The organism is Streptomyces sp. PsTaAH-124, from assembly GCF_000373685.1.
Classification (GTDB): domain Bacteria; phylum Actinomycetota; class Actinomycetes; order Streptomycetales; family Streptomycetaceae; genus Streptomyces; species Streptomyces andamanensis.
In genome coordinates, this window is sequence record NZ_KB892191.1 from 112959 (window position 1) to 343644 (window position 230686).

Genomic DNA, 230686 nt, shown 5'->3' on the forward strand with positions numbered 1-230686 from the left:
GATCCGGGTGCGGCATCTGCGGGCCACGCGGGTGGGCGGCCGGGTGGAGGTGACCGCCGGGGCGCCCGCCGCCGAGGGGCGGCGGCTCACCTTCCGGGTCAGCGCCGTGGACGGTGCCGGGGACCTCGTGGCGGACGGTGAGATCGACCGGGTCCTCGTCGACCGGGAGCGATTCCTCGCCTCGGCGCCCGCGGCGCGTCCGGAAGGGACAGTGGACTCGGAGGGCCCGGAGGGCTGAGACGCCCGGCCGCCGCCCGCTCCCGCGGTCCGGCCGGACGGCCGCCGCACCCGGGCCACGGCCCCGCGCCGCCCGTCATACGGGCGTGTGGCCCGCCAGATAGTCCCGTACCGCGCCGGGGAGCGCGCCCCGCGCCGCCTCCGCCACCGGCACCCAGCGGATCTGCTCCGGCGCGAGCCGCGCCCCGGACGAGGGGTCCGCGGTCAGCAACTGGCACACCACGGCCTCGGGCGCCGCCTCGCCCTCGCCGGCGTCCTGCGGACCCAGCTCCGAGGAGCCGTCGACCAGATAGCCAGTGGTCTCGTGGACGACCCGGGCGGCGGTGGCCCGCGACGTCTCGGCCGGCTCCGGGGTGCCCGAGGGCAGCCGCCAGCCGCCCCGCTCGTCCACCAGCAGCAGGCGTCCGTCGTGGACGACGACCGCCTGCACCGCGCCCCGGGGGGTCTGCTCCGACGTCATGGTCCCGCCTTCCCGTAGTCCCTGCGCCCCGTACGGGCAGGAGGATCCGAGGACGGGCCGCCCCGTCCTCGGATCCTCCTGCCCACTGCGCGGCCCTCCTACCCGGCCGGACGTCTCACACCACGGTGACCGCCACGCCGGTGGCGTCGATCCGGGCGAGCGCGTCGGCGGGCGCCGACCGGTCGGTGACCAGGTGGTCGATGTCCGTCAGGGAACAGATCCGGGCGAAGGTGGCCCGGCCGATCTTGGTGTGGTCGGCGACCACCACGGTCCGGTCGCCGCTGGCGGCGAAGGCGCGGTCCGTCGCCGCCTCCAGTTGGTCGTGGGTGGTGCAGCCGTGGGTGGCGCTGATCCCGTCCACGCCCAGGAAGGTGATGTCGGTGTGGTGGTCGGCGAGGGTCTTCTCGGCGATGGGCCCGACCAGCTCGTAGCTCTCGGTGCGGGCGTAGCCGCCGACGACGACGAGGGTGACGTCGTGGTGCGGCACCAGCTCGGCGGCGATGTTGACCGCGTTGGTGACGATGGTGACGGCGCCCCGGGCGGCCAGCACCCGGGCGATCTCGGTGACGGTGGTGCCGCCGGTCATGCCGACGACCGCGCCCTCGGGGACCAGCTCGGCGGCGGCCCGTGCGATGGCCTGCTTCTCCGCCCGGCGGTGCTCGGTGCGGTGGCGCACCGGGAGTTCGGGACCCGTGCCGCCCGCCATCGCCCCGCCGTGCGTGCGGCGCAGCAGGTTCAGCCGGCTCAGATGTTGCAGGTCACGCCGGACGGTGGCGCCGGAGACGTCCAGCAATCGGGACAACTCGGTGACGTCGACGGCACCACGCGCGGAGACATGCTCAAGTATGCGCGCATGACGCTCAGTTCTCAGCATGAAGTGAGCATAGACCGCGCATCGCGGGCGGCAAGATGCGCAGCTCCGATCTGTTGACATGACGAAAATTGCTCGCTTTACTCCTTCCAACGCTGGAGTTGAGCACCCGGCGTCAGAGGTACGCCCAGCCGGTAGCGCGGTGCGCTCACCGCAAGTCCGGACAAAGTCGCCAGGATCCGTCCACCGGGACGCGAGGTCCGAGGCGGGGACGTACCCTCGCATCTTCTGGAGCTCCAGGATGTCCCTCTTCTCTAGGACCGGGTCCCGTCGGCGAGCCGCCGCCGCGGCGACCGTGGCGGCAGCCGTCGTCTGTCCCCTCACCGCCTGCGCCTCGGCCAGCGCGGCCGTCCAGAATGTGACCCCTCCCCCGGCGCACGCCGGCTTCGACTACCAGATCGGCACGGCCTACGCCCCGCCCGCCGGGGTCAAGGTGGTGACCCGCGACCACCAGGCGTCCCCCGCGCCCGGCCTCTACAACATCTGCTACGTCAACGCCTTCCAGGCCCAGCCCGGCGCCGAGGCCGAGTGGGGCGACCTGCTGCTGCGCGACGCCTCCGGCAAGGTCGTGTACGACAAGAACTGGGGGGAGGCCATGCTCGACATCCGCACCGACGCCAAGCGCAAGCAGATCGCGGCCAAGGTCGGCTCCTGGGTCGACTCGTGCGCGGCCAAGGGCTTCCAGGCGGTCGAGCCCGACAACCTCGACACCTTCGACCGCACGAAGCTGATCAGCCGGGACAACGCGGAGACGTTCGTCCGGCTGCTCGCCGACCACGCCCACGCCAAGGGCCTCGCGATCGCCCAGAAGAACGCCTCCGCGCTCTCCGGCGACCGGGCGCGCACCGGCCTCGACTTCGCCGTCGCCGAGGAGTGCGGCCGGTGGGACGAGTGCGGTGACTACGTCGACGGCTACGGCGACCATGTCATCGTCATCGAGTACGAGGCCAAGGGCCTGAAGAAGGCCTGCGCCGCCTACGGCGACCGGCTCAGCATCGTGCTGCGCGACCTGGACGTCACGGCTCCCGGGAGCAGCGGCTACGTCCGCAGGACCTGCTGAGGCGGCACCGCCCGCCCGCCGCGCGCGCATCCGTTCGTGTGCGAACGCGTCCGGATGCGTCGCGCGGGCCCGTGGACACCTGCCCGCGCCACCGGATGCCGACAGTTGTCACCGGACGCCCTTCGCCGCACCGGCGCCCTGGCACCCTCGTGTCCCGCGCCGCCGTCCCACCCCTCCCCACTCCCACCTTCCTCCGGCCTGCCGTGCCGGAACGTTCCTCCGCGTGGCGTCCGCGTCGCGCGGCCTCTGGGGGCTCACATGGTTGCAGCACATCGTCCGCCGGGCACCGGCCCCGGACGCCGTACGTTCCTGCGGCGGGGCACGGCGCTGGCCCTCGGCGCCGCCGCGACGGCCGCGCTCCCCGGCTGCGCCGCCGGGACCTCCGACGGCGTCGGCGCGGACGGCCGGGTCACCGTCGAACTGTGGCACGGCCAGACGGACACCGGCCGCGCGGCGATCGAGAAGCTGGTCGCGGAGTTCAACCGCACCCACCCCGGCATCCGGGTCGACGCGGGCGGCGGCGTGCTGGCCGACGCCATGCTCCAGAAGATCACCGCCGCCCTCGCGGCCGGCTCGTTCCCGGACGTCGCCTATGTCTTCGGTTCCGACCTGGCCAGTGTCGCCCGCAGCCCGTCCGTGGTGGACCTCACCGAGACGCTCGGCTCCGGGCCGACGCCCTGGAGCGACTTCTGGGCACCGGCCCGTACCGCCGTCACCCTCAACGGGCACGTACGGGCCGCGCCCGCCCTGCTCGACTCCCTCGCCGTCGTCTGCAACAAGAAGCTCTTCCGCGACGCCGGTCTGCCGCTGCCGCGCCCCGGCTGGACCTGGGAGCAGTTCACGGACACCGCGGCCCGCCTCACCGACCGGCGGCGCGGGGTCTTCGGCACCGGCTGGCCCGGCGTCGGCGACGAGGACACCGTGTGGCGGCTGTGGCCGATGGTGTGGGACCTGGGCGGCGACGTCATCGCCCCGGACGGACGGCACATCGGGTTCGAGGACGTCGGCGAGAAGGCCCTGGGCACCGTGGCCGCCCTCGCCGGGGACCGGAGCGTCTACGTCGACCCGAAGCCCGGCAGCGAGCAGATGTACCAGGTCTTCGCCTCGGGCCGGATGGGCATGGTCGTCACCGGGCCGTGGCAGCTGCCGGACATCCGCCAGGCGGGCATCGACCACCATGTGGTGCCGCTGCCCAGCTACAGCGGCCGGCCGGTGACCATCTCGGGCCCCGACACCTGGACCGTGTTCGACAACGGCCCCGCCCGGACCAGCGCCGCCCGCACCTTCGTGAGCTGGCTGACCCAGCCCGCCCAGGACGTCCGCTGGGACGTCAGGGCCGGCAGTCTGCCGCTGAGCCGGAGCACCCAGGCCCTGTCCGCGTGGCGCGAGCAGGAGGCGCGGACCGAGGGGCTGCGGGTGTTCACCCAGGCGCTGACCTCGGCCCGGGTACGCCCCGTCCACCCGGCCTACCCGCAGGTCTCCCAGGCGCTCGGCCAGGCGATCGCCGCGGTGCTCATCGGCCGCAGCACCCCCGCCGAGGCGCTGCGCGACTGCGCCCGCGAGGCCAACGCCGCACTGCTCATCCCGCGTTGAGAGGACCACCATGCCCCGCCTGCCCTCCCCCCTCACCCTCGCGGACCGCGGCCCCCGCAAGAGCCGTACGCCCGGCCACGGCGACGGCGATCCGCACGGCGCGGCGCCCGGCCCCGCGCCGCACGCCGGTTCCGCACGCCGCCGGGCCGCCCGGGAGACGGCCACCGCCTGGGGCTTCGTCTCCCCCGCGGTGCTGGTGATCCTCGGGCTGAGCGTGGTGCCCGTGGCGTGGTCGCTGCTGCTGTCCTTCCAGGCCGACGACCTGGTCACCCCCAGCCGCTGGGTCGGCCTGGACAACTACCGGGCGCTCGCCCAGGACCCGCACTTCAGCCAGGCCGTCCGCAACACCCTGCTGTACACGCTGCTGTACGTCCCGCTGAGCATCGGCCTCGGACTGTTCCTCGCGCTGGCGCTCAACCAGCGGCTGCGCTTCGTGGCGCTGTACCGCACCCTCTTCTTCGTGCCGTTCGTGGTCTCGGCGACGGCCCAGGGCGTCCTGTTCTCCTTCATCCTGGACCCCGAGTTCGGCGCGGCCAACTCCGTGCTGCACAAGATCGGCGTCTCCCCGCAGGGCTTCCTCACCGATCCCGGGCAGGCGCTGCCCGCGCTCGTCGCGATCTCCCTGTGGAGCGGCACCGGCTTCTGCGTGGTGGTCCTGCTCGCCGCGCTCCAGGACGTACCGCCCTCGCTGGTCGAGGCGGCGCGGCTGGACGGCGCGGGCCGCCGCCACATCCTGCGCCATGTGACGCTGCCCGCGCTCACGCCGGTCCTGGTCTTCCTGCTGCTGTGGCAGACCATCAACGCGCTCCAGGTCTTCGACCTGGTGTACGTGACGACCAAGGGCGGCCCGCTCGGTTCCACCACGGTCATCGTCTACTTCATCTGGGAGCAGGCGTTCAAGAACTTCACCGCCGGGTACGGCGCGGCCGCGGCCTACGCCCTCGCCCTGGTCCTGCTGGTGCTGGCGGCCGTACCGCGGGTGAGCCGCGCCGTGCGCCGCCGGACGCACCGCGGGCCCGCCCGCCTCAAGGACACCGGCCGCCAGGCCCGTACCGGCGGCACCGGTCTCGAAGGAGCCGCACGATGACGGTCACCTCCCCCTCCCCCACGGCCCTGTCCTCCGCCGCCGGAGCCGGCGACGGCACGGACGGCGGTCCCGGACGGCCCCGCAGGCGCCGGCCGTTCAGCCCCTGGCATCTGCTCCTGGCCCCGCTCGCCCTGGTGTTCGCCGTGCCGCTGATCTGGCTGGTGCTCAGCTCCTTCATGAGCGACGCGCAGATCAACCGGTTCCCGCCCGCGCTGTGGCCCTCGCGCATCGACCTCGGCGGCTACCGGTACGTGCTGGGCAACGCCATGTTCCCGCGCTGGTTCCTCAACTCGCTGATCGTGTCGCTGGTCGCGGTGGCGTCCAATCTGGTGCTGGGCGCGCTGGCCGGGTACGCGTTCGCCCGGATGCGGTTCGCCGGGTCGCGGCTGCTGCTGGGGCTGATGCTGGCCACCATGGCGATCCCGTTCCAGCTGACCATGATCCCGACCTTCCTGGTCATGAAGCGGCTCGGGCTCATCGACACGCTGGGCGCGCTGATCGTGCCGTCGCTGGTCACGCCGTTCGCGGTGTTCCTGCTGCGCCAGTTCTTCCTCTCCCTGCCCCGGGAACTGGAGGAGGCGGCCTGGCTGGACGGCTGCTCCCGGCTGCGGGTGCTGTGGCGCATCGTGCTGCCGCTGTCCCGGCCGGCGCTGAGCACGGTGGCGGTGCTGACCTTCCTCACCACCTGGAACGACCTGAGCTGGCCGCTGATCGCCATCAACCACGACACGCAGTACACGCTCCAGCTGGGGCTGACCACGTTCCAGGGGCAGCACCACACCAAGTGGTCGGCGGTCATGGCGGGCAACGTCATCACCGTGCTCCCCGTGCTGCTCGCCTTCCTGCTCGCGCAGAAGTCCTTCATCCAGTCGATCACGTCGAGCGGCCTCAAGGGATGAACCCCGCGCACCGCCCGTACCGCGCCCACCGGGCGCACCCCGTCCGCACAGCAAGGAACCCCGCATGCCGTACGCCCACGACCTCCTCGTCCTGGGGGACGCCAACCCCGACATCGTCGTCGGCCCGCTCGACGCGCCGCTCGCCTTCGGACAGCGCGAACGGCTCGTCGACAGCGGGGCACTGACCCTCGGCGGCTCCGCCTCGATCATGGCGTGCGGGGCCGCGCGGCTCGGTCTGAAGGTGGCCTTCGCCGGGCGGGTCGGCGACGACGACGCGGGCCGCTACGTCCGCGCGGCGCTTCAGGACCGGGGCGTGGACACCTCCGCACTGCGCGTCGACCCGGACCTGCCCACCCCGCTCACCGTCGTGCTGACCCGGCCCGACGGCGACCGGGCCATCCTCACCGCGCCCGGCACGCTCCCGGCGACCGGGCCCGAGGACGTGCCCGAGGCCCTGCTCACCGGCAGCCGGCACGTGCACGCCGCGTCCTACTTCCTGCTGCCCCGCCTGGCCGCCGCGCTCCCGGAGCTGTTCGCCACCGCCCGCGCGCACGGCGCCACCACCTCCCTGGACACCAACGACGACCCGGCGGGCACCTGGGCGGCCGGCCGTCTCGCCGACGTCCTCGCCGCCACCGACCATCTGCTGCCCAACGCGCAGGAGGCGCGGGCGCTGGCCGTCGCCGCGGGCGCTACCGAGGACGTGCCCCTGGAGGAGGCCGCCGCCGTGCTGGCGGCCCACGGCCCGCGGGTGACCGTCAAGGACGGGGCGCGCGGCGCCCTCACCCACGACGGCCGCACCCCGCTGCGCACTCCCGCCGTCCCCGTGCACCCGCTGGACACCGTCGGCGCCGGGGACAGCTTCGACGCCGGATTCGTCGCCGCGCTGCTGCGCGGCCTGCCCCTCCCGCAGGCCCTGGAGATCGCCGCGGCCTGCGGCGCACTGTCCACCAGGGCCCATGGCGGTACGCCGGCCCAGCCCACCTGGGACGAGGCCGCGGCCGCCGTCACCCGCAACGGAAAGAACCAGTGATGACCACCCAGACCCCCCCTTCCGCTCCCTCCGGCACCCCCAAGGTCGCCTTCGTCGGCGCGGGCAGCGTCGTCTTCACCCAGGGACTCCTGGCCGACCTGCTGGCCTTCCCCGAGCTGCGCGGCGCGCACATCGCCCTGCACGACATCGACGCCGAACGGCTGGCCACCGCCCACGGGGCGGCCCGCTACATCGCCGACCGGCTCGCCCCGTCCGGGACCGTGCGCATCACCGCGCACGCCGAACGGCGCGCGGCCCTGGCCGACGCCGACTTCGTCATCAACATCGTCCAGGTCGGCATGCGCGAGGCCACCCGCACCGACTTCGAGGTCCCGGCCCGCTACGGGCTGCGCCAGACGATCGGCGACACCCTCGGCATCGGCGGCATCTTCCGGGCGCTGCGCACCTTCCCGCTGCTCAAGTCGCTCGGCGAGGACATCGCCGAGGTCTGCCCGGACGCCTGGCTGCTCAACTACACCAACCCCATGGCGATGAATGTCCAGTACCTGACCCGGGCGACGGGGCTCACCCGCGTGGTGGGCCTGTGCCACTCGGTGTACTGGACCGTCCACGACCTCGCCGAACTGCTCGGCGTCCCGCACGAGGAGGTCACCTACCGGGCCGCCGGTGTCAACCACCAGGCGTGGGTGCTGCGCCTGGAGCACCGGGGCACCGACCTCTACCCCCGGCTGGACGCGCTGATCGAGTCCGACCCCGAACTGCGGCGCCGGGTGCGGGTCGACATGTACCGGCGGCTGGGCTACTACCCGACCGAGACGAGCGAGCACTCCTCCGAGTACGTGCCCTGGTACCTGCACCACACCGACGAGATCGAGCGGCTGCGCCTCCCCGTCGGCGCCTATCTCGACATCGTGGACGAGAACATCGCCGCCTACGAGCACACCCGCGACGCCCTCGCCCAGGGCGAGCCGCTCACCGTCGAGGGCACCATGGAGTACGCCCCGCAGATCATCCACAGCATCACCACGGGCACCCCGCGCACGGTCTACGGCAACGTCCCCAACCACGGGCTGATCGACAACCTGCCCGCGGGCGGCACCGTGGAGGTGCCGTGCCTGGTGGACGCGCTGGGGGTGCAGCCGACCCGGGTCGGCGCGCTGCCCGCCCAGTGCGCCGCGCTCAACCGCTCCTACCTGAGCATGAACGACCTGGTCGTGCGGGCCGCGCTGGAGGACGACCCGCGCTCGATCCGCCAGGCGGCCATGGCCGACCCGGCGACGGCCGCCGCCCTGCCCGTGGAGCGCATCTGGGACCTGTGCGACGACATGGTCCGGGCCCACGGCGACCTGCTCCAGCCGTCGCTGCGCGCCACACTCGGCCACTGACGGATGCCGCACGGGCGCGCCCCGGTCGGCGGGGCGCGCCGGAAGGGAGGACGACCATGACCGAGGTGACGCTCCTGCTGGTGGGGGCCGGACTGCGCGGGATGACCTACGCGCGCCACGCCCAGGCGGGCGGGGCGGCGCGGGTGGTCGCCGTGGCCGAGCCCGACCCGGAGCGGCGGGCGCGGGCCGCCGCCGAGTTCGGCGTCCCGCCCGAGCGGACCCACGGCGACTGGCGGGAGGCCGCCGCCGCGGGCCGGGTCGCCGACGCGTGCGTCATCGCCACCCAGGACCGCGACCACACCGGGCCCGCGCTGGCGCTGGCCGCCCTCGGCCACCACATCCTCCTAGAGAAGCCCATGGCGACCACCGCGCGGGAGGCCGCCGCGATCACGGAAGCCGCCCGCGAGCACGGTGTCCTGCTGGCGGTGTGCCATGTGCTGCGCCACACCGGCTACACCCGGCGGCTGAAGGCGCTGCTCGCCGAGGGCCGCATCGGACGGCTCGTCAGCGTGCAGCACCTGGAGCCGGTGGGATGGTGGCACCAGGCGCACTCGTTCGTCCGGGGCAACTGGCGGCGCGCCGACACCTCGGCGCCGATGCTGCTCACCAAGGCGTGCCACGACATCGACTGGCTGGTGCACCTCGTCGGGGAGACACCCGCGCGGGTCGCGTCCTTCGGTTCGCTGACCCATTTCAGGGCCGGGGACGCACCGGCCGGGGCCGCCGCCCGCTGCACGGACTGCCCGCTGGAGACCACCTGCCCGTACTCCGCGAAGCGGCTCTACCTGGGCTGCCTCGGCGATCCGGAGCAGGAGTTCTGGCCGCTGTCGGCGGTGACGGCGGACCACACGGAGGCGGGGGTGCTGGAGGCGCTGCGCACCGGGCCGTACGGGCGCTGCGTGTACGCCTGCGACAACGACGTGGTGGACCACCAGGTGGTCACGATGGAGTTCGCCTCCGGTGCCACCTGTTCGTTCACCATGAGCGCCTTCACGCCGATGGAGCAGCGCCGCACCCGGCTGATGGGCACGCACGGCTTCGTGGAGGGGGACGGCACCACGCTGCGGGTGGTCGACTTCCGCGACGGCGCCGAGGAGTTCGTCGATCTCGCCGCGGAGGCCGGTGCGCAGGCGGGTCCGTCCGCCGAGGACGGCCACGGCGGCGGTGACGAGGCGCTGACCGAGGCGTTCGTCGCCGCCGTCGCGACCGGGGACGCCTCGCTGCTGCTGTCGGACGCCGAGGAGAGCCTGGCCACCCACCGGGTGGTGTGGGCGGCCGAGCACGCCAGGACGACCGGGACGGTGGTGGAGGTCGCCGACTGGGCCGCGGCAGTAGCCGGTTGAGAGCGCGGCGGGGGCCGGGCGGGGGGTGTCAGGCCAGTTCGCCCAGCGCCTCCCAGGTGCGCAACCGGTCGTCGGGTCCGCCGAGTTCGCTGCCGGAGACGACGACCTCGGTGGCACCGGCGTCGCGGTAGCCGCGGACGGTGTCGGCGAGGGTCTTCTCGTCGCCGATGGCGGCGAGTTCCACCGGGTGGGCGACGCCGGACTGCTCGATGACCCGGGCGTAGGACGGGATCTGCCGGTAGAAGGAGAGCGCCTCGTGGGCGGCGGCACGCACCCGTTCGGGGTCGGCGGTGACGACGCCGGGCACGAAGGCGACGACGCGGGGCGCGGGGCGGCCGGCCTCCTCGGCGGCCCGGGTGAGGGCCGGGACGATGTGCTGCTCCAGGGCGCGCGGACCGGCGAGATAGGGCAGGATGCCGTCGGCGAGCCGGCCGCTGACCCGCAGGGACTGCGGTCCCATCGCGGCGACGAGCAGCGGCACGGCGGGCTCCGCGCCGGGCACCGAGGCGGGCAACGGCGTCCGGGCGGTGAGCAGTTCGCCCTCGAAGTCGGCCTGCCCGGTCTCGGTGAGCGAGCGCAGCGCGGTCAGGAACTCGCGCAGCCGGGCGACGGGCCGCTCGAAGGGCAGTCCGAAGGCGCCCTCGGTGAACAGCTTGGTGCCCAGGGCGAGTCCGAGGTGGTAGCGGCCCCCGGTGGCGGCCTGGACGGTCTGGGCCTGGCTGGAGACGAGCAGCGGATGCCGGCCGAAGACCGGCAGCGCGGAGGTGCCGAGGTGGATGCCGGGCACCTCGCGCCCGACGATCGCGGCGATCGTCGGCGAGTCGTAGCCGAAGGTCTGGCCGAACCAGAGGGATCCGAGCCCGGACGCGCGCGCCTGCCGTGCCTGGCGCACCACCTCCTCGACGGGCAGCGCGGATCCGGTCGTGTCGATGGTCACTCCCACAGTCATGTGGGGGTCAACGGCGGTGCGGTGCCCGGGGATTCCGGCTCCGGTGTGAACAGTTCATTGCGTGTGGACACTTCGTCGCGGCGGACGGGAGCCGGGACGTCGGGGCTGGTTCCGGCAGCGTTCACACGGCGGCCCCGTCCGTTCACGCGTGTGTCGCGCTCCCTCGCCAAGGTAGCCTCCTGGCCCGCGAGTTGTCGGCGCGGATCCCTGTCAGCGGCAGTGAAGGACACGACCACCATGTGGAGATCAGTGACGCGGCTGAGGCCGCGCCGCCCCGGACCCCGGCCACGACGGCTGCTGGCCGGCGCCCTCGCCCTGGGCACCGTCCTGGCGGGCCTCGCGCCCGCCACGGCCTCGGCCTCGGCCTCGGGGCGCGGCGTCGACCCGTACGACGCCGTGGACCAGTTCATCGGCACCCGGCTGGACACCGGTCAGGACAAGGGCAACAGCGCGTACGGCGACACCTACCCCGGGGCCACCGTCCCGTTCGGCATGGTGCAGTCCAGCCCGACGACGTACCGCAGCGGCGACGGCGACCAGAAGGGCGGGTACGAGTACACCGCGGACCGGCTGCGCGGCTTCGGGATGACCCGGCTGTCCGGCACCGGCTGCGAGGGCCGGTTCAGCGCCTTCGACTTCCCGGTGCTGCCCTACACCGGTGAGCTGCCCGGCGGCGCGCTGCCCGTCAGCCCGGCCACCCGTGTCACCGACTACTACCTGCCGTTCCGCCACGACCGGGAGCAGGCCCGGCCGGGGTACTACAAGGTGCGCACCGACAACGATGTCAGCACCGAGCTGACCGCCACCACCCGCACAGCGGTCAGCCGGTACGACTTCTCCGGGGCGGCCCGCTCCACGCTGCTCATCGACGTGGCGGGCTCCAACAACCGCGTCTTCGGCAGCCAGGTCACCGTCTTCGGCAACACCGTCAGCGGCTGGGTGGAGTCCGCCGCGGTCTGCGACGTCGGGGGCCGCTACCGCGCCTACTTCTCGACCACCTTCGACCGGCCGGTGCGCGCCTTCGGCACCTGGCAGGGCGGCACCGTCACCCCGGGCTCGGCCACCGCGCAGAGCACCGGCACCGCGCACGGGGCGGGCGCCTACCTGGTCTTCGACCAGGGCGCCAGGGTCACGGCGAAGAGCGGGCTGAGCTATGTGAGCGTCGCGGGCGCCGCGCACAACCGCGACACCGAGACCCGCTCGCTCGGCTTCGACGCGGTCCGCGACCGGGCCGCGCGGACCTGGCGCGAGGCGCTGGGCACGCTCGCGGCGGACGGCGGCGCACGGGACCGGCGCGTCACGTTCTACACCGCGCTCTACCACGCGCTGCTGCACCCCAATGTGTTCGACGACGCCGACGGCCGCTGGACCGGCTACGACGGACAGGTCCACCGAGTGGCCAGGGGCCGTCACGAGTACGTCACCTACTCGGGCTGGGACGCCTACCGCGGCCAGGCGCAGCTGGTCGCGCTGCTCTTCCCGAAGGTCGGCGACGACATCAACCAGTCGATCGTCGACATGGTGCGGCAGACCGGCACCTGGCCCAACTGGCCGCATCTGAACCAGTCGCAGCAGAAGATGAGCGGCGACTCCCTCCAGTCGCTGCTGGCCTCCGTGGACGCCTTCGGCAGCACCCACTACGACCGGGCCGGTGCCCTGGCCTCCATGAAGGCCACCCAGTCGCTGCCGGCCACGGCTACCCGGCGCGCGGGCGCCCAGCAGTACTTCAGCACCGGCTTCCTGGAGAGCCGCCGGGGCGGCTCGGCCACCTCCACCACGCTGGAGTACGCCATCGACGACTTCGGCATCGCCCAGCTCGCCGGGCGGCTCGGCGACCGCGACGCGTACCGGACCTTCATGGCGCGGGCGCAGAACTGGCAGAACGTCTTCGACGACACGACCCGGCAGATACGCCCCCGGGACCGCACGGGCTTCGACCGCGACTTCGACCTGGGCCGGCGCGGCGACCAGTTCGACCAGGCCACCGGCTACCAGTACGGCTGGCTGGTGCCGCACGACGTGGGCACGCTGATCGAGAAGCGCGGCGGCGTCGCGCGGGTCACCGCCGAACTGGACGAGCACACCAAGGACCTGGACGCGGGCGTGTACGGCGTCACCGGCGCCTACCTCAGCAACCAGCCCAGCTTCTCCATGCCGTACGTCTACAACTGGCTGCGGCGCCCGGACCGCACGGCCGACGTACTGCGCCGGGCGGTCACCGAGCTGTACAGCACCTCGCCCTCGGGGCTGCCGGGCAACGACGACCTCGGCTCGCTCAGCGCCTGGTACGTCTGGGCGAACCTGGGCGTCTACCCCTCGGTCTACGGCACCGCCGACCTGGTGGTCTCCGCGCCCATGTTCGACCATGTGCGGATCAGGAGCGCGGGCACCGGCCGCACCCTGACCCTCAGGGCGGACGGGGTCTCGCAGGGCCGGGTGTACGTCGCCGGGCTGCGGGTGGACGGGCGGCGCAGCACACGCTCCTGGGTGGACGAGAGCTTCACCCGCCGGGGCGGCACGCTGACGTTCACCATGGCGCGGACCCCGGGCACCTGGGGCACCGGCGCGGGCGACGTGCCGCCGTCGTACACGGACGGCGCCGACGCCCGCAACGACATCGGCACCACCCCGGCGGGCCGGGGCGACCTCGGTTCCCTGGACCTGAGCGGCAACTCGCTCTCCCGCGACCGGCTGGCCGCGGCCGGTGCGGCGCCGGGTGCGCGGCTGCCGCTCGGTGACACCGGTGCCGTGTTCACCTGGCCGGACACCGCGCCGGGCGAGCCGGACAACTGGATCCCGCACGGCCAGCGCATCGCGCTCGGCGGCGCCCGCGGCACCGGGATCACCTTCCTCGGTCTGGCCACCAACGGGCCCGCGCAGGGCGAGGCGGTGGTGGAGTACACCGACGGCTCCACCCAGCGGGTGCCGGTCGGGCTCACCGACTGGACGCCGGGCACGGACTACCGGTTCGGCAATGTCCCGCTGGTCACCACCGAGGGGCGCAACACCGCGGGCGGCGGCAGCGACAGCGCGCAGGCCAAGGTGTTCGCCACCGCGCCGGTGGCGCTCGACCCGGACCGGCGCGTCGCCTCGGTCGTGCTGCCGCAGGGCAGTGACCGGGGTGTGCTGCACCTCTTCGACGTCGCCCTGACCAGCGGTCCGCTGACGGGCTGACCGCGCCGTCCTGCTCCCCCGCCCGGCGGCCGTCCGTTCCACGCTCCGGTGAGCCGGTGGAGCGGGCGGCCGCGGCGCCGCGCGGCCGGGGTGTCAGACGCCGGCCACCGCGAGCACGCAGCACGCCGCCGCGAGCGCCAGGAAGGCGCTCGGGAAGGCGATGTTGTGCAGGACCCGGGTGCGGAGGTGCACCGCGACGGCTCCGGTGTAGAAGAGCACCAGACCGGTCGCCGCCGCGACGTCCAGGTGCCACAGGCCCAGGAGTCCGGCGAGCAGCCCGAGCGCTCCGGCGGCCTTGAGCGCGGCGAGCACCGGGATCCAGGGCGGCCGCACACCGACCTCGGCCGCGTTGGCGCGGACGAACCGCGCGCCCGCGAGGTCGGCGGCGGCGACACCGGCGTTGGCGGCGATGGTCAGGGCGGCGATGACGGCGTATGTGGTGGACATGGCGAGGGCAACCGTTCGGGCTCGGTGGACGGGACGGCGCGACGGGCGGAGCGGGAGTGCGCGGACCTGGTCCCGTCGGCGTGTCCAGCGTCTTGCGCGGCCCCCGGTTGCGTCCAATACCTGCGTCTATAACGTATGGGCATGGACATCGACACCCGGCTGCTGCGGACGTTCGTGACGGTGGCCGAGGAGGGGACGCTCACCCGGGCCGCCCAGCGGCTGTTCGTGTCGCAGCCCGCCCTCACCAAGCAGATCAAGCAGTTGGAGACCGTTCTGCGCACCACGCTCTTCGAGCGCTCCCGGGAGGGCATGACCCTGACCGCGCCGGGGCGGGAGCTGGCCCGGGAGGCACCGGCCGTGCTGGCGGCCTGGGACCGGGCGCTGCGGCAGACGAAGAGCACGGCGGACCGGGCGCGGCGGGTGCTGCGCGTGGGCTTCCTGGCCAGCGCCGCCAACGAGGCCACGCCCGCCATCATCGCCGACCTCGGCCGCCGCAGGCCGGGCTGGCGGGTCGAGATGCGCCAGGCGTCCTGGTCCGATCCGACCGCGGGTCTCGCCCAGGCCGAGGTGGACGCCGCGCTGCTGCGGCTGCCGTTCCCCGGCCAGGACGCCTTCCGCACACGGGAGTTGCTGACCGAGCCCCGCTGGGTGGCGCTGCCCGCCGCGCATCCGCTGGCGGGGCGCGAGCGGATCGCCTTCGCCGACCTGTGGGACGAGCCGTTCGTCGCCGCGCCCGCCGCCACCGGCGTATGGCGGGAGCTGTGGCTGGCGTCGGACGAGCGCGCGGGCCGTCCGGTGCGCATCGGCGCGGTCACCGACCAGCCCGACGACTGGCTGAGCGCCATCGCCAACGGGTACGGCGTCGCCCTCGCCCCGGCGTCGGCGGCGCGCTTCTACGCCCGGCCCGGCGTGGTCTACCGGCCGGTCGACGGGGTGAGTCCGACCCGGGTCGGGGTCGCCTGGTCCCCGGCGGCCGACGCGGACCCGGTGGTGCAGGACTTCGTACGCTGCTGTCTCGCGCACCGCGAGCCCTCCGGCGCGTGAGGCTCCGGCACCGTCACAGCCCGCCCGCCACCGTCACGGCCAGTACGAGGACGAGCAGCGCGACATAGGCGACGGAGTGGATCCGGTCGGGGACGCGGGCGCCGAGCCGCCTGGCCACCGCGATGGTGGGCAGCGAGCCGCACAGCAGCGCGGCGCACGCGACGAGGTCGACGTAGCCCACGCGGCCGGTGTGCGCGGGGGCCGCGGGCGCCAGCGCGTAGACGAGGGTGCCCGCGAGGGCGACGGGGACGCTGAGCGGGTTGGCGAGCGCGGTGGCGGTGGCCATGGGCAGTCCGCGGCGGCGCAGCAGCGGGACCGTCATGACGCTGCCGCCGACGCCGAGACTCGCGGCGACGGTGCCGATGCCGACCCCGCCGAGCGTCGTGGTGAACCGCCCCAGCGGGCGCGGCCCGCCGTCGCCGCCGACGGCGAGGAATCCCTTGCGCAGCACGCTGTCCGCGATGGTGACCAGCAGGTACCCGGCGAACAGCACACGCAGCACGGTGTCGCCGAGCCGGGTCGCCACCAGGGAGCCGAGCGCGGCGCCCAGCAGGACGTAGCCGGCCAGCGGCCACACGTACTCCCGGCGGATCCGCCCGGCCCGGTGCTGGGCCGCGGTCGCGGAGACGGCGTTGACCACCATGACGGCCGTCGAGGTGGCGATCGCCACGTGCATGGCGTCGGCGGAGCCGTCGTGCGCGGTCGCGCCGAGGACCCCGTAGACGACGGGGACGGTGACGAAGCCGCCGCCGAAGCCGAAGAGCACCGTGGTGACGCCGGTCAGGCAGCCGAACAGGAGGAGCGTCAGGAACGAGGACAGAGTGAACACCGTGACGACGCTACGGAGCGGCCGGTGTGGCGGGCAATCGACTGTTCGCCACATCCTTACGCGCAGCCGACAGCCCGGCGTAGGGTGGCCGGGTGCGCAACGTACCGGTCGACGAGGTGGACGCCCTGGACCGCGCGGTGCTCGCCATCGGCACCGACTACCCGTACGGGCATCTGCTGCCCCGGCACGAGCACCGCCGTGCCCAGGTGCTGTACGCGGCCACCGGGGTGATGGAGGTCGAGACGGACGACGGCGCCTGGACGGTGCCCACGGCCCGCGCGGTCCTCGTCCCGCCACGGGTGCCCCACCAGGTCACGATGACGGGGGTCAGCACCCGCAGTCTGTACATCGAGCCCGCCGCCGCCCCGTGGTTCCCGGACCGCTGCCGGGTGGTGGAGGTGTCCGCGCTGCTGCGGGCGCTGCTCCTCGCGGCCGTCGACATGGCGCCGCGCTATCCGGCGCACGGCCGGGACGCGGCCGTCGTCGAACTGATCCTGCACGAACTGCGGACGGTGACCCCGCTCCCCCTCGATGTGCCGCTGCCCGCCGATCCGGGGCTGCGGCGGCTGTGCGAGGCGTTCCTGCGGGCCCCGGACATCCATGATCCGCCCGCCCGCTGGGCGGCGGCCCTCAGCATCAGCGAACGCACCCTGGGCCGGCTCTTCCGGCGCGGCACCGGGCTGAGCTTCGCGCAGTGGCGGCAGCGGGCGTGCGTCCTGCGCTCGGTGCACGCGCTGGCCGCGGGCACCCCGGTGACCCGGGTCGCGGTCTCGCTCGGGTACGAGAACCCCGCGGCGTTCACGACGGCCTTCCGGGGGCTGCTGGGCCGCGCCCCCTCCGCCTACCTGGCCCGGCCGCCCCGCGGCACGCTCCCCCACCGGGGCGGACCGCACCCCTGACACGGGCGGTCAGCGCAGGCCCAGGCAGGGCAGCCAGGCCCGGGAGGCGGCCGGGCCGGTGGCGGTGAGCAGGGCGCTCAGCACACCGGGCAGGCCGCCCAGCAGATCGGCCGGCCACGCGTCGTACGGGCCGCCGGGCAGCCGGGCGGCCAGATGGCGGACGAGGCGTTCCGCGAGCACCCCGGCGGCGGGCAGTCCGGCGTGCCGGTGCAGGGCGTCGGCGACGCACAGTACGCCCGCTGCGCCGTGGCACAGGCCGAGGCGGTCGGCGGGTGTCCCGCCGTAGAGGTGGAAGTCCTCGTCGTAGTGGTCGGTGAGCGTGCGGAAGGCGGCCAGGGCCCAGTCGGCGGTCACCGGATCGTCCAGGGCGTCGGCCGCGTCCCACAGGGCCCAGGCCGCGCCGGGTGTGCCGTAGCACCACGCCTGGCGGGGCCGGGCGGCGGGCGACGGCGACGGGTCGGGCCCGGCCTCCGGCCAGGTGCGGATGCCGCGTTCGTCGTCGTGGGCCTGGCGGACGAGCCAGGCGGCGGCCCGGGTGAGCGCGGCGGTGAGCGCCGGGTCGGGGGCGAGGCGGCGCACGGCGGCGGTGAGCGCCGTGACCACACCGGCGACGCCGTGCCCCATGCCGGTGTTGATCCGGCCCTGCGTCCAGGCGAGATGGGGGTGCCCCTCGTACTGTCCGGCGCGCAGCCGGGGCAGTTCGCTCTCGTCGCACAGGAGGGCGAGGTGCGCGGCGAGCGGGCGCAGCGCGTCGGGCCGCGGCCGGCCCGCGCACAGCGCGAGGAGCGTCCCGGCGGGTCCGGAGATCAGGTCGTAGTCGGGGAAGGCGACGTCATGGGTGCGGTACGCGGGCAGCCGGGTGCCCAGATGGGCGGCGAGCCGGTCGGCGACCTGGTCGAGGGCCGGGTGCAGGCGGGCGCCCAGACGCAATCCGACGAGGGTGCCGGCGAGGCCGCCGTCGTGCAGGGCGGGGTGGGCCGGGCCCCGTCCGGCGGTGCGTGCCCAGACGGCCACCGCGGCACGGGCGGTGTCGCCGTCGCGGGGGTTCTCCGCGACGAGTCCCGCCAGTACGGGGATTCCGGGGTCGCCGGGGTGCGCGGTGCCCCCCGGCGCCGCGGTCCACTCCTTCAGGCAGCGGACGGCGTGGGCCCGCACCTGTTCGCGGACGGTGGCCGGCGGGAGGGTCTCGGACGCCATCGGGCTCCTTCGGGATGCGCCGGGCGGAGCCGCCCGCCTCGGCGGGCGGCTCCTGGGTGCGGTCAGGCACAGATGACGACCGTGGCACAGACGATGATCGTGCACAGGCCGCTGCAACCTGAGGTCGAGGCGGCGGCCGACGGCAGGTCGCTGTCGCTGATCCGCTCGTCGAGGTCGCTGATGAGGGCGTCGAGTTCGGTGAGTTCGGTGTGGGGCATGGGACTTTCCCTTCTCTCATCGGGTGATGGCCGCCCCGGCGGACCGCCTGGCGGGCGGGCCGGGGACGTCGTGCCGGTGGTGGCCGGCGAGTGTGCGGGCGGCGGACTCGGCGAGCCGCCCGGCGCTCAGGTCGTGCGGCAGCCGCAGCAGCACCTGCGCGGCGACGGCCGCGCCGCCGTGCACCGGGTCGCGCAGCAGCAGGCCGTCGGGGGCCGGGAGCATCTCCTCCACGAGCAGGAAGGCGCCCGCCTGCTGGGCGCACAGCCGCTCCAGGAGATGCAGCGCGGTCAGTGAGGCGAGATCCACGGGCACCGGTTTGGCGCCGGGCGCGGTGCGGACGAACGCGTGCCGGGGCAGTCCGGCGCCGCGCCGCAGCAGTGCGAGGGCGCGCACCTTGGTGAGCGGGTCGTCGCCCGGCTGCCACAGGCGCGAGCGGTCGACACGCCAGGTGGCCGGGGCGAGGACGAGGTCGTCCCCGGCGGTCAGCCGCGGCAGTACGGGCCGGTCGGGCAGCGCCGCGTCCAGGGCGTCCAGGCGCAGCAGATAGGAGGCGGCGGGATGGCTCGCGGCGAGCAGCAGCCGCACGAGGGTGTCGTAGGGCGGGGCGGGTGAGCGGGTGGCGTGGTAGACGGGGACGATGCGGCGGCCGTCCGCCTCGGCGACGATCCGCCGGCCGTCGCGGCGCAGGCTGATGCGGTCCAGCGGAAGGTACCGGGCGTGCCGGGTGAGCGGCCCGTAGTAGGGGGTGGGGTCCGGGTCGCCGGTCCACCAGCGGGTGGTGACGGGACGGCGTACGGCGTTGGCCGAGCGTTCGTTGAGCGGGGGCACGAGCAGGTCGACGAAGCGGACGCCGGTGCGGCGCTCCACGGCGGCCAGGAAGTCGCGGTAGGCGTCGCTGTTTCCGTAGCCGCCGTAGAGGGCGCGCAGGCCGTCGGCGAACCGGGCGTCGAGCACTCCGGCGGCCGAGGCGGTCTCCAGCACGGCGACCGGTCCGCGTCCCTCGGGGGCGGCGAGGGGGCGCAGCAGGCAGTCGACCGGCCAGCAGGGCAGTGCGGACTCGGCCGCGGGGGCGCCCAGTTCGTCGAGGAGGGCGTCGTCCACCGAGACATGGGCGGCGCCGGAGCGGGCGGCGGCGTCCAGCCGGTCGAGGAGGCGGGCGTAGGGGCCGGCGGGGTCGTGGGCGGGGGCCCAGCCGGTGGGGTGGCGCGGTGCGGGCCGCGGCTGTTCGGCGGGCAGCCGTTCGGCGAGGAACTCGCTGACCGGGCGGGGCTGTTCGGTGAGTCCGGCGAACTCGGGGCGCTCGGCGGGCGGGTCCGGCGGGCTGTCGGCGGCGCGCAGGGCGGCGATACGGGCCGCGGTCCGCAGGCCGTCGCGCACGCGCGCGGCCGCGGCTCCGGGGACACGGGTGCGCGGGTGCGGCCTGCGGTAGGAGTCGAGGAACCAGTGGCCGGTGTCCGTGGTGCCCGGGGTGTTCGCGGGAGTACGGGGCAGGGGTGCCCCGGTGGTGACGGCGGCGGCCGGGATCCAGTCCGCGCAGTGGCGGCGGGGCGCCCGGCAGATCTGGAGGACGCCGAGGGCGAGCAGGTGCTGGAGGAAGCCGCGCAGCACCTCGGTGGAGGCCATCGGTGGTGAGCCGGGCGGTGCGGCGGCGGTCGCCAGGGCCGCTTCGAGGTCGCCGAGGGGGCGAGGGCCGTCGGCGAGGACGGCGAGGACGCCCTCCAGGGCGCGGGTGCGGCGCAGCACGATCTGCCGCAGCCGTCCCGGTTCGCGGGGGTCGACGACGTAGCAGCGGACCTGGCCGGGGGTGCTGCCGGGGGCGGCGGTGGGCGGTTCGGTGAAGTGCAGGGGGGCGGGGGTCAGCAGCAGCGTGGCGGGCGCGGTGCGCAGTTCGGTGGGGGCCGGGCGGGTGCGGACCAGGTGGACGTTCTCCACGGCCACGGCGGCGAGGGCGCCGAGGGCGGCCCCGGGGGGCAGCAGCAGCGGGCCGCCGCCATCACCGGCGGTGACCGGGAGCGCGGCGATCTGCCCGGCCCAGCCGCGCGGTGTGGTCTTCGCCGCGGCCCGGCCCATGGCCCGCCACAGGTAGGCGGCGCGCTTGCGCAGCCGCCTGCTCGACCAGGTGTCGCCCGCGGCGAGCCGGCGCCGTACGTCGTCGGCGAGTCCGGGCGCGGCGCTGTCGAGGAAGGCCCGCAGGAACGGGCTGTCGCTCGCGGTCCGCCAGGCCCAGGTGGCGAGGCGTTCCTGTTCGTCCGCGATCGCCCGCCGCAGTGCGGCCAGGGTCTCGTCGGCCGCCTCGGTGCGGCGCAGCAGGTCGTGGACCGCTTCGGCGAGCGGGGCGGGGACGGCGGCCGAGCCGCGCAGCAGCAGGTGGTCGGCGGGGCGCGGCGGGAGGCCGGAGTGCAGCCGCCGCCGCAGGGCGAGGACGGCGCCGCGTTCGGCGGCCCGCAGCGCGGGGTGGGGCACGGCCTCCTCGCCCAGCCGGTCGGCCAGCACGCGGGCCCGCTCGGCGAGCCGTTCGGCGGTGTCGGTGTGCCGCAGCACGGCGTCGAACAGCTGGGGGGCGGCGCCCGCGGTCCAGGCGTCGCAGGGCATTCCGGCGACGCGCAGCAGCGCGGTGTTCCCGAGCGCCTGCCCGGCGGTGTCGGTCGGCGCGGGGATCCGCGCCGTCGGCCGGCCCATGGTCAGTCCGTCCCGTCGTGGCCGTCGGCGGCGAGCGCCTCCGTGAGCAGGCACTGCCGTGCGGTGGAGAGCCGGCCGCGGTTCCAGTGGAAGATGACGTGGTGGGCGGCGGCGCGGCGGGGGCCGACGGTGGCCGCGCCGGAGGCGAAGTAGTGGGTGCGCCAGCGCTCGGCGGCCCGCCGCACCTCCTCGGTGTGCGGGCCGAGCAGGTCCCGCCAGTCCTTCGGCAGGGCGGCGAGGCGGGATGCGGGGTCCTGCTCCCAGTACGCGCGGATGCCGTCGGCGGCGCGGCGGCGGTCCGGCTCGTCGAGGCCGCCGGGCAGGCGGCGCCCGGTCTCCTCCCGGACCGCCTGCCAGACCCCGCGGTGCTCCCAGCCGACGATGCCGAGGCCCTCGAAGACGGCGCCCAGCAGTGTCAGGGAGATCCGCCAGTCCGCGGGCGCGGGCCCGTCGGCGGCGGTGTGGGCGTCCAGCCAGGCCAGCGAGTCGGCGGTGAACAGGGCGTGCACATGGGGCATGGAGCGGGGGCCGCCGAAGAGGTACGTCTCCGGTTCGTACACCTCGGCGACCGGCCGGGTCCAGGGCGTGTCCGCGGTCGCCGGGTCCAGGCGGCGGGTGAGGGCGGTGCGCAGTTCCCCGGCCCGGGAGGGGTGCGCGGCGCGGAACCTGACGCGCAGTCCGGGCGGTTTGTGCATGAAGAAGAAGTCGCGGGCGGGTCCGGTGCCGAGCAGGTCGCCGGCGGTCCGGGCGAGGCGCCGGTACAGGCGGGGCCAGCCGGCCGGCTCGGCGCGGACGTTGAGCTGGACCCAGGCCGCCTCGGGCGCGTGGGCGCGCAGGGCGTGCAGTCCCGCGGTCAGGAAGGTCCGGCGGGCCGCGGTGTAACCGGCGTCCTCGGGGTCCAGCGGGACGGTGCCCATGGGGGCGGTGCGCGCGTCGTCCAGGCAGTCGGCCAGCAGTCGTTCGACCTGCACCATGCGGTCTCACCTCGCAAGGGACGGAAATCCACCCTTGTGATGTCCGGACCGCGCGGACGACAAAGCCTGATCAGACTTCTTCATATCATCAACAGAAGTGCGCGAGCGTACGTTCAGCCCCACCCATTACAGTCGGGTGCGCCGGGGGCCCACCGGCGCCGCCCGCCCAGGCGCACCGGCCGGATCCCGGGGCTCGTCCGTAGCACCGCTCTCTCACCCGGAGGACCGTGTGACTCGTGTGACAGGCACCGCCCGACCCACCGTCCGCGGCGTTCTGGCCGCCCTGGCGCTCACCGCAGCGGCCACGCTCGCGGCGGCCTCCCCCGGCGCCGCCGCGGCGCGCCCGCAGACCGGGGCGCCGCAGACCGGGGCGCCGCACGGCGCCTCGCCGGTGCCGTTGCGGGTGGCCACCTACAACATCCACGCCGGCGCGGGCGAGGACGGCGTCCTCGACCTCGACCGCACCGCGCGGGCGATCGGCGCGCTGCACGCCGATGTGATCGGCCTTCAGGAGGTCGACGTGCGCTGGGGCGAGCGCAGCGCGTACACCGACGAGGCGCGCGAACTGGCCCGGCGGCTGCGCATGCGGGTGTTCTTCGCGCCCATCTACGACCTGCCCGCCGACCCGGGGCACACGGCGCGGCGGCGGTTCGGTGTCGCGGTGCTCAGCCGCCTGCCGCTGGTGAGCGCCGAGAACCACGACATCACCCGGCTCTCCACCCAGACGCCGGACCCGGTGCCGGAGCCCGCGCCGGGCTTCGCGGAGGTGGCGGTACGGGTCCGGGGCGTCCTCGTGCACGTGTACACGACCCATCTCGACTACCGCGCCGATCCGTCCGTGCGGCGCGCCCAGGTCGACGACACCCTCGCCGTGCTGGCCGCGGACGCGGGCCCGAAGGTGCTGGTCGGGGACTTCAACGCGGAGCCCGGCGCGCCCGAACTGGCCCGGCTGTGGGGGCCGCTGGCCGACGCCGCCCCGCAGGGCGGCAAGACCTATCCGGCGGGCGCTCCCGACCGGCGGATCGATGCCGTGGCCGTCTCCCCCGAGGTCGCGGTGGCCGGGGTCCGCGAGGCGGTCACCACGGCCTCGGACCACCGGCCGGTCGTCGCCGATCTGCTCGTACGGCGCCCGCGCCCCTGAGCGGCGCGGGCCGGACTCCGCTCAGGGGCCACCGCGCGGGAGGGGCCGCCCGCGGGCCGCCGCTCAGGACTGCGAGCTGGACTCGAGGTGGGCGAAGACGACCACGTTGGACTCGTAGTCCTTGCTGGTGCGGTTGAAGACGCCGCCGCAGGTGATCAGCCGCAGTTCGGGCGTCGGGGTGTCGGCGTACACCTCGGCGTCGGGGAAGTCCGCCTTGCTGAAGGTGTCCACCGCGTCGACGGCGAACCGGGCGACGATGCCGTCCTCGCGGGTGATGTCGACGTGGTCGCCGGCCTTGAGGGCATCGAGGCCGACGAAGACCGCGGGGCCGGTGGTGGTGTCGACGTGGCCGACCACGATCGACGCGCCGCGTTCACCGGGCGCGGCTCCGCCCTGGTACCAGCCGACGAGGTTGGTGTCATCGGCGGGGGGCGGCGCCAGCTGGCCGCTCGCGTCGAGGGACAGCTTGGTGAACGGCGCGTCCACGGAGATCTCCGGAATGGAGATCCGGGTGGGGGCCGAGCGGGGCAGTGCTCCGTCGTCGGTCCCGGTGGACGGCTCCGGCTGTGCGGCCGAGGGCGCCCGGGAGGCGATCGCCGCGGGCCTGTCCGGCTGCCGCAGGCTGGTCACCGGGGCGGTACCCAGGGACTGGTGGATGAGCACCAGCCCGAACCCGACCGCTGCCACGGGCCACAGCAGGCGCAGCCGGGCACGGGGTGGTGCGGTCTCTGTCCCGGACCGGTCCGGCTGGGGCGGACGCTGGATAGCCATGGACGGTGCCTTTCGTCAAGAGGTGGTGCGGGTCCCGCGTGGCGCGGGTGGCGCCGCCGCCGCGGCCCGCGCGTTCCTCACCGGGAGGGACACGGGCCGCGGCGGCGCACCGACGGAGAACAGGGATCTGTTCAGGCCACGGTCGTGCCCGACGCCTTGCGGCGCCGCAGCATGTAGGCACCCGCGCCGACACCGCCGAGCACGAGCGCGGCACCCAGCCCCATGGTGTTGGTGTCCTGGGCCAGGCCGCCGCCACCGGCGTGCACACCACCGTGCGGCTTGCCACCACGGTCGCCACCGCGGTCACCGCCACGGTCACCGCCCCGGTCGCCACCACGGTCGCTGCCGTGGTCGTCGTCACCCTTGGAACCGCGGTCACTGCCGTGGTCGTCCGAGTCGTCACCGGTGGTGGCCATCGCCAGCGCACCGCCACCGGCGTGCACACCACCGTGCGGCTTGCCACCACGGTCGCCACCGCGGTCACCGCCACGGTCGCCACCACGGTCGCCACCGCGGTCGCCACCGCGGTCGCTGCCGTGGTCGTCGTCACCCTTGGAACCGCGGTCGCTGCCGTGGTCGTCCGAGTCGTCACCGGTGGTGGCCATCGCCAGCGCACCGCCACCGGCGTGCACACCACCGTGCGGCTTGCCACCGCGGTCACCACCGCGGTCGCCACCGCGGTCACCGCCACGGTCGCCGCCGCGGTCGCCACCACGGTCACCGCCGCGGTCGCTGCCGTGGTCGTCGTCACCCTTGGAACCGCGGTCACTGCCGTGGTCGTCCGAGTCGTCACCGTGGACGACGGTGGCCTGCGCGGGTGCGAGGGCGGTGATGCCCAGAGCGCCGGCGGCGGGGGCCGAGAACGCGACGGCGGACGCGATCGCCGCCGAGACGAACAGAGTACGGGAGATACGCATGGTGATCCTTCCGTCGCGACTGCGAGAACAGGCACCACGCCCGCTCTTCGGGATCGCAGGTGCGACGTGATCACTGTCAGCGGGATGCGCGGTCCGCACCATCGGAGCGCCGCATTCGGACTACCTGACGGCCCTTCGGCGCGGCCACGCGGGGGAACCCCGCACACCGTGCGCGCAGGTGAGCCCCGGTCATCTGCCGGGGCCCCGCCGCGTCCCCCGGGCGGGTCACGGCTTGCGCGCGAGACCGCCGTGCTCGGCGATGGGCTCCGGGGCCGCGTCCGCGGGCTCCGGGCGCCACAGCGGGACGGGAACCACCCCGGGCTCCAGCAGGTCCAGCCCGTCGAAGTAGGCCGTGATCGCCTCGACGGTGCGCAGCACGTACGGGGCGGCGCCGCTCTCGTTGTAGGACTGCTGCGCCCGCTCGAAGACCGGATCGACGCCCAGCGAACCGTCGTTGACGGACAGGTGGCTGCCGGAGGGCAGCGCGTCCATCAGACGGGTGACGATCCCGCGCGCCTGCCCGTGGTCGGGGACGTGCCCCAGGATGTTGCTCAGGATCAGGGCCGTGGGCCGGGTGAGGTCCAGCGTCCGGGCCGCCTGGGCGAGGATCCGGTCCGTGTCCAGCACATCGGCGTCGATGTAGGCGGTCGCGCCCTCGGGCGTGGAGTACAGCAGGGCGCGGGCGTGCGCCAGGATCATCGGGTCGTTGTCGACGTAGACGATCCGTGCCTCGGGGGCGATCCGCTGGGCGACCTCGTGGGTGTTGTCGGCCGTCGGCAGCCCGGTCCCGACGTCGAGGAACTGCCGGATGCCCGCCTCCGCGACCAGATGGGTGATGGTGCGCCGCAGGAAGGCGCGGCTGCTGCGGGCGATGGTGACGATGCCCGGGAAGACCGCCGTGTAGGCGTCGCCGGCCTCCTCGTCGACGGGGTAGTTGTCCTTGCCGCCCAGCCAGTAGTTCCAGATCCGCGCCGAGTGCGGCACGGAGGTGTCGATCCTGGGGTGTGCCGCGGATCCGGAAGTGTTCGCGGGGTGGGTCATGGATACCGTCCGTCCGTGTGCGTTCTCGCGTGTGGCGCCGTGCGCAGCCCAAGGTACGCGTCAACCGCCCCGGCGGGCACACCAGTTCACCGGCGCCACGGGCCCGCCCCGCACCCGGCCGGGCCGTACCCGGACGCGCTCGCGGCCCCGGCGGGTGTGCACACCCGTCCGGCGGCGCACACCCGCCCGGCGGTGCCCGGGGCCGCCCGTGCCGAGGTGCCCCGTACGCTGTGGCCTGTGTCCGCCTCCCGTCTGCGCCGTGTCGCCGTCCTCGTGCTCGACGGCGCGAAGCCGCTCGACGTCGGCATCCCCGCGCAGGTGTTCACCACCCGCGCCAGCATGCCGTACGAGGTACGTGTGTGCGGCGCGGCTCCCGGGCTCGTGACCGGAGGTGACGGTCTGTCGTACCACGTCGCCCACGGTCTGGACGCGCTCGCGTGGGCCGACGTCGTGTTCGTCCCCGGCTACCGGTTCCCGGACCGCGACGACCCGCCCGGACCGGTGGTGGACGCCCTGGTCGCCGCCCACCGGCGGGGGGCGCGGCTCGCGGCCATCTCCACGGGTGCCTTCGCGCTGGCCGCCACGGGACTGCTCGACGGCAGACGGGCCACGACGCACTGGCACTACACGCGGGCGCTCGCCGCACGGCATCCGCTGGTGCGGGTCGACGAGAACGTGCTGTTCGTCGACGAGGGCAGCGTCCTGACCTCGGCGGGCGCGGCCTCCGGCATCGACCTGTGCCTGCACATGCTGCGCGGCGACCTCGGGGTGGCCGCGTCCAACCACGCGGCGCGCCGGCTGGTGGCGGCTCCCTACCGCAGCGGCGGGCAGGCGCAGTACGTGCCGCGCAGCGTGCCCGAGCCGCTGGGCGAGCGGTTCGCCGCCACCCGCGAGTGGGCGCTGCACCGGCTGGGCGAGCCGCTGACGCTGGAGGCGCTGGCCCGGCACGCCGCGGTCTCGCCGCGCACGTTCTCGCGGCGGTTCGCCGAGGACACCGGGTACACCCCGATGCAGTGGATCGTGCGGGCCCGCGTCGACATGGCCCGGGAGCTGCTGGAGCGTTCGGAGCTGGGCGTCGAGCAGATCGCCGCCGCCGTCGGCCTGGGCACCGGCGCGAATCTGCGCCTGCACTTCCAGCGGGTCCTGGGCACCACACCCAGCGAGTACCGGCGCACCTTCACCCGGGGCGAGTGACCCCGCCCGGTCATCGCCGGTGCCGCCGTCACCGGCCGCTGGCACGATCCTTGCGGACCATGGCGCCCGCGCCGCTGTCCCGGCCGGGCACCGCCGACGAACCTGGTGGCGGACGGGGAACGGAAGGACGAAAGGGCGCCACTCATGACTCGCATCGCCATCAACGGATTCGGCCGCATCGGACGCAATGTGCTGCGTGCGCTGCTCGAACGCGACAGCACCCTGGAGGTCGTCGCCGTCAACGACCTCACGGAGCCCGCCACGCTCGCGCGGCTGCTCGCCTTCGACACGACGGCCGGGCGGCTGGGCCGTCCGGTGACCGTGGACGGGGACGCCCTGGTCGTCGACGGCCGCCGCATCACGGTGACCGCCGAGCGTGAACCGGCGCGGCTGCCCTGGGCCGCGCTGGGCGTCGATCTGGTGCTGGAGGCGACCGGCCGGTTCACCTCGGCCGCGGCCGCCCGCGCCCACCTGGACGCCGGTGCCCGCAAGGTGCTCGTCGGCGCGCCCTCGGACGGCGCCGACGTCACCCTCGCCTACGGGGTCAACACGGACGCGTACGACCCGGAGCGGCACACCATCGTCTCGAACGCGTCCTGCACGACCAACGCGCTCGCGCCGCTGGCCGCGGTGCTCGACGAACTCGCCGGCATCGAGCACGGTTTCATGACGACGGTGCACGCCTACACGCAGGAGCAGAACCTCCAGGACGGCCCGCACCGCGACGCCCGCCGCGCCCGTGCCGCGGGCGTCAACATCGTGCCGACCACGACGGGCGCCGCGAAGGCGATCGGGCTGGTGCTGCCGAACCTCGACGGCAAGCTGTCGGGCGACTCGATCCGCGTACCGGTCCCGGTGGGCTCGATCGTCGAGCTGAACACGACCGTCGCCCGCGAGGTGACCCGCGACGACGTGCTGGCCGCCTACCGCGCCGCCGCCGAGGGGCCGCTCGCCGGTGTCCTGGAGTACTCGGAGGACCCGCTCGTCTCCTCGGACATCACCGGCAACCCGGCCTCCTCGATCTTCGACTCGGCCCTCACCCGGGTCGACGGCCGCCATGTCAAGGTCGTCGCCTGGTACGACAACGAGTGGGGCTTCTCCAACCGGGTGATCGACACGCTCGAACTGCTCGCCGGCCGCTGACCGCGTCCGCCCCCGGCACCGTGTACGCGGTGCCGGGGGCGGGGTGCCGGAGGCGGGGTGCGCTCCGGCCGGGGCTCAGAGGTTGATCATGTGTCCGGCGATGCCCTCGACGGCTTCCTTCATCGCCTCCGACAGCGTCGGGTGGGCGAAGACGTTGCGGGCGACCTCGTCGGCGGTCAGGTCCCACATCTGGGCGAGCGTCAGCGCGGGCAGCAGTTCGGTCACTTCGGGACCGATCATGTGGGCGCCCAGGATCTCGTTGTGCCGGGCGTCCGCCACGATCTTGACGAAGCCCACGCCCTCGGCCATGCCGCGGGCCTTGCCGTTGGCGGAGAACGGGAACTGCGCGACCTTGACGTCGTGGCCCAGCTCGCGGGCCTGCGCCTCCGAGTAGCCGAACGAGGCGATCTGCGGCTGGCAGAAGGTCGCCCGCGGGATCATCGCGAAGTCGATCTCCTGCGTCTCGGCCTCGGCGATGGTCTCGGCGGCGACGACGCCCATGGCCTCGGCGGTGTGGGCCAGCATCAGCTTGCCGGTCACGTCGCCGATGGCGTAGACGCCCTGCACATTGGTGCGTCCGCGGGCGTCGACCGCGATGGCGCCGCGCTCGGTGAGCTGCACTCCGGCCGCCTCCAGGCCGTAGCCCTCCACGCGCGGCGCGAAGCCGAACGCGGCGAGCATCCGGTCCGCCTCCAGCACCCGCGACTCGCCGCCGGCGGCCGGGCTGACCGTCACCCGTACGCCGGATCCGGTGTCCTCCACCGAGTCCACCTTGGTGGAGAGCAGCACCTCGACGCCCAGCTTGCGGTAGTGGCGCAGCAGTTCCTTGGAGACGTCGGCGTCCTCGGTGGGCACCATGCGGTCGAGGAACTCGACGATGGTCACCTCGACGCCGAAGTTGCGCAGCACATAGGCGAACTCGACGCCGATCGCGCCCGAGCCGCCGATGACGACGGAGCGCGGCAGCTCCTCGTCCAGGATCTGCTCCTCGTAGGTGACCACGTTGGCGCTCTTGCGCATCCCGGGCAGCATCCTGACCTGCGCGCCGGTGGCGATGATCAGGTTGTCGCAGCTGTACGAGGCCGTCGTGCCGTCGGCACTCCTGACGTCCACCGACTTGGGACCGGTGAGCGTGCCCCACCCGTCGATCTCGGTGATCTTGTTCTTCTTCATCAGGTAGTGCACGCCCTTGGCGCTGGCCTCGGCCACGGAGCGGCTGCGCCGGTGGGTGACGCCGAAGTCCATGGTGGCGTCACCGCTGATGCCGAAGGTCTTCTTCTCCTGCGTGAGGATGTGGGCGATCTCGGCGTTGCGCAGCAGCGCCTTCGACGGGATGCATCCCACGTTCAGGCAGACACCGCCCCAGTACTTCTCTTCGACGACCGCCACTGATTTACCGAGCTGGGCTGCGCGGATGGCGGCGACGTATCCACCGGGGCCTGCGCCGAGGACGAGGACATCAAAGTGCGTCATGCGCGTCAGCCTAGTACCCCGCCGGGGCCGCCCGATCTCACGCCCGGCGAGGCCCGCGCCACATCGGCCGGAGGGGTCGCGGAGCACCGGGCGGGGCAGCGCGCGGGGCGGGCACGGGGACGGTCACGGGGACGGCGGCCCGTCCGGGACCAGGACCTCGTCCGGGGCACGGTCCTCCTCGCCGACGAGGGCGAGCACACCGGCCACGATCAGTGCGACACCGAGCAGTTGGGGCAGCAGCCACCATCCGGCGCGTACGTGTTCCTCGTAGACCAGCACGCCGAGCAGGAAGCTCACGGTGGCGTCGCCGAGGGTCAGGGCGGGCTGGGAGGCGACCAGGGGGCCGCCCCGGAGGGCGTGTTGCAGCAGGAGCACGGCGGCCAGTCCGCACGCGCCGAAGGCGTAGGTCTGCCACGCGGTGAGGAATCCGCCGAGGCCGCTCTCCGCGAGGAGGTGGACGGACGTCTTCATCAGACCGGCCGTCAGCGCGAAGCAGACCGCCGTGGCCGTGCCGAGGCAGGCGGCCCGGAGTCCGCCGGGCGGTCTGCGGGTCCCCGCTGCGGCCAGGACCGCCACGGCGGCGGCGCAAGCCGCCAGGACGGGCAGCCAGCGGTCGATGGCCACATGGGTGCGGTTGCCCGCCGGGGCGGCGCACAGCAGCGCCACCGCGAGTCCGGCGACGACGACGGTCAGCTTCAGCAGCAGCACACCGGACGGGCGACGGCGGTGCGCGAGCGCGGCGAGGATCAGGGTGAGGGGCAGTTCCAGCACGAACAGCGGCTGCACCAGCGAGAGCGGGCCGGTCGCCAGCGCGAGGGCCTGGCACACCCCGGCGGCGACGACGGCGAGCACCCCGGCGAGCCAGACGGGCCGGTGCAGCAGGCCGAGCAGCAGGCGCGGTCCGGGTCCGGCCGACCGGGGCACGGTCAGCGTGGCCCGGCGCTGCACGACGGTGGCGGTCGCGTTGCCGGTCGCGGCGAGCAGTGCGAAGAGCACGGGCAGGACGAGTCCCATGGGAGCATCCTTCGCGCCTCCGCGGCCAGGGGCATCCTCACGACACGGTGATACGCCGATCGCTCCACCAAATTGGGAAATTACGGCACCATCGGTCTTTTCCGCGACAAGACAGTTCCCGCTTTTTGGATTTGCCCTTTCTTTGCATGGTCATATGGTTTCCGCGCCCCTCCGGACGGTGATGATCGCAGCAGCGTTCCACCTACGGGAAACACCGGACTCGGAGGCTGCGGGGTGACGTCGGACATGGTGGACCAGGTCTCGGGACACCCACCGCGGGCGGACCGTCCGGCATCCCTCTTCGACCCCGTCGCCGTCCTCACGCCGTTCACGCAGGAGCCTGCCACCGGCGGCCGCACGTGGCGGATCACCCGGGACGACCTGTGGTGCCAGGCGGAACCGGTCGGCGCAGAGCTTCCCGGACAAGGCTGGAAAATCCATGTGTCGGCCACACCGGCCGGTGCCGCGGAAATCCTTGGGAAAGTCGCCGGAATACTGGTCCCGCACGGCATCGCTTTCAAAGTCGCGGCTTCCGCGGAACGGGTTCGAGAATTGGTGTCCCGGCAATACGACCGGGCTTCGGCGGGAAAATTCATCACCGTCTATCCGGACGGCGGCCGGGACCTGGCCGCGCTGGCGGCCGAGCTGCACGAGGCGACCGCCAGGCTGCCCGGTCCCCGGATCCTCTCGGACCGGCCCTTCCGGCCGGGCAGCCTGGTGCACTACCGGTACGGCGGGTTCCGGGCCGCCCGGGTCCTCGGTGACAACGGTGTCTACCGGCCGACCGTCGTCGATGCCGCCGGGCGGCGGGTGCCCGACGTCCGCGAGCCCTGGTACACGCCCCCCGCCGGAATTCCCGACCCCTTCGAGGAGGCCGCCGCGGCCGGCCGGGCGGCGGACGCCGACCGGTCCGCGCGGACGGACGCTCCCCCGAAGGCGTCCTCCGTCCGTCCGGCGCGGCCCCCGTCCGTGGTGATCGGCGACCGGTTCGTCGTGCGGCGGGCGCTGCGGCACAGCACCAAGGGCGGTGTCTTCCGGGCGACCGACCGGCTCACGGGCGCCGAGGTCGTCGTCAAGCAGGGCCGGGCGCACATCGACGCGACCCCGCTCGGCACGGACGTACGCGATCTGCTGCGCAACGAGGGCGAGATGCTCGACCTGCTCGCGCCGCTCGGCCTGGCCCCGCGCAAGGTCGCCTTCCTGCCCGAGGACGGCCATGTGTTCCTGGTGGAGGAGTTCCTGGAGGGCGTCCCGCTGCGGCTGTGGAACCTGCGCGCCAGGAGCGGGGGCGCGGCGCCGCCGTGGGAGGCGGTGCTGGACCTGGCCCGGCGGCTGACGGACGTACTGGCCCGCGTCCACGCGCACGGCGTGGTGCTGCGCGATCTGACCCCTGACAACGTTTTCGTCGCGCCGGACGGCCGACTGCGCCTGGTCGACCTGGAGCTGGCGACCCGCGCCGGTCACCCCGCGCCGGGCGGCGGCACCCACGGCTACGGCGCCCCGGAGCAGTTGGACCCGCGCCCCGGCTGCCGCGCGCTGCCCGCCCCCGCGGCCGACCTGTACGCGCTGGGCGCCGTGCTCTTCCTGCTGGCGACGGGCACGGAACCCCTGCTGGCGCCCGATCTGCCGCCCGTGCGGTCCGCGCGGGTGCGGCTGGCGGGCCGCCTCGCCGCCGTCGCCCGGCACAGCGCGACCGCGCGCCGCCTGGCCCCGCTCGTCCTCGGGCTGCTGCACGAGGAGCCGGAGCGCCGCTGGTCCCTCCGGCGGGCGCGGGCCTTCCTCACCGACGGCCCGGCGGCGCACCCGGCCGGTCCCCGGCGCGTGCGCGCCCCGCACGGACCGGCCGCCACCCCCGGCGCGGACGCCGAACGCCTGCTGCGCGACGGACTGCGCCATCTGCTGGACACCCTGCGCCCGGACGATCCCGAACGGCTCTGGCCCGCCGAGGGGTTCGCCGCCACCACCGACCCCTGCAACCTCTACTACGGCTCCGCCGGGCTGCTGGGGGTGCTGGCCTTTGCCGCACGGGCCCGGCCCGGGGACGAGCGGCTGCGCGCGGCCGTGCGCACCGTGGCGGACCGGACGCTGCGGCGCGCGGCGCGCGAGCCCCGACTGCTGCCCGGACTGCACTTCGGGCGCTCCGGCACCGCCTGGGCACTGCTGAACGCCGGGCTGCTGCTGGGCGACGGCGAGCTGGTGGCGGCGGCCCGGGACACGGCGCTGCGCGTCCCGGTCACCGGACCGGTCCCGGACGTGGTGCACGGGACGGCCGGTGCCGGGCTCGCCCAGGCGTACTTCCTGGCGCGCACGGGGGACGAGCGCTTCCGGGAGCGGATCGCGCGCTGCGCCGAGGGGATCCTCGCCGCCGCCGCGGACGGCCCTTCGGGACCGCGCTGGACGGTGCCCTCCGAGGACGGTCCGGCGGCCCGGCCCGTGGTCCACCACGGGTTCGCGCACGGCACGGCGGGCATCGGCACGTTCCTGCTGGAGGCGGCGCGGGCCACCGGCGAGGACCGGTACCTGGAGGCGGCGGTGCGGGCCGGGGACACGCTGACGGCGGCCGCCGTCGAGGACCGCGGCGCGCTGCGCTGGACGGCGGGCCCGGACGACACCGTGCCCCTGACCAACTGGTGCAGCGGTGCCTCCGGTGTCGGCGTCCTCCTGCTCCGGCTGTGGCAGGCCACCGGCGAGGACCGGTACCTGCGGGCGGCGCGGGGCGCCGCCGAGGCGGTGCACGCCGACCGCCGACTGCTGCCGCCCTCCTCCTGCCACGGCGTCGCGGGCAACGCGGAACTGCTGCTCGACCTGGCGGACGCCACGGGCGAGGACCGGCACCGCGGGCGCGCGCACGACGCCGTCGAGGCGGTCCTGAGCCGTACGGCGCTGCGGGGCGGACTGCTCCTCCCGGCCGACGACACCCTGCGCGAGGTGAGCACCGGCCACCACACCGGTCTCGGCGGGGTCCTCGGCTTCCTGCTGCGGCTGCTGCACGGCGGGCCGCGCCTCTGGCTGCCGGATCCGCCCCGGGCAGCCCCTTCGACCGCGGTGCGCGCGCCAGGGCGCGGACCGTGCGACACCCCGCTCCCGCCCGGGGAGTCCGGGGTACTCACGAGAGGAGATCGCAGATGACCCACGACCTCGACGAGTTGCAGCGCCTGCCCCAGGAGATCGCCGCCGAGGAGGACACCCCGTGTATCCCGCGGGCCGCGGCCCAGGTGCCCACCTTCACGACGGTCTGCTGACCCGGCGCACCCCGCGGTACCGCCCGGTGGCCCGCACCCGCGACGGCGGGTGCGGGCCACCGCCGCCGTGTCCGCGCGCGGGCCGCCGTCCGTGCGGGCGGGGTCAGACCCCGGGCGCGGGCCGCACGGTGATCCCGGCGCGTTCCAGCAGCGCGGCCGTGACCCCGTCCCCGGGCACCAGTTCCCCGGTGAACGAACCGTCGTGGACGGTGCCGCGTCCGCACGAGGGGCTGCGCGGCATCAGCAGCGCCTCGCCGCAGCCGGTGCGCCGGGCGACCGCGAGGGCCCGGCGGGCACCGGCCACGAACTGCTCCGTGACGTCCTGCCCGGTGTCGTCCACGACCCGCGCCGTCCCGTCGAGCACGTCGTGCCCGTCGCCGCCCACCAGTTCCGCCGGGCGGCGCGGGGTGGCGAGCCCGCCCGCGACCTCCGGGCAGAAGGGGACGACCTCCCGCCCGGCCACCGCCTCCGCGAGCGCGGCCGACGCCTTGTGCCGTCCGTCGAACCGGCAGGGCACCCCGCGCAGACACGCGCTGACCAGGATCGCTTCCATGCCGCCAGGGTAGCGGGCGCGCCGGGCGCCGGGGCGGGCGGTGCCCGGGCCCGGAGGCCGGGCCGTCCGTCCGGATGTCTGGTGGAATAGTGGGAGTCGGGAGCCGGGCGCACCCGGCCCCCGGCGACCGGTCGCGGCCCGGACCCGAGCGGTCCACGGCGGCCCGCAGGGTGGTGCCTATGTGCGATGACTCCGCTGTACGCGGTGCTCCGGACACGGAGCCGGAGCACTCCCGCGCCGCGGGCGGGGACCGCGCGGTGCTGCACGAGCTGGGCGTGTGCCTGACGGGGGCGGTGGCGGGGCTCGGCGCGTACGGCGGCGGGGTGTATCTGCTGGACGCGGCCGGTGAGGCACTGGAACTGGCCGTCTACACCGGTCTGCCGCCGCAGTTCGCGGGACCCTGGCGCCGGATCCGGCTGGACGCCCCGGTCGGGGTGGCCGAGGCGGTGCGCGAGCGGAAGCTGGTGTGGGTGGACGGCGCGCAGGAGATGGCCCTGCGCTATCCGCGGACGGCGCTGATCATGCCGTACCCGCTGGCGTTCGCCTGCCGCCCGCTCCTCGTGGGCCGCGAGGTGCACGGCGGCCTGTTCGTGAACTGGGCGGGTTCGCGTGAGCGGCGGCTGAGCGCCGCCGAGCGCGAACGGCTGCTGGCCGCGGCCTCGGCGCTCGCCCGGGTCGCCGCGCACGCCGGGGCCGCCGGAGCGCCGGTGCGGCCGTCGGCCGGTCCCCTGGTCCTGCCGGGCACCGCGCCCCCGGCGGGCCCGCTGCCGGAGGGTTCGGCGCTGGCGCGGCTGCCGGAGGGGGTGTGCGCGCTGGACGCCGACGGCCGGATCACGCTCGCCACGCCCGCGGCGGCGGCCCTGCTGGGTCTGCCGGCCGCGGAGCTGGTGGGCCGGGTGGTGTGGCGGGCGCTGCCGTGGCTGGACCATCCGGTGTACGAGGAGTGGTACCGGGCTGCGGCGATGAGCCGGCAGCCGGCCGCGTTCACGGTGCTGCGTCCCCCGGACCGGTGGCTGCGCTTCCAGCTGTATCCGGACGCCTCCGGCATCACGGCGCGCGTCACGGAGACCGGCCCGGAACCCCGGCCGCCCGAGCCCCGGCCGCCGCAGCCCTTCGAGCAACTGCGGCCGCGGGCGCCGGACCGGCTGGCGGGCGTCTACCACGTGCTGCACCTGGTGGGCGCGCTGGCCGACGCCACCGGGGTGCGGGACGTGGTGCGGCTGGTCGCCGAGGAGATGCTGCCCGTCTTCGGCGCCGCCCGCGCGGTGCTGCTGGCGCTGGAGGGGGACGGGCGGCTGCGGGTGGTCGGCGCGCACGGGTATCCGCCCGGTGCCCTGGACCGTATCGACCGCCCCGCGGCGGACGCGGAGACGCCCGGCACCCGGGCCCTGGCCACGGGGACACCGCTCTTCCTGGAGACCCGCCGGGACATCGCCCGCCGCTATCCGCGGCACGCCGCGCTCGCGCCCGGCGCCGCCTGGGCGGTGCTGCCGCTGCTGACGCCGGACCGCGAGGTCGGCGCGTGCGTCCTGTCGTACGACCGGCCGCGCCGGTTCGCGCCGGAGGAGCGCGCCACGCTCACGGCCCTGGCCGGGCTGATCGCGCAGGCGCTGGCGCGGGCCCGCCGGTACGACACCGCCAGCGGCCTGGCCCGCGATCTCCAGGACGCGCTGCTGCCCCGGCGGCTGCCGCGCATCCACGGTCTGGAGACCGCCGTGCGCTATCTGCCCGCGGCCGAGGGCATGACCGTCTGCGGCGACTTCTACGACCTGATCACCCTCGGCCACCACCGGGCCGCCGCCGTCATCGGCGACATCCAGGGGCACAACGGTCCGGCCGCCGCGCTCATGGGCCAGATCCGTACCGCGGTCCGGGCGCACGCGGCGGGCGGCGCCGATCCGCGCCGGGTCCTCGGCCTCACCAACCGGCTGCTGACGGCGCTCGACACGGAACTGCTGGCCAGCGCCGTGTTCCTCCGCCTCGATCCGCGCCGCCACCGCCTGGTCCTGGCGCGCGCCGGGCATCCGCATCCGCTGCTGCGCCATCCGGACGGGCGGGTGGAGGCCCTGGACGCGCCGGGCGGACTGCTGCTGGGCATCGATCCGGCGGCGGCCTATCCGCATCTGCGGCTGTGCCTGCCCGAGGGCGCGGTGCTCGCCCTGTACACCGACGGTCTCACGGACGTGCCCGGCTCCGACCCGGAGCGGGTGCTGTCCGGGCTCGCCGGCCGCCTGGCCGCCGCCGGGCGGCCCGGTACGCCGCTGGACGAGGTCGCCGAGACCTTGTTGCAGGGCCACCGCCAGGGCGCCGACGACACGACGCTGCTGCTGCTCAGGGCCACCGGCGTGCCGTCCGGGCCGCCGCAGCGGGCGTGAGCGGGACGGCGGCCGTCCCGAGCGGCGGGAGGCGGCGCGGGCTCACCGCTCCGGGAGCCGCCGGGCGGCGTCGAGCACGCCCTCCAGGGCCAGTTCGAAGGCCTGGTCGGCGCGGTTGCCGCGGACCGCGTCCAGGGCCTCGGCCAGCCGTGGGGTGGCGGCGGCGTCGGTGACCTCCCACATGGCCTCCGGAGCGGCCAGGTCGAGCGCCGAGCCGAGGACGGCGTTCTCCAGGGCGGTGATGACGCGCATGACGTCGGCCGTGGCGAAGCCCGCCTCCAGCAGCAGGGCGACGGCCCGCTCGTACTGCTCCAGGACGCGCGGGGCCCGCACCGGGTGCGTCATCAGCAGCGGGATGGCGCGCGGGTGCGCGGCGAAGGCGGCGCGGTAGGAGCGGGCCCAGCCCGCCAGGGCGACGTCCCAGGGGCGCGTGTCCAGCGGCGCGGTGTCGATGGCCTCGCTGATCCGCTCCCGGACCAGTTCCACGATGCCGTCCCGGCCGTCCACGTGGTGGTACACCGAGCCGGTCTGCACCCCCAGCCGCCGCGCGATCTGCGGGACGCTGAACTCGCCCTGGGCGTCCAGGAGTCCGAGTGCCGTCGTGGTGATGCGTTCCCGGTCGAGCAGGGCCGTGCGCGGGCGCCCCATGTCGTGGTTCCTCCCTCGGGGGTCTTCCCATCCGTTCGAACGGAAGGTTACATTGCGGAAACCGAAAGCCTTTAGATTTACGGGCTCCGGAGATCCCACGCGCCTGCCCTCCCCCCTCCTCGCCGCCCGCCGCCAGAAGGGCTCCACGCCCATGCCCGTCACCACCCCAAGCCCCCGCCACAGCGACCCGGGCGCCGACGCGCCCGGCGCGCCCACCCTGCGTCCCGGCACGCTGGGCACCAGCGACATCGCCTTCTTCGTGGTCTCCGCCGCCGCTCCGCTCACGGTCATGGCCGGGGTCGCCCCGCTCGCCATCCTGCTCGGCGGCGTCGGCGCCCCGGTCGGCTATCTGCTCGCCGGGCTCACCCTGGCCGTCTTCGCCGTCGGCTTCACCGCCATGAGCCGCCACGTCCGGGGCGCCGGCGCCTTCTACGCGTACATCACCCGCGGGCTCGGCAGGCGCGTCGGCATCGGGGCCGCGCTGCTCGCCCTGCTCGGCTACAACGGCATGGAGATCGGCGTCTACGGGCTGCTCGGCACCGCCACGCAGGACACCGTGCACGCCCTGTCCGGCGCCCATGTGCCCTGGCTGCCCGTCTCGCTCGCCGGGCTGCTGCTCATCGGCTACGGCGGCTACCGCTCCATCGACTTCGGCGCCAAGGTCCTCGGCGTCCTGCTCGCCGCCGAGACCGGCATCCTCGTGCTGCTCGCCGCCGGTGTCCTCCTCAGGGGCGGGGCGCACGGCCTGTCGGCGTCCTCCTTCGCCCCGTCCCATGTGCTGGTGCCCGGCATGGCGGCGGTGCTGGCCTTCGCGTTCGCCGCGTTCACCGGTTTCGAGTCGACCGTCATCTACCGCCGCGAGGCCCGCGACCCGGCACGCACGGTGCCGCGCGCGACCTATCTCGCCGTCGGCTTCCTCGGCCTGTTCTACGCGTTCGTCGTGTGGATCGCGATCCAGGCGTTCGGCGACGCCGAGGTGGTGCGGGCCGCGGGCGACGACCCGGCCGGGCTGTTCTTCTCCGCGATCAGCACCTACGTGGGCGGCTGGGCCGCCGACACCATGCACGTCCTCATCGTCACCAGCGTCCTGGCCTCGCTGCTCGCCTTCCACAACGCGATCAACCGCTACGGCCTCGCCCTCGCCGAGGAGGGCGTGCTCCCCCGGGCGCTGGCCCGCGTCCATCCGCGCCACCGCTCCCCCTACGTCACCGGGATCGCCCAGACCGTGCTGGGCGCGGCCGTGGTGCTCGCCTTCGCCGCCGCCGGAGCGGACCCCTACCAGCAACTGCTGCTGTGGGTGAACACCCCCGGCATGCTGGGGCTGCTGGTGCTGCAACTGCTCGCCGCGCTGGCCGTGCCGCTGTACTTCCGGCGTGTCAGCCACCACGAGGGTGTGCTGCGCACGGTGGTCGCGCCCGTCACCGCCGCGGTGCTCCTGTCCGCCGCGATCGTGCTGGTCGTCACCCATCTCGACCTGTTCACCGGGGCGTCGGCGGCGGTGAACACCGCGCTGGTGGCGGTGGTCCCGCTCATCTTCCTCGCCGGTTTCCCGCTCGCCCGCTGGCTGCGCCGCCACCGGCCCGGCGTCTACGAGCGGTTCGCCGCCGAACCGGCCGACGACACCGGAGCGGCCGCCGCCCCCTGAGCCCGCCCGCTCCCCCGTCCCCCGTCCCCCGTCAGTCTCAACTCCGCTCCACCGCACCGCCGTTCCACCGACCGAGGAGTCCTCCGCATGCCCACCGCCGACCTCGTCCTCACGGGTGCCCGGGTCCGCACCCTCGACCCCGGGCGTCCGCACGCCACCGCGGTCGCCGTCCGCGACGGCCTGATCGCCGCCGTCGGCGACGACACCGACGTACGCGACTGGCGGGGCCCCGCCACCGAGGTCGTCGACCTGGCGGGCGCGCATGTCGTACCCGGCCTGGTGGACTGCCACAGCCACCCCGTGATGGGCCTGGAGATGACCACCGGCACCGATCTGTCGGCGGTCCGCGACCTCGGCGGACTGCGGGCGGCGCTCGCCCGCGCGGAGCGCGTGGAGGGCTGGGTCGTCGGCTTCGGCCTGGACCACAACGTGTTCGGCGGCAGGCCCGTGGACCGCGCGCTGATCGAGGACGTCCTGGACGGCGCGCCGGCCTTCCTGCGGCTGTACGACGCGCACTCGGCCCTGGCCGGCGGGGCGGCGCTGGAGGCGGCGGGCGTCACCGGCCCGCGCGCCTTCGCCCAGCGCGCCCACCTCGCCACGGACCCCGACGGGCGCCTGACCGGGCATCTGGTCGAGCACGCCGCGATGGACCTGGTCACCGCGGTCATGCCCAAGCCGTCGAAGGCCGCGCGGCGCGCCCGACTGGTCGAACTGCTGTCCGCCATGGCGGCCACCGGGCTGACCGGCGCCCATGTCATGGACCTCGGCGACCCCGACCTGGTCGGCGAGGTCGCCGAGGACACCGTGCTGCCGCTGCGGCTGCGCTTCGCGCCGTGGTGCATGCCGGGCGCCGGGCAGCGGGAGCCGGCGGAACTGGTCGCGCTCCAGGGCCGGGGCGGGCGGCACTGGGAGATCGCCGGGGTGAAGTTCTTCATGGACGGCACCGTCGAGGGTGGCACGGCCTGGCTGGAGCACCCCGACTGCCACGGGCAGGGCACCGAGGCGTTCTGGCCGGACCCGGCCGCCTACAGCGACGCCGTGCGCTACCTGGACCGGGCCGGGGTGCGCACCGCGACGCACACCATCGGGGACGCGGCGGTGCGGCATGTCCTGGACACCGTGGAGACACTGGGCGCGGGCGCCCGCCTCCGCCACCGGGTCGAACACATAGAGTCGGTCCCGGACGGCACTCTCGCGCGCTTCGCCCGGCTCGGCGTGATCGCCTCCATGCAGCCCCCGCACACCGCGTACACCCGCGCCGACCACTCCGACGAGTGGTCCCTGCGGCTGGGCGAGGCACGCGCGCTGCGGGCCTGGCGGCTGCGCGACCTGCGCGACGCGGGCGCGGTCGTCGCGCTCGGCTCGGACTGGCCCGTCGCCCACCACGACGTCCGCGCCGTCCTGGCCACCGCGCGGGCCCCCCGGGGAGCGGCCTCGGCGCGCGCCGGGCTCACCGGTCTCATGGCCCTGGAGGGCTGCACCACCCACGCGGCCGTCGCCGCCGGGGAGCAGGCCCGCGCCGGGCGGATCCGCGAGGGGTTCCGGGCCGACCTGACCGCACTGGGCCTGGACCCCGTGGAGGCACCGGGCGACGAGGTCGCCGAGGCACCCGTGCGGCTCACGGTGACCGGCGGGCACATCGTGCACCGGGGGATGTGATCCCGCTCCGGGACCGTCGGCCGACGGCCCCGGAGCGGGCGAGGGGGCGTCGGCTCCGCGTACCGACACGTACCACGGCCGCTTCGTACGACGCGTACCGGGCGAACAGGTGGTCGAGGAGGCGGAGTTCGAGACGGACGGCTCCGCGTCGCGCGGCACCGTGACGCCGACGACCACGCTCACCGACGCGGGCGGGGGTACCGCCGTGCTGATCGCGCACAGGACCGTCGCGGGCCCGGCCGCCCGCCGTCAGCGTGTGGTGTAGCCGCCGTTGAGGAAGAGTGTCTGGCCGTTGGCCCACCAGCCGTCGGTGAGCAGATGGCGCACCCACGGGACGATGTCCTCGATCTTCGTGAGCTCGCCGTTCATCGCCGACGACTTGTGGTACGCCACGGAGTCGTCGTCCTCGGCCGGGTAGAAGAACGAGGTGTCCATGGGGCCCGGCGCGATGTTGTTGACCGAGATGTTCCGCCCGAACAGCTCCTTCGACAGGGCGCGGGTGAAGTGCTCCACGGGCGCCTTGCTCCCGGCGTAGCCCGCGTAGAGGCCGGTGTAGGCGGCCAGCAGGGAGGTGACGACGGTGATGATCTTGCCGCCGTCCTCGATCCGGCGGGCGGCCTCGCGCATCACGAGGAACGCGGCCTTGGAGTTGACCGCGAACAGCCGGTCGTACTCCTCCTCCGTGATCTCGGCCAGCGGCTTCTTCAGGACCGCCCCGGCGGTGTTGATGCTGAGGTCCAGCCGGCCGAACCGGTCCACGACCTGCTGGAAGACCCGCTCGACCTCGTCGCCCCGGGTCAGGTCGGCCTGGACCGCGAACGCCTCACCGGGGCCCGCCTCGATCCGGGCGACCACGTCCTCGGCCTTGGCCCGGGAGGAGTCGCTGTTGTAGTGCACGGCCACCCGGGCGCCCTCGGCCCCCAGGGTCGTGCTGATCAGTCCGCCGAGGTTGCGCGACGCGCCGCCGACGAAGGCGACCTTGCCGTCGAGCGTCTTGTCCGGGGTGTCGACCATGACGTCCTCCTCGCGTGTACGAGCCGTGTGCCGGGCGTGTGCCGTGCCGTGCGGGAAGCACGGCCCACGGCGCGCGGCACACCGGGGCGCCGGGTAGCGCGCCGCGATGAACGCCCGCGGCGCCGGAATCCCGCACGATCCGGCCGGCGCCGGAAGGATCCGCTCGCCTGGCGGGGACGGCGGCCGCCGTCCGGGTGGCACGGCGCGGCCGCCGACCGGCGCGCAGCGGACCCGGGTGGCACGCGAACCGGGCCCGGGGCGGCCGGACACGGGGGTGCGCCGGTCCCGCGTGGTCGGAGCGGGCCGGTGGTGCGACGCTGGGGTGAGCCGGGCGGTGAGGCGCCCGGGGCGGTGCCCGACGGCGGGCGCCGCGGGACAGACGCCCGAGAGCAGGTGCCCGAGGAGAGGCCGAGTCGACCGGGGAGCGCCGATGGGACGGGACGTCCCGGCGATGGTCTTCACCCGTGAGGACCGCCGCCGGTACCGGATCAAGATGCAGGACTGCCTCGACGCGTTCGCGCAGATGCTGCGCGCGTCGCGGTTCGAGTCCGAGCGTCCGCAGGTGGGCCTGGAGATCGAGCTGAACCTGGTCGACGACCGGGCCGAGCCCACGATGCGCAACGTCGACGTGCTGGAGGCCATCGCGGACCCCGCCTGGGCCACCGAGCTGGGCCGGTTCAACCTGGAGACCAACATCCCGCCCCGGACCCTGACAGCGGGCGGGCCCGATGCCTGGGAGTCCGAGATCCGCGGCGCGCTGAACCACGCGGACCGGCGCGCGCGGTCGGTCGGCGCCCGTCTGATCATGATCGGGATCCTGCCCACGCTGCGGCAGGAGGACGTGGGGCAGCAGGCGCTGTCGGAGAACCCGCGCTACCGGCTGCTCAACGACCAGGTCTTCGCCGCCCGGGGCGAGGACCTGCACATCGAGGTGGACGGCGTCGACCGGCTGCGGACGTACGCGGACACGATCACGCCCGAGGCCGCCTGCACCAGCACCCAGTTCCACCTCCAGGTGTCCCCGGAGGAGTTCGCCGGCTACTGGAACGCGGCGCAGGCGGTCGCCGGGGTCCAGGTCGCGCTGGCGGCCAACTCGCCGTTCCTGTTCGGCCGGGAGCTGTGGCACGAGACGCGGATCCCGCTGTTCGAGCAGGCCACCGACACCCGCCCGCAGGAGATCAAGGTGCAGGGGGTGCGGCCCCGGGTCTGGTTCGGGGAGCGGTGGATCAACAGCGTCTTCGACCTCTTCGAGGAGAATCTGCGCTACTTCCCCGCGCTGCTGCCGCTCTGCGACGAGCAGGACCCCGGCGAGACCCTGGACCGGGGCGACGTCCCCGATCTGGCCGAGCTGACCCTGCACAACGGCACCATCTACCGCTGGAACCGCCCGGTCTACGCCGTCTCCCAGGACAAGCCGCACCTGCGGGTGGAGAACCGGGTGCTGCCGGCCGGGCCGACCGTCGCCGACACCCTCGCCAACGGGGCCTTCTACTACGGGCTCACCCGGGCCCTGGTGGAGGAGGACCGGCCGGTGTGGTCGCGGATGTCCTTCTCGGCGGCCGAGGACAACCTCCACACGGCGGCGCGGCACGGCATCGAGAGCAGGCTGTACTGGCCGGGTACCGGCGAGGTCCCGGTGGCGGAACTGGTGCTGCGGCGCCTGCTGCCGCTGGCCCACGAGGGACTTGAGCGCTCCGGCATGGACGCGGCCTGGCGGGAGCCGCTGCTCGGTGTCATCGAGCAGCGGTGCGTGACCGGGCGCAACGGCGCGGTCTGGCAGAAGGAGATGTTCCACCGGCTCGACACGGCCGGCGGCGCCGGGCGCCATGAGTCCCTGCGCCGGATGACGCAGGTGTACACCGACTACATGCACCTCAACGCGCCGGTGCACACCTGGCCGGTGGACTGACGGCGCCTCATCCTCCGTCGTCCTCCCGGCTCGCCGCGTTGGCGCGGTCCACCTCGGCCATGTGTTCCTCCGCCCAGGTCCGGACGGCCGCGAGCACCTCTTCCAGCGACCGCCCCAGAGGTGTGAGGCGGTAGTGCACGGCGGGCGGCACCGAGGGCTCGACGCGGCGCGCCACCAGGCCGTCGCGGACCAGGTTCCGCAGGGTCACCGAGAGCATCTTCTGCGAGACGCCCGGCATCCGCCGCCGCAGCTCTCCGAAGCGCACCTCGCCCGGGGCGTGGTCGCCCGGGGTGTGCTCCGCCAGGACCTTGACCGCCATCGACGTCCACTTGGTGCCGATCCGGTCGAGCAGTCCGCGGGTCGGGCAGTGCGGGTCGAACACGTCGCCGCGTCCGCGGGCGGGGCCGGGAGCGGCGGAGCCCGTGGCCTGGGAGGTCACCTGGAGCTCACCACCTGAGGGGAAAGTGCCGTCTTGGACCGCTCAGCCTAGTTACCTATCGTTGCCTTGTCACCATTGGTTACCAGCTACCCGAGGGAGCGCCCATGGGTGCCCTGTCCCCCACGACCGTCCCGCTGTCCACGCGTTCCGGGCCCGCCGAGGTCACACTGCGCCGGGTCAGGGCGGGCGGTGTCGAGCTGAACGTGGCGCTGGCCGGGCGGGGCCCGGCCGTCCTGCTGCTGCACGGCTTCCCGCACACCTGGCGGCTGTGGACCGACGTCATCGGCGCGCTGGCCGCCGGTCACCGGGTGATCGCCCCCGACATGCGCGGCTTCGGGGACAGCGCCCGGCCCGCGGACGGCTACGACGCGGGCACCCTGGCGGACGACGCGGAACAGCTGCTCGCGGCGCTGGGCGTGGCCTCCGCCGCGGTGGTGGGCATCGACGCCGGTACTCCGCCCGCCTTCCTGCTGGCGATGCGGCGGCCGGGCCTCGTCCGCCGGCTGGTGGTGATGGAATCACTGCTGGGCGGCCTGCCCGGTGCCGAGGAGTTCCTCGCCCAGGGCCCGCCCTGGTGGTTCGGTTTCCACGGCGAGCCGGGACTGGCGGAGTCCGTGCTCGCCGGGCACGAGCGGACGTATGTGGAGTGGTTCCTCGACCGGGGCACGCTCGGCCGCGGAGTGCGGCCCGACGTCCGGGACGCGTTCGTCGCGGCGTACACCGGCACGGAGGCGCTGCGCGGCGCGTTCGGTCCGTACCGGGCGGCGGCCGTGTCCGACCGGCAGCTCCGCGCGGCGGTGGCCGGGGCCCGGCTGACCGTTCCCGCGCTGGCGATCGGCGCCCATCCGGTGGGCCGCGCGCTGGAACGCCAGCTACGGCCGCACGCGGACCGTCTGACCGGGCACGTCCTCGCGGACTGCGGGCACATCGTCCCGCTCGACCGCCCGGACGCGCTGCTGGAACTGCTGCTGCCGTTCCTCGCCGCCGACCGCTGAGCGGCACCCGCGACGGCCGGGGCCCGGCGGCGGCCCGCCGTCTCAGCCGTCGTGGCCGGGCCGCGCGGTGACCGTCTTCTCGAACCAGTGGTGGGCGTACGGCTCGTCGTTGAAGGCGGGCACCTCCCGGAAGCCGTAGGAGCGGTAGAGCGAACGCGCGGCGCCCAGCGCCCTGTTGGTGTCCAGGCGGAGCAGGTCGCGGCCGTGCCGGGCGGCCCGTGCCTCCAGTTCGGCCAGGAGGCGGCGGCCGAGACCGAGACCGCGGACCCCGGGCGAGACCCACATGCGTTTGATCTCCGCCGGGGCGCCGGGCGGCAGCTTCAGCCCGGCGCAGCCGACGGGTTCGCCGTGCAGCCGGGCGACCAGGAACAGGCCCCGCGGCGGCCGGAGTCCGCTCGCGTCGGGCAGCAGGCTGCGCGCGGGGTCGAAGCCGGTGTCGAAGCGTTCGCGCAGCTCGGCGAAGTAGGCCCGCAGGCAGTGTGCGGCGTCGGGGTGGTCCGGGTCGACCGGGTCCAGGGTGACGGTGGCGGCGGTCAGCAGCCGCTCGACCTCGGCCATGGCCGCGACCAGCCGGGCACGCTGGTCCTCGTCGAGCGGTGCCAGCAGCGATCCGGCCGCCTCGTCGCTGCGGGTGTCGAGCAGGGCGCGTTCGGCGCGGCCCGCTCCGGTGAGCCGGACCGTGCGCACCCGCCGGTCGCGGGGCTGGGGCGCCACGGTCACCAGGCCGTCCGCCTCCAGGGCGCGCAGCAGCCTGCTCACGTATCCGGAGTCGAGGCCGAGCCGTTCGCGCAGCGTCCGTACGTCCCGGCCGTGCTCGCCGATCTCCCAGAGCAGCCGGGCCTCGCCGACGGGCCGGTCCCGGCCCAGGTAGTGGTCGTGGAGCACGCCCACGCGCTCGGTGACGGTGCGGTTGAAGCGCCGCACCCGGTCGATCTGTGCCGCATCCATCCTCTGACTCTAGTCAGGCAATGGCGTTCGGGCGAGTGTCCGGCGCGCCCGGCTCGTGCGCCGGTCGGCGGGGAGCGGGCCGCGCACCGGCGGCGGGCGCCCCCGTGAGGGCGCCCGCTCCCGTCACTCGCCCGGGGCGAGGGTGTCCGCCAGGACGGCGGCCGCGTCGGCGATCAGCGCCTCGTCCACGGTCGCGTCCGGCGCGTCCTTCGACGTCAGCACCACCAGCACGAGGGGGGTGCCGCGGGTGGTCCAGGCGACGCCGATGTCGTTGGCGGACGCGTAGTCACCGGTGCCGGTCTTGTCGCCGACGACCCAGCCCCGCGGCAGTCCGGCGCGAAAGCGCGCGGCGCTGGTGGTGTTGCCCTTGAGCCAGGTCAGGAGCTGTTCGCGGGCGGCGCCGGACAGCTCGTCGCCCACCGTCAGCCGCTCCAGGCTCGCGCCGAGCGCCTGCGGGGTGGTGCTGTCGCGCAGCTCGCCGGGGCCCGCGCTGTTCAGGTCGGGCTCCCAGCGGTCGAGCCGGCTCACCCGGTCACCGAGCGAACGGAAGAAGGCGGTGAGCCCCGCCGGGCCGCCCAGCTCGCGCAGCAGCAGGTTCCCGGCGCAGTTGTCGCTGTGCCGGATCGCCGCCGCGCACAGCTCGCCGACGGTCATGCCGCTGCCGACGTGCTGCTGGGTGACCGGGGAGTTGAGCAGGATGTCCCGGTCGGGGTAGCGGACGACCTTGTCCAGCGGCGCGCTGCCCGCGTGGTCGCGCAGCACGGCCCCGGCGGCGAACACCTTGAAGGTCGAGCACAGGGCGAACCGCTCCCCCGCCCGGTACCCGACGCTCTGGCCGGTGCGGGTGTTGCGGGCGTGGACGCCGAGGCGGGCGGAGTAGCGCTCCTCCAGCGCGCGCAGCGCGTCCGTGGCCCGGCGGGCACCGGACGCGGCCGCGGGTCCGGCCGCGGGTGCCGCCGTCGCGCGGGTGGCCGTCACGGCGGGTGCGAGCCCGGCGGTGGACAGGACGGCACCGGCCTTGAGCAGGCCGCGCCGCCGCAGAGGGCTGTCACTGGTCATGTGCGGAGTTCTCCCGTCGTCCGTTCGCTGTTCCCCCGTCGGCCACCCGGGGCCGCCGACGCGGACAGCGAAGCAGCGGGAGCCCACTCATGTCCAAGAGTGAACATTGAAGATCCCATAACTTATTGATATGAAAGCGCCATGGATCTGCTCGCGCACCTGGAGGCGTACGTCGCGACCGTCGACGAGGCGAGCTTCTCCCGGGCCGCCGACCGCCTCGGGATCGCCCAGCCCCTCCTCAGCCGCCGGATCAAGACGCTGGAGGAGCACTTCGGCGGACTTCTCTTCGACCGTTCGCACCGGCAGGTGGCGACCACGGAGTTCGGCGTCCTGCTGCTGCCGTACGCCCAGGACGTGCTGGAACGGGCCGAGCGGCTGCGGCGGGCCGCGCGGTCGGCCCGGCGCTCGGCGGTGCGCACCGTCGGGATGCCGGTGGACTGCGGACCGGCCGCCCTGGCGGGCGTGATCCGCGCGGGCGCCGAGCACGGCGTCGCGCTCGGTGTGCAGGAGCTGCCGCCGGAGCGGCGGGAGGCGGGCCTGGCCGACGGTTCGCTGGCGTACGCGCTGGTGCGGGTGCCCCCGGAGAACGCGCCGCTGCGGGTGCCGCTGGGCCTGGGCAGCACGCCCGCACCGGACGCACCCGACGTACCGGCCGGGCCCGGAGTGCGCGACGACGGCGGGCCCCGGGCGGCGGGCGCGGTCCATCTGGAGGATCTGCGGCCCCGGCGGGGCCGTGGCGCGGCGCACGGGCGGGCGCCGCTCGCGCTGCTCCTGCTCGCCGAGGACCAGGTGCCGTTCGCCGCGGACCGGCTCGGCCGCGCCATGGCGCGCGCCGGGCTGCCCGAGGGCCTGCTGCGCCCAGCCGGTCCGGTGGCGACCGCGCTCGCGGAGACCCTGGCCGGGCGGGTGCGGCTGCTGTGCACCGAACCGTTCGCCCGGCTGCACGGCCTCGCCTGGGCGCCGCTGCACGACACCTCGCTGCATCGGGGGTACGTCCCGCGCGCGAGCGAGCGGCAGCCGGCCGCCGCCCAGGTGCCCCACTGGCTGGCGACCGTGCTGGCGTCCGGGGCCGGCGCGGCGGCGCCGGGTGCGGCGGCGGCCCGGTCGGCCGCCGGGGACGGGGACGGGAGCGGAGACGGGGACCGGGACGCGGACGCCCCGGCGCGGCTGGCGGCACACGGATGAGCGCGGGTCCCCCGTACCGCCGCCCCGCGCGGCTCGTCGGGGAGGGCGCGCTGCTCGATGTCGCGGAGGCCGTCGCGGCGGACTGGGCGGCGCTCGGTGTGCGCGGTTCCTTCCTCGCCCGGGACATCGACACCGGCGCGCAGCTCGGATTCGACGCCGCCGTGCCCGTGCCGCTCGCCTCGGTCGTCAAGGTCCCGCTCGCCCTGGTGGTGCTGGACCGGATCGCGTCCGGCGGCCTGGACGCCGCGCTCCCGGTGACGGTCGACCCGGCCACCAGCAGTGTGGGCCCCACGGGTCTGGCGGCGTTCCGGCACCCCGCCACCGTGGCCGTCGGTGACCTGCTGCACCTGATGATGTCGGTCAGCGACAACGGCAGTGCGGACGCGCTCCTCGATCTGGTCCCGGTGGCGGAGGTCGACGCCCGGCTGCGCGCCTGGGACTGCGGAGACCTGCGGGTGCGGCACCGGATGAACCTGATGTACGAGTGCGCCGCCGGAGCCGCGGGCAACGACTTCTCCCTCGCCCTGGAGCTGGCCGTGCGCGACGACCGCTCGGGCCGGCACACCCTGCGGACGCTGGACCCGGCGCACGCCAACGCGGGCACCGCCACGGCCCTCGTCGATCTGCTGCACCGCGTGTGGCGGGACGAGATCTCCCGGCCCCCGGCGACCGCGGAGCTGCGCCGGCTGATGGGGGCGCAGCTCTTCACCCAGCGGCTGGCGAGCGAGCTGCGCTCCGACACGCTGCGGGTGAGCGGCAAGACCGGCACGTTCCTGCATCTGCGGCACGAGATCGGGGTGGTGGAGGCCGACTCCGGGCACCGGGTGGCCGTCGCCGCGCTCACCCGCTCCGACCGGCGGGCCGCGCTGGCCCCGGACATCGACCTCGCCATCGGGGCCGCGGCGCGCGACGCGTTCGAGGCGCTGCGGCGCTGAACCGAGCGGGGCGCGGGCACGGCGAGACCTCCGGCGCCCGGCTGACCAAAGACTCGCTTTGAGGTTCTCAAAGTACAAGTGTTAACGTTTCTGCCATGAAGACAGCAGCCGCGCACCGCGCCGACGCCGACCACGGCGCTCGCCGCGCCGCCCCGGGCGTACCGCTCGTGGCGCGCCTGCACGTCGATCTCTGCCGCTGCCTGTCCGCGGCTTGTCGCGCCTGACCGCGAACTCCCCGATGCAGCGGCGCCGTTGACACCCTCCCACGGTCGCTGCTTCCTGTATGTACGTCCCGCTCGTCCCGCCCCCACGCGTTCCTACTGGAGTGTGTCCGTGTCCGCGAACACCGCTGATCCGCAGCCCTCGAAGTCAGGGTTCCGGATACCCGTCCCCTTCTGGGCCCAGGTACTGATCGGCCTCGTCGTCGGTCTGGCCCTCGGCTTCGTCGCCCGCACCTACGACGTGTCCTGGCTCGCCACCACGCTCGACAAGGTGGGCGGCATCTTCATCCAGCTGCTGAAGCTGGCCGTGGCGCCGCTGGTCTTCTTCGCGATCATGGTGTCCATCACCAATCTGCGGAAGGTCAACAACGCGGCACGCCTGGCCGGCCGCACCCTGCTCTGGTTCATGATCACCTCGCTGATCGCGGTGGTGATCGGGCTGGTCATCGGCCTGGTCTCCAACCCGGGCTCCGGCTCGGACCTCACCGCGGCCGACGGTGCCAAGCCGGAGCACTCCGGCAGCTGGCTCGACTTCCTGACCGGGATCATCCCGACGGACGTCGTCACGCCCTTCACCGAGCTGAACGTCCTCCAGATCGTCTTCATGGCCGTGGTCGCCGGTATCGCGATCCTCAAGATCGGTGCCAAGGCGCAGCCGATCCTCACCCTGTCCGAGTCGATCCTCGAACTGCTCCAGAAGGCCCTGTGGTGGGTGATCCTGCTCGCCCCGATCGGCTCCGCCGGTCTCATCGGCCGCGCCATCGTCCAGTACGGCTGGGACCTGCTGGGCAACTACGCGACCTTCACCGTGGACATCTACGTCGGCTGCGCCCTGGTGCTGTTCGGCGTGTACCCGCTGCTGCTCGCCACCGTCGCCAAGCTGAACCCGCTCCAGTTCTTCAAGGGCGCCTGGCCGGCCATCCAGCTCGCGTTCGTCTCCCGCTCCTCGGTCGGCACCATGCCGGTCACCCAGCAGTCGGCGATCCGCCTCGGCGTCCCGAAGGACTACGCCTCCTTCGCCGTGCCGTTCGGCGCGACGACCAAGATGGACGGCTGCGCGGCGATCTACCCGGCCATCTCCGCGATCTTCGTGGCGCAGATCTTCGATGTGCAGATGGGCGTCAAGGAGTACCTGCTCATCGCCTTCGTCTCGGTGATCGGCTCGGCGGCCACCGCCGGTCTGACCGGAGCGACGGTCATGCTGACGCTCACCCTGTCCACCCTCGGACTGCCGATGGAGGGCGTGGGTCTGCTGCTCGCCATCGACCCGATCCTGGACATGATGCGCACCGCGACCAACGTCGCGGGCCAGGCCCTCATCCCGGTCCTGGTCTCCGCCCGCGAGAACATCCTCGACCACGCGAAGTACGACAACGCCTCGGCCTCTCCGGTCGACGAGGTGGAGAGCGTCTACGACGACCCCCGGCAGGTGGCCCCCGCGGCCGGCTGACCCCACCGTCCTTCCCGCCCGGCTCCGCTCCGGGACACACCTCCACGTTCCGCCCCCGCCGGGTCTGACCCGGCGGGGGCGGAACGTTTTTGCAGGACGGCGCGCCGCGCCTCCCGGGCAGCGCTAGACGCGCCGCTCCCCGGGCACCGTGCCGCCCGTCAGGGCGCGCAGGCAGCGGGTCGCGAGGGCGGTCGGGGAGGCGGGGCCCTCGGTGCCGGCGTCGGTGGCGGCCCAGGTCTCCAGGGCGATCCGGATGGCGTCGGTGGCGGCGGCGGCCGCGAGGCGCACGTCGAGCGGGTCGGCGTCCGGGCCCGCGAGCCGGGCGAGGACCGGGACGAGCCGCTCCTCGGACTCCTGGTTCACCCGGTACCAGACGGCGCGCAGCGCGGGGTCGTCCGCCGCCGCGCGCAGCAGCCCGCGGGTGCGCAGCAGCGCCCGCACCGCTTCCTCGTCGGGCGTGGCGAGGGCCTGCCCGGCCGCGCGCTCCAGTGCCTCCCGGAGCGGGGTCCCCGGCTCGGCGGCGGCCAGCAGCGCCCGCCAGCGGTCGGCGCCGTCGGCGAGCAGCGGGCTCACCGCGTCCTGCTTGGAGCGGAAGTAGCGGTAGAAGGTGCGCAGCGCGACGCCCGCCCGCCGGGCGATCTCCTCGGCCGTCGTGCCGTCGGGGCCCCGGGTGGCGAAGAGCTCGGCCGCCGCGTGGGCGATGTCGAGCTGTGTGGCCGCCTTGCGGCGCTCGGTCAGGGTGGCGGACGGCTTGGTGCTCACCCGCGGAATCCTACGCCTCGCACGTGTCCTCCGGCACATCTGGCCGGTGTGGCAAACCGTGCCATCGAGGCGTACCGTGACGGCATCGAGAGCACCGGCGGCAAGAGGGCCGGTGCCGTAGGGCCCCGTGAGCCGTTCCGGGGCCGGGCTGGAGACACACATGAACCGCTATGAAGGCCGCCGCGCGCTGATCACCGGCGGTGGTTCGGGCATCGGGCAGGCCACCGTGCTGCGCCTGCTCGCGGAGGGCGGCACCGTCGTGGCCGCCGACGTCAGCGAGCAGGGCCTGAAGGACACCGTCGCGAAGGCCGGCGCCCACGCGGACCGGCTGACCACGCTCGTCATGGACGTGGCCGACGAGACGTCCGTACGCGAGGGAGCCGCCTCGGCCGTCGCCGCGCTCGGCGGTCTGGACGTCCTGGTCAACGCGGCCGGGATCCTGCGCTCCTCGCACACCGACCGGACGACGCTGGACGCCTTCACCCGGGTCCTGCGGGTCAACCTCGTCGGCACCTTCCTGGTGATCCGCGAGTGCGTGCCCGCGCTGCTGGCGGGGCGGGACGCCGCGGTCGTCAACTTCAGTTCGACGTCGGCGGTGTTCGCGCACCCGTACATGGCGGCGTACGCGGCGAGCAAGGGCGGGATCCAGTCCATGACACACGCGCTGGCCGCCGAGTACGCGGGGCGCGGCATCCGCTTCACCGCCGTGCAGCCGGGCTCCATCTCCTCCGGCATGACCGACGGCAGCGGCGCCAGCGGGCAGAGCGCGGGCCCCGGGCTGCCCGAGGACGCCGACATGAGCCTGTTCCTGAAGCTCTCCCCGGCGCTCGGCCAGGGCTTCGCCGGCCCGGAGACGGTGGCCTCCGTGGTCGCGATGCTCGCGAGCGAGGACGGCCGGTTCATCACCGGCACCGAGGTCCGCGTCGACGGCGGCACCCACTTCTGACCGGCCGTCCGCGGGCCCGGACGGGCGTCCGCGCCCGCGGGCCCCGACTTCCAAGGAGCACAGCATGAACGACCTCACCGGCAGGACCGTCCTCGTCACCGGCGGAGCGCGCGGCCTCGGGGCCGAGGCGGCGCGGCAGGCCGTCGCCGCCGGAGCCAACGTGGTGATCACCGACGTCCTGGAGGAGGAGGGCGAGGCCACCGCCGCCGGGCTGGGGCCCGCCGCCCGCTTCCGGCGGCACGACGTCACCTCGGAGCGGGAGTGGCAGGACGTCGCGGACTTCGCCGTGGCGGAGTTCGGCGCACTGCACGGGCTCGTCAACAACGCCGGCATCTCGACCGGCGCGCTGCTGGAGTCCGAGTCGGTCGAGCACTTCCGCAAGGTGCTCGACATCAACCTCACGGGTGTCTTCATCGGCATGCGGACCGTGATCCCCGCCATGAAGGAGGCCGGGGGCGGCTCGATCGTCAACATCTCCTCGGCGGCGGGTCTGATGGGACTCGCGCTGACGGCCGGCTACGGCGCCTCCAAGTGGGGGGTGCGCGGGCTGACGAAGATCGGCGCGGTGGAGCTGGGCACGGCCCGGATCCGGGTCAACTCGGTGCACCCGGGCATGACGTACACCCCGATGACGGCCTCGGTCGGCATCGAGCGGGGCGAGGGCCGGTACCCCAACACGCCGATGGGCCGGGTCGGCGAGCCGCACGAGATCGCGAGCGCCGTCGTCTATCTGCTGTCCGACGCGGCGTCGTACGTGACGGGCGCCGAACTCGCCGTGGACGGCGGCTGGACCACCGGTCCGACCGTACGGTACGTCATGGGCGAGTGAGCCGGGCGGTCGCCTGCGGGCCGCTCGGGCGGCGGACTTGCCACACGTGCCGACACCCGGTGCGAGGGCGGTCCCGGGGACGCGTCGCCACCGTATGGTGAACCGTCACTTGTGTCCGCTCCGAGGGGAACTGATGGTGCGCCGTACAAGGATCGCCCGACTCACCGCCGCCTGGGCGTCGGCCCTGCTGCTCTGCGCCGGACTCTCCCCGGCGGCCTCCGCCGCCCCGGAGACGGCGGGCCCGGCCTCCGCCGCGGCCCGGCTCGACGCCTACTGGACGCCGGCCAGGACGGCGGCGGCCCTGTCCGCCTCCGCCGCGCAGGGCGCCGGTTCCGGACGGGCCGCCCCCACCGCGGTGGACGGACCGCGGCCCGGTGAGCACATCCCGTCCAGCCGGAGCTTCACCGGCATCCCGCAGGCGGGGACGTTCTTCTGGACCGACTCCACCGGCACCGGCCGCACGTGCAGCGGCTCCGTGGTGCACAGCCCCGGCCGCTCGCTCGTGCTCAGCGCCGGGCACTGCCTGAAGGGCTACTCGGGCGCCTCACCGAAGCGGCATCTGGCCTTCGTCCCGCAGTTCCACGACGGAGCGAAGCCCTTCGGTGTCTTCCCGGTCCGCGACAACGGTGTCTACGTCCCCCGGCAGTACTACGACCTGGGCGCGCGGGCCGGGGCCCAGTACGACTTCGCCTTCGCCGTCACCGGGCCCAACGAGGACGGGACCGCGCTGGAGGACGCCGTGGGGGCGGTGCGGCTGCTCACCGGCACCGGGTACGAGCACGCTCCGGTGCGCATGATCGGGTACCCGGCGGGGGCCGAGCGTCCGCTGGAGTGCTGGAGCCGGACGACGGCCTGGGTGAGCGACGATCCGGCCGAGCCCGGCACCTTCCCGCGCATCCCGTGCGACGCGTTCGTGGGCGGCACCAGCGGCGGGCCGATGCTGGTGCCGTGGTTCGGCGGCTGGGCGGTGGTCGGCGTGATCGGCGGTTACCACACCGGCGGGAACACCTCGCAGGTCTCCTACAGCGCCGTCTTCGGCTCCGCCACCCGCGCGCTCTACCGCGACGCGACGACCGGCGCCGCGCCCGCGGGCCCGGCGTCCTGAACGGACCGCCGAACGGGGCGCGCGGGCCGGACATGCCGCGGGCCGCCGCCCCGTCCGGGGCGGCGGCCCGCGGCGGACGCCGTGCTCACGCCTCGCGCGGCGGCTGGGGCGGCACCGGTCCCTCACCGGCGTAGGTGTCGCCGCGCGGCGGCACCGGCACGTCGTCCTCGGCGAGCGTCACGGTGGGCCAGGGCCCGGCGAGGGTGTCGTCGTCGAGCGTGATGCCGAGGCGGCCGAGGACGAGCGCCACCACGGGCGCCATCCCGGCGCCCTCGCCCGCGTGCGCGGCGAGGGCCGCCTCCACCCGGTCCCACCAGGGCTCGGTCCGCTCGGGCCGGGTGTGCCCGGCACCGGGCTCGAAGTTCTCCACGCACGCGCCGTCGCGCCAGTACCGGAAGATGTCGATGCCGTCGGTGGTCGCCACGCTGTAGGTCTCGGTGTCCCGGGACAGCGCGGCGAGCGGTTCCTTCCAGGAGCCGATGAGGCCCTCCTCCTCGACGCAGAAGGTCCACTCCCCGATCCTCCCGGCCCGCAGCAGCGAGACCGTCCCGCCGTCGCAGTCGCCGGTCGGCAGCTCCGCGGCGGCGTCCTGGTCGAGCGTGCGCGCCCGGCACGGCCGAGGTCCGGCCCATGATGCCTGACTCAGGCGGTCAACTCGATGCGGAACGGATCGTCGTCCACGAGCCGCTGGTACTTGCGCAGCGAGCCGAGGACACCGCCCGCCGAGCTGTTGGCGCGCTGGGTGATGTACAGCCGCAGACAGGTCTCGCTGCCGGGGGGGCGGGCTGCCCGCCGGAGAGGGAGGTGCCACATCCTGCGGTGGCCGCCCGGACCGCGCCCTCGGGCGGCGCGGGACGCCCGCCGTGCGTGCGGGAGCCCGCCACCGACCGCAGCCCCTGTGCGCTTCCCCCGTCCGCGCATCGGCCGTCAGCCGATCGGAGATCGGCTGCAACAGCCGGACAGTGTGGGCGACTTGTCAGGCGTCGGTGACCGGCTGAGCACCGGCGAACTCCTCGGCGAGCAGGCGCCTGAGGACCTTGCCGCTGGGGCCGAGCGGCAGCGCGGTGACGAACTCGACGCGGCGCGGGTACTTGTAGGCGGCGATACGCTGCCTGCTCCAGGCGATGATGTCCGCCGCCAGACGGCCGTCCGGTGCGCTTCCCGGGCGCGGGACGACCACGGCGCACACCTCCTGGCCCAGCCGGGGGTCGGGCACACCGACCACCGCGGACTGGGCCACCGCGGGATGGGCGGCGAGCAGATCCTCCACCTCCCGCGGATAGACGTTGTAACCGCCGCGCACGATGGTGTCCTTGGTCCGGTCGACGACGGTCAGGCGCCCGTCCTCGTCCAGCACGCCGAGGTCGCCGGTGCGCAGCCAGCCGTCGACGACGGCGGCCCGGGTCGCCGCGGGGTCGTCGAGGTAGCCCGCCATGACGTTGTGGCCGCGCACCACGATCTCGCCGGTCTCGCCCGCCGCCAGCGCCTCGATCCGCTCCGCGGTGCCCGGCCGGGCGATCCGCACCTCGACGCCGCGGATGGGATGTCCCACGGTGCCGGGCACCCGGGGGCGGCCGGGGTGGTTGTAGGCGACGCACGGGGACGCCTCGGTCAGACCGTAACCCTCGTGGACCGGGCAGCCGAAGACGGCCTCGAAGTCCTCCAGGACCCGGGCGGGCAGCGCCGATCCGCCGCAGTAGGCCCGGTCCAGGGCGGGGCGCCGGCCGCCGTCGCGCACCGCCTGGAGCAGCGCCACGTACATCGTCGGCACCCCCATGAGGACGGTGCAGCGCTCGGCGGTCATCAGGTCGAGCGCCGCGTGCGCGTCGAAGCGGGGCATCAGCACGAGCCGCGCCCCGGCGCGCAGGCCCGTGCCCATGACGCAGACCTGCCCGAAGGTGTGGAAGAGCGGCAGGCATCCCAGCACCACGTCGTCGGGGCGCATCGCGAACGGCGCGAGCATCGTCGTGTCGATGTTCAGCACCAGGTTGAGATGACTGATCATGACGCCTTTGGGGCGGCCCGTGGTGCCGGAGGTGTAGAGCACGACGGCGATGTCGCCCGGGGCGCGCGGCACGGCGGCGTGCAACGGGGGTGAGTGTGCCGCGAGTTCGTCGAGGGACGGGGACCGGCCGGGGGCCGCCGTCGTGAGCAGCGGTACGCCCGCCGCCCGCGCCGCCGGCTCCCCCTCCGGCAGCAGCGAGCCCTCGCAGAGCAGCGCCCGCGCGCCCGAGTGCCGCAGGATGTAGGTGATCTCCGCCGTCCTCAGCAGGGCGTTCACCGGTACGACGGTGGCACCGGCGGCGAGCACCCCGTAGTACACCTTCGGGAAGCGGGCCGTGTTGGACAGCAGCAGGGCCACGCGGTCGCCCGGTCCGATGCCCTGCCCGTGCAGCGCAGCGGCGTGGCGCAGGGCGTCCTGCCACAGCGCGCCGTAGCTGAGACGGGTGCCGTCGGCGACCAGTGCGACGGCATCGGGCCACTGCCGGGCCGATTCCCCGAGGACATGGGCCGCCGAGAGGGTCGCGCCGCCCGTCAACACCGGCCACTCGCCGCCGGACGAGCCGGGCACACCGGGCACGAATTCTTCACCTTTCCGGTACCGCGACCGCCGAATTCCGGATATCCGGGAAAAGAATCTTCATCTGCGGGGGCGGCTTCACATTCGGTCATCGGCACTCCGCTTCGAACGGCGTCAGGAGCGGGCAACGCACACTGTGCAAGTGACGCGGCGCATCCTACGATGGCCCGCGCCGGTTGGGAAGCGACAGGGAGTGGGCCCGGACATGTCGGACTACATCGATTTCTTCGCGCGACTCGCCGAGGAAACAGCCGCGCGCAAAAGGGAGTTCCTCCAGCTCGGCCGCGTCGCCGGTCGATTCCCCGCCGCCACCACCGCACACCATGGCGAAATCGCGGTCTGGTGCAGCAACGACTATCTGGGTATGGGGCAGCATCCGGAGGTCCTGGCCGCGATGAAGCGCGCCGTCGACGAATACGGAGCGGGGTCCGGCGGATCACGCAACATAGGCGGCACGAACCACTATCACGTCGCTCTCGAAGAGGAACTCGCCGCGCTGCACGGAAAGGAGGACGCGGTGCTGTTCACCTCCGGATATTCGGCGAACGAGGGGGCGCTGTCCGTCCTCGCCGGGCGTATCGACGACTGCGCCGTCTTCTCCGACCGGCTGAACCACGCGTCGATCATCGACGGACTGCGGCACAGCGGGGCCGAGAAGTTCATCTTCCGGCACAACGACCGCGCGCATCTGGAGGAGTTGCTGTCCTCGGTGGCCCCGGAGCGGCCGAAACTCGTCGTCACCGAGTCGGTGCACTCGATGCGCGGGGACATCGCCCCGCTGGCCGGTGTCGCGGAGGCCGCCGAGCGGCACGGCGCGGTGACCTTCCTCGACGAGGTGCACGCGGTCGGCATGTACGGGCCCGAGGGCGCGGGGATCGCCGCGCGGGAGGGCCTCGCCGGCTCCTTCACCCTGGTGATGGGCACGCTCGCCAAGGGGTTCGGCATGACCGGCGGCTATGTGGCCGGGCCCACCGTGCTGCTGGACGCGGTCCGCGCGTACGCCCGTTCCTTCGTCTTCACCACCGCGCTGCCCCCGGCGGTCGCGGCGGGCGCCCTGGCCGCCGTACGCCATCTGCGCGGCAGTACGCGGGAGCGGGAGCGGCTCGCCGTCAACGCCCGGCTGCTGCACGCCCTGTTGCGCGAGCGGGGCATCCCGTTCCTGTCCGACCGCACGCACATCGTGTCGGCCCTGGTGGGCGAGGACCGGCTGTGCAAGCGGATGTCGGCCCTGCTGCTGGAGCGGCACGGCATCTATGTGCAGGCGGTCGACGCACCGAGTGTGCCGGCCGGCGAGGAGATCCTGCGCATCGCGCCGTCCGCGGTGCACGAGCCGGACGAGGTAAGGAAGTTCGCGGCCGCCCTGGACGCCGTCTGGTCCGAGCTGGACGCCCCGCGCGACAGCGCGGAGCGCGAGGTCGCCCGGCTGCCGTGAGCGGCCCACCCGTCACCGGCCGCCGGACCAGACGCGCCGCATCTCGGGCGACGCGGCGAGGACGTCCTCCAGGGTCCCGGCCGCCTCGACCCGCCCGTCCCTGAGCACCACCACGCGGTCCGCCGCGTGCAGCAGCGCGGGCCGGTGCGTCACGGCGAGCACGGTCGCCCGCCGCTCCAGCAGCCGCTGCCACAGCAGGTGTTCGGTGTCCGGGTCGAGGGCGCTGGAGACGTCGTCGAGGATCAGGAGCTGGGGGCTGCGGGCCAGCATGCGGGCCACGGCGACCCGTTGCAGCTGGCCGCCGGAGAGCCGCAGCCCGCGCGGTCCCACGACGGTGTCCGGGCCGTCGCGCATCGCGGCCAGGTCGGGGCCCAGGACGGCGGTGCGCACCGCGCCGGACAGCACCGCGCCGTCGTCGTCGGCGGTGCCGAGCAGCACATTGTCGCGGACCGAGCCGCTGAACAGCCGGGGCGCCTGCGGGGTGTAGCCGCAGCGCGGGGCGACCAGGAACGCGGAGGGGTCGGCGACCGGTTCGCCGTTCCACAGCACGGTGCCGCGCTCGCACGGCAGGAGTCCGAGGACGGCCCGCAGCAGCGTGGTCTTCCCCGCGCCGACACCGCCGGTCACGACGGTCACACCGTGCCGCACGACGCTCAGGTCGACGTCGTGGACGCCGTGCCCGGTGCCGGGGTGGCGGGCGGTGAGCCCGCGCACGGTCAGCTCGCGCAGCGGCGGGTGCGGGTCCGGGGCCGGGGCCGGGGCCGGATCAGGACCGGCCTTCCGGACGGGTGCGCCGGGTCCGGCCTCCCCGGGCGGGGCGTGCGGTGCCCCGCCGAGGAACCCGGCGATCCTGCCGAGCGCCACGGAGACCCGTTGCAGCCGGACCGAGAGGATGCCGATGGACGCCAGGGCCTCCGCGAGGATCTGGAGGTAGAACATGAACAGCGCCAGGTCGCCCACGCTGAACGCCCCGTGGTCCGCCCGGCCCGAGGTGAGCAGCAGGACGACGCCGACGCCGACCGGTGCGGCGTTGGCGATCACCGTGCGCTGCACACCGGCGAAGAGTTCCTCGCGCACCGCGGCTCGGGCGCGCGCGTCGTCGAGCCGTCCGATGTGCGCCGCCACATGCTCCTCGGCGGCGGCGGCCTGCACCGCGCGTACGTTGCCGACCGCTTCGCGCAGGGCTCCGGCGACCTGGGCGGAGGCGGTGCGGGTGGCCCGCCGGTAGCGCAGGAAGCGGCCGTGGACGGCGCCCGTCACCGCCGTGATCAGGACGAGCAGGACGAGCAGGGCGCAGGTGACGACGGCGTCGATGCGCATCATGAGGGTGACCGAAGCGATCACGAACAGCCAGTGGGCGAGGTTGGTGGGGGCCCACGCGACGAAGAAGCCGGTCTCGTCCACGTCCTCGCCGACCGCCCGCAGCGTCTCCCCCGGCGCGGTGGTGGCGGCGGCTCCCGGCCGGCGCAGCGCGGAGCCCAGCAGCTCGCGGCGCAGCCGGGCCGTGGTGCCGTACTGCACGCGCGGCTCCAGCCGGTTGATCATCACGGCGAACTGGAGGCACAGGCGGGCCGTCTCGACGGCGGCCACCCAGGCGATCAGGAGCCACACCCCGTCGCCGCGGTCGAAGCCGTCGAACAGGCGCTGGAAGAGGAGGCCGACCGCCAGGGTGCCGGCCCGCAGCAGCACCCACAGGCCGGTCAGGGTCCAGTAGGCGGCGGCCGAACCGCGCAGTGCGGCGGCGAGGCGCCGCAGCGTGGAACGGGTGCCGCCGTCCGGCGGGGGTCCGGTGGCGGGCGCGGGCGACGGTGGCGCGGTGGCCTCGGTGGCCTCGGTGGCCGTGGTGGCGACGGAGGAGGAGGCAGCAGGGGTGTCGGTGGTGTCCATCGTGTCGTCGGATTCCTCAGTGTCCTCAGTGTCCTCGGATTCCTCGGTGTTCTCGGTGGCATCGACGGTCTCGGTCTTCTCGGTGTCATCGGCGTTCTCGGTGTCCTCGGCGGCGCTCATCCGGCGCGCAGCAGTCCGTGGAAGCGGGAGGTCGGATCGGCGGCCAGGGCGGTGCGGCGGCCGTCCTCGACGACGGCGCCCTCGTCCAGGACGAGGATGCGGTCGACCTGGCCGAGCGCGTGCGGCCGGTGCTGGACCACCACGGCGGTGCGGCCGGTCAGCAGGCGTTCCAGGGCGGGCAGCAGCAGCGCCTCGGTGTGCGGGTCGAGGCGGGCGGTGGGCTCGTCCAGCAGCACCAGGGCCGGGTCGCGCAGGAACACCCGCGCCAGGGACAGCAGTTGCTCCTCTCCGGCGGACATGCCGCGGGCGCCGGTGCCGAGCACGGTGTCGAGCCCGTCGGGCAGGGCCCGCCACCAGTCGGTGAGTCCGGCCTCCCGGAGCGCGTCCCGCACCCGCCCGTCGTCGACGGCGGGGTCGAAGAAGGTCAGGTTGTCCCGGAGGCTGGCGTGGAAGACCTGCACCTCCTGGGTGACCAGCGCGACCCGGCGGCGCAGTACGCCCGTGTCGAGGGTGCGCACGTCCGCGCCGCCGACGCGGGCGGCGCCCCGCTCGGGGTGGTGGAGCGCGAACAGCAGCCGCAGGACACTGGACTTGCCGCTCCCGGTGCGGCCGACGATACCGAGCCGCTCGCCGGGTTCCAGCCGGAAGGAGACCTCCCGCAGGACGGGTTCGCCCGGTTCGTAGGAGAAGGTCACCCGGTCGAGGGCGGCGGTGAGAGGGCCCGGCGGCAGCGCCGTGGCGGTGGTGTCCGCCGGGGGCCGCAGCGGCAGCAGGTCCCGCAGCCTGCGTACGCAGACGGCGGCCTCCTCCAGGTCCTGGAAGCGGGTGGTGATCGCGAGCAGCGGGCGGCGCAGCAGCATGGCGTAGGACAGCGCGGCGAAGGCGGTGCCGGTGGTGAGGCGGCCCGCGGAGTGCAGCCACACGCTGACGGCGAGGGCGAGGACGACGCTGACCGTCGACAGGCCCTGGACCGTGGCGGGCCGGCGCACGGACACGCGCGCCGCGTCGCGGGCCCGCCGGTACAGCTCGTCCTGCCGCCGTTCCAGGTCGGCCAGGGTGGCGTCACAGGCGCCGTTGACGCGCAGGTCCTCGGCGGCGGCGAGGCGTTCCTCCAGGAAGCCGAGGAGTTCGGCGGAGGACTGGCGGCGGGCGGCGACGAACGGCATGGCCCGGCCGACCAGGCGGCGCAGCAGGACGAGCGTACCGGCGGCGACGGGCGCGAAGACCAGGGCGAGACGCCAGTCGAGCAGGAAGAGCGCGGCGAGGATGCCGCCCACCAGCAGGGCCTGCGCGGCGACTTCGAGGAGCAGCGCGGACATCACGGAGGCGAGGCGGGTGACGTCCGAGTCGATCCGGTCGACGAGTTCGCCGGGCGGGAAGCGCTGGTAGAAGCGTGCGGAGCGGCGCAGGCTGTGCGCGACGAGGTCGGCCCGGAGCCGGTTGGTGGCGCGCCAGGCCAGGCGGGAGGCCAGCGCGTCGGCGCCGATGGTCGCGGCGAGCAGGGCGACCGCGGCGGCCAGATACCACAGGGAGACGGTGAGCAGTGCCTGGGCGGGCCGCTGGGTGAGCGCGCTGTCGACGAAGCGGCGCAGCAGGTAGGGGGCGGCCAGTTGGAGGACGACGCCGAGCGGCACGAGCACCGCGAGCAGCAGGACGGCCGGGCGTTCGCCGCGCAGATAGCGGATCAGCGGGGACAGCTGCCGTAACGGACTGGCTGCCAAAGCGGTCCTCCCCCTTCGCCGGGCGGCGGAAGGCCCCAGGATAAAGTCCGGCCCGCGCATTGGGAATCACGCCGTACGGTGGAATGCGGACCGTTGCTGCGGTTTCGGCGCACTGCTAGACTCCACGGGTCTTCCGGACCAATTGATCGCGAATGATCGCGTTCGGCAGCGGGGCGGGCCGACTGTTTTCGGTCACAATTCCTTGGCCCTGTGTCTTTTCCGGGGGCGTCCGAGGTCCCATGGTGACGGCCGTCCGCGCCCGGGGCCGGCGCCGGTACGGAGCACCGCCTTGAACAATCGGGTTCGTTCGACGCGAGGGGGATTTCTCATGCCGTGTGACGCGCGGGACGCGGGCGGCGCGTCCGGGGACGTTCCGGGGCCCACCGGGAAAGTGGTGGTCACGGGTGCGGCCGGTTTCATCGGTGCACATCTTGTGGAGGATCTCCGGCGCGGTGGTGCACATGTCGTGGGTATTGATCGAAAAGCCTCCTGGACCGGACGTGAAATTCCGCCGACCGCGGCGGCGGGTGCGCTGAGCGCGGTCCACGCCGATCTCGCCTTCGCCGATCTCTCGTCCTGTCTCGAGAACGCCTCAGTGGTCTTCCACTTGGCCGCCTTACCGGGTGTGCGGCCGTCCTGGACGCAATTCCCGGAGTACTTGCACTGCAATGTGCTGGCCACCCAGCGCCTCATGGACGCGTGTGTGCGCGCCGGGGTGCCGCGGGTGGTCATGGCGTCCTCGTCGAGCGTGTACGGCGGTGCCGAGGGCCGGATGAGCGAGGACGACCTGCCGCGTCCGCTGTCCCCCTACGGGGTCACCAAGCTGGCCGCCGAGCGGCTGGCGCTGGCCTTCGCCGCGCGCCGCGACACCGCGCTCAGCGTCGGCGCGCTGCGCTTCTTCACCGTGTACGGCCCCGGGCAGCGGCCCGACATGTTCATCTCCCGGGTGATCGGCGCCGCCCTGGAGGGACGGCCCGTCGAGGTGTACGGCGACGGCACCCAGGTACGCGACTTCGTGTACGTCCTCGACATCGTGCGCGCGCTGACCCTGGCGGCCGCCTCCCCTGACCGGTGCAGCACCGTGCTGAACGTGGGCACGGGCAGCGCCTCCTCGGTCAACGAGATCCTCGCGCTCACCGGTGAACTGACCGGGGCGCGGCTCGATGTGCGCTACGGCGCGGCCCGGATCGGGGACGTGCGGTGCACCACCGCGGACGTCGGCCGGGCCGAGCGGCTGCTCGGGTTCACCGCGCGCACCCCGCTGCGGACCGGGCTCGCCACCCAGGTCGAGTGGGCCCGGCACGCCCTCGCCGCGCCGCCGCCCGCACCCCCCGCACCGGCCGCCGGGGCGTCCGGTCCGGGCGGCCGCACCGGGACGACGCCCACCGACCGGTCGTAGCCGGTATGTGCGGCTTCGTGGGATTCAGCGACACCGGCGGCGGACAGGACGCGTCCCTGGCCACGGCCCGGCGGATGCTGGCCGCCGTCGCGCACCGCGGCCCGGACGGGGCGAGCTGGTGCCACCACCGGGGGGTGACCTTCGCGCACTGCGCGCTGACCTTCGTCGACCCCGGACGGGCCCGCCAGCCGCTGCGCTCGGCGGGCGGGTCGACCGTGCTGGTCCTCAACGGGGAGATCTACAACCACCCGGAGCTGCGCCGTGAACTGCGGGCGGACGGCGTCCGGTTGCGCACCGGAAGCGACACCGAGGTCCTGGTCGAGCTGTACGAGCGGCACGGCACGGCCGTACTGGAGCGGCTGCGCGGCATGTACGCGTTCGCGCTGCACGACGCGCGGACGTCGACGACCGTGCTGGCCCGCGACCCGATGGGCAAGAAGCCGCTCTACTACACCCGGGTGCCGGGCGGAGTGGCCTTCGCCTCCGAACTGACCGCGCTGCTGCGCCATCCGGCCGCCCCGCGCACCCCGGACCCGGCCGCCCTGGCCGGGTACCTCACCTTCCAGGCGTTCTGCGCTCCGGGCTCGGCGGTGACCGGCGTGCACAAGGTGCGCCCCGGCCATTATGTGACGGCCAGTCAGGGCAAGCTCGTGGAGACGGAGTTCTGGCGGCCGCGGCTCGGTGCGGGGCCACGGGTGCCGGTGCGGCAGGCCGCCGACCGGTTCGAGGAGCTGTTCCGGGCGGCCGTGGCCCGCCGGGTCACCAGCACCGAACGGCGCCTGGGCGTGCTGCTCAGCGGCGGCCTGGACTCCAGCGCGGTGGCGGCGGTGGCCCAGCAGCTCTCCCCCGGCCGCCCGGTGCCGACGTTCAGCGCGGGCTTCGCCGACCGGGACTTCGACGAGAGCGGCCACGCCCGCGCGGTCGCCCGCCATCTGGGCACCGAGCACCACACGGTCCGCGTCACCGGCCGCGACCTGGCCGATGTGGTGGAGTCCGAGTACGCGGCGGCCGACGAGCCGCTGGCCGATCCCTCGCTGCTGCCGACCCGTATCGTGTGCCGGGCCGCCCGGCAGCAGGTGCGCGGGGTGCTCACCGGCGACGGCGCGGACGAACTCCTCCTCGGCTACCGCTACTTCCAGGCCGAGCGGACCATCGAGGTGCTGCTGCGGCTGATGCCGGCGCCCCGGCTCCAGGCGCTGCTGGGCGCGCTCGTACGGGTGCTGCCCGCCCGGACGGGCAACCTCCCCGCCACGGCGGCGCTGCGGCTGCTGGCCCGGGGGCTGAACGCGGCGCCCGAGCACCGCTTCTACCTGTCCACGGCGCCCTTCCGGCCGGACGAGTCGGCCGCGCTGCTCACGCCGGACGCCCGCGCCGCCGCCCTGGCCGGGCCCGATCCGTTCGCCGAGATCTCCCGACTGCTCCAGGGACAGGACGGCCTCAGCGGTGTGCAGCGCAGCCAGCTCGCCGTGTTCGCGCACTTCCTGCGGGACACCATCCTCACCAAGACCGACCGCGGCGGCATGCGCAGCGCCCTGGAGGTGCGCGCGCCCTTCCTCGACCTCGATCTGGTCGAGTACGGCAACTCCCTGCCGACCGCGCTGAAGCTGCGCCGCCTGACCGGCAAGTACCTGCTGCGCCGGGTGGCGTCCGCGTGGCTGCCCGAGTCCATCGTGCACCGCACCAAACTGGGCTTCCGTGCCCCGCTGGCGGCCCTGCTGCGCGAGGAGCTGCGCCCGCTGCTGCTGGACACCCTCGCGCCGGCCGCGCTGCGTGCCGACGGCCTGTTCGACGCGGAGGCCGTGCGCGTCCTGACCGACGACCATCTGAGCGGCCGGCGCGACACCTCGCGCAAGCTGTGGGCCCTGCTGGTCCACCAGCTCTGGTACCGCGGCCGGGCCGCCGCCCCGCCCGCACCCCTCGCCCTCACCGAGGAGACCCACCGTGCACCCTGACCGCCCGACCATCCAGGTGCTCTCCCCCCGGACCTGGGGGGAGTTCGGCAACTACCTCGCCGCCACCCGCTTCTCCCGGGCGCTGCGCACCGCCGTCGAGGCGGAGACCGCCCTGCTGGAGGCGGAGCCGATCCTGCCCTGGCTCGGCGAGGCCGGCGCGGAGATCCGCACCATCTCGCTGACCAGCCCGGACGCCGCGACCCGCACCGAGCGCTACATGGGCCTCATGGGGCGCCTCCAGGAGCGGTTCCCGGCCGGGTTCGAGGCCGCTCCCACGCCCGTGCAGCGCGCCGCGATCGCCCCGCTCACCGCACATCTGGCGCGGACCGCGCCGGACGTCGTGGTCGGCACCAAGGGCTTCGTGGCGAGGCTGTGCGTGGCCGCCGTACGGCTGTCCGGGGTGCGCACCCGCGTGGTCAGTCACGTCACCAACCCGGGGCTGCTCCAACTGCCCCTGCACCGCAGCCCGTACCCGGACCTGACCCTGGTCGGGTTCGACTGGGCCCGCGACCGGCTGCTGGCCGACTGCGGCGGCGACCCCGCCCGGGTGCGGGTGGTCGGCCCGCTGGTCGCCCAGCACGACCTGCGCGACTTCATGACCGCGGGGCCCGCCCAGGAGACGGGCGCTCCGGAGGCGCCCTGGGGCGGCGACGACGATCCGGAGCGGCCCCGGCTGATCGTCTTCTGCAACCGGGGCGGCGACATCTATCCGGAACTGGTGCGGCACATCGCCGACACCCACCCGGACACCGACCTCGTCTTCGTCGGCTACGACGACCCCGGCCTCGCCCACCGGGCCGCCGCCGGGGCCGCCCGGCTCGCGCACTGGCGCTTCCACAGCCGGCTGACCCAGACCCAGTACTTCGACTACATCGACCGCGCCGCCCGCTCCCCGCACGGCCTGCTCATCTCCAAGGCGGGCCCCAACACCACCCTGGAGGCGGCCTACTTCGGCATCCCGGTGCTGATGCTGGAGTCGGGTCTGCCGATGGAGCGGTGGGTGCCGGGGCTGATCCACGAGCACGGCCTGGGCCGTGCCTGCGCCGGACCCGAGGAGCTGCTGCGCACCGTCGACGACTGGCTCACCCGGCCCGCCGCCATCGAGGCGCACAAGAAGGCGGCCGTCTCCTTCGCGGAGTCCGTCCTCGACCAGGACGCGGTGACCGCCCGGATCGGGGACGCGGTGCGGCCCCTGCTGGAGGCACGGTGAAACCCCTGCTCAGGCTGGTGGCCGGACCCGACGGGGTGCGCGCCGAGGGCGACAAGGAGGTCCGGCTCGGGCATGTGCTGGACGGCGATCCACTGGCCGACGGGCCGCCGCCCGAAGGCGTGTTCGCCGCCTGGAGCTGGGACGGCGAGCGGCTGCGCGCCCGCAATGACCGGTTCGGCGTCCATCCGCTGTACTACCGCGCCGGCGCCGACTCCCTGGCCCTGTCGCCCGATCCGCTCGCCCTGCTCGTCCCCGGGGAGCCCGCCGCGCTGGACCACGACGCCCTGGCCGTCTTCGTCCGCCTCGGCTTCTTCCTGGGCGAGGACACGCCGTTCGCCGCCGTCCGGGCGCTGCCGCCCGCCGCCACCCTGACCTGGTCGGACGGCGGGCTGCGCGTCCGCTCGGCGGCGCCCCCGCCGCCCGGCCCCGCCGCGATGACCCGCGACGAGGCCGTGGACGGGTTCGTCGACCTCTTCCGTGCCGCCGTGGCCCGGCGGCTGCCCGAGGAGCCCTACGACCTCCCGCTGAGCGGCGGCCGGGACTCCCGGCACATCCTGCTCGAACTGTGCCGGCAGGGCGCGCCTCCCCGGCTCTGCGTCAGCGGCGCCAAGTTCCCGCCCGACCCGGGCGCCGACGCCCGGGTGGCCGGCGAACTCGCCGCCCGGCTCGGTCTGCCGCACCGCGTCCTGCCCCGGCCCCGCTCCCATTTCCGCGCCGAGCTGACCGCGAACCCGGGCCAGGGCATGGGCACCCTCGACGGTGCCTGGACGCTGCCGCTGCTGGCCTTTCTGCGCCGCCGCGGCGGCCTGTCCTACGACGGGCTCGGCGGCGGCGAGCTGGCGCAGAACCCGAGCATCGCGCTGATCCGGGAGAACCCCTACGATCCGGCCGCGCTGCCGGAACTCGCCGACCGGCTGCTGGCGGCGGGCCGCACCGGCGCCCATGTCGAGCACCTGCTCGGACCGCGCACCGCGCGGCTGTGGAGCAGGGCGCGCGCCCGCGACCGGCTGGCCGCGGAACTCGCCCGGCACGCCCCGGCGGCCTTCCCGCTGGGCTCCTTCTTCTTCCACAACCGCACCCGGCGCTCCATCGCCCTGGCCCCCTTCGCGCTCGGCGGCGACCGGCTCCTGATCCACACCCCCTACCTCGACCACGCCCTGGTGGACCATCTGTCCTCGGTGCCGCACCCGCACCAGATCGACGGCACGCTGCACGACCGGGCACTGCTGCGCGCCTTCCCGGAGCACGCCGGTCTCGGCTTCGCCTCCGCCGTGCCGCAGCGGCACGGGCCGTCGCTGGTGGCGCACCGGCTGGCGTTCCTCGCGCGGCTGCTGGGCCACACGGTGTGGGCCGAGCCGGGCTGGTGGCGCGGCGGGGACCGGGTCCTGCCGCGGCTGCTGGCCGCCGGGCGCGGGCCCGGCGCGCCCAGACGGGTCAGCCGCCTCCAGCCGCTGGCCCTGTACCTGCTCCAGCTGGAGTCCCTGGCGTCCGGACACACGCCCGGGGCCTCCTGAACCCCCGCACACCCTGCTCACCCCAGCACACCCCTGCTCTCCTCTGCTCTCCCTGCGCTTCCCGCCGTTCCTGCACCGCGCCCGCCGAGCGGACGCGCCGGTGATCCACACCGGCCGGTCCGGCACGACCCCCGAAGGAGGGGACACCATGCGGAAGACACTGCCCGTCATCAGCACCGGTCCGACAGCGGGGTCGGGCAGCTGTTCGACCGCCGCCACGGCACCGGCGGCCCGCCCCGGACTGCCCCGCTGGCGCCGCCGCGGTCTGCGCATCGCCCTGGTCCGCCATCACGACCTGTGCCTGAACACCCGTCAGATCACCCAGATCCAGAAGCGGGCCGGAGTGCTGCCGCACCTCGGGCTCGGCTACATCCACACCGCGCTGAAGACGGCCGGCTTCCACAACGTCATCCAGGTCGACACCCCGGCCCTCGGCCTGGACGCCGAGGGACTGCGCCGCCTGCTCGCCGACTTCGCGCCCGACCTGGTCGGCGTCAGCACCACCACGCCCGGACTGCCCGGCGCCGTCGAGGCCTGCCAGGTGGCCAAGAGCACCGGCGCCAAGGTGATCCTCGGCGGCCCGCACACCGAGGTCTACGCCCGCGAGAACCTGCACCACGACTGCATCGACTACGTCGGTGTCGGCGAGGGCATCACGATCATGCCCGAGCTGGCCGAGGCGCTGGAGCAGGGCGACAGGCCCGACGGCATCCGCGGTCTGGTGAGCCGCGAGAGCGACGGCGGCGCGGCGCCCATGGTGAACCTGGAGGAGGTCGGCTGGCCGGAGCGCGGCGGACTGCCCATGGACCGCTACTACTCGATCATGGCGCCCCGGCCGTTCGCCACGATGATCTCCAGCCGCGGTTGCCCCTTCAAGTGCAGCTTCTGCTTCAAGCAGGCCGTCGACAAGAAGTCGATGTACCGCAGCCCCGAGGACGTGGTCGGGGAGATGACCGAGCTGAAGAAGCGCTGGGGGGTGAAGGAGATCATGTTCTACGACGACGTGTTCACCCTGCACCGCGGCCGGGTCCGGGAGATCTGCGCGCTCATCGGCGAACAGGGCCTGAAGGTGCGCTGGGAGGCGCCCACCCGCGTGGACCTGGTGCCCGAGCCGCTGCTGAAGGCGATGGCCGGGGCGGGGTGCGTGCGGCTGCGCTTCGGCATCGAGCACGGCGACCCGGAGATCCTGCGGCGGATGCGCAAGGAGAGCGACATCGCCAAGATCGAGAAGGCCGTCACCTCGGCGCACGAGGCCGGGATCAAGGGGTTCGGCTACTTCATCGTGGGCTGGCTCGACGAGAGCCGGGAGCAGTTCCGGCGCACCATCGACCTGGCCTGCCGGATCCCGCTGGACTACGCGAGCTTCTACACGGCGACCCCGCTGCCCGGGACCCCGCTGCACACCGAGTCGGTGGCCGCGGGACGGATCCCGAAGGACTACTGGGACAGGTTCGTGCAGGGCGAGTTCGACAGCCGGATCGGCTATCTGGTGCCCGACGCGCAGCACCGGGCCCAGGCCGCCTACCGGGCGTTCTTCCTGCGCCGCACCATGGTGAAGCCGCTGCTGGGCCACATGGCCGCGACCGGCCAGTGGCGCAACACCCTGGACGGCCTGCGCAGCCTGGCCCGGTCGACCTCCAACACCGACCGTGACTTCTGACGCGCCGGGCCCGGACACCCGCCCCCGTCCGGGCCCGCCGCCCCGCCTCAACGCCCCGCTCCCCGCCCGCTCCCCGGCCCGCCGCGCCGAACCCTGGTGGCTGCGCCATCCGCGCCGCGCCATGGCCCGCGGCTTCTGCCCGCCGCCGTCCTGGGCCGTGCCGGTCCGCCACGTCCTGCCGGACGACGACGGCGGCCGGGACGGCCCGAAGGAGCCCGGCGGGCAGGGCCAGGACGCGTCCCGTGCGCCGGACGGCACCGGGCGTACCCTCGCGGCCCCGGACGAAGTGCGGGCCGTTGCCGCCGCGTTGCGGCGCGAGGTGCTGCCCGCGCTGGCGCTGGTCGCGCCGACGTACGTGGCGCGGGGGACGCTCGCCGAGCAGGAGGAGCGGCTCGACGCCCTGCTCGGCCAGCTCGCGAAGGCCGGTGCGGCGCACCCCGGGGCCCCGTTCGCGCTCTTCGTGGGCATGCAGTGGTCCTGTGCCGCAGAGGAGCGCGAGGCGCTGCGGCGACTGCGGGCGCTGGTGGGCCGGGCCCGGGACCGGCTGCCCCGGCTGCCGGTGTGCGGTCTCTCGCTGCCCGGACCGGGCAAGCCGCGTACGCTCAACGCCGCGATCGAGGTGGCCGAGGCGCTCGGCTGCGTCGGCGTGGGCTGGGTCGACGACGACGTGACGCTCGACGAGGGCTGTCTGGCCCGGCTGACGCGCGACTTCCTGGCGGCCGGCTGCCGGGGCGCGATGGGCGCCACGAAGGTGCCGCACACCAAGGAGTTCGCCACCTCGAGGCTGCTGGCCCGCGCCAAGGCCGTCGCGGCGCCCGCGACCACCTACCCGCACGGCTGCTGCATCCTGGTCGCCACCGACGTGGTCTCCGGCGGGCTGCCGGGCCGTTATGTCTCCGACGACGGCTACGTCTGCTTCCGTCTGCTCGACCCGGACCTGCCCGATCCGCTGGCCCGGCTGCGGCTGGTGCCGGACGCCCGCTGCCACTACTTCGTCGCCGGACCGGCGGGCGAGACCCGCCGCCGGATCCGGCGGCTGCTGCTCAACCACCTCGTGGACCTCGCCGACTGGCCGCTGCCGCTGGCCCGGTACTACTTCCGGCACGTCCTGTTCTCCGGGCTGTGGCCGCTGACCGGCTTCGACGGTTCCCGGGGGCTGCGGCACGGCGTGCGGAAGGCGGCCGTCAAGTGGCTCTACTTCGCGTGGTTCGCGGGCGTGGGCGCCGAACTGTACCTGCGCGGGCTGGCCGGCCGGCCGCTGCGCCGCATCGAGTGGGCCCCGTACTCGGCGGTCCGCACCCCCTCCCCCGCTGACCAGGAGCGCCGATGAAGGTACTGTCCCTGCACTCCGCCGGTCACGACACCGGCGTCGGCTACTTCGAGGACGGCCGGCTCGCGTTCGCCGTCGAGACCGAACGGCTCACCCGGGTCAAGCACGACCACCGCAGCGACATCGCCCTGCGCCATGTGCTGTCCCAGCCGGGTGTGGACGCGGACGGGATCGCGCTGGTCGCGGTGAGCACACCGGTGCGCAGCGCGCTGCTGAAGATCCCCGACCTGGACGAGGCGATGCGGCGCATCCAGGCGGGTGCGCCGCACCACCGCACGGTGTGCGAACTGCTGGGGCGGCGGGTGGAGTGCGTGGTCGTCACCCACGAGGTGTCGCACGCCGCGCTGGCCGCGCACTACGCCGGGCACGAGGACGGCACCCTGGTCCTGGTCAACGAGGGCCGCGGCCAGCTCACCCGCAGTTCCCTGTTCCGGGTGGACGGCACGGAGCTGACCTGGCTCGCCAAGGACCCGCTGCCCTGGTACGGCAACGGTTTCGGCTGGACGGCCATCGGCCACCTGCTGGGCTTCGGCACGAGCCCGAGCGTGGCCGGCAAGGTGATGGCGCTGGGCGGCTACGGCAGTCCCGATCCGGCCGTCCGCGAGCAGTTGGCGGCCGTCGACCCGCGCGTGATGCACGATCCGGTCCTGGCCGAGGAGGTACGGGCCCGGCTCGCGCGGCGGCCCGAGTTCGCCCCGGAGTTCGAGACGGCCGCCCATGTGGTGGCCACCTTCCAGGAGTTGTTCACCGAGGCCGTGCACGCGGTCCTCGACCGGTACGCCACCCGCACCGCGACCGGGGTCGGACCGCTGGCGCTGGGCGGCGGCTGCGCCCTGAACATCGTCGCCAACTCGGCGCTGCGCACCGCCTTCGGCCGGGACCTCGCCATCCCGCCCGCCTGCGGCGACGCGGGCCATCTGGCGGGGGCCGGGGTGTACGCGCTCACCTATGTGCTCGGGCAGCGGCCGGACCCGATCGGCGTCTACGGCAACGGCACCGGCGAGGCCCGCTCCGACGTCTCGGACGCGCTGGGCGCCGCGGGTCTGACGCCCCGGGAGTACGACGCCGGGGCCGTGGTGCGGGTGCTGGCCGAGGGCGGTGTGGTGGCGTACACGCAGGGCGCCGCCGAACTGGGGCCGCGCGCGCTCGGACACCGCTCCCTGTTGGGCAGTCCGGCCGTGCCCGGGATGCGCAAGCGGATGAGCGAGGAGCTGAAGCGGCGCGAGTGGTACCGGCCGCTGGGCGCGGTGATGCGCGAGGAGCGCTTCGCCGAGCTGTTCCCGGGCGCGCACCCCTCGCCGTACATGCTGTTCGAGTATCTGCTGCCGGAGGGGACCGCGCCCGAGGCCCGGCATGTCAACGGCACCTGCCGCGTCCAGACCCTGGGGCCGGGCGAGCGGCGGCTGCACGGGCTGCTCGCCGCCTTCGAGGCCGCCACCGGGGTGCCCGCGCTGATCAACACGTCCCTGAACGGGCCCGGCCGGGCCATCGCGCACACGGCGGCGCAGGTGCTGGAGGACTTCGCGGACAGCGGCGTCGACCTGTATGTCTTCGACGAGGTGATGGCCCACCGGGACGGATCCCGGTAGGCCGCCGCCGCGCCGCGCGCGGCGGTCAGGGCACCGTGTGCAGCGGGAGCAGCCGGTCCAGGACGTCGGTGGTGTACAGCTCGGTCACCGCCTCCAGGCCGAGGGCGGCCGGCCGCTCCCGCACCGCGTCCAGGGCGTCGGCCCGCAACTGCCCGAGCAGCGCGGCGACTTCGGCGGCGGGGACGGCTCCGGTGCGCATCAGGTGCCCGAGGTTCCCGGCCCGTTCGCCGTTGCGGTCGTAGTCGGTGAGGTCGTCGGCGATGGTGATGATCGTGCCGAACGCCTCGGCGAAGCGGCGGGCGGGGCCCACGGATCCGGTCGCCCGGCCGCAGATCGCGGCCAGCGCCCCGTAGCAGCCGAGGAAGGATGCCCCGTAGGTGCTGGCACCGGCCCGCCAGCCGTCGAGGTCGCGGGCGCGGTGGCTCTTGACGCGGATCTGGCCGGTGCACACGGTGGTGAAGTCGTGTTCCAGGAGGTCGGTGACGGACCGGGGGTCCTCGGCGAGGGCGCACATCTCCCGCAGTGCCGTCAGGTGCAGATGCAGGCACAGGCAGGCGAGTTCGACGCGGCTCAGCCCGGTGTCGTCGTCCATGAGGTCGTCGAGCAGTTTCATGGCGACGATGTCCAGAGCGAGGGCGCGGGCGACCCGGGCGCGCAGCGGCGGGTCGCCGATCCACTCGGTCAGGAAGTGCGGCACCCGCAGATAGAGCCGCAACGCGGCGGTGTGGGCGACGAGTTCGGGCGATCCGCCGTTGCGGGCGACGAAGTCCGTCACCTGGTCGCGGTTGGCGGACTCGGTGGCGAGCATGGCGGTGGTGTACGGGTCGGGCAGGGCCAGGGTCACCGGGTGCCTCCCGCCATCTCGGTGAGGGTGGTGCGCCAGTCCAGGTGTTCCAGCGCCCCGGCGAAGCCCACGTAGTCGGCGCCCGCCTCCAGATAGGCGTCGACCTGTTCGCGGCGGCGGACGTTGCCGCTGACGAAGAGGATCTGGCCGGGGTCGAGCCGGTCGCGGAAGCGGCGTACCACCTCGGCCGGCACGCGTGCGTGGCGCGAGTACAGGTAGACCAGGTGGAAGCCGAAGCTGCGGGTGACCGCGATGTGCCGGTCGATCTGCTCGGTGCCCGCGGTGGCGACCGGTACGGTGCCGAGCAGGTCGCCGGTCCTGCGGTCCTCGCCGAAGGTGAGGGCGACGGTGAGCAGCAGTTCGGGCCAGTCGGCGCGCTCCGCCCTGCCGGGCAGGGCGGCGACGGTCTCCAGGCAGCTCTTCCAGACGTAGTAGTCGTCGCGGGAGCCGAGCAGGGCCGGGAGCAGCACGGCGTCGGCGCCGCGGGCCAGCGGGAAGCCCAGGCCCTTGCGCGGCGGAAAGTGCAGCAGCACCGGAAGGGAGCTGGCCTCCTTGATCGCCGCGACGTAGGGGTCCATACGGGTCTCGAAGGACTCGTAGTCGGTGCTGGCCAGGATGAGGGCGGGGAAGCCCAGGTCGTCGAGGACCTTGGCCTTCTCCACGGCCTCCTCCTGGGGCACCTTGAACGGGTCGATGATGTGCACCGGTCCGCGGGCGTGACCGCGCAGCCGGGTGAGGACGTCCCCCGGGCCGAGCAGTGGTGGCGCCGTGCGGACGGGGTCGTGCGGGACCGGGTGCGGTGTGGTGTTCACCGGCCTTACCCCCTTGTCGTCCGGTCGTGGGTCCGGTCGCCGGGTGCGCCCGGCGCCGTCACGCGCGGGGCGCGTGGTCCGGCCGCCGCGGGGCCGGCGGGGCGACGGCGGCACCGGCTCCGGCCAGTGCGGCGACGACGGACGCGGTGGTGTAGAGCGCGTTGTTGTCCAGGACCAGGGAGCCGAGTGCGGCCTTGCCGCTGCGGCCGCGCTCCCAGCGCTCGCGTGCGTCGGGGTCGCGTTCGGTGGGGCCGGGGACCCGGCACCAGGCGGAGGGATGCCAGCTGCCGTCCGCTCTCTGACTTTCCGTCAGGTACTGCACCGCCCGGTGTCCGGCGTCCGCCGTCGCTGCCCCGGCCCCGGCGGTGACGGCGCGCAGCGCGAAGGCGGTGGCGAAGGCGGAGCCCCGGGGTTCCTGCGCGGTGCGCACCGCGCCGTCCGGGCCGATGCGCCGCGCGGCCCAGCGGGCGGCGTGGCGTGCGTAGGGGCTGGGCGGGCCGGGCCGTCCCGCGGTGAGCGCCTCGGCGGCCAGGGCCGTGGGGTACTCGCGGTCGGGCCACCAGTAGGCGGGCCAGGCGCCGTCGGGGCGCTGGATGCGGCGGAGCCGGTCCAGGAGCCGTGCGCGCACCGGCAGTCCGCGCAGTCCGGCGGCCGCGGCGGTCACACAGGGGTGGCTCGCGTACCAGGCGTCCCAGCGGGGCGCCACGCGCTCCAGGAAGGGCTGGGCGGTCTCGGGCAGATAGCTGGAGACGCCGTCGTCGGGCTGGAGGTGGGCGGCCACGAAGCGGTATCCCTCACCGGCGCGGGGGTCGTCGTCCTCGCCGAGCGCCTCGGCCAGGCGCAGGACCCAGGAGGTGATGTCGGCGTCGCCGGGCACCTTCGGGCAGTAGCCCCAGCCGTCCGTGGGGCCCCGGGAGCCGCGCAGCAGCCGCCATGCCCCGGCCGCCGCCGCGCGTGCGGGGCCTTCGGGCAATTCCGCCAGGGAGGCGCCGACGAAGGCGGTGGCCCAGAATTGTCCGGGGCCGCGGACTTCGTAGTCGTTCCACCAGCCGTTCTCGTCGCGGGACGACCGGAGGAATTCGGTGGCCGCCGACAGGGCCTGCCGCACCGGTTCATCGAGAGGTAATCGCTGAGCGCCGTTCACGTACTCTCCTTTCCGCGGAGAGGCGACGAGCCGGGCCACCGAGCCGGCGCGCGCTCATGCGGCGGCGGCCGGAGGATTTCCCGATCCTACACGCGTTCGTTTGGGCGAGGTAGGGCCGGATTTTCCCGGGCGGAAACGCACCGGCGGTGCCGGGCCGGGAGCGTACCGGCCCGGCACCGCCGAGGAGAACACCGCGTGCGGGGTCTTCACACGAATCGCATGTGGGCGCGGCGGCGCAGCCGTACGGACATCACCGTGCCGCTCGCCACCGCGAGCAGCGCCGCCACGACGAGGGCGTGCGCGGTTCCGGAGGTGAGGGATCCCTCGGCCGCGCCGTCCACGGCGTAGGTGATGATCTCCCGGGTGGACCAGAAGGGCAGCGCCTTCGCGGCGCTCTTGGCCGGGTCGACCACCATCTGGGCGCCGATGACGCAGATCAGCAGCAGGGTCCCTTCCAGGTCCCGGGGCACGGCCAGGCCGAGCAGCAGTCCGAGCGGGACCGCGACCAGCGTGGTCAGGGCCAGTTCGGCGGCCACGGCCTGCGGGTGCGCCACCTGCTGGTCGGTGGTCACGACGACGGCGTACAGCGCGGAGACGAGCAGTCCGGCGACGGTCAGCGCGAGGGTGCGGCCCAGGAAGAGGTGGCGGGGCCGGAAACCGGACAGGGCGAGGCGGGGGGCGAGCTGACGGCCGGTCACGGCCGAGAACAGGGCGGCGGTGCTGACGGCGAAGCCGACGCCGAGGCTGGCGAACCGGATGGCCTGCCCGGCCTGGTCGTGCCGGCCGAGGTAGAACACCAGCGGCACCAGCAGGAGCAGCCCCAGAACGCCGCGGCGGCGCAGCAGTTCGCGCAGCGTCATCTCGGCCATGCGCAGGGTGCGGATCACCGGCGGGCCCCCCGGGTCGCGGGGGTGAGGTCCAGGACGTGGTCGACCTGGTCGAGCTGGTGGAGCAGGTGGGTGACGACGACGACCGCCCGGCCCTCCTCGCGCCAGCGCCACACGTTCTGCCAGAAGTCGACGTAGGAGCCGCGGTCGAAGCCCTGGTAGGGCTCGTCGAGCAGCAGGACCTCGGGGTCGGCGAGCGCGGACAGGACGACGTTGAGTTTCTGCCGGGTGCCGCCGGAGAGGTCCTTGGCGAGGGTGGTGCGGGCCACCGGCCAGTCCAGCCGGGCGGCGAGTTCGCGGCCGCGCCGGTCGGCGTCGGGGCGGCTCATGGCGGCGCCCGCGCCGAAGAGGGTGAAGTGCTCGCGCGGTGTGAGGAAGTCCATGACACCGGCGTCCTGCGGGCAGTAGCCGAGCCGTCCGGCGACGGTGACCCGTCCCTGGTCCGGACGGACGAGCCCGGCGCAGATCTTCAGCAGCGTGGACTTGCCTGCCCCGTTGCTGCCGACGACCGCCGCGACCTCGCCGGAGCGGACCGCGAGATCGACGCCGTCCAGGACGCGGCGGCGGCCGTAGCGCTTCACGATGCCGCGCGCGTGCAGCAGGACGTCGCGTCCGGCGTCGCCGGACGCGCCCGCCGGCCGCTGTGCGGCGCTCGGTGCGTACTCCATGGGTGTCACCCTCTCGCCGTCGCCCGCGGCGCGTGGCGCGGAACTCGGGCCTGTGTGCCGGTGGTTGCGGGCCCGCGGCCGGCCGGGGCCGGGCCGCCGGATGCCGGACGGCCAGTGTGCCGCACCCGGCCCGTCCGGCCCGCCGCCGGGGCGCCGGACCCGGGCGGACCGGTCCGCCGCCGCGGGTTCCGCCGTACCCGTGCGCCACTTCTTCCGTCCCGCGTATCGCGTGCCCCTGGTAAAAATCATCCGGGCCTTTTTCGGTCGTTCTCTTGATCCGTTCCATGCATTCTCGTCGGCCTTCCCATGGAATTCGGCCAGGGTGTCCTCCGGGTGTTCCGGCGGCTGTCCGGCGAATTCACCGAACGCACACAACCGCACCACGGTCATTTCGGCCAGAGCGCCCTCCGTCGGAGTGCGCGGGACACCCGCTCTTGTGATCAGTCGGCGGCGCTGGTTAGCGTACGCCCGTCGCCCTGTCGAAATCCGCCGTATTCCCCGCGTGATGCGGCGGTCGTGAAATCCACTCCTTCTCGCCCGGCGGGGCGTGGGTCCGGCGAAGGGACGGGTATGCGTGGGGGCATCGAGGACGGCCGCCTGTGGTGGCAGCGCGCGGTGGCCCGCGGATTCGATCCGGTGCCCGCGCCCGACGGACCGGTGGCGCTGGTGCGCGGCGGCCGGGTGCTGCCCGGCCACGAGGCGCCGGTCTCGCTGCCCGGCGGCGGGCTCGGGGTGCTGCTGCCCACCTATGTCGCCCGCTGCGGTCGGGACGAACAGCGCACGGCGCTGCGGCACTTGCTGGCCGCGCTCGCCGAAGTCCGCGCGGCCCGCCCGGAGCTGCCGCTGACGCTCTGGCTCGGAATGCAGTACGGCCCGGGAGAACTGGCCGAGGCGGTGCGCCGGTTGTGCGAGCTGACCGGACCCGGGGCCGGGAACGAGACCACGTCCGGCGGGGCGGGCGCGCCCGCCCCGCCGGACGTGGTCGGCTTCGCGCTGCCCGGTCCCGGGAAGATCCGCACCGTGAACGCGGCGCTGCGGCTGGCCCGGCCGCTGGGGCACACGGGCTGGCTGTGGACCGACGACGACGTACGGCTGGCCCCGGGCTGTCTGGTCCGGCTCGTCGACCGCTTCCTGGAGCGCGGTGCCACCGGCGCCGTCGGCGCGCACCTGTCCGCGCTGCCGCGCGCCTCGGCCGCCGCCCTGACCATGGACCGCGTCTCCCGGGTGACGGCGCCGCCCGCGCCGTACCCGGCGGCGGCCTGCATGCTCGTGGCCGCCGATGTCCTGGCCGGGGGCATCCCGGCCCGGCGGCTCGCGGACGACGGCCATGTGCTCTTCGCCCTCCTGGACCCGGCCGCGCCCGATCCGTGGCACGACCTGGAGGTGCTGCCCGAGGCGCGGGGCTCCTTCTACCGGGTGGGCCGCGCCCACGACACACTGCGGCGGCTGCGCCGCTCCCTGTACAGCCATGTGACCTGCACGGCCGACCACCCGTGGCCCGCCGCCCGCGTCTACCTCACCGAGGTCCTCTTCCACGGCCTGTGGCCGCTGGCGCCCTGGGACGGCTCCGGCGGACCGGTGCGGGGCGCGAAGCGGTGGGCCGTCAAGGCGGTGCAGGCGGCGTGGTTCTGCTCGGTCGCCGCGGGCCTGGCCGCCCGCGGCGCCCTGGGCCGCCCGCTGCGGCACGTGCCGTGGGGCGACGACGGCGACTTCCGCAGCCCGGCGGCCGAGGGGCGGCCCGGGACCGTACCGGCGGCCGGGCACTGACACACGACGGCCGCGCGGCGCGGCCCGGGAAGGAGACTGCGGTGCGGGCAACGGCACAAGGGGATCCGGCGGTGACCGTCATCCTGCCGCACTACGACTGCGCGGCCTATCTGGGCGCCGCCGTCGCCTCGGTCCTCGGCCAGGACCGGCCCGATCTGCGGCTGGTCGTGGTCGACGACTGCACGCCCGGCGAGAGCTGGACGAAGGCGCTGCGCCCGTACACCGGCGACCCCCGCCTCCGTGTCCTGCGCGCCTCCCGCAACGTCGGGCATCTGCGCCTGAAGAACGAGGTGCTGCGCCGGGTGGACACCCCCTACGTGGCCTTCCAGGACGCCGACGACATCAGCATGCCGGACCGGCTGCGCCACCAACTGGCCCTGCTGGAGCGGGACCGGGCCGACCTGGTCGGCTGCGCCTACGAGTACATCGACGCCGAGGGGCACGGCTCGGGGCGGCGCCGGATGCCGCGCAACGGCAACCTGTGGCTGCGGCTGGGCCGTTCGACCGTCCTGCTGCACCCCTCCAGCGTGGTGCGCCGCGAGGTGCTCGAACGGCTCGGCGGCTTCGACGGCACCGTGCGGCTGGGCGCCGACACCGACTTCCATCTCCGGGCGGCCCGGCTGTTCCGGCTGCGCAGCGTGCGCCGTGTCCTGTACCGCTACCGGATCTGGCCCGACTCCCTGACCCAGGCGCCGGACACCGGTTTCGGCTCCGCGCGGCGCCGGGCCTACACCGAGGCCATGAACGCGCAGGAGGCCCGCCGCCGCGCCGCCCGCACCCGCGAGGAACTGCTGCCGCTGCTGGTCGCCCCGCCCAACGACGTCGAGTTCACCCTGCACCCGGTGGCACCGGCCGGATGAGCACGCGGACGAGCGCCGTGAGCGCGGCGGACTTCACCGTGGTCGTGGCGGCGCCCGAGGGCGACGCGGCGCCCGCCCTGCGGTCCGTGGCCCGGCAGTCGCCGCCGCCCGCCGCGGTCGTCCTGGTCACCGGGGACGGCCCGGCGCCGGGGGCGGCCGATGTGCGCCTGGTCCGCGCGGCCCCCGGTGCGGCGGGCGACGCCTGTACGGCGGCGGCCCGTGCGGCGCGCACCCCGTACGTGGCGTTCCTCCAGGGCCGGGACGAGGTGCTGCCGGGCTGGCTGGAGCAGTTGGCGCGGGCGGCTGCCGAGGACGCGGCCCTGATCGAGTGCGGTGTGCTGCGGCTGCGGGAGAGCGGTCTGATCGACGGCATCGCGCTGCCGCCGGAGGTGCCCGGCGGGGCCGACGTCGCCTACGCGGTGCGCCGCGACCTGCTCGGCGAGCCGGACGGACCGGTGCGCGGCGGCGGCCGGTACGCCAGGGTCACCGTGCCCCGGCTGCTGGTGCGCCGCCGCACCGGCGAGGGCGCGGCCACCGGCGCGGCGGCCCGTGCCGCGCGCGCCGACGTCCTGCGCGCCGCCTCCCTGGGCTCGCGCGCCGCCGAAGGGGACATCGAGCCGCCCCGGCCGGGCCGCCGCCCCGAACTGGTCTCGGTCGTGCTCCCCGTGCGCGACGGCGCGCTCACGCTGCCCGCCCAGCTGGACGCCCTCGGCCGCCAGACGTACGAGGGGCCCTGGGAGGTCCTCGTCGTCGACAACGGCTCGGCGGACGGCACCCGCGAGGTGGCCCGCGCCGCGCGTGCGGTGCTGCCCGCGCTGCGGATCGTGGACGCCCGCGACCGGGCGGGCGAGAGCCATGCCCGCAACCGCGGGACCGCCGAGGCGCGCGGCGATCTGATCGCCTTCTGCGACGCCGACGACGTGGCCGCCGAGGGCTGGCTCGCGGCGCTGGCCGCGGCGGCGCCGGACGCCGCGCTGATCGGCGGCAGCCTGGACACCACCCTGCTCAGCCCCGCCCACGCCGACGAGCAGCCGCTGCCGATGACCGCGCAGACCGACTTCCTGCCCTTCGCGCGCGGCGCCAACTGCGCGGCGTGGAAAGAGGTGCTGGACGCCGTCGGCGGCTGGGACGAGAACTATGTGGGCGGCGGCGAGGACATGGACCTGTCGTGGCGGGTCCGGTTGTCCCACCACCGGCTCGGCTACGCCCCCGACGCCCGGATGCACTACCGGCTGCGCGCCGAACTGTCCTCCCTGGCCCGGCAGAAGTGGAACTACGGCCGCTCCGGTGCCCGTCTGTACGACGCCTACCGGCACGCCGGGTTCCGGCGGCGCGACGGCGCGACCGTCCTGATGAACTGGTCCTGGCTGCTGCTGCACTCCCCCGACCTCGCCCGCTCCCCCGGTCTGCGCCGCCGCTGGGTCCGCTACGGCGCCCGGCTCGCGGGCTTCCTGGCGGGCAGCGTGGAGCAGGGGGTCGCCTATCTGTGAGCACGGGGGCGCCCGCCCTCAGGTGCCGGGGGCGCCCTGCCGGGCCGTGTCGATCAGGGCGTGCAGACAGGCCATGAACCGGCGGTGTGTGCCTCCGGCGTCCTCGCTCTGGAGGATGGTCGCGAAGTACTGGCTGAGGGCGGCGCCCACGGCGGCGCCGACGACCGCGTTCATCGGGTGGTCGGCGGGCAGTCCGGTGGCGGCGGCAAGGGCGGGGCCCGTGATGCGTACGGCCTCGGTGATCTGGCTGCTGCCGTGCGCCCTGAGGGCCGGGTTGGCCTCGTACATCGCGGTGAGCAGCGTGACGAGTTCCGGGTCCAGGGCATCGGCCTCGCCCAGCAGCCAGGTGTCGACGACGTCGAGGAACCCGGCGTCGGGCCGGTCCTTGAAGACGGTGGTGAGCCGGGCCGCGATCTCGTCGGGCACGGACAGGGCGATGTCGTGCTTGGAGGGAAAGTACAGGGAGACCGTCCGGGGTGCGACGTCGGCCGCCTCGGCGATGTCGGCGATGGTCGTGCCGTCGTAGCCCTGCTCGGCGAACAGGCGCATGCCCGAGCGCCTGATGGCCTCCCGCCGTCTCGCCTTGCTGCGCTCCCGGTGGGACACCCTCGCCTCGCCGCTCATGGCCGTAGCATAGTCGCAGCGGCGGCGCGGGCGGCCGGGCGCCGGGCGCCACCGGTGCGGCCCGGCGGGCGGGACCCGCGCGGCGCGGCGGCGGGCGTCACCGCCGGCCGCCGCGCCGCGCGGCGCTCCCGCCGCCCGCTACTCCTCCGGAGCGATCCGGGCACCGGAGTCGCGATCGGTCACGAGGATCGCCTCCATGGGGCAGGACTCGGCCGCGTCGACCAGTTCCGGCGCGGGCGCGGTGATCTCCGCCTCCGGGTGCGAGGCGCCGTCGCGGACCCGGAAGCGCCCGGGTGCGACGCCCGCGCAGATGCCGGTGGCCATGCACGCCTTCTCGTCGACCCGCACCCGCCACGCCTCCTCGTCCGGTCCGGGCGCCGGTGCCGGTGCGCCCCGCTCCCGCAGGCCGTCCCGGGCGGTCATGACGGGTCCCAGGCCACGAGCATCTTCTGGAGGCCCTTCACCCCTGCGCCCGTCTTCCACACGAAGTCCTCGCCGGTACCGGCCGGTCGCAGACCGGGCAGCCGCCCGAGCAGGGTGCGCAGGGCCACTTGCAGTTCCATACGCGCCAGTTGGGCGCCCAGGCAGTGGTGCGGGCCGTGGCCGAAGCCGACGTGCGACGCCTCCTTGCGGGTGAGGTCGAGCCGCTCGGGGCAGCTGTAGACGGCGGTGTCGCGGTTGGCGGACGCGTTGGAGGCGACGACCGGTTCGCCCGCGCGCACCACGCCGCCGCTCAGCTCGACGTCCTCCAGGGCGTAGCGGGCGACACCGCCGCTGCCCAGGGGCACGAACCGCATCAGCTCCTCCACGGCCTGCGGCACGAGGTCCGGGTCGGCGCGGAGCCGGGCCAGCTCGGCGGGGTGCTCGAACAGCGTGTACACGAAGTTGGGGATCTGGCTGGCGGTGGTCTCGTGCCCGGCGACCAGGACGCTGACGCCCATGGCGACCAGCTCCTCCTCGGAGAGCCGGTCCTGCTCGTCCCGTGCCGCCACCATCACGCCGAGCAGGTCGTCGCTGGGCTCCTTGCGCCGCTCGGCGACGAGTGCGGCCATGTAGTCGGACAGCTCGTCGGCGTAGCGCTCGACCTCCTCGGGGGTGAAGCGGGTGGTCGACAGCAGGGCGTCCGACCAGAGGCGGAACCGGGTGCGGTCCTCGACGGGCACGCCGAGCAGTTCGCAGATGACCGTGACGGGCAGCGGCAGCGCGAAGTCGGCCACCAGGTCGGCGGGCGCGCCGCGTCGGATCATCGCGTCGACGAGCCCGTCGGAGATCGTCCGGGCCCGCGCCCGCAGCTCCTCGACGCGGCGCGCGGTGAACGCCTTGGCGACCACCCGGCGCAGCCGGGTGTGCTCGGGCGGGTCGAACGCCAGGATGTTGCCGGGCAGACCGCGGTGGTAGCGCGTCCTGGGCTCGTCCCGGGCCGTCGCCTCGGCCCGGCTGAACCGGGCGTCGCCCAGGACGGTCTTCACGTCCTCGTACCGGGTCACCAGCCAGGCGGGCTCGCCGTGGGCCAGGCGCACCGGGCACAGCGGCTCGCTCTCGCGCAGCTCCTCGAAACGCGGCTCGATGAGCAGTTCGTCGGTCTCCTGGAAGGGGAACGGGTGAGGATCGCTGATGGCCATGAGGTGCCGCCTCTCGTGGGGGAAACCATCTGCAAGGGCTCTCCGGACGGGCGCCGGGACGGTGGTCCCGCCCGTCGTGCCGTCCTGTCGCGCCTGTCCTGTCGTGCCTGGTCGTACGCGGTCCGGGCGGGACGCCCCGTCCGCCCCGCGGCCGCCCGGAGCATCACATTTCGTCCTTATTCGACCGTAGGCAATCTTGCAGTCGGATGCAATATTGCTTTCGGACGCATTCTGGTTGGCCGTATCCGGACCGGCGGGACCCCTGCGGCGGCCGGGGACCGGCGACGGCGGTCGTGCCTGCGGCACGTAGGGTGTGCGGACCGACCGAGCCGGAACAGGCGGCCGGGCGGCCCGGCTGCGCGCGTCCCGGGGGCCGCCGCGGGCGCCGGGGAAGCGGGAGTGACGTGACCGAGACCGAGACCAGGGCCGCGACCGCCACCGCGCCGGCCCCCCTGCTCCTGGCGGACGGCCGGCCCGCCGCCGCTGCCTGGTCCCTCGACCCGGCCCTGCTGCATCTCAACCACGGCTCCTTCGGCGCGGTCCCGCTCGTCGCGCAGGAGCGGCAGCACGCGCTGCGGGCCGAGATGGAGCGGGCGCCCGTCGTGTGGTTCCCGCGCCTGCCCGGCCGGATCGCCGCCGCCCGGGGCGCGATCTCCGGCCATCTGCGCACCGATGCCGCGGACCTCGCGCTGGTGCCGAACGCCAGTGCGGGCGCCAGCGTCGTCTACGCGGCCCTGGCCGAGCGCCCCGGCGGGGACATCGTCGTCACCGACCACGGCTACGGCGCCGTCACCATGGGCGCCGAACGCCTCGCCCGCCGCTGGGGCCGCCGGGTGCGCACCGCCCGGGTGCCGCTGGCCGCCGGTGCCGAGCAGGCGTACGAGGCGGTCATGGCCGAGGCCGACGACGGTGTCGCGCTCGTGGTGCTGGACCAGATCACCTCCGCGACGGCGCGCAGGATGCCGGTGGAGCGGATCGGGGCGGAGCTGGCCCGGCGGGGCGTGACGCTGCTCGTGGACGGCGCGCACGCGCCCGGCCTGCTCGCCGCCCCGCTGGACGGGCTGGTCTGCGACGCCTGGGTCGGCAACCTGCACAAGTGGGGCTGCGCGCCCCGCGGTACGGCGGCGCTGGTCGCCCGCGGTCCGCTGCGCGACCGCCTCCACCCGCTGATCGACTCCTGGGCCGCGCACGAGCCGTTCCCGGACCGCTTCGACCAGCAGGGCACCCTGGACGCCACCGGACCGCTCGCCGCGCCCGTCGCGCTGGACTTCGTCGAGCACACCTGGGGCTGGGCGGCGGCCCGCCGCTACATGGACGAACTGGCGGAGTACGGCGCCCGGGTGATCGGCGCCGCGTTCGCCGGATCCGCCACCGGGGTGCCGAGCGCCGATGTCGGCATGCCCGTGCCCGGCATGCGCCTGGTCCGGCTGCCCGAGCCGCTGGGCACCAGCCGGCTCGCGGCGGACGCGCTGCGCGACCGGGCCCCCGCCGAACTGGGCGCGGAGACGGCCTTCACCAGCTTCGACGGCATCGGATACCTGCGGGTGTCGGCGCACGTCTACAACACCCCGGCCGACTACGACCGCTTCGCCGAGTCCAGTGTGCCGGTGGTGCGCGCATGGGCGCGGCGGGCCCCGGCGCGGAGCTGACCGGCCCTGCCGCACGGGCCGCCCGGTGCCGGACGCGGGGGCGGGGCGCCGTTGGCCGCACGGGTGGGACGGGTCCGGCGGAAAAAGATCGATCCGGGGCGCCGGCCGTGCAACCCGGACCGTGCGCGGCCCGTCTTCCCGGTCGATCGCGAAGCGGCGGCCGTGGGGGCCGTCCGCCGGTCCGCACGGGCCGCCAGGTCGGGCGATCGGTTCAGGGGGATCCCGTCATGCGTTTCCGTTCCTTCAGGTTCCCGGGCAGCTCCGCGGGCGTACGCGGCGCGGCGGCCGTCACCGCGCTCCTGGCGGCGGGCACGCTGCTGGCCGGAGCGGGCCAGGCCGCCGCGGTCAGGGGTGGCGGTCCGGCCAAGGCCGCGGACCAGCCGTACACCATGCTCATCGAGCTGAACGGACAGCAGTTCTGCGGCGGCACCCTGGTGGCACCGACCAAGGTGCTCACCGCCGGGCACTGCGTCCAGGACGCGGGGAAGCTCTCCGCGCTGCGGGTGATCGGCGGCCGGACGCAGGTGAACGGCACCGACGGCACCGTACGGCGGGTGAAGTCCGCGCGGATGGACGCGCACTACACCTCCCCCGGCCTCGCCCACGACGCGGCCGTGCTCACGCTGGACCGGGCGATGCCCTACCGGCCGATCCCGGTGGCCGGGCCGCGCGACGCCGCGCTGGTCGCCTCCGGCCGGAAGGCGCTCGTGCTGGGCTGGGGGCGCACCGGCCCCGGCGTCTCGGCCACCCGGCTGAAGCAGACCCAGCTGGTCCTCTCCCCGCTCACCGGCTGCCGCCCCTACACCGACGAGGACACCGACCCCAGGGCGATGCTGTGCGGGACGCCGAAGCGGGGCACGGCCGACAGCGTCTGTCCGGGCGACTCCGGCGGTCCGCTGGTCAGCGGCGGCAAGGTGGTGGGCATCGTGTCGTCGGGCAACAAGTACTGCGACGGCCAGTACCCGGTGTCGGTGTTCGTCCGCACCGACTCGGTCGCGGCCGGGCTCGGGCTGAAGACCGCCTGACCCGGGACGTCACGAGCCGGGCTGACCCCTCGCCCCCCTTCGAGGGGTCAGCCCCCCAACTCCCTTACGCACTATGGCGTTTCCCGGCACACACGGGCACGCTTGCGCGCGGTGTGCCGCAGGGGCACTCCGGTGACGAAGGCGGGGCGAATGAGACCGATCAGCCGTAGGGGCTTCGTGGGGTTCGGCGCGACCGTGGCGGCGGGCGTGGCGCTGGGCGCCGGCCAGCGCCCGGCGTACGCGGCCGGGCGGGCGGCGACCGGCACCGTCAAGGACGTACGGCACGTGGTGATCCTCATGCAGGAGAACCGCAGCTTCGACCACTACTTCGGCCGGCTGAAGGGGGTGCGCGGCTTCGACGACCGCAGCGGAGTGCCGCTGCCCGGCGACCGCTCGGTCTTCGAGCAGCCCAACGGGACCGGCCGCCAGTACCCGTGGAAGCTCAGCGCCACCCCCGCGGCGGGCGGCAAGGACGGGGAGACGCTGGCCCAGTGCAGCGGCGACCTGCCGCACTCGTGGACCTCGCAGCACGCGGCGTGGAACAAGGGCCGGATGGACAACTGGGTGGCGGGCGTGGGCAATGTGCGCTCGCTCGGCTATCTGGACCGCACCGACATCCCCTTCCACCACGCGCTCGCCGACGCGTACACGGTCTGCGACGCCTACTTCAGCTCCTCGCTCAGCGCCACCGGCCCCAACCGCACCTACCTGTGGAGCGGCAAGGTCGACGCCGCCAGCTACGACGGCGGCGACGAGACGGGGCTGACCTGGCAGAACTACGCCGAGGCGCTCCAGGCGGCCGGGGTGAGCTGGAAGGTCTACCAGAACGCGCAGGACAACTACGGCGACAACGGCTGCGCCTACTTCAAGAAGTTCACCGACGCCCCGGCCACCGATCCGCTGCATGTGCGGGGCATGTCGTCCGTGCCGCGGGTCACCGGCTCCACCCCGGACGACATCGCCGCCGCCATCAAGGCCGACGTGCTCGCCGGCACCCTGCCGCAGGTCTCGTGGGTGGTGCCCAACCAGGCGTTCTCCGAGCACCCGTACTCCACTCCGGGCGACGGGGCGCACTTCGTCCACCTCGTCCACCAGGCGCTGGCCGCCGATCCTGATGTCTTCGACTCCACCGTGCTGTTCCTCAACTACGACGAGAACGACGGCTTCTTCGACCATGTGCCGCCGCCGTCGCCGCCCGCCGGGACCCCCGGTGAGTTCCTGAACGGGGTGCCCTACGGGCTCGGCTTCCGGGTGCCGATGATCGTCGTCTCGCCCTGGACCCGGGGCGGCTGGGTGTCGTCGGAGGTCTTCGACCACACCTCGGTGCTGCGGTTCCTGGAGACCTGGACGGCCGCGCTCGGCACACCCGCCAAGTGCCCGAACATCAGCGACTGGCGGCGCACCGTCTGCGGGGACCTGACCGGCGTCTTCGACTTCGCCCATCCGGTCACCGGGCCGGTCTCGCTGCCCGCCACGAGCGTCATCGGCTACGCCACCTGCGGCCCGCTGCCCAACCCGGTGCCGACCACCAACGCCCGGCCCGCGCAGGAGCCCGGCACCCGCCCCGCCCGCGCGCTGCCGTACCAGCCCAACGGGTACCTGGACCGGTTCGAGTACCTGGCGAACGGCCAGATCTACGCCTGGTGCGTCATGGCCAACCAGGGCGCGCCCGCCACCCGGGCGGCGCACTTCTCCCTCCAGCCGGTGGCCTACCGGGAGTCCACGCCCTGGCAGTACACGGTCGGCGCGGGCGGCACCGCCTCCGACTTCTTCAACATCGGGCCCGCCTACGGCGACGGGAAGTACGACATCGTCATGCTGGGCCCCAACCGCTTCCAGCGGCGCTTCCGGGGCAACGCGACCACGGCGGGCCGACAGGCCGAGGTCCGCACGCGGTACGCGGTCGAGCCCGGCACCGGCAAGCTCGCCATCTGGTTCGCGATGGCCAACTCCGGTTCCGCGCCGGTGACGTTCACCATCACCTCCGACCACTACCGCGGCGACGGCCCCTGGCGCTACCGGGTCGCCGCCGGGGCCACCACGGAGGACTTCTTCAACGCGGTGGCGTTCCAGAACGGCTGGTACGACTTCACGGTCACCGTCGACTCCGACGCGTCGTGGTCGCGCCGCTTCACCGGTCATCTGGAGACGGGCGCCCCGAGCGTCAGCGGGTGACGCGGGGGTGCGGTCCGCCCTCGGGGACGGACCGCACCGCCGGCCGGCGCCGCGGTCGCCGCTGCCGTCCACGGCGCGGGCCACGGCGCGGGCCGTCTCAGCCGCAGCGGCCCGTGGGCCCGGCCCGGGTCACCACGTCGGTCCTCCCGGTCGTCGAGTCCAGCCAGATCACCTGACTGCCGCCCGGGGCGGAGGCCCCGGTCTGCGCGCCCCGGTTGCAGGACACCCGTCCCAGCCGGGTGCCGGGCGCGCCCGGGGTGCCGTTCGCGGCGAACTGGTAGAGCTTGGGGGTGGATTCGTTGCGGATCACGGTGTCGGGAAGGTAGGTGCCGACGACCGCGGCGTCCTCGGAGACCGCCAGGTCGTAGGCGTTCAGGGCGTCCGGGCCGCTGCCCGGACTGAGGTCGGCCACCTCGGAGCCGTCGAGGGCGGCGCGGCGCAGCGTCGTCGCGTTCGCGTCCAGGCCCTCGTCGAGCAGCCAGAAGACATGGGTGCCGTTGAGGGCCGTGGGGCCGAGGGACGTGGAGCCGTCGTACTGCTGGACCGCCCGGTCCTCGCCGGTCGCCACGTCCGCGACGCGGGTGGTCCACGCGTAGGTGGCGGCCAGTCCCACCCGGCTCATGTCCTGGTAGGCGACCTTGCCGTGGCTCACCGAGGACCCGTGCGCGCGGTGGTAGGTGCCGCCGCCGACGGCGTGTTCGTCCTGCGGGTCCTTGAGGCTGAGATAGACGATGCCGCTGCGGCCGCCATAGGTGTAGTAGTCGAAGGCCACCACGTCACCGTCGACGCCCGTCGCGCCGCCCACGCTGCGGCCGTGCCACAGGGTGCGGACCGGGCCGCCGGAGAGCGAGCGGGCGAGGATGTCGACGCCGCCGGGTCCGTGCGCCTGCCACACCACCGTCCTGCCGTCGGTGGCGGGCCTGGTGTGGTAGCGGCCGTCGTTGGGGCTCATCAGCCTGGGCTGCCCCTTGCCGTCGGCGCGGCCCGCCCACACCGAGTACGGTTCCGAGCCGTCCTCGTTGGACCTGGACGCCGCCCACCAGCCGCCGCCCGCGCCCAGCTCGGTGCCGGCCGTGTTGATCCGGTCGAGCAGCACCTGGCTGTCGTTGCCGAGGGCGAGTTCCCAGCCGGGCACGATGCCGTGGGCGGTGAAGGCGCCCTTGAGCCTCTTCAGTTGCGCCGCGCCGGTGCCGAGGTCCTTGGCGGCGGCGAGCACGGCCGCGCGTCCCTCGGTGAACCCGTCGAGCGGGGTGAGGTATTGGGTGAGCGCCCGGTAGACGATCCGGTCGGTGGCGGCGGCGCCCAGCTCCCTGCGGGCGTCCCACAGGGCGCCGCCGAAGATGGTCGAGTTGAGGTGGACACCGCCGTTGTCGTTGAGGAAGTCCACGCCGACGAACGAACCGGTGGTGGTGCGGCCGTCGTCGAGGTCGCGGGTCGCGCACGCGCGGGGGCCCTTGGTCCGGCACAGCCGTTCGCCCAGGAGCCCGGAGTCCGGGTCGTCGGCGGGGATGCCGTACACGGACGCCTCGATGGTGTTGCCGAAGTAGTCGGCGATGGCCTCGTTCAGCGCGCCGGACTGGCCGGCGTACATCAGGTTCGCGGTGTGCGCGATCACGCCGTGGGTCATCTCGTGCCCGACGACGTCCAGGGCGGCGGAGAACGGCAGGTACTCCTCGTCACCGCCGCCGTAGACCATCTTCTGGCCGTCCCAGAAGGCGTTGGCGTACGGCGTTCCGTAGGAACCGGTCACCCCCACCAGGGAGTTGACGGTCATACCGTGGCCGTCGAGGCTGTCGCGGCCGTGCTCGGCGCGGAAGTAGTCGTAGACCCGCCCGGCGGCCCAGTGCGCGTCCACGGCGCCCGAGGCGGTGGCGTCGGCGCCGAACGCGGGCGCCGGGGAGCTGAACTCCCTGATGCCGTCGGGCCAGGTGCCGCTCGTGTCGGCGACTTCCCTGCCGCGGGCGTCCCAGGTGGACAGGACGCCGTAGTGGTAGTCGTCCTGGGGGATGCGGGTGCTGTCGCGCAGCACATAGGTGCCCTCGGTCTCGTCGTGCTCGATGTCGAGGGGGACCTCGGTCCCGTCGAGCCGGACGCCGGTGCCCTTCTCGGCGGCGGCGAGCGGGCGGGCGGCCGGGGTGGCGGGCGCGCTACCGGCGGCCGGGCGGGCGGCACCGAAGGTCTGGACGCCGCTGTACTGGAGGACGGGGTATCCGGCGTGGGCGTCGATGTAGACCTCGCGCACCACGGGCGTGCCGTCCGCCGGGCCGGTGCCGCGCACGGTGATGTGCCGGGTGAGGACGCCGGGGCCGGCGGGCAGGACGACCAGGCCGTGGTCGGTGCCGTGCAGCAGGTCCGCCGGGTCGGTGCCGGGCGCCGCTGCGGGCCGTCCGGCGAAGTGGTGGTCGTCGAGGTCGCCGAGGACCGCGTCCACGGCCCGCTCCACGGCGAGCGCGGAGCCGATGCCGTCGGTGGTGCCGGTGGTCAGCCCCGTGAAGTACTTCCCGGAGGTGCCGGTGACGGTGCGGCGGCCGTCGTGGTTCTCCATCCGGACGACGTACTCGCCGCCCAGGACGGGGACGCCCCGGTGGCGCTGCCGCAGCCGGACGGTCTCCTCGCCGTGGGCGCCGACCGTTCCGCCGGGCACCAGGTCGTGCCGGGCGTCGGGGATCCGGTAGCGGTCCCGCCGCTGGTCCAGGTAGGCGCGGGCGGCGTCCGCCGCGCTGTCCTCGGCGGGTGCCTGCTCGCGGATGCCGCTCACCAGGGCGGGTGTCGCCGTGGCCCGTCCGGCGGTTTCTGCCGGGCCCGGCGGTCCGGCGGCTCCGGTCGCCGCCGCGGCGGCCGGGGCCAGCGAGACGACGAGTGCGGCGGCACCGAGCAGTGCCGCCGCACTCGTCCACGGGCCGCCGGGCCGTGTTCTGCCTCCGGCTGCGCGGCCGGTTCTTCTCCCAGGGTGACGCACGGTCTCCCCAACCCCCCTCGTCGGCGGTGCCGTCGGCCGAGCGCCGTCCGGCAAGGCGCCATCGAAGCGGCCGGAGGGGCGCGGCATCAACGGGCGGGGTCCGGCGGCGGCGACTTCCGGACGGGGCCGCCGGGTCCGGCCGGGGCTCGGGGGCGGGCCCGGTGAGCTGCTGCTGCGCGGGTGCGGACAGGGAGCTGTGCGGCGGGGCCGGTGCCCCGGCTTTCGACCGGTTCTCGGCGCACCGGGTCAGCTGTGGCTGACGGTGAGTCCGTAGAAGGCGACCCGGGCGCCCTTCGTGGTGCTGTCCGAGGAGGACTGGTTGTAGGAACCGGCCTTGAAGTACTGCTTGTACTGCTGGAACGAGGACGGGACGGCGTAGTGCGTGGTGCTGTCGTTCACGGTCAGGTCGATGGTGTCGCCACCGGTCACGGCGATGGTGTAGCGCCAAGTCTTGCCGGTGGCGACGTGTCCGACCGGGTGGAGGGTCTGGCCTCCCGAGGGGGAGTTCTCGGTGCCGAGGACGATGTCGCCGCCCGCCCGGTAGTACAGCTCCACCAGCGGCTTGGTGGAACTGCCGCCGCTGCCGAGGTGGATCTGTCCCACGCACACGTTGGACGTCACGGAGACCACGCGCAGGGTGGCGCTCAGCCGGTGGGTGCCGCGCAGCGGCCAGTCGGCGGCGCCGCCGCCCCGGTTCATCTCGCGCAGTTCGGAGCGGGCGTAGTGGGAGTTGGGCGTGGTGACGCCCTTCTCGGGGGCCCAGAAGGTCATCGCGCCGTCGCGGGTGTCGGTGTAGAAGTACGCGTCCTGGTAGCCGTCGCGCCCCTGGAGACGCGCGGAGGAGATGGTGGTCGGGGAGCCGGGTGAGCCGACCGGCTCCTGGAGCTGCCAGGTGGACAGGTCGAAGTTGCCGCCGGGTGCGACCTTGGGGTCGGCGGCGTCCGCGCCGCCCGTGCCGAGGACGGACAGGACGGCGGTGAGCGCCGCGACGGTCGCGGCGGCGATGGTCCGGGAACTCTGGGATGACGTCATGGGGGTTCCTGCCGGGTGGGGGGAGACGGGGAACGGAGAGTCATGACCGTTCAGCGGGCTGAACGTTGACCGCGTACATGGACTGCCGGTGCTCCGGGAACCTAAAGGTCCGCACCTGCCCCGTCAAGGCGTGCGGCACGAGGGCTCCCCGGCGCCCGGTCGCCCGGCCCCCGTTCCGCGCACCCGTGCGCGCGGGCGCATCGACGGCAGTCGGGCGCCCGCCGGGAGCGCCGGGCGCCCGTTCCGGCATCCACGCGCCCCACCGAGCGCCGCGTGCGCCGCACGGAAGGCACTTGGTACAGGCCAAAGTGCGCCGGGGCGGATACCACCGGCCCGGCACCTCCCCCGCCCCCTCGACCTTGCGTCACCGTGCCGGTACGGTGCGTGTTCACTCCATGAGGGGTACACGCACATATCTCGCACGAGTCCTTCACCGATCGCACACCTTCGGCCAGCGGGCCTTCCGGGCACCCGGCCGGGGGCAGACGCGGCGCCCGCCGCGTGCCTAGCCTCCCGGGCCATGCGATCACCTCTGATGCGCCGCTTCGGCCTCGCCACCGTCCTCGGTCTCGCCCTCGCCGTCTTCGGCCTCGCCCCCAGCGCGAGCGCCGATCCCGCGCCGGCCTCCCTGACGTTCGCCACCGACACCGCCGCCACCACACCCGGCGGCACGGTCCAGCTGTCCATGACGCTGACCAACAACAAGACGTACGACGTCCTCTTCGTCCATCAGACGATCGACCCCACCTGGCTGACCACCCAGCGCCCGGACCTCAAGTACAGCTTCACCGGGTGCAGCCTCGCCACGGCCACCGGCAGCACGCCCTGTTCCGGCACCGGCCCGGCCAACCTGGGCGCCAACTACGGCGCCACCGTCCCGCCGGGGCAGAGCCGCACCGTCACCCTCACCCTCCAGGTCGCCGCGGACTCGGGCTGCAACGGCACCATCGGCTTCTACTCGTACTACTACGCCGAGTTCAGCGACAGCACCAACAGCAGCGGCGGGCCCGTCTACACGCCCGAGACACGGGTGAACTGCGCCTGACCCTCCGCCGCGGGGACCGGATTTCGGCCCGGGGCGAAGCGGGCGCCGCGACCCGGATGCGCGGCGCGCGGACCGGTGGGCCGGACCCGGCCGCCGGTCCGCGCGCGGGCCGCCACCTGGGACCCGGCCGGTCCGGGCGCCGCGCGTCCGGCCCGGCCGCGGCGCCCGCGCCGGGCGCGCGCGGCCCGCGGCCCGACCGGCGAGTCCCTGCCGATTTTCCGTCAGGACCCGGCACACGGCTCCATCAGGCACACAAACCCTTCACCATATGACGCGACGGATGCGTCGACGGCCGGTGTCCGAGGGGGGTACCGGCGTCACGCGAGGGGCCGCGCCCGCTCCACAAGAGCCGCGCCGCCCTGCCGGGGAGAGGACCTCACCGCATGAAGCGGACCATACGCACGACCGCGCTCACGGTCGGCGCGCTCGTCGCCGCGCTGGGACTGCCCGCAGGGGCCGCCCACGCCGACGGCACCGCGCCCCGCGTCGACCTGCGGACCCTGATCGTGAGCGACGGCGGCCCGTCCACCGGCGCGATAGCCGCCGAACTCGACGCGGCCGGCACGCCGTACACGGAGATCGACCTGACCCGGGCCGGGAGACCCGTGATCGACGCGGCCTTCCTCGCGGACACGGTGGACGGCCGGCCGCGGGCCAGATTCCAGGCCGTCGTCCTGCCCGACGACAACCCGTTCCCGGCGAACTCGCCCGAGATGGCCGCACTCGCCGCCTACGAGAAGACCTACGGCGTCCCGCAGGTCGACGCCTACACCTACGCCCGCCCCCAGGCCGGGCTCCAGCTGCCGACCGCCGGCGGCTACTCCGGCAGCGTCGACGGGGTCGAGGCCCAGGTGACGGCCGCGGGCAAGGCCGGACCCTTCGGCTATCTGTCCGGAGCCGTGCCCTTCGAGGACAACTCCCCGAGCGTCGCGGAGAGTTACGCCTATCTCTCCCAGCCCGCGGCCGGGGCCGACTTCACGCCGTACGTGGACGCCCCGATCCCCGGGCAGTCGGGGCGGCGCGGCTCGCTGGTGGGCGAGTACCGCCACGACGGGCGGCGCGAACTGGTCGTGACCTTCGTCTACAACCAGTACCAGCAGCAGTTCCGGCTGCTGGCCCGCGGCATCGTGGAGTGGATGACCGGCGGTGTGCACCTGGGCGCCTCGCGCAACTACTTCGCCGTGCACGTCGACGACGTCTTCGCCGCCGACGACCGCTGGGACACCCAGCTCAACTGCACGCCCGGCGACGTCGACTGCCCCATCGGCCAGGGCACACCCGACCCGATCCGCATGACCCCGGCGGACGTCGACTACGCCACCTCCTGGGAGCAGAGCCACGGCTTCACCCTCGACCTGGTCTACAACGCGGTGGGCAGCGACGACGAGCGCGCCGACCACAACGGCGCCGACCCGCTGGCCGACAAGCTGATCGCCGACCGCGACCGCTTCCGCTGGGTCAACCACACCTACACGCACGCCTTCCTCGGCTGCCGGCAGGACGTCTCGGTGGTCCCCTGGAAGTGCGAGACCGACGAGGACGGCGCCACCGAGTGGGTCAGCCGGCAGGACATCTCCGACGAGATCTCCGTCAACCGCGCCTGGGGGGAGAAGGCCGGGCTGCCGCTGGACGACACGGAACTGGTCACCGGCGAGCACTCGGGCCTGCGGGTGCTGCCGCAGCAGCCCGACGACAACCCCAACCTGGCGCCCGCCCTCGCCGACAACGGCGTGACCTGGCTCGCCTCGGACAACTCCCGTGACCCCGAACAGCGCCGGGTCGGCACCGCCACCACCGTCTCGCGCTACCCGATGAACGTCTTCTACAACGCGGGCCGGGCCGGCGAACAGGTCGACGAGTACAACTGGCTCTACACCAGCCGCGCCCAGGGCGGCAGCGGCATCTGCGAGGACAACCCGGCCACCACCACCTGCCTGCCGGCCCCGCTGGACACCGCCACCGGCTACGCGGACCACATCGTGCCGCTGGAGACCCGCATCGCCCTCGGCCACGTCCTCTCCAACGACCCCAGGCCGCACTTCGTCCACCAGTCCAACCTCGCCGAGGAACGCATCGCCTACCCGGTCCTGGACGGCGTGCTCGACGGCTACCGCGCGCTGTTCGCCGACGACACCCCGCTGGTGAACCTGCGGATGGCGGACATCGGCACCGAGATGCAGCGCCGCAGCGCCTGGCAGTCGGCCCTGAGCGCCGGGCAGGTCACCGCGTACCGGATCGGCGACACGGTCACCGTGTCCGCCCCCGACGGGGTCGACGTGAGCGCCACCCTGCCCGCCGGAACCACCCTGGCCGGACAGGACTTCGGCACCGCCTACGCGGGCGCCCGCTCCGGCTGGACCGCCTCGGCCGGGCAGCCGCTCGCCTACTCCCTGCCCGCCTCGGCCCCGGCCGCACCCGCGTCCCCGGCCGCACCCGGCACCACCGTGACCGGACCGGTCACCGCACCCGCACCGCACGCCCGGATCCCCTCCGGCGTGACAGCCAGGAGCGCGCCCACCACGGCGCACTGAACGGCGCACCGAAACGGTCCCGGCCGCGACCCAGCGGCCGGGACCGGCACTGCCACCCCACACCTCGGCCGTGGAGCACACCTCGATGCACGTTCACCACGGCGCGCGCGACTCCGCCCCCGCGCGCGTCACCCTGCTCACCGAAGGCACCTACCCGCACAGTCACGGCGGTGTCAGCGTCTGGTGCGACCAGCTCGTCACCGGCATGCCCGATCTGGCCTTCGACGTCCTCGCCGTGACCGGCACCGGCCGCGAGCCGCTGGTGTGGGAGCTGCCCCCGCACGTCGGCAGCGTGCTGTCGGTCCCGATGTGGGGCAGCCCGCCCGGCGGCCGGCCGCCCCGCGGCCGCGCGCGGCGGCAACTCACCGCCGACTACGAGCAGTTCCTCACCGCACTGCTCGACCCGGGCGTCGAGGACGGCTTCGCGCCCGCGCTGCACGCCCTGGCACGGGCCGCCGCCGCGGGCACCCTCGGCCCGTTCCTGCGCGGCGACCGGGCGGTCGCCGTGCTGAGCGCCGTGTGGAACCGGCCCGGACTGGTGGTCCGGGAGGCCCGGCCCACCGTGCACGACGCGCTGACCGCCACCGGGCTGCTCGAACACGCGCTGCGCCCGCTGGCCGCGCCCCCGCCGCACACCGGGGTCGCGCATGCGGTCAGCGGCGGGGTGGCCGTCCTGCCGGGCCTCGCCGCGCTCGAACAGCACGGGGTGCCGCTGCTGCTCACCGAGCACGGCGTCTATCTGCGCGAACGTTTCCTCGGCTACCGCACGGCGCCCTACCGCTGGCCCGTCAAGGCGGTCGTCCTCGGCTTCTTCCGGCTGCTGGCCGAGGAGACCTACCGCAGGGCCGCGCTGATCACACCGGGCAACCGCTACAACCGGCTGTGGGAGGAGGAGGGCGGCGCCGACCCGGAGGCGATCCGCACGGTCTACAACGGCGTCGACCCGGCCGCCTTCCCGCCCGCCGGACCCGAGCCGGAGGTGCCCACCCTCAGCTGGGCGGGCCGCGTCGACCCGATCAAGGACCTGGAGACCCTCATCCGCGCCTTCGCCCTGGTCCGGGCCGAACTCCCCGAGGCCAGGCTGCGGTTGTTCGGCGGCACACCGCGCGGCGGCGAGGCGTACCGGGAGCGCTGCGAGGCGCTGGCGGCCGAACTCGGCCAGGGCGACGCCGTCCGGTTCGAGGGGCGCGTGGACGACATCAAGGACGCCTACGCCGCCGGGAACGTGGTGATGCTCTCCAGCATCAGCGAGGGCTTCCCGTTCACCCTGATCGAGGCCATGTCGTGCGGGCGGGCGACCGTCTCCACGGATGTGGGCGGCGTACGGGAGGCGGTCGGCGACGCCGGTCTGGTCGTACCGCCGCGCGACCCGGCCGCGATGGCCGCCGCCGCGCTGCGGCTGCTGGGCGACGCCGGGCGCCGCGCGGCGATGGGCGAGGCGGCCCGGCTGCGGGTGATCGAGCAGTTCACCCTGCGCCGGACCATCGAGACGTTCCGCTCCATCTACCTGGAGCTGTCCGCCTCCTCCGGGACGGCGACGGCGGCTTCGGGAGCGCCTTCGGCGGTGAAGGAGCGGTCCGGATCGCGCTGCGGCGCCGCGGCGGGCGCGCACCCACTGCCCGGCATCTCCCCCGCCGCTCCCGCCGGTCCGGTCCGCTCGGGCACCGGGAGCGTGGCCCTGTGAGCGGCCCCATGGCGCTGGAACCCGGCGGCGCCGAACAGGACACGCCGGCCCTGCGCCTCGCCGGGACCAGCAGGGTCCGCGCCCGGCGCGGGGACGACCGCACCCTCGCCCTGCGGCTGCCCCGGCTCGCGCCGGACGAGAGCGCGGTCAGCGCGCTCGCCGCCGACCTGTCCGACCGGGTGGGCCCCGCGGTCCACCCCTACGAGGTGGCCGCGCTGCTGGAGGCCGAAGGGCTGTCCGCCGACGTCATCCGGGACCGCTACGGCCATCCGGACCTGTTCTCGCTGGCCGCCGCGCTCTACGAACGGGTGCCCCGCAGCTTCCCCGAACCCGCCCCGGCGCCCGATCCCTGGCGCCCCGACCATGTGCGCTGCCTGCTGCGCGGTGTCCTGTTCGCGCTGCCCGGCCTGGCCTATCTCCTGACCGCGCCCCTGTGGTCCGCCGACGGCTCCGCCTCCCCGCTGGTGGTGGCCGGTGTCGTCTCCTGGGCCTGGGGCCAGGCGCTGGGGCACCGCGCCCATCTGCGGATGACCGCGGGCCGCCGGGAGGCCGGACGCACCCTGCTCGCCGGGGCCCCGCCGGGCGCGCTGCTGGCCACGGCCGCCGCCGCTCTCACGGCCGGCGGCAAGGCGGTGCTCTGGGTGGCGGCGGCGCAGTCGGCGTACCTGGCGGCGGCGGGCGTCCTGCTGGTGCTCGCCCGCGAGCGGTGGCTGCTGGCCGCGCTCTCCCCGCTGATCGCCGGGGCCGCGCTGCTGCCGTGGTGGGAGCCGGGCCCCGCGGTACGGGCGGGGCTGGTGCTGCTGGCGCTGCTGGCCACGCTCGCCGCGACCGCCCGCGTCCTGCGCGAGGTCTGCTCGGCGCCCGCCGGGACCGGCGGCCCGCGCCCCCGCCCGGTGACCTCCCTGCCGTACGGCCTGTTCGGTCTGTCGGCGGCGGTCCTGGTGCTGCTGGAGGGGCGGCTGCACCCGTACGCCGTGATCGTGCTGACCGTGAGCATGGGACCGGCGGAGTGGCTGCTGTACCGCTACCGCGGCTGGTCGGTCGCGGCGCTGCGCCGGGCCACCACACCGGCGGGCTTCCTGCTGCGCTCGGCCGGGGTGCTCGGCTGCTGTCTGCTGGCCTATCTGCTGCCGCTGCTGCCCGCGGCGCCGCTGACCGGTGCCCCGCCGGCCGAACTGCTGCTGCTGGCCGCCGCGTTGTGGACGGCGCTGCTGCTCCAGGCGTTCGGTGCGGCCTGGCCGCCGGCCGCCGTCTGTCTCCTGGCCGCGGGCGGCGCCGGCGCGGTCACCGTGCTGCGGCTGCCGCCCGGGGCCGAGGCGCTCCCGCTGTGCTGCGGCGGCGCCGCGCTGTGTCTCGCGGTGTGCGCGCTGTGTCTGCTGGGCCGTCCGGCCCCGCACCTGTGACCGGCCCGTACCGCGTCACCGCCCACCGCGTCACCGCCCACCGCGGACGCGCCGCCGAGCGCCCGCCACCGAACCGCCCGACCTCCTGGAAAGGACACCGCGTTGACATCCGCACCGCTCGCCGCAGTCACCGGGGCCGAAGGCTTCATCGGCTCGCATCTGACCGAGGCCCTGGTCGCCTCGGGGCACCGGGTCAGGGCCATGGCCCAGTACAACTCCTTCTCCTCCTACGGCTGGCTGGAGACCCTGCCCGCCGACGTCCTCGACCAGGTCGACGTCGTCCTCGGCGACGTCCGCGACCCCGGCTCGGTGCGCGCCCTGCTCGACGGGGCCGACTGCGCCTACCACCTGGCCGCCCTCATCGCGATCCCGTACTCCTACCGGGCACCGCACAGTTATGTGGAGACCAATGTCACCGGCACCCTCAATGTGCTGGAGGCCGTGCGCGCCCTGGGCACCCCGAGGCTGGTGCACACCTCCACCAGCGAGACGTACGGCACCGCGCTCACGGTGCCCATCACCGAGGACCATCCCATCAACACCCAGTCGCCGTACGCGGCGTCGAAGGCGGGCGGCGACCGTCTCGCCGACAGCTACCACGCGAGCTTCGGCACCCCCGTGGTGACGCTGCGGCCGTTCAACACCTACGGCCCGCGCCAGTCGATGCGCGCGGTGATCCCCACCGTCATCGGGCAGGTGGCGGCCGGAGCGCGCACCATCACCCTCGGCGATCTGCGCCCCACCCGCGACTTCACCTACGCGGCGGACACCGCGCGGGCGTTCCTCGCGGTCGGCACGGCACCGGCCGAGCGGGTCGTCGGGCGCACCTTCAACGCCGGTACGGGCGGGGAGATCTCGGTCGGCGACCTCGTCGCGCTGATCGGCAAGGTGATGGACACCGCGCTCGACGTGCGCGCGGAGCCGGCCCGGCTGCGGCCCGCGGGCTCCGAGGTGATGCGGCTGGTCGCGGACGCGTCCCGGCTGGCCGGGGCGACCGGCTGGCGGCCCGCGCACACCCTGGAGGAAGGACTCGCGCGCACCGTGGAGTTCTTCCGCGACCCGGCCAACCTGGCCCGCTACAAGACCGGCATCTACAACATCTGACCGCCCGGCACATCCAGCACGTCCACGGAAGGAGAGGCTCCATGCATGCAGTGATCCTGGCGGGAGGCAAGGGCGTCCGGCTGCGGCCGTACACCACCGCGCTGCCCAAGCCGCTCGTGCCCATCGGCGACCAGCACGCCATCCTGGAGATCGTACTGCGCCAGCTCTCCACGGCCGGCTTCACCGGCTGCACCATCGCCATCGGCCACCTCGGCGAGATCATCCGCGCCTATGTCGGCGACGGCTCCCGGTGGGGCCTGGACGTCGACTACTCCGCCGAGGAGAGTCCCCTGGGCACCATGGGGCCGCTCCTCACCATCCGCGACCGCCTGCCGGAGAGCTTCCTCGTCATGAACGGCGACGTGCTCACCGACCTCGACTACGCCGACGTGCTGCGCCGCCACCGCGACTCGGGGGCGCCGCTGACCATCGCCACGTACGCCCGCAAGGTGCACATCGACTTCGGGGTGCTGACCACCGACGCCAGCAAGGTGGTCGCCTTCACCGAGAAGCCCAGCCTGGACTACAGCGTCTCCATGGGCGTCTACGGTCTGTCCCGGTCCACGCTCGGCGCCTACACGCCCGGCCTGCCGCTCGGCTTCGACGAACTCGTCCTCGACCTGCTGGCCGACGGACACCCGCCGCACGCCTACCAGTTCGACGGGTACTGGCTGGACATCGGCCGGCCCGACGACTACGACCGGGCCAACGCCGAGTTCACCACCCGCAAACCGCTCCTGCTCAAGGGGGTCTGAGCCTCCCATGCGCATCCTCGTCCTGGGCCACACCGGCTATCTGGGACGCCATGTGTCCGGGCACCTGCGCGAGCTGCCGCGCGCACGGGTGCTCGGCGCCGGGCGCTCCCCCGCCGCCGGCGTGGACATCGACCTCTCCCGGCACACACCGGACCGGGTGGCCGAGGCCGTCTCGGCGGCGGCGCCGGACGCCGTCGTCAACTGCGCGGGGGCGACCGGCGGCGACCCGGTCACCCTGGCCGAGGTCAACGCCCGCGGCCCGGCCGTGCTGGCCGCCGCGGTACGCGCGGCGGCACCGGCGGCCCGCCTGGTGCACCTCGGTTCGGCCGCCGAGTACGGCCCCGGCCGACCGGGCCGGCGCACCACCGAGTCCGCGGCCACCCGGCCGCTCGGCCCGTACGGCGCCACCAAGCTCGCCGGCACGGTCGCGCTGACCTCCGCCGGACTCGACGCGGTGGTCCTGCGGGTGGGCAACCCGGTGGGTCCCGGCGCGCCGGCCACCGGGCTGCCCGGCCGGGTGACCGCGCTGCTGCGCGCCGCCGGGCAGGGCACCGGCACGGTCCTGCCGCTGGGCGACCTGTCGGCGTACCGCGACTTCGTCGACGTACGCGATGTCGCGCGGGCCGTCGCCCTCGCCCTCACCGCGCCCGGTCCGCTGCCGCCGGTGCTCAACATCGGCGGCGGCGAGGCCGTACCGGTGCGCACGCTGGTGCGGAAGCTGGCGGACGCGGCCGGATTCCGCGGCCGGATCGAGGAGGACGCGGCCGGGTCGGCCCGCTCGGCGCGGGTGTCGTGGCAGTGTTCGGACATCACCGCCGCCGCCCGCGCCCTGGGCTGGCGGCCCGTCCACCCGCTCGACGCGTCGGTGGCCGCGCTGTGGGCCGCCGGTGTCCCCGCGCGGCCCGGCCCGGAAGGTGAGCGCGTCCCGTGAAGCTGCTGATCCCGCTCTATGTGCATCCGGCCGAGGACCCGGGCGCCTGGCACCGCCTCATCACGGCGGCGGCCCGCACCTACGCGGTCGTGCTCAACCCGGCCGACGGCCCGGGGTCCGCTCCCGACCCGGCGTTCGCCGCGGTCGCCGACGCGCTGCGCCGCGCCGGGGCCCGCCTGCTCGGCTACGCCGACACCGACTACGGCACGCGCGATCCGGCCGCGGTCGTGGACGACGTGCGCCGGCACCGCGACTGGTACGGGGCCGACGGCTGTTTCCTGGACCGGGTGACCGCGGCGCCCGCCGGGCTGCCGGCCTGCCGGCGCCTCGTGCGGTCGGTGCGCAGGCTCGGCACCGGCACGGTGGTGCTCAACCCGGGCGTGCATCCGGCGCCCGGCTATGCCCGGCTCGCGGATCTGACGGTCACCTTCGAGGGCCACTGGTCGGCGTACGTCTCGGCGTTCAGCCGTCCGGCCTGGGCGGCTCGGCTGCCGCCCGGCCCGCTGTGCCACCTGGTGTACGGCGTGCCCGAGGCGCTGGTGCCGCTCGCGGTGCGCACCGCGCGCGAGCGCGGGGCGGCCGTGTGCGGGCCGGTGACCGGCGAGCCGCCCAACCCCTGGAGCGGTCTGACCCCGGCGCTGGCCGGGTCGGACCGATGAGTCCGACCCGGAGAAGGCGATGAGAACGACGACGAGGACGCTGCTGGCGTGCGCGGGCGCGCTGGCCGCGCTGGCGGTGCCGTCCCTGGCCGGGTGCACGGCCGCGGACGGGAACGGCGGGGAGGCCCGACGGCCCGGCGCGCACGGCTCACACGCCCCGGGGGGCGCGCACACCGTGCCGGGCGGGCCGCACCCGGCGCGCTGGCGGCCGGGGCCCGGCCTCGCCTGGCAGTGGCAGCTCGACGGGCGGGTGGACCCCTCGGTCGACGTGCCGGTCTACGACATCGACGGCTTCGAGAACACCGCGGCCGACGTCGCCCGGCTGCACCGGGCCGGGCGCAAGGTGATCTGCTACGTCGATGTCGGCTCCTGGGAGGACTTCCGGCCCGACGAGAAGACCTTCCCGCGGTCGGTGCTGGGTGCCACCAACGGCTGGCAGGGTGAACGCTGGCTGGACATCCGGCGGCTGTCCGTGCTGCGGCCGATCATGGAACGACGCTTCGACATGTGCCGCGACAAGGGCTTCGACGCGGTGGAACCGGACCTGGTGGACGCCTACTCCGACCACAGCGGCTTCCCGCTCACCGCTGCCGACCAGCTCCGCTACAACCGGATGATCGCCGCCCTCGCGCACGCGCGCGGGATGTCGGTGGGGCTGAAGAACGATCTGCCGCAGATCCCGCAGCTGGTCGGCGACTTCGACTTCGCGGTCAACGAGGAGTGCGCGCAGTACGGCGAGTGCGCGCGGCTCGCCCCGTTCGTCGCGGCGGGCAAGGCCGTCTTCCACGTCGAGTACAAGGAGCCGGTCGAGGAGTTCTGCGCGCAGTCCCGGCGGCTTCGGCTCTCGTCGATGCGCAAGAAGCTGGGGCTGGGGGTGTGGCGGCAGCCGTGCTGACCGGCGGCCCGGCGGGCGGCGGACGCGGGAACCGGCCCCGCGCCCGCCGCCTGCTGCCTGCTGCCTGCTGCCTGCTGCCTGCTGCCTGCTGCCGTCAGGCGACCCGCACCGGCAGGCTGCGCGGGCCGCGGATCAGCAGCCCCTCGCGCCAGGTGACGGCCGCCGGGTGGATGTCCAGGGCCAGGCCGGGACAGCGGTCCAGCAGGGTGCGGAAGGCGATACGGGCCTCCAGCCGGGCCAGTGGCGCGCCCAGGCAGTGGTGGATGCCGTGGCCGAAGGCGACATGGCCGCGGGCGTCCCGGGAGATGTCGAAGCGGTCCGGTTCCGGGAAGCGCCGCGGATCCCGGTCGGCGTCGGCGAGTGCCACGAGGACCAGTTCCCCGCCGCCGGGGATCTCGGTGCCGCCGATGGTCACCGGGCCGGTGGTGAAGCGGTAGGTGGGGGTCTCCACCGGGCCGTCGTAGCGCAGCATCTCCTCGATCGCGGCGTCGAGCCGGGTGGGATCGGCGCGCAGCGCGGTCAGTTGCCCGGGATGGGTGAGCAGGGCGAGGACGCCGTTGGAGAGGAGGTTCACGGTCGTCTCGTGGCCGGCGACGAGCAGCAGCCAGGCCATGCCGACCAGTTCCTCGTGGGCAAGGACGTCGCCGCTGTCGTCCTCGCCGTGGATCAGGGCGCTCATGAGGTCGTCGCCGGGGCGCCGCCGCTTGCCGTCCACCAGTTCCTCGATGTACCGGGCCATCGCCTCGGTGGCCGCCCTGCGCCGGTCGAGCGCGGTGGCGCCGATCGCGTCGTTCGACCAGGCGCGGAACGCCTCGCGGTCCAGGTCCGGGACGCCGAGCAGGTCGCAGATCACGGTGATGGGCAGCGGGAAGGACAGTGCCTCGACGAGGTCGACGCGGCCGCCGGGCGCGGCCAGCATCGCGTCGAGCAGTCCGTCGGTCGTCCGCTGGATCCGCGGGGCGAGTCCGGCCACCCGGCGCGGGGTGAACTCGCGGGCGACCAGGCGCCGCAGCCGGGTGTGGTCCGGCGGGTCCATGCCGAGCATGTGGGGGCCGGAGGAGGCCGATCTGAGGGGCAGCGCCGGGGACGCGTTGGCCCAGTTCTTGGAGAGCCGGGGGTCGGCGAGCGCGGCCCGCCCGGCTTCGTACCCGACGACGAGCCAGGCCTCGGCGCCCCCTTCGGGCATCCGTATCCGGTGCACCGGTCCGCGTTCGCGCAACCGGGCGTAGACCGGATAGGGGTCGCGGGTGAACGACTCGCCGAGTGCGGCGAGGTCGACGGTCTCCAAGGGGCCCACCTCCGTGTCACGGTGCGGGAACTGTATCCCCGTCGGTCCCGGTCCCCGCCCGTCCCGGTGACCGGCGTCCCGCGCCGGTCACCGGCCGGGCCCGGGGCGGGGCCGGGCCGGGCCCCGGGCTCAGGTCTCCGGGGGGTGCGGTGTACGCGGTGCGTGGCCGCCGTCCGGTGCCCTGTCCCGGGCCGGGGCGCGTGCCGGGTCCGCCGCGGCGGGGCCGGGGGCGACGGCCGCGGGCGCCGCGGCGGCCGGGGCGGCGGGACGGGGCGCGGCGGGTGCCGTCTTCGGTGCGGCGAGGGCGGTCCGTACCGGGCGCGAGCGGATCAGCGAGGCCGCGGCGGCGGCCAGGGACATCGCGATGGCCAGCGAGAAGACCACCACGAGCCCGTCGTGGAAGGGCTGCGAGATCAGGTGCGGGAAGAACTCGCGTCCGGTGAGGTGCCCGACGGCCGACGGCGACAGATGGTCCAGGATGGACGGGCCGAGCAGGTGTTCGATCGGGTTGTAGCCGAGGAACGCGGCGAACAGCACCCCGACCGGTGGCAGCCCGGCCACGGTGTGCGCGGCCGCGTCCGGCACGCCCTGCGCGGTGAGCCCGGAGGTCAGGGTGTGCGGCAGGGTCCCGGAGAGACCGGCCACCATCAGCGAGAAGAACACGCCCATGGACAGCACCATGCCGGCGTTCTGGAAGGTGGCCCGCATCCCGGAGGCCGCGCCGCGGGCGTCGGCCGGCACGCTCGACATGATGATCGACGTGTTCGGCGCGGCGAACAGTCCGCCGCCGAGCCCGTTGAGGAGGATCAGCACGGCGAACGTCCAGTAGTCGAAGTCGCTGGGCAGGACGAGCAGTCCGGCGAACGACACGGCCATCACCACGAACCCGGACGCGGCGAAGAGCCGGGCCCCGAACCGGTCCGACAGCGCCCCGGAGACGGGACCGGCGAGCAGGAACCCGATGGTCAGCGGGAGCATGTAGATGCCCGCCCACAGCGGGGTGTCGACGTAGTCGTAGCCGTGCAGCGGCAGCCAGATGCCCTGGAGCCAGATGATCAGCATGAACTGGAGTCCGCCGCGGGCGACGGCGCCGAGCAGGGTGGCCGCGTTGCCCCCGGCGAAGGCCGCGTTGCGGAACAGCGCCAGCGGGAACATCGGTTCGGCGACCCTGGTCTCGATCACGCAGAACGCGGCGAGCATCGCCAGGCCGCCGAGGAGTCCGGCCAGCACCCAGGGGTTGGTCCAGCCCATGGTGTGGCCGCCGTAGGGCTGGATGCCGTAGGTGATGCCCGCGAGCAGCGCGGTCAGTCCGACGGCGAAGGTGATGTTGCCCCACCAGTCCATCCGGCCGGGGCGGCGCACCCCGGTCTCGCGCAGCGACCGGTACGCCCAGACGGTGCCGATCAGTCCGATGGGCACGTTGACCCAGAACACCGAGCGCCAGTTCCAGGTGACGAGCAGTCCGCCGAGGACCAGTCCGAGGAACGAACCGGCGATGCCCGCCACCATGTTGACGCCGAGCGCCATGCCGCGCTGCCGGGCCGGGAAGGCGTCGGTGAGGATGGCGGCGGAGTTGGCCATCAGCATGGATCCGCCGACGGCCTGCACGATGCGCCAGCCGATCAGCCACAGCGCGCCGCTGCCGCCGTGGAAGGGGTCGAGGGAGAGCACCACCGAGGTGAGCGTGAAGACGAGGAAGCCCGCGTTGTAGATGCGGACGCGGCCCATCATGTCGCCGAGCCGGCCCAGGGCGACCACCAGCACGGCGGTCACCAGCATGTAGCCCATCAGCATCCACAGCAGATAGCTGACGTTGGCGGGTTCGAGCGGGTCGAGGCGGATGCCGGTGAAGATGCCCGGCAGCGAGATGAGCACGATGGAGCTGTTGATGGTGGCGAGCAGCATGCCCACCGTGGTGTTGGTCAGCGCCACCCACTTGTAGCGGGGGTGGTCGACGTCGATCCGTGGGCCGCGGGCCTTGCGCGCCGGGGCGGCGTCCGGGCGCGCGGCGGCCGGGCCGGTTGTCCTGCCCGTGCCGTCGTCGTGCCCCGGACCGTCCGTGCGGCCGGTGTCCTCGGTGGTCATCGCAGGCTCCCGGTGGTGTGGGGTCCGGGCAGCGGGCGCGGCGGCACGGCGTCGTCGCCGAGCATCCGCCGCACCAGCGGCAGGGCGGTGCGTATCGCTGTTCCCAACGCCTGTCGGTCCTCCTCGGGCAGAGTGGTCAGCAGTTCGGCCAGCCGGGTGTCGCGTGCCTCGCGGCGGGCGGCGAGCACGTCCCGGCCCGCCGCCGTGACGCCGACCAGGGTGGCCCGTCCGTCGTCGGGGTCGCCGACGCGCAGCACGAGGCCCTGGGCCTCCAGCCGCTGCACCAGCTGGGTCATGGACGGCTGGCTGACGCCCTCGGCCACGGCCAGCGCGGTCAGCCGGGCCGGGCCCTCGCGTTCGAGGCGCGCCAGGGTGGCGGCGGCGGTGAAGCTCAGCTCCCGCCGGTCCGCCAGGGCCCGCACGACCGCCGAGGCCAGATCGGCGAGTTCCCGTGCGGTGTCCCGCGGGGAGCGGGCGGGCTGTGACTGGTCCATTACTTCTTCGTATCACGCGCTTATATAGGTGCCCTATCAAATCTCCGTAAGAAAATATTGGGAACAGGGGGCGGTCGAAGCGCGGGGCCTCCCGGGGCGTGCCGGATCGCGCCGGGGCACACCCGGGAGCACGCCGGGGCGCCCCGGGGACACGGCGGCTGTCAGTGACCGGGGCGCGACGGCGCCGGTGGCCGGGGCGCGGTGGCCGTCAGGCGGCCGGGGTCGCAGCGGTAGAGCGTCTGCGGGGCCGCCGCCGTGCCGCCGGGTGCGGCCGCCGCTCCCCCGGCGGTGGCGGTGGCGGTCCGGGCGGGGCGCCCGGCGCCGTAGGCGGAGGCGGGGACCACGGAGCAGTCCGACCTGACGCGGGCCGTGATCCGCTCCGCGGTGCTCGGCGCCCCGTCTCCGCCGAACAGCGGGGCGAGCCCGCGTCCGCCGCCCACCAGCACGTACCGCAGCCGGCCGGTGTCCACCAGGTTCCGGAACCCCGCCTCGGTGGGGAACGGCACCCGGCCGCTGAAGCCGCCCAGCGGCAGCACCCTGGCCCCGGCGCCGAGGATGTACGGCGAGGCGCCGTTCCAGCCGGTGGTCGCGAAGACGTACGCGGCCCGTCCCTGGTGGGCGCGCGTGTAGGTGAGCAGCTTGCGCTGGTCGGCGCTCAACTGGTCCTCGCCGCTGAGGATGTTCAGCGGTCCGCCGCCCCCGGCCGCCCTTCCGGTGCGCTGTCCGGACCGCGCCGCCCGGACGGAGGGGGCGGTGTCCGCTCCCGCGCCGCTCGCCGGTGCTCCCTGGGCGGGAGCCGCGGCGGGTCGCGGACCGTGCTGCCCCGAGCCGCCGGCCGGGCCGACCGCCCCCATGGCGGAACTCGCGGCGGCGGGGTCGAAGACCTGTGCCGTCCAGACGCCCGGCGCGGTCAGCACCGCCGCGACGGACGCGACACCGCCGGCGACCGCGATCCGCCCGGCGAAGCGGCCCCGTCCGGGCCGGGCGGCGAGCAGCAGCATCGCCGCCGCGAGGCCGAGGACGGCGACGGCGGGCGCCGGCCAGGCGAGGAAGGAGGAGTATCCCGAGGCGAGGTACGCGCTCCAGGCGGCCGTCGCCGCCACCGCGCCGGGCAGCACCAGAGCGCGTCGGCCGCCGCCGCGGTGGGCCCGCCGCAGCAGGGCGGCCCCGCCGCCGGTGAGGGCCGCCAGCGGTGCCGCGATCACTCCCATGTAGTAGGTGTGGCCGCCGATGCTGCCCGCGCTGAAGACCAGGAAGAAGGTGGCGAGCCAGGTGCCCCACAGGACGAACCCGGCGCGGAGCGGGTCGGTGCGGGGCCGGCCCCGGCGCCACAGCACCCCGCAGACCAGGGCGAGGGCGGCGAACGGGTAGAGCCAGCCGGTCTGGACGGCGATGGCCGGGTCGAACATCTTCAGCCAGCCCTTGCGGTCGCTGCCCCAGGCACCGGCGGCGCCGCCCGGTCCGGCGGCGGGGCCGCCGACTGCGGTGGCGGGCGCGGCGGTCCGCTCCCCGCCCGTGCGCGCGTCCGCGCCTCGGTCCGCGCCCGGCGCCGTGTGCCGCTCGCCGCGGCCGTCCCCGCCGTGGCCGCCCCCGCCCTGGGTGGCGCTGACGCTGCCGGTCGCGGCGGCGCTGACCCCGAGCGAGGAGAAGCGGTTCAGGAAGTTGTAGCCGACCACCATGCCGAACGCGGAGTTGTCCGTCGTGCCGTCCACATAGGGGCGGTCGGCGGCCGGGGTGAGGGCGACGGCCAGCATCCACGACGCCGACACGGCGGTCATGACGAGCCCGGACAGGGCGAGGTGGGCGAGGCGCCTGCGCAGCGCGACCGGTGCCGAGAGCACATAGGTCACGGCGAGCGCGGGCAGGACCGCCCAGGCCTCCAGCATCTTGGCCTGGAAGGCGAGCCCGACCCACACACCGGCCCACAGCAGCGGACGCACCCGGCCGCCGAGCGCCGCGCGCCGGGTGGCCTCGGCGGCCAGCAGCAGGCACAGGGTGAAGGCCGCGTCCTCGACCGCCGTGCGGAAGACGCCGACGGCGGCGGGGGTCAGCAGGAACGCCGCGCAGGCGGTCAGCGCCGCGCCCGCACCGGCCCAGCCCCGCACCAGGCGGTGCAGCACCAGGACGCTCGCCACCCCTTCGACCGCCTGCGGAAGCGCCAGTGTCCAGGGGTGGAAACCGAGGATCCGGGCGCAGAGCGCCTGCGGCCACAGGAATCCCGGCACCTTGTCGAGCGTGATGGAATTCGCCGGGTCGAAGGACCCGTAGAAGAACGCCTTCCAGCTCTCCGACATACTGCGGGCGGCGTTCGCGTAGAACGTGTGATATTGGCTGTGGCCGATTCCCCAGGCGTAGAGCACGGCGGCCGCCACGGCGATGAGCAGCAGCGCCGGGCGCTCGTACCGGGGTCGGCCGGCCGTCCTGTCCGGGGAGGCCGGGCGGTCGGCGCGCGGGGCGCCGGGCTGGTCGATAACTGTCGTAGCCATACGCGGCAGTGTTCGGCACGACGGGTGCGCGGACCTTCGGGGCAGGCCGCTTCTAGGAATTTCTCATCCGCACCGGAAATTCCTTTGCCCCGTGCCGCATTTCTTTCTCGGCCACGTACTCGCCCCTGATCCTCCCTTTACCTTTCCCGTACGTCTGCTTACCTTTCCCTACGTCTGCACGCATACGTACGTCCGCCCGGGTGCCCGGAGGCGCTTTCCTGGCCGGGTCCGGTTCATGCGCCGTGGGAGCGATTCCCCTCGTTCGAGTGCAAGCGCCCGGCTTTCCCGGGCGGGCCGTTCCGCGCCGCCGGATAGTGAAGCCGCCGCCCGGCCCGGAGCCGCGCGCGGTCTGCTGAGCACATCGAAGAAGTGAGGGCTTCATGCGTACTCCTGAGGCGAACGACCGGATCCAGCTCGTCTTCTCGCTGTTCGACGCCGACGGGAACGGCTTCCTGGAACCGGACGACTTCGAGCTGATGGGCACCCGGGTGGTCGCGGCGGTTCCCGGTGCCGGTGACGCCGCCAAGGGCGCGCTGCTCGGTTCCCTGCGTCGGTACTGGACGACGCTGGTCACGGAGCTGGACGCCAACGGCGACGGCCGGATCAGCCCGGAGGAGTTCACCGCCTGTGTGCTGAACCCGGAGCGGTTCGCCGAGACGGTCGACGAGTTCGCGCGGGCACTGTCCGCGGTGGGCGACCTGACCGGTGAGGGCTTCGTCGCCCGCCCCGACTTCATCGCCCTGATGACGGCCATCGGCTTCCGGCAGCCGAACATCGAGGCCCTGTTCGACGCGCTCGGCCCGGCGCAGGGCGACCGGGTCGCCGTGGACGCCTGGGCGGAGGCGATCCGGGACTACTACCGCCCGGAGAAGTCCGGCATCGCGGGTGACCTGCTGACCGGGAAGGCCGCCGGGTGATCCGGCCCGCAGCGGCCTGACCCGGCCCGACGCGGCTGCGGCCCGACGCGACCTGGCGAAAGACCCTAGCCCCCCGGCTTCCGTGTGGCCCGGTACAGCTCGGCCGAGGTGGAGACCAGTTCGCGCTGCTCCTCCTCGGACCCGACCATCGGCTGGGAACCGCTCAGCGGCACCTGCGCGCTCTCCGGGAGGAACTTGACGGTCACCAGACCGATGACACCGGCGAGCATCAGGTAGTAGGCGGGCATCAGGTCGTCGCCGGTGGCGCTGACCAGCGCCGCGGTGACCAGCGGGGTGGTGCCGCCGAACGCGGCGACGGCGAAGTTGAAGCCGATGCCCATGGCGGCGTAGCGGACGGCGGTGGGGAACAGCGCGGGCAGGGTGGCGGCGCTGGGCGCGGCGAAGCAGGCCAGCAGCGTGGACAGGATCAGCACGCCCGCGATCGGCGGCCAGGTGCCGTGCATCTTGAGCAGCAGGAAGGAGGGGATGGCGAGGACGATCATCGCGGCGGCGGCCACCCCGTAGACCGGCCGCCTGCCGACATGGTCGCTGAGGCGGCCGATGAAGGTGATGAGCAGCACGATCCACACCATGCCCAGCAGCACCAGCAGGTCGGCGGAGCTGCTGGAGCGGTGCAGGGTCTCCGTCTGATAGGTGGGCAGATAGCCGGTCACCATGTAGTTGGTGACGTTGTAGAGCAGCACGATGCCCATGCAGATGAGCAGCGCCGCCCAGTGCTTCTTGACGATGGTCCGGAACTCGCTGCCCGCGGACTGCTGGGCGAGGCTCTTCTCGTGCTCGTCGAGCTGCTGCTGGAAGGCGGGCGACTCCTCCAGCTTGAGCCGCATGTACAGTCCGATGCCGCCGAGCGGACCGGCGATCAGGAACGGGATCCGCCAGCCCCAGGAGAGCATCTGGGGATCGGTGAGCAGGAAGTTCAGCACAGTGACCAGGGCGGAGCCCAGCGCGTACCCGACGAAGGTGCCGAAGTCGAGCCAGCTGGAGAGGAAGCCGCGGCGCCGGTCGGGCGAGTACTCGGCCACGAAGGTGGTGGCGCCGCCGTACTCGCCGCCGGTGGAGAAGCCCTGGACCATCCGGGCGAGCAGCAGCAGCACCGGGGCGGCGATGCCGATCGTGCCGTAACTGGGGATCAGTCCGATGGCGAATGTGCCGGCCGCCATCATGATCATGGTGGTGGCGAGCACCTTCTGCCGTCCCAGGCGGTCGCCGAGCGGGCCGAAGAAGAGGCCGCCGAGCGGACGCACCACGAAGGCGGCGGCGAAGGTCGCGAACGAGGAGATCACCTGGGCGCCCGGTGAGGCGCCGGGGAAGAAGACCTTGCCGATGGTGGCGGCGAGATAGCTGTAGACGCCGAAGTCGAACCACTCCATGCAGTTGCCGAGGGCGGAGGCGCCCACCGCGCGCCTGAGCAGCGGCGGTTCGACGACCTGGACGTCCTCCTTGCGCAGCGCGCGCCTGTTCCGCCGCAGTCTGCGGGTCAGTTCCTCGCGGACCTGCCGGGGCATGCTCGCGACGGTCTCCCGCAGTCGCTCCCCGCCCGAGGAGCCGGTCTGTCCGTCAGGTGTCACATCCACCACCACGCCACCTTGCCTGTTCGCCCGGTCGTCGTCTGTCGTCCGTCGCCGGTCGCCTGCCGTCCGTCGCCGCGGGCCCGCGTCCGCCGTTGTCCGCCTCGGCTTTTCTTCTCCGGTTTCCATAGTTTTTTCCGTCTTTGTCGTGCAGGGACATTGTGCTGAAGATCGGCAACCTCTGCCCGGCGGGACGGCTGCCCCGTCCCGCGCTCTTCACTCGTCACTCCACCCGTCGGGCGCTCACGGCACGCCCGGCCACCCGTCGCGCAGGTGTTCGTCGAGTGTTCGCCGCGCCGTCACCGGCCGGAGCCGGCTCCGCTCCCGCCCGCGGGTTCTCATCGGTTCCGACAGATGGCCGACACAGCCCGTGCGGGTCCCAGGCCAGAGGAGCAAGGAGAACGCCATGAGCCATCAGCGCGCCCGGTACACCGCGCGAGCACGCGTACTGCTCGGCGCCGGCGCGGTGCTCGCCGTCGTCGCGTCGGGCGGACTGTGGGGAACGGCCGAGGCCGCCGCGCCCGGCCCGGCGGCCATCGGCCGTCCGGCCGCGCCCGCGCCGGTCTGGACGACCACGACGCTCGCGCCGGGCGTGCAGGTGCGCAGCGCGACCATCGAGAACACCGCCGCGAGACCGCTGTGGACGGTCACCGTGCAGGCACCGGCCACCAGCCGCCTGAGCGGCGCCGCGACCTGGGCGCCGCTGGGTTCGCGGTCCTGGGCCGACGCGACCGCCGAGCGGTTGCGGGCGGGCGGCTTCGTGCCCCGCGTGGAGCCGGTGCGCTGGCCCGCGTACGCCGACACCCCGCACGGCGTCATGGGCCTGCGGGTCCGGATCGGCTCCTACGCCACCGAGGCCGCCGCGCGCGCCGCCGCCCAGGAGGTGACGGCGGCCGGGTTCCGCACCGCCGTCGACTGGACGGGCTACGACGCCGACCAGCCCGCCGACCGGCAGAACGTGCACGTCGCCGTGGTCGACCCGCGCACGTTCACCGGTACGGTCCAGGGCACCCACGACGGCGCCGTGGCCCGGCGCGCGACCACCTCGTCGGTCGCCGCGAAGCTGGGTTCGCTGGTCGGGGTGAACGCGGGCTTCTTCGTCACCTCCGACGCCGACGGCGTGCAGGGGACGCAGTCGGGGCTCAGCGCGGACGACGGCGAGCTCCAGTCGATGGCGGCCGGTTCCCGGGCGGCACTCATCATCGAGGACGGGGGCCGCCGGGCCCGGGTGGCGGACCTGACGTCGACCGTCACCGTCCACGCGGGCACACGCAGCCACGCGGCCCAGGGCATCAACCGGACGCCCGGACTCGTCCGCGACTGCGGGCGCCCGGGAGCGGCGCCCAGCGAACGCCCCTGGCAGGACGTCACCTGCCGCTCCACCGACGAACTGGTCCTGTTCACGGACGAGTTCGGGGCGCCGCTGCCCACCGGCCCGGGTACGCAGGCCGTCCTGGACGCCCAGGGCCGGGTCGTGTCGGCCGGGGCCCGCGGCGGCTCGGTCCCGGCGGGCGCAAGGGTCGTGCAGGGCATCGGTCCGGCCGGCGACTGGCTGGCCGCCCACGCCCGTCCCGGGCACCGGATCGGCGTCGAGGAGGTCGTGCGCGACACGGCGGGCCGCCGGGTGCGGCTCGGCCGCGGCGACAGCATCGTCAGCGCCGCCCCCACCCTCCTCGCTCATGGCCGGATCCACATCGACGCGGCGGCCGAGGGCGTCGTCGATCCCCGGGACCTGTCGTTCGGCTACGCCTGGTCGAACGTCCGCCAGCCGCGCACCATGGCGGGGGTCGACGCGCGGGGCCGGCTGATCCTGGCCACGGTGGACGGCCGCAGGACGGACGGCAGCGAGGGCTTCACCCTCCAGGAGGCCGCCGTCTTCATGCGCTCGCTCGGGGCCGTGGACGCGCTCAACCTCGACGGCGGCGGCTCCACCGCCATGGCGGTCGGCGGCGTCCTGGTCAACAACCCCTCGGACGCCACGGGCGAGCGCGCGGTCGGCGGCACCGTCCAGGTGCTGCCGGGCCGGACCCGGCCGTGACCCGGGCCGGGGCGGTCGCTTCCGGCGTCGGCCGGGCCGCCCCGGCGCGTCCCACCGGGTGCGGGCGGCCGGTCACTCCCCCCGTGGGGTGAGCGGCGCGGCGCCCGGCCGGTCCGCGGGGGCGGCCGGCCCCCGTCCGTCGCGCCGGGAGCCGACCGGCCCCTCAACCGCCTCTGGTGCCCCGGACATCACGGGCGCCGCGGACGTCTCGGTGAGGGCGGGTGCGGTGGCGCGGCGGCACGTGCCGACGACGTAGTAGAGCACCGCCGGGACGACCAGGCCCACGATCCAGGAGATGTCGGCGCCGCCCAGCGGGTCCACGAGGGGGCCGGTGTAGAAGCTCGTGGACAGGAACGGGAACTGCGCGGCCAGGGCGATGCCGTAGACGGCCAGCGCTCCCAGCCGCCAGCCGCCGTAGCGGCCGTCCGGGTCGGAGAGGGCCGGCAGGTCGTAGCGCTCCTTGGAGATCAGGTAGTAGTCGACCAGGTTGATCGCCGACCACGGGGTGAAGAACGTCAGCAGGAAGAGCAGGAAGTCGGCGAAGGAGTCCAGGAAGGAGTTCCGCCCGGCGAGCGCGACGGCGGTGCCCGCGACCATGACGGCGGCGATGTAGGCGGTGCGTCCGCGCTGCGACAGGGCTCGCTGGCCGCGGAAGCCGCTCACCCCGGTCACGATCGACATGAAGCCGCCGTAGGTGTTGAGCACGTTGACGGTCAGTTTGCCGAGCGCGACGACGAAGTAGAGACAGGACGCGACCAGGCCGGCGCCGCCCAGGCCCACGACATAGCCGACCTGGTCGTCGAGGAAGGCCGGGCCCGCGGTCGCCGCCACCAGGACGCCGAAGGCCATGGACCACTGGGCGCCGAGCACGGTGCCGCCGAGCGTCCAGCCGAAGGTCGCGCGGGCGGAGGTGGTCCGCGGCAGATAGCGCGAGTAGTCGGCCACATACGGTCCGAAGGCCAGCTGCCAGGAGGCCGACAGGGACATCGCCAGCAGGAACATCGGCAGCGAGAAGTGGTGCTGGTGGGCGACGACGTCCCCGAGGTCGATCCGGCCCAGGAGTCTGCCGCCCAGATAGAGGAAGCTGAGCGCGCACACCACGCTGGCGACCCGGCCCAGGGCGTGCACGACGCGGTAGCCGACGGCCGCCACCACCGCGGTGACCAGCGCGAACAGCAGGATGCCGGGCACCGGTCCGAGGTGGGTCAGCTTGCCGACGGCCTGCCCGGCGAGCACGGACCCGCTGGCGAAGAAGCCGATGTACATCACCACGACCAGGACCAGCGGGACGACCGCGCCGCGCACCCCGAACTGGGCCCGGGAGGAGATCATCTGCGGCAGTCCGAGCCGGGGCCCCTGCGCGGAGTGCAGGGCCATGACCGCGCCGCCGAGCAGGTTTCCCGCCAGCAGGCCGATCAGCGACCAGACCACGTCACCGCCGAGGACCACGGCGAGGGCACCGGTGACCACCGTGGTGATCTGGAGGTTGGCCCCGAGCCAGAGCGTGAACTGTGAGAACGCCGTGCCGTGGCGCTCCTCGTCGGGGACGACGTCGATGGAACGCCGTTCCACCACTGTCTGGGCCATGATTGCTCCGTCCTGGTGGACACGCTGGACGATCTCGCCAGGCCCGGTGCCCGAGGAGCGCGGACCGGCTGCATATGGCTATGCAGACTATGCACTGATGAATGGAATGCCAATAGTCCGCAGCTTGATCGATCGGACCGCGCAATGATCGATCAGCTGCCGGGGCAGCCGGCCGGTCGGTCCGCAGGACGACCGGCCGGCCGGCGTCCGCCGTCCCCCGCCGGTCGCGAGGTCCACCGCGAGGTCAGTCGCCGCCGCAGGAGGAGCGCACCTTCAGCTCCGGGAGCAGTTCGATCCGGTGGACGGGCAGGGCGTCGCCGTGCCGCAGCCGGCGCAGCAGCAGGTCGACGGCGGCGGCGCCGACGGCGCGCTTGGGCGGGGCCACCGCGGTCAGCGGCGGGGCGCCGAGTGCGGCGAAGACGTCGTCGTAGCTGATCAGCGCCAGGTCCTCGGGCACGGACAGGCCGCGCGCCCGCAGCAGTGCCGGGAGCTGGATGGCGTCCTGGTCGTTGTGCACGAGCGCGGCCCGTACGCCCCGGTCGGCGGCCTCGGCGAGACTCCGGGACACCAGTTCGGGGGCGGTGGCGGGGTCGTCGATGTCGATCACCGGCTGCGGGGTCAGCTCCAGCAGTTCGCACGCCTCGGCGTAGCCGCTGCGCACCCGCAGGGCGGTCCAGGTGTCGCGGCGGGCCGCGAGGGCGACCGTCAGATGGTCGAGCGCGGCCAGGTGGCGCAGGGCGAGCAGGACGCCGTGGTGGTGGTCGGAGCTGACCGAGTCCAGTTCGGCGGCGGGGGTGCCGGCGGCGGCGCGGCGCTCCACCAGTACGGCGGGCACGGGCAGCTCGTGCAGCCAGCGCCGGTCCTCGGGCTCGGCCCTGGACATCCAGTTGGGGGTCAGCATGAGCCCTTCGGCGCCCGACCTGAGGAGCTGTTCCGCCTGCGCGCGGTCGGCTCCCGGGTCGTAGGACGAGATACCGAGCACCAGATGGGCCCCGGCGTCGGCCGCGGCGGCGCGGGCCCCGGCGATCACCTCGTCGAAGTACTGGCTGACGGTGTGGCTGACCGTGGGCACGATCAGCCCCAGGGTGCGGGCGTCGGCCGGGGTGCCGGAGCGCTCGTCGGGCACCGAGACCGAGCCGTGCGCGCGGCGCAGCCGCCCCGCCTCGGCGAGCGCCGCGACATCGCGGCGCACGGTGACGGCCGGCAGGTCGAGACGGGCCGCGAGGTCCGTCACCCGGACCGTGCCGAGCTTGCGCACGATCTCGAGGATCCGCGTCCGGCGCTCGTCCGCCGCGATCGACATGACGGTCCCTTTCTCAGCTGGCCTGACTCCTCGTCGAGGATATCATTCGATAGCTGATTGATCTAGTGCTCAGCTATCGGTCACTCAAGCTCACCAGATGCAATTTTGATCGATATTCGATCGCCTTGTTCGTTTGTATTGACTCGATCGAACGGCGCTCCTAGCTTCTGGGCCCCACCAGCAGCCCAGGAGGAGCACCCTCATGAGCCTCAGAACCCTCGGCACGGGCCTCGTCGCGGCCGCCCTGGCCGCGGCCGGCGCCCTCGCCCCGTCCCCCGCCTCGGCGACCGCCCTCTCCCCCCGCCTCGCCGGCACCACCGTGCACCTGGACTGCTCGCGGTCCACCGACGGTACCGGCTCGCTCGACTCCCCGTACAACTCCCTGGCCTCGGTCGCCGCCCTGACGTTCCGGCCCGGGGACACCCTGGCCCTGGCCGCGGGCACGACCTGCCACGGCACGCTGACCCCGCACGGCAGCGGCACCGCGGCCGCGCCCGTCACCATCGCGCCCTACGGCAGCGGCGCCGCCCCGGTCGTCGACGCGGGCGGCGCCGAGAACGCGCTGCGCCTGCGGGACCAGGACCACTGGCGCATCGGAGCGATCAGGCTGACCGATCCGGCGAGCACCCTCGCCCAGCGGCAGGGCCTGCTCATCGAGTCCACGGACGGCCGTACGCACTCCGGGTTCGACGTCGACGGGCTGATCGTCGACGGCGTGGCGGGCGAGACGAACAAGGCGACGCACGCCACGGCGTTCTCCCAGTCCGCCTGCATCCGCACCGGCGTGTCCGGCACCGGCTCCCTGCTGGCGGATGTCCACATCCACCGCACCCGGGTCGGCAACTGCGGCGGCGGAGGCATCAAGGTCCGCGTCGGCGCCGCCAACACCCTCCTGGGCCACGACGTCCTCGTCGACCACAACACCGTCACCGCGGTCGGCGGCGACGGCATCATCGTCTCCTACGCCGAGTCGCCGCTGATCGAGTACAACACCGCGGCCGCCCTGGGCACCGGCACCTATCCGTGGACCGGCGGCAACTTCGCCGGGATCTGGGTGCTCGGCGACCACGACGCCGTGATCCAGAAGAACGCCGTGTACGGCAGCGTCATGTCGGCCTACGACAGCGAGGCGTTCGACTGCGACTGGGGCAACACCGGCCACTGCACGGTGCAGTACAACTTCAGCAGGGACAACGCGGGCGGCCTCTTCCTGGACTGCGACGGCTGCGGGACCAGCGGCGGCGCCACCGAGGTGGTGCGCTACAACGTCTCCGAGAACGACTGCCGCATGGTGGGCGCCTCGGGCGGCCGGTCGGCGCTGCGCTTCCACAACAACGTCGTCTACTGCCCGGACCGCAGGCTCGACATCGGCGTGCCCGCGAACAGCCTGCTGGAGAACAACATCTGGGTGGGCCGCGCGGACTCCCGGCTGCCCACCGGGGCGGGTGTCTCCTGGCAGTGGAACGTCTTCCAGGGCGTGCCGCGCCCCACGGCCAACGGCATCGAGGGCGACCCGGGCTTCGTCGCCCCCGGCACCGGCGGCGACACCCTGGAATCAGCCACGGGCTACCGGCTCACGGCCGCCTCGCCCGCGCTGCGCAACGGCGGGGTGGTCGCCGACAACGGCGGCCGCGACTACTGGGGTACGCCGGTGTCCGCCACGGCCAAGCCCAACCGCGGCGCCTACGAGGGCCCCGGGCTGTAGTCACCGGGCGCGGACGGGGTCACGGTGACGCCGTCCGCGCGGAGCAGCGCCGTGGTGCCACCGCCGCCGGGCCAGTGGACGACCAGCCGGTGCCCTCCAGGGACGGCGGTGACGGTGGTCCGCGCGGCGGGCGGCGCGGCGGTGTCCGTGCCGCTCAGCCGCAGCAGCGAGACGAACAGGCACTCCTGATCCGTCACGGTGCCGGTGAGCACCGGCACCGCCCCGCACGGCCCGAAGGCGGTACCGGCGGGCAGGGCGTGCGCCGCCGCGCCGCCGAAGCCGTGCAGGGCGGCGGCCTCGGACACCAGCACGCGTGCGGCGGCCGGTTCCGGGGCGGCCTCCGGCCCGGAACCGGGTGCGGGCACGGTGGCCCGTGCCCGCACCCGGCCGTCGCCGGCCTCGGTCTCCACCGCCTCCCCGGCCACGGCCCAGCCGGTGTGGCGTACGGCGGTCCCGGCGGCGGCACCGCGGACCAGGTGCGCGTGCACCTCCAGGGCGCCGTCGGCGAGGACGAGGGAGGTGACGGCGGTGCCGGGCAGCTCGGCGCCCCGGATCCGGGGCCGGTGGGCGGAGGCGGCCCAGCCCGGCCCGGCACCGAGCGGGCGGATCGGGCCGCGCTCGCTCGCCTCCTCGCCGTCGAGCAGCGCGAAGTGGTTGTCGGCCGTCCCCTCGAAGACCGGCCCGGTGGCGGTGGAGTGGGCCAGGCGGGAGTACAGCGGGTCGTCCGGCAGCACCTCGTCGGCGGGCTGGTCGTCGCTGCCGTGGTTGTGCACCCGGACCAGTCCGTCCGCCGCGGTGGACTGGATCAGCCGGCCCGGCGCGGGCAGGCCCAGCACGGTGTCGGCGCGTTCGGCGGGCGCGGGCTCCTCCGGGTCGGTCCACACCGGGTGGTCCGCGGGCAGCAGCAGGCCGAGGAAGCCCTTGCTCGCCCAGTACGGGGAGGCCGGGCCCGAGTACGACTGCACCAGTGGCGGGCAGGGCCCGTACCAGCCGAGGGTGAGCAGGCCGTGCCCGTCCACGGCGCCCCGGTCGAGGAAGTGGCGCAGCGCGCCGGAGGCGAGGCGCCGGGTGGTCCCCGGCGTCAGCGGGGTGCGGCCGGTCAGGGCGCCGGTCCACAGCGCGGCGGCGGAGGCGAAGCGGTAGATGAGCGAGCGGCCCTGGTGCAGCGGGGCCCCGTCGCCTCCGAAGGTGTGCGCGAAGCCCTGGAGATGGGCCTCCAGGCGGGCGCCGTGGCGGGCCAGGAGCCGCTCGTCGCCCGCCAGGTGGGCGTGCAGGACGGGGTAGAGGTGGAAGGCCCAGCCGTTGTAGTGGTCGACGGCGCGCGGGCGGCCGTCGGTGTACCAGCCGTCGCCCAGGTACCACCGCTCGATCCGGGCCAGCCCCCGCGTGACGGCGGCCTCGGCTGCCTCGGTGTGGTGGCCGGTCTCGGCGAGGAAGCCGCCGACGGTGACCTGGAAGAGCCACCAGTTGTTGTCGACGGGGGTGTGGCGCAGCGCCCCGGCGAGCCAGTCGGCGGCGCGGGTGCGGACCGGCGCGGGCAGGCGGTCCCACAGCCAGGGGCGGGTCAGGCGCAGCGCGAGCGCGATGGAGGCGGCCTCGACCATGGCCTGGCCCCGGTCGGTGACGGCGGGCCAGGCCACCGGGTCGCGGCCGGTCAGCTCCGTCTCGGTGGTGGGCGCCCGGGTGCCCGCGGCCAGCCCTTCGGCGTACCGGTCGAGCAGGCCCAGCGGGTCGTGCCCGGCGGCGCCCGCGACGCGCAGGGCGGCCAGCAGGAACGTACGGGCGTACCCCTCCAGGCCGTCCGAGCGCGGCCCCGACCGGCTCGGGCGCGGCCCCGGCAGGGAGATCAGCGCGTGTTCCGGTCCGGCGTGCGGTGCCACCGCGGCGAGCAGTGCGTCCGCCGCCGCCTCCCAGTGGGCGCGGGTCCAGCCGGTGTACGGGCTGCGGACGCGGTCCTCGGGCGGGAAGGGGGGCAACGGCATGGCGGGGCTCCTGGCTCGGGGGTGCCGAATCTAGGAGCCGGGCGATCGATCGTCAATGAGATCGATCGAATGATCTGCCCATGGCGGCAGGTTGCCACGAAATCCGCAGAGTGCGCCCACTCGGATGCCTCTGCCAATTGATCAGATTCGATCATTCGATCGGAAGGTATTGACTTCGATCGGAAGTGTTCCCAAGATGTGCCTACCCGGGCCCGACGGCCACGGAGTCCGGCAGGCGTTGTCGTCACCGGATCCGCACCGGGCACCTTCCACCCGTCTCGTTCCCCAGGAGCCGAGCCATGTCCGCTGCCCCCGCCCGCAGTCGCAGAGTCCGCCGAGCCGCCGCCGCGCTCACCGCCGCCGCCCTGTCCGCCACGCTCCTCGCCGCCTGCGGCTCGGGCGACGACGACGGCCCGGCCGCGGGAGCGGGCAAGCCCGTCGACATCACGTTCTGGGGCTGGGCCAAGGGCACCAAGCAGGTGGTGGACGCCTTCAACTCCTCGCACAAGGACGTCCACGTCAGCTACGAGGAGATCCCCTCCGGTTCGGCCGGCGGCTACGCGAAGCTGTCCAACGCGGTCAAGGCGGGCAACGCGCCCGACGTCTTCAACGTCGAGTACCCGCAGCTGCCCGACTTCGTCAGCCAGGGCGCCGTGCAGGACATCAGCGAGTACGTCGACGCGGGCCTCAAGGGCAAGTACCTGCCGCAGGCGGTGCAGCTGACCACGCTCGGCGGCGCCACGTACGCACTGCCGCTGGACGCCGCGCCGCAGGTCTTCTACTACCGCAAGGACCTGTTCGCCAAGGCCGGCATCAAGCCCCCCGCCACCTGGGACGAGTTCCGCACGGCTGCCGAGAAGCTGAAGCAGGCCGCGCCGGACAGCCGGATCGCCACCTTCTTCCCCGACGACCCGACCACCTTCGAGGCGATGGCGTGGCAGGCCGGAGCCCCCTGGTTCGGCACCTCGGGCGACTCCTGGCAGGTGAGCGTGGACGGGCCCGGCACCCAGAAGGTCGCCGCCTACTGGCAGAAGATGATCGACGACGACCTGGTGCGGGTGGAGCCTTCCTTCAGCCAGCAGTGGACGGCCTCGCTCCAGAAGGGGCAGACCGCCGGTTACCTGGGCGCCTCCTGGGGCGGCGGCGTGCTGAAGGGCACCCTGCCCAAGGACCAGTCCGGCAAGTGGGCCGTCGCCCCGCTGCCCTCCTGGAACGGCACCCCGGCCAGCGGCATGCTCGGCGGCAGCACCTTCGCCGTCTCCAAGGACAGCAAGAAGGCGAAGGCCGCCGTGGAGTTCGCCACCTGGGCCACCACGACCGCCCAGGGCATCCAGGCCCGTATCTCCTCCGGCGACTCCTCGGCCTACCCGGCCGACCCCGAGCTGGTCCCGGTCGCCGCCAAGGCCTTCGCCACCGACTTCTACGGCGGCCAGGACATCTACGCCGTCTACCGGAGCGGCGCGCGGTCCATCGGGCAGAAGTGGACCTGGGGACCGGCGATGGGCGTCACCAACAACTCCCTCAAGGACTCCTTCGGCAAGCTCTCCACCCGTTCCGGCACCATCGCGCAGGCGCTGGCCACCGCGCAGAAGGACACCCTCTCCGAGATGAAGAACCGCGGTCTGAAGGTCGCCACGCGATGACGCCCGCCTCCCCCGCGGCGGCCCGCGCGCTGCCCGCCGCCTCCCCGCGCGCCGCCGCCCCCCGGCCGCGGCGGCGGCGGTTCGCGGCGCCCGCCGTGCTGCTCGCGCCGTTCTTCCTGCTCTTCACCGCGGTCACCCTGGTGCCGATCGGCTACGCCGTCCATCTGAGCCTGTACGCCGAGCACCGCTCCGGCCTCGGCTTCGGCGGCAGCGAGACCGTCTTCACCGGCCTCGGCAACTACACCCGGGCCTTGGGCGACGCCGCCTTCCGGGCCGGGTTCTCGAACCTCCTCCAGTACTGCCTGCTGTACATCCCGCTGATGATGGCGCTGGCCCTCGCGCTGGCCCTGCTGCTGGACTCCGCGCTGGTCAGGGCCCGCCGCTTCTTCCAGCTCGCGCTGTTCCTGCCGCACGCGGTGCCCGGCACCATCGCCGCGCTGGTGTGGGTGTACCTGTACACCCCCGGCATCAGCCCGGTGATCGACGCGCTCAACTCCTTCGGCGGACAGACCGATCTGCTCGGACACCCGCTGCCCGCCGTCGTCAACATGGCGGTGTGGGAGTGGACCGGCTACAACATGGTGATCTTCTTCGCCGCGCTCCAGGCCATCCCGCGCGAGGTCCTGGAGGCCGCCGTCGTCGACGGCGCCGGGCCGCTGCGCACCGCCCTCAGCATCAAGGTCCCGCTCATCCGCTCCTCGCTCACGGTGGTGGGCCTGTTCACCGTCATCGGCTCGCTCCAGCTGTTCACCGAGCCGGTGATCCTGCACGGCACCACCCCGAGCGTCGTCTCCACCTGGTCCCCCAACATGTACGCCTACACCGCGGCGTTCGAACGGCACGACTACGGCCTGGCCGCCGCGTCCTCCGTCCTGCTGGCGCTGGCCGCCGCCGCGCTCTCCTTCGTCGTCACCCGCGCCACCCGCGGCCGGGGCCGGCGCACCCGGTCCCAGCACGCCACGGAGGCCGCCGCATGACCACCGCCACCGCAGACCCCGGCGCCCCGCGCGACCGCGGCCGCCCCTGGTCGCTGTCCAAGGCGGCCGTCAACGGCGCCCTGGTGCTGGCCACCGCCTACACCCTGCTGCCGCTGGTCTGGCTGCTGACCGCCGCCGCCAAGAACACCGGCGACCTGCTCGGCGGCCGCAGCCTCTCCCCCGCCACCTGGCACCTGGGCGCCAACCTGCACGCCCTCGCCACCACCGGCGACGGCATCTACTTCCGCTGGTACCTCAACTCCCTGCTGTACGCCGGGATCGGCGCCCTGCTGTGCGCCCTGGTGTGCGTCTGCGCGGGCTACGCCTTCCACGTCTACACCTTTCCCGGCAAGGAACAGCTCTTCGGTCTCGTCCTGCTCGGCGTGCTGGTGCCGACCACGGCGCTCGCGCTGCCCATGTACCTGCTGGCGAGCGAGCTCGGTGTCGTCAACACCTTCTGGGCCGTCTTCGTGCCCAGCCTGGTCAACCCGTTCGGGGTCTATCTGGCGCGGGTCTTCTGCGCCGGATACGTGCCCGGCGAGGTCCTGGAGGCCGCCCGTATGGACGGCGCCGGGGAGCTGCGGACCTTCTGGTCGGTGGGCCTGCGCATGGTGATGCCCGGCTTCGTCACCGTCTTCCTGTTCCAGTTCACCGCCATCTGGAACAATTTCTTCCTCCCCCTGGTGATGCTCTCCGACAACCGGCTCTTCCCCGTCAGCCTCGGCCTGTACAGCTGGAACACGCAGACCCACGCCTTCCCCGAGTACTACCCGCTGGTCGTCACCGGCTCCCTGCTCGGCATCGTCCCGCTGGTCATCGCCTTCATCGCCCTCCAGCGCCACTGGAAGGCCGGCCTCACCGCAGGAAGCGTCAAATGACGTCCGCCCCTGCCGCACACGCACCGGAGAACCGAGTGTCCAACCCCCCGACCGCACCCGCCGCGCAGCCGCACACCGCCACCCCCGGTCAGCGGCGCCCGCGCACCCTGCTGGCCATGCACTCCGACCTCGCCGCACGGCTGATCGACCCCGGCACGCTGGAGCGGCTCACCGCCCTCGCCGACCTCGACCCCACGCTGGTCGCCGACGACTTCGACGAGCCGCGCGCCGCCGCCGCGCTGCGCGAGAGCGAGGTCATCGTCAGCAGCTGGGGCTGCCCGCCGCTGGACGAGTCCGTCCTGGAGCGGGCGCCCCGCCTGCGGGCCGTCATCCACGCCGCCGGATCGGTCAAGCACCACATCACCGACGCCTGCTGGCGGCGCGGCATCCAGGTCACCTCGGCGGCCTGGGCCAACGCCCTGCCCGTCGCGGAGTACACGGTCGCCGTGGTGCTGCTCGCCAACAAGCAACTGCTGCGCATGCGCGACGACTACCGCGCCCGGCGCGGCCCCCACGACTGGCTGGCCGCCTACGGCGGCGCGGGCAACTACCGGCGCACGGTCGGTGTCGTCGGCGCCTCCCGCATCGGGCGCCGGGTCCTGGAGCTGCTGCGCCCCCACGACCTCGACCTGCTGCTGCACGACCCCTACGTCGGCGCCGAGGAGGCGGCCGCGCTGGGCGCCCGCTCCGTCGAGCTGGACGCGCTGTGCGTGGCGAGCGACGTGGTCACGGTGCACGCGCCCGAACTGCCCGGCACCCGGCACCTCATCGACCGCCGCAGGCTCGCCCTGCTCCGCGACGACGCGACCCTGGTGAACACCTCCCGCGGCTCCCTCGTCGACCAGGACGCGCTCCTCGACGAGCTGCGCACCGGCCGGCTCAACGCGGTCCTGGACGTCACGGTCCCCGAGGTGCTGCCCGCCGACTCCCCGCTGTACGACCTGCCCAACGTCCTGCTCACCCCGCATGTCGCGGGCTCCCTCGGCGGCGAACTGCACCGCATGGCGGCGGCCGCCGCCGACGAACTGGCCCGCTACGCCGCCGGGTTGCCCTTCGCCCACCCGGTCCTGCACGAGGACACCACCCGCTCGGCATGACCCGCGGGGGCGTCGGGAGCACCCCGCCGGAACGCGCGGACCGGACCCGCCACGGTCCGGTCCGCGCCCGCTCTTGACGAGTACACGCACAACACCGAAGAATGAGCCGCGCTCTGACAACGTTGTCCGTGTTTTTCGGTGGAGGAGTTGACGCCCATGAGATGGACCCGGCGAACACGCGCTGCGGGAACGGCCGTCGCGGCCGTCGCGCTCCTCGGCGCCGCCCTCACCGCGCCGGTGGCGCAGGCCGCCGCGCGCGACACCGGCCGGCTCACCGACCTGGTCAACCCGTTCATCGGCACCGAGAACGAGGGCAACACCTATCCCGGCGCGGCCGTGCCCTTCGGCATGGTGCAGTTCTCGCCGGACACCGGGCACAACACCGGCTACGACCACTCCCAGAACCACATCCGGGGCTTCTCCCTGGTGCACCTGTCCGGGGTGGGCTGCGGCCTCGGCGGCGACCTGCCCGTGCTGCCGACCACCGGCGACGTCACCGAGACCGACAACGCCAGGTACGAGGCGGAGTTCAGCCACGACACCGAACAGGCAAGCCCGGGATACTACAAGGTCGGCCTGAAGAACGGCATCGGCGCCGAACTCACCGCGACCGCGCGCACCGGCGTCCAGCGCTACACCTTCCCCGCCACCGACAAGGCCAACGTCCTGCTCGACGCGGGCCAGTCGCTGCACCGCGTGATCTCCACCCAGGTGGAGGTGCTGGACAACCGCACCGTGCGCACCGCCCTCACCGGCAGCGGCTTCTGCCAGGACACCGAGCCGTACACGGTGTACACGATCACCCGCTTCGACCGGCCCTTCACCTCCTTCGGCACCTGGGACGGCTCCTCCGTCACGGCGGGCTCGCGCAGCGGGCACGGCGGCGCCTACGTCCGCTTCGACACGACGAAGGACCGTACCGTGGAGGCGACGACGGCCCTGTCGTACGTCGACGCCCGCGGCGCCGCCCTCAACCTGCGGGCCGAGGGCGGCCGTTCCTTCGACCGGGTGCGCGAGGCCGCGCGGCGGTCCTGGGAGGACCGGCTCGACGACGTCCGGGTCGAGGGCGGCAGCGACACGCTCCGCCGCACCTTCTACTCGTCCCTGTACCGGTCCTTCCTCGCGCCGAACATCGGCAGCGACGCCGACGGCCGCTACACCGGCTGGGACCAGCGCGTCCACCGCGCCAAGGGCTTCACGTACTACCAGAACTGGTCGCTGTGGGACACCTACCGCACCCAGTCGCAACTGCTGTCGCTGCTCGCGCCGCGCGAGGCGCGCGACATGGCGGTCTCCGTCATCCACATCGACGAGGAGAGCGGCTGGCTGCCCAAGTGGGGCTACGGCACGGTCGAGACGAACATCATGACCGGCGACCCGGTCACCCCCTTCCTCACCAACGCCTATCAGCAGGGCCTGCTCAAGGGCCGCGAGGGGTACGAGGAGCGGGCCTACCGCGCCCTGCGGAAGAACGCCGACGGCGTACCGCCCGCGGACTCCCCCGCCGTGGGCCGCGAGGCCAACAAGGAGTATCTGGCGAAGGGGTTCGCGCCCTACATCAAGGGCCGTCCGCACGCCAAGCCCGGCGACTCGGACTACGACCACGGTCCGTCCGCGACGCTGGAGTACGCCCTGTCGGACGCCATGCTCGCCGAGATGGCCCGCGGCCTCGGCCATGACGCGGACGCCGCGCGCTACGCCGCACGGGCGCAGAACTACCGCGCGGTCCTCGACTCCTCGACCGGCTTCTTCCGCGCCCGCGACGCCTCCGGCGCCTTCACCGGACCGGCCGACCCGGCGCAGAGCGAGGGCTTCCACGAGGGCACGGCCTGGCAGTACCAGTGGCTGGTGCCGCAGGACCTGCCCGGCATGATCGGCCTGATCGGCGGCGAGCAGGCGGCCAACGCCCGGCTCGACTCCTTCTTCGCCTACGAACAGTTGGTGCGGGACCCGGCGAAGACCGCCCGCGAGGTGTGGGTCAACGGGCCGTACGACTACTACAACGCGGACAAGTACAACCCGCAGAACGAGCCCGACCTCATCGCCCCGTACACCTATCTGTCGACCGGCCAGCCGTGGAAGACCACCGACGTGGTGCACGCGGCCCTGACCCTGTTCACGGACACCCCGACCGGGATGACCGGCAACGACGACCTGGGCACCATGTCCGCCTGGAACGTGCTCTCGTCGATCGGGGTCTTCCCGGTGCAGCCCGGCTACGCCACCTGGGGCCTGTCCACCCCGGTCTTCGAGCGCGTCGACCTGACGCTGGACCGGCGCTACTACCCGCGCGGCGCCCTCACCGTCACCGCGCCGGGCACCTCGGACGCGAGCCACTACATCCAGTCGGCGCGCCTCGACGGCTCCGCCTACGGCCGTACGTATCTGACGACCGGCGATCTGCGGCACACCCGGTCGCTGTCGTTCACCGTCGGAGCCCGGCCCTCCACCTGGGGCACGGGTGCGCAGGCGGGGCCGCCCCCGCTGAACCGGCCCTCCTCCTGAGCCCGCCCGGCCGGTGTCCCCGCCGCCGGAGCAGGCGGGGACACCGGCCGGGCGGCCCGCGCCCGATAATCGCGGGCGGCGCGCGGCCCGTTGTGGCAGCGTGACCGGCCGGCCGCCCCGCCGGGGGCGACGGAACACCAGGAGCGCCCGTGGTCCCGCCTCGTCTCGTCCCCCTGCTCGCCCAGTTCGACTTCGCGCACACGCGGCTGCGCGACCGGCTGGCCGGACCGGTCATGGACAGCGGCGACGGGACGGACACCCGGGTCGAACCGCTCACCGACGAGGAGTACTTCTGGGAGCCGGTGCCGCGGTGCTGGTCGGTGCGGCGGCGGACGGACGGGCCGGGCGCGCGGGCGACGCTGCTGGCCGGCGCCGGCGACTGGGGGCGCGACGCCGCCGCGTACCCGCATCCCTGGCCGCCGCCGTTCACCACGCTCGCCTGGCGGCTGAGCCACCTCGGCGAGATGCTGACGCTGCGCGCCGACCACACGGCGGGCTCGCACCGGCTGACCCGCGACGGCCACCCGGTCCCGGGCGGCGCCGCCGAGGCGCTCACGGCCCTGGAGGCGGGCGCCTCGGCCTGGCGGCGGGCCCTGCTCGGCGCGGACGACGCGGCGCTGGACACCGTCGGACACTGCACCTATCCGCACGGCGGCGACGCCGAGGAGCCGTTCGCCGACATCGTGTGGTGGGTCAACCAGGAAGTGCTGCACCACGGCGCCGAGATCGCCCTGCTGCGCGACCTGTACCGGGACCGGCGGCGCTGAACCGCGGGCGGCCCGGGGCCCCGGGCCCCGGGCCCGCGGTCACTTGCTGACGGCGAAGCGCATCAGGGCGTGCTCGTCGCCCTGCTTGATCTTGCCCGTCACATTGATCACTTCGAGCTTCCAGGAGCCGCCCACGCGCAGCGCCTTGGCCACGGCGCAGCCGTTGTCCTGGGTGAGCAGGCTCGGCCAGATGTCGGCGACCTGCTGGGAGGTGCCGCCGGTCGCGTCGTACACCTTGAAGCTGATGTTGCGCGCCTTCTGGAAGGAGCTGCCCTTCTTGAAGGCGGCGGCCACGAACACGATCGAGGTGATCTGCTGCGGGATCCGGGCGAACTCCACCGTCACCGTCTCGTCGTCGCCGTCACCGCGGCCGGTCTGGTTGTCCCCGCTGTGCACGAGCGAGCCGTTGCCCATCGGGTCCAGCGAGTCCAGGCCCGCCAGGCGCACCGGGTCGCCGCCCTGCATCGCGACGGCGATCAGGTCGAGGTCGGTGCCGGCCTTGCGGCGCAGCATGCCCATCACGCCGCCGCTGGCGCCCGCGGTGGGGTCCCACGACACTCCGATGGACAGGTGCGTGACCCCGTCCAGGTCCGCCGGGCCGTCTTCCTTCGTCAGCGTAATCATCCGTTGATCATCCTCTGGTCATGCGAATCGCGGTACCCAAAGTGTGCCTGGAGGTTCCGGCGTGCTCGACGGCGGGTCCGCACCGCCCCGGTTCCTCCCGGATGATGCGGATGGTTCCCCGGCGGTGGTTCCCCGGCGGCAGGCCCGGTTTCCGCGGGCCGCCGGGAAAATGCCGTGCCCCGGTACGCCGTTCCGTGTCAGGCTCCGCCGGTGAACCGTGCCCAGATCTCCCGGCTCGCCCACGCCGGCCATCCGATCGCCGCCCCGCTCGACGACGAGTCCGTACGCCTGCTGCTGGACGGCCTGCTGCCCCGCGAGGAGGCCCGGGTGCTCGACCTGGGCTGCGGCGGCGCCGAGTGGCTGCTGCGCGCCCTGGCCATGCGTCCGCTGCTGCGCGCCGAGGGGGTGGACGTCGCCGCGGAGGCGCTGGGCGGCGCCCGCGACGCCGCGCACGCCCGGGGGGTACGGGACCGGCTGCTCCTGCATCAGGCGGACGCGGCCGCGTTCACCTGCGCGCGCCCGTTCGACGCCGTGCTCAGCGTGGGCGCGACGCATGCCTTCGGCGGTCTGCGCGCCACCCTGGCGGCGGCCCGCCGCCATCTGGCCCCGGGCGGGCGCCTGCTGATCGGCGACGGCTTCTGGGAGCACCCGCCCTCCGCCGAGGCGGTCGGGATGCTCGGGGACCTCGACGACCTGCCCTCGGTCCTGGACACCGTCGCCGCCGAGGGCTGGACACCTGTCGGCGGGCACATCAGCTCGCGCCGCGAACTGGACGCCTACGAGTGGGCGTGGACCGGGTCGCTGGCCTCCTGGGCGCTGGACCGCCCCGGCGACCCGGACGGCGCCCAGGCGCTCGCGGCGGCCGCCGAGCACCGCGCGGGCTGGCTGCGCGGCTACCGGGACAGCTTCGGTTTCGTCTGCCTGGTGCTGCGCCCGTCCTCCGGCTGAGGAGGCCGAGGGACCGGCGCGGGCGCCGCGCGGCCCGTCAGCCGCGTCGTGCGCAGTGCAGGAAGAGGTGTTCCTCGGGCGGCGCGTCCGGGCCCTCGGGGGCGTACGAGGCCGAGGACTCGGCCAGCACATCGAAGCCGGCCCCCTCCACCACGCTCCGCAGCGCGGCGCGGGGATAGCCGGACACCCGGATCGTGCGGCCCAGGAACGGGATCGGGACGTCGTCCGCGTCGGCCTCGACCATCGCCAGGGCGAACAGGCCCTCGGGAGCGAGCAGTTCGCGGATCCAGGTGAGGGCGAGGGGGATCTCCGCGCGGGGCAGCATGAGCAGCGAGAAGAAGGCCGCGGCCGCGTCGAACCGGCCGAGGCCGAGCGGGCCGCCGGGGCGCAGGTCGGCGAGGTCCGCCCGGTGGAAGCGCGCCCCGGGCACCCGCTCGCGGGCCAGCTCCACCATGGTGGCCGACAGGTCGACGCCGACGACGTCGAGGCCCGCCTCAGCCAGCCGCCGCGCGGTCGGCACCCCGGTGCCGCAGCCGACGTCCAGGACCCGGGCCCCGGCGGGCAGCGCGGCGATCAGCCGGTCGGTGGCCGCGAGTTGGCCCTCCTTGTGCGGGAACGCCTCGTCGTAGCGGTCGCCGATGGCGTCGAACGCCTCGGCCTGGCCGGTGCGGTCGCGCGGCGGGACGCCGTGGCCCGCCTCCTCGGCGGAACTGTCCGTGCGGCTCATCCGATGTCTCCCCCTCGCGCCCTCGCGCCTCGTCGTGCGCCCGGCCGTCCGCCGTCCGGTGCGCACGGGGTGACGTTACCGTCCGGACGGGCCCGTGGCGCCGACGACGGTGCCGTGCACGGCACTCGGGGCGGCGGGGCGGCGGCCGGAGCGCGCGACGGCGCGGACCGGGGCCGGGGCCTCGGTCCGCGCCGTCGCGCTCGCTCGGGGAGTGCGCTGCCGGGGTGTCAGCGCACGCTGTTGACCTTGCTCAGCGCCTTGGCCAGGCCGTTGGCCCACAGCTGGTTGACGCGGGCGCGCTCGTTGGCGTTCGGGTAGCGGTTGGTGCAGGACGGGCCGGGGCCGCCGCCCGACATCAGCTCGCTGCACGGGCCGCTGTAGTGGTCGGGCAGACCGAGCACGTGGCCGGTCTCGTGGGTGACGACGCGGACCGAGTCGTACTGCTGGTTCTGCGAGTAGTCCAGGAAGATGTAGCCGCGGCCGTGGCCGTCGGTGGAGGCGTAGGACCCGTTCTGCGGGTCGTTGCCCTCGTAGTACGAGAAGTCGGCGCTGCCCGAGGAGGCGGCCAGCTTGACGTTGGTGACGGAGCTGTTCCAGATGGAGGCGGCGCTCGATATCTGCGAACGGAAGCTCGGCGCCTGGGCGGCGCTGTAGTAGACGGTGACCGACTTCAGGTTGGGGTGCGCGGCCTGCTTCTCGGCGACCGACTTCATGACCGCGTCGAAGAACGCCTGGGTGTCGGCGGTGTGCGCGGCGGTGCCCGTGTACCGGGCGACGGTGGCGGGGCCGGAGGTGTCCGGGGCGGCGGCGGCCGGTCCGGCGGTGCCCAGCGCGGCGGAGGCCAGGCCGAGTCCGAGCGCGAGGGCCACGAGTCTGCGGACGGACTTCGTGGACGCGGCGCCGGTGCGGGAGGACGACATGTGGGGGCTCCTACTCGTTCGGTGTGGGGTGTGAACGGTCGGTTGCGGATGAGTCTCGGGCAGGCCAACGCCGCCGGGATGATGGCAACTTGGGATAGCACGGGGCTATCGGGGGCCGACTCGTACGGTTCCGTCGCCATTTGCTCGTCTGGTGCGGCGCCGCCGCCCCGCCCTACGCTCCCCCTCATGGAGCTCGAGGTGAGGCATCTGCGCGTGCTCTGCGCCATCGCCGACACCGGCAGCCTGCACCGGGCGGCCCGTGAACTCGGCATGGCGCAGCCCTCGTTGAGCACCCAGCTGCGCCGGATCGAGCAGACCCTCGGCGGTCAGCTCTTCGTCCGCACGCGCACCGGCTGCCGGCCCACGCCGCTGGGGCGCGCCGTGCTGAGCCGGGCCCGGCCGCTGGTGAGCGAGCTGGCCGCGCTGGTCACCGAGACCCGGGCGGCCGCGGCCCGCGCCGGGGGACCCCAGTTGCGCATCGGCGCCACGGCCAGCCGCGCCATCCCGGGCTGGCTGCGCCGGCTGCGGGCGCGCACCCCGCGCACCGAGCCGACCCTCCAGATGGATGTCTCCGCCAACTCCCTGCTGCGCATGGTGGCCTCGGGCCGGCTCGACATGGCGTTCGTGCACGAGGTGGAGGGCAGTCCGCTGCGGGTGCCGTCCGGGCTGTGCCTGCGGGTGCTGGTGGAGCGCGAACCGCAGTTCGTGTGTCTCGCCGTCGACCATCCGGCGGCGGCGCGGCACGAGGTGCGGCTGCGCGATCTGGCGGCGGACCGGTGGATGGTGGACTCCACGGTCGACGGGGAGTGGGACGCGCTGTGCCGGGTGCTGCGCGCGGCGGGGCTGCGGCCCGACATGCTGCACGGCGACTACCTCACCGCGTACTCGCTGGCGGCCACCGGCGAGGTGGTGACCGTCAGCCAGCCCACGACACGGCCGCGTTCCGACCTCGCCGTCCGGCCTCTCCTCGGCGACCCGATCGGGGTGCGGCTGCTGCTCGCGGCGCGCAGCGAGGACGAACTGGACCGGGGTTACGCCGAGTTGGAGGAGGCGTACTGGGAGGCGGCGCGCCAGGCCCCGGCGTACCGGGAGTGGCTGGGCCGTGCGGACGGGCCCGGCACGGCGGCCGACGAGGCGGCGGCGGGCGTCAACGACACCCTCGACGACGACGCCGGTGCCCGCGGGCCGCTGTCCTCACCGGCCGCGCTGCCGCGTCCGGACGGGCGCGGCGGGCGGCGGGTGCCCGCCGGATGAGAGCGGCGGACCGGGCCCGTCCGGGCGGCGCGGGTCAGGCGTCCGGGGCCGGTCCGGCGGGCAGCGCCTCGCGCATCGCCCGCGCGGTGGCGGCCGGGTCGTAGCCCTCCGGCACGCCCGCGACCAGGATGATGTCGCCCTCGACATGGCGGGAGCGCAGCGGTGCGATCTCCCGGTAGGCGGGCGAGTCCCACCAGGCCCGCGCCTCGGTGATCCCGGGGAAGCCGATGACGACGACATGGCCGGGCCAGGCGCCCTCCTTCACCTCGTGCGCGGTGGCGTGCACCAGGAAGCGGCCCCCGTACGGCGCGAAGGTGGCGGTGATGCGCTCGATGTACTCGGCGGTCTCGGGGTGCGGCGCGGCGTCGCGCAGATGGGCTATGGCGTAGGCGGTCATGACGTCCTCCGGTCGGTCGCGCCGGTCTCACTGCGTATGCCGGTGATCGTGGCACCGGGTGCGGGGCGGCGTCGATGACCTGGCAGGTAACCGGCGGGGCGGCAGCCGCGGGGGGTCGGCGCGTCAGCCGGCCGCGTGCGCCGGGCGGGCCTCGCGGCCGCCGGGGTGGCGGTGCCGCCAGACCCAGAAGACCGCGCAGGAGATGACGGCCCAGGCGGCGAGGACCAGGAACGGGAAGGCGTGCTGGTGTCCGGCGAAGTAGACGGCCGTGTGCTGCGCGTTCACCGAGGCGCCGGGCGGCAGCCAGCGGCCGATCGCGCCGAGCGGGGACGGCAGCAGCGGCCAGGAGACCGCGCCGCCGGAGGAGGGGTTGCCGAGCAGCACCATCAGTCCCCAGGTCGGCAGCATGGCCCAGCGCCCGAAGAGGGTGTTGAACATCGAGAAGACCATCCCGGAGGCGAACATCGTGAGCGCCAGGATCAGCCAGGACTCGGCGAACGGCAGGTCGAGGGCGCCGAGCAGCCAGTCCACCACGGCGGCGATCACGAAGCCGCCGAGCAGCGCGTAGGCGACGGTGAAGGCGATGCGCTCGGCCGGGTCGAGCGCCCGCGCGTGCACGCTGAGCTGGATGGCGCCGACGAAGCCGATGATCACCGCGGCGAGCGAGATGTAGAAGATCGCGAGGCCGCGCGGGTCGCCGTGCTGGAGCGGTTTGAGGTCGCGGACGGTGACCTGGACGCCGGTGGCCCGCCCCACCTGCTGCGCGGCCTCCTCCAGCACCTGGGCGACCGTGGCGCCCGAGGCGCCGGACACGTCGAGCAGGACGGTGCGCCGGTCGGGCGGGACGTCGAGCACGGCGAAGACCCGCTGGTCGTCCACCGCGGTCCGGGCCTCGGCGGCGGTGGCGTAGGGGCGCAGCTTGAGGGAGGCGGACAGCGCCTTCTCCATGCCGGTGACGAAGCGGCGGCTCTCCGGCGTGTCGTGGTGGCCGACGACAGCGGTGGGGATGGTGTGCGGGGTGGGGTTGGCCATGGCGTAGGTGTAGGAGCCGGCGAAGAGCCCGGCGGCCGCGGCGAGGATCAGCGTCAGGACGGTCGCGGGCAGGAACGGGGACTTCCGGAACGCGGCCCAGCGCTCGGCGGGGGTGGGGGGCCGGCCGTGCCCACCGTGCGGCAATTCGGACATGACGCCCACGCTAGGTCATCCTGCGGTCACTCCTCTCGCCGAGCGCGACCGGTCCCGCGCGGCGCGGCCCCGGCGCGGGGCTTCCCACCGGTCGCCGCCGCGGGCTGTGACGGGGCCGCACCGGAGGCCGGACGATCCCCGCCCGCAGGCGCCCCGCGGCGCACTTTTTCCGGTTCCGGACGATCCCATACCGGACAAAAACGTGTGATTTGGCGGAATGCCGGGCCCTGCCCGACCATGGGGCCTGCCCGGCGATCTCGGGTGCCGCCCGGCGATCCCGGGCACTGTCCGACGAGAGGCGCACCACCCCATGCACGTCCCCGGGACCGTCCCGCCGGCCACGGCCGCGCGGGAGACCCCCGCGGCCCCCGTTCCCGCCGGGACCACTCCCGCGGGCGAAGAGGCTCCCTCCCCCGGCAGGCACGCCCGCCGCTTCGGGCTGCCGGTCGCCACCGCCCTGGTCATGGGCAACATCATCGGCGGCGGCATCTTCCTGCTCCCCGCCTCCGTCGCCCCGTACGGCACGGTCAGCCTGGTCGCCTTCGGCGTCCTGACCGCCGGGGCCGTCGCCCTCGCCCTGGTCTTCGGCCGGCTCGCCGAGCGCGATCCGCGCACCGGCGGGCCGTACGTGTACGCCCGCGCGGCCTTCGGAGACTTCGCCGGGTTCCTCGCGGCCTGGGCGTACTGGATCACCACCTGGGTGTCGAACGCCGCGCTCGCCGTCGCCGCGGTCGGCTATCTGGACGTACTGATCCCGGTGAACGGCCACCGCTGGACCGCGTGCCTGGCCGCGCTCGCCCTCCAGTGGCTGCCCGCGCTCGCCAACTTCGCCGGGACCCGCTACGTGGGGGCGGTGCAGGTCGTCTCCACGGTGCTGAAGCTGGTGCCGCTGCTGCTGGTCGCGATCGGCGGGCTGTTCTTCTTCGACCCGCGCAACCTCGGCCCCTTCCACGCCGGCGGCGGCAGCACGGTCGGCGCGGTCTCGGCCTCCGCCGCGCTGCTGCTCTTCTCCTACCTGGGCGTGGAGTCGGCCGCGGTGAGCGCGGGCGAGGTCGAGAACCCCCGGCGCAACGTCGGCCGGGCCACCGTCATGGGCACCACCGGCGCCGCCCTCGTCTATCTGCTGGGCACGCTGTCCGTCTTCGGCACGGTCGCGCACAGCCGTCTGGTGGAGTCCGGCGCACCTTTCTCGGACGCCGTGAACGCCATGTTCGGCGGTTCCTGGGGCGGCTGGGCCGTGGCGCTGGCCGCCCTGGTGTCGATGACCGGCTGCCTCAACGGCTGGACCCTGCTGAGCGCCCAGACGCCGTACGCCGCCGCCCGGGACGGGCTGTTCCCGGCGGCCTTCGCACGGCGCCGGCGCGGGGTGCCGACCTTCGGGGTGGGCGTCACCGTGGTCCTCGCCTCGCTGCTCACCGTCTACAACTACGCCTCCGGCTCGGCCGGGGTCTTCCGGGTCCTCGTCCTCGTCACCACGTTCACCGCGACCGTGCCCTATCTGCTCGCCACGGCCGCGCAGATCTTCCACCTGGTCTCCGGGCACCGCGACCGGGTGGACCGGGGCCGTCTGGTGCGGGACGGCGTGGTCGCCTCGGTGGCCGCCGCCTTCTCGCTGTGGCTCGTCGCGGGCGCGGGCTACGCGGCCGTGTACCAGGGGGTGCTGTTCCTGTTCGCGGGCGTCCTCGTGTACGCGGTGATGGCGGCCCGCCGTTCCCGGGCGGCCTGAGCCGGGCGGGCCCCTGCCCGCACCGGACGCGCGGCACGGTGAGGGGTCCGGCGCCACGGGCGCGTACCGGCGGGCCGCGCTGGTTATGTTGAGGGCGAGCGGTACGTCCCGGCGGCTGCGCCGGTCCCGAGCACCGGAAGGTGGCACGATGCCCAGCACGTCCTCCCCGCACCCCGAAGCGTCCGCCCTCGCCGACCTCTACCGCGACCTCCACGCCCACCCCGAACTCGCCTTCTGCGAGCACCGCACCGCGCAGATCGCCGCCGACCGGCTGCGCGCTGCCGGGTACGAGACCGCCACCGGGATCGGCGGCACGGGAGTCGTCGGTGTGCTGCGCAACGGCGAGGGGCCCGTCGTGGCCCTGCGCGCCGACATGGACGCCCTGCCCGTGGAGGAGCGCACGGATCTGCCCTACGCCAGCTCCGCGCGGGCCACCGACGGGGACGGCAACGCGGTGCCCCTGATGCACGCCTGCGGCCATGACGTGCACGTCAGCTGTCTGCTGGGCGCCGCGGCGGCGCTCGCCGCGGACCGCGCCTCCTGGCGGGGCACGCTGTTGCTGGTGTTCCAGCCCGCCGAGGAGGTCGGCCGGGGCGCGCAGGCGATGATCGACGACGGGCTGTTCGAGCGGTTCGGCCGGCCGCGGGTCGTGCTCGGCCAGCACGTGGCGCCGCTGCCCGCCGGGTACGTGGGGCTGCACGCCGGGCCCGCGTTCGCCGCGTCCGACTCGCTGCGCGTCGTGCTGCACGGCAGCGGCGGCCACGGGTCGCGGCCCGAGGCGTGTGTCGACCCGGTCGTCATGGCCGCGGCGACGGTGCTGCGGCTCCAGGGCATCGTCGCCCGGGAGATCGCGGGGACCTCCACCGCGGTGGTCACCGTGGGCGCGCTGCACGCCGGGAACAAGCCCAACGTCATCGCGGACCGCGCCGAGCTGCTGCTGAGCGTGCGCACCTTCGAGCCCGCGGTGCGCACCGCGGTCCTGGCGGCCGTGGAGCGGATCGTCCGGGCGGAGGCCGCCGCCTCGGGCGCGCCGCGCGATCCGGAGATCTCGTGCACCGAGTCGTTCCCCGCGGTCGTCAACGACCCCGAGGCGTCCGCGCTGACCCGGCGGGCGCTCGCGGGGGCGCTGGGCGAGGCGCGGGTGGTCGATCCGGGGCCGGCCACCGGCAGCGAGGACATCGGTGTGCTGGCCGAGGCCGCCGGGGCGCCCTGCGTCTACTGGCTGCTGGGCGGCGCCGACCCGGCGGCCTTCGCCGCAGCCCGCACCTTCGACGAAGTGGCCCGGATCGCCCACGGCCTGCCGTCCAACCACTCGCCGCTCTTCGCTCCGGTCGTCGAACCGACTCTGCGCACCGGTGTCACCACGCTGACCGCCGCCGCCCGCGCCTGGCTGGCCGGTGGCAGGGATGCCGGGGAGGCCGCCGGGGACCGCTGAGGCACGGCCGCCGCCGCGCGGGTCCGTCGGCTCAGGCCAGATAGCCGTCCGGGCGGACGACGAAGGTGTCGCCCGAAGACGCCCCGTAGGCCGCATGGGCGTGGCCGTCCGCGTCGGTCACGTACTCGCCGCCCTGCCCGGGGCCGGGCCGCTCGCCGGGGCGCAGTACGGCGTAGGTGTGCGGCTCCGCCGCGGGGGCGTCGGCGCCGAAGACGAGGCGGGTGGAGTGCGGGCCCCGGAACAGGTCGAAGAGCCGTACCCGGGCGCCGGTCGCGTCCAGGACCGGGGCGTCGGGCGCCCGGTCGCCGGTGACGAGGTGGCCGGTGGCGCCGGGGGCGCGGTAGGTGATGTCCAGGCCGTAGTTCTCCTCGCCGCGCCGGTAGGCGTCCTCGCGGCCCTCGGTGTAGCGGTTCAGCAGCGCGGTGGTGGCCCCGAGGACGCGCGCCGCGACGGCGCGCCGCTCGCGCTCGTAGCCGTCGAGGTCGTGTCCGGCGGCCAGCCGCCAGCCGAGGTTGTAGGCGTCCTGGACACCGGTGTTCATGCCCTGGCCGCCGGTCGGCGGGTGGACGTGCGCGGCGTCGCCCGCCAGGAAGACCCGGCCGGACCGGTAGCGGTCGGCGAGGCGCACATTGGGCCGCCACACCGTCGACCAGCCGTGGCCGGTGAGGCGCACGCCCGCCGAGAACCGGTCCAGGGCCGCCTGCATGGTCGTGAGCGAGGCGTCGTCGCCCGTGCCCAGCCGGGTGACGAACTGGAACATGCCGGTGCCCGGCAGCGGCGACAGGCCGACGCCCTCCGCCGGGTCGTCGCCCGCGGCGAACCAGTACCCGAAGGCCGGGTCGAGGTCCGGGGCGCGCACGTCGCCGATCAGCATGCGGAACGTCTCGTCGGTGGTGCCGGGGAAGGCCACGCCGATCGCCTTGCGCACGAGGCTGGCGCCGCCGTCGGCGCCGACCAGGTGGTCCGCCCGGTCGCTCTCGCCGGTGGAGAGCCGGGCGGTGACGCCGTCGGCGTCCTGCTCCAGGCCGACCAGCGCGGTGCCGGACTCGACCCGCACGCCGAACGCGGCGAGCCGGGCGCGCAGGATGCCCTCCAGCTGGGACTGGCCGAGGACCCAGGGGTTGGGGTACGGCACGTCGGGGCGCGGCTCGCGCGGTGCGAACATCCGGCGTTCGCCCGCGGCGCGGCCGTCGAGGTGGACGCGGGTCGGAGCGGGCGGCGCGCCCTCCTTCAGGACGGCCTCCAGCACGCCGAGGTCGTCGAGGACCTCCAGGGTGCGGGGCTGGATGCCGTCGCCGCGCGACCCGGCGAAGAACTCCTCGGCCCTGTCGACGATCCGCACCTCCACTCCGCGCCGCGCCAGGTCGATGCCGAGGGTCAGTCCGGTGGGTCCGGCGCCGACGATGAGAACCCGCATACTGAATCTCCATTCACTGAATTTAGATTCACTCTGCGGGCTGCTAGCGTGCCCTGTCAAGGTCACGAGGAGAGCGGCGTGAAACGTTCGGTGCAGGCGGCCGAAACCAGAGGTGCGCTGATCGAGGCGGCCAAGCGGCTGTTCACCACGCGCGGGTACCTGAACACCAAGATCACCGACATCACGGCCGAGGCCGGGCGCTCGGCGGGCTCCTTCTACAACCACTTCACGGGCAAGCAGGAGCTGCTGGAGGCCCTGCTCGCGGAGGTCTCGGCGGCCGGCGACCGCACCGCGGACAGCGCGGAGCACAAGGCGGACTTCACCGACCCGGACGCGATCCGCTTCCATGCCGCCGCCTATGTGCGGGTGTACCGGGAGCACGCCGCCACCCTGCTCGCACTGCACCAGGCGTCCCTGGTCAGCGAGGAACTGGCCGCGACGCTGCGGCACTGGCGGCGCGCCCAGCTCGACGACCTGCGCGACCACCTCCGTCACGTCCCCGACCTCCCGGCCTCCCCCGAGGCCACCCTGACCCTGCTGGCCGCGACGTTCGACAGCGTCACCCAGCCCTGGTCCGACCTCTCCGAGGACGAGGCCGTGGAGGCCGTCACCCGGTTCGCCTACCGGGCGCTCAACGGCCGGGACGTGCCCGCCCCGCAGGAGTCCTGAGGGCGCACGGACGCCCCCGCAGAAGTCCTGAAGGCGCACGGACACCACGGACGAGGGGGCGCCGTCCGCCGTTCCCGGCAGTCGGCGCCCCCCATCGTCCGCGCGGGCGCGCGGGCGCGCGGCGGGTCAGCCCACCTCGATCAGCAGGTCGCCGCCCTCCACCTGCTGGATGCGGTTGATGGCGAGCCGGCGCACCCGGCCGGCGCGCGGGGCCGTGATCGCGGCCTCCATCTTCATCGCCTCGATGGTGGCCACGGTCGCCCCGGCCGCCACCTCCTCGCCCTCGGCGACCGCCAGCGTCACCACCCCGGCGAACGGCGCCGCGACATGCCCCGGATCGCCGCGGTCCGCCTTCTCCGTCACCGGGACGTCGGAGGCGGCGGCGGTGTCCCGCACCTGGACCGGGCGGAGCTGGCCGTTGAGCGAGGACATCACCGTGCGCATCCCGCGCTCGTCGGCCTCGCCGACCGCCTGGAGCTCGATCAGCAGCCGGACGCCCGGTTCGAGGTCGACGGCGTACTCGGTGCCGGGGCGCAGCCCGTAGAAGAAGTCCTTGCTGTCCAGCACGCCGGTGTCGCCGTAGGTCTGGCGGTGCTGCTCGAAGTCGCGCGTCGGGCCGGGGAACAGCAGCCGGTTGAGGGTGGCGCGCCGGTTCTTGTCCAGGCCCTCGCGGTCCTCGGCGCTCAGTTCGGCGACGGGCCTGGCCTCCGCGCGGCCCTGGAGCGCCTTGGTGCGGAAGGGCTCGGGCCAGCCGCCGGGCGGGGTGCCCAGCTCACCGCGGAGGAAGCCGATGACGGAGTCGGGGATGTCGAACCGGTCCGGGGTCCGCTCGAAGTCCGCCGGGTCGACCCCGGCGCCCACCAGGTGCAGGGCGAGGTCGCCGACCACCTTGGAGGACGGGGTGACCTTGACGAGGCGGCCCAGGATGCGGTCGGCGGCGGCGTACATCGCCTCGATGTCCTCGAAGCGGTCGCCGAGGCCCAGGGCGACCGCCTGGGTGCGCAGGTTGGAGAGCTGGCCGCCGGGGATCTCGTGGTGGTAGACGCGCCCGGTCGGCGCAGCGAGGCCCGCCTCGAAGGGCGCGTAGATCCTGCGGACCCCCTCCCAGTACGGCTCCAGGTCGCCGACGGCCTTCAGGTCGAGGCCGGTGGGCCGCTCGGAGTGGTCGGTGGCGGCCACCAGCGCCGTCAGCGACGGCTGGGAGGTGGTGCCGGCCATGGAGGCGACCGCGCCGTCCACCGCGTCGACGCCCGCCTGCGCCGCGGCCAGATAGGTGGCGAGCTGGCCGCCCGCGGTGTCGTGGGTGTGCAGATGGACCGGGAGGCCGAACTCGCGGCGCAGGGCCGTGACGAGGGTGGCCGCGGCGGGGGCCCGCAGCAGTCCGGCCATGTCCTTGACGGCCAGGATGTGCGCGCCCGCCTCGACGATCTGCTCGGCCAGCCGCAGATAGTAGTCCAGGGTGTACAGGCGCTCGGCGGGGTCGGACAGGTCGGCCGTGTAGCACAGGGCGACCTCGGCGACGGCCGTCCCGGTCTCGCGCACGGCGTCGATGGCCGGGCGCATCTGGCCCACGTCGTTGAGCGCGTCGAAGATGCGGAAGATGTCGATGCCGGTGGCCGCGGCCTCCTGGACGAAGGCGTCGGTGACCTCGGTCGGGTACGGGGTGTAGCCCACGGTGTTGCGGCCGCGCAGCAGCATCTGGAGACAGATGTTGGGCACCGCCTCGCGCAGCGCGGCCAGCCGCTCCCAGGGGTCCTCGGCGAGGAAGCGCAGCGCGACGTCGTAGGTGGCGCCGCCCCAGCACTCCAGGGAGAGCAGTCCGGGCAGGGTGTGGGCCACGGCGGGCGCGGCGGCCAGCAGGTCCTTGGTGCGCACCCGGGTGGCCAGCAGGGACTGGTGGGCGTCGCGGAAGGTGGTGTCGGTGACGCCGAGTCCGGGCGACTCGCGCAGTCGGCGGGCGAAGCCCTCGGGGCCGAGTTCGACCAGCCGCTGCCGGGAACCGGCCGGCGGCTCGCCGGCGGGCAGCGGCGGCAGCTTGGTGACCGGGTCGACGGTCCCGGGCCGCTCGCCGTGCGGCTTGTTGACCGTCACATCCGCGAGATAGGTGAGCAGTTTGGTGCCGCGGTCGGCGGAGGAGCGGGCGGTCAGCAGGTGCGGGCGCTGCTCGATGAACGAGGTGGTGACCCGCCCGGCCTGGAAGTCCGGGTCGTCCAGGACGGCCTGGAGGAAGGGGATGTTGGTGGCGACCCCGCGGATGCGGAACTCGGCCACCGCGCGCCGGGCCCGGCCGATCGCGGCCTTGAAGTCCCGGCCCCGGCAGGTCAGTTTGACCAGCATGGAGTCGAAATGGGCGCTGATCTCCGTCCCGGCGTGCGTGGTCCCGCCGTCCAGCCGGATGCCGGAGCCGCCCGGGGAGCGGTAGGCGCTGATCCGCCCGGTGTCGGGCCGGAAGCCGTTGGCCGGGTCCTCGGTGGTGATACGGCATTGCAGGGCCGCGCCCCGCAGCCGCACGGTGTCCTGGGAGAGGCCGAGGTCGGCCAGGGTCTCCCCGGCGGCGATGCGCAGCTGGGCCTGGACCAGGTCGACGTCGGTGACCTCCTCGGTCACCGTGTGCTCGACCTGGATGCGCGGGTTCATCTCGATGAAGACATGGCGGCCCTCCCGGTCGAGCAGGAACTCCACGGTGCCCGCGTTGCGGTAGCCGATCTCGCGGGCGAAGCGCACCGCGTCGGCGCAGATCCGCTCCCGCAGCTCCGGGTCCAGGTTCGGCGCGGGGGCCATCTCGATGACCTTCTGGTGGCGGCGCTGCACCGAGCAGTCGCGCTCGAAGAGGTGGATCACCTCGCCGGTGGAGTCGGCGAGGATCTGCACCTCGATGTGGCGCGGTTCGACGACGGCCTTCTCCAGGAAGACGGTCGGGTCACCGAAGGCGGAGGCGGCCTCGCGGGAGGCGGCCTCGATGGACTCGCGCAGCGTCGCCGGGCTCTCGACCCGGCGCATCCCGCGCCCGCCGCCGCCCGCGACGGCCTTGACGAACACCGGGAACCCGACGTCCTCGGCGGCGCGGACGAGTTCGTCGATGTCCGTGGAGGGGGCGCAGGAGCCGAGCACCGGCACCCCGGCCGCCCGCGCGGCGGCCACCGCGCGGGCCTTGTTCCCGGTGAGTTCGAGGGTGTCGGCGTCCGGTCCGACGAAGGCGATGCCCGCCTGTTCGCAGGCGCGCGCCAGTTCCGGGTTCTCGGACAGGAAGCCGTAGCCCGGGTAGACGGCGTCGGCACCGGCCCGGCGTGCCGCCGCGACGATCTCCTCCACGGAGAGGTAGGCCCGCACCGGATGCCCCGGCTCGCCGATCTCGTAGGCCTCGTCGGCCTTCAGCCGGTGCAGGGAGTTGCGGTCCTCGTGCGGGAAGACGGCGACGGTGCGCGCCCCCAGTTCATATCCGGCGCGGAACGCGCGAATGGCGATCTCGCCGCGGTTGGCGACCAGTACCTTGCGGAACATCCTGGATCCCTTCGGCCTGCCGGTGACGAGGACCATGGTGTCGGTCACCTCCGCGCCGTGCCATAGGAACCGGGCCACTCGTCGTGATCTGTCGCGCCGATACCCCCGACGGGCCGTCAGAAGGCCCCCGTCGCTGCCGTTGTGTCGCGCGTTGCCCGCGGAATTGTCCTTGATCGGTAACAGCGGGATCCCCGGGGGGCGTCCGGCCGTCATCCAGGGTGCAGGGCAACACGGTGACGGCGAGAAGCGGAGCGGGACATGATGCGGCACGGCGGCGGACGGGGTTGGCACGGGCGGGTGCTGGCGGCGGCTCTCGGGGTGACCGCGGTGGCCGCCGCGACCTCGGTGTGGACCGCGCAGGCCGACCCGACGGGCGGTCACTCCTCCCACGCGGGCGCCTCGGCGGGCGCGGCGGCGGGCGACCAGGGCAAGGTCGCGAAGGTGGCGGTGACCATAGCCCACGCCTCGGACAAGGGTGACCGGGGCGTGAACATCACCATCGACGACGGCCCCGACCCGCACTGGACGCCCAAGGTGCTGGAGGTGCTGCGCGAGTACGACGTCAAGGCCACCTTCTGCATGGTCGGCACGCAGGCCAAGGCCTACCCCGACATGGTCAAGGCGGTGGTGGCCGCCGGGCACCGGCTGTGCGACCACACGGTGTCCCACGACACCTCCATGGACCACAAGCCGGAGTCCTACCAGTCGCAGCAGATCCTCGACGCCGAGAAGATGATCACGGACGCGTCCGGGGGCGTCCGGCCGATGTACTACCGGGCGCCGGGCGGCGCGTTCACTCCCTACAGCCGCCAGCTGGCCGCGGGCCGGGGGATGCGGCCGCTGGGCTGGAACGTGGACACCAAGGACTTCGAGCGCCCCGGCACCGCGGCCATCGTCGCCACCGTCAAGCAGGAGCTGCACAACGGACCGACCGTCCTCTTCCACGACGCGGGCGGGGACCGCTCCCAGACCGTGGCCGCGCTGCGCGAGGTCCTGCCCTGGCTGAAGCAGCAGGGCTACTCCTTCGGCTTCCCGGTGCGCTGACCCCGTCCCGGCCGTCTCAGCTCCCCGGATCCCCGGGGGCCGGTCCGTCCGCCCCGCCGCCCCGGCCACCGGCCAGGGCGGCGACCGTCACCGCGGCCCAGCCCAGCGCGGTCACGACGGCGCCGGCCCGGCGGACCCGGCCGCCCGAGCCGGTGCCGAACAGCACCGCGTCACCGACGTCGGAGGCGATCCGTACGGCGGTCGCGGTGACCAGGGCCGGGCCGCGCGGGGCGAGCAGCATGGCCAGCCCGGAGGCGGCGTCGCGCCAGGCCAGCGGACGCAGGGCCGTGGCCGTGTGCGGATGGGTGTTCCCCTCCGGGTCCACCAGCCCCACGGGCCGGGCCAGCCAGCCGGGCCGGTACGCCGCCACGGCTCCGTAGGCAGCCGTCACCGCCCCGACCGTACGCAGCAGTCCTGTACGCACCGACACACCTCCACCGAGCGGGAAAAGCCTCTTGCGCGGAATGCCTCGTACGAGCGAGCGGCACTCCTTGTCCTGATTCCTGTGCACACATACCCGTTGGGGCTTCTTTGGGTGCACAGTGGAGGGAGTACTACCCCCCAACAGGAGGCGGCCATGATCCTCCTCGGCGTCATTCTGCTCATCGTCGGCTTCGTCACCGGCATCTCGATCCTGTGGACCATCGGCATCATCCTGGCCGTGATCGGCGCGGTGCTGTGGATCCTGGGAGCCATGGGGCACGCGGTGGCCGGCCATCGCCACTACTGGTGACCGGCCCGGCAGCGCCTCACCGTCACGCCCGCCTCATGTCACCCGTACGGGAGTGGTCTATTCCGCGCAGGGCGGGGTAACCGGACAATCGGAAGAGCAGTAACACAGTGTGACAGTTTGAGGCAACCATATGGCCATCCCGCTTAGGCAGAAGGCGTCGGATGAGCCGGACCGGTACGGGAGCACGCCCACAGCGCTGCGCTGGGACGTCCGCTGGGACCGTGGCGCGATCAGCGCCGCCGAGGCCCGAGCGGCTGTCGGCAGGTTTCTGGACCGCGTCCGAGTCACCGGCCGCACACCCGTCCCCGACCGCGTGGCACAGGACGCGCAACTGGTGGTCAGCGAGCTGATCACCAACGCGGTACGGCACGCCCCAGGCCCCTGCGGGCTGTGCCTGGAAGCGGAGCCCGACCGCGGGCTCGTGCGGATCAGCGTGTGGGACACCTCCCCGCAGCCGCCCCGGCCCCGGCCCCCGGACGGGCGCCGGGTGGGCGGCCACGGGCTGGAGATCGTCGAAGCGCTCAGCCACAGCCTGACGGTCACCGACCGTGAGACCGGAAAGGAGATCACCGCTCAACTGCTGCTGCCCGCGCCGTCCCGCGAGCAGTGAACCGGCGGCCCGCGCCAGCGGATGCGTCACCCGGACGGGCGGGCCATGCTGGAGGAGAACGAGCCGTGAAGGAGTACGCGATGGGCATGATGGACAAGCTCAAGGGGCTGCTCAAGGGACATGAGGAGCAGGCCGGCAAGGGCATCGACAAGGGCGGCGACTACATCGACCAACGCACCCAGGGCAAGTACAGCGGCCAGGTGGACTCGGCGCAGGACAAGCTCCGGGGGCAGCTCGGTGACCAGGGCCGGGACACCGGCGAGCCGCCGCGCTGACCCCTCGGCCCGTCCCGGCCCCGGTGTGATGCCCCATGGGTGATCACACCGGGGCCGTCGCGCGCGGCACGGCCGCCGGGCGGCGGGTCCCCGCTCAGGGGACGCGGGCGACTCCGGCGTAGATGCCGCTGCCCTCGGGCCGCGGCGCCGGGACGTCCTTGACCCACTCGGTGGCCGTCACCAGGCCCGGCTCCACGAGTTCCAGACCGTCGAAGAAGCGGGCGACCTCCGCGCGGGTACGGAAACCGAGGCGGATGCCGCCCTTGGCGTACTCGGCGGTGACCTGCTCGGCCAGTTCCGGGTAGAGGTCGGACGCCGCGTGGGACAGCACCAGGTGGCTGCCGGAGGGGAGCGCGGCCACCAGCTCGCGGACGATGCCGTGGGCGTTCTGGTCGTCGGGGACGAAGTGCATCAGCGCGATCAGCGAGAGCACCACGGGACGCTCGAAGTCCAGTATCCGGCGGGCGTGTTCGAGGATCTGGTCCGGGCGGCGCACATCGGCCTGGATGTAGTCGGTGACGCCCTCGGGGCGGCTGACGAGCAGCGCCTCGGCGTGCCGCAGCACGATCGGGTCGTTGTCGGTGTAGACGACCCTGGCGGTCGGGACGGTGCGCTGGACGATCTGGTGCAGGTTGGGCTCGGTGGGGATGCCCGTGCCGACGTCGAGGAACTGGTCCAGGCCGCGCCCGGCGAGCCAGGCGGCGGCGCGGTTCATGAACGCCCGGTTCTGCCGGGCCGCGTCATGGGCCTCGGGGGGCAGCTGGCGGCCGACGGCCTCGTCCACGGGGTAGTTGTCCTTGCCGCCGAGCAGCCAGTCGTACACCCGGGCGGGATGGGCCTTGCTGGTGTCTATCGGCGGGGTGGACGGGAGATCGGGGGTACCGGTGACCATGCGGACTCCGTCGTGCGAGTGGAACGGGCAAGGGGTGTCGATCACCGCAGTCTCGCACACCGTTTCGCCTGCTGATAAGGGCAGTTGCCGTACGCGGGCCCGCGGGATCGCCGCCCTCACGGCGTCCCGCCGCGGGTCCGGTGCGATCGCCTTCCTCGACCTGGTCGGCCACTGCCGCAAGGGGCGGCGCGCAGTCCGCACATCAGGGATACAAGAGGTATAAAAGGAATATAAGTCACCCATACGGGGGAACCTCTACATGACGTAAAGAACCCCCCCTTGATGGAGAGGAGACGACAGCGATGTCGTATCCACACCGCTCCAGTGACGTGGGCACCCACCATCCGGAGATGATGGGCTCGCATCCCGAGATCGCGGAGATGCGGGAACGGCTCGAACGCACCGCGTCGAGCGGTCCGGCGATGGCCGTCGAAGGTCTCATCGTCCTGGCCGGCCTGTACGCCGCGATCTCTCCCTGGGTCGTGCACTTCGCGATCCAGCCCGCCATCACCGTCAACAACCTGCTCGTCGGGATCACCGTCGGCGTCATCGGGCTCGGTCTGGCACTGGCACCGGAACGCATGTTCCGGCTGGCCTGGGCGCTCGTGCCGCTCGGCGTGTGGCTGTTCATCTCCCCCTGGGTGGTCACCCTCACCCACGGCGCACGGGCGGGCATCATCTGGAACAACTGCTGGGTCGGAGCGGTCATCGCCGCGCTGGGCCTCGCGGCCATGGGCCTGACCATCGGCGTGGCACGCCGGGGGCGCACCCACCACTGACACCGCCGCCCCGGCCTGCGCCGTACCCGCGTACAGCCGAGCGGGCACGGCGCGGGCCCTGTGCCCCGGCGAGGTGCTGCGGGACCTCGGGACGCGGGCGCGGGGCGGTGCCGGGTGCGGCCGGGCGGACGCCCGCGCGTTGCGGACGGGCGTCCTCGCGTGCAGAGTGGCGCTCGTGAAGCGCCACGTGCCGCGGGTCCGGCAGGCGGTGCTCGATCTGGAGCACCGGCTCGGCGCGTACGTCCTGGTCCGGCGCGGTCGCGACATCGAGCTGATGCACCGGGCCATGGGGTTCGCCACCCTGTCCCTGGTCACCCTGGCGCCGCTGCTCATCGTGGTGGCCGCCGCCGATCCGCTGGGCGAGGGCGGCTTCGCGTCGTGGCTGGTGGACGGCATGGGGCTGTCGGGCCGCTCCGCCCATGTCCTCACCGACATCATCACCCCGCCGGTCAAGGTGATCGGCACCACCAGCGTGTGGGGCGGTGTCCTGCTCGCGGTGTTCGGGGTGTCGTTCGCCGGGAGCGTCCAGAACGGCTACGAACGCGTCTGGGGGCTGCCGCCCGGCCCGTGGCACCGGGTGTGGCGGCAGGTCAGCTGGCTGGCGGTGCTGACCGCGTACCTCTACCAGGAGGTGCTGAACGGCCACCAGTTCCACGGCCTGCCGCGGATCGTGGTGTCCGCGACGACGGGTGTGCTGTTCTTCTGGTGGGGCCAGCACTTCCTGCTGGGCGGCCAGCTGCACTGGCGGACCCTGCTGCCCGGCGCGCTCGCCACCATGGTGGGCCTGGGCGGCCTGCGTGTCTTCTCCTACCTGGTCTTCACCCCGCTCATCGTCGACAACGCGATCAGCTACGGCACCGTCGGGATCGTGCTGGTGGTGGAGTCCTGGCTCACCGGGGTCGGCTTCGTCGTCTACGGAGGCGCGATGTTCGGCCGCTGGTTCTGCGACCACCACTGGACGCCCCGGCGCGCGCCGGGCCACGACGGGCGGGGACCCGGCCGGCACATCCGGCGGCGCGCACGGCGGGACACCCCGTGAGCGCCGGACCGTCCCGGACGCCTGTCCGGGCCCGCGCGGCAACCGGGCCGCACAGGGCTCCCGACGACGTCCGGGGCGGCCGCCGATGAGCGCCCTGACGATCGTGCTCGCCCTGTTCGCGGCGCTGTCCAACGCCTCCGCCTCGGTGCTCCAGCGCCGGGCCGCGACGGACGAGGCCCCGGGCGGCTCCGGGATCCGGCAGGCGGCGCGCTGGCTCGCCCGGGTGCTGCGGCGCCCCTCCTGGCTGGCGGGCGCCGCGCTGCTGGGCCTGTCCACCGTCCTCCAGGCGGCGGCACTGGCCGTGGGCAGTCTGTCGCTGGTCCAGCCGCTCATGGCCAGTGAGCTGCTGTTCACGCTGGCCGTGGGCAGTGTCGTCTTCCGCAGCCGGCCGGACTGGCGGACCTGGCTGGCCTTCGCCGCGCTGGCCGTCGGCCTCTCCCTCTTCCTCGGCGCGGCCTCCCCCTCGGAGGGCCGGCCGACCGCCGAGCCGCGTCTGTGGCTGCTGGTGGGTCCCGCGGTGCTCGCCCTGGTGGCGGTGTTCACGGCGGCCTCCCGCCTGGTGCGGGGCGCCCCGCGGGCCGGGCTGCTGGGTCTGGCGGCCGCGGTGTCCTTCGCCGGCACCGCCGCGCTGCTCAAGGAGGTCATGGGGCGGCTCGGGCAGGGCGTGCCCGCGGTGCTGGCCTCCTGGCCGCCGTACGCCACCCTCGTCGTCGGCACGCTCGGCTTCCTGCTGTTGCAGAGCGCGTTCCGGGCCGGGAGCCTTACCGCGTCCCAGCCCGCGCTGACCCTCGGTGACGCCCTGACCAGCGTGGTCCTGGGCTGGGTGCTGTTCCAGGAGTACATCGGGCTGGGGGTGCGGGTGCTGCCCGAGGCGATCGGTGTCGCCCTGATCGGCGCGGGCAGCGTGGGACTGGCGCGGGCCACGGCCGCCGACGGCGGCTGGGACAGCCCGCCCGACGACGGCCCCCACGACGGTCCCTGCCCCGCCCCCTGACGGCGGGGCAGGAGCCGGGACCGGGCCGCGCTCCGGGCGCGGACCGGTCCGCCGGTCGGTCGATCGGTCGATCGGTCGATCGGCCGGTCAGTCGATCAATCAGGCGATCGGTCAGGCCAGATGCGCCTCCAGGGCCGCCCGGACACCGGACTCGACGGCGCCCTCGATCCAGGACGGCTTGACCGAGGTGTGGTCCCCGGCGAAGCGCAGCGGTCCCTCGGGGGCGCGGATGTGTCCGAGCAGTTCGGTGTGCTGGCCGGGCAGCAGCACCGACGCCTCGCCGTACGCGTACGGATCGCGCAGCCAGCTCTGGGTGCGCCCGGCGCCGGTGTAGAACACCTCCAGGCGCTGCCCGTAGACCTGCTGGAGACCGCGCAGGGCGAACGGATAGCGGGCCTCGTCCTCGAAGGAGTCCCAGCGCGAGGCGTCGTCGGCCCAGCTGTAGGAGGCCAGCACGACGCCACCCTTGCTGCCGGGCACCGGGTGCGAGGGGTTGATCATGAAGCGGTTGGAGTTGTCGGAGACGGAGCCGCCGCCGACGATGTGCGCGGCCTCCGGCTGGTCGCGGCCCGCCCAGCGGGTGGCGGCGTAGTGGGCGCGCTGCGCCGCGCTGATGTGACCGCGCGGCACCGAGGGGTGCGCACCGAGCAGACTGCCGTCGGCGGGCGCCTTCCCGCTGCGGTAGTCGTCGTACAGCCCGGCCCGGACGGCATCGAGCTCGCGCTTCCAGTCGGCCTCGGTGAACTCCCACCAGCGGCGGCCGAACTCCAGCAGCACCTTGGTCGCGCTGTCGTAGTGCAGTTCGGCGACGGCCCGGCGCTTGCCGTACGACATCAGGGGGCTGACCTGCACCTGCCGCAGCCCGGAGAACGGCACGGTGACGACGGCCAGGTCACCGGTGAACTGCTCGCGCACCACCTTGCCGCCGCGCCCCTCCGACACGGTGTCGATCCACACGTGGGGGCCGTCCCGGCGCACGTGCGAGGTGTCCCCGCCGTCGGCGCCCTGCTGCCGGGTGCCGTCCCAGTACTCGATGTGTGTGGCCCGCCGGTCGCGGTGCAGCACGTCGGACACCTGGCGCAGCAGCGCGTCCGGCAGCGTCGCGGTGCCGCCGGTCAGCTCCCAGAAGGCGGTGTCCGGGCTGATCAGGGACTGGCTGATGAAGCTGTGGATGAAGGAGAGCGGGAGCCGTGAGGTCAGGTTCTCCAGGGTGCCGACGAGGTCCAGGGTGCGCTCGTCGAACCCGGCCTGCTCGGTCAGGAACCGGTACATGGACCAGTCGCCGTAGCGCTGGACGACACGCGCCCAGCCCTGCACCCGTTCGGGCAGGGGCTTGTCGACGCGCCTGCCGTCCGCGCCGACCGTGCTGAACTCGTCGCGCACCGGGTCGAGGGCGGCGGCGAGGATCGCCGAGGACGGTGTGTCCAGGTACTTGCTGGGGACGCCGAAGGACTGGTTGACGCGGCGCGGCGACCTCGCGTAGTCGGAGCGGCGGACGCGGACGCCGTTGACGTGCAGCCAGGCGTGGTTGACGGGCTTGCCGGAGCCGTCGACGTCGAGGAGATGGAACGGCCGCTTCTTGAGGCCGAGCTGGTCGATCAGGCGCATCACCAGCGGATGGCTGCCGGGGATGCGCATCGCCCCGGCCTCCGCGTACTGCTTCGGATCGGCGAACGGCTGCGGGGCCTGCTCGTGGCCGCCGGTGCGGAAGGTCTTGATCCGTCCGCCGACCCGGTTGCCGTTGGCCTCGATCAGCGTCACATGGTGTCCGGCGCGCTTGAGCAGCCAGGCGGCGACGAGGCCGGCCGGACCGGCGCCCACGACGAGGATCTTCTTGGCCGCCCCGGAACGGGCGCGGGGCAGTCCGGAGCCGAGGATCTTCTCGTACTGCGGGACGAGGGGCTTGTCGTGGTCGTCGACGACCAGCAGGGCGCGGGCGACGGCGAGGCAGGTGTCCCAGTCGGCGGTGGAGCGGGCCGGGGCGGGCGCCCGCCCGGGGGCGGCGGGGGCCGCCGGAGCGGCCGGGGGCGCCAGGGGGGTCGCGGCGGCGGGCTCGGCGCTGCCCAGCCCGAGGGCCGCCGCGCCGGCCGCCGTCCCGGCGGCGGTGGTGAACAGCCGCCGGGACAGGGGCGGTTGGCTGGCTGTGGTGCGGAGTTCATGCATACGTCCTGGATAGGGCCCGCACGGGTCCCCCGGACCGAAGATGATCAACCGTCACCTGAACGGGCGAGCGCGGGGAGCGAGCCGCCCTGGTGCGCCGCGCACGCGCGGGCGCGGATGCTTCCGCACGCCCCCCGTTTCTCTTTCTTTCCAGGTACCGCGCGCCCCCCTTCAGGTACCGGACGGCGCCTCGGGCTCCGGTGGGGCGGGTTCCGGCGCGGTCGCCGCCGGAGCGTCCTCGGTCAGGGTCACTGCCAGGCCGCCCGCGCAGCGCGCCACCACGTTGTAGAGGAAGGTGCACAGCGCGGTGAAGGCGGTGATGAACACGATCGCGACGATCGCCAGCACCGCCAGTCCCTCGGCGGGAGGCCAGGGGTCCTGGCCCAGCAGCCGCAGCAGGATCCACACCGGCGGCATGGTGACGGCCGCGCACACGATCAGACCGAGGGACAGCAGGAAGCCCGCCACCATCAGCGTCCAGGGCTCGGCGGTGTCCAGGCGCATCCGTCCGCTCAGGGGGTGAGGGGTCGGGGCGGGTTCGCCGGGGGCGGGGGCGGGATCGGAGAGGGGATCAGAGGCGGGGGCGAGGGCGGGAGCGGGAGCGGGAGCGGAGGCCGGTTCTGCGGGAGGGGCGGGAGCGTCAGCGGGTGCGGGTGCGCGTGCGGGGGACGTGTCCTCGCCCGTGCCGCCGTCCGTGCCCGAGCCCGTGCCCATGTTCGCGTCCGCCTTCGCGGCCGTAGCGGCGTCCGCTTTTGCCTCCGCTTTCGCCTCCGCGCCCGTGTCCGCTTTCGCCTCCGCGCCCGTGTCCGCGGTCGTCTCGGCCGGAGTGTCGGCGGGCGTATCGACTGCCGCATCGACGGGCGTATCGGCGGGTGTGTCAGCGGCCGTGTCGGCGGCATCCGTGGCGCTCTCGGCGGCGGCCTGCCCCTTCGGTGGCGCGGAGCGCCCCGCGCCACCGCCTCGGCTCCTGGCACGTCCGGTTCGGCTGGCCCGGCCCATGGCTGTCTCCTCTTCGGGTTCAGATGCTCCGGACGACGTCCGAGCCGTGCGAAACCCCCTTGGTCAGGCGGTCTCGACGCTATGCGCGGCGACGACGGCCCGCACCCGCGGTTCACCCGGTCGGAGACTGTCGTCGGGTGTCGGAAGCTGTCCGGCGGGCGTCGGCGGCTGTCGGTGATCCATCGGCGAAGTGTCGGCAGCGGCTGTCACTTTGAGTGTGCGGACGGCCGGGCGACCGGCTCGCCCCGCCCTCCGCACACGCCCCCACGCACAGCGCAACCACCACCTGCCGCAAGGGAACCCGCCATGACCGCGCCGTCCGGCTCCTCCACCCCCTCCGCTTCCTCCTCCGCTTCCCGCTCCGCCGCCGCCCCGCCCTGGGACGTCACCCGCCCGCCGCGCGCGGACGGACGTGTCTTCCTGGTCACCGGGGGCAACGCGGGCATCGGCTACTTCGTCGTGGAGCAACTCGCCGCCTCGGGGGCCGAGGTGGTGCTCGGCAGCCGCGACCCGGCACGCGCCCAGGCGGCCATGGCGTCCGTACGCGGCCGGGTGCCCGGTGCCCGGGTGCGCGCCGTACGGATGGACCTCGCCGACCCGCTGTCCCTCCCGGCCGCCGTGGCGGAGCTGCGGACGGAACGCCTGGACGCGGCGGTGCTCAACGCGGGGATCGCGCTGGACCATCCGCCGCGCCGGGAGTCGACGGACGGCAACGAACTGATGTTCGCGACCAACCACCTCGGTCACTTCGCCCTCACCGCGCATCTGATGCCGCTGCTGGCCGCGGCTCCCGCCGCCCGGGTGGTGACCATGGGCAGCATCGCGGCCAGATCGGAGCGGCTGGACGCGGCCGACCCGCAGTCCGCGCACGACTACCGGCCCAAGCGCGCCTACGGCCGGTCCAAGCTGGCGCAGATGTCCTTCGCGCTGGAGCTCGACCGGCGGCTGCGCGCCGCGGGCAGTCCGGTGTCCAGTCTGATCGCGCATCCCGGGGGCGCCCTGGACTCGCTCACGCCCTCGCGTCCGCTGGTGCACACGCGTTCGGCCGGTGCCCGGCTGCTCGGCCTGCCGGCCGGCGCCGTCCTCCAGGGCAAGGACGCGGGAGCCTGGCCGGCGGTGCGGGCGGTGCTCGACCCGGCGGCGCACGGCGGGGAGATATGGGGACCGCGGGTCCTGGGGCTGCGCGGCCGTCCGCGCAGCGAGCCGGTCTGGCCGCTCCTCACCGGGCACACCGACGCCGCGTGGCTGTGGGAGCTGAGCGCCGCGCTGACCGGAGTCACCCCGGTGTGAGCCGGGGGCCCCGCCCCTCCTACACCTCGCGGTCCGGCCAGCCCAGCAGGCGGGCGCCGATGACCGCCGTCTGGAGGGTGTAGCGGTGCATCGGGTCGGCGGGATCGGCGCCGGTCAGCTTGTGGATGCGTTCCAGGCGGTAGGTGAACGCCCGGACGCTGAGGCTCAGGCGGCGCGCCGCCTCGGCGGCCGTGCACCCGGCGTCGAAGTACGCGGTGAGGGTGTCCAGCAGGGGCTGGGCGCCGCCGCGTGCTCCGCGCAGCGGGCCGAGCGTGTCGCGCACGAGGTCGGCCATGGCCTGCCGGTCGCGGGTCAGGACGGGATAGACGAGGAGGTCCGCCGCGTGCAGCACCGGTTCCTGGAGGTCGAGGCGGTGGGCCAGGTCGAGGGCGTTGAGGGCCTCCTCGTAGGAGTGGACGACTCCCCCGGCGCCGGGGTGCGGGCGGCCGACGGCGACCCGGCCGCCGTCGGTGGCGGCGTAGGCCTGCTTGGCGAAGAACGCCAGGACGTCGTCCTGGTCGCCGGGCGCGACGCAGACGAGTCTGCCGTCCTTGGTGGTGAGCAGGACGCGGCGCTCGGCGAAGCGGGCGAGCAGCGAGGTCTCCACATGCCGGGTGGCCGGATGGGTGTCGTCGACGGGCTCCGCACCCTGGGCGACGGCCACGGCGTGGGCGCGGGAGAAGAGCAGCCCGTAGCGTTCGGCGCGTTCCGCGAGCCGGCCGAGATCGCTGCGCCCGTAGAGCAGGTCGTCGATGAACTCGCGGCGGGCGGCCTCCTCCTGGCGCATGGCGAGCTTCTGAGCGCGTTCGTGGCCCTCGGCGAAGGCGTCGACGGCCTGTTCGACGGCGGCGAGCAGTTGGTCGACGCCGGTCGTGCGCAGGGTGGCGGCGACCGCCCGGGTCTCGGCCAGATGCCTGCGGACCAGGCGGCGCAGTCCGTGTCCGTGCTCGGCCGCCCGCTCCCCCTGGGTCCGCAGGGACTCCAGTTCGTCCCGGGTGAGCCGACGGCCGGTGACGCACACGTCGGCCAGGATCCGGGTGTACTCGGTCAGACAGTCGTCGGGCGCCTCTGGCCTCGTCACGGACCCTCCCAGGCTTGTTCGGTCGCTCGCGTTTTCTTAACCCACACCGAACGCCGGTGCCAAACCCCGGTGTGCGGCGGCCCCGCGACCGGGCGTGGACCTGCGGGTGCACCCCCTGAAAGAGCGAGATCCGGTCGGGTTAGCATATGAGCGCTGCCTAGCTCGAAAGAGAAACCTGTGACTGTCAACGACGACTCGTTCACCAACTGGAAGCACCGCGAGGAGATCGCGGAGTCGATGATCCCGATGATCGGGAAGCTGCACCGCGAGCGGGACGTCACCGTCCTGCTGCACAGCCGCTCCCTGGTGAACAAGTCGGTGGTGAGCATCCTCAAGACCCACCGGTTCGCCCGGCAGATCGCCGGAGCGGAGCTGTCGGTCACCGAGACGCTCCCCTTCCTCCAGGCGCTCACCGCGCTGGACCTCGGCCCGTCCCAGATCGACATCGGCATGCTGGCGGCGACGTACCGGGCCGACGACCGCGGTCTGTCCGTGGCCGAGTTCACCGCCGAGGCCGTCGCGGGCGCCGTCGGGACGGCCGGGGAGGGCCGCCGCGAGGGCCGCGACGTGGTCCTCTACGGCTTCGGCCGCATCGGCCGCCTGGTGGCCCGGCTGCTCATCGAGAAGGCCGGTTCGGGCAACGGGCTGCGGCTGCGCGCGATCGTCGTGCGCGGCGGCGGCGACCAGGACATCGTCAAGCGCGCCTCCCTGCTGCGCCGCGACTCCATCCACGGCCAGTTCCAGGGCACGATCACCGTCGACGAGGAGAACAGCACCATCCTCGCCAACGGCAACGCGATCAAGGTGATCTACGCCGACGACCCCTCGGCGGTGGACTACACGGCGTACGGCATCAAGGACGCCGTCCTGATCGACAACACGGGCAAGTGGCGGGACCGCGAGGGCCTGTCCGAGCACCTGCGCCCCGGCATCGAGAAGGTCGTCCTGACCGCGCCCGGCAAGGGCGACGTGCCCAACATCGTGCACGGCGTCAACCACGACACCATCAAGCCGGACGAGCGGATCCTGTCCTGCGCCTCCTGCACCACCAACGCGATCGTCCCGCCGCTGAAGGCGATGGACGACGAGTTCGGCGTGGCGCGCGGCCATGTGGAGACCGTCCACTCCTTCACCAACGACCAGAACCTGCTGGACAATTACCACAAGTCCGAGCGCCGCGGCCGGTCCGCGCCGCTCAACATGGTCATCACCGAGACGGGTGCCGCCTCCGCCGTGGCCAAGGCGCTGCCGGACCTGCGCGCGCGGATCACCGGCAGCTCGATCCGGGTGCCGGTGCCGGACGTGTCGATCGCCATCCTCAACCTCCAGCTGCGCCGCGAGACCACCCGCGAGGAGGTCCTCGACCATCTGCGCGAGGTCTCGCTGACCTCCCCGCTCAAGCGCCAGATCGACTTCATCAGCGCCCCCGACGCGGTCTCCAGCGACTTCATCGGCTCGCGCCACGCCTCGATCGTCGACGCGGGCGCCACCAAGGTCGAGGGCGACAACGCCATCCTCTACCTGTGGTACGACAACGAGTTCGGCTACTCCTGCCAGGTCGTGCGGGTCGTCCAGCACGTCTCCGGCGTCGAGTACCCCACGTACCCGGCACCCGCCGTCTGACCCCGGTACCGGGCCCGTCGTACGCCCCGGCCTCCCGCGCGCGGGAGGCCGGGGCGCCGCCGTCCGGGGCCGCGCACCCACCCGGAGGGCGGCGCGGGCGGTGTGTGAGACTGCGGCCATGATCCGTACCGCGACCCCCGCCGACGTGCCCGTCATCCACACGCTCATCCGCGATCTGGCCGAGTACGAGAAGGCCCTCGACGAGGTGCGCGCCACCCCGGAGCAGCTGGCCGAGGCCCTGTTCGGCGAGCGGCCGGCGGCCTATGCCCATCTCGCCGAGGACGCGGACGGCGAGGTGGTGGGCTTCGCCCTGTGGTTCCTCAACTTCTCCACCTGGCGCGGGGTGCACGGCATCTACCTGGAGGACCTGTACGTACGGCCGCAGGCGCGCGGCGGCGGCCACGGCAAGGCCCTGCTGACCGAGCTGGCACGGCTGTGCGTGGAGCGCGGCTACGAGCGCCTGGAGTGGTCGGTCCTGAACTGGAACCGTCCGTCGATCGACTTCTACGAGTCCCTGGGCGCCCGCCCGCAGGACGAGTGGACGGTGTACCGGCTGACGGACGAGGCGCTGGCCGCGCTGGGCGCCCCGGCGTAGCGCCCCCCGCCGTGTCCGTCCCGGGCGGCGGGCGAGGGTCCCCGATGCGAAAATGTGGCAGTGGGGTCCTGCCCGCGGATGGGGATGACAGCATGGGCGTCGGCGGTGCTGCGAACAGCGCGTTTCCGGGCGATCCGCTCGACGTCACGTCCGTCCCGGCGGCCGTGGCCGTCGTCGACGCCGACGGGCTGATCGTCCGCTGGAGCCGCGCGGCGCAGGACCTGGTCGGGCATCCGCCGTCCGAGGTGCTGCGCTCCTCGGTGGGGGCGTTGCTCGCGGACGCCGACCCGGCCGCCGTGGTGTCCCGGCTGCGCCGGATCCGCCGGGGCTGGCAGGGCACCGTGCGGGTGCGCCACCGGGCCGGTCACACCGTCCGCCTCGCCGTCCGGGTGGCGCCCCTGAGCGGAGGGTCCGAAACCGTCGAATGGCTCGTCGCCGGGTGCGACGCGGCCCGGCGGCAGCGCCGGGAGCTGGCCGCGCTGGTGGCGCGGGGCGTGCTGGAGCAGTCGCCGATCGGCGTCGGGCTGCTCGGCCCGGGGATGCGCTACCGGTGGGCCAACCGTGCGCTGGCCGATCTGGAGCAAGGCGCCGCGGGCGGCGCGGGCGGCGCCGGGTTCGTGACCGGTGCCTCGGCCGCCTCACCGGTGGTGACCCGGCAGGCCCGGCAGACACTGCTGTCGGGGCAGTACCGCGTCACCCTGGAACCGGTGGCGCCGCGCGCCGACGCGCCGCCGGGCCGGCCGTATCCGGGCCGCTCCAGGCTGCGCGCCTTCTTCCCGCTGCGGGACATCTCGGACCGGCCCCTGGGTGTCTGCTACGCCGCTCTCGACCTCACCGGGCAGGACCCGGCGCGGGAGCGGCTCGCGCTGCTCAACGCGGCGGGCGAGCACATCGGGACCACGCTGGACCTGGACCGTACGGTGCGGGAACTGGCGGAGGTCGTGGTGCCGCAGGTCGCCGACTTCGTCGCCGTGGACCTGCTGGACGTGGTCCGGGCCCGGACGATGCCGGTCGCGTGGCCGGAGCGCGGCACGGCCACCCTGCTCCGGGCGGCGCACCTGTCGATCCAGGAGGACGAGCCGGACCGGGTCGTGGACGTGGGTGAGCCCACCCGCTATCCGCCGCGTTCGCCGCAGCGGCGCTGCCTGGCCACCGGGGAGCCGCTGCGGGTGGCGGCCGTCGGCCCGGCGACGCCCTGGATCGGCGACGATCCCGTGCGCTGGCACAAGCTGATCCGGCTGGGCGTGCACACGCATCTGGTGGTCCCGCTGCGGGCCCGCGGCGTCACGATGGGCGTGGTCACCCTGATGCGCTGGAAGAACCCCGACTCCTTCGACGACGACGATCTGCTGCTGGTGGAGGATCTGGTGGCGCGGGCCGCCGTGTGCGTGGACAACGCCCGGCGCTACGCCCGCGAGCACCGGGCCGCGCTGACCCTCCAGACGAGTCTGCTGCCGCCGTCGCTGCCCGAACACAGCGCCGTCGAGGTGGCGCACCGGTATCTGCCCGCCGACGCGGAGGCGGGCGTGGGCGGCGACTGGTTCGACGTGATCCCGCTCTCCGGCGCCCGGGTCGCGCTGGTGGTGGGCGACGTGGTCGGGCACGGGCTGCACGCGGCGGCCAGCATGGGCCGGCTGCGGGCCGCCGTGCAGACCCTGGCCGACCTGGACCTGGCCCCGGACGAACTGCTGGCGCGGCTGGACGATCTGGTCGTCCGGCTCTCGGAGGAGGCGGAGGCGGCCGACGAGGGCCCGGCGGCGGTGGGCGCGACCTGTGTGTACGCGGTGTACGACCCCATCGCCCGCAAGATCGCCGTGGCCCGTGCCGGGCACCCCAGTCCGGTGATCGCCCATCTGGACGAGCCGGTGGAGTTCCCCGACATCCCGGCGGGGCCGCCGCTCGGTCTGGGCGGGCTGCCGTTCGAGTGCGCCGAGGTCGCGGTGGAGGAGGGCAGTGTCGTCGCGCTGTACACGGACGGGCTGATCGAGGCGTCGGACCGGGACGTCGACGTCGGCATCGAGCGCCTGTGCTTCACGCTGGCCCATCCGGACCGGCCGCTGGAGGAGATCTGCGACGTGATGGTGCGCACCCTGCTGCCCGACCGGCCGCGCGACGACGTGGCGTTCCTCATCGCCCGTACCCATGTGCTCAGCGCCGACCGGGTGGCGTACTGGGAGGTGCCCGAGGACCCGGCGGCGGTGCACGTGGCGCGCGAGGACGTCGCCGCGCAGCTGGCCCGGTGGGGTCTTCAGGACATGGCCTTCAGCACGGAGCTGATCGTCAGCGAGCTGCTGACCAACGCGATCCGGCACGCCTGCGGTCCGATCGGGCTGCGCCTGATCCATGAGCGGACCCTGATCTGCGAGGTCTCCGACGGGGCCAGCACCGCCCCGCACCTGCGCAGCGCGCTCAGCACCGACGAGGGCGGGCGCGGTCTGTTCCTGGTCGCCCAGGTCGCGCTGCGCTGGGGCACCCGGTACACCGGCGGCGGCAAGACGATCTGGGCGGAGCAGCCGCTGCCCGGCGGGGGCGGGTGAGCACACCCCCGCCGGACGGGAGCCGGACGGTCAGCGCTCCTCGCGGAACACGACGTGCCGGGCGGCGACCGGGTCGTACTTGCGCAGGGTGAGCCGGTCGGGGTCGTTGAGCCGGTTCTTGCGCGTCACATAGGTGGCGCCGGTCCCGGCGGTGGACTTCAGCCGGACGACGGGGCGCACGGTGGTGCGTGCCATGGATCCTCCTTTCGGCCGCATCCCGGATTGATCCAGACATGCCAGCCACGGCCGTCAACAGGGCGGACGGTCACGGCATTCCCGGCGCGCGGCGGAGGCCAAGAAAGAGTTCTGATCGGACATATCGGTCGCCCGGCGGGTGAGCGCAGTGCTAGAACTGGGAGCATGATCGGACGTTCCCGCCGGTCCCGCTCGAAGGCGGCAGCGCCGCGCGACGGCCGGCGGTCCGCTGATCCGTCCCGGCGCCCGGGACCGCGCCGCCCGCCCGGACGCCGCCTTCCCTCGCCCTGGGGGCCGGGCACGCTGGCGGCGCAGGTCTTCCTGCTCCAGGTCATCGTCGTCCTGGTGCTGGTCGCCGCGGCGGCCACCGCGCTCGTCCTCCAGGGGCGCTACGACGGCGACAACGACGCCCGCAAGCGCTCCCTGGCCGCCGCCGAGGCGTTCGCGCACGCCCCGGGCACCGCCCTCGCCTTCGCGGCCCCGGACCCGACGAAGCTGCTCCAGACCCCCGTGATGCAGGCACAGGCCGGTGCGGGCATCGACTTCATCTCCGTGCTGAACACCAAGGGGGTGCGGCTGGCCGACACCGAGCCGCGGCTGATCGGGACGAAGGCGCAGGACGTCAGCCGGGCCGTGGCGGGCGAGACCTTCACCGACACCTTCCACGGCAAACCGGCCGACGCGGTGCGCGCGGTGGTGCCCGTGATGGACGCGAGCCGCCGGGTGGTCGGGGTGGTCACCGCCGGGATCCAGGTCGAGAACGTGGGGTATCTGCTGGACCAGCAGGTGCCCATGGTGCTGGGTTCGGCCGCCCTCGCGCTCGCCCTCGCCACCGCGGGCACCGCCCTGGTCAGCAGACGCCTCCAGCGGCAGACCCACGGCCTCGGACCGGCCGAGATGACCCGGATGTACGAGCACCACGACGCGGTGCTGCACGCGGTGCGCGAGGGCGTGCTGATCGTCGGCGCCGACGGCCGGCTGCTGCTGGCCAACGACGAGGCGCGGCGGCTGCTCCTGCTGCCGCCGGACGCCGACCAGCGGCACGTCACGGAGCTGGGGCTGGTCCCCGACCTGACCCGGATCCTGGTGGCGGGCGAGGTGGTCTCCGACGAGGTGTGCCCGGCCGGGGACCGGCTGCTGGCCGTGAACACCCGGCGCACCGCCCCGTACGGGGACGCGCCGGGCCTGGTGGCCAGCTTCCGCGACACCACGGAGCTGCGCGCCCTGTCCGGCCGCGCGGAGACGGCCCGCGGCCGGCTGACCCTGCTGTACGAGGCCGGGGTGCGCATCGGCACCACCCTGGACGTACGGCGCACCGCGGAGGAGCTGGCCGAGGTGGCGGTGGACCGGCTGGCCGACGTGGTCACCGTGGAGCTGCTGGAGGCCGTGCTGCACGGCGAGGAGCCGACCGGAGCCGTGCACCGGATGCGCCGCACCGCGCTGCGCGGTTCGCGCCATCCGCTCCAGCCGGTGGGCGACCTGATCCAGTTCGTGGTGGCCGACACGCCCATGGTGGCGGCGCTGCGGCAGGGCCGGGCCGTCCTGGTTCCGGACCTGCGGGCGGCCGAGGACTGGCGGGCCCAGGACCCGGAGGGCGCGGGCCGGGTGCTGGACTCCGGCATCCACTCGCTGATCGCGGTGCCGCTGCGGGCGCGGGGTGTGGTGCTCGGCATGGTCAACTTCTGGCGGGGGGCCGGCTCGCCGCGGTTCGAGGAGGAGGACGTCGCGGTCGCCGAGGAGCTGGGGGCGCGGGCGGCGGTCGCCATCGACAACGCGCGCCGCTACTCCCGCGAGCACGCGATGGCGGTGACGCTCCAGCGCAGCCTGCTGCCCCGGGACCTGCCCGAGCAGGACGCCCTGGAGGTGGCCTGGCGCTACCGTCCGGCGCAGTCGGGCGTGGGCGGCGACTGGTTCGACGTGATACCCCTGCCGGGCTTCCGGACGGCGCTGGTGGTCGGCGACGTCGTCGGGCACGGGCTGCACGCCGCGGTGACCATGGGGCGGCTGCGCACGGCGGTGCTGAACTTCTCCTCGCTCGACCTGCCGCCGGACGAACTGCTCGGGCATCTGGACGAGATGGTGGCCCGGCTCGACACCCCGGCCGACGGCCCGGACGACGGTGAGGGGTCACTGGTCACCGGGGCCACCTGCCTGTACGTCATCTACGACCCGGTGGGCGGGCACTGCACCTTCTCCCGGGCCGGGCATGTCGCGCCCGCCGTGGTGGACCCGGTGGGCCGGGTGACCTTCCCCGACCTGCCGCTGTCGCCGCCGCTGGGGGTGGGCGGGCATCCGTTCGAGACCGGTGAGCTGACGCTGCCGGAGGGCAGCCGCCTGGTGCTGTTCACCGACGGGCTGGTCGAGGACCGGCGGCGCGACATCGACGAGGGCCTCTCCCTGCTCGCCGCCGCGGTCGCGCACCCGGACCAGAGCCCGGAGGAGACCTGCCGGGCCCTGATGGAGACGATGCTGCCGGAGCACCCCAGCGACGACGTGGCGCTGCTGGTGGCCCGCACCCGGCTGCTGGACCCGTCCCATGTCGCCGTCTGGGACGTGCCGTTCGACGTGAGCGCGGTCTCCCGGGTGCGGACGCAGGTCAGCGGGCGGCTGGCCGAATGGCGGCTGGAGGACTCCGCGTTCGCCACCGAGCTGATCCTGAGCGAGCTGCTGACCAACGCGATCCGCTACGGCGCTCCCCCGGTACGGGTCAGGATGCTGCTGGGCCGCACCCTGGTCTGCGAGGTCTCGGACGGCAGCAACACCTCCCCGCGGCTGCGCCGGGCGGCCACGACCGACGAGGGGGGCCGGGGGCTCTTCCTGGTCTCGCAGTTCGCGGACCGCTGGGGCACGCGCTATGTGGCCGACGGCAAGGTGATCTGGGCGGAGCAGAGCCTGGGCCGCACCCCGGAGCCGGACCCGGCCGCGCTGATCGACCAGCTGGCCTGGTGAGGGGCGGAACCGGTCGGCGGGCGGGGCGGCGCGTCCGCACGGCGCCTTATTAGAAGTCGAGTAAGTTACTGAACCGTAACCTACCGCCTGCTACCCGCGGTAACAGCACCTGGGTACGGTCTCCTTCCGTCACACCCCCACCCGCGCGCCCGGCCTCACCCCAGGAGGTTCCCCATGCCCGCGTCCAGACGGCTGCTCGCCGCGGCGGTCGCCGCTGCCGCCGCCTCGTGCCTCGCGGCCCAGGCCCTGCCCGCCGCGGCGGCCACCGGTTCCGCCCCCGTGGTGTCCCGGGGCGTCACCATCCCGGAGTTCTACGACCCGCCCGCCGAACTCCCCGCCGCCGACGGCACCCTGGTCCGCACCGAGCCGCTGCCGCTCGCGCTGAGCCTGCCCAGCCTGCACGGCCCGCTGCCGGGCCGCGCCACCCGCCTGATGTACAAGTCGACCGACGCCAACGGCGCGCCCGTGGCCGTCACCGGCGCCTACATCGAACCCACCGCCCGCTGGAAGGGCGGCGGCCCGCGCCCGCTCGTCGTCGTCGCCCCGGGCACCATGGGCCAGGGCGACCAGTGCGCGGCCTCACTGGGCCTGGAGCACCCGCTGGCGTTCAACGGCGAGACGGTGTCGATCGGTTACGAGGACCTGTCCGTCTACCGGCTGCTGGCCCAGGGCACCGCGGTCGTCGTCACCGACTACGTCGGCCTGGGCGCCACCGACCGGCTGCACACCTACGTCAACCGGATCGACGGGGCGCACGCCGTCCTGGACGCCGCACGGGCCGCGCGCACGGTTGCGGGCACCTCGGTGACCGCGGACTCGCGCGTCGGGCTGTTCGGCTACAGCCAGGGCGGCGGCGCGACCGCCGCGGCCGCCGAACTCCAGCCCTCCTACGCCCCGGACGTCGCCCTCGCGGGCACCTACTCCGGCGCGCCGCCCGCGAACCTGACCGAGGTCACCAAGGGCATCGACGGCAGCGAACTGGCCGGCGCCCTCGGCTGGTCCCTCAACGGCTTCCTCCAGACCGACCCGGAGCTACGGCCGATCGCCGAGGCCCATCTCAACTCCGCGGGCAAGGCGGCCCTGGAGGACCTGTCGACCATGTGCGTGGGCGACGCGATCCTGCACTACGGCTACGCCAAGAGCACCAAGTGGACGACCGACGGGCAGTCGCTGAGCGACATCATCGGCGCCAACCCCGTCCTCCAGGGCTTCCTGGACACCCAGCGCATCGGCCGGCTCAAGCCCGCCGGGCCCGTCCGGGTGGCCACCGGCGTCAGCGACAACCTGGTGCCGCACGGCCAGGCGCGGCAACTCGCCGTCGACTGGTGCCGCAAGGGCGCCGACGTCACCTACGCGCCGGTCGTCCTCCCGAACGTCGTCAGTCCCCTGCTCAACCACTTCGGTCCGCTGCTCACCGACCAGGGCACCGCCGTGTCCTGGCTCACCGACCGCCTGGAGGGCAGGGCGGCCCCGTCCAACTGCTTCACGATGCCCCTCCAGCCCTGACTCCCGCGCACGACGGACCGGGCCGCCCCGCCACCACCGGCGGGGCGGTCCGGCGCGTCGGGGCCGCCCGGACCTCAGAGGGCGTTCCGGCGCCTGCGGCGCAGCGCGACGTACGTCCCGGTGGCGCCCAAGGCAAGCAGCGCGCCCGCGCCGAGACCGACCGGCAGGGCCGGGAAGGCGGAGGCGCCGGTGGTCGCGGCCGCGTTCTCGAACGCCGCACCGGCCGTGACGGCGGCCGCCCTCGGCGCCACCACGCGGATCGGCCCGACCGACCTGACCGAACCGTCCCGGTTCAGCAGCACCTGCGCGTTGTTGGGGTGCTTGAAGTCGAACATGCCCGCGAGCGAGCCCGCCGTCGCGTCGAAGGAGTGGTCGCCGATGCGCCCGGTGTGCCAGTTGTCCTCGATGAACCGGATGATCGACGCCTGGTCGGTCTGGGTGTGGTCGACCTGGTTGACCTTGCTGTACGGGGAGACGACCAGCAGCGGCTGGCGGGTGCCGGGGCCGCACCGGTCCAGGTAGCCGCCGGCCGCGGGGGGCCCGGCCTGGCAGGCGGGGCTGTCGGTGGCCTTGCCGTTGGAGCCGGCCGAGGTGTCCGTGGAGCCGTTGCGCACCGGGGCGTAGGCGTGGTCGTACCAGCCGTCGGAGTCGTCGTAGGCGATGATCACGGCGGTGGAGCGCCACTGCGGGGAGCGCTGGATCGCGTTGATCTGGTCGACCAGGAAGTGCTGTTCGTCGAGCGGGTCGGAGTATCCGGCGTGCCCGTCCTGGTAGGAGGGCGCCTTGACGAAGCTGACGGCCGGGAGACGGCCCGCCGTCAGCGCGGCGGAGAGGTCGGTCAGGTCGTAGTTGTGGTTGGCCCGGCCGTCGTGGCCGATCTCGGCGACGTTCTTCGGCGGCAGGTGGTGCGGGTTGGCCGTCGTCCGGTAGTACGCGAACGGGTTGTGGTGCGGGCTGTAGTCGACGACCCGGGCGCCGCCGACGTTGGCGTGCGCGGTGTCGCAGCGGGCGTACTCGCCCTGCTCGCCGCTCCAGGCGGTGGACGGGCGGAAGCCGCCCTGGAACCAGCCCCAGCTGAGGTGCGCCCGGTTGAGCAGGTCGCCGATGGTGCGGCCCTTCATCACGGCGAGCGCGGCGCTGGAGGTGTGGTTCTTGCCGGAGCAGTCGTCGAAGGCCGGGTCCGGGTCGTTGATCATCGTGCCCACGCCGTCGGCGTCGGGCGACTTGACCACGGACGGGTCGGGGGTGGCCGTCTGCTTCGGGTTCTCGGTGCCGGAGGCCGGGTCGACGGAGACGATGCCGTGCGTCTGCCCGGAGGCCAGGTTGATGGCTCCGGGTGTGGAGGGGCCGTAGTTCGAGCCGAAGGAGCGGTCGCTGAGCGCGTAGTGCTGCGCGTAGTTCCACATCGCGGTGACGGTGTTGCCGTCGTAGTAGTCCATGACGAGGCCGGGCTCGCCGAACAGGCCGCCGCTGCACTTGTCGACCTCGGTGTTCTGCACGAACCGGTCGGCCCTGCCGCCGTTGTACGCGTACTGCTCGGGGCCGTAGGAGTGGTTCTGGTCGCAGGTGACGGCCTGGTCGGGGCCGAGCCGCTTGGGCGTGTACTGGTTGGGGTTGTGCTCCAGCAGCCCGGCGTGCGCCAGGGTGTCGATGTCCTTCGGGGTCCTGCGCGACGCGGTGAACCTCGTGCCGTCGGTGCCCGCGGCCCGCGGATAGGTGGCGAAGTAGTGGTCGAAGGAGATGTTCTCGTCGAAGAGGACGACGACGTGCTCGATCGGGGTGGCGGGGGGCCGGTGCCCGTCCGGTGTGGGGGACGCGGCCCAGCCGGGGGCGGCGCCGCCCAGCACGGTGAGCGCGGCGGCGCCGGCGAGCGCCCCCAGGTTCCGCATCGTTGCTCTTCTTCCCCTGCTGGCCATGTGAGTTCACCCTCCGGGCAGGATCGTGGCCGCGGCGTACGGACCGGGCCGCTCCGCCGCGCGGGCGGCGTGGCGGAGCAGCCATGATGACGCGGGAGGGGGCACCGGGTCAGTCACGCCGAGCCCATTCTTGACCGGGTATTGACCGAACGGCGGAGCGAAACCGCCGCCGGGGGGCCGGTGTTCTCAGGTCAGCAGCGCGCGCCCGTACCAGTCCCGTTCGTCGCGTACGCCGGGCAGGACGTAGAAGTAGCCGCCGCCGAACGGTGAGATGTAGTCGGTCAGCGGTTCGCCCTCCAGGCGCTTCTGCACGGTCTCGAACTGGCGGGCGAGATCGCGCTGGTAGCAGCAGAAGAGCAGGCCCATGTCGAGGTTGCCGTTGCTGTCCGTGCCACGGTCGTAGTTGTGGGCACGGCGCAGGATGCGCTGGTCCTCGGTCTCGGCGGTGCGCGGGTTGGCGCGGCGGATGTGGGCGTCCAGCGGGATCACGTCGCCCTTGGGGTCGTCCGCGTAGTGGGGCGTGTCGTCCTCGAGGTCGCCGTCCAGGGGTGCGCCGGTCTCCCGGACCCGGCCGAACATGCGTTCCTGCTCGGTGAGGGCGACCCGGTCCCAGAACTCCACCAGCATGCGGATCAGCCGGACGGCCTGATAGCTGCCGCCGGTCGCCCACGGCGGTTCGCCCGCGCCCCGGCCGACCCACACCAGGCGGTCCATCTCCCGGGCGTCGCCGGCGTCCGGGTTGGCCGTGCCGTCCTTGAAGCCCATCAGGTTGCGCGGGGTGCCGGAGGGGCGGGGCGGGGCGGCGAAGCCGTCCAGCCGCCAGCGCACCTGCATCGCGCCCCGGGTGTGGCGGGCGATGTCGCGCAGCGCGTGCAGGACGGTGTCCGTCTCGTCGGCGTGCAGCTGGAGGCTGAGGTCGCCGTGGCACCAGTCGGGCCTGAGGTCGTCGTCCGGGAAGGACGGCATGGCGGTCAGCCGGCGCGGACGCGCGGCGGCGAGCCCGAAGCGGTCGTCGAAGAGCGAGGCGCCGACGCCGAGGGTCACGGCCAGCGCGCCCGGGGGCAGCGAGCCGCCGAGGACCCCGGAGTCCGCGGGCGGCGCGGTGATCCCGGCCGGCGGGGGTGTGCCGCCGGTGGTGAGGAAGCGGGCCCGGTCGGTCAGGGTGCGCATCAGGTCGGCCAGCTCCGCCCGGCCGTCGGCGGTGACGTCGAAGGACGCGAACACGGTGGAGCGGCGCGGGGCCGCCAGCACGGCCCGCTGGTGCGGGCCGTGGAACGGCACGGCGGGTGTGCCGTTCCACGGCCCCGCGCCGGGAGCCGGTCCGGCGCCGCGGGCCGCACCGCCCGAGGCGAGTCCGGCACCGGCCAGAGCCGCACCCCGCAGGAACCGGCGCCGTCCCACCCTCTCGCGCGCTCCCCCGCCGTCCGCCTCCCGTTCCGGCCGCCCGGCCCCCGCGGCCCGGTCCGTGCGCTCCCCGCGCCTCATGAGGTCCTCCGCGGGTCGCACAGGGTGGCCACGGACGCCAGCCGTTCGACCAGGTCGCCCAGCACGGCGTCGGCCCGCTCCCGCTGCGGGCGGGTGAGCCGGTCCAGCGGCGTCCACCGGTCCCCGTGCCGGAAGCCGTCGAGGAGGTTCGCGGCCCGGTCCATGGCCCGGTCCAGGCCGCCCGGCACGGCGTGGCGGGAGGCGAGCAGCGGGCGCAGCCGGGACAGGACCGCGCGGGTGCCGTCCAGGTTGGCGCGGGCGGTGGCGAGATTGGTGCCGCTGCCGTAGTCGGTGCGGCCGGTCAGCTCGAACTGCACGGTGTTCTCCAGGATCTCGTGGGCGCGCAGCCCGAGCTGGGCCGGGTCCATCCGGGCCTGCGCCCAGTCGTCGCGCAGTGCGGTGACCTCCCGCACCAGGGCGGCGGCCGGGGCCCGCAGGGTACGCGCGCCCTCGCCGTGCCACAGGCCGTACTCGATCCGGTGGAAGCCGCCGAAGGACGGGTCGTGGACGCCGCCCGGCAGGCCCGCGTCGGTGCCGTTGATCCGTCCGTCGGCGTCGCCGAAGGCATCGTAGGCCGCTCCGAGCCGCTCGTACTGCTCGTGCGCGGGCAGCCAGGCGGTGCGGGCCGCCGCGAGGTCGCCGCGGTCGACGGCGTCCCGCAGTCGCCCGGTCAGCCGTACGGTCTCCTCCAGCGCGCCCGCGATCCACTTCTGGTAGTCGAGCGCCGGGGGGATCAGGTCGTGCTGGGTGACGGGGGCCGCGGCCGGGCCGCCGCGCCCGCTCGCCACGCGGACCGTGGGCCCGGTGACCGCGTCGGCGTCCTCCAGCAGGCAGCGGAACGTGTAGGAGCCCTTGCCGACGCGCACGGTCAGGCTCCGGGTGGTGCCCGGACCGATGCCCTCGACCTCGCCGTACACGGCGTGGCTGCGCGAGTCCTCCAGATACGCCTCGGCGGCCCGGTCGGAGGTGTTGCGCAGGTCGAAGACCTGGACGCCGGGCACCGGTTCGTCCCAGCCGCGCCCGCAGCCGCCCGAGGACACCTCGACGGTGGTGTGCGGCGGCCCGGCGTCCGCGGCCCGCCCGGCGCGCGGACCGCGGGCGTACGCCCAGGCCCCCGCGAGCGCCAGGACGAGACCGGCCACGACCAGGCCGGCACGGCCGCGGCGCGCGCCGGTCGCGGCCCCGGACCGGATCCGCCGCGCTCCGGAGCCGGGCAGTCGCATGGCGGTCCCTCCCCAGGACAAGTCCTTGTGATCGCCCCATGCTAGGGCCTGTCATCAGATCCCCGCCTGCCTCACGACGCCATGCACGCTCCCCCGAGCTCTTCGCGCAGGGGGACCCCCGGAGCACGCACCTGACGCCGCGGGACCCGCCCTCCGCGCGGACGACGGCAATGTGACGACAGGCCCTGGGCAACGGCGGCCGCTCGGGCAGGCGTCCGGGGAAACGGGTGGCCGACGTGTTCCCGCGGCATTCCCGAGGTGCGGGGGCGTGCGGGCGCGGTGCAGGGTGGAGGCGTGAGTGCCTGGCAGGGACGCTTCATGGGCCGCGCGCAGCCGCGGCGGTGGCGTCATGCGCTGCTGCTGACCGCCGTCGTGCTCGTCGGGCTGATCACCGTGTTCGACATCGTGACCCCGTCCGACATCGTCCTCGGCCCGCTGCTGGTGATCGCGCCCGCGATCACCGCGTGGGCCGAGGGCCCGTGGACGACCGGCTGTGTGGGGGCGCTGGCCGTGGCGGCGCAGGCGTTCATCGGCTGGCGCTCCGACCTCCTGCTGTCCCGCAACCTGCTGGTGCAGGTGGTGGCGCTCGCGCTGCTCTCCGTGCTGATCGTGGCCCTGTGCCTGGTGCGCGACCGGCGGCGGCGCGAACTGGCGCAGGTGCGCTCGGTGGCCGAGGCCGCCCAGCGGGTGCTGCTGTGGCCGCTGCCGCAGCGGCTGGGCCCGGTGCGGCTCGCCTCGCTCTACTTGGCCGCGGAGGACGAGGCGTCGATCGGGGGCGATCTGTACGCGGCGGCCCGCACCGGCGGCGGGGCCCGGCTGATGATCGGTGACGTGCGCGGCAAGGGACTGCCGGCGATCGGGGAGGCGGCGCTGCTGCTCGGCGCCTTCCGCGAGGCCGCCCACCAGCACACCGCCCTGCCCTCGCTCGCCGCCTCCCTGGAGCGCAGCGTCACCCGCTACCTCGCCGACTTCGAACCGGAGGAGGAGTCCGGGGAGCGGTTCGTGACCGCTCTGCTGCTGGAGGTCCCGGACGACGACCCGGTCGTACGGATGACCAGCTGCGGGCATGTGGCGCCGCTGCTGCTCGGTCCGGACGGCCGGGTGAGCGTCCCCGACCTGAGTCCCGCTCCCCCGCTCGGGGTCGGGCTGACCGCTCCCGGCGGTTCCACCGTGGACGTGCTGCCCTTCGGTCCGGGCGACACCCTGCTCCTGTACACCGACGGGGTGGTCGAGGCGCGCGACCGCCGGGGCGTCTTCTACCCGCTGGCGGAACGCGCCGCGCAGTGGGCCGGGAGCGCCCCGCAGGCGCTGCTCGACCATGTCCGGCGCGACCTGATCGCGCACACCGGCGGTCGGCTCGGCGACGACGTGGCGATGATCGCGGTCCGCCGCCGCGCCGGACAGGGTGGCGCGGACGCTCCTGATGGGACGGAAGTGACCGTCCGGAACGGACAATCGGACCCGGGCTTTCCAATTTGATCACCAAAGCTCGTATAGTGACCGACAGTTGAGCAGCACGTGTCACCTGTCACCAGCCAGGGCCTGTTCCAGGACCCGAACGAGGGCCGTTCTCGACCGAGCGGCGGCCACCCGAGGACCCGATTGATGACCGCCCCCTCCCCGCACGGCGAGCGATCCGCCGTCCGTACTCTCGTGCCCCTTCCCGCCGCCACCGCGCTCGTGTGCGCCGCCGTGGTCGCGGGCACGGTCCCGGCGGCGCCCGCCTCGGTGCGCACGCCCCTGGCCTGGGGGGCGGGGCTCGCGTCCGTCGTCCTGGTGGCCGCCGTGTTCTGGGCCGTACGCGCCGGCCGGACCGCCCGTTCGCTGCGGCGCCGCCTGCACACGGTCACCCAGGACGCCGAGCGCCTGGCCCAGGAGCGGCACCGCACCGCCGAGGAGGCGCAGCGGGAGCGACAGCACCTGATCGACGAACTGAGCTGGCAGCGCGCCGAGTTCGCCGAGTCCCTCGCGCACGAGCGGGTCCGCGCCGAGGAGGGCGCGGCACGCGAGACCGACCGGCTCGCGCAGGACAACGCCCGGCTCACCGGTGAGCTGGAGCGGGCGCACCGGGCCCGGGACGCGGCGATCTCCGCGACCTCCAACGCGGCCGGCCGTATGCAGGCGCTGACCACCGCCATGCTCGCCGACCTGCGGGCCATGGAGGAGCGCCACTCGGACGAGGACGTCCTCGCCGATCTGCTGCACCTGGACCACCGCACGGCGCAGGCGGGCCGTCTGGCCGACTCGGTCGCCGTGCTGACCGGCGCGCGTTCGGGGCGGCGCTGGGCGCGGCCCATCGCCATGGAGTCGATCCTGCGCGGTGCGATGGGGCGCATCAGCGCCTACCGCCGGGTGCGGGTGCACGCGGCCAGCGAGACCGCCGTCGCCGGGCACGCCGCCGAGGGCGTGATGCACGCGCTCGCCGAACTCCTCGACAACGCCGCCAACTTCTCCCCGCCCACCTCCGAGGTGCACGTCTATGTGGAGGAGGTGCCCGCGGGTGTCATCCTGTCCGTGGAGGACAGCGGTCTGGTGATGGGCGAGGTGCAGTTGCGCCGCGCCGAGCGGGCCGTCGCGGGCGACGTCTCGGAGCTGGGCGGTCTGACCGGCACCCGGCTCGGGCTCGCCGTCGTGGGGCGTCTGGCGCTCAAGTACGGCCTGAAGGTGTCCTTCCGGCCGTCCGCGCGGGGCGGCACGGGCGTGCTGATGCTGATCCCGCAGGACATCCTCACGAGCCCCGTCGCCTCCCCCTCGGCCCCGTCCGCTCCCTCGGCTCCCGTGCGGCCCGCGGCCGCGCCCGCGCGCGACATCCCCGGCGCCGGGAGCACCGCGACCGCCGAGAGCGCCGCGACCGGTGGGGACACCGCCCGTCCGACGGCCCCGGACGACGCCCCGGCCGCCGAACCCTCCGTACCCGCCGCGTCCACCGCGCCCGCCTCCGGCGATCCCGCGCCCGTGCACGAGAGCGTGCCGGACGGCACGGACGGCGACACCGCCGAATGGCCCGTCGCGCTGCCCAAGCGGCGCAGGGGCCGCACGCTCGCCGACGCCGAGCGGACCCGGAACACGGCACGGACCCCGGCGCCGCGCCCCGCCGCCGCGGCCGAGGACGTCAAGACCCGCGCCGCCCGCTTCGGCAGCTTCCGCCAGGCCGTGCGCCCCGGAGCCGCCGACCACGCGGCGGCTCCCGGACCGGCCACCGGACCGCAGCCGGACGGGGGCGACGCCACCGCTCCCCCGGCACCGGCCGACCTCCCCTCCCACCCCACCGCGCACCCGGAAGGCGACGCCACCTCATGACCGGCCAGACCACCGCCGACGACCAGCTCACCTGGCTCCTGGAGGGCCTGTTGGAGCGGACCCCGGGCGCGCGGCACGCGCTCGTGCTGTCCCGTGACGGACTGAAGCTGTGCCGCACCCCGGAGCTGACGGTCGACCAGGCCGACCAGCTCGCCGCCATCGCCGCCGGCATCCAGTCGCTCTCGCACGGCGCGTCCGCCGAGTTCGGCGACGGCACCGGCGGGGTGCGCTCGGCGATGACCGAGTTCTACGGCGGGGTGCTGTTCATCGTGGAGGCCGGCCAGGGCGCCCATCTGGCGGTCGTCACCACCGAGGACGCGGACGCCGGCCTCGTCGGGCACAACATGAGCGAACTGGTGGAGCAGCTCGGCGAGTATCTGACGGCCCAGCCCCGTACGTCATGAGCAGGCCCGGCAGGGACGACGCCCCGGACCGTCTCTACACCATCACCGGCGGACGCACCAGCTCCGGCCCGGACAACCCGTTCGACCTGGTCACCCTGGTCGTCGCGGAGTCCGAGCCGGCGCCCGGGATGCAGTCGGAGCACACCGCGATCCTGCGGCTGGCCGCGTTCCCCACGGCCGTGGTGGAGATCGCCGCGGAGCTGCGGCTGCCCGTGAGCATCACCAAGGTGCTGCTGTGCGACCTGCTGGCGGCGGGCCGTGTCAGTGCCCGCCATCCGCGCAAGTCCGCCGTTCTCGACCCCGACATCCTGGAGCAGGTGCTCGTTGGACTCCGCAACCTCTGACGCCCGCACCCCGTTGGGTGCCTCCGCCGACAACGGTCTGAAGATCGTCGTCGTGGGCGGTTTCGGCGTCGGCAAGACCACCCTGGTCCGCTCCGTCAGCGAGATCCGTCCCCTCAACACCGAGGAGACGATGACGCAGGCGGGCGAGGCGATCGACGACGTCAGCGGGGTGCGCGGCAAGTCCGCGACGACCGTCGCCTTCGACTTCGGCCGCATCACCCTGGACGCGCACAATGTGCTGTACCTGTTCGGCGCCCCCGGCCAGGAGCGGTTCTGGTTCCTGTGGGACCGGCTGTTCTCCGGCACGCTCGGCGCGGTCGTCCTCGTCGACACCCGCCGCATCGGCGACTCCTGGTACGCCATCGACCGCCTGGAGCACCACGGCACGCCGTTCATCGTGGCGTGCAACGACTTCGGCGGCCCGGCCCACTCGCACGCGGCGATCCGCGACGCGCTCGACCTGGATCCGCGGGTGCCGCTGGTGAACTGCGACGCCCGCGCCCGGGAGTCCAGCAAGCAGGTGCTGATCACCCTGGTGCAGCACCTCAAGGACCACTACGCCGGACGGGCCGCGCCTGCGGCCCCGCCCCGACAGGAGTTCGTGTGATCCCCGACGCCGTTCCGCTCAGCGGCCCCCGGTTCCAGACCGAACCCGCCGTCCTGTACCGGGAGATGCGGCGCGACCACGGTGCCGTCACCCCGGTACTGCTCGACGGGGACGTACCGGCGTGGCTGGTGCTGGGCTACCGCGAGCTGCACCAGGTGACCGGTGATCCGGTGCTGTTCAGCCGGGACTCCGAGCTGTGGAACCAGTGGGAGAACATCCCCGGCGACTGGCCGCTGCTGCCGATGATCGGCCACCGGCAGCCGTCGATCCTCTACACGGTCGGTGAGCGGCACCGCGAGCGCGCCGCGATGATCAGCAACGCCCTGGAGGCGGTGGAACCGGCCGAACTGCGGCGCCACGCCGAGCGGTTCGCCGACGAGCTGATCGACGCGGTGTGCGCCGAGGGCACCGCCGACCTGGTCGCCGACTACGCGATGCTGCTGCCGGTGCGGGTCCTCGCCCGGCTGTACGGGTTCTCCGACGAGGAGGGCCCGGCCCTGGTGACCGCGCTCAACGACATGATCGACGGCCGGGAGCGCGCCATCGCGGGCCAGACGCATCTGGCCCGTTCCATGGCGCAGTTGCTCGCCGAGCGCCGGGAGCGGCCCGCGGACGACGTGGCCTCGCGGATGCTGGCCGACACCGGCGGCTTCACCGAGGAGGAGGTCGCCCAGGACCTGATGGTGATGCTGGCGGCCGGCCACCAGCCGACCGCCGACTGGATCGGCAACTCGCTGCGCCTGATGCTGACCGACGAGCGGTTCGCCGCCTCCCTGTTCGGCGGGCGCAACAGCGTCGCGGAGGCCATGAACGAGGTGCTGTGGGAGGACACGCCCACGCAGAACGTGGCCGGGCGCTGGGCCGCCCGCGACACCCAGCTCGGCGGGCGGCGCATCCGCGCCGGTGATCTGCTGCTGCTCGGTCTCCAGGGCGCCAACTCCGACCCCCAGGTGCGCACCCACGGTTCGGCGCTGACCGGCGGCAACAACGCGCACTTCTCCTTCGGTCACGGTGAGCACCGCTGTCCGTTCCCCGCGCAGGAGGTCGCCGAGGTGATCGCGCGCACGGGCATCGAGGTGGTGCTGGACCGGCTGCCGGACATCGATCTGGCGCAGAGCGCCGACTCCCTGACGCGTCGGCCCTCGCCCTGGCTGCGGGGGCTGACGGAACTGCCCGTGCGGTTCACCCCGACCCCTGCCCTGAAAGGCACGTCACGATGACGACCGGCACCGAAGAGACGACGACCGACGGCACGCGCATCGCCCTGGATCCCTTCGTCACCGACCTGGACGGCGAGAGCGCCCGGCTGCGCGCGGCCGGTCCGCTGGCGGCCGTGGAGCTGCCGGGCGGTGTCCCGGTGTGGGCCGTCACCCGGCACGCCGAGGCGCGGGCCCTGCTGACCGATCCCCGGCTGGTGAAGGACATCGAGGTGTGGGGGGCCTGGCGGCGTGGGGAGATCCCGGCCGACTGGCCGCTGATCGGCCTGGCCAACCCGGGCCGTTCGATGCTCACGGTGGACGGCGCCGAGCACCGCAGGCTGCGCACGCTGGTGGCGCAGGCGCTGACCCCGCGCCGGGTGGAGCGGATGCGCGGGCGCATCGAGCAGCTCACCCAGGAGCTGCTGGACGCCCTCCCCGCCGACGGCGGCAGCGTCGATCTGAAGGCGGCCTTCGCCTATCCGCTGCCGATGTACGTCGTCGCGGACCTGATGGGCATCGAGACGGACCGGCTGCCCCGGCTGAAGGTGCTGTTCGAGAAGTTCTTCTCCACCCAGACGCCGCCCGAGGAGGTCGTCGCCACGCTGACCGAGCTGGCGCAGATCATGGGCGAGACGGTGGCCGCCAAGCGGGCCGCGCCGGGCGACGACCTGACCAGCGCGCTCGTGCTGGCCTCCGAGGACGGTGACCGCCTCACCGACGCGGAGATCGTCTCCACCCTCCAGCTGATGGTGGCCGCGGGGCACGAGACGACGATCTCGCTGATCGTGAACGCGGTGGTCAACCTCTCCACGCACCCCGAGCAGCGCGCGCTGGTGCTGTCCGGCGCGGCCGACTGGCCGGCGGTGATCGAGGAGACCCTGCGCTGGTCGACGCCCACCTCGCACGTGCTGATCCGGTTCGCCACCGAGGACGTCCCGGTCGGCGACAAGGTGATCCCGGCCGGGGACGCGCTGATCGTCTCCTACGGCGCGATAGGCCGCGACGAGCAGGCGCACGGCCCGAGCGCGGGCGACTTCGACATCACCCGCGAGGTGGGCGCCAACCGGCACATCTCCTTCGGGCACGGCCCGCACGTGTGCCCGGGGGCGGCACTGTCCCGGCTGGAGGCGGGGGTGGCGCTGCCCGCGCTGTACGCCCGCTTCCCGCGCCTGGACCTCGCGGTGCCGGCCGCCGAGCTGCGCCACAAGCCGGTGGTGACCCAGAACGACCTGTTCGAGCTGCCGGTCCTGCTGGAGCCGTAGGACACCGCGGACCGAGGAGCGGGCCCCCGCCGGGACACCGGACGGGGGCCTGTGCGCGGGAGCGTTGGGCAGGCCTTGCACCTGCATCTCCCCGCGGGAAGCGGGGTGTCTTTCCTTGGACCACCAACGCGGGGCCGGGCGCCGGGAGTTCGGCGGCCCGCTCGCTTCCCACCGTAGCCGGGCCGCACGGCGGGCGCCCGGTGGGGGCCGGTCGGTGTCACCCGGACGCACGGACGTCCCAGCTCACCGCCCGGCCGGGGCCGCCGGGCCGGGCGGTGCGGTGTCGTCGCGGGCACGGGAGCGACGTACGGTGCGAGGCAGGGCCGCCCGCCGCACGGGCGCGGGCCGCCGCCACCGCATCGAGGAGGTCACCGCATGGACCGGATGCTCGCCGCCCGCCTGCACGTGCCGAGCCGCACCCTGCGGATGGAGGAGGTGCCCCGGCCCCGGCCCGCCGCGGGCGAGGTGCTGGTGAAGGTGGAGGCGGCGGGGGTGTGCCTGTCCGACGTGCATCTGATCGACGGCACCCTCACGCCCGCGCTGCTGCCGGGCGACACCGTCACCCTCGGCCACGAGGTGGCCGGGACCGTCCACGAGGCGGGCGAAGGCGTCACCCGCTGGTCGCCGGGGCAGCGGGTGGTGCTGTACGCCGGTGAGAACCGCGACGGCGCCACCTGGACGCGCGGTGTCGACTACGACGGCGGCTGGGCGCAGTACGCGCTGTCCTCCGCGGACGCGCTGACCGCGCTGCCGGACACCATCCCCTTCGAACAGGGCGCGATCATCCCCGACGCGGTGTCGACGCCGTGGGGCGCCGTCACCGGCACCGGGGCGGTGCGGCCCGCCGAGGCGGTCGGCGTGTGGGGCGCGGGCGGCCTCGGCGTGCACGCGGTGCAGTTGCTGCGTGCGGTCGGCGCCTGCCCGGTGATCGCCGTCGACCCGAGCCCCGTCGCCCGCGAACGCGCCCTCGCCGCCGGGGCCGACCTGGCGCTGGATCCGGCCGACCCCGGGCTGGGCGCACTGGTGCGCGCGGCCACCGGCGGGGCGGGCCTCGCGGCGGCCTTCGACTTCGCCGGGGTCCCGGCCGTCCGCGAGCAGGCGCTGTCCGTCCTCGCGCCCCGGGGACGGCTCGTCCTGGTCGGGCTCACCGACCGGCCGCTCAGTGTCACCGACGGCACCCGGTTCAGCTATCTCCAGCAGCAGATCCTCGGCCACTACGGTTCCGACATGGCGGTGGCCCTGCCGCAGCTGCTGCGGCTGGTCCAGGGCGGCCGGCTGGACTTCTCGGCGTCGGTGAGCGGGGTGCTGCCGCTGGCCGAGGCCGGGCGCGCGGTCGAGATGCTGGCGAAGAAGGAGGGCGACCCGGTGCGGCTCATCCTGCGCCCCTGACCGTCGGCCCGGTGGGAGCACGGCCGGTCAGCGGTGGCAGGACCCGGGTCAGGGCGTGCGCGCCGGACGCGTTGCGCAGGGCGGGGGCCAGGTCGCGGGCGGCGTCCGGGACGGTCGGTGCGGCGCCCGGGTCGCCGGGCGCCGCCGCGTTGCCCTCGGCCGCGGGCGCGGGCAGGACCGGGCCCAGCAGGAGCCCGCCGCCCAGCGCCAGGACCGCCACCACTTGCCGCCCGCCGATGCGTCCGACGTGACCGGACAAACGCCACCTCCCTGAGTGTGCCGGGCGGTGCGCCCGGCACAGGGAGGCTGGCAGAGACGGGAGCACCGCGCCCGGGTCTCGGGACCGGCTCCCCCGGACGGAGGACACAGCAGGTCAGGAGAGTGCGCCCAGCCCCTTCTTGGTGTAGGCGCACTCGGTGTAGATGTACCCGGACCGCAGCTGGGCCGTGTCGGACGCGGGCGTCGCGGTGCTGCCGCCGCGCGGCTTGTGCAGGAAGTACGTCGTGCCGGGCGGCAGCGAGATCGTGCGCTGCGGGTAGTCCTTGCCGCTGTCGCTGCACGGGTGGAAGCCGCCCAGCGCCAGGGTGGCGCCGAAGCTGTAGGCGGAGCAGCTGCCGCAGGCCCGGACGGTGACGCTGCCGGTGACCGGGCCGGTGTACAGGACCTCGATGTCGTCCGGGCTGTCGTTCTTGATGGTGACCTGGATGCTGCCGCCCGAGTCCGTCGTCGGCAGCTTCTTGCCGGCGGCGGGGACCGTCTGCGCTATCTCCGCCGCGATGGCGATCTTCTGCGCGCGGGCCCGGTTCGCGTCGTGCGGGTGGTCGCGGACGAACTTGTTCATGCTGGTCAGGGCCGAGTCGAAGGAACCGGTCCGGTACTGGTGCACACCGCAGGGGTAGGTGCCCGAGGCGACGCCCCGGTCGGCACGGTCGGCGTCCTTGCCCAGGGCGGCGGCCTGGGCCGGAGCGGTGCTCACGACAGTGCGGATCTGCGCGCCGAGGCCGCTCAGACGGCTCACGGCGGCGCACGGGTCGCCGCCGCCGACGTCCTTGGCCGCCCTATCCACGGCGGACTTGACGGCGAGCTCGGCCCTGGCGGCCTGCGCCGACCCGGAGAAGGTGGTGAGCAGTTCGCCGAAGTGCCCCGTCCAGCCGGTCTGTCCACCGCTCAGCTCGTTCGCCCCGCAGCCGTACAGGGAGTCGGCCAGCCTGCTGTCCGGCCAGGTGGCCAGGGTGCCCAGGTCCTGCTCGCGCATGCTCTGCGGGACCGTGCGCAGGAACTCCAGCGGGGTGATGGCCTCGCAGTACTTCCGCTGGGGGTAGGCGGCGGCGACGGTGCGGTAGTAGACGGCCATCCGGTCCGGGAGGCGGTGCGCCGCCCGGGAGCCGGGGTGCCGGTGCCCGAGGTCGGCGTAGGCGGCCAGCGCGTCGCGGAATCCGGGCTGCGCGGTGGCGAAGGGCTGGTCCGCGCGGGCCTTGACGAGGTCGTCGGCGTGCTGGAGCCGGTCCAGCAGCATCTGCTCGGTGGCCTCGTCGCGGGCGCTGCCGTACAGCACGCCGCCGCCGGCCGGCACGGCCAGCAGCACCAGGCCGAGGAGGGCGGCCACGGGCGCGCTGCCGGGCCAGGACAGCCGGGAGCGCAGGCCCGCCACGGCGCCGTGCGCGGCGGCGGCCCCCAGGAGCACGGCGTAGCCGGCGAGGACGCCCGCCGGGACGCCGTCCGGGTCGGCCGGGAGCGCGACGACGAGCAGCACCGCGGTCGCGGCCCAGCACACCGCCGCCCACACCCAGCGGCGCAGCAGCGCGTAGCCGAGGCCGAGGCCGGTGAGGTTGAGCAGGGCGACGGCGAGCGCGCGCACGGCGTCGGGCGCGACCGGCGGCGCGGGCGGTGCGGGCGGTGGGCCCGGCGGTCTCGGCGGCATCGGTGGCACCACGAATCCGTCGGCCGGTCCCGGAACGTCCCCGGACATGTCGACTCCCCCCTGTCACGCCTGTCACGATCGGTTCCCGCAGCTCGGCGGTGTGCCAGTGTACGGGCTAACTCTCTTGCGCAGACACCGAGTTGGGAATCCCGCCACCGCCTCCCGCCACCCTGCGGCGGCCCGCCCGCACGCGGACGCGGACGGAGTGCGGCACCCCCCGGCCCTCCCATGCGCCCGGTGCATGATTTCGTGGAACTTCAGGCATTGGACGCATGTGTCCGTCCTGATCGACCCTGGGAGGGATCCACCGCACCCGTACCGAGGAGCCGACCGGTCCATGAAGGCGCCGTACCGCCTGCCGCTGACCCCGCTGCCGCTCGCCGCGGCGGCCCGGGGTGCCGTCGCGCTCGCCGTGCCGCTGCTGGCGGGGGTGGTGACCGGGCAGGTGGCCCTCGCGGTGCTCGCGGGGATCGGCGCCCTGTGGGGGGTCGGCCAGGACGGTGACGACCCCTACCGGCAGCGGGTGCTGCGGCTGGGCTGCACGGGCGGCTGTGCCGCCCTCGGCCTGCTCGCCGGGGAGCTCGCGCTGCGCTCCGGGCGTCCGGGCGCGGTGACCTGCTGCCTGGTCGTCGCTGCCCTGGTCGCCGGTGCCGTCAGCCTGCGCGGGCGGCTCGCCTCGGTGGCCGGTCTGCATCTGCTGCTCGGGGTGACCGTGGGCGGCGGGATCCCGGTTCCGGGGCCCTGGTGGCAGGCGCCCCTGGCCCTGCTCTGCGGCGTCGCCCTGGTCGCCCTGCTGTCCGCCACGCCGTGGCTGTGGCGGCGCCACGCCATCGAGCGGGCGGCCGTCCGCGCCGTGTACCGGGCCGCGTCCGGGGCCCTGGCGGCGGCGGGCGGACCGGACGCCGAACCCGCGCGGCGGCGGCTCACCGCCGCCCTCGACCACGCGCACCGGGTGCTGGACCGCCACCTGACCGGCCGTGAGCGCCCCGGGAGGGGGCCGGACACCCTGCGCACGGCCTTCCACACGGCCGTCCGGCTGGGCGAGGTGACCTCGGCCCTGGTGTGGGAGGGACGCGAGCTGCCCCGGTGCGTGAGCCGGGTGCCGCTGCTGACGGCGGCCCGGCTGCTGCCGGAGCCGGGCCGCGGCGCCGCTGCCGCGACCGCCGCCGCCGGGCCTGCGGGGTCCGCGCACCCGGAGGGCGTGCCCTGCGCCGGGAGCGACTCGCCCGCGCTGCGCGCGCTCACCGCGCTGTACACCTCCTGCGGTCCGGACCGCCCGCGGGACGCCACCGCGCGGCTCCCCGCGTACCCCTGGCACGGGCGGGCGGCCCAGGTCCGCTACGCCGTGCTGCTCGCGGGCTGTGTGCTCGCCGCCCAGTTGTGCGCGGTGCTGCTGCACGGCCCGCGCGGCTACTGGCTGCCGATGACGGTCGCCTTCGTCTACAAGCCCGACTTCGGTCCGGTGTTCCGCCGCGCCCTGCACCGCTGCGCCGGGACGGTCGCCGGGGTGGCCGCCATCGGCGCGGTGACCCTGCTGACGACCGGGACGTACGCCCTGATCGGCGCCGTGGCGGCGTTCGCCGCGGTCATGGCCGTCGGGGTGCGCCACCACTACGCGCTCGCCACGACCGGTCTGACGGCGATCGTCTTCGTCCTCGTCGACCTGCTGGGCGACCACCGGGAGCTGTCCTGGGCGCGCATCCTCGACACGGCGCTGGCCGCGGCCATCGTGCTGGTCGCGCACTTCGCGCTGTGGCCGGACTCGGCGCGGGGCCGGGCCGCGGCCCGGACGCGGGCCGCCGTGTCCGCCGCCCACCGCTACCGGGACCTGCCGCCCGGTGCCCCGGCCGCCGAGCGGTACGCGCTGCGCCGCACCGCCTACCACCGGCTCGCCGAGGCCCGCCGGGCGGTCCTGGACGCACGACGGGAGCCGGGCCGGGCCGCTCGCGAGGTGCCCGGCCTCCTGGACGCGGAGGAGGCCATCGCCGCCGCCGAGCGGCTGTGCGACGCCGTCGGCGCACACCACGTGGGGTCCGCCCCGGACGCGTACGCGCCCGGCGCCGTCCGCTGCACCGCGGCGGGTGCGATGGGAGGATGAGCGCGATGGATCTCCAGGTGCTGCGTGCGTTCCGGGCGGTGGCCGAGGGTCTGACGGTGACCGAGGCCGCCGCCGACGCACGCGTCACCCAGCCGGCGCTGTCGCGGGCGCTGCACCGGCTGGAGGAGGAGATCGGCGCGGAGCTCCTCCAGCGGGTGGGCCGGGTGCTGCGGCCGACCCCGGCCGGGCGGGTGTTCAAGGAGTACGTCGACGCCGCCCTGGACGCCTACGACCGGGGGCGCCGGGCCGTGGCCGAGGTGGTCGACCCGGCGGCGGGCGTGGTGTCGCTGGCCTTTCTGCACACCCTGGGCACCTGGCTGGTGCCGCGGCTCGTCACCGGGTTCCGCGAGGAGTTCCCGCAGGCCCGCTTCGAGTTGCACCAGCACGAGGAGAACGGCCTGATCCAGCATCTGCTGGAGGCCACGGCGGATCTGGTCATCACCAGCGGGGACCCGGGACACCCGCTGATCACCTGGCGGCGGCTGCTGGTCGAACCGCTCTGGCTCGCCGTCCCGCGCGGCCACCGGCTCGCCCGGCGCAGCCGGGTCCGGCTGGCCGAGGTCGCCCAGGAGCCCTTCATCCTCCTCAAGCCGGGCTACGGGCTGCGCAGCGTCACCGAGACCCTGTGCCGCCAGGCCGGATTCACCCCGCGCGTCGGCTTCGAGGGCGAGGAGGTGCACACCCTGCGCGGACTGGTCGCGGCCGGGCTCGGGGTGTCCCTGATCCCGTCCTCGCCGGACGCGGCGGGGACCTCGGGCTTCCCGATCCGCTATCTGGAGATCACCGATGTGCACGGCGCGCGGGACATCGGCATCGCCCGGCTCACCGGCCGTACGCTGCCGCCGGTGGCGCGGCGCTTCCTCGACCACGCGCTCCGCTCGGCGGCCGTCCCGGCCGCGGATCCGGGATGACGGCGCCGTGGCCCGGGGCCAGTGCCCGGCGCGATGAAATGCGCGCGGCGCCTTCTCGCAGCAGGCTGGTGGTCTGGTCGAGCCCGCCGGGAGTTCCAGTGAACAGGCCGCCTGAGTGCCGTTGCGCGGAGAGCCGCCCCGAGGCGCGGTGCGCCGTGGTGCGCCCGTGCGGTCCCGCCGCGCCCTCGCGGGCCCCGGCGCGGCGCGGCGGGGGCGAGCGGTGAGGCGCCCGTGCCGGCGGAGCGAGCAGGCCAGGGCGCGCGCGGCGCGCAGGAAGGCCGAACGGCCCCGGGTGCCCGCGCCGCCGCTGTGGCTGCGCTGGCTGCCGGTCGGGTATCTGGCGGCCGTGCTCGCCATCGAGCCGGTCACGCCGGTGGACTGGCCGGTGAGCTTCCTGCTGATCGCGCTGCCGCTGGTCGCCGCGTACGCCTACGGCCCGGCGGCGGTGGCCGCCGTCACCGTCTTCGCGATCGTGTTCGAGGGCGTGCTGGCGGGCACCCCGTGCTGCGCGGGCCGGTCCGTGGGCTATCTCTGGGACCGGCACTACGTGGCCAACTACGTCTGCACCACTCTGGTGGGCGTGCTCGGCACGATCCTCGCGGTGCACCGGATGCGCCGCGAGCGCACGCTGGCCACGGTGCGTTCGGTGGCGGAGACCGCGCAGCGGGTGTTACTGCGCCCGGTCCCCCGGCGGCTGGGCCAGGTCTCCGTGGAGACGCTCTATCTGTCCGCCGCGGCCGAGGCCCGGATCGGCGGCGATCTGTACGAGGCGGTGCCGACCGCGTTCGGGGTACGGCTGCTGGTCGGCGACGTACGGGGCAAGGGGCTGGTCGCCGTGGAGACGGCCGCGACCATGCTGGGCGCCTTCCGGGAGGCCGCCCACGACGAGCCGGACCTGCGGGGCGTGGCCCGCCGCATGGAGCGGAGCATGAGCCGCCATGCCGCGCAGCTGCCCGGGGGCGAGGCCGCGGAGCGGTTCGTGACGGCGGTGTTCGCGGAGATCCCGGAGCACGAGCCGGTCGTCCGCATCGTCAACTGCGGCCATCCGCCGCCGCTGATCATCAAGGAGGGCGGGGTCGCCGAGCTGCACGCCTCGGACCCCTCGCCGCCCATCAACCTCGGTGTGCTGATCGGCGACGGCTACCAGCTGGACGTCGAGCCGTTCCGGCCCGGGGACCAGTTGCTGCTGTACACCGACGGCGTCACCGAGACGCGCGATGCCGACGGCGTCTTCTATCCGCTGGCCGACCGTGTCGCGCCCTGGGTGGGCCTGGCGCCCCGGGAACTCCTCGACCGGCTGCACGAGGATCTGCTCGCCTACAGCGGCGGGCACCTCGACGACGACATCGCCGCGCTCGCCGCGTACCGGCTGCCCGGCGACAGCCGCCCCTGAGCGGCCGCCGTCGGTTGCGCCAGTGCCGAGGGTGGCGTCGAGGGCCCGGAGGACGGGCGGGGCGGGGATCCGGCGGGCCCGGACGGTGGCGCGGAATCCGGGAGCGAACCGTTCGGCCTGACGTCCGACCCGGTCGGCCGCGATCTCCTGTTCCCGGAGATCCCGGAGATCCGGGAGGTCCCGGATGCCGCTGAGGCATCCGGCCGAACAGCGCGAACGGCCGTGGGGCGCGCTCCGATCAGCACGGCGTCAGGCATGGGCGTCGCCGTGCCCGCCGGGCGCTCCGGCCGGGTGCGGCGCTGCGCTCCGGGGGCGGTCGCCGCCCGCCTCGCACACCTTGGCGAGGCGGGCGAGCATGGCGCGGTGCCGGAGCTGGATCAGCGATTCGACGCCTATGTTGTGCACGGCTCCGCCCGCGCCCCGGAGGGGGTGCTCGTCCACGATCACCAGGGTGTGCTCGCCCCAGGGCCGCACCTCGACGGCGATGCGGGCGGTGCCCAGGAAGCCCGCGTCGGCCTCCAGCTCGAGGAGCGTCCCCTCCTCGTGGTTGCGGACGGTCGTCCGGTTGGTGAGCCGCAGCGGTCCCAGCCGGACCTGGTACTCGATGGCGGAGCCGACCTGCGGCCAGCGGCCGCACACCGGGGCGGACCGTGCCGTGCCCACCACCCAGTCGGCGTACCGGGTGCCGTCGGCGAGCACGGCCCACACGGCCTCGGGAGCGGTCCTGATCAGACGGTGACGTACGGCCACACGAGCCTCCGCAGTTCGCCGGGTCGCTGTCGGGGGGTTCGGTCGGCCGAGTGCCCCCCGGCCGACCCGGTCAACCGTCCGCGGCCGGGCCGCCCGGCTGTGCGCGGCCGGTCGCGTCCGGGCCGGTCGCGGCGGTGTCCGGCCGGCCGTGCGGCTCCGCGCCGCCGGGTCCCGGGGGCAGCGCGAGGTGGGCGAGGTCGCCCGGCGGCGGGGTGGTCACCGGCCACAGCGGTGCCGGTGTCCCGTCGGCGACCGCGGCCGGGGCGTCGGTGAGGTTCATCCGGTCGCGCAGCCGTCCGTAGAAGTCCATCGGGCCCAGCCGTACGGCGCGCAGCCGGCGCGGGGCGGCGTAGACGCCGATCCAGTCCCCCGGGTCGAGCACGCCGCGCAGTTGCCCGTCGATGCTGACGGCGGCCTGCCCGGACCGTTCCAGCACGCGCAGCGCCACGGGTTCGTCGGGCGCGGCCACCACCGAGCGGTTGAACGCCATGTGCGGGGCGACGGGCGTGAAGACCAGGGCGTCCGCGCGCGGGGAGACGACCGGGCCGCCGGCGGCGAAGCTGTACGCCGTGGAGCCGGTGGGGGTGGCGACGAGCAGCGCGTCGGCGGAGTAGGAGGCCAGGAGCCGGCCGGCGATGTAGACGCCGACGGAGACCTGCCGGTCGCGGGCGAGTTTCTCCACGACGATGTCGTTGAGGGCGGTGACGTTCAGGGCGATGCCCCAGTCGCCGCCGGACTCGCAGTCGGTGCGCACCCGGGGCGGGGGCAGCATCGGGCGGCGGCCGTAGCGCATCAGCTCGCCGATGCCCGCGGGCACCCGCAGGCGGCGGGAGGCCCGCAGGGTGAGCAGCATGCGGCTCTCCACGGTGAGCCGCTCCTCGACGACGGCGTCCAGGGCGGTGCGGACGAAGGCGGCGGGGACCTCGGTGAGGAAGCCGACCCGGCCGAGGTCGACGCCGAGGACCAGGGCGTCGTGCTCGGCGGCGAGCCGGGCGCCGCGCAGGAAGGTGCCGTCGCCGCCCAGGGTGACGATGAGGTCGGGGTCGCCGGCGGCCTCCACCTCCTCGTCGGCGTCGCGCCGTCCGCCGTCGTGCCAGACGTCGATGTCGGTGCACCGCACGGCGCGTTCGTCGCACCACGCGTGCACGGTCCGCTCGGCGGCCTGGGCCTCGGGGCGTCCGCTGTGCACGACCAGGCCGATGCGCTGCACTGTCACAGCTCGGCCGGGTTCCCGCGTGGCGGGCCGGGCAGCGGCGGATCCAGGTAAAGAAATCGTATGGTCCAGTCCAAAGAATCATTTGGTCCAGACCAATCCATTGACGTGCCCGCAACAGCCTCAGGAAGCTGGGGCCACTTCCCCACCCCCTTCCCTTCCCCCTGGAGGCACAGTGAGACGCCTTCGCGCATGTCTGGGCGCGACCGCCGCCGTCGGGCTCGCCGCCCTCGGCACCACCGCCCTCGTCGCGGGCAACGCCTCGGGCGCACCGAGCGCGCAGGACGCGCTGAGCAACCGCTGGTACGCCGCGGCCCCGTACCTCATGCCGCTGGACAACGATCCGCCGGACGCGGGCGCCATCATGGACGCCACCGGCCTCAAGGCGTTCCAGCTCGCCTTCGTCCTCGCCCCCAACGGCGGCGGCTGCTCCCCCACCTGGGACGGCACCGCCCCGGTCTCCTCGGACACCGCCGTCAAGTCGGTGATCGACTCCATCCGCGCCAAGGGCGGCGACGTCTCCGTCTCCATCGGCGGCTACGGCGGCACCAAGCTCGGCCAGGCCTGCTCGGACCCGGCGGCCACGGCGGCGGCCTACCAGCAGGTCGTCACCAAGTACGGGCTGCACGCCATCGACTTCGACCTGGAGGAGCCGGAGTACGAGAACACGGCGGCCATCCACAACGAGATCGGCGCCGCCAAGATCCTCCAGCAGAACAACCCGGGCCTGTACGTCTCCGTCACCACGGCGGGCACGGCGGACGGCACCGGCTGGTTCGGCAAGCAGATGCTGCTGGAGGCGAAGTCGCAGGGGTTCACCCCGAACAACTTCTCCATCATGCCCTTCGACGGCGGCTTCAACGGCGCGGCCTCGCAGACCGCCGCGCTGACCAAGTTCAACCAGGTGCTCCAGTCCACGTTCGGCTGGGACGAGGCGACCGCCTACGCCCACGAGGGCTTCTCCGGCATGAACGGCCGCAGCGACACCGGGGAGATGTTCCCGCAGGCCGACTTCCAGACGGTGCTGGACTACGCGACCGGCCACCACATGGACCGCTTCACCTTCTGGTCGCTCAACCGCGACCGCCAGTGCTCGCCGCCCGACAACGGCGGCCGGACGTCCGGCACCTGCTCCAGCGTGCCGCAGAACTCCTGGGACTTCGCCAAGTACTCGGTGAAGTTCGCCGGGGCGACGCCTCCCACCACCCCGCCCACCACGCCGCCGACCACGCCGCCCACCTCGCCGCCGCCGGGCACCGGCTGCAAGACGGCCTGGAGCGCGACCACCGCCTACACCGGCGGCACCGAGGTCTCCTACAACCAGCACAACTGGAAGGCCAAGTGGTGGACGCAGAACGAGACGCCCGGGGCCTCCCAGTGGGGGGCGTGGCAGGACGAGGGCGCCTGCTGACGGTCTGAACCCCCGGCGACGGCCGGGCGTGGCGCGGAACTCCGCCGCCGCGCCCGGCCGTTCCTCGTGCTTGGCCGTTCCTCGTGCTTGGCCGTTCTTCGTGCGCGGCCGTTCCGCGTGCGCGGTGCCGCGGGCGGCTCAGGCCGTCTTGGCGACCGTCAGCAGGACCGCCGCGTCCTCGGCCGCCTCCAGGCTGTGCCGGGCCGGGGGCACGATGAGCAGGTCGCCCGCCATGCCGTCCCAGGAGGCGTCGCCGCTGCGCAGCCGGACCCGGCCGCGCAGCACCAGCACGGTCGCCTCCCCCGGGTTCTCGTGCTCGGCCAGGACCGTACCGGCGCGCAGGGTGACCAGCGTCTGCCGCAGCACGTGCTCATGGCCGCCGTAGACGGTCTCCGCGCTGCGGCCCGTGGAGGACTGTGCCGCCCGTTCCAGGTGCTCGCGGGTGCGGGCGTCGAGGGAGATCTTCTGCATGGCGCTCCTGAGAACGGTGAGGGTGGCGGCGGGTGTTCAGTAGCGGACGCCGATGCGGCGCCAGCGGCGTCCGCCGGTGCCCGGCTCCGCCGGACGGGTCGGGACACGGCGCCGGTAGAGGACGTAGGGACGCCACAGGTACCACAGCGGGATGCTCCAGGCGTGCACCAGCCGGGTGAAGGGCCACACCGCGAGGATCGCCCAGGCCGCGGTGGCGTGCACCCGGTAGACCAGCGGGGCGTGCGCGATGGCCGCGACATCGGGGTCGCCCGCGAACAGCCCGCGGAACCAGAGCGCCACGCTGCGCCGGTAGTCGTAGCCGGCGCCGAACAGGTTGATGCCCAGCGTCGGGATGACCCCGAGCACGATCACGACCGCCAGCAGCACCAGCGCCACCCAGTCGACCGGGCTGGTGGCGGCGCGCACCCGGGGCACGGTGGTGCGGCGCAGGGCGAGCACCGCGACTCCGGCGAGCACGGCGAGCGCGGCGACGGTGCCGCCGATCGAGGAGAACCAGCGGTAGACGCCCTCGGGGACGCCCAGCCACCGGGTGAAGGACTCCGGGACCAGGATGCCCAGCACATGTCCCGCCACGGCCGCGAAGGTCCCGTAGTGGAAGAGCGGGCCGCCCCACTTGAGCAGGCGGTGCTCCTGGAGCTGGGTGGAGCGGCTGGTCCAGCCGAACTGGTCGTAGCGCCAGCGCCAGACGTGGCCGACGACGAAGGTGACGAGGGCGAGGTAGGGCAGGATGACCCACCACCACAGGTCCCAGGAGTTCATCGGCTCTCTCCGGTCGGCAGGGGTTCGGGGGCGGGCGGGCGGTGCGCCGGGGACGGTCCGGCCGCGGCCAGGTACTCGGGCGGGGCGAAGGGCTCCAGGCCCACCTCCTCGCCGGGCGGTCCCTCGGCGGCCCGGCGCCGCCAGTCGGCCAGCGTGCGGCGGCCCGGCCGGGGCAGCCGCCCGCACACCGCGTCCAGCACGGGTGTGTACGGGTCGCCGCGCTCGGCGAGCGCCCCGCGCAGCAGTTCGAGACCGGCCTGGCACTGGAGGAGGACGCGGTGGCCCGGCTCGGGCGCGAGGGCCGCGAACTCCAGCATCAGCGGCAGGAAGTCGGGCAGTTCCCCCTCGGGCGGGTCCTGCCCCGCCCGGCGGTAGGCGTGCTTGAGGGCCAGCAGCGCCATGCCCCGGGCGCGGGTGTCGCCGTGCCGGTAGTACGTCAGGTGCAGGCTGCGGCTGCGGGTGTGGTCGAAGGTGGCCACGTAGCGGGCGGCGGCCTCGGTCGGCGCCAGGGCGCGCAGATGCGCGGCGACGGCGGCGAGCCGGGCCCGGTCGGCGGGGGCGGCGACGCCCGGCAGGACGGCAGAGATGTCGTCGAGGCGGGCGAGCACCGCCGGGTCCGGGTAGCGCAGCAGGACGCTCGCGAGGCGGTGCACGAGCGGGGTGCCGGCGGCGGCCCGGCGCCCGGCCAGTCGGGGGCTCATGGGGCGTCCGGGGTGCCGAAGAGCCCCGGCGCGGGGCCGTCGCCGTTCCAGCCGAGCAGGTTGAAGCGCACCTGTCCGTCGCTGTCGCGGAAGTGGCCGCCGCCGCCCGGCGCGGCGAGTCCGGGCAGCGCGGGCGGCGGCAGCGGGCCGAGCGGGTCGTCGTCCGCCGCCCGGTCGCCCACACCGCCGGGCCGGTCGAGGGAGCAGTGCTGGGCCATGAGCGCCCCGGAGTCCTCGGTGTGCGCCTTGGGCACGACATAGCGTTCGTCGTACTTGGCGACGGCGAGCAGCCGGTACAGGTCCTCCAGCTCGGCGGCGCTCGCTCCGGCCCGCTCCAGCAGCGCGGCGGAGGTGGGGTCGCCGAGCTGCCGGGCGCGCATGTGGGCGCGCAGCGCGGTCAGTTTGCGCAGTACGCCCTCGACGACGGCGGTGTCCCCGGCGGTGAAGAGGTTCGCCAGGTACTCGACGGGGATGCGCAGTTCGTCGATGGCGGCGAAGATCCGGTCGGGGTCGTCGTCGTGGTGCCCGGTGGTGTGCACGGCGTCGGCGACCGGCGAGAGCGGCGGGACGTACCAGACCATGGGCAGGGTGCGGTACTCCGGGTGCAGGGGCAGCGCCACCCGGTGCCGTTCGACCAGGTCGTACACCGGTGAGCGCCGGGCGGCCTCGATCCAGTCGGGTGGCACGCCGTCGCGTGCGGCGGCCTCCCGCACCCAGGGTTCGTCCGGGTCCAGGAAGACCGACAGCTGGGCCTCGTAGAGGTCCTTCTCGTCCGGCACGGAGGCGGCGTGCAGCACGGCGTCGGCGTCGTAGAGCAGGACGCCGAGATGGCGCAGCCGTCCCACACAGGTCTCGGAGCAGATGGTGGGCTGCCCGGCCTCGATGCGCGGGTAGCAGAAGGTGCACTTCTCGGCCTTGCCGGTGCGGTGGTTGAAGTACACCTTCTTGTACGGGCAGCCGGAGACACACATCCGCCAGCCGCGGCAGCGGTCCTCGTCGACCAGGACGATGCCGTCCTCCTCCCGCTTGTACATCGCGCCCGAGGGGCAGGAGGCGACGCAGGACGGGTTGAGGCAGTGCTCGCAGATGCGCGGCAGATAGAACATGAAGGTGTGCTCGAACTCGAGCCGCACCCGTTCGCCCAGGTCCTTCAGGTTGGGGTCCGAACGGGCGTGGTCCTGCGCCCCGGCGAGGTCGTCGTCCCAGTTGGGGCCGTGCACGGGCCGCATGTCGCGGCCGGTCAGCTGGGACTTGGGGCGGGCGCTGGTGAAGCGGTCGGAGAGCGGGGCGGTGGTCAGGCTGCGGTAGTCGTAGGTCCACGGCTCGTAGAAGTCGTCCAGCGCGGGCAGTTCGGGGTTGTAGAAGAGGGTGAGCAGCTTGCGCACCCGGCCGCCGGAGCGCAGCCGCAGTCTGCCGCGCCGGTTCAGGGTCCAGCCGCCCTTCCAGCGGTCCTGGTCCTCGTAGCGGCGCGGATAGCCGGTGCCCGGCTTGGTCTCCACGTTGTTGAACCAGACGTACTCGGTGCCCGGCCGGTTGGTCCAGGTCTGCTTGCACGTCACCGAACAGGTGTGGCAGCCGATGCACTTGTCGAGGTTCATCACCATCGCCACCTGGGCCATGACCTTCACCGGAAGACGACCTCCTGTGCGCGGCGGCGGATGACGGTGAACTCGTCCCGCTGGTTGCCGGTGGGACCGATGTAGTTGAAGGCGTAGGTGAACTGCGCGTAGCCGCCGATCAGATGGGTGGGTTTGATCAGCAGCCGGGTCAGGGAGTTGTCGCCGCCGCCGAGCAGTCCGGAGGTCTCGGTGCGCGGGACGTTCAGATGGCGGTCCATGGTGTGGTGCATGTAGACGGTGCCCTCGGGCATGCGGTGGGTGACCACGGCGCGGCAGGCGACGACGCCGTTGCGGTTGTAGGACTCGATCCAGTCGTTGTCGGCGACGCCGATCTTCTCCGCGTCCAGGGGGCTCATCCAGATCACCGGCCCGCCGCGGAACAGGGTGAGCATGAGCAGGTTCTCCTGGTACTCGGAGTGGATGGACCACTTCGAGTGCGGGGTGAGGTAGCGGACCACGAGTTCGGGGTGGCCCGCCGGGTGTCTGCGCGGGTCGCCGAACTGGGCGAGCAGGTTCAGCGGGGGCCGGTAGACGGGCAGTTGCTCACCGAACTCGGCCATCCAGTCGTGGTCCAGGAAGAAGTGCTGACGCCCCGTCAGGGTGTGCCAGGGGGTGAGGCGTTCGACGTTGACGGTGAAGGGCGAGTAGCGGCGGCCGCCGGACTCGGTGCCGGACCACTCGGCGGAGGTGATGACGGCGCGGGGCTGGACGCGGGTGTCCTCGAAGGTGATGCGGTCGCCGGAGCGCTCCTCGGCCAGGTCGGCGAGCGGCACACCGGTCCTCTCCTCCAGGGCGCGCAGCGACTGCACGGCGACCCGTCCGTTGGTGGTGCCGGACAGCGCGAGCAGCGCCTCGCAGAACTGGTCGTCGCGGGCGATGGAGGGCCGCCCGTCGGCGACGCCGCCGCGCACGGTGCCGTTGCGCGAGCGCAGGTCGTCGATCTCCGGACCGGGTTTCCAGGTGATGCCCTTGGTGGAGGTGCCGAGGGTGTCGAGCAGCGGTCCGACGGCGGCCATCTTCTCGGCGACCTTGGTGTAGTCGCGTTCGACGACGGTCAGCCGCGGCATGGTCCGGCCGGGCACGGGCTCGCACTCGCCGGCCCGCCAGTCGCGCACCCGTCCGTGCGGCTGGGCCAGTTCGTCGGGGGTGTCGTGGGCGAGCGGGGAGGCGATGACGTCCCGGCGCACGCCGAGGTGGGCGGCGGCGAGCCGGGAGAACTCGGCGGCCAGCGTGTGGAAGACGTCGAAGTCGCTGCGGGTCTCCCAGGGCGGTGCGATCGCCGGGTTGAAGGCGTGCACGAAGGGGTGCATGTCGGTGGAGGACAGGTCGTACTTCTCGTACCAGGTGGCCGCCGGGAGCACCACGTCGGAGAACAGGCAGGTGCTGGTCATCCGGAAGTCGACGGCCACCGACAGGTCGAGCTTGCCGACCGGTGCCTCCTCGCGCCAGGTGACCTCCTCGGGGCGCAGGCCGGGCGGTGTCTCGGCGGCCGTCACGGCGTCGTCGGTGCCGAGCAGGTGGCGCAGCATGTACTCGTGGCCCTTCATCGAGGACGCGAAGAGATTCGCGCGCCAGATGAGCAGGACACGGGGGAAGTTGGCCGGGTCGTCGGGGTCCTCGGCCGCGAACCGCAGCCGCCCCGACCTGAGTTCGTCCACGACGTGGTCGGCGACCTCCTTGCCGGCGCGTTCGGCCTCGTCGCACAGGTCGAGCGGGTTGCGGCCGAACGCCGGGTGGGAGGGCATCCAGCCCAGGCGGGCGGCGAGCGCGTTGCAGTCGGGCAGCGTCCGGCCGGCGAGCCGGCCCCGGCCGAGCGGGCTGGTGAGCAGGTCGGCGGAGAACGCCTCGTAGCGCCACTGGTCGGTGGCCAGCCAGAAGAGCGGGGTGCCCGCCATGTGCCGGGTGGGCCGCTGCCAGTCCAGGCCGAAGGCGAGGTGGGACCAGCCGGTGAGCGGGCGGACCTTCTCCTGGCCGACGTAGTGCGCCCAGCCGCCGCCGTTGACACCCTGGCAGCCGGTGAGCAGCAGCAGGGAGAGGAAGGAGCGGTAGATCTGGTCGGAGTGGAACCAGTGGTTGGTGCCCGCGCCCATGGCGATCATGGACCGGCCGCCGGTGCGTTCGGCGTTGCGGGCGAACTCCTGGGCGATCCGGGCCGCCGCCCGCGCGGGCACCGAGGTGATCGCCTCCTGCCAGGCGGGGGTGCAGGGCACGCTCGCGTCGTCGTAGCCGGTGGGCCAGGTGCCGGGCAGCCCGGGGCGGCCCACCGCGTACTGGGCGAGGACCAGGTCGTAGACGGTGGTGACGAGGTGGCCGCCGACGCGGGCCGCGGGCACGCCGCGGCGCACGGTGTCCTGCGCCTGGCCCGGTCCCGCGTCGAAGCGCGGCAGGTCCACCGCCACCGCCTCGCCGTCCGGCCGCCCGTACAGCGACAGCAGCGGGTCGGTGCCCTCCAGGCGCAGGTTCCAGCGGGGGCCGTCCTCGGGAGCGGTCCAGCGGAAACCGAGCGAGCCGTTGGGCACGGCAGGCTCACCGGTGCGGGCGTCCAGCAGCACGGTCTTGAAGGCGGCGGCCTCCTCGCCCGCGCGGTCCGGCAGGTCGGCGGCGGTGAGGAACTTGTCCGGGACGTACACGCCCGGCATGCCCTCGCGTTCCCGCAGCCGCACCAGGAAGGGCAGGTCCGTGTAGGTCCTGGCGTACTCCATGAAGCGCGGCACCGGCCGGTCGCGGTGGAACTCGGTGAGGATGACATGGCCCATGGCCATGGCCAGCGCGCCGTCGGTGCCGGGCGCCGCCGCGAGCCATTCGTCGGCGAACTTGGTGTGGTCGCCGTAGTCCGGGGAGACCACGACCACCTTCTGGCCGCGGTAGCGGGCCTCGGTCATGAAGTGCGCGTCGGGGGTGCGGGTGATCGGCAGGTTGGTGCCCCACACGATCAGATAGCCGCAGTTCCACCAGTCGGCGGACTCCGGTACGTCCGTCTGGTCCCCGAAGACCTGCGGCGAGGCCATCGGCAGATCGGCGTACCAGTCGTAGAACGAGGAGATCGTCCCGCCGATCATCGACAGATAGCGGGTGCCCGCCGAGTACGAGGCCATGGACATCGCGGGGATCGGCGAGAAGCCGACGATGCGGTCGGGGCCGTACCGCTTGACCGTGTGGACCTGGGCGGCCGCCATCAGTTCGACGGCCTCCTGCCAGGTGCAGCGCACGAAGCCGCCCTTGCCGCGGGCCCGCTTGTAGACCGCGGTGCGCCCCGGGTCCGCGGTCAGCCACTCCCAGGCCGCCACCGGGTCGGCGGTGCGCGCCCTGGCCTCGCGCCACAGGTCCAGCAGCGGGCCGCGCACATAGGGGTAGCGGATCCGGGTCGGCGAGTAGGTGTACCAGGAGAAGGCCGCGCCGCGCGGGCAGCCGCGCGGCTCGTACTCGGGCGAGTCGGGGCCCACGGACGGGTAGTCGGTGGCCTGGGTCTCCCAGGTGATGATCCCGTCCTTGACGAACACCCGCCAGGAGCAGGAGCCCGTGCAGTTCACCCCGTGCGTGGAGCGCACCTCCCGGTCGTGCCGCCAGCGCTCCCGGTAGAACTCGTCGGCCCCCCGGCCGCCGTCCCGGTACAGGACCCGCCGGTCGGGCGACTGCTCCCCGGGGAAGAAGTACTGCGCCGAGCGCATCAGACGTTCGAGGGCCTCACCCGAGCGGTCGGTGCCCACGCTCCTGCCTCTCTCGCGCCGGGATGCCGCCGGACGCGTCCCCGCGCATGTCGGTGTCCGGCCGTCGACCAGTCTTGATCGGGAGGTATCAGCCCACAAGCAGCCAATCGTGCGAATCATCGGAAAGCTTCCCTACGGGGGTCGGCGTAGGGTGATCGTGCCGGGGCACTGCGGGGGAAGGAACGGGCTCCGGCTCCTGGCGGGAGGTACCTGCATGTCCGACGACCCACGGCGGCCCGTCCCGGGCGCCGAGACGGCCGGACGGACGGCCCCCGCAGCCGAGGGAGCCGGCCGGCGCGGGCTGCACCGGCTGCTGGACGCCATGGTGGCCATGAGCGCCGAGGTGGACACCAGGACCCTGCTCCAGCACATCGTGGACGTCGCCGCCGATCTCGTCGGCGCCCGGTACGGCGCGCTGGGCGTGCTCGGCGAGGGCGGGGACTTCACCGATCTGATCACGGTGGGCCTGGACGCGGAGGCCGAACGGCTCAAGGCCGAGGCCGGGCTGCCGCAGCGGCACGGGCTGCTGGGCAGCCTCGTCACCGACCGCAGGCCGCTGCGCGTGGACGATGTGCGCGCCGACCCCCGCTCGGTCGGCTTCCCGGCCGGGCACCCGCCGATGACCACACTGCTCGGGGTGCCCCTGTCGGTACGTGGCACGGTGTACGGCAATCTGTACCTCGCCGACCGCAGGGACGGCCGGCCGTTCGGCGACGAGGACGAGGCCCTGCTGACCGCGCTGGCCAGCGCGGCGGGCGTCAGCATCGAGAACGCCCGGCTGTACCAGCGGCTGAAGCGGGCCACCGAACAGTTCCAGCGCCGGATGCTGCCCGTGCTGCCCGATCTGGGGCCACTGCGGGTGGCGGCGCGCTACGAACCGGCGGCCGAGCCGCCCCGGCTCGGCGGGGACTGGTACGACGCCATGGTGCTGCCGGACGGCGCGGTCTTCGTCGTCGTCGGCGACGTCACCGGGCACGACGTGGAGGCGGCGCCGGTGATGGCGCAGATCCGCAGCATGCTGCGCGCCCTGGCGTTCGACCGGTGCGGGCCGCCCGGCCTCGTCGTGGACGCGCTCGACCGGGCGCTCGCCCTGTACGGCGACGCGACCGCGGCCACCCTGGTGGCGGCCCGGATCGAGCAGGTGCCGGGCACCGGCTACTCCGTGTGCTGGACCAACGCCGGGCATCCGCCGCCGCTGCTGGTCACCGCCGAGGGCACGGTGTGCGTGCTGGCACCCGAGCCGCACGGCATCCCGGTCGGGGTGGATCCCTCTCTGCCCCGCCCCGACCACCGCCGCGCGCTGCCCGCGGCGAGCACCCTGCTGCTGTTCACCGACGGTCTGATCGAGCGCCGCGGCCAGGACATCGACACCGGTCTGCGGGACCTGGCCGCGCACGCCGCCGCGCTGGCCGCGGCCCCGCCGCATGTGCTGTGCGAGGCGCTGGTGAGCCGGCGCGAGACGTACGACGACGATGTGGCCCTGCTGGCGCTGCGGGTCCCGGCCGCGCGGTGACCGCCGCCACCGGTGCCCGGTCTCAGCCGGGGCGGCCGGGGTCGTGGTCCCCCGGCTCGTGCGTGTCGCCGGGGCGCGCGTGCGGGGGCGGGTCGAAGTGGACGGTGATCTTCTCGAAGCCCTTGAAGGACTCGGTCGTCGCGTAGGAGCGGTAGGCCCGCTGGTCGCCCGCGCTGAGGTGGACGCGGTCGGTGAAGGGGGTGAGCAGGCTCCGGGGCCACAGCCGCATGCACCGCACGGCGCCGATCTCCGCCGTGCCGAGGTACACCAGCGCCCCCAGGTAGATCCACGCCAGCAGACCGAGCACGATGCCGAACAGGCCGTACGTCGCCGTGGCGCCCTGGAGCACGTGGTCGACGTAGTAGGTGCCGCCCCACAGCAGCGCCTGCCAGGCGCACGCGGCGCCCAGCGCCGGGCCGTACAGCACGCGCAGCGGCAGCCGTCTGCGGGTCAGCAGCCGGTAACTGGCGATCAGCAGCGCGGCGTTCAGCACGACGGCCAGGGCCTCGGCGGCGACCCGCACCCCGACGGCGAGCCGGGCTTCGAACAGGCCGGCGGCCCACTCGGCGGTGGTGGACAGACCGGTGGTGACGCACAGTCCGAGGGCGAGCAGGGTCAGGAACTTCAGGCCCTTCAGCCGGGAGCGGAACGGGTCGGGCCGGGCGTGCCGGGGCACCGCGAAGATCTTGTTCAGCGCGTGCTGGGCGGCCTGGGCGACGTTCAGCACCCCGTAGAGGCTGCCTGCCACACCCACCGCGACGGCGACCGCGTTGCCCTGGAAGGAGTGGATGTTGTGGACGAGCTGGTCCCCGATCACCGGGAACTCGCTCAGCGCCGAGTTGAGCACCGCGTGCTGGAGGTGGGGGCTGCTGCTGAGGACGGCGCTGAGCACCGCGACCAGGAAGAGCAGCAGCGGGAAGAGCGACAGGAAGCCGTAGTACGTCAGCAGCGCGGCCAGATAGGCCGCCTGGTCGTCGTAGAACTTGTAGACGACGGCCAGCGGCAGGCCCGCCCAGCGGTGCCGCCGCTGGTAGGAATCCACCCGGGCCAGCACTCCCATGCGTTCTCCCACACGGTCCGCCGTGGGTCCGCCGACGCGGGACGCCACCTTTTGCGGGTGCCCTGGCCAGGGATTTCCATGCGGTGACCACGGGAGCGGTACGCGGGTCAGACGGCGGAGGGCCGGTCCGAGCCGGGCCACACGTACGGCAGGTCGTCGGGCACCCCGGGGAACAGCCGCGCGTAGTGGTCCGGGTCCTTGCGCACCAGCGCCGACCGGTGGCTGAGGTGCAGGGCCTCGTCACCGAGCCAGGGCGGCAGTTCACCGGCGGCGGCCAGCTCGGACTGCTCGCGCACCCGCGCGCCGGGGCGGTGGGCGGCCAGGTCGGCGACGAGCGTGGCGGCGCAGCTGTCCTGGTGGCCGTGTTCGCGCCAGACGCGGCACACGTCCAGGCCGTAGCGGACCAGCGCCTCCTCGTACCCGGCCCACATGCGCACCGCCGGGTGTCTGCGCCAGCCGTAGCCGGGGACGGTCAGACCGCGCAGCACCTGGAGGGCCTCGACGCGCTGCTTGCCCAGTCTGCGGCGGTCGAGCACCCGCGCCGACTCGGTGAAGCCGGGGTGGGGCAGGAAGGTCTGCATGGAATCTCCGCGGGTCTCGGCGGGTGAACGGCGGCGCGTCGCTCCGTCACAGCGTGTTCATATGATGTGACAGTCTGCACATGATCTGGCAGCAGAACATCGACAGGGCCCCCGTCCGCCTGGACCGGGCCCCCGTTCGTCACTCACGTCGTCGCGGACTGCGCGGGGCACTGCTGGTCACGGTGACCACCGCCGCGCTGGCCGGCGGCCCCGCCGCGGCGGCCTCGCCCTTCGGCACCCGCACCGCCGACTGGGACTCCATCGCGGCGTGCGAGTCCGGCGGCGACTGGAACGCCAACACCGGCAACGGCTACTACGGCGGGCTCCAGTTCGCCCAGTCGAGCTGGATCGCGGCCGGCGGCCTCCAGTACGCGCCCCGCGCGGACCTGGCCACGCGCCGGGAGCAGATCGCGGTGGCCCGACGGCTCGCCGCGCTCCAGGGCATGTCGGCCTGGGGCTGCTCCTGACGCGGCCGTCCGCGGTGTGCCGGGGGCGGTGCGGTCCGCCGGTCAGCAGAGCACGTCGAGCGCGCCCGGCAGGACGCGTGCCGTGACCGGGAGGACGGCGTCGACCTCGCCGTCGGCGCCGTAGGGGACGGCGCGGTCGGCCTCGATACGGATCTCCCGGCCGCGCAGCACGCGCACCTCGGGCCGGTCCACGTGTCCCCCGGACTTCAGTTCGTTCATCAGGGTGAAGAACAGGCGGCGCGGGGCGGCGCGGATCAGCACGACGTCGAGCAGGCCGTCGTCGACCCGCGCGCCCGGCGCGATCATCCGGCCCGAGCCGTAGTAGGCGGAGTTGGCGGCCACCACGGTGTATCCGCGGTGCAGGTGCTCCTCGCTGTCGACGGTGACCCGGTAGCTCGCGGCCCGCCAGGTGGCGACGGCCCGCAGTCCGCCCGCGTAGTAGGAGGCGGCGCCGCGCAGCAGCCGGGAGCGGTTGGCGTGCCGGTTGGCGAGCGCGTCGACGCCCGCGTACACGCTGCCGAGGACGACGGTGCGGGCGTGCACCGCCGACTCCACCTCGATGGTGTCGACCCGGCGCGGGGCGTTGTGGAGCAGCACGGCGGCGAGTCCGGCCGGGTCGGCGGGCAGTGCGAGCGCCCGCGCGAAGTCGTTGCCGCGGCCGGCCGGGACCAGGCCGAAGAGGGTCCCGGTGCCGCTGAGCGCCCCGCCGACCCCGCCCGCGATGCCGTCGCCGCCCACCGCGAGGACCACCCGGCCGCGCTCCCCGGCCCGCCGCGCCAGGTCCTGGGCGTGGGCGAGGCTGCGGCTGTACTCGGTCTCCAGATGGGCACCCGCCTCCCGGAGCAGCCTGCCCACCCGCAGCAGCGCGGCGGCACCGGCGGAACCGCCCGCGGTCGGGTTGACGACGGCGGTGAACTGACGCATCGGTGGGCCTCCGGCGAGGTGGGCGCGGACGGACGGGACGGACAGGACGGACGGGACGGACGGCGCGGGCGGCGGTGGGCCGGGGCGCGGGTGAGGGGGTCAGTCGCGGGGCGGATCGAGGGGCAGCAGGACACCGGGGTTGAGCAGTCCGGCCGGGTCCAGCCGCTGTTTGACGGCGCGCAGGGCCCCGATGCCGAGCGGTCCGGCCTCCCTGACGTAGGCGTCGCGGTGGTCGGTGCCGACGCCGTGGTGGTGGCTGATGGTGCCGCCCGCGGCGAGGATCGCCTCGTTCGCGGCGCGCTTGGCGGGCGCCCAGTGCGCCACGGGGTCCTCGCCCTGGGCGCTGACCACGGTGAAGTACAGCGAGGCGCCGTTCTCGTAGACGTGCGAGATGTGGCACATGACCAGCGGCGGGGTGCCCGCCCCGGTGAGCGTCCCGGTGAGCGCGTCGCGCACGGCGGCGTACAGCGCGGGGATCCGGGACCAGAAGGCGGCGGTCTCCAGCGTCTCGGCGAACGCGCCCACGTCCAGCAGCGCGTCGCGCAGATACGGGGCCGAGTACCGGCCGCGCGCCCAGCGCTCCCCCGGTTCCTCGCCGAGGGGCGTGCCGCCGCACTCACGCAGCACGGCGGCGGCCCGCCCGGCGCGGTGGGCGACGTCCTCGGCGGTGCCCTCGTAGCCGGCGACGGCCTGGCAGCCCGCGGACTCCTGCCCGAGCGAGGCCCCGATGGCGTCGGGCTGGGCCAGGCCGATCAGGGTCTCGGTCTCGTCGGACAGGCGCAGCACGGTCGGGCGGGGCCCGTCCTGGGCGAGCCTGCGCAGGGCGGCGGCGCCCGCGTCGAAGGAGGCGAACCGCCAGCCCTCGTAGCGGCGCACCTCGGGCAGCGGACGCAGCCGCACCGTCACCGACGTGATGACGCCGAACGCGCCCTCGGAGCCGAGGACGAGCTGGCGCAGGTCGGGTCCGGCGGCCGAGCGCGGGGCGCGGCCCGCCTCCAGGGTCCCCTCGGGCGTGGCGAGGGTCAGCGCGAGCACCATCTCGTCGAAGCGGCCGTAGCCCGCGGACGCCTGGCCGCTGGAGCGGGCGGCGGCGAACCCGCCGAGGGTGGCCCACTCGTAGGACTGCGGGAAGTGGCCGAGGGTGAATCCGTGCGCGGCGAGCAGTTCCTCGGCCCGCGGGCCGCGCAGACCGGGCTGGAGGGTGGCGGTCCGCGAGACCGGGTCGAGGTCCAGCAGACGGTTCATGCGGCGCAGGTCCAGCGCGACGAAGGGCCGCGACCGCCCCCGGTGTTCGGGGGCCAGGCCGCCGACGACGGAGGTGCCGCCGCCGAACGGCACGAGCGCCAGGCCGTGCGCGGCGCAGGCCCGCAGTACGGCGAGCACCTCCTCGTGCCCGTCCGGGAGCACCACGGCCGCGGGCAGGTCGGTGAGGTCGCCGCCGCGGATGCGCAGCAGGTCGGGGGTGGACTTGCCGCGGGTGTGGCGGATCCGTGCCTCGGCGTCGGTGCGCACGTACGCCTCCCCGCCCACGGCGTCGGCCAGGGCGCGGCGGGCGGCGGCGGTCAGCGGGGAGGCGGGGACGCTCAGCTCGTCCGGGCCGACCGGTGCGGGTGCGCCCGGCTCGACGCCGAGCAGGTCGCGCAGCAGGCCGGTCACGGGCTCGGGCAGCGGTGCGGCCTCGGCCGGGTCGCCCCAGCCGCTCCACAGCATGTCCATGGGTTGTTCCTCACCGGTCGGGGCGTGGGGGTGATGGCGCGTCAGGCGTGGGCGCGGGGCGGGGTTCGGCTCGGGGCGTTACACTGTTACACATGACGCCTATTCGTCACAATGCTGGGGAGCAGGAGAACGGGGACGGCCCGGCCGCTCCGTCCGGGGATCCGGTGCTCGACGCCGTGCGCGACTGCGTCCTGGCCGTCGGGGTCCGCCGTACGACGCTGACGGACGTGGCCCGGCGCGCGGGCGTCTCCCGGATGACGCTCTACCGGCGCTGGCCCGACGTCCGCTCCCTGGTGGGCGATCTGATGACCCGGGAGTGGATCGGGGTCGCCACCGGCGCCCTGCCGGAACGCCGGCCCGGGACGAGCGCGCGCGCCCTGATCGTCGACGGCCTGGTGGCCGGGGTGGCGGCGTTCCGCGCGCACCCGCTCTTCCGCAAGATCGTCGACGTCGATCCCGAACTGCTGCTCCCCTATGTGCTCGACCGGCGCGGCGCCAGCCAGGAGGCCCTGCTCGACCTGGTCGCCGACGCCCTGCGCGAGGGCCACGCCGACGGCTCGGTGCGCCCAATCCACCCGGCCCGGCAGGCCCGGTCGCTGCTGCTGGTCGTCCAGTCCTTCACCCTGTCGCTGCGCACGATGACCGACGAGGACGACCCCGAGCTGTCCGCGGAGGCGTTCCTCGCCGAGCTGCGGACCATCCTGGAGAGGACCCTCACGCCATGAGCCCCGCCCGTCCCCGCGCCACTCCCGCCCCCCTCGCGGGCTCCTCGCTGACCGCGGCGCGCCGGGTGCGCGAACTGGCCCTGACCGCGGGGGGTCCGGCCGTGGACGTCCTGGTGGTCGGGCTGGGCGCCACCGGTGCGGGCGTCGCCCTCGACGCCGCCGCCCGCGGGCTCTCGGTCGCCGCGATCGACGCGCACGACCTGGCCTTCGGCACCTCGCGCTGGAGCTCCAAACTCGTCCACGGCGGGCTGCGCTACCTCGCCTCGGCGCAGCTCGACGTCGCCCACGAGAGCGCGGTCGAGCGCGGGGTGCTGATGGAGCGCACCGCACCGCACCTGGTCGGCGCGCAGCCGTTCGTGCTGCCGCTGACGCCCCTGGTCTCCCGCGGTCAGGCGGCCCTGGCCCGGGCCGGATTCCGCGCGGGCGACGGGCTGCGGCTCGCGGCGCGCACCGCCCGCGCCACCCTGCCCGCGCCGCGCCGCCTGTCCGCCGTGGAGACCCGCCATCTGGCGCCCGCGCTGCGCGGCACCGGGCTCCGCGGCGGCCTGCTGTCCTGGGACGGACGGCTCACCGACGACGCCCGCCTGGTCACCGCCGTCGCCCGTACGGCCGCCGCACGCGGCGCGCGGATCCTGACCCGGGTGCGCGCCCTCTCCCTGACCTCCGCCGGGGCCCTGATCCGCGACGAACTCACCGGCGAGCAGGGCGAGATCAGGGCCCGCGCCGTGGTCAACGCCTCCGGCGTGTGGGCGGGCGGGCTCGTCGAGGGCATCCGGATCCGGCCCTCCCGCGGCACCCACCTCGTACTGCGCGCCGAGCGGCTGGGGCCGCTGCCCGCCGGACTGCACATCCCGGTGCCCGGCGAGACCAACCGCTTCGTGCTGGTGCTGCCCCAGGGCGACGGACGGGTCTACGTCGGGCTCACCGACGAACCCGTGGACGGCGGCGTGCCGGACGTGCCCGAGGTGCCCGAGACGGACATCGGGTTCCTGCTGGACGTGCTGGGCTCCGCGCTGGACGTGCCGGTCCACCGCGACGACGTGGTGGGGGCGTTCGCGGGGCTGCGCCCGCTCCTGGACACGGCCTTTGGCGAGGCGGGCGCGGCCGGGGCCGTCCGTACCGCCGACGTCTCGCGACGGCACGCGGTGCTCACCTCACCGGACGGGGTGACCACCGTCGTCGGCGGCAAGCTCACCACCTACCGGCGGATGGCCGAGGACGCCGTCGACGCCGCCGTGCGCACGCACCGGCTGTCCGCCGGGCCCTCTACGACCGCCGCCCTCCCGCTCGTCGGCGCCGCCTCGCCCGCGGCCCTCGCCGCCCTGCCCGCGCCGCGCCGGCTGATCCGCCGCTACGGCACCGAGGCGCCCGCCGTCCACGCCCTCGGCGCCGACCGCCCCGAGCTGCGCGAACCCGTGCTGGAGGGACACCCCGTCACCCGCGCCGAACTCGTCTGGGCGGTACGCCACGAGGGCGCCCTCGACGAGGCCGACCTGCTCGACCGCCGCACCCGCATCGGCCTGGTGCCCGCCGACCGGACCGCCGCCCTGCCCGCGGCCCGTGCCGCGGTGGGGGAAGCGCTGGGCTCGCGCTGAGCGCGGGGCGGGACGGCGCTCGGACTCAGCCGGACCGGCCCGGACAGCGGGCCGGTGCGGCGCCCGCCGCGGCTCATGCCGCCAGGGCCGGACCCGGGCCCAGCCGCTCCAGCCGGTCCAGGAGCTGGGCGCGGTGGAGTGCGGCCACGGGGGCGAGGAGATCGGGGTGGCGCAGCAGTGCCGCCGCCCGGCGGTCCTGCTCGTCGGGGCCGAGCAGGCGCCGGAACTCGGCCTCCGGGTGCGCCGTACGGCCGCTCCCGGCCAGCGCCGCCACCGCCCGGCCGGCCAGCACGGGATCGGCGAGCAGGCAGGCCGCCCAGCTCGCCACGACCTCGTCGACCCAGGTGCGCCAGGCGTGTTCGTCCGGATCCGCCGCATCGCCGGCCGCGATGCCGTCCGCTCCGGTCACCCGGTCCAGACGGCCGCAGCCGCCGGGGCCCGCCATGCCGACCAGTGCGGCGTCCACCGGCGTGGGATAGCGCAGCCAGGCCGCGACCGTGACCGCCTGGCGTGCCTGCACCTCGCACAGGGCGCACGCCAGCGCGCCACCGGACGCGGGATACGCGGCGGTCAGCCACTGGGCGGTCGCCGCGATGAGCGGGGAGAGGTCTTCGAGCACTGCCGGGCCGTTCGGGCTGGTTCACGGGCACAGGGGCAGCACCCGGCCGCGCCGGGTGCTGCCCGGCACCGTAAGCCCGCGGCGCCCGCGCCGCCTATGGCGCGGGCCTCCCGGAGGGCGTGGCCTTGGCCACAGGCCACAGGCCACAGGCCGCGGGCGCGCGCCTGTGCCCGTGCCCGCGGGACCGAGCGGACACGGGCACGGGCGGGGCGGCGGCCGGTCAGACCTCCGCCGGGAACCGTTCCCAGACGCGGTGCGCGCCCAGCAGCCGGGTGATCTGCTCCAGGGCGGCCGTCCCGCTGTCGACGAGCACCACACCGGGCGCGTCGGTGGGCACGCCCGCCGCCTGGAGCGCGGCCTCGGCGCCCTTCCAGGCGCCGATCGCCTTGCCGTGCCGGAACGCCTCGGACAGCAGCAGCCCGACGCGCGGGTCGTGGGCCGCCTGCTGCGCGGAGGGCAGCGGGGACTTGGCGTCCCGGGCGCCGTAGGCGTCGGCGCCCACGCCCGGGACCCCGGCGACCAGCAGCGCGTCGAACTCCACGGACCGCGCGTTGGCGTAGGTGCGCTGCACCGCCAGCGGGTCGGCGCCGTCGCCCAGGGTGCCGCCGGCCGGCGCCACGACCAGGGGCACCATCCCGGCGGTGAGCACGGCCTCGCGTACGGCCCGTACGCCCTCCAGGTCGCCGTCCGGACCGGCGACGATCCCGATGACCCGGCCCTCCGTGGGCCAGGTCCGCCCGATCTGGGACAGCGCGGGGCTGGGCTGCACCTCCGCCGGTGGCACCGTGGCCGCGGGCGCGGGCAGGCCGAGCCCGGCGGCGACCTGCGCGCACAGCTCGGGGTCGATGTTGGCCAGCACCTGTAGGCCCCGCTCCCGGATGGCCTGCTCGTAGCACTTGCTCAGCTCGAAGGTGTACGCGCCGATGATGTGCTCGCGCTCCACCGGGCTCATGGACAGCCAGAACCGGCGGGGCTGGCTGAAGTGGTCCGCGAAGGACTCGGGCGCCTCCCGGACCTTCTTCGACTCGGGGACCCGCACGGGTGCCTCGATGTACGCGCCCGTGTCCGCGCCCGCGGTGAACGGGCAGCCGCCGTCGAGGGAGTTGGGCCGGTAGGGCGCGACACCCCGGTGCACGGCCGTCTGGTGGAAGCTGTCGCGCAGCATGTCGTTGACCGGGGCGTGCGTGCGGTTGATCGGGATCTGCCCGAAGTTGGGGCCGCCGAGACGGGTGATCTGGGTGTCCAGGTAGGAGAACAGCCGCCCGGCGAGCAGCGGGTCGTCGGTGATGTCGATGCCGGGGACGAGGTGGCCCGGGTGGAAGGCGACCTGCTCGGTCTCGGCGAAGTAGTTGTACGGGTTGCGGTCCAGGACGAGCCGTCCGACCCGCTGCACCGGGGCCATCTCCTCGGGGACGATGTTCGTCGGGTCGAGCAGGTCGATGCCCTCGAAGGTCTGCTCGGGGGTGTCGGGGAAGGTCTGGATCCCCAGCTCCCATTCGGGGTACGCGCCCGCCTCGATGGCGTCGGCGAGGTCCCGGCGGTGGAAGTCGGGGTCGACGCCGCCTGCGAGCTGCGCCTCCTCCCACACCAGCGAGTGGACGCCCAGCTTGGGCTTCCAGTGGAACTTCACCAGCGTCGTCCCGCCGCTCGCGTCGACCAGCCGGAAGGTATGGATGCCGAAGCCCTCCATCATCCGGAAGGAGCGCGGGAGGGCCCGGTCGGACATGTTCCACAGGGTGTGGTGGGCGGCCTCGGTGTGCAGGGTGACGAAGTCCCAGAAGGTGTCGTGGGCGCTCTGCGCCTGCGGGATCTCCCGGTCGGGCTGCGGCTTGCCGGCGTGGATGACGTCGGGGAACTTGATGGCGTCCTGGATGAAGAACACCGGGATGTTGTTGCCGACCAGGTCGAAGACGCCCTCACTGGTGTAGAACTTGGTCGCGAACCCGCGGGTGTCGCGCACCGTGTCGGCGGAGCCGCGCGAGCCCAGCACCGTGGAGAAGCGGACGAAGACCGGTGTCTCGACGTCCTCGGCGAGGAACGCGGCCTTGGTCACCGACGCCGCCGTGCCGTAGCTCTGGAAGACGCCGTGCGCCGCCGCGCCGCGGGCGTGGACCACGCGCTCGGGGATGCGCTCGTGGTCGAAGTGCATGACCTTCTCGCGCAGATGGTGGTCCTGGAGCAGCACCGGGCCGCGTGGCCCCGCCTTGAGCGAGTGGTCCGTGTCGTACAGCCGGGCACCCTGGGCGGTGGTCAGATAGCTCCCGCTCTGCGCCATGCGGGCCTGGTCGGCGCCGGTCGGCTGGCCCGTGGGCGAGACGGTCTCGGGGCCGGTCTGGTCGGGCTTGGACGGCAGCGGCTCCCTCGGCTGCGTCGGTTCGTCGACGGAGGGCGATTCGGCACCCGGCTTCCCCGGGATGCCGTCCTGCGGGCCCTCGCCGTCGCCCCGGAGTGCGTCGGCCACCTTCCGGGCCGCCTGCTTGATGGGGTTGGCCTCGCTCATGCGTACCGTTCCTCCACTCCTGGCCGTCACCGAGATGCGTGCGCGGCCCGCGTACTCTCCGATTGCCGGTCGCCCCGACGGGGCCGCCGTACCCGGCTGCTCGCGCCGGTCCTGCCGTTCGGTCCGAGAGATTCAGACAAAATGCCCTTTACGGGCATCGGCCCTGTCAATCTCTCACGGCCCGGAGTGCGTCGCACGGGGCCCGCCCCGACGGGGTGAACCTCCCGTTCCCCCGGGGCGCCGCCACCGTGCCCGCCGCCTTCCCGGCCCCCGTCGCGCTCCCGCCGCCATGACCGGCTGCCCCACCCACGTACCCGGACGCGGCGGATCGAGCCCTGCGGAAATCGGCCCGGCCGGGCCGGGCGTCCGGGCGGGGCGGCCGGACCCGCCGCTGCCCGCCCGTACGGCACTCCCCGCCGGTTCCGTACGCTGGTGCCGTGCACATCTGTTTCGTCTGCACCGGGAACATCTGCCGGTCGCCGTCCGCCGCCCTGGTGTTCGAGGAGCGGCTGCGCCGAGCAGGGCTCGCCGACGCGGTGCGGGTCACCAGCGCCGGCATCGGCCCCTGGCACGCCGGTGAGGCCATCGACGAGCGGGCCGGGCGGACGCTGGCCCGGCACGGCTATCCGGTCGACCACGTGGCCGCGCAGATCGGCGCCGGGCATCTGGACGCCGATCTGTTCCTGGCCATGGACCGCGGCCACGAGAAGGCGCTGCGCCGCCTCGTGCCCGATCCGTCCCGGGTGCGCCTGCTGCGCACGTTCGACCCGGACGCGACCGGCGATCTCGACGTCCCCGACCCCTACTACGGCGGTGCGGAGGGCTTCGAGGAGGTCCTCGCCCTGATCGAGTCGGCGATGCCGGGCCTGCTCGCCTGGACACGGGAGCGCCTGACGCCGTGACGGGCCGCCCGCCCGGCGGCTCCGGCCCCGGACCCGGTGCCGCCGGGGCTGCCGGGGCTGCCGGGGCTGCCGGGGCTGCCGGGGCTGCCGGGGCTGCCGGGGCTGCCGGGGCTGCCGGGGCCAGCGTCGCCGCGGTCCGGCTGACCGGTGCGGGGCCACCGCGCGGCGCGCGCTGTCCGCCGCGCTCACCGAAGTGGCGCTGGACGACGGCCGGGTGGTGAGGGTCGAACACGACGAGCCCCCCGGCGCGGTGTGCGCCGAGGCGCTCGGACTGCGCTGGCCGGCCACCGCCGGCACCGTACGGATCCCGGCGGTGCACGGCCATGACGCGCGGTGGCCGGTGACCGGCCGGGGCGGCGGCCGTCGAGGACGTCGTGGAGCGGCTGCCCGAGTCGGCGGGGCCCGCCGGACCTCCGGCGGGGCTGCACGGCGACCTGCGGACGGCAACGTGCTGTGGGACCCCGGGGGCCGGGTCCGGCTGATCGACCCGGCCGCGCACGGCGGCCACCGCGCGACCGGCCTCGCGATGCCGCGCCTGTTCGGCTGCCCGCATCTGGACCGGGTGTCGGCGGGCTACCAGGAGGTGGCACCCCTCGCGGAGGGCTGGTCCGCACGCGCCGGGATCCACCGGCTCTTCCCGCTGCCGGTGCACGCGGTGCTGTCCGGCGGCGGGTACGGCGAGCAGGCGGTCGCCGCGGCCCGGACCGCCGGCTGACGGCACCGCGCCCGCCGGCCGCCGCGGGGCGAGGGCGAGGGCCCGGGGCCGGGGCCGGACGGTCGCTGCTTCCCGGCCGCGGCACCTCGGCGGCCGATACCGCCGACGTGGCGAATCTCGCTCCCGGGCCCCGGCCCCGTTTGCCGTCGCCACGGGTGAGCAGGCGGTCTCCTGGATGTCAGTGCGCCGGCAGGAAGGAGCCCCCATGGCGGGCAACGCAGAGGATTCCCGGGAGAGCGAGGCCGATCAGGGCGCCCGCAGACGGCACCGCACGCTGTTCCGCGCCGCGGAGCGCCGCAGGAATCCCCCGCTGCGGCGGACCGACATCACCGTCACCGACGAGCACGCGGTACGGCGCGCGGTGAAGGCGGCGTCGCTGGGCAATGCCATGGAGTGGTTCGACTTCGGCATCTACAGCTATCTCGCGGTCACGATCGGCCATGTGTTCTTCCCGTCCGGGAACGCCACGGTCGAGCTGCTGTCGTCGTTCGCGACCTTCGCCGTCTCCTTCCTGGTGCGGCCGCTGGGCGGCATGGTGTTCGGGCCGCTGGGCGACAAGATCGGCCGGAAATCGGTCCTCGCCATGACGATGATCATGATGGCCATCGGGACGTTCGCGATCGGTCTGATCCCGTCGTACGGCACGATCGGCTTCTGGGCCCCGGCCCTGCTGATCTTCTTCCGGCTGGTGCAGGGCTTCTCCACGGGCGGCGAGTACGGCGGCGCCTCCACGTTCATCGCCGAGTACGCGCCCGACCGGCGCCGGGGCTTCTTCGGCAGCTTCCTGGAGCTGGGCACGCTGGCGGGCTATGTCGGCGCCGCCGGTCTGGTGACGGTGCTGACCACCGTCCTCGGCAGCGGCGGCATGGAGTCGTGGGGCTGGCGCGTGCCGTTCCTGGTGGCCGGGCCGATCGGGCTGGTCGGCCTGTACCTGCGGCTGCGCCTGGACGAGACGCCCGCGTTCCAGAAGCTGGAGGACGCCTCCCTGCACCGGGCCTCGGAGGCGGCGTCCGCGGTGGAGACGACCGCGAAGGGCGACCTGGCGAAGATCTTCCGCCAGTACTGGCCGTCCCTGCTGCTGTGCGTCTGCCTGGTCGGCGCCTACAACATCACCGACTACATGCTGCTGTCGTACATGCCGACCTACCTGTCGGACGAGATGCACTACTCCGAGACCAACGGCCTGCTGATCCTCATCGGCACCATGGTGGTACTGATGCTGCTGATCAACCAGGTGGGCCGGCTGTCCGACCGGATCGGCCGCAAGCCCGTGCTGATGGCGGGCATGCTCGGCTACCTCTTCCTGTCGCTGCCCGCGTTCCTGCTGGTCGGGCAGGGCAGCCCGGTGGCCCTGGCCGGGGGCATGCTGCTGCTCGGCCTGTCCCTGGTGTGCATGCTGGGCACGATGTCGGCGGCGCTGCCCGCCCTGTTCCCGACCGAGGTGCGCTACGGCTCCCTGTCCATCGGGTACAACGTCGCCACCTCGCTCTTCGGCGGCACCACCCCCCTGGTGATCACCGCGCTGATCTCGGTCACCGGCAGTGAGCTGATGCCCGCGTACTACGCCATGGCCGCGGCCCTGGTCGGCGTGGTCGCCGTGGTGTGCATGAAGGAGACGGCCCGCCGTCCGCTGGCCGGCTCCCCGCCCTCCGTGGCGACCCCCGAGGAGGCGGCGGAGATGGTGGAGAGCCAGGCACCGGTGCCCAGGTTCTGACGTCCTCTCCCCCGAGGACCGGCGGGCCGCGGTCCCGGACCCGTCGGCGGACGGGTCCGGGACCCGCTGCTCACAGGTGCGGCCGGTGCCCCCGCTCCTGGCGGGGGAAGGTCTGGTCGGCGCCGGGCAGCTTCGGCTTCGGCAGCGTCGCCACCTCCTCCTTGGCCTTCTCCAGCTGCTCCGCCGTGTCGTGCGGCAGCCGGGGCGGGCGCGGCCGGCTGTGGGAGAAGCGGAAGGGCGAGGTGAAGTCGCCGAAGGTCTCCCGCCGCCAGTCGGTGATGTTGGGCTCCTCGACACCGGTGAAGCGCTCCAGGAACTGGAGGGCCGAGGTGTGGTCGAAGGTCTCCGTGGCGACCCAGCCGCCCACCGTCCAGGGCGAGACGACGATGGCGGGGACGCGGAAGCCGCCGCCGATGGGCAGGCCCTTGATGAACTCGCCGGGGGTGCCCGCGGGCGGTGTCGGCGGGGGCACGTGGTCGAACAGGCCGTCGTTCTCGTCGTAGTTGAGGATGAACGCGGTCTTGCGCCACACCTTCGGATTGGCGGCGATCGCCTCGATCTTCGAGGCGACGAAGTCCGCTCCGGCGGCGGGCAGGTAGTCCGGGTGCTCGGACTGGTGGCTGGTCGGCATGATCCAGGAGACGGCGGGCAGCCGGTCGTTGCGGGCGTCGTCCTCGAAGGTGCCCTCGGGCTGCGGACGCACCCCGCGCTCGTACAGCTCGGAGCCCGGCCGGGCGTCCTTGAAGGCGGCGAACTGCTCCAGCAGGTTGCAGCCGTAGTCGTCGTCCTGCTGGTACACCTTCCAGCTGACCCCGGCCGCCTGGAGGCGCTCCGCGTACGTCGTCCAGCGGTACGGCGTCGGCGCGGTGTTGTTGGTGATCGGGCCGCCGTGGGTGCCGTCGGGGTCGATGGACCCGGTCATCCACATCAGCCGGTTCGGCCAGGTCGGGCCGAACACCGAGCAGAAGTAGTTGTCGCAGACGGTGAAGGTCTCGGCGAGCGCGAACTGGAACGGGATGTCCTCGCGCGTGTAGTAGCCCATCACGTAGGGGCCGTTGACGCCGTCGGCCTTGCGGTGCGCGGGCAGCCAGCGGTCCATCTTCCCGTTGTTCCACGCCTCGTGCTGCACCGACCAGGCGTGGCTCGTGGAGGGGATGGCCTGGGCGCTCGACGTGTGCGTGTCGAGGTGGAAGGGCAGGAGGTAGCCGCGGGGGTTCTCGGTGTCCGGCTGGTAGAAGACCGAACGCCCGGTGTCCAGCTTGAGCGCGTGCGGGTCGGCGAAGCCGCGGACGCCCTTGAGCGTGCCGAAGTAGTGGTCGAACGACCGGTTCTCCTGCATCAGCAGGACGACGTGCTCGATGTCGCGCAGCGAGCTGTGCCGGGGCGGCTCGGCGGCCACGGCCTTCTGGACGCTCGGCGGGAGCAGGGAGAGCGCCGCCGCGCCGCCCAGTGCGCCGGCGGCCGAACCCAGGAGTCTACGGCGTGTCAACTCGGCCATCTGTGCTCCTTCTTGAACGGGTGAAGCTCTCACGATGTCGCGGTCCGGCGGGGGGTGTCCGGACCGCCGACCACTTTCTGCCCATCGCGGCGCGGGCCATCAGGGGCTGCGGGTGAACAAGTGGCCAACGTGTGGAAAGGGGTTGGCCAACCCATGACCGAACACACCGGCACGACACCAGGACTTGGCCCGCTCGTTGCGATGGTGCGGGTGTCGTGCGGATCTTCCCGTACGGTGTACACGCCAGGGCGCGCAACACGCGGCCGTCCTCGGCCCGGCCGCCGGATAACCGCGCTCCGTCGTACCGGCCCGCCCCGCCGGAGCACCGGCATGCCATGATCGCGTTACGCGGTGCGGCGACGGCCGAGAGGTACGCTGCGGATGCCGGGGCCCGGGGGCGGCAGCGTCCCCGGCAGCGGCGCACGCGGCCGGGAGAAGGGTGGTGCGCAGGGATGGACTGGCGTGTCTTCGCCGAACAGATGGCCGAGCTCGCCCGGCGTCTGCTGGCCCAGGAATCCACCGGGGCGACACTTGAGGAGATCGCCTCGGCGGCGGTCGAGCTCATCGACGGGTGCGACGCCGCCGGGATCCTCGCCGTGCGCAAGGGCCGCGCGGTGAGCCTGGCCGTCACCGAGGGCATGGTCGAGGAGTCCGACCGGCTCCAGGGCGAGCTGGGCGAGGGCCCCTGCTTCGACGCCGCCCGCCGGGTCAACGGCGACCGGGTCTTCCGCATCACCGACCTGTCCCAGCCGCAGCCGGACTGGCCGCGCTACGGGCCGGCCGCCCGTGAGCTCGGCATCGGCAGCATGATGGGCTTCCTGCTGTACACCGAGGACGAGGACTTCGGGGCGCTGGACTGCTACTCCCGCCGTCCCGGCGCGTTCACCCCGGAGAGCGAGACCGCCGGCTGGCTGCTGGCCTCGCACGCCGCCGTCGCCCTGTCCGGTGCCCGGACCGTCGACCAGCTCGAACACGCGCTGGAGACCCGGCACGCCATCGGCGAGGCCATGGGCATACTGCGCGAGCGCCACCGGCTCAGCGAGGACGACGCCTTCGCGGTGCTGCGCCGCATCTCCCAGCACCACAACGTCAAGCTCCGCGACGTCGCCCAGAACATCCGCGACGAGAAGCCCCGCCGCTCCTGATCCCGGCGCCCGCCGCGGTCCCGGCCGCGCCCGTGCCCGCGGCCGCGGGGCCACCCGGACGGCCGTACCGGGTCCCCGGCGCCGCCGCGCCCCGCTCCCCCGCTCCCCCGGCCCGTGGGCGCTCCGGCCGCCGCGCCGGGCCCACGGGCCGTGCGGCACCGGCGGGATCCGCGGGCTGTGCGGGCCGTGCGGGCGGGTCCGGGGTGCGGGTGTGACGGACCTCGCCCGGCGGGGCCCGGCAGTGTAGACATGGCACATGGTCCGACTTCCGGGTCGAGCCGGTACCCGGTCGACCCGCCGCCCCGGTGGCCGGCGCGTCCAGCCGACGCCCGGCCCCGCCCGTCGCGCGCGTGAGCGCGCGGCGCGCAGCCGGGCCGCGGGCGGCCGGCCCACGCGGCTGTGGGCGGCGCTGCGCGGGCGCAGTGTGGCCCGGCAGGTGTTCGTGCTCCAGGTCGTCGTGGTGCTGCTGCTGGTGGTGGCCGCGGTGGTCGCGCTGGTGCTCCAGGTGCGCCGGGACAGCACCGGCGAGGCCCGCAGCCGCTCGCTGGCGGTCGCCGAGGCGTTCGCCAACGCGCCGGGCACGGCAGCGGCGCTCGCCGCCCCGGACCCGACGGCCGTGCTCCAGCCCCGCGCCGAGGCCACCCGCAGGGCCGCGCACGTCGACTTCGTCGTCGTGACGGACGCCGCCGGGATCCGCTACACCCACCCCGAGCCGAACCGGATCGGCAAGAAGTTCGTCGGCACCCTCGAACCCGCGCTGCACGGCCGGACGGTCGTGGAGGAGATCAACGGCACCATCGGGCGGCTGGTGCAGGCCGTGGTGCCGCTGAGGGCACCGGACGGCAGGGTGGTGGGCGTGGTGGCCTCCGGCATCACCACGCAGAACGCGGGCGGTCTCGCCGACCGCCAGCTGCCCGTCGTGCTGGGCGCGGCCGCCGCCGCGCTCGCCCTGGCCACGGCGGGGACGGCACTGGTCAGCAGGCGGTTGCTGCGGCAGACGCACGGGCTGGGGCCGGGTGAGATGACCCGGATGTACGACCACCACGACGCGGTGCTGCACGCGGTGCGCGAGGGCGTGATCATCGTCGGCGACGAGGGCGAGCTGCTCCTCGCCAACGACGAGGCGCACCGCCTGCTCGGGCTGCCCGCCGATGCCGAGGGGCGCCGGGTGCTCGATCTGGGGCTCGATCCGGAGACGGCGGCGCTGCTGGCGTCCGGGCGGATCGCCACCGACGAGGTGCGCCTGGTCGGCGACCGGCTGCTGGCGGTCAACCAGCGGCCCACCGACCTGGACGGCGGGCCGTCGGGCAGTGTGGCCACCCTGCGCGACTCCACGGAGCTGCGCGCCCTGTCCGGCCGCGCGGAGGTGGCCCGCGAGCGGCTCAGCCTGCTCTACGACGCCGGGCTCGGGGTGGGCACCACCCTGGACGTGACCCGGACCGCCGAGGAGCTGGTGCGGGTGGCGGTGCCGCGCTTCGCCGACTTCGTCACGGTGGACCTCTACGACGCCGTGCTGCGCGGCGAGGAACCGGATCCGGGCGCCGGGCTGCGCCGGGCGGCGGCCGGCGGGATCCGTGCTCAGACGCCGCTGTACCCGGTGGGGACACGGATCCGGTTCGTGGCGTCCTCGCCGCAGGCGGACAGCCTCCGTACGCGCAGGCCGGTCCTCGAACCCCGGCTGGAGGCCGCGCCGGGCTGGCAGGCGCAGGACGAGGAGCGGGCCGCGCGGGTGATGCGGTACGGCATCCACTCGCTGATCGCCGTGCCGGTGCGGGCGGGCGCCGTGGTGCTGGGTCTGGTGGACTTCTGGCGCTCGGAGAAGGACGAGCCGTTCGACGCGGAGGAACTGGCCCTCGCCGAGGAGCTGGTGGCGCGGGCCGCGGTCTCCATCGACAACGCCCGCCGGTACACGCGCGAGCACGGCATGGCGGTGACCCTCCAGCGCAGTCTGCTGCCGCGCAGCCTGCCCGAGCAGGGCGCCCTGGAGGTCGCCTACCGCTATCTGCCCGCGCAGGCGGGGGTGGGCGGTGACTGGTTCGACGTGCTGCCGCTGTCCGGGGCGCGGGTGGCGCTCGTCGTGGGGGACGTGGTCGGGCACGGGCTGCACGCGGCGGCCACGATGGGGCGGCTGCGTACCGCGGTGCACAACTTCTCCGCCCTGGACCTGCCGCCGGACGAGCTGCTCGGGCTGCTGGACGAGATGGTCGACCGGATCGACCAGGACGAGGCCGCGGACGGCGCCGGCGCGCCGGTGATCGGCGCGACCTGTCTGTACGCGATCTACGATCCGGTCTCCCGGCGCTGTGTGATGGCGCGCGCCGGGCATCCGCCGCCCGCGGTGATCGGCCCGGACGGCGAGGTGGTGTTCGCCGAGGTCCCCGCCGGTCCCCCGCTGGGCCTGGGCGGGCTGCCGTTCGAGACGGCCGAGCTGGAACTCGCCGAGGGCAGCAGGCTGGTGCTGTACACGGACGGGCTCGTGGAGGACCGGGAGCGGGACATCGACGCCGGTCTGGAGGAGCTGCGGGCCGCGCTGGCCTCGGCGGGCGGATCGCCGGAGGAGACGTGCCGTGCCGTGCTGGACTCGCGGCTGCCGTTCCGGCCCGGGGACGACATCGCGCTGCTGGTGGCGCGGACCCGGGCGCTGGACGCCGACCGGGTCGCCGAGTGGGAGGTGCCCGCGGATCCGGCGGCGGTGGCGGACGTGCGGGCCGCGGTGAGCCGCCGGCTGGCCCGGTGGGGTCTGGACGAGGCGGCCTTCACGACGGAGCTGATCCTCAGCGAGCTGGTCACCAACGCGATCCGGTACGGCAGCGCGCCCATCCGGGTGCGGGTGCTGCGGGACACCGCGCTGATCTGCGAGGTCTTCGACAGCAGCAACACCTCGCCGCATCTGCGCTACGCGGCCTCCACCGACGAGGGCGGCCGGGGCCTGTTCCTGGTGGCGCAGCTCGCGGACCGCTGGGGCACGCGCTACACGTCCACCGGGAAGGTCATCTGGGCGGAGCAGTCCCTGTCCTGAGACGGTGCCCTCCGCCGTCGGCCGCGGTGGCCTGCCGGTCTTCCCCCGCCTTTCTCATAGGTTCCTACGAATTTCCCGCGCGACGGGTGCCGGGCCCTGACGGCCTCTGATAGGAAACCTTCCTACCAGTTGGCGTCCGGTCCAACTGCCCTCCCCCCACTCACCCTTGGAGCCCCCGTGGTGCACGCGAACCCTGATTCGGCCACACCGGCCGGCGCCTCCCGCCGTACCGTCCTCGCTCTCCTCGGCGCCTCGCTGGCCGCCGTCCCGCTGCTCGGCGGCGCCCCGCAGGCGATGGCGGCCCCGGCCGCCGCGCCGGGCCTCGACGACCCGGCGAAGAAGGAGATCGCCATGAAGCTGGTGTCGAGCGCGGAGAACTCCTCGCTCGACTGGAAGGCCCAGTACACCTACATCGAGGACATCGACGACGGCCGCGGCTACACCGCCGGCATCATCGGCTTCTGCTCCGGGACCGGCGACATGCTCGACCTGGTGCAGCTCTACACCGACCGCAAGCCGGGCAACGCCCTGGCGAAGTACCTGCCCGCGCTGCGCAAGGTCAACGGCAGCGACTCGCACTCCGGTCTGGGCTCGGCGTTCGTCTCGGCCTGGCACACCGCGGCCAAGGACAGCGCCTTCCAGCAGGCCCAGAACGACGAGCGGGACCGGGTGTACTTCAACCCTGCGGTCTCCCAGGGCAAGAGCGACGGGCTGCGCGCACTCGGCCAGTTCGCCTACTACGACGCCATCGTCATGCACGGCGACGGCGACGACTCCACCAGCTTCCGCAACATCCGCAAGCGGGCGCTGCGCAGCGCCAAGCCGCCGGCGCAGGGCGGCGACGAGACGGCGTACCTGAACGCGTTCCTGGACGCGCGGGTGTGGGCCATGAAGCAGGAGGAGGCGCACAGCGACACCAGCAGGGTCGACACCGCGCAGCGGGTGTTCCTGCGCAAGGGCAACCTCGACCTGAAGCCGCCGCTGGACTGGAAGGTGTACGGCGACTCGTACCACATCGGCTGAGGCCCGGCGGCCGTCCCCGGTGCCCGCCGCGCGGGTGCCGGGGTCAGCCGAGGGCGCGGTCCAGGTTGTAGGCGGCGCTGATCAGGGACAGATGGGTGAAGGCCTGCGGGAAGTTGCCCTGCTGTTCGCCGGTGCGGCCGATCTCCTCGGCGAACAGGCCCAGGTGGTTGGCGTAGGTGAGCATCTTCTCGAAGGCGAGGCGGGCCTCGTCCAGGCGGCCCGCGCGGGTCAGCGCCTCCACGTACCAGAAGGAGCAGATCGAGAAGGTGCCCTCCTCGCCGCGCAGTCCGTCGGGGCTGGTGCGCGGGTCGTAGCGGTAGACGAGCGAGTCGGAGACCAGGTCCTCGGTGAGGGCGTCGAGGGTGGACAGCCACTTGGGGTCGGTGGGCGCGATGAACTTGGCCAGCGGCATCATCAGCACGGCGGCGTCCAGCACGGCGCCGCCCTCGTACTGGACGAACGCCCCGCGCCGCTCGGACCAGCCGCGGTCCATGATCCGGCGGTAGATCGCGTCCCGGCCGCGCTGCCAGCGCGGCAGGTCGGCGGGCAGGCCGCGGCGGTTGGCCAGCCGGACGGCGCGTTCGACGGCCACCCAGCACATCAGGCGCGAGTAGAGGAAGTTCCGGCGCCCGCCGCGGGTCTCCCAGACGCCCTCGTCGGGCTGGTCCCAGTGCTCGCACACCCAGTCGACCAGCGCGCACACGTCGTCCCACTGGGCGCTGGAGATCGGCTCGGCCCATTTGTCGTAGAGGTAGATGGAGTCGATCAGGGCGCCGTAGATGTCGAGCTGGAGCTGGTCGGCGGCGGCGTTGCCGACCCGGACCGGGGCGGAGCCCTGGTGGCCCTCCAGATGGGTCAGTTCGCGCTCGGGCAGGTCGGTGCGGCCGTCGATGCCGTACATGATCTGGAGCGGGCCCGTGGCGCGGCCGTCGCCGGGGCTGATGTGGCGGGTCAGGAAGCGCATGAAGGCGGCGGCCTCGCCGGTGAAGCCGAGGCGCAGCAGAGCGTAGACGGCGAACGCGGCGTCGCGCACCCAGACGTAGCGGTAGTCCCAGTTGCGCTCGCCGCCGATCCGCTCGGGCAGGCTGGTGGTGGGCGCGGCGACGATGGCGCCGGTCGGCGCGTAGGTGAGGAGCTTCAGGGTGAGCGCCGAGCGGTGCACCATCTCGCGCCAGCGGCCCCGGTAGCGGGACTGCGCGATCCAGCGCCGCCAGTAGGCGACGGTGGCGGCGAACTGCTCGTCGGCCTCGGCGCGGGCGCAGCGGCGCGGGGCGACCTCGCCGCCCACCTGGTCCAGGGCGAAGACCGCGGACTCGCCCTCGGTGAGTTTGAAGTCGGCCCGTACGTCCGGGCCCTCGGTCTCCAGCGGCGCGGTCGCCGTCAGGGCGAGGGCCGAGCCCGCGGACTCGAACAGCGCCAGGTGACCCTGGACGCGCACGGTGTGCGGGTCGGCGCCGTAGCCGAAGCGCGGCGCGACGCGCGCGCGGAACCGCACGGTGCCGCGCACGCACACCGTGCGCCGGATCAGACGGTGCCGTTCGGCCTCGCCGTCGTCGCCGCACACCGGCATGAAGTCCTGCACCTCGCCGACGCCGTCCTCGGTGAAGAAGCGGGTGATCAGCACGTTCGTGTCGGGGAAGTAGAACTGCTTGGTCCGGGCGGCCTCGTCGGCCGCGGCGAGTTCGAAGCAGCCGCCCTTCTCGGCGTCCAGCACGGCGGCGAAGACGCTCGGGGAGTCGAAGGAGGGGCAGCAGTACCAGTCGATGGTGCCGTCGGTGCCGACCAGGGCGACGGTGCGCAGGTCGCCGATCAGGCCGTGGTCGGCGATCGGCACGTAGCGCCGGGTGCCCGGCGCGGATGACGGGCTCGGTGTGTCGGCCATCGCTGGGCCTCCCTGTCCGGTCTCCCGGCCGCGGGCCGCCGCTGCGGCGGCCCGCGTGGTCGTTCCAGCTTACGGAGCGCGGCGCCGGGCGGCGGCCGGGGAAGCCGGCCAGGGGTCCGGCGGGGCCTTCCGGATGCAGGGTGCGGCGCGGCGGGCAATCGTAGGAGGAGGTCCCGGTCCCTGGGCGCGGGCGGCGCGGCACGGGGCGGGGACCCGGCCGGACCCGAGGAGGACACATGTCGACGTCACAGCCCGAAGCATCCCGTTCGCCCGAAGCGTCCCGTCCCCCGGGGGAGCGCTGCACACCGGACGCCGTGCTCCACGCCCGTACCGGTACCGAGGTCTCGCCCGAGGACGTCGTGCTGGCCGCGGGCCGCGACCTCACCCCGCGCAACCTGGAGTGGGCCAGGCGCAGGATCGAGACGGACGGCCCGGCCGCCCTGGACAAGCTGCTGCCCTGAGCCGGTCCGCCGCCGGGCGGACAGCGGTGGGACCGGAGCCGCGCGCTCCGGTCCCACCGCTGTCCGCCCGGCCTTCCCGCCGCGTCGGCGTGCTGGCAGACTCCGCACGTGCCTGACTACGACATGCTCGTCATCGGATCCGGACCGGGCGGCCAGAAGGCCGCCATCGCCGCGGCCAAGCTGGGCCGCCGGGTCGCCGTCGTCGACCGGCCCGACATGGTCGGCGGGGTCTCCATCCACACCGGGACCATCCCGTCCAAGACGCTGCGCGAGGCGGTGCTGTATCTGACCGGCCTCACCCAGCGCGACCTGTACGGGCAGAGCTACCGGCTCAAGGAGGACATCACCGTCGCCGACCTGACCGCGCGCACTCAGCACGTGGTCGGCCGCGAGGTGGACGTGGTCCGCAGCCAGCTCTCCCGCAACCAGGTCGCGCTGTTCGCGGGCACCGGGCGCTTCGTCGACGACCGCACCGTGGCCCTGCGGGAGTCCTCGGGCGAGGAGCGGCTGCTGAGCGCGGAGCACATCGTGATCGCGACCGGCACCCGCCCGGCGCGGCCGGACAGCGTGGCGTTCGACGGGCGCACCGTCATGGACTCCGACAACGTGCTCGCGCTGGAGCGGGTGCCGCGCTCGATGGTCATCGTCGGCGCGGGCGTGATCGGCATGGAGTACGCCTCGATGTTCGCCGCCCTCGGTTCCCGGGTGACGGTGGTGGAGAAGCGGCCGCAGATGCTGGACATGTGCGACGCCGAGATCGTCGAGGCGCTCCGCTACCACCTGCGGGACCTGGCCGTCACCTTCCGGTTCGGGGAGACGGTGGCGGCCGTCGAGCGGCATCAGAACGGCACGCTCACGGTGCTGGAGAGCGGCAAGAAGATACCGGCGGACGCGGTGATGTACTCGGCGGGCCGGCAGGGTCTGACCGACGGGCTCGATCTGCACCGGGCCGGTCTTGAGGCCGACCGGCGCGGCCGGATCGCGGTCGACGAGCACTACCGGACCAAGGTGCCGCACATCTACGCCGTCGGTGACGTGATCGGCTTCCCGGCGCTGGCGGCGACCTCCATGGAGCAGGGGCGGGCCGCCGCCTACCACGCCTGCGGGGAACCGGCGGGCCGGATGGACGGGCTCCAGCCCATCGGCATCTACACCATTCCGGAGATCAGCTTCGTCGGGCGGACCGAGGACCAGCTCACCGAGGAGTGCGTGCCCTTCGAGGTGGGTGTCTCCCGCTATCGCGAGCTGGCGCGCGGGCAGATCGTCGGCGACTCGCACGGCATGCTGAAGCTGCTGGTCTCGCCCGAGGACCGCACCCTGCTCGGGGTGCACTGCTTCGGCAGCGGCGCCACCGAGCTGATCCACATCGGGCAGACGGTGATGGGCTGCGGCGGCACCGTGGACTACCTGGTCAACGCGGTGTTCAACTACCCGACGCTCGCGGAGTCGTACAAGGTGGCCGCGCTGGACGCGACGAACAAGCTGCGCCAGGTCGACCGGCTCGGGGACTGAGCGCAGGGCCGGGTCCCCTCAGGGTGCGGTGTCCTCGCCGGGGAGGGCGCCGTCGTCCCCGACGATGTGCACGGCGGCCTCCTCCGCTCCGGCGGCGCCCCCGTCGATGCCGGCGTCGGCGGCGACCTCCTCCTCGGTGGTGTCGGCGTGCGCGCCCTCGTCGGGGGCGACCAGGCGCCCGGCGCGCGCGCCGCCCGCCTGCGGGTCGACCGGTTCGCCCGTGCCGCCGGGCAGGTCGCCGACGCCGTCGCCGGCCGGTTCGTCCGTGTCGGGGCGCTCCTGGGCGAGCCGCTGGTCGAGGCTCTCGCCCTCGTGCTGCTCGGTGGCGGTCGTGCCGTACCTGTCGACGCCGAGCGGCTTCTCCGGCGGCGAGCAGCCCTCGTCGAGGATGTCGTCGTAGGTCCGCTCGCCGACCGCGTCCTCCAGGTCCAGCGGCGCGGCGTCCTCCTGCTCCTCGTTCGTTCCGGTGGGCTGGTAGACGTCGTCGGCCATCGGATCGGTGCTCACGGGTGTCCTCCCTGGTGGCGGCTCGCGGTCGTGTCGTGCTCCGCGTTTCCCGCTGCGCCCGCTCCCATCACCCCGGCCCGCTCCGGGCGCCCGGACTCACTCGGCCGGGGAGTCGGCGGGGGCGGCCAGGTCCGCCGTCCACTTCTCCTCGATCCGGCCGACCTTCCAGACGACCAGGGCGAGCACCCAGGTGACGAAGAACAGGCCGACGACGACGAAGCCGATGACGTTCAGGTCCAGGCCGCCGACCCAGTCCCAGAAGGCGCCGTGCAGATCGAGTTTGTCGGCGAGCAGGCCCAGCAGTTCGACCGTGCCGATGATCAGGGCGACGGCCACGGACAGACCGGTGATGGTGAGGTTGTAGTACACCTTGCGGACCGGCTTGGAGAACGCCCAGCCGTAGGCGAAGTTCATGAACGAGCCGTCGATCGTGTCCAGCAGCGACATACCGGCCGCGAACAGCACGGGCAGGCACAGGATCGCGTACCAGGGCAGCCCGGAGGCGGCGCCGGAGCCCGCGAGCACCAGCAGGGCGATCTCGGTGGCCGTGTCGAAGCCGAGGCCGAAGAGCAGGCCGAGCGGGTACATCTGCCACGGCTTGGTGATCGACTTCATGAACCGGCCGAGGATGCGGTTCATCAGGCCCCGGCTGCCCAGCTGCTCCTCCAGGGCGGCCTCGTCGAAGTGGCCCGAGCGCATCTCGCGGAACACCTTCCAGATGCCGGCCAGGATGACCAGGTTGACGGCGGCGATGACGTACAGGAAGGCGCCGGAGACCGTCGTGCCGATCAGGCCGGTGATGTCGTGCAGCCGGGAGTCGTCGTTCTGCACGGGTCCGGCCAGCGCCCGGATGCCGAGGGAGAGCAGGAAGGCCAGGCCGAAGACGACGCTGGAGTGGCCGAGGGAGAACCAGAAGCCGACGGAGAGCGGGCGCTGCCCCTCGTGCATCAGCTTGCGGGTGGTGTTGTCGATGGCGGCGATGTGGTCGGCGTCGAAGGCGTGCCGCATGCCCAGGGTGTAGGCGGTCACGCCGATGCCGATGCCGAACGACTTCGTGCCCAGGCTGTAGTGCTGCGGCGCCACGATCCAGACGAGCGTGAACCAGCCGATCACATGCAGGGCGAGCACGAAGGCGGCCATCCCGCCGACCCTGGTCCACTCCTGCCGCGTCATCGAGGTGCGGACGCGGTGCCAGAGCGGGCCCTTCGGTCCGGTCGTGGCGGGGAGGGGCGGAGCGGAACCAGGGGCGGCCGTCATGGGAGAGGTGTTCCTTCGGGTGGGGTCGTGCGGGCGGACCCGGGCCGGGGCCGCCTTCTGCCATCGTCACCCACCTGCGCACCGTGTGCAGTAAAGGCGACCACCGTTCTTGACCATGGGACGGAAAAGTCCAGGTGGGAAGCGGTCCGGTGCGCCGGGCGCCAGGTCTTCACCCGTCCGGCCGATCGGGGGGCCGTCCACGACGGACGATATCGTCTACAGTGGCGTAGACGGTCTACCGGCCTGTAGTCGGTCGCCACCGGCCACCGTCGCTCGTCACCCGGACGAAATGAGCCCCGCGCCGATGAACCCCTCCCCGCTCCTGTCGTCACCGCTCGCCGTGAACGTGCTCGACGCCCAGTCGCTGCTGGCCGCCTTCGGCGTGCTGGGCGTCGGTGCCGTGATGTTCGCCGAGACCGGACTGCTGATCGGCTTCTTCCTGCCCGGCGACTCGCTGCTGTTCACCGCGGGCCTGCTGTGCACGGGCACGGCGGACCGGGGCGTACGGCTCTCCCTCCTGCCGCTGCTGCTCGCCGCCGCGGCGGGCGCGCTCGCCGGGTCGCAGTGCGGGTTCGTGCTGGGCCGCAGGGCCGGGGGCGCGCTGCTGGCGCGCAGCCGCTCGCGGCGCCTGCACGAGGGCGCGCGGCGCGCCGAGGAACTGCTCGGCCGGTACGGGCACGCCAAGGCGATCGTGCTGGCCCGCTTCGTGCCGGTGGTGCGCACCGTGCTCAATCCGATGGCGGGCGCCCTGGGCGTGCCGGTCCGGACGTTCACGGTGTGGCAGGTGGCCGGCGGCCTGCTGTGGAGCATCGGTCTCACCCTCGCGGGGTACGCGCTCGGCTCGTCGGTGCCGGACGTCGACCGGTATCTGCTGCCGGTGATCGCGCTGATCGTGGCGGTCTCGCTGATCCCGGTCGCCGCCGAGGTGGTGCGCTCCCGGCGCGCGGCGAAGACCGAGGAGGCGGGCGGATGACACCGGCCCCTGCCGCCGCGTCCGCGCCCGCGCGCCCATGAGGCGCCGGGACGCCGCCGATCTGGCGGGCAGCGCCGCGGTCGGCGCCTGGGCCGCGTTCACCGTCGTCGCGCTGGTGGTGGCCGGCGGGCACGGCGCACCGCTGCGGGTCGACGAGACGCTGCTGTCCTGGTCGGTCGGCCACCGGCCCGCGACGGCGGTGGCCGTGGCCCGGGGCGTGACCGCCACCGGGACGGGCGTCGTCCCCTATGCGCTGGTCGCCGTGGCCGGTGCGGTCGCCGGACGGACGGCGCGGCGGCGCGCGGTCGCCGCACTGCTGGGCCTGGTCTGCCTGGCCACGGGGCAGCTGGCGCGCCGGGGCGTGAGGGAACTGGTCGCCCGCCCGCGTCCGCCGCGCCCCGACTGGGCGACGCACGCCTCGGGCTGGGCCTTCCCCTCGGGGCACACCACCACATCGGCGCTGACCGCCGCGCTGCTGGTGCTCGCGGTGCTCCTGCGCGCCCCGCGCGGCCGTACGGCGCTGTGCGCGGCGGCGGGTTGCTGGGCCGTCCTGGTGGGGGTGAGCCGGGTGTATCTCGGGGTCCACTGGGGCACCGACGTGGCCGGAGGCTGGCTGTTCGCGGCCGGCTGGTCCGGGGTGTGCCTGTGCGCGGCGCTGCGGTGGCTGCCCGCCCGCTGCGTCGCGGCGTTCACCGCGCGCGGACCGGCGACGGCGGGCGGGCCGAACCCGCCGCGGACGCCCGAGGGGCTCGGGCGCTCGCAGGCGCGCTGAGCCGCGGACGGCGCCCGGCGCACACACGGCGCGGGCCGGGGTGCGGGCCGAGGTGCGGGCCGCTCACACCGCCCGGCGGCGGATCAGGACGCCGAGGACCAGCAGTCCGGGGATCAGGGGCAGCCAGACCGTCAGGAGGCGGTAGCCGAGGACGGCGGAGGCCGCCGCGGTGCCGGGCGCGCCCGCGGAGGTCAGCGCGAAGGCGAGCGCCGCGTCCAGCGAGCCGAGGCCGCCGGGGGTGGGCAGCAGGGCGGCGGCGCTGCTCGCGGCGAGGTAGAGGAGCGCCACCCGCAGCGGGGACAGGGGCAGCCCGACGGCCTGGACGACGGCGATCACCACCAGCGCGTGCGCCGCGGCGAAAGCGAACGAGCCGCCCCACAGGGCGGCGGCCCGGTGCGGCCGGGCGTGCACGGCCCGGATGTCCGCCCCCACCGCGCCGACCGCGCGCCCCCACCGGGCGCGCAGCGGGCCGCACAGCAGGACCGCCGCCAGCACCGCCACCGCCCCGGCCGCCGCCAGCGCGGTGACCGGGACCTCGGGCAGGCTCAGTACGCCCGGACAGAGCACGGCGAGCACGGCGATCAGGACGCCTCTGGCCAGCGCCCCGGCCGCGGCCTTGACGGCGAGGGCGCCCGCCGAGCGTCCCGCGGGCAGCCCGCAGCGCATCAGGAACCGCAGGTTGACCGCGCCCGCGCCCAGCCCGGCGGGCAGCACATGGTTGGCGGCCGAGGCGGCGAACTGCGCGGCCAGCAGCCGCCCGCGCGGCAGCCGTTCGGCGACGGCGCCCTGCTGGGCGAGGGCCGCGCACGCCCAGGTGGCCAGGGCGGCGGTGGCGGCCAGCAGCAGCCAGCCCCGGTCGGCGGCGGCGAGCCGGTCGGCGCCGGAGGCGACCACCGGCCAGTGCCGCTGCCCGAGGTAGGCGGCGCAGAGCAGGACCGCGAGCAGGGCCGCGGTGTGCCACCGGGTGCGGCGCCGGGGGGCGGCGGCGGGCGGGGCGGGAGCGGCGGGAGTGAGCAGCGGGGAGGTCATGTGCCGGGACCCTTCTGCGCCGTCGGCGCGACGTACGCGAGTACGTCGCCGAGTCGGTGGGCGGGCCAGCCGCGGGCGTACGCGGGCGGCTGGCCGCCCGGCGGGACGAGCGCGGCGACCGGGGTGTGCCGCGCGGTCTCCTCGATGGCGGCGGAGGTGGAGTTGGCGTTGTGGCCGCCGGTCGCGGCGGAGCCGCAGCCGGTGTGGAAGGCGAGCGGGATGGCCTCCTCGCCGGTGAGCAGGCAGGGCGGGCGCACGCCCAGGGCGTGCAGCGCGTCGGCGGTGCGGTCCCAGGCACGGCGGTCGGCCGCGGTGCGCTCGGCGGTGCGGTCCAGGACGGTGTACTGGGTCCCGAGGTGCACGGCGAGTGCCAGCGCGGTGAGGGTCAGGGCCCGTGGCCGCCAGGTGCCCGCCGGGGTGGTGACGCGGTGGACGATGCCGTCGGCGACGGGGACGGCGAGCAGGGCGTAGGCGGGCAGCAGGAAGCGGGGCGCGGCGTAGCCGATGAGGAACAGGTAGGGGAAGGCGGCCGTGGCGGCGCAGGCCAGCGCGACCAGGGTGGGCGTGGTGCGCCGGGCGCGGCGGGCGGCGAGCAGGCCCAGCAGGGCGAGCACCGGCAGGGCGTACCACCAGGCGGTGACCAGCGGGCCCGGCAGGGCTCCGGTGCACGGGCGGCACAGGGTGCGCCCGCCGAGGCTGCGCAGCTGGTCGGTCACGGCGACGTGCCAGCCGAGGTCGCCCTGGATGGCGGAGGCGTCCGCGAGGCGCCGCAGCGGGCCGCCGTGGCCGGCGTAGGACTCGGCGATCCACTCGGCGCCGCCCGCGACCGTCCCGGCCAGGAGCGCGGACAGCGCTCGCCAGTGGCGTCCGGCCAGGGCGAGGAGCAGCAGCGGGAGGGCCGCCCAGACGGCGTCCATGGGGCGCATCAGCGCCATCAGGAGGCCACCGGCCGCCAGGCCCCACAGCGCCGCCCGGTCGTGCCGGTCGGCGCGAGCGCGCAGCAGGCAGCCCGCGCAGCCGAGCGCGCCGACGGCGACCCAGTAGTTGGGCATGGCCTGGGGGCCGTAGAAGAGGGTCACCCACAGGGAGGCGAACAGGGCGCCCGCGAGGGCCAGGACGCGGGCCGGGAAGTGGTGGCGCCACACCCGCAGCGCGAGGTAGAGGGCGAGGCCCGACAGCAGCGCGAGGTAGCAGCGCAGCAGCACGGTGGAGGACGACCAGGCGGCGACGGGGGCGACCAGCAGCGGGACGCCGCGGGCGCGCGGGGCGCTGAAGAAGGCGGCCGGGGCGTGCGGGCTGACCTGGCTGACGTAGACGACCTCGTCCCAGCCGAGGCCCGTCGCGGGGCCGACCAGGAGGAGCTGGGCCAGGACGAAGGCGGCGGCCACCGCGGCGAGCAGCGGATCGCCGCGGCGGCGGGCCGCCCGGCCGGTGCCGGGGCTCGGCGCGGTGCGCCGGGGCCCGGCGAGAACGGCTTGCGTGTGGTCGGCCATGTCCACCCCTCGTCCCTACGCACTGTAGGGTCTTCCACTCCTCAGTGTGCGCGACCGCGCGCGGGAGCCGGCAAGACGCCGGGGAACCCCCGGGAAAACGTCGCGGAAGAATCCGCGAACCCTGGCGGCGGGCTCGGCGCGGCGCGGGCCTCCCTCGTGCGGTCGCTCGTGGATCGCTCGTGGATCGCTCGTGGATCAGGGACAAGCTAACCCGCTCCGGGCCCCGTGCCGGGCGGGACACCGCCGGACATCCGGCACCCCTACGCGCTGTAAGGTTGAGGGCATGGCTGGTAGAGGGCCTCACGGCAGGACGGAACGGCGCAGCCCGGGTGAGCTGGAGGGCGAGGTCCTCGCCGCGCTGTGGTCCACGGAGCGTCCGTTGACACCGGCCGAGATCCAGGTGGAGATCGCCGGGGACCTCGCCTACAACACCGTGCACACCATCCTGAAGCGGCTCTACGACAAGGGTCTGGTGCTGCGGGAGGTCGACGGGCGCCGCGGCGCCTACCGGCCCGCGAAGGACGCCGCCGAACTGACCGCCCAGGCCATGCACGAGGCCCTGGACCGCGGCCCCGACCCGGTCGCGGCGCTGCGGCAGTTCGTGACCGGCCTGAGTCCCGACCGCGAGCGGGCCCTGCGCGAACTGCTCGCCGCCCGGCCCGCGTAGGACCGGCGCGTGCCCGGTCCCGTACGCGGACCGGGCGTCCTGCGCGCGGCGCCCGGGTCAGTGGGCTCCCGGGCTGCGGTGCGGGGGCTGTTCCGGGGCCGGCAGGTGCCGGGGCGGCGGGACCGCGCGGACCGCGGGCGCGTCCGGGCGCAGCGGTACGTCCTCGCCGTGGTGGCGGACCGTCAGGGCGGGGCCCGACAGCAGGGTGTACGTGGCGTTCTGCTGGGTGATCTCCACACGCAGCAGGCTGCCGCGGAACTGGAGCGTGAAGGCCAGCCGGCTGAACTTCTCCGGCAGCCGCGGGGAGAACTGGAGGGTTTCGCCCTTCCTGCGGGTGCCGCCGAAGCCGGTCACCAGCGCCATCCAGGTCCCGGCCAGCGAGGCGATGTGCAGCCCGTCGCGGGTGTTGTGCTCCAGGTCCGCCAGGTCCATCAGGGCCGCCTCGGCGGCGTAGTCGTAGGCGAGCCGCAGATGACCGGCCTGCGCGGCGATGACCGCCTGGACGCACGCGGACAGCGAGGAGTCCCGCACGGTCAGCGGTTCGTAGTAGGCGAAGTTGCGGGCGATGTGCTCGTCGTCGAACTCGGCGCCGCAGGTGTACATCGCCAGCACCAGGTCGGCCTGCTTGACCACCTGCTTGCGGTACAGGTCGAAGTAGGGGAAGTGCAGCATCAGCGGGTACTGGTCGGCGCGGGTGCCGGCGAAGTCCCAGCGCTGGTAGCGGGTGAAGCCCGCGCTCTGCTCGTGCACCCGCAGTTCGGCGTTGTAGGGGATGTTCATGGCCTCGGCGGCGTCCCGCCAGGCCGCGCTCTCCTCGTCGTCGGCACCGAGGAGTTCGGCCTCCTTGGGGTGGCGTTCGACCACGTCGGCGGCGGCCAGCAGGTTCGCCCGCGCCATCAGGTTGGTGTACGTGTTGTCGTCGGCGACGGCGCTGTACTCGTCGGGGCCGGTGACGCCGTCGATGTGGAAGGTGCCGCGGTGGTCGTGGTGGCCCAGCGAGCGCCACAGCCGGGCGGTCTCCACCAGGAGTTCGAGTCCGGTGTCGCGTTCGAAGTCCTCGTCGCCGGTCCCCGCGACGTAGCGCACCACGGCGTGCGCGATGTCGGCGTTGACGTGGAAGGCGGCGGTCCCGGCGGGCCAGTACGCGGATCCCTCCTGGCCCTCGATGGTGCGCCAGGGGAACGCGGCGCCGCCGAGGCCGAGCTGGGCCGCCCGTTCGCGGGCCGCGGGCAGGGTGCTGTGCCGCCAGCGCAGCGCCTCGGCCACCGCGTCGGGCGAGGTGTAGGTGAGCACCGGCAGCACGAACATCTCGGTGTCCCAGAAGGCGTGCCCGTCGTAGCCCGAGCCGGTCAGCCCCTTGGCCGGGATGGCGCGCTCCTCGGCGCGGGCACCGGCCTGGAGCACATGGAACAGCGCGAACCTGACGGCCTGCTGGATCTCCTCGTCGCCGTCCACCTCGACGTCGGCGCGGGCCCAGAAGTCGTCGAGGTAGGCGCACTGCTCGGCGACCAGGCCCGACCAGCCGCCGTGCGCGGCGGCGGCCAGGGCGGCGTCGACCTGGTCGCTCATGGCGGGCAGCGAGCGGGTGCCGGACCAGCCGTGCGCGACGAGCTTCTCCACCCGCAGCGTCTGCCCCGCCTCCAGGACGGCGGCGACCGTCAGCCGGGCCAGGTCGGGGTGGCTCTCGCTGCTGGTGGAGGTGCGTTCGGGGCCGGAGACGACGTGGTCGGCGGCGACGGCCACCCGCAGTCCGCTGCGCCGGGTGCGGTGCACCAGCCGCAGCCGGTGGCCGGAGGCGAAGTCCTCCTCCGGTTCCAGCGGGGCCTGGAGCGCCATCGCCGCGCGCGGGTCGCCGTCGGCCTGCGGCAGCTGCTCGTTGGCGACCAGTTCGGACTGGATGACCACCCGGGCCTGGCAGTCGACCGGCTCCACCTCGTAGGCGATGGCGCCGATGGAGCGCTGGGTCAGGGAGATCATGCGGGTGGCGCGCACCCGGACCTTGGTGCCGGCCGGGGAGATCCACTCGCAGGTCCGCTCCATCACCCCGCGGCGCAGGTCCAGGACGCGCTCGTGGGAGAGGAGCCGGCCGTAGCGCAGGTCGAACGGCTCGTCGTCGACGAGCAGCCGCAGCACCTTGCCGTTGGTGACGTTGATGACGGTCTGGCCGGACTCGGGGTAGCCGTAGCCGGCCTCCGCGTACGGCAGCGGGTGCACCTCGTACACGCCGTTGAGGTAGGAGCCGGGCAGGCCGTGCGGCTCGCCCTCGTCGAGGTTGCCGCGCCAGCCGACGTGGCCGTTGGAGAGCGCGAAGACCGACTCGCTCTGGGCGAGGACGTCCAGGCTCAGTTCGGTCTCGCGCACGGACCAGGGTTCGACGGCGTACGAGCGGTGGGTGATCACGCGGCGCCTCCCTTCGCGGCGGGTCCGGCGGGCCCGGCGGGTCCGGCGAGGAGTTCGGCGAGGTCGTCCACGACCACGTCGGCGCCGTGCGCGTACAGGGCGTCGCGCTGGCCGACGCGGTCGACGCCGACGACGTACCCGAAGCTGCCGGAGCGGCCCGCGTCCATCCCGGCCAGGGCGTCCTCGAAGACGGTGGCCCGTGCGGCGTCGACACCCAGGTCACGGGCGGCGGCGAGGAAGGTGTCCGGATGCGGTTTGCCGGGCAGCGCGCGCTCGCGGGCGACCACCCCGTCGATCCGTACGTCGAACAGGTGCTCGGCGTCGATGGAGCGCAGCACGTCGACGGTGTTGGCGCTGGAGGAGACGATCGCGGTCTTCAGGCCCGCGGCCCGGACCGCGTCGATGTAGCGCAGCGTGCCCTCGTAGGGCTGGACGCCCTCGGTGCGGATCTTCTCCAGGACGAGCGCGTTCTTGCGGTTGCCGAGGCCGTTGACCGTCTGCGCGTCCGGCGGGTCGTCGGGGGTGCCCTCGGGCAGTTCGATGCCGCGGGAGGCG

Annotated in this window: 186 protein-coding genes and 1 pseudogene (2 of these 187 only partly in view); 104 read left to right on the plus strand and 83 right to left on the minus strand. The window is 74.4% G+C overall.

Translation table 11 applies throughout. The features are described 5' to 3' along the window. Window positions 1-238: the 3' portion of a thioesterase family protein gene (locus B086_RS0128105; protein ID WP_026252842.1), read on the plus strand. Its footprint begins 158 nt before the window's first position; the window shows 238 of its 396 coding nt (coding positions 159-396); the start codon falls outside the window, past its left edge; it ends in the stop codon at window positions 236-238. 75 nt (window positions 239-313) lie between these two features. On the opposite strand, the gene B086_RS0128110 is transcribed toward B086_RS0128105, so the two are convergent. Next, the gene (locus tag B086_RS0128110; RefSeq protein ID WP_018569769.1) at window positions 314-697 is read right to left on the minus strand and encodes an NUDIX hydrolase; all 384 of its coding nucleotides are present in this window, start codon (window positions 695-697) and stop codon (window positions 314-316) included. A gap of 115 nt (window positions 698-812) precedes the next feature. Then, complete coding sequence (locus tag B086_RS0128115) at window positions 813-1571, minus strand: DeoR/GlpR family DNA-binding transcription regulator (protein ID WP_026252843.1); 759 nt, start codon at window positions 1569-1571, stop codon at window positions 813-815. Between the two features lie 238 nt (window positions 1572-1809). Here B086_RS0128115 and B086_RS0128120 point away from each other — a divergent pair, with 238 nt between their 5' ends. The 7 genes from B086_RS0128120 (at window position 1810) to B086_RS0128150 (ending at window position 9929) form a co-directional block, all read left to right on the plus strand. Further along, window positions 1810-2628, plus strand: coding sequence for an endo alpha-1,4 polygalactosaminidase (locus B086_RS0128120; protein WP_026252844.1), 819 nt, complete (start codon window positions 1810-1812; stop codon window positions 2626-2628). A 258-nt stretch (window positions 2629-2886) separates the two neighbouring features. Next, complete coding sequence (locus B086_RS0128125) at window positions 2887-4221, plus strand: ABC transporter substrate-binding protein (protein WP_018569772.1); 1335 nt, start codon at window positions 2887-2889, stop codon at window positions 4219-4221. 10 nt (window positions 4222-4231) lie between these two features. Further along, complete coding sequence (locus tag B086_RS0128130; RefSeq protein ID WP_018569773.1) at window positions 4232-5308, plus strand: carbohydrate ABC transporter permease; 1077 nt, start codon at window positions 4232-4234, stop codon at window positions 5306-5308. Further along, on the plus strand, window positions 5305-6207 hold the full coding sequence (locus B086_RS0128135) for a carbohydrate ABC transporter permease (protein ID WP_018569774.1): 903 nt from the start codon (window positions 5305-5307) through the stop codon (window positions 6205-6207). Before B086_RS0128130 ends, B086_RS0128135 begins: the two co-directional genes overlap by 4 nt. A 64-nt stretch (window positions 6208-6271) precedes the next feature. Next, a complete protein-coding gene (locus B086_RS0128140; protein ID WP_018569775.1) occupies window positions 6272-7240 on the plus strand; it encodes a carbohydrate kinase family protein in 969 nt (322 codons plus the stop codon). Beyond that, window positions 7240-8586, plus strand: a complete 1347-nt coding sequence (locus B086_RS0128145) for an alpha-glucosidase/alpha-galactosidase (RefSeq protein ID WP_018569776.1) — start codon at window positions 7240-7242, stop codon at window positions 8584-8586. Before B086_RS0128140 ends, B086_RS0128145 begins: the two co-directional genes overlap by 1 nt. Before the next feature lie 56 nt (window positions 8587-8642). Further along, entirely contained in the window at window positions 8643-9929 is a 1287-nt protein-coding gene (locus tag B086_RS0128150; protein WP_018569777.1) for a Gfo/Idh/MocA family protein, read from the plus strand. A gap of 28 nt (window positions 9930-9957) precedes the next feature. Here B086_RS0128150 and B086_RS0128155 read toward each other — a convergent pair whose 3' ends face one another. Continuing rightward, a complete protein-coding gene (locus B086_RS0128155; RefSeq protein ID WP_026252892.1) occupies window positions 9958-10878 on the minus strand; it encodes an LLM class F420-dependent oxidoreductase in 921 nt (306 codons plus the stop codon). A 249-nt stretch (window positions 10879-11127) separates the two neighbouring features. On the opposite strand from B086_RS0128155, the gene B086_RS0128160 reads away from it, so the two are divergent. Continuing rightward, window positions 11128-14052 (plus strand): GH92 family glycosyl hydrolase, encoded by a 2925-nt coding sequence (locus B086_RS0128160; protein ID WP_018569779.1) that lies wholly within the window; start codon window positions 11128-11130, stop codon window positions 14050-14052. 93 nt (window positions 14053-14145) lie between these two features. Here B086_RS0128160 and B086_RS0128165 read toward each other — a convergent pair whose 3' ends face one another. After that, window positions 14146-14499 (minus strand): DoxX family protein, encoded by a 354-nt coding sequence (locus B086_RS0128165; protein ID WP_018569780.1) that lies wholly within the window; start codon window positions 14497-14499, stop codon window positions 14146-14148. 141 nt (window positions 14500-14640) lie between these two features. On the opposite strand from B086_RS0128165, the gene B086_RS0128170 reads away from it, so the two are divergent. Next, window positions 14641-15543 (plus strand): LysR family transcriptional regulator, encoded by a 903-nt coding sequence (locus B086_RS0128170; RefSeq protein ID WP_018569781.1) that lies wholly within the window; start codon window positions 14641-14643, stop codon window positions 15541-15543. Between the two features lie 13 nt (window positions 15544-15556). Here B086_RS0128170 and B086_RS0128175 read toward each other — a convergent pair whose 3' ends face one another. Beyond that, a complete protein-coding gene (locus tag B086_RS0128175) occupies window positions 15557-16372 on the minus strand; it encodes a sulfite exporter TauE/SafE family protein (protein WP_018569782.1) in 816 nt (271 codons plus the stop codon). Between the two features lie 92 nt (window positions 16373-16464). Between B086_RS0128175 and B086_RS0128180 the strand changes: the two genes are divergently transcribed. Further along, the gene (locus B086_RS0128180; RefSeq protein ID WP_018569783.1) at window positions 16465-17271 is read left to right on the plus strand and encodes an AraC family transcriptional regulator; all 807 of its coding nucleotides are present in this window, start codon (window positions 16465-16467) and stop codon (window positions 17269-17271) included. 9 nt (window positions 17272-17280) lie between these two features. On the opposite strand, the gene B086_RS0128185 is transcribed toward B086_RS0128180, so the two are convergent. The 4 genes from B086_RS0128185 to B086_RS0128200 all read right to left on the minus strand — a co-directional run bounded on the left by B086_RS0128185 (window position 17281) and on the right by B086_RS0128200 (window position 22340). Beyond that, complete coding sequence (locus tag B086_RS0128185) at window positions 17281-18468, minus strand: lanthionine synthetase LanC family protein (RefSeq protein WP_018569784.1); 1188 nt, start codon at window positions 18466-18468, stop codon at window positions 17281-17283. Window positions 18469-18530: 62 nt separating this feature from the next. Continuing rightward, entirely contained in the window at window positions 18531-18686 is a 156-nt protein-coding gene (locus tag B086_RS45120) for a hypothetical protein (protein WP_018569785.1), read from the minus strand. Between the two features lie 16 nt (window positions 18687-18702). After that, window positions 18703-21366 carry a lantibiotic dehydratase gene (locus B086_RS45985; protein WP_018569786.1) on the minus strand — a complete coding sequence of 888 codons (2664 nt, stop codon included), beginning with the start codon at window positions 21364-21366 and terminating at the stop codon, window positions 18703-18705. A gap of 2 nt (window positions 21367-21368) precedes the next feature. After that, complete coding sequence (locus B086_RS0128200; RefSeq protein WP_018569787.1) at window positions 21369-22340, minus strand: thiopeptide-type bacteriocin biosynthesis protein; 972 nt, start codon at window positions 22338-22340, stop codon at window positions 21369-21371. Window positions 22341-22578: 238 nt separating this feature from the next. Between B086_RS0128200 and B086_RS0128205 the strand changes: the two genes are divergently transcribed. Further along, entirely contained in the window at window positions 22579-23481 is a 903-nt protein-coding gene (locus B086_RS0128205; protein WP_018569788.1) for an endonuclease/exonuclease/phosphatase family protein, read from the plus strand. Window positions 23482-23544: 63 nt separating this feature from the next. Here B086_RS0128205 and B086_RS0128210 read toward each other — a convergent pair whose 3' ends face one another. The 3 genes from B086_RS0128210 to B086_RS0128220 form a co-directional block, all read right to left on the minus strand. Beyond that, window positions 23545-24252: a class F sortase gene (locus B086_RS0128210; protein WP_026252846.1), complete on the minus strand. Its 708-nt coding sequence runs from the start codon at window positions 24250-24252 to the stop codon at window positions 23545-23547. 131 nt (window positions 24253-24383) lie between these two features. Then, complete coding sequence (locus tag B086_RS42120) at window positions 24384-25169, minus strand: hypothetical protein (protein ID WP_018569790.1); 786 nt, start codon at window positions 25167-25169, stop codon at window positions 24384-24386. A 225-nt stretch (window positions 25170-25394) separates the two neighbouring features. Then, complete coding sequence (locus tag B086_RS0128220) at window positions 25395-26210, minus strand: SAM-dependent methyltransferase (RefSeq protein WP_018569791.1); 816 nt, start codon at window positions 26208-26210, stop codon at window positions 25395-25397. A gap of 237 nt (window positions 26211-26447) precedes the next feature. Here B086_RS0128220 and B086_RS0128225 point away from each other — a divergent pair, with 237 nt between their 5' ends. Both B086_RS0128225 and gap read left to right on the plus strand, forming a co-directional pair. Beyond that, complete coding sequence (locus tag B086_RS0128225; RefSeq protein WP_026252847.1) at window positions 26448-27404, plus strand: GlxA family transcriptional regulator; 957 nt, start codon at window positions 26448-26450, stop codon at window positions 27402-27404. A gap of 144 nt (window positions 27405-27548) precedes the next feature. Continuing rightward, complete coding sequence (gap, locus tag B086_RS0128230) at window positions 27549-28547, plus strand: type I glyceraldehyde-3-phosphate dehydrogenase (protein ID WP_018569793.1); 999 nt, start codon at window positions 27549-27551, stop codon at window positions 28545-28547. 75 nt (window positions 28548-28622) lie between these two features. Here the strand turns inward: gap and lpdA are convergent, their stop codons facing one another. Beyond that, complete coding sequence (lpdA, locus tag B086_RS0128235) at window positions 28623-30020, minus strand: dihydrolipoyl dehydrogenase (RefSeq protein ID WP_026252848.1); 1398 nt, start codon at window positions 30018-30020, stop codon at window positions 28623-28625. 123 nt (window positions 30021-30143) lie between these two features. Beyond that, a complete protein-coding gene (locus B086_RS0128240) occupies window positions 30144-31034 on the minus strand; it encodes a DMT family transporter (protein ID WP_018569795.1) in 891 nt (296 codons plus the stop codon). Window positions 31035-31280: 246 nt separating this feature from the next. Between B086_RS0128240 and lanL the strand changes: the two genes are divergently transcribed. Next, window positions 31281-34163 (plus strand): class IV lanthionine synthetase LanL, encoded by a 2883-nt coding sequence (gene lanL, locus B086_RS41040; protein WP_199790790.1) that lies wholly within the window; start codon window positions 31281-31283, stop codon window positions 34161-34163. A 216-nt stretch (window positions 34164-34379) separates the two neighbouring features. Here the strand turns inward: lanL and B086_RS0128255 are convergent, their stop codons facing one another. Then, a complete protein-coding gene (locus tag B086_RS0128255; RefSeq protein ID WP_026252849.1) occupies window positions 34380-34829 on the minus strand; it encodes a DUF523 domain-containing protein in 450 nt (149 codons plus the stop codon). 179 nt (window positions 34830-35008) lie between these two features. Here B086_RS0128255 and B086_RS0128260 point away from each other — a divergent pair, with 179 nt between their 5' ends. Then, window positions 35009-37204, plus strand: coding sequence for a SpoIIE family protein phosphatase (locus tag B086_RS0128260; RefSeq protein ID WP_018569799.1), 2196 nt, complete (start codon window positions 35009-35011; stop codon window positions 37202-37204). 42 nt (window positions 37205-37246) lie between these two features. On the opposite strand, the gene B086_RS0128265 is transcribed toward B086_RS0128260, so the two are convergent. Next, complete coding sequence (locus B086_RS0128265) at window positions 37247-37852, minus strand: TetR/AcrR family transcriptional regulator C-terminal domain-containing protein (protein WP_018569800.1); 606 nt, start codon at window positions 37850-37852, stop codon at window positions 37247-37249. A 151-nt stretch (window positions 37853-38003) separates the two neighbouring features. Between B086_RS0128265 and B086_RS0128270 the strand changes: the two genes are divergently transcribed. The 3 genes from B086_RS0128270 (at window position 38004) to B086_RS43780 (ending at window position 41421) form a co-directional block, all read left to right on the plus strand. Further along, on the plus strand, window positions 38004-39497 hold the full coding sequence (locus tag B086_RS0128270; protein ID WP_018569801.1) for an APC family permease: 1494 nt from the start codon (window positions 38004-38006) through the stop codon (window positions 39495-39497). Between the two features lie 87 nt (window positions 39498-39584). Next, the gene (locus tag B086_RS0128275; RefSeq protein ID WP_018569802.1) at window positions 39585-41156 is read left to right on the plus strand and encodes an amidohydrolase; all 1572 of its coding nucleotides are present in this window, start codon (window positions 39585-39587) and stop codon (window positions 41154-41156) included. 109 nt (window positions 41157-41265) lie between these two features. Beyond that, a complete protein-coding gene (locus tag B086_RS43780) occupies window positions 41266-41421 on the plus strand; it encodes a hypothetical protein (RefSeq protein WP_018569803.1) in 156 nt (51 codons plus the stop codon). On the opposite strand, the gene B086_RS0128285 is transcribed toward B086_RS43780, so the two are convergent. Beyond that, window positions 41406-42170, minus strand: coding sequence for an SDR family oxidoreductase (locus B086_RS0128285; protein WP_018569804.1), 765 nt, complete (start codon window positions 42168-42170; stop codon window positions 41406-41408). The genes B086_RS43780 and B086_RS0128285 overlap by 16 nt on opposite strands. Before the next feature lie 430 nt (window positions 42171-42600). On the opposite strand from B086_RS0128285, the gene B086_RS0128290 reads away from it, so the two are divergent. Further along, window positions 42601-44079 carry a glutamate-cysteine ligase family protein gene (locus B086_RS0128290; RefSeq protein WP_018569805.1) on the plus strand — a complete coding sequence of 493 codons (1479 nt, stop codon included), beginning with the start codon at window positions 42601-42603 and terminating at the stop codon, window positions 44077-44079. A gap of 7 nt (window positions 44080-44086) precedes the next feature. Here B086_RS0128290 and B086_RS0128295 read toward each other — a convergent pair whose 3' ends face one another. Next, window positions 44087-44518, minus strand: coding sequence for a winged helix-turn-helix transcriptional regulator (locus B086_RS0128295; RefSeq protein WP_018569806.1), 432 nt, complete (start codon window positions 44516-44518; stop codon window positions 44087-44089). A gap of 104 nt (window positions 44519-44622) precedes the next feature. On the opposite strand from B086_RS0128295, the gene B086_RS0128300 reads away from it, so the two are divergent. Beyond that, entirely contained in the window at window positions 44623-45513 is an 891-nt protein-coding gene (locus B086_RS0128300; RefSeq protein ID WP_018569807.1) for an alpha/beta fold hydrolase, read from the plus strand. 42 nt (window positions 45514-45555) lie between these two features. Here the strand turns inward: B086_RS0128300 and B086_RS0128305 are convergent, their stop codons facing one another. Both B086_RS0128305 and bla read right to left on the minus strand, forming a co-directional pair. Continuing rightward, window positions 45556-46461, minus strand: coding sequence for a bifunctional helix-turn-helix transcriptional regulator/GNAT family N-acetyltransferase (locus tag B086_RS0128305; protein ID WP_018569808.1), 906 nt, complete (start codon window positions 46459-46461; stop codon window positions 45556-45558). A 123-nt stretch (window positions 46462-46584) separates the two neighbouring features. Then, complete coding sequence (gene bla / locus B086_RS0128310; protein ID WP_018569809.1) at window positions 46585-47520, minus strand: class A beta-lactamase; 936 nt, start codon at window positions 47518-47520, stop codon at window positions 46585-46587. 141 nt (window positions 47521-47661) lie between these two features. Here bla and B086_RS0128315 point away from each other — a divergent pair, with 141 nt between their 5' ends. The 3 genes from B086_RS0128315 (at window position 47662) to B086_RS0128325 (ending at window position 51311) form a co-directional block, all read left to right on the plus strand. After that, window positions 47662-48705: a LysR family transcriptional regulator gene (locus B086_RS0128315; protein ID WP_018569810.1), complete on the plus strand. Its 1044-nt coding sequence runs from the start codon at window positions 47662-47664 to the stop codon at window positions 48703-48705. Further along, entirely contained in the window at window positions 48702-49640 is a 939-nt protein-coding gene (locus B086_RS0128320) for a serine hydrolase (protein ID WP_018569811.1), read from the plus strand. Before B086_RS0128315 ends, B086_RS0128320 begins: the two co-directional genes overlap by 4 nt. Window positions 49641-49973: 333 nt before the next feature. Continuing rightward, window positions 49974-51311 carry a dicarboxylate/amino acid:cation symporter gene (locus tag B086_RS0128325; protein WP_018569812.1) on the plus strand — a complete coding sequence of 446 codons (1338 nt, stop codon included), beginning with the start codon at window positions 49974-49976 and terminating at the stop codon, window positions 51309-51311. A gap of 123 nt (window positions 51312-51434) precedes the next feature. Here the strand turns inward: B086_RS0128325 and B086_RS0128330 are convergent, their stop codons facing one another. Then, window positions 51435-52073, minus strand: coding sequence for a TetR/AcrR family transcriptional regulator (locus B086_RS0128330; protein WP_018569813.1), 639 nt, complete (start codon window positions 52071-52073; stop codon window positions 51435-51437). Window positions 52074-52233: 160 nt separating this feature from the next. Between B086_RS0128330 and B086_RS0128335 the strand changes: the two genes are divergently transcribed. The 3 genes from B086_RS0128335 to B086_RS0128345 all read left to right on the plus strand — a co-directional run bounded on the left by B086_RS0128335 (window position 52234) and on the right by B086_RS0128345 (window position 54953). Continuing rightward, window positions 52234-53019, plus strand: coding sequence for an SDR family NAD(P)-dependent oxidoreductase (locus B086_RS0128335; RefSeq protein ID WP_018569814.1), 786 nt, complete (start codon window positions 52234-52236; stop codon window positions 53017-53019). Between the two features lie 64 nt (window positions 53020-53083). After that, window positions 53084-53848 (plus strand): glucose 1-dehydrogenase, encoded by a 765-nt coding sequence (locus B086_RS0128340; RefSeq protein WP_018569815.1) that lies wholly within the window; start codon window positions 53084-53086, stop codon window positions 53846-53848. Between the two features lie 133 nt (window positions 53849-53981). Continuing rightward, complete coding sequence (locus B086_RS0128345) at window positions 53982-54953, plus strand: trypsin-like serine peptidase (RefSeq protein WP_018569816.1); 972 nt, start codon at window positions 53982-53984, stop codon at window positions 54951-54953. Window positions 54954-55038: 85 nt separating this feature from the next. On the opposite strand, the gene B086_RS41050 is transcribed toward B086_RS0128345, so the two are convergent. From B086_RS41050 to B086_RS0128355, 3 genes are all read right to left on the minus strand, one after another. Continuing rightward, complete coding sequence (locus B086_RS41050) at window positions 55039-55599, minus strand: DUF6461 domain-containing protein (protein WP_037874111.1); 561 nt, start codon at window positions 55597-55599, stop codon at window positions 55039-55041. Next, entirely contained in the window at window positions 55596-55766 is a 171-nt protein-coding gene (locus tag B086_RS45125) for a hypothetical protein (RefSeq protein WP_018569818.1), read from the minus strand. Before B086_RS45125 ends, B086_RS41050 begins: the two co-directional genes overlap by 4 nt. 163 nt (window positions 55767-55929) lie before the next feature. Next, window positions 55930-57534, minus strand: a complete 1605-nt coding sequence (locus B086_RS0128355; protein ID WP_018569819.1) for an AMP-binding protein — start codon at window positions 57532-57534, stop codon at window positions 55930-55932. 205 nt (window positions 57535-57739) lie between these two features. Between B086_RS0128355 and hemA the strand changes: the two genes are divergently transcribed. Continuing rightward, window positions 57740-58966, plus strand: a complete 1227-nt coding sequence (gene hemA, locus B086_RS0128360; protein ID WP_018569820.1) for a 5-aminolevulinate synthase — start codon at window positions 57740-57742, stop codon at window positions 58964-58966. Between the two features lie 12 nt (window positions 58967-58978). Here hemA and B086_RS0128365 read toward each other — a convergent pair whose 3' ends face one another. Both B086_RS0128365 and B086_RS0128370 read right to left on the minus strand, forming a co-directional pair. After that, window positions 58979-60973 carry an ATP-binding cassette domain-containing protein gene (locus tag B086_RS0128365; protein ID WP_018569821.1) on the minus strand — a complete coding sequence of 665 codons (1995 nt, stop codon included), beginning with the start codon at window positions 60971-60973 and terminating at the stop codon, window positions 58979-58981. Further along, entirely contained in the window at window positions 60970-62694 is a 1725-nt protein-coding gene (locus B086_RS0128370) for an ABC transporter ATP-binding protein (protein ID WP_018569822.1), read from the minus strand. The genes B086_RS0128365 and B086_RS0128370 overlap by 4 nt, the downstream gene beginning before the upstream one ends. A gap of 328 nt (window positions 62695-63022) precedes the next feature. On the opposite strand from B086_RS0128370, the gene B086_RS41055 reads away from it, so the two are divergent. The 7 genes from B086_RS41055 to B086_RS0128405 all read left to right on the plus strand — a co-directional run bounded on the left by B086_RS41055 (window position 63023) and on the right by B086_RS0128405 (window position 73348). Continuing rightward, window positions 63023-64093, plus strand: a complete 1071-nt coding sequence (locus B086_RS41055) for an NAD-dependent epimerase/dehydratase family protein (protein ID WP_051115937.1) — start codon at window positions 63023-63025, stop codon at window positions 64091-64093. Between the two features lie 17 nt (window positions 64094-64110). Beyond that, on the plus strand, window positions 64111-66045 hold the full coding sequence (gene asnB / locus B086_RS0128380) for an asparagine synthase (glutamine-hydrolyzing) (RefSeq protein ID WP_234029391.1): 1935 nt from the start codon (window positions 64111-64113) through the stop codon (window positions 66043-66045). After that, window positions 66035-67255: a hypothetical protein gene (locus tag B086_RS0128385; protein ID WP_018569825.1), complete on the plus strand. Its 1221-nt coding sequence runs from the start codon at window positions 66035-66037 to the stop codon at window positions 67253-67255. Before asnB ends, B086_RS0128385 begins: the two co-directional genes overlap by 11 nt. Beyond that, window positions 67252-68769 (plus strand): hypothetical protein, encoded by a 1518-nt coding sequence (locus B086_RS0128390; RefSeq protein WP_018569826.1) that lies wholly within the window; start codon window positions 67252-67254, stop codon window positions 68767-68769. The genes B086_RS0128385 and B086_RS0128390 overlap by 4 nt, the downstream gene beginning before the upstream one ends. Before the next feature lie 148 nt (window positions 68770-68917). After that, window positions 68918-70429, plus strand: coding sequence for a B12-binding domain-containing radical SAM protein (locus tag B086_RS0128395; protein WP_018569827.1), 1512 nt, complete (start codon window positions 68918-68920; stop codon window positions 70427-70429). Next, on the plus strand, window positions 70419-71759 hold the full coding sequence (locus B086_RS0128400; RefSeq protein WP_026252853.1) for a hypothetical protein: 1341 nt from the start codon (window positions 70419-70421) through the stop codon (window positions 71757-71759). The genes B086_RS0128395 and B086_RS0128400 overlap by 11 nt, the downstream gene beginning before the upstream one ends. Beyond that, complete coding sequence (locus tag B086_RS0128405) at window positions 71756-73348, plus strand: carbamoyltransferase C-terminal domain-containing protein (RefSeq protein WP_018569829.1); 1593 nt, start codon at window positions 71756-71758, stop codon at window positions 73346-73348. Before B086_RS0128400 ends, B086_RS0128405 begins: the two co-directional genes overlap by 4 nt. A 25-nt stretch (window positions 73349-73373) precedes the next feature. Here the strand turns inward: B086_RS0128405 and B086_RS0128410 are convergent, their stop codons facing one another. The 5 genes from B086_RS0128410 to B086_RS0128430 all read right to left on the minus strand — a co-directional run bounded on the left by B086_RS0128410 (window position 73374) and on the right by B086_RS0128430 (window position 77703). After that, the gene (locus B086_RS0128410) at window positions 73374-74192 is read right to left on the minus strand and encodes a hypothetical protein (protein WP_018569830.1); all 819 of its coding nucleotides are present in this window, start codon (window positions 74190-74192) and stop codon (window positions 73374-73376) included. Continuing rightward, window positions 74189-75004 carry a geranylgeranylglyceryl/heptaprenylglyceryl phosphate synthase gene (locus tag B086_RS0128415; RefSeq protein ID WP_026252855.1) on the minus strand — a complete coding sequence of 272 codons (816 nt, stop codon included), beginning with the start codon at window positions 75002-75004 and terminating at the stop codon, window positions 74189-74191. Before B086_RS0128415 ends, B086_RS0128410 begins: the two co-directional genes overlap by 4 nt. Before the next feature lie 58 nt (window positions 75005-75062). Beyond that, window positions 75063-76148, minus strand: a complete 1086-nt coding sequence (locus B086_RS42125) for a prenyltransferase/squalene oxidase repeat-containing protein (RefSeq protein ID WP_158690438.1) — start codon at window positions 76146-76148, stop codon at window positions 75063-75065. Window positions 76149-76354: 206 nt separating this feature from the next. Next, window positions 76355-77035 carry a hypothetical protein gene (locus tag B086_RS0128425; RefSeq protein ID WP_018569833.1) on the minus strand — a complete coding sequence of 227 codons (681 nt, stop codon included), beginning with the start codon at window positions 77033-77035 and terminating at the stop codon, window positions 76355-76357. After that, window positions 77032-77703: an ABC transporter ATP-binding protein gene (locus B086_RS0128430; protein WP_018569834.1), complete on the minus strand. Its 672-nt coding sequence runs from the start codon at window positions 77701-77703 to the stop codon at window positions 77032-77034. The genes B086_RS0128425 and B086_RS0128430 overlap by 4 nt, the downstream gene beginning before the upstream one ends. 570 nt (window positions 77704-78273) lie before the next feature. Here B086_RS0128430 and B086_RS0128435 point away from each other — a divergent pair. The 3 genes from B086_RS0128435 to B086_RS0128445 all read left to right on the plus strand — a co-directional run bounded on the left by B086_RS0128435 (window position 78274) and on the right by B086_RS0128445 (window position 81820). Beyond that, window positions 78274-79470, plus strand: coding sequence for a glycosyltransferase family 2 protein (locus tag B086_RS0128435; RefSeq protein WP_018569835.1), 1197 nt, complete (start codon window positions 78274-78276; stop codon window positions 79468-79470). Window positions 79471-79541: 71 nt separating this feature from the next. Continuing rightward, on the plus strand, window positions 79542-80330 hold the full coding sequence (locus B086_RS0128440) for a glycosyltransferase family 2 protein (RefSeq protein ID WP_018569836.1): 789 nt from the start codon (window positions 79542-79544) through the stop codon (window positions 80328-80330). Beyond that, entirely contained in the window at window positions 80327-81820 is a 1494-nt protein-coding gene (locus B086_RS0128445) for a glycosyltransferase (RefSeq protein WP_234029392.1), read from the plus strand. The genes B086_RS0128440 and B086_RS0128445 overlap by 4 nt, the downstream gene beginning before the upstream one ends. A gap of 18 nt (window positions 81821-81838) precedes the next feature. Here B086_RS0128445 and B086_RS0128450 read toward each other — a convergent pair whose 3' ends face one another. The 3 genes from B086_RS0128450 to B086_RS0128460 form a co-directional block, all read right to left on the minus strand. Next, entirely contained in the window at window positions 81839-82444 is a 606-nt protein-coding gene (locus B086_RS0128450; RefSeq protein ID WP_037874065.1) for a TetR/AcrR family transcriptional regulator, read from the minus strand. Between the two features lie 138 nt (window positions 82445-82582). Beyond that, the gene (locus tag B086_RS0128455) at window positions 82583-82867 is read right to left on the minus strand and encodes a ferredoxin (protein WP_018569839.1); all 285 of its coding nucleotides are present in this window, start codon (window positions 82865-82867) and stop codon (window positions 82583-82585) included. Next, complete coding sequence (locus B086_RS0128460; protein ID WP_018569840.1) at window positions 82864-84066, minus strand: cytochrome P450; 1203 nt, start codon at window positions 84064-84066, stop codon at window positions 82864-82866. Before B086_RS0128460 ends, B086_RS0128455 begins: the two co-directional genes overlap by 4 nt. A 404-nt stretch (window positions 84067-84470) precedes the next feature. Here B086_RS0128460 and B086_RS0128465 point away from each other — a divergent pair, with 404 nt between their 5' ends. The 3 genes from B086_RS0128465 (at window position 84471) to B086_RS0128475 (ending at window position 88915) form a co-directional block, all read left to right on the plus strand. Beyond that, a complete protein-coding gene (locus B086_RS0128465) occupies window positions 84471-85715 on the plus strand; it encodes an aminotransferase class V-fold PLP-dependent enzyme (RefSeq protein WP_018569841.1) in 1245 nt (414 codons plus the stop codon). A gap of 227 nt (window positions 85716-85942) precedes the next feature. Further along, the gene (locus tag B086_RS0128470) at window positions 85943-86740 is read left to right on the plus strand and encodes a S1 family peptidase (RefSeq protein ID WP_018569842.1); all 798 of its coding nucleotides are present in this window, start codon (window positions 85943-85945) and stop codon (window positions 86738-86740) included. 150 nt (window positions 86741-86890) lie between these two features. After that, complete coding sequence (locus B086_RS0128475) at window positions 86891-88915, plus strand: phosphocholine-specific phospholipase C (protein ID WP_026252857.1); 2025 nt, start codon at window positions 86891-86893, stop codon at window positions 88913-88915. 97 nt (window positions 88916-89012) lie between these two features. Here the strand turns inward: B086_RS0128475 and B086_RS0128480 are convergent, their stop codons facing one another. Together B086_RS0128480 and B086_RS0128485 are read right to left on the minus strand one after the other, a co-directional pair. Beyond that, complete coding sequence (locus tag B086_RS0128480) at window positions 89013-91673, minus strand: M4 family metallopeptidase (protein ID WP_018569844.1); 2661 nt, start codon at window positions 91671-91673, stop codon at window positions 89013-89015. Window positions 91674-92120: 447 nt separating this feature from the next. Next, on the minus strand, window positions 92121-92906 hold the full coding sequence (locus B086_RS0128485; protein ID WP_018569845.1) for a polysaccharide lyase family 7 protein: 786 nt from the start codon (window positions 92904-92906) through the stop codon (window positions 92121-92123). 520 nt (window positions 92907-93426) lie between these two features. On the opposite strand from B086_RS0128485, the gene B086_RS0128490 reads away from it, so the two are divergent. The 9 genes from B086_RS0128490 (at window position 93427) to B086_RS0128530 (ending at window position 103913) form a co-directional block, all read left to right on the plus strand. Then, the gene (locus B086_RS0128490; protein WP_037874067.1) at window positions 93427-93951 is read left to right on the plus strand and encodes a hypothetical protein; all 525 of its coding nucleotides are present in this window, start codon (window positions 93427-93429) and stop codon (window positions 93949-93951) included. A gap of 383 nt (window positions 93952-94334) precedes the next feature. Next, a complete protein-coding gene (locus B086_RS0128495; protein ID WP_018569847.1) occupies window positions 94335-96482 on the plus strand; it encodes a hypothetical protein in 2148 nt (715 codons plus the stop codon). An 85-nt stretch (window positions 96483-96567) separates the two neighbouring features. Beyond that, a complete protein-coding gene (pelF, locus tag B086_RS0128500) occupies window positions 96568-98166 on the plus strand; it encodes a GT4 family glycosyltransferase PelF (RefSeq protein WP_037874123.1) in 1599 nt (532 codons plus the stop codon). After that, window positions 98163-99569: a hypothetical protein gene (locus B086_RS0128505; protein ID WP_026252859.1), complete on the plus strand. Its 1407-nt coding sequence runs from the start codon at window positions 98163-98165 to the stop codon at window positions 99567-99569. The genes pelF and B086_RS0128505 overlap by 4 nt, the downstream gene beginning before the upstream one ends. 102 nt (window positions 99570-99671) lie before the next feature. Further along, window positions 99672-100673, plus strand: a complete 1002-nt coding sequence (locus B086_RS0128510; RefSeq protein WP_018569850.1) for an SDR family NAD(P)-dependent oxidoreductase — start codon at window positions 99672-99674, stop codon at window positions 100671-100673. Between the two features lie 41 nt (window positions 100674-100714). Continuing rightward, a complete protein-coding gene (locus tag B086_RS0128515; protein WP_026252860.1) occupies window positions 100715-101428 on the plus strand; it encodes a nucleotidyltransferase family protein in 714 nt (237 codons plus the stop codon). Window positions 101429-101435: 7 nt separating this feature from the next. Then, on the plus strand, window positions 101436-102359 hold the full coding sequence (locus tag B086_RS0128520) for an NAD-dependent epimerase/dehydratase family protein (RefSeq protein ID WP_018569852.1): 924 nt from the start codon (window positions 101436-101438) through the stop codon (window positions 102357-102359). After that, a complete protein-coding gene (locus B086_RS0128525; protein WP_018569853.1) occupies window positions 102356-103018 on the plus strand; it encodes a spherulation-specific family 4 protein in 663 nt (220 codons plus the stop codon). Before B086_RS0128520 ends, B086_RS0128525 begins: the two co-directional genes overlap by 4 nt. A 19-nt stretch (window positions 103019-103037) precedes the next feature. Continuing rightward, a complete protein-coding gene (locus B086_RS0128530; RefSeq protein WP_018569854.1) occupies window positions 103038-103913 on the plus strand; it encodes an endo alpha-1,4 polygalactosaminidase in 876 nt (291 codons plus the stop codon). Between the two features lie 94 nt (window positions 103914-104007). Here B086_RS0128530 and B086_RS0128535 read toward each other — a convergent pair whose 3' ends face one another. The 4 genes from B086_RS0128535 to B086_RS0128550 form a co-directional block, all read right to left on the minus strand. Further along, window positions 104008-105201 (minus strand): cytochrome P450 family protein, encoded by a 1194-nt coding sequence (locus B086_RS0128535; RefSeq protein ID WP_018569855.1) that lies wholly within the window; start codon window positions 105199-105201, stop codon window positions 104008-104010. Window positions 105202-105330: 129 nt separating this feature from the next. Then, window positions 105331-107286, minus strand: coding sequence for an MFS transporter (locus tag B086_RS41065; RefSeq protein ID WP_018569856.1), 1956 nt, complete (start codon window positions 107284-107286; stop codon window positions 105331-105333). Further along, window positions 107283-107780: a MarR family winged helix-turn-helix transcriptional regulator gene (locus B086_RS0128545; protein ID WP_018569857.1), complete on the minus strand. Its 498-nt coding sequence runs from the start codon at window positions 107778-107780 to the stop codon at window positions 107283-107285. The genes B086_RS41065 and B086_RS0128545 overlap by 4 nt, the downstream gene beginning before the upstream one ends. A gap of 161 nt (window positions 107781-107941) precedes the next feature. Further along, window positions 107942-110266 (minus strand): ArnT family glycosyltransferase, encoded by a 2325-nt coding sequence (locus B086_RS0128550; RefSeq protein WP_018569858.1) that lies wholly within the window; start codon window positions 110264-110266, stop codon window positions 107942-107944. Between the two features lie 380 nt (window positions 110267-110646). Between B086_RS0128550 and B086_RS0128555 the strand changes: the two genes are divergently transcribed. Then, window positions 110647-111183, plus strand: a complete 537-nt coding sequence (locus tag B086_RS0128555) for an EF-hand domain-containing protein (protein ID WP_018569859.1) — start codon at window positions 110647-110649, stop codon at window positions 111181-111183. A 65-nt stretch (window positions 111184-111248) separates the two neighbouring features. Here the strand turns inward: B086_RS0128555 and B086_RS0128560 are convergent, their stop codons facing one another. Then, window positions 111249-112781, minus strand: coding sequence for an MFS transporter (locus B086_RS0128560; protein ID WP_018569860.1), 1533 nt, complete (start codon window positions 112779-112781; stop codon window positions 111249-111251). Between the two features lie 397 nt (window positions 112782-113178). Between B086_RS0128560 and B086_RS0128565 the strand changes: the two genes are divergently transcribed. After that, window positions 113179-114810, plus strand: a complete 1632-nt coding sequence (locus B086_RS0128565; RefSeq protein WP_018569861.1) for a phosphodiester glycosidase family protein — start codon at window positions 113179-113181, stop codon at window positions 114808-114810. A gap of 72 nt (window positions 114811-114882) precedes the next feature. Here the strand turns inward: B086_RS0128565 and B086_RS0128570 are convergent, their stop codons facing one another. Together B086_RS0128570 and B086_RS0128575 are read right to left on the minus strand one after the other, a co-directional pair. Next, window positions 114883-116397, minus strand: coding sequence for a purine-cytosine permease family protein (locus B086_RS0128570; RefSeq protein WP_018569862.1), 1515 nt, complete (start codon window positions 116395-116397; stop codon window positions 114883-114885). Between the two features lie 244 nt (window positions 116398-116641). Next, window positions 116642-117700, minus strand: coding sequence for a substrate-binding domain-containing protein (locus tag B086_RS0128575; RefSeq protein ID WP_018569863.1), 1059 nt, complete (start codon window positions 117698-117700; stop codon window positions 116642-116644). A 202-nt stretch (window positions 117701-117902) separates the two neighbouring features. On the opposite strand from B086_RS0128575, the gene B086_RS0128580 reads away from it, so the two are divergent. After that, window positions 117903-119405, plus strand: a complete 1503-nt coding sequence (locus B086_RS0128580; protein ID WP_018569864.1) for a right-handed parallel beta-helix repeat-containing protein — start codon at window positions 117903-117905, stop codon at window positions 119403-119405. Here the strand turns inward: B086_RS0128580 and B086_RS0128585 are convergent. Continuing rightward, window positions 119384-121387, minus strand: a complete 2004-nt coding sequence (locus tag B086_RS0128585) for a DUF2264 domain-containing protein (RefSeq protein ID WP_018569865.1) — start codon at window positions 121385-121387, stop codon at window positions 119384-119386. The two genes, B086_RS0128580 and B086_RS0128585, sit on opposite strands and share 22 nt — an antisense overlap. A 299-nt stretch (window positions 121388-121686) precedes the next feature. Here B086_RS0128585 and B086_RS0128590 point away from each other — a divergent pair, with 299 nt between their 5' ends. The 6 genes from B086_RS0128590 (at window position 121687) to B086_RS0128615 (ending at window position 129254) form a co-directional block, all read left to right on the plus strand. Beyond that, on the plus strand, window positions 121687-123030 hold the full coding sequence (locus B086_RS0128590; protein ID WP_018569866.1) for an ABC transporter substrate-binding protein: 1344 nt from the start codon (window positions 121687-121689) through the stop codon (window positions 123028-123030). Beyond that, a complete protein-coding gene (locus B086_RS0128595; protein WP_018569867.1) occupies window positions 123027-124007 on the plus strand; it encodes a carbohydrate ABC transporter permease in 981 nt (326 codons plus the stop codon). The genes B086_RS0128590 and B086_RS0128595 overlap by 4 nt, the downstream gene beginning before the upstream one ends. Then, on the plus strand, window positions 124004-124885 hold the full coding sequence (locus B086_RS0128600; RefSeq protein ID WP_018569868.1) for a carbohydrate ABC transporter permease: 882 nt from the start codon (window positions 124004-124006) through the stop codon (window positions 124883-124885). Before B086_RS0128595 ends, B086_RS0128600 begins: the two co-directional genes overlap by 4 nt. A gap of 116 nt (window positions 124886-125001) precedes the next feature. Beyond that, the gene (locus B086_RS0128605) at window positions 125002-125982 is read left to right on the plus strand and encodes a hydroxyacid dehydrogenase (RefSeq protein ID WP_026252862.1); all 981 of its coding nucleotides are present in this window, start codon (window positions 125002-125004) and stop codon (window positions 125980-125982) included. Between the two features lie 156 nt (window positions 125983-126138). After that, the gene (locus tag B086_RS0128610; RefSeq protein WP_018569870.1) at window positions 126139-128487 is read left to right on the plus strand and encodes a GH92 family glycosyl hydrolase; all 2349 of its coding nucleotides are present in this window, start codon (window positions 126139-126141) and stop codon (window positions 128485-128487) included. A 149-nt stretch (window positions 128488-128636) separates the two neighbouring features. After that, entirely contained in the window at window positions 128637-129254 is a 618-nt protein-coding gene (locus B086_RS0128615) for a DinB family protein (protein WP_018569871.1), read from the plus strand. A 39-nt stretch (window positions 129255-129293) separates the two neighbouring features. On the opposite strand, the gene B086_RS0128620 is transcribed toward B086_RS0128615, so the two are convergent. After that, on the minus strand, window positions 129294-129878 hold the full coding sequence (locus tag B086_RS0128620; protein WP_018569872.1) for a TerD family protein: 585 nt from the start codon (window positions 129876-129878) through the stop codon (window positions 129294-129296). A gap of 210 nt (window positions 129879-130088) precedes the next feature. Here B086_RS0128620 and B086_RS0128625 point away from each other — a divergent pair, with 210 nt between their 5' ends. Next, complete coding sequence (locus tag B086_RS0128625) at window positions 130089-130826, plus strand: SAM-dependent methyltransferase (RefSeq protein WP_018569873.1); 738 nt, start codon at window positions 130089-130091, stop codon at window positions 130824-130826. Window positions 130827-130863: 37 nt separating this feature from the next. Here the strand turns inward: B086_RS0128625 and B086_RS0128630 are convergent, their stop codons facing one another. Then, a complete protein-coding gene (locus B086_RS0128630; RefSeq protein ID WP_018569874.1) occupies window positions 130864-131553 on the minus strand; it encodes a class I SAM-dependent DNA methyltransferase in 690 nt (229 codons plus the stop codon). Window positions 131554-131780: 227 nt separating this feature from the next. Then, window positions 131781-132473 carry a snapalysin gene (snpA, locus tag B086_RS0128635; protein WP_018569875.1) on the minus strand — a complete coding sequence of 231 codons (693 nt, stop codon included), beginning with the start codon at window positions 132471-132473 and terminating at the stop codon, window positions 131781-131783. Between the two features lie 186 nt (window positions 132474-132659). Here snpA and B086_RS0128640 point away from each other — a divergent pair, with 186 nt between their 5' ends. Further along, entirely contained in the window at window positions 132660-133727 is a 1068-nt protein-coding gene (locus B086_RS0128640) for a LysR family transcriptional regulator (protein WP_018569876.1), read from the plus strand. Between the two features lie 34 nt (window positions 133728-133761). Here B086_RS0128640 and B086_RS0128645 read toward each other — a convergent pair whose 3' ends face one another. Together B086_RS0128645 and B086_RS0128650 are read right to left on the minus strand one after the other, a co-directional pair. Continuing rightward, window positions 133762-134124, minus strand: coding sequence for a DUF1330 domain-containing protein (locus tag B086_RS0128645; protein ID WP_018569877.1), 363 nt, complete (start codon window positions 134122-134124; stop codon window positions 133762-133764). 123 nt (window positions 134125-134247) lie between these two features. Further along, a complete protein-coding gene (locus tag B086_RS0128650; protein WP_086024296.1) occupies window positions 134248-135309 on the minus strand; it encodes a hypothetical protein in 1062 nt (353 codons plus the stop codon). Window positions 135310-135619: 310 nt separating this feature from the next. Between B086_RS0128650 and B086_RS0128655 the strand changes: the two genes are divergently transcribed. Together B086_RS0128655 and B086_RS0128660 are read left to right on the plus strand one after the other, a co-directional pair. After that, on the plus strand, window positions 135620-137035 hold the full coding sequence (locus tag B086_RS0128655; protein WP_018569879.1) for an amino acid permease: 1416 nt from the start codon (window positions 135620-135622) through the stop codon (window positions 137033-137035). Window positions 137036-137183: 148 nt separating this feature from the next. Further along, window positions 137184-138470, plus strand: a complete 1287-nt coding sequence (locus tag B086_RS0128660; RefSeq protein ID WP_018569880.1) for an amidohydrolase — start codon at window positions 137184-137186, stop codon at window positions 138468-138470. 31 nt (window positions 138471-138501) lie between these two features. Here the strand turns inward: B086_RS0128660 and B086_RS0128665 are convergent, their stop codons facing one another. After that, window positions 138502-139887 (minus strand): FAD-dependent monooxygenase, encoded by a 1386-nt coding sequence (locus tag B086_RS0128665; protein WP_018569881.1) that lies wholly within the window; start codon window positions 139885-139887, stop codon window positions 138502-138504. Window positions 139888-139965: 78 nt separating this feature from the next. Between B086_RS0128665 and B086_RS0128670 the strand changes: the two genes are divergently transcribed. Beyond that, entirely contained in the window at window positions 139966-140556 is a 591-nt protein-coding gene (locus B086_RS0128670) for a TetR/AcrR family transcriptional regulator (protein ID WP_018569882.1), read from the plus strand. A 126-nt stretch (window positions 140557-140682) separates the two neighbouring features. Here B086_RS0128670 and B086_RS0128675 read toward each other — a convergent pair whose 3' ends face one another. Then, a complete protein-coding gene (locus B086_RS0128675; protein WP_026252864.1) occupies window positions 140683-144057 on the minus strand; it encodes a pyruvate carboxylase in 3375 nt (1124 codons plus the stop codon). Between the two features lie 258 nt (window positions 144058-144315). Between B086_RS0128675 and B086_RS0128680 the strand changes: the two genes are divergently transcribed. Further along, window positions 144316-145101 (plus strand): polysaccharide deacetylase family protein, encoded by a 786-nt coding sequence (locus B086_RS0128680; RefSeq protein WP_018569884.1) that lies wholly within the window; start codon window positions 144316-144318, stop codon window positions 145099-145101. A gap of 16 nt (window positions 145102-145117) precedes the next feature. On the opposite strand, the gene B086_RS41070 is transcribed toward B086_RS0128680, so the two are convergent. Beyond that, on the minus strand, window positions 145118-145525 hold the full coding sequence (locus B086_RS41070; RefSeq protein ID WP_037874068.1) for a hypothetical protein: 408 nt from the start codon (window positions 145523-145525) through the stop codon (window positions 145118-145120). Window positions 145526-145678: 153 nt separating this feature from the next. Here B086_RS41070 and B086_RS45130 point away from each other — a divergent pair, with 153 nt between their 5' ends. The 3 genes from B086_RS45130 (at window position 145679) to B086_RS0128700 (ending at window position 146719) form a co-directional block, all read left to right on the plus strand. After that, window positions 145679-145834, plus strand: coding sequence for a DUF6131 family protein (locus B086_RS45130; RefSeq protein ID WP_018569886.1), 156 nt, complete (start codon window positions 145679-145681; stop codon window positions 145832-145834). A 130-nt stretch (window positions 145835-145964) separates the two neighbouring features. Next, window positions 145965-146444 (plus strand): ATP-binding protein, encoded by a 480-nt coding sequence (locus B086_RS0128695; RefSeq protein WP_018569887.1) that lies wholly within the window; start codon window positions 145965-145967, stop codon window positions 146442-146444. Window positions 146445-146524: 80 nt separating this feature from the next. Then, window positions 146525-146719 (plus strand): antitoxin, encoded by a 195-nt coding sequence (locus B086_RS0128700; protein ID WP_026252865.1) that lies wholly within the window; start codon window positions 146525-146527, stop codon window positions 146717-146719. 94 nt (window positions 146720-146813) lie between these two features. Here the strand turns inward: B086_RS0128700 and B086_RS0128705 are convergent, their stop codons facing one another. Continuing rightward, window positions 146814-147611 (minus strand): SAM-dependent methyltransferase, encoded by a 798-nt coding sequence (locus tag B086_RS0128705; RefSeq protein ID WP_018569889.1) that lies wholly within the window; start codon window positions 147609-147611, stop codon window positions 146814-146816. A gap of 302 nt (window positions 147612-147913) precedes the next feature. Between B086_RS0128705 and B086_RS0128710 the strand changes: the two genes are divergently transcribed. From B086_RS0128710 to B086_RS0128720, 3 genes are all read left to right on the plus strand, one after another. Continuing rightward, window positions 147914-148390: an SPW repeat protein gene (locus B086_RS0128710; protein WP_018569890.1), complete on the plus strand. Its 477-nt coding sequence runs from the start codon at window positions 147914-147916 to the stop codon at window positions 148388-148390. A 175-nt stretch (window positions 148391-148565) separates the two neighbouring features. Continuing rightward, complete coding sequence (locus B086_RS0128715; RefSeq protein ID WP_420712581.1) at window positions 148566-149429, plus strand: ribonuclease BN; 864 nt, start codon at window positions 148566-148568, stop codon at window positions 149427-149429. Between the two features lie 85 nt (window positions 149430-149514). Further along, on the plus strand, window positions 149515-150423 hold the full coding sequence (locus B086_RS0128720; RefSeq protein ID WP_018569892.1) for a DMT family transporter: 909 nt from the start codon (window positions 149515-149517) through the stop codon (window positions 150421-150423). Between the two features lie 111 nt (window positions 150424-150534). On the opposite strand, the gene B086_RS0128725 is transcribed toward B086_RS0128720, so the two are convergent. Continuing rightward, window positions 150535-152586, minus strand: a complete 2052-nt coding sequence (locus tag B086_RS0128725) for a flavin monoamine oxidase family protein (protein WP_018569893.1) — start codon at window positions 152584-152586, stop codon at window positions 150535-150537. Between the two features lie 168 nt (window positions 152587-152754). Further along, window positions 152755-153087 (minus strand): DUF3566 domain-containing protein, encoded by a 333-nt coding sequence (locus tag B086_RS44775; protein WP_018569894.1) that lies wholly within the window; start codon window positions 153085-153087, stop codon window positions 152755-152757. 801 nt (window positions 153088-153888) lie between these two features. Here B086_RS44775 and B086_RS0128735 point away from each other — a divergent pair. Then, window positions 153889-154872, plus strand: a complete 984-nt coding sequence (locus B086_RS0128735) for an SDR family NAD(P)-dependent oxidoreductase (protein WP_018569895.1) — start codon at window positions 153889-153891, stop codon at window positions 154870-154872. Between the two features lie 19 nt (window positions 154873-154891). Here B086_RS0128735 and B086_RS0128740 read toward each other — a convergent pair whose 3' ends face one another. Continuing rightward, a complete protein-coding gene (locus tag B086_RS0128740) occupies window positions 154892-155953 on the minus strand; it encodes a PucR family transcriptional regulator (protein ID WP_018569896.1) in 1062 nt (353 codons plus the stop codon). Between the two features lie 177 nt (window positions 155954-156130). On the opposite strand from B086_RS0128740, the gene B086_RS0128745 reads away from it, so the two are divergent. From B086_RS0128745 to B086_RS0128755, 3 genes are all read left to right on the plus strand, one after another. Continuing rightward, on the plus strand, window positions 156131-157576 hold the full coding sequence (locus B086_RS0128745; protein ID WP_018569897.1) for a glyceraldehyde-3-phosphate dehydrogenase: 1446 nt from the start codon (window positions 156131-156133) through the stop codon (window positions 157574-157576). A gap of 118 nt (window positions 157577-157694) precedes the next feature. Then, window positions 157695-158171 carry a GNAT family N-acetyltransferase gene (locus tag B086_RS0128750; RefSeq protein ID WP_018569898.1) on the plus strand — a complete coding sequence of 159 codons (477 nt, stop codon included), beginning with the start codon at window positions 157695-157697 and terminating at the stop codon, window positions 158169-158171. Window positions 158172-158263: 92 nt separating this feature from the next. Continuing rightward, window positions 158264-160708: an ATP-binding SpoIIE family protein phosphatase gene (locus tag B086_RS0128755; RefSeq protein ID WP_018569899.1), complete on the plus strand. Its 2445-nt coding sequence runs from the start codon at window positions 158264-158266 to the stop codon at window positions 160706-160708. A 30-nt stretch (window positions 160709-160738) separates the two neighbouring features. Here the strand turns inward: B086_RS0128755 and rpmG are convergent, their stop codons facing one another. Then, window positions 160739-160903: a 50S ribosomal protein L33 gene (rpmG, locus tag B086_RS0128760; protein ID WP_018569900.1), complete on the minus strand. Its 165-nt coding sequence runs from the start codon at window positions 160901-160903 to the stop codon at window positions 160739-160741. A gap of 165 nt (window positions 160904-161068) precedes the next feature. Between rpmG and B086_RS0128765 the strand changes: the two genes are divergently transcribed. Next, on the plus strand, window positions 161069-163852 hold the full coding sequence (locus tag B086_RS0128765; protein ID WP_018569901.1) for a SpoIIE family protein phosphatase: 2784 nt from the start codon (window positions 161069-161071) through the stop codon (window positions 163850-163852). Window positions 163853-164026: 174 nt separating this feature from the next. Next, window positions 164027-165358, plus strand: coding sequence for a lipase family protein (locus tag B086_RS0128770; RefSeq protein WP_018569902.1), 1332 nt, complete (start codon window positions 164027-164029; stop codon window positions 165356-165358). 74 nt (window positions 165359-165432) lie between these two features. Here the strand turns inward: B086_RS0128770 and B086_RS0128775 are convergent, their stop codons facing one another. The 3 genes from B086_RS0128775 to B086_RS0128785 form a co-directional block, all read right to left on the minus strand. Next, the gene (locus tag B086_RS0128775) at window positions 165433-167247 is read right to left on the minus strand and encodes a phospholipase C (RefSeq protein ID WP_018569903.1); all 1815 of its coding nucleotides are present in this window, start codon (window positions 167245-167247) and stop codon (window positions 165433-165435) included. A 213-nt stretch (window positions 167248-167460) separates the two neighbouring features. Continuing rightward, window positions 167461-168759: an iron uptake transporter deferrochelatase/peroxidase subunit gene (gene efeB, locus B086_RS0128780; RefSeq protein ID WP_018569904.1), complete on the minus strand. Its 1299-nt coding sequence runs from the start codon at window positions 168757-168759 to the stop codon at window positions 167461-167463. Further along, a complete protein-coding gene (locus tag B086_RS0128785; protein WP_018569905.1) occupies window positions 168756-169982 on the minus strand; it encodes an EfeM/EfeO family lipoprotein in 1227 nt (408 codons plus the stop codon). Before B086_RS0128785 ends, efeB begins: the two co-directional genes overlap by 4 nt. A 318-nt stretch (window positions 169983-170300) precedes the next feature. Here B086_RS0128785 and B086_RS41075 point away from each other — a divergent pair, with 318 nt between their 5' ends. The 8 genes from B086_RS41075 to B086_RS0128825 all read left to right on the plus strand — a co-directional run bounded on the left by B086_RS41075 (window position 170301) and on the right by B086_RS0128825 (window position 178487). After that, a complete protein-coding gene (locus tag B086_RS41075; RefSeq protein WP_018569906.1) occupies window positions 170301-171461 on the plus strand; it encodes a PP2C family protein-serine/threonine phosphatase in 1161 nt (386 codons plus the stop codon). A gap of 126 nt (window positions 171462-171587) precedes the next feature. Then, window positions 171588-173282, plus strand: a complete 1695-nt coding sequence (locus B086_RS0128795; protein WP_018569907.1) for a sensor histidine kinase — start codon at window positions 171588-171590, stop codon at window positions 173280-173282. Beyond that, a complete protein-coding gene (locus tag B086_RS0128800) occupies window positions 173279-173686 on the plus strand; it encodes a roadblock/LC7 domain-containing protein (protein ID WP_018569908.1) in 408 nt (135 codons plus the stop codon). Before B086_RS0128795 ends, B086_RS0128800 begins: the two co-directional genes overlap by 4 nt. Then, the gene (locus tag B086_RS0128805; RefSeq protein ID WP_018569909.1) at window positions 173683-174030 is read left to right on the plus strand and encodes a DUF742 domain-containing protein; all 348 of its coding nucleotides are present in this window, start codon (window positions 173683-173685) and stop codon (window positions 174028-174030) included. The genes B086_RS0128800 and B086_RS0128805 overlap by 4 nt, the downstream gene beginning before the upstream one ends. Then, complete coding sequence (locus tag B086_RS0128810; protein ID WP_234029393.1) at window positions 174011-174637, plus strand: GTP-binding protein; 627 nt, start codon at window positions 174011-174013, stop codon at window positions 174635-174637. The genes B086_RS0128805 and B086_RS0128810 overlap by 20 nt, the downstream gene beginning before the upstream one ends. After that, window positions 174634-175857 (plus strand): cytochrome P450, encoded by a 1224-nt coding sequence (locus B086_RS0128815; RefSeq protein ID WP_018569911.1) that lies wholly within the window; start codon window positions 174634-174636, stop codon window positions 175855-175857. The genes B086_RS0128810 and B086_RS0128815 overlap by 4 nt, the downstream gene beginning before the upstream one ends. Next, window positions 175854-177098, plus strand: coding sequence for a cytochrome P450 family protein (locus B086_RS0128820; RefSeq protein WP_018569912.1), 1245 nt, complete (start codon window positions 175854-175856; stop codon window positions 177096-177098). The genes B086_RS0128815 and B086_RS0128820 overlap by 4 nt, the downstream gene beginning before the upstream one ends. A gap of 375 nt (window positions 177099-177473) precedes the next feature. After that, a complete protein-coding gene (locus B086_RS0128825) occupies window positions 177474-178487 on the plus strand; it encodes a zinc-binding dehydrogenase (protein WP_018569913.1) in 1014 nt (337 codons plus the stop codon). Here the strand turns inward: B086_RS0128825 and B086_RS0128830 are convergent. Further along, a complete protein-coding gene (locus B086_RS0128830) occupies window positions 178471-178746 on the minus strand; it encodes a hypothetical protein (protein WP_018569914.1) in 276 nt (91 codons plus the stop codon). The genes B086_RS0128825 and B086_RS0128830 overlap by 17 nt on opposite strands. Before the next feature lie 114 nt (window positions 178747-178860). Continuing rightward, window positions 178861-180456: a hypothetical protein gene (locus B086_RS0128835; RefSeq protein ID WP_018569915.1), complete on the minus strand. Its 1596-nt coding sequence runs from the start codon at window positions 180454-180456 to the stop codon at window positions 178861-178863. 289 nt (window positions 180457-180745) lie between these two features. Between B086_RS0128835 and B086_RS41080 the strand changes: the two genes are divergently transcribed. The 3 genes from B086_RS41080 (at window position 180746) to B086_RS0128850 (ending at window position 184810) form a co-directional block, all read left to right on the plus strand. Then, entirely contained in the window at window positions 180746-182506 is a 1761-nt protein-coding gene (locus B086_RS41080; protein ID WP_018569916.1) for an FUSC family protein, read from the plus strand. Continuing rightward, a complete protein-coding gene (locus B086_RS0128845) occupies window positions 182503-183417 on the plus strand; it encodes a LysR family transcriptional regulator (RefSeq protein ID WP_234029394.1) in 915 nt (304 codons plus the stop codon). Before B086_RS41080 ends, B086_RS0128845 begins: the two co-directional genes overlap by 4 nt. A gap of 220 nt (window positions 183418-183637) precedes the next feature. After that, window positions 183638-184810, plus strand: a complete 1173-nt coding sequence (locus tag B086_RS0128850) for a PP2C family protein-serine/threonine phosphatase (RefSeq protein WP_234029395.1) — start codon at window positions 183638-183640, stop codon at window positions 184808-184810. Between the two features lie 249 nt (window positions 184811-185059). Here the strand turns inward: B086_RS0128850 and B086_RS0128855 are convergent, their stop codons facing one another. Together B086_RS0128855 and B086_RS0128860 are read right to left on the minus strand one after the other, a co-directional pair. Further along, entirely contained in the window at window positions 185060-185560 is a 501-nt protein-coding gene (locus B086_RS0128855; RefSeq protein WP_018569919.1) for an SRPBCC family protein, read from the minus strand. 70 nt (window positions 185561-185630) lie between these two features. Next, window positions 185631-186776 (minus strand): NAD(+)/NADH kinase, encoded by a 1146-nt coding sequence (locus B086_RS0128860; RefSeq protein ID WP_234029396.1) that lies wholly within the window; start codon window positions 186774-186776, stop codon window positions 185631-185633. 172 nt (window positions 186777-186948) lie between these two features. Here B086_RS0128860 and B086_RS0128865 point away from each other — a divergent pair, with 172 nt between their 5' ends. Further along, window positions 186949-188184, plus strand: a complete 1236-nt coding sequence (locus tag B086_RS0128865) for a carbohydrate-binding protein (RefSeq protein ID WP_018569921.1) — start codon at window positions 186949-186951, stop codon at window positions 188182-188184. Window positions 188185-188322: 138 nt separating this feature from the next. On the opposite strand, the gene B086_RS0128870 is transcribed toward B086_RS0128865, so the two are convergent. The 5 genes from B086_RS0128870 to B086_RS0128890 are packed head-to-tail and all read right to left on the minus strand — an operon-like array spanning window position 188323 to window position 195423. Then, window positions 188323-188655: a cupin domain-containing protein gene (locus tag B086_RS0128870; RefSeq protein ID WP_018569922.1), complete on the minus strand. Its 333-nt coding sequence runs from the start codon at window positions 188653-188655 to the stop codon at window positions 188323-188325. A 36-nt stretch (window positions 188656-188691) separates the two neighbouring features. Further along, window positions 188692-189435, minus strand: a complete 744-nt coding sequence (gene narI / locus B086_RS0128875; RefSeq protein WP_018569923.1) for a respiratory nitrate reductase subunit gamma — start codon at window positions 189433-189435, stop codon at window positions 188692-188694. After that, window positions 189432-190136: a nitrate reductase molybdenum cofactor assembly chaperone gene (gene narJ / locus B086_RS0128880; RefSeq protein WP_018569924.1), complete on the minus strand. Its 705-nt coding sequence runs from the start codon at window positions 190134-190136 to the stop codon at window positions 189432-189434. Before narJ ends, narI begins: the two co-directional genes overlap by 4 nt. Continuing rightward, the gene (gene narH, locus B086_RS0128885) at window positions 190133-191755 is read right to left on the minus strand and encodes a nitrate reductase subunit beta (RefSeq protein ID WP_106436181.1); all 1623 of its coding nucleotides are present in this window, start codon (window positions 191753-191755) and stop codon (window positions 190133-190135) included. The genes narJ and narH overlap by 4 nt, the downstream gene beginning before the upstream one ends. 5 nt (window positions 191756-191760) lie before the next feature. Beyond that, complete coding sequence (locus B086_RS0128890) at window positions 191761-195423, minus strand: nitrate reductase subunit alpha (protein ID WP_051115948.1); 3663 nt, start codon at window positions 195421-195423, stop codon at window positions 191761-191763. 253 nt (window positions 195424-195676) lie between these two features. Here B086_RS0128890 and B086_RS41085 point away from each other — a divergent pair, with 253 nt between their 5' ends. After that, window positions 195677-196975 (plus strand): PP2C family protein-serine/threonine phosphatase, encoded by a 1299-nt coding sequence (locus B086_RS41085; protein ID WP_018569927.1) that lies wholly within the window; start codon window positions 195677-195679, stop codon window positions 196973-196975. A gap of 22 nt (window positions 196976-196997) precedes the next feature. On the opposite strand, the gene B086_RS0128900 is transcribed toward B086_RS41085, so the two are convergent. Beyond that, window positions 196998-198035 (minus strand): YihY/virulence factor BrkB family protein, encoded by a 1038-nt coding sequence (locus B086_RS0128900; RefSeq protein WP_051115950.1) that lies wholly within the window; start codon window positions 198033-198035, stop codon window positions 196998-197000. Window positions 198036-198142: 107 nt separating this feature from the next. Next, on the minus strand, window positions 198143-198616 hold the full coding sequence (locus B086_RS0128905) for an MSMEG_6728 family protein (RefSeq protein ID WP_018569929.1): 474 nt from the start codon (window positions 198614-198616) through the stop codon (window positions 198143-198145). Window positions 198617-198696: 80 nt separating this feature from the next. Here B086_RS0128905 and B086_RS0128910 point away from each other — a divergent pair, with 80 nt between their 5' ends. Next, on the plus strand, window positions 198697-199083 hold the full coding sequence (locus B086_RS0128910) for a transglycosylase family protein (RefSeq protein ID WP_018569930.1): 387 nt from the start codon (window positions 198697-198699) through the stop codon (window positions 199081-199083). Window positions 199084-199125: 42 nt separating this feature from the next. Here the strand turns inward: B086_RS0128910 and B086_RS0128915 are convergent, their stop codons facing one another. Together B086_RS0128915 and B086_RS0128920 are read right to left on the minus strand one after the other, a co-directional pair. After that, window positions 199126-200007, minus strand: a complete 882-nt coding sequence (locus tag B086_RS0128915; protein ID WP_018569931.1) for a diacylglycerol kinase family protein — start codon at window positions 200005-200007, stop codon at window positions 199126-199128. 99 nt (window positions 200008-200106) lie between these two features. Beyond that, window positions 200107-201723, minus strand: coding sequence for an FAD-binding oxidoreductase (locus tag B086_RS0128920; protein WP_018569932.1), 1617 nt, complete (start codon window positions 201721-201723; stop codon window positions 200107-200109). A 92-nt stretch (window positions 201724-201815) separates the two neighbouring features. On the opposite strand from B086_RS0128920, the gene B086_RS0128925 reads away from it, so the two are divergent. Together B086_RS0128925 and B086_RS0128930 are read left to right on the plus strand one after the other, a co-directional pair. After that, window positions 201816-202448 (plus strand): TetR/AcrR family transcriptional regulator, encoded by a 633-nt coding sequence (locus B086_RS0128925; RefSeq protein WP_026252871.1) that lies wholly within the window; start codon window positions 201816-201818, stop codon window positions 202446-202448. Further along, window positions 202445-204043 carry a glycerol-3-phosphate dehydrogenase/oxidase gene (locus tag B086_RS0128930; RefSeq protein WP_018569934.1) on the plus strand — a complete coding sequence of 533 codons (1599 nt, stop codon included), beginning with the start codon at window positions 202445-202447 and terminating at the stop codon, window positions 204041-204043. Before B086_RS0128925 ends, B086_RS0128930 begins: the two co-directional genes overlap by 4 nt. A 73-nt stretch (window positions 204044-204116) precedes the next feature. Here B086_RS0128930 and B086_RS0128935 read toward each other — a convergent pair whose 3' ends face one another. Next, a complete protein-coding gene (locus B086_RS0128935; RefSeq protein ID WP_018569935.1) occupies window positions 204117-204662 on the minus strand; it encodes a hypothetical protein in 546 nt (181 codons plus the stop codon). A gap of 220 nt (window positions 204663-204882) precedes the next feature. Continuing rightward, window positions 204883-207162, minus strand: coding sequence for a catalase (locus tag B086_RS0128940; RefSeq protein ID WP_018569936.1), 2280 nt, complete (start codon window positions 207160-207162; stop codon window positions 204883-204885). Between the two features lie 437 nt (window positions 207163-207599). On the opposite strand from B086_RS0128940, the gene B086_RS0128945 reads away from it, so the two are divergent. The 3 genes and pseudogenes from B086_RS0128945 (at window position 207600) to proP (ending at window position 210493) form a co-directional block, all read left to right on the plus strand. Further along, entirely contained in the window at window positions 207600-208064 is a 465-nt protein-coding gene (locus tag B086_RS0128945; RefSeq protein ID WP_018569937.1) for a low molecular weight protein-tyrosine-phosphatase, read from the plus strand. 140 nt (window positions 208065-208204) lie between these two features. After that, window positions 208205-208779 (plus strand): annotated as a pseudogene (locus B086_RS42280) (fructosamine kinase family protein). 205 nt (window positions 208780-208984) lie between these two features. Beyond that, window positions 208985-210493, plus strand: coding sequence for a glycine betaine/L-proline transporter ProP (gene proP / locus B086_RS0128955; RefSeq protein ID WP_018569939.1), 1509 nt, complete (start codon window positions 208985-208987; stop codon window positions 210491-210493). 70 nt (window positions 210494-210563) lie between these two features. On the opposite strand, the gene B086_RS0128960 is transcribed toward proP, so the two are convergent. After that, window positions 210564-211991: an alkaline phosphatase family protein gene (locus tag B086_RS0128960; RefSeq protein WP_018569940.1), complete on the minus strand. Its 1428-nt coding sequence runs from the start codon at window positions 211989-211991 to the stop codon at window positions 210564-210566. A 452-nt stretch (window positions 211992-212443) separates the two neighbouring features. Between B086_RS0128960 and B086_RS0128965 the strand changes: the two genes are divergently transcribed. From B086_RS0128965 to B086_RS0128975, 3 genes are all read left to right on the plus strand, one after another. Further along, on the plus strand, window positions 212444-213136 hold the full coding sequence (locus B086_RS0128965; protein WP_018569941.1) for a GAF and ANTAR domain-containing protein: 693 nt from the start codon (window positions 212444-212446) through the stop codon (window positions 213134-213136). Between the two features lie 256 nt (window positions 213137-213392). After that, on the plus strand, window positions 213393-216155 hold the full coding sequence (locus B086_RS0128970; RefSeq protein ID WP_078531231.1) for a SpoIIE family protein phosphatase: 2763 nt from the start codon (window positions 213393-213395) through the stop codon (window positions 216153-216155). 177 nt (window positions 216156-216332) lie between these two features. Beyond that, window positions 216333-217178, plus strand: coding sequence for a chitosanase (locus B086_RS0128975; protein ID WP_018569943.1), 846 nt, complete (start codon window positions 216333-216335; stop codon window positions 217176-217178). A 43-nt stretch (window positions 217179-217221) separates the two neighbouring features. Here B086_RS0128975 and B086_RS0128980 read toward each other — a convergent pair whose 3' ends face one another. Further along, window positions 217222-219060 carry a glycoside hydrolase family 15 protein gene (locus tag B086_RS0128980; RefSeq protein WP_018569944.1) on the minus strand — a complete coding sequence of 613 codons (1839 nt, stop codon included), beginning with the start codon at window positions 219058-219060 and terminating at the stop codon, window positions 217222-217224. Window positions 219061-219296: 236 nt separating this feature from the next. Here B086_RS0128980 and B086_RS0128985 point away from each other — a divergent pair, with 236 nt between their 5' ends. Both B086_RS0128985 and sthA read left to right on the plus strand, forming a co-directional pair. Next, on the plus strand, window positions 219297-219521 hold the full coding sequence (locus B086_RS0128985; protein ID WP_026252872.1) for a hypothetical protein: 225 nt from the start codon (window positions 219297-219299) through the stop codon (window positions 219519-219521). 108 nt (window positions 219522-219629) lie between these two features. After that, window positions 219630-221033, plus strand: coding sequence for a Si-specific NAD(P)(+) transhydrogenase (gene sthA, locus B086_RS0128990; RefSeq protein ID WP_026252873.1), 1404 nt, complete (start codon window positions 219630-219632; stop codon window positions 221031-221033). Window positions 221034-221051: 18 nt separating this feature from the next. Here sthA and B086_RS0128995 read toward each other — a convergent pair whose 3' ends face one another. Next, window positions 221052-221540 carry a DUF5709 domain-containing protein gene (locus B086_RS0128995; RefSeq protein ID WP_018569947.1) on the minus strand — a complete coding sequence of 163 codons (489 nt, stop codon included), beginning with the start codon at window positions 221538-221540 and terminating at the stop codon, window positions 221052-221054. A 96-nt stretch (window positions 221541-221636) separates the two neighbouring features. Beyond that, the gene (locus tag B086_RS0129000; protein WP_018569948.1) at window positions 221637-222797 is read right to left on the minus strand and encodes a HoxN/HupN/NixA family nickel/cobalt transporter; all 1161 of its coding nucleotides are present in this window, start codon (window positions 222795-222797) and stop codon (window positions 221637-221639) included. A 304-nt stretch (window positions 222798-223101) separates the two neighbouring features. Here B086_RS0129000 and B086_RS0129005 point away from each other — a divergent pair, with 304 nt between their 5' ends. Then, window positions 223102-223770, plus strand: a complete 669-nt coding sequence (locus B086_RS0129005; protein WP_018569949.1) for a DedA family protein — start codon at window positions 223102-223104, stop codon at window positions 223768-223770. Between the two features lie 37 nt (window positions 223771-223807). Further along, window positions 223808-224542: a phosphatase PAP2 family protein gene (locus B086_RS41090; RefSeq protein ID WP_018569950.1), complete on the plus strand. Its 735-nt coding sequence runs from the start codon at window positions 223808-223810 to the stop codon at window positions 224540-224542. Window positions 224543-224605: 63 nt separating this feature from the next. Here B086_RS41090 and B086_RS0129015 read toward each other — a convergent pair whose 3' ends face one another. Continuing rightward, entirely contained in the window at window positions 224606-225571 is a 966-nt protein-coding gene (locus B086_RS0129015; protein WP_018569951.1) for a lysylphosphatidylglycerol synthase transmembrane domain-containing protein, read from the minus strand. Beyond that, window positions 225568-227064, minus strand: a complete 1497-nt coding sequence (locus tag B086_RS0129020; protein WP_026252874.1) for a hypothetical protein — start codon at window positions 227062-227064, stop codon at window positions 225568-225570. Before B086_RS0129020 ends, B086_RS0129015 begins: the two co-directional genes overlap by 4 nt. A gap of 283 nt (window positions 227065-227347) precedes the next feature. Here B086_RS0129020 and B086_RS0129025 point away from each other — a divergent pair, with 283 nt between their 5' ends. Further along, window positions 227348-227731: a BlaI/MecI/CopY family transcriptional regulator gene (locus B086_RS0129025; RefSeq protein ID WP_026252875.1), complete on the plus strand. Its 384-nt coding sequence runs from the start codon at window positions 227348-227350 to the stop codon at window positions 227729-227731. Between the two features lie 57 nt (window positions 227732-227788). Here B086_RS0129025 and B086_RS0129030 read toward each other — a convergent pair whose 3' ends face one another. Next, complete coding sequence (locus tag B086_RS0129030) at window positions 227789-230131, minus strand: glycoside hydrolase family 65 protein (RefSeq protein ID WP_018569954.1); 2343 nt, start codon at window positions 230129-230131, stop codon at window positions 227789-227791. Further along, a protein-coding gene (locus B086_RS0129035; RefSeq protein WP_018569955.1) for an HAD family hydrolase crosses the window boundary here: on the minus strand, window positions 230128-230686 show its 3' portion. Its footprint extends 218 nt past the window's final position; only the last 559 of its 777 coding nucleotides appear in the window; its start codon lies off the right edge, out of view; it ends in the stop codon at window positions 230128-230130. The genes B086_RS0129030 and B086_RS0129035 overlap by 4 nt, the downstream gene beginning before the upstream one ends.

Coding starts and splice junctions, on each gene's coding strand:
- B086_RS0128110 (WP_018569769.1), bottom strand. CDS start 697: ATGACGTCGGAGCAGACCCCCCGGGGCGCGGTGCAGGCGGTCGTCGTC.
- B086_RS0128115 (WP_026252843.1), bottom strand. CDS start 1,571: ATGCTGAGAACTGAGCGTCATGCGCGCATACTTGAGCATGTCTCCGCG.
- B086_RS0128120 (WP_026252844.1), top strand. CDS start 1,810: ATGTCCCTCTTCTCTAGGACCGGGTCCCGTCGGCGAGCCGCCGCCGCG.
- B086_RS0128125 (WP_018569772.1), top strand. CDS start 2,887: ATGGTTGCAGCACATCGTCCGCCGGGCACCGGCCCCGGACGCCGTACG.
- B086_RS0128130 (WP_018569773.1), top strand. CDS start 4,232: ATGCCCCGCCTGCCCTCCCCCCTCACCCTCGCGGACCGCGGCCCCCGC.
- B086_RS0128135 (WP_018569774.1), top strand. CDS start 5,305: ATGACGGTCACCTCCCCCTCCCCCACGGCCCTGTCCTCCGCCGCCGGA.
- B086_RS0128140 (WP_018569775.1), top strand. CDS start 6,272: ATGCCGTACGCCCACGACCTCCTCGTCCTGGGGGACGCCAACCCCGAC.
- B086_RS0128145 (WP_018569776.1), top strand. CDS start 7,240: ATGACCACCCAGACCCCCCCTTCCGCTCCCTCCGGCACCCCCAAGGTC.
- B086_RS0128150 (WP_018569777.1), top strand. CDS start 8,643: ATGACCGAGGTGACGCTCCTGCTGGTGGGGGCCGGACTGCGCGGGATG.
- B086_RS0128155 (WP_026252892.1), bottom strand. CDS start 10,878: ATGACTGTGGGAGTGACCATCGACACGACCGGATCCGCGCTGCCCGTC.
- B086_RS0128165 (WP_018569780.1), bottom strand. CDS start 14,499: ATGTCCACCACATACGCCGTCATCGCCGCCCTGACCATCGCCGCCAAC.
- B086_RS0128170 (WP_018569781.1), top strand. CDS start 14,641: ATGGACATCGACACCCGGCTGCTGCGGACGTTCGTGACGGTGGCCGAG.
- B086_RS0128185 (WP_018569784.1), bottom strand. CDS start 18,468: ATGGCGTCCGAGACCCTCCCGCCGGCCACCGTCCGCGAACAGGTGCGG.
- B086_RS45120 (WP_018569785.1), bottom strand. CDS start 18,686: ATGCCCCACACCGAACTCACCGAACTCGACGCCCTCATCAGCGACCTC.
- B086_RS45985 (WP_018569786.1), bottom strand. CDS start 21,366: ATGGGCCGGCCGACGGCGCGGATCCCCGCGCCGACCGACACCGCCGGG.
- B086_RS0128200 (WP_018569787.1), bottom strand. CDS start 22,340: ATGGTGCAGGTCGAACGACTGCTGGCCGACTGCCTGGACGACGCGCGC.
- B086_RS0128210 (WP_026252846.1), bottom strand. CDS start 24,252: ATGGCTATCCAGCGTCCGCCCCAGCCGGACCGGTCCGGGACAGAGACC.
- B086_RS42120 (WP_018569790.1), bottom strand. CDS start 25,169: ATGCGTATCTCCCGTACTCTGTTCGTCTCGGCGGCGATCGCGTCCGCC.
- B086_RS0128220 (WP_018569791.1), bottom strand. CDS start 26,210: ATGACCCACCCCGCGAACACTTCCGGATCCGCGGCACACCCCAGGATC.
- gap (WP_018569793.1), top strand. CDS start 27,549: ATGACTCGCATCGCCATCAACGGATTCGGCCGCATCGGACGCAATGTG.
- lpdA (WP_026252848.1), bottom strand. CDS start 30,020: ATGACGCACTTTGATGTCCTCGTCCTCGGCGCAGGCCCCGGTGGATAC.
- B086_RS0128240 (WP_018569795.1), bottom strand. CDS start 31,034: ATGGGACTCGTCCTGCCCGTGCTCTTCGCACTGCTCGCCGCGACCGGC.
- lanL (WP_199790790.1), top strand. CDS start 31,281: ATGGTGGACCAGGTCTCGGGACACCCACCGCGGGCGGACCGTCCGGCA.
- B086_RS0128255 (WP_026252849.1), bottom strand. CDS start 34,829: ATGGAAGCGATCCTGGTCAGCGCGTGTCTGCGCGGGGTGCCCTGCCGG.
- B086_RS0128260 (WP_018569799.1), top strand. CDS start 35,009: ATGTGCGATGACTCCGCTGTACGCGGTGCTCCGGACACGGAGCCGGAG.
- B086_RS0128265 (WP_018569800.1), bottom strand. CDS start 37,852: ATGGGGCGCCCGCGCACGGCCCTGCTCGACCGGGAACGCATCACCACG.
- B086_RS0128270 (WP_018569801.1), top strand. CDS start 38,004: ATGCCCGTCACCACCCCAAGCCCCCGCCACAGCGACCCGGGCGCCGAC.
- B086_RS0128275 (WP_018569802.1), top strand. CDS start 39,585: ATGCCCACCGCCGACCTCGTCCTCACGGGTGCCCGGGTCCGCACCCTC.
- B086_RS0128285 (WP_018569804.1), bottom strand. CDS start 42,170: ATGGTCGACACCCCGGACAAGACGCTCGACGGCAAGGTCGCCTTCGTC.
- B086_RS0128290 (WP_018569805.1), top strand. CDS start 42,601: ATGGGACGGGACGTCCCGGCGATGGTCTTCACCCGTGAGGACCGCCGC.
- B086_RS0128300 (WP_018569807.1), top strand. CDS start 44,623: ATGGGTGCCCTGTCCCCCACGACCGTCCCGCTGTCCACGCGTTCCGGG.
- B086_RS0128305 (WP_018569808.1), bottom strand. CDS start 46,461: ATGGATGCGGCACAGATCGACCGGGTGCGGCGCTTCAACCGCACCGTC.
- bla (WP_018569809.1), bottom strand. CDS start 47,520: ATGACCAGTGACAGCCCTCTGCGGCGGCGCGGCCTGCTCAAGGCCGGT.
- B086_RS0128315 (WP_018569810.1), top strand. CDS start 47,662: ATGGATCTGCTCGCGCACCTGGAGGCGTACGTCGCGACCGTCGACGAG.
- B086_RS0128320 (WP_018569811.1), top strand. CDS start 48,702: ATGAGCGCGGGTCCCCCGTACCGCCGCCCCGCGCGGCTCGTCGGGGAG.
- B086_RS0128335 (WP_018569814.1), top strand. CDS start 52,234: ATGAACCGCTATGAAGGCCGCCGCGCGCTGATCACCGGCGGTGGTTCG.
- B086_RS0128340 (WP_018569815.1), top strand. CDS start 53,084: ATGAACGACCTCACCGGCAGGACCGTCCTCGTCACCGGCGGAGCGCGC.
- B086_RS0128345 (WP_018569816.1), top strand. CDS start 53,982: ATGGTGCGCCGTACAAGGATCGCCCGACTCACCGCCGCCTGGGCGTCG.
- B086_RS45125 (WP_018569818.1), bottom strand. CDS start 55,766: ATGTGGCACCTCCCTCTCCGGCGGGCAGCCCGCCCCCCCGGCAGCGAG.
- hemA (WP_018569820.1), top strand. CDS start 57,740: ATGTCGGACTACATCGATTTCTTCGCGCGACTCGCCGAGGAAACAGCC.
- B086_RS0128365 (WP_018569821.1), bottom strand. CDS start 60,973: ATGAGCGCCGCCGAGGACACCGAGAACGCCGATGACACCGAGAAGACC.
- B086_RS41055 (WP_051115937.1), top strand. CDS start 63,023: ATGCCGTGTGACGCGCGGGACGCGGGCGGCGCGTCCGGGGACGTTCCG.
- B086_RS0128395 (WP_018569827.1), top strand. CDS start 68,918: ATGCGGAAGACACTGCCCGTCATCAGCACCGGTCCGACAGCGGGGTCG.
- B086_RS0128405 (WP_018569829.1), top strand. CDS start 71,756: ATGAAGGTACTGTCCCTGCACTCCGCCGGTCACGACACCGGCGTCGGC.
- B086_RS0128430 (WP_018569834.1), bottom strand. CDS start 77,703: ATGGAGTACGCACCGAGCGCCGCACAGCGGCCGGCGGGCGCGTCCGGC.
- B086_RS0128435 (WP_018569835.1), top strand. CDS start 78,274: ATGCGTGGGGGCATCGAGGACGGCCGCCTGTGGTGGCAGCGCGCGGTG.
- B086_RS0128445 (WP_234029392.1), top strand. CDS start 80,327: ATGAGCACGCGGACGAGCGCCGTGAGCGCGGCGGACTTCACCGTGGTC.
- B086_RS0128450 (WP_037874065.1), bottom strand. CDS start 82,444: ATGAGCGGCGAGGCGAGGGTGTCCCACCGGGAGCGCAGCAAGGCGAGA.
- B086_RS0128455 (WP_018569839.1), bottom strand. CDS start 82,867: ATGACCGCCCGGGACGGCCTGCGGGAGCGGGGCGCACCGGCACCGGCG.
- B086_RS0128460 (WP_018569840.1), bottom strand. CDS start 84,066: ATGGCCATCAGCGATCCTCACCCGTTCCCCTTCCAGGAGACCGACGAA.
- B086_RS0128470 (WP_018569842.1), top strand. CDS start 85,943: ATGCGTTTCCGTTCCTTCAGGTTCCCGGGCAGCTCCGCGGGCGTACGC.
- B086_RS0128475 (WP_026252857.1), top strand. CDS start 86,891: ATGAGACCGATCAGCCGTAGGGGCTTCGTGGGGTTCGGCGCGACCGTG.
- B086_RS0128485 (WP_018569845.1), bottom strand. CDS start 92,906: ATGACGTCATCCCAGAGTTCCCGGACCATCGCCGCCGCGACCGTCGCG.
- B086_RS0128490 (WP_037874067.1), top strand. CDS start 93,427: ATGCGATCACCTCTGATGCGCCGCTTCGGCCTCGCCACCGTCCTCGGT.
- B086_RS0128495 (WP_018569847.1), top strand. CDS start 94,335: ATGAAGCGGACCATACGCACGACCGCGCTCACGGTCGGCGCGCTCGTC.
- pelF (WP_037874123.1), top strand. CDS start 96,568: ATGCACGTTCACCACGGCGCGCGCGACTCCGCCCCCGCGCGCGTCACC.
- B086_RS0128515 (WP_026252860.1), top strand. CDS start 100,715: ATGCATGCAGTGATCCTGGCGGGAGGCAAGGGCGTCCGGCTGCGGCCG.
- B086_RS0128520 (WP_018569852.1), top strand. CDS start 101,436: ATGCGCATCCTCGTCCTGGGCCACACCGGCTATCTGGGACGCCATGTG.
- B086_RS0128530 (WP_018569854.1), top strand. CDS start 103,038: ATGAGAACGACGACGAGGACGCTGCTGGCGTGCGCGGGCGCGCTGGCC.
- B086_RS41065 (WP_018569856.1), bottom strand. CDS start 107,286: ATGACCACCGAGGACACCGGCCGCACGGACGGTCCGGGGCACGACGAC.
- B086_RS0128545 (WP_018569857.1), bottom strand. CDS start 107,780: ATGGACCAGTCACAGCCCGCCCGCTCCCCGCGGGACACCGCACGGGAA.
- B086_RS0128550 (WP_018569858.1), bottom strand. CDS start 110,266: ATGGCTACGACAGTTATCGACCAGCCCGGCGCCCCGCGCGCCGACCGC.
- B086_RS0128555 (WP_018569859.1), top strand. CDS start 110,647: ATGCGTACTCCTGAGGCGAACGACCGGATCCAGCTCGTCTTCTCGCTG.
- B086_RS0128565 (WP_018569861.1), top strand. CDS start 113,179: ATGAGCCATCAGCGCGCCCGGTACACCGCGCGAGCACGCGTACTGCTC.
- B086_RS0128570 (WP_018569862.1), bottom strand. CDS start 116,397: ATGGCCCAGACAGTGGTGGAACGGCGTTCCATCGACGTCGTCCCCGAC.
- B086_RS0128575 (WP_018569863.1), bottom strand. CDS start 117,700: ATGTCGATCGCGGCGGACGAGCGCCGGACGCGGATCCTCGAGATCGTG.
- B086_RS0128580 (WP_018569864.1), top strand. CDS start 117,903: ATGAGCCTCAGAACCCTCGGCACGGGCCTCGTCGCGGCCGCCCTGGCC.
- B086_RS0128585 (WP_018569865.1), bottom strand. CDS start 121,387: ATGCCGTTGCCCCCCTTCCCGCCCGAGGACCGCGTCCGCAGCCCGTAC.
- B086_RS0128590 (WP_018569866.1), top strand. CDS start 121,687: ATGTCCGCTGCCCCCGCCCGCAGTCGCAGAGTCCGCCGAGCCGCCGCC.
- B086_RS0128595 (WP_018569867.1), top strand. CDS start 123,027: ATGACGCCCGCCTCCCCCGCGGCGGCCCGCGCGCTGCCCGCCGCCTCC.
- B086_RS0128600 (WP_018569868.1), top strand. CDS start 124,004: ATGACCACCGCCACCGCAGACCCCGGCGCCCCGCGCGACCGCGGCCGC.
- B086_RS0128605 (WP_026252862.1), top strand. CDS start 125,002: ATGCACTCCGACCTCGCCGCACGGCTGATCGACCCCGGCACGCTGGAG.
- B086_RS0128610 (WP_018569870.1), top strand. CDS start 126,139: ATGAGATGGACCCGGCGAACACGCGCTGCGGGAACGGCCGTCGCGGCC.
- B086_RS0128620 (WP_018569872.1), bottom strand. CDS start 129,878: ATGATTACGCTGACGAAGGAAGACGGCCCGGCGGACCTGGACGGGGTC.
- B086_RS0128630 (WP_018569874.1), bottom strand. CDS start 131,553: ATGAGCCGCACGGACAGTTCCGCCGAGGAGGCGGGCCACGGCGTCCCG.
- snpA (WP_018569875.1), bottom strand. CDS start 132,473: ATGTCGTCCTCCCGCACCGGCGCCGCGTCCACGAAGTCCGTCCGCAGA.
- B086_RS0128640 (WP_018569876.1), top strand. CDS start 132,660: ATGGAGCTCGAGGTGAGGCATCTGCGCGTGCTCTGCGCCATCGCCGAC.
- B086_RS0128645 (WP_018569877.1), bottom strand. CDS start 134,124: ATGACCGCCTACGCCATAGCCCATCTGCGCGACGCCGCGCCGCACCCC.
- B086_RS0128650 (WP_086024296.1), bottom strand. CDS start 135,309: ATGTCCGAATTGCCGCACGGTGGGCACGGCCGGCCCCCCACCCCCGCC.
- B086_RS0128655 (WP_018569879.1), top strand. CDS start 135,620: ATGCACGTCCCCGGGACCGTCCCGCCGGCCACGGCCGCGCGGGAGACC.
- B086_RS0128660 (WP_018569880.1), top strand. CDS start 137,184: ATGCCCAGCACGTCCTCCCCGCACCCCGAAGCGTCCGCCCTCGCCGAC.
- B086_RS0128665 (WP_018569881.1), bottom strand. CDS start 139,887: ATGCGGGTTCTCATCGTCGGCGCCGGACCCACCGGACTGACCCTCGGC.
- B086_RS0128675 (WP_026252864.1), bottom strand. CDS start 144,057: ATGTTCCGCAAGGTACTGGTCGCCAACCGCGGCGAGATCGCCATTCGC.
- B086_RS0128680 (WP_018569884.1), top strand. CDS start 144,316: ATGATGCGGCACGGCGGCGGACGGGGTTGGCACGGGCGGGTGCTGGCG.
- B086_RS45130 (WP_018569886.1), top strand. CDS start 145,679: ATGATCCTCCTCGGCGTCATTCTGCTCATCGTCGGCTTCGTCACCGGC.
- B086_RS0128695 (WP_018569887.1), top strand. CDS start 145,965: ATGGCCATCCCGCTTAGGCAGAAGGCGTCGGATGAGCCGGACCGGTAC.
- B086_RS0128700 (WP_026252865.1), top strand. CDS start 146,525: ATGGGCATGATGGACAAGCTCAAGGGGCTGCTCAAGGGACATGAGGAG.
- B086_RS0128705 (WP_018569889.1), bottom strand. CDS start 147,611: ATGGTCACCGGTACCCCCGATCTCCCGTCCACCCCGCCGATAGACACC.
- B086_RS0128710 (WP_018569890.1), top strand. CDS start 147,914: ATGTCGTATCCACACCGCTCCAGTGACGTGGGCACCCACCATCCGGAG.
- B086_RS0128720 (WP_018569892.1), top strand. CDS start 149,515: ATGAGCGCCCTGACGATCGTGCTCGCCCTGTTCGCGGCGCTGTCCAAC.
- B086_RS0128725 (WP_018569893.1), bottom strand. CDS start 152,586: ATGCATGAACTCCGCACCACAGCCAGCCAACCGCCCCTGTCCCGGCGG.
- B086_RS44775 (WP_018569894.1), bottom strand. CDS start 153,087: ATGCGCCTGGACACCGCCGAGCCCTGGACGCTGATGGTGGCGGGCTTC.
- B086_RS0128735 (WP_018569895.1), top strand. CDS start 153,889: ATGACCGCGCCGTCCGGCTCCTCCACCCCCTCCGCTTCCTCCTCCGCT.
- B086_RS0128750 (WP_018569898.1), top strand. CDS start 157,695: ATGATCCGTACCGCGACCCCCGCCGACGTGCCCGTCATCCACACGCTC.
- B086_RS0128755 (WP_018569899.1), top strand. CDS start 158,264: ATGGGCGTCGGCGGTGCTGCGAACAGCGCGTTTCCGGGCGATCCGCTC.
- rpmG (WP_018569900.1), bottom strand. CDS start 160,903: ATGGCACGCACCACCGTGCGCCCCGTCGTCCGGCTGAAGTCCACCGCC.
- B086_RS0128765 (WP_018569901.1), top strand. CDS start 161,069: ATGATCGGACGTTCCCGCCGGTCCCGCTCGAAGGCGGCAGCGCCGCGC.
- B086_RS0128770 (WP_018569902.1), top strand. CDS start 164,027: ATGCCCGCGTCCAGACGGCTGCTCGCCGCGGCGGTCGCCGCTGCCGCC.
- B086_RS0128775 (WP_018569903.1), bottom strand. CDS start 167,247: ATGCGGAACCTGGGGGCGCTCGCCGGCGCCGCCGCGCTCACCGTGCTG.
- efeB (WP_018569904.1), bottom strand. CDS start 168,759: ATGAGGCGCGGGGAGCGCACGGACCGGGCCGCGGGGGCCGGGCGGCCG.
- B086_RS0128785 (WP_018569905.1), bottom strand. CDS start 169,982: ATGCGACTGCCCGGCTCCGGAGCGCGGCGGATCCGGTCCGGGGCCGCG.
- B086_RS41075 (WP_018569906.1), top strand. CDS start 170,301: ATGGGCCGCGCGCAGCCGCGGCGGTGGCGTCATGCGCTGCTGCTGACC.
- B086_RS0128795 (WP_018569907.1), top strand. CDS start 171,588: ATGACCGCCCCCTCCCCGCACGGCGAGCGATCCGCCGTCCGTACTCTC.
- B086_RS0128800 (WP_018569908.1), top strand. CDS start 173,279: ATGACCGGCCAGACCACCGCCGACGACCAGCTCACCTGGCTCCTGGAG.
- B086_RS0128805 (WP_018569909.1), top strand. CDS start 173,683: ATGAGCAGGCCCGGCAGGGACGACGCCCCGGACCGTCTCTACACCATC.
- B086_RS0128820 (WP_018569912.1), top strand. CDS start 175,854: ATGACGACCGGCACCGAAGAGACGACGACCGACGGCACGCGCATCGCC.
- B086_RS0128825 (WP_018569913.1), top strand. CDS start 177,474: ATGGACCGGATGCTCGCCGCCCGCCTGCACGTGCCGAGCCGCACCCTG.
- B086_RS0128835 (WP_018569915.1), bottom strand. CDS start 180,456: ATGTCCGGGGACGTTCCGGGACCGGCCGACGGATTCGTGGTGCCACCG.
- B086_RS41080 (WP_018569916.1), top strand. CDS start 180,746: ATGAAGGCGCCGTACCGCCTGCCGCTGACCCCGCTGCCGCTCGCCGCG.
- B086_RS0128845 (WP_234029394.1), top strand. CDS start 182,503: ATGAGCGCGATGGATCTCCAGGTGCTGCGTGCGTTCCGGGCGGTGGCC.
- B086_RS0128870 (WP_018569922.1), bottom strand. CDS start 188,655: ATGCAGAAGATCTCCCTCGACGCCCGCACCCGCGAGCACCTGGAACGG.
- narI (WP_018569923.1), bottom strand. CDS start 189,435: ATGAACTCCTGGGACCTGTGGTGGTGGGTCATCCTGCCCTACCTCGCC.
- narJ (WP_018569924.1), bottom strand. CDS start 190,136: ATGAGCCCCCGACTGGCCGGGCGCCGGGCCGCCGCCGGCACCCCGCTC.
- narH (WP_106436181.1), bottom strand. CDS start 191,755: ATGGCCCAGGTGGCGATGGTGATGAACCTCGACAAGTGCATCGGCTGC.
- B086_RS0128890 (WP_051115948.1), bottom strand. CDS start 195,423: ATGCGCTCGGCGCAGTACTTCTTCCCCGGGGAGCAGTCGCCCGACCGG.
- B086_RS41085 (WP_018569927.1), top strand. CDS start 195,677: ATGTCCGACGACCCACGGCGGCCCGTCCCGGGCGCCGAGACGGCCGGA.
- B086_RS0128900 (WP_051115950.1), bottom strand. CDS start 198,035: ATGGGAGTGCTGGCCCGGGTGGATTCCTACCAGCGGCGGCACCGCTGG.
- B086_RS0128905 (WP_018569929.1), bottom strand. CDS start 198,616: ATGCAGACCTTCCTGCCCCACCCCGGCTTCACCGAGTCGGCGCGGGTG.
- B086_RS0128910 (WP_018569930.1), top strand. CDS start 198,697: ATGATCTGGCAGCAGAACATCGACAGGGCCCCCGTCCGCCTGGACCGG.
- B086_RS0128915 (WP_018569931.1), bottom strand. CDS start 200,007: ATGCGTCAGTTCACCGCCGTCGTCAACCCGACCGCGGGCGGTTCCGCC.
- B086_RS0128920 (WP_018569932.1), bottom strand. CDS start 201,723: ATGGACATGCTGTGGAGCGGCTGGGGCGACCCGGCCGAGGCCGCACCG.
- B086_RS0128925 (WP_026252871.1), top strand. CDS start 201,816: ATGACGCCTATTCGTCACAATGCTGGGGAGCAGGAGAACGGGGACGGC.
- B086_RS0128930 (WP_018569934.1), top strand. CDS start 202,445: ATGAGCCCCGCCCGTCCCCGCGCCACTCCCGCCCCCCTCGCGGGCTCC.
- B086_RS0128940 (WP_018569936.1), bottom strand. CDS start 207,162: ATGAGCGAGGCCAACCCCATCAAGCAGGCGGCCCGGAAGGTGGCCGAC.
- proP (WP_018569939.1), top strand. CDS start 208,985: ATGGCGGGCAACGCAGAGGATTCCCGGGAGAGCGAGGCCGATCAGGGC.
- B086_RS0128960 (WP_018569940.1), bottom strand. CDS start 211,991: ATGGCCGAGTTGACACGCCGTAGACTCCTGGGTTCGGCCGCCGGCGCA.
- B086_RS0128965 (WP_018569941.1), top strand. CDS start 212,444: ATGGACTGGCGTGTCTTCGCCGAACAGATGGCCGAGCTCGCCCGGCGT.
- B086_RS0128970 (WP_078531231.1), top strand. CDS start 213,393: ATGGTCCGACTTCCGGGTCGAGCCGGTACCCGGTCGACCCGCCGCCCC.
- B086_RS0128980 (WP_018569944.1), bottom strand. CDS start 219,060: ATGGCCGACACACCGAGCCCGTCATCCGCGCCGGGCACCCGGCGCTAC.
- B086_RS0128985 (WP_026252872.1), top strand. CDS start 219,297: ATGTCGACGTCACAGCCCGAAGCATCCCGTTCGCCCGAAGCGTCCCGT.
- B086_RS0129000 (WP_018569948.1), bottom strand. CDS start 222,797: ATGACGGCCGCCCCTGGTTCCGCTCCGCCCCTCCCCGCCACGACCGGA.
- B086_RS0129005 (WP_018569949.1), top strand. CDS start 223,102: ATGAACCCCTCCCCGCTCCTGTCGTCACCGCTCGCCGTGAACGTGCTC.
- B086_RS41090 (WP_018569950.1), top strand. CDS start 223,808: ATGAGGCGCCGGGACGCCGCCGATCTGGCGGGCAGCGCCGCGGTCGGC.
- B086_RS0129015 (WP_018569951.1), bottom strand. CDS start 225,571: ATGACCTCCCCGCTGCTCACTCCCGCCGCTCCCGCCCCGCCCGCCGCC.
- B086_RS0129020 (WP_026252874.1), bottom strand. CDS start 227,064: ATGGCCGACCACACGCAAGCCGTTCTCGCCGGGCCCCGGCGCACCGCG.
- B086_RS0129025 (WP_026252875.1), top strand. CDS start 227,348: ATGGCTGGTAGAGGGCCTCACGGCAGGACGGAACGGCGCAGCCCGGGT.